General features: G+C 65.1%; 185 protein-coding genes, 1 tRNA gene, 1 other RNA gene, 2 pseudogenes and 1 CRISPR repeat array. Of the genes and pseudogenes, 105 read left to right on the top strand and 84 right to left on the bottom strand.

What is annotated here, in order from left to right; genetic code table 11:
• Positions 1 to 1,208: 1,208 nt before the first annotated feature.
• Positions 1,209 to 2,369, bottom strand: coding sequence for a hypothetical protein (locus ACN0SE_RS08500; protein WP_417524087.1), 1,161 nt, complete (start codon positions 2,367 to 2,369; stop codon positions 1,209 to 1,211).
• A 924-nt stretch (positions 2,370 to 3,293) separates the two neighbouring features.
• Here ACN0SE_RS08500 and ACN0SE_RS08495 point away from each other — a divergent pair.
• The 8 genes from ACN0SE_RS08495 to ACN0SE_RS08460 all read left to right on the top strand — a co-directional run bounded on the left by ACN0SE_RS08495 (position 3,294) and on the right by ACN0SE_RS08460 (position 10,287).
• Positions 3,294 to 3,482 carry a hypothetical protein gene (locus ACN0SE_RS08495; protein ID WP_417524086.1) on the top strand — a complete coding sequence of 63 codons (189 nt, stop codon included), beginning with the start codon at positions 3,294 to 3,296 and terminating at the stop codon, positions 3,480 to 3,482.
• A gap of 14 nt (positions 3,483 to 3,496) precedes the next feature.
• Entirely contained in the window at positions 3,497 to 4,453 is a 957-nt protein-coding gene (locus tag ACN0SE_RS08490; protein WP_417524085.1) for a hypothetical protein, read from the top strand.
• 11 nt (positions 4,454 to 4,464) lie between these two features.
• Entirely contained in the window at positions 4,465 to 6,030 is a 1,566-nt protein-coding gene (locus tag ACN0SE_RS08485) for a 3'-5' exonuclease (protein WP_417524084.1), read from the top strand.
• Positions 6,031 to 6,521: 491 nt separating this feature from the next.
• Entirely contained in the window at positions 6,522 to 6,866 is a 345-nt protein-coding gene (locus ACN0SE_RS08480; protein ID WP_417524083.1) for a hypothetical protein, read from the top strand.
• Positions 6,867 to 7,381: 515 nt separating this feature from the next.
• Entirely contained in the window at positions 7,382 to 7,606 is a 225-nt protein-coding gene (locus ACN0SE_RS08475; protein WP_417524082.1) for a hypothetical protein, read from the top strand.
• A 707-nt stretch (positions 7,607 to 8,313) separates the two neighbouring features.
• On the top strand, positions 8,314 to 8,688 hold the full coding sequence (locus tag ACN0SE_RS08470) for a hypothetical protein (RefSeq protein ID WP_417524081.1): 375 nt from the start codon (positions 8,314 to 8,316) through the stop codon (positions 8,686 to 8,688).
• Positions 8,685 to 9,122 carry a hypothetical protein gene (locus ACN0SE_RS08465; protein ID WP_417524080.1) on the top strand — a complete coding sequence of 146 codons (438 nt, stop codon included), beginning with the start codon at positions 8,685 to 8,687 and terminating at the stop codon, positions 9,120 to 9,122. Before ACN0SE_RS08470 ends, ACN0SE_RS08465 begins: the two co-directional genes overlap by 4 nt.
• Before the next feature lie 490 nt (positions 9,123 to 9,612).
• Positions 9,613 to 10,287 (top strand): type 1 glutamine amidotransferase domain-containing protein, encoded by a 675-nt coding sequence (locus tag ACN0SE_RS08460; protein ID WP_417524079.1) that lies wholly within the window; start codon positions 9,613 to 9,615, stop codon positions 10,285 to 10,287.
• Between the two features lie 75 nt (positions 10,288 to 10,362).
• Here the strand turns inward: ACN0SE_RS08460 and ACN0SE_RS08455 are convergent, their stop codons facing one another.
• Entirely contained in the window at positions 10,363 to 10,890 is a 528-nt protein-coding gene (locus tag ACN0SE_RS08455; RefSeq protein ID WP_417524078.1) for a DUF6647 family protein, read from the bottom strand.
• Positions 10,891 to 11,001: 111 nt separating this feature from the next.
• Here ACN0SE_RS08455 and ACN0SE_RS08450 point away from each other — a divergent pair, with 111 nt between their 5' ends.
• On the top strand, positions 11,002 to 11,913 hold the full coding sequence (locus ACN0SE_RS08450) for a LysR substrate-binding domain-containing protein (protein WP_417524077.1): 912 nt from the start codon (positions 11,002 to 11,004) through the stop codon (positions 11,911 to 11,913).
• A gap of 95 nt (positions 11,914 to 12,008) precedes the next feature.
• Here the strand turns inward: ACN0SE_RS08450 and ACN0SE_RS08445 are convergent, their stop codons facing one another.
• From ACN0SE_RS08445 to ACN0SE_RS08430, 4 genes are all read right to left on the bottom strand, one after another.
• Positions 12,009 to 13,580: a GMC family oxidoreductase gene (locus ACN0SE_RS08445; RefSeq protein ID WP_417524076.1), complete on the bottom strand. Its 1,572-nt coding sequence runs from the start codon at positions 13,578 to 13,580 to the stop codon at positions 12,009 to 12,011.
• Between the two features lie 14 nt (positions 13,581 to 13,594).
• Positions 13,595 to 14,119: a twin-arginine translocation signal domain-containing protein gene (locus ACN0SE_RS08440; RefSeq protein WP_417524075.1), complete on the bottom strand. Its 525-nt coding sequence runs from the start codon at positions 14,117 to 14,119 to the stop codon at positions 13,595 to 13,597.
• A 38-nt stretch (positions 14,120 to 14,157) separates the two neighbouring features.
• Positions 14,158 to 14,553: a VOC family protein gene (locus tag ACN0SE_RS08435; protein WP_417524074.1), complete on the bottom strand. Its 396-nt coding sequence runs from the start codon at positions 14,551 to 14,553 to the stop codon at positions 14,158 to 14,160.
• Between the two features lie 112 nt (positions 14,554 to 14,665).
• Positions 14,666 to 14,959 (bottom strand): ribbon-helix-helix domain-containing protein, encoded by a 294-nt coding sequence (locus ACN0SE_RS08430; RefSeq protein WP_417524073.1) that lies wholly within the window; start codon positions 14,957 to 14,959, stop codon positions 14,666 to 14,668.
• An 89-nt stretch (positions 14,960 to 15,048) separates the two neighbouring features.
• On the opposite strand from ACN0SE_RS08430, the gene ACN0SE_RS08425 reads away from it, so the two are divergent.
• Positions 15,049 to 15,777 carry a GntR family transcriptional regulator gene (locus tag ACN0SE_RS08425; protein WP_417524072.1) on the top strand — a complete coding sequence of 243 codons (729 nt, stop codon included), beginning with the start codon at positions 15,049 to 15,051 and terminating at the stop codon, positions 15,775 to 15,777.
• A gap of 207 nt (positions 15,778 to 15,984) precedes the next feature.
• On the opposite strand, the gene ACN0SE_RS08420 is transcribed toward ACN0SE_RS08425, so the two are convergent.
• From ACN0SE_RS08420 to ACN0SE_RS08395, 6 genes are all read right to left on the bottom strand, one after another.
• Positions 15,985 to 16,383 (bottom strand): response regulator, encoded by a 399-nt coding sequence (locus ACN0SE_RS08420; RefSeq protein WP_417524071.1) that lies wholly within the window; start codon positions 16,381 to 16,383, stop codon positions 15,985 to 15,987.
• A gap of 18 nt (positions 16,384 to 16,401) precedes the next feature.
• Positions 16,402 to 19,359, bottom strand: a complete 2,958-nt coding sequence (locus ACN0SE_RS08415) for a GAF domain-containing protein (protein ID WP_417524070.1) — start codon at positions 19,357 to 19,359, stop codon at positions 16,402 to 16,404.
• A 168-nt stretch (positions 19,360 to 19,527) separates the two neighbouring features.
• Positions 19,528 to 19,980: a beta-lactamase hydrolase domain-containing protein gene (locus tag ACN0SE_RS08410; protein WP_417524069.1), complete on the bottom strand. Its 453-nt coding sequence runs from the start codon at positions 19,978 to 19,980 to the stop codon at positions 19,528 to 19,530.
• A 43-nt stretch (positions 19,981 to 20,023) separates the two neighbouring features.
• Positions 20,024 to 20,260, bottom strand: coding sequence for a hypothetical protein (locus tag ACN0SE_RS08405; protein ID WP_417524068.1), 237 nt, complete (start codon positions 20,258 to 20,260; stop codon positions 20,024 to 20,026).
• Between the two features lie 123 nt (positions 20,261 to 20,383).
• Positions 20,384 to 21,070, bottom strand: a complete 687-nt coding sequence (locus tag ACN0SE_RS08400; RefSeq protein WP_417524067.1) for a hypothetical protein — start codon at positions 21,068 to 21,070, stop codon at positions 20,384 to 20,386.
• A gap of 240 nt (positions 21,071 to 21,310) precedes the next feature.
• On the bottom strand, positions 21,311 to 21,517 hold the full coding sequence (locus tag ACN0SE_RS08395; protein WP_417524066.1) for a cold-shock protein: 207 nt from the start codon (positions 21,515 to 21,517) through the stop codon (positions 21,311 to 21,313).
• A 256-nt stretch (positions 21,518 to 21,773) separates the two neighbouring features.
• Here ACN0SE_RS08395 and ACN0SE_RS08390 point away from each other — a divergent pair, with 256 nt between their 5' ends.
• From ACN0SE_RS08390 to dctP, 4 genes are all read left to right on the top strand, one after another.
• Positions 21,774 to 21,908 carry a hypothetical protein gene (locus ACN0SE_RS08390; RefSeq protein ID WP_417524065.1) on the top strand — a complete coding sequence of 45 codons (135 nt, stop codon included), beginning with the start codon at positions 21,774 to 21,776 and terminating at the stop codon, positions 21,906 to 21,908.
• A gap of 540 nt (positions 21,909 to 22,448) precedes the next feature.
• Positions 22,449 to 22,943, top strand: coding sequence for a TRAP transporter small permease subunit (locus tag ACN0SE_RS08385; RefSeq protein ID WP_417524064.1), 495 nt, complete (start codon positions 22,449 to 22,451; stop codon positions 22,941 to 22,943).
• Positions 22,940 to 24,262 carry a TRAP transporter large permease gene (locus tag ACN0SE_RS08380; RefSeq protein WP_417524063.1) on the top strand — a complete coding sequence of 441 codons (1,323 nt, stop codon included), beginning with the start codon at positions 22,940 to 22,942 and terminating at the stop codon, positions 24,260 to 24,262. The genes ACN0SE_RS08385 and ACN0SE_RS08380 overlap by 4 nt, the downstream gene beginning before the upstream one ends.
• A 65-nt stretch (positions 24,263 to 24,327) precedes the next feature.
• Positions 24,328 to 25,410, top strand: a complete 1,083-nt coding sequence (dctP, locus tag ACN0SE_RS08375; RefSeq protein ID WP_417524062.1) for a TRAP transporter substrate-binding protein DctP — start codon at positions 24,328 to 24,330, stop codon at positions 25,408 to 25,410.
• 69 nt (positions 25,411 to 25,479) lie between these two features.
• On the opposite strand, the gene ACN0SE_RS08370 is transcribed toward dctP, so the two are convergent.
• The 12 genes from ACN0SE_RS08370 to ACN0SE_RS08315 form a co-directional block, all read right to left on the bottom strand.
• Complete coding sequence (locus tag ACN0SE_RS08370; protein ID WP_417524061.1) at positions 25,480 to 27,447, bottom strand: sigma-54-dependent Fis family transcriptional regulator; 1,968 nt, start codon at positions 27,445 to 27,447, stop codon at positions 25,480 to 25,482.
• Between the two features lie 102 nt (positions 27,448 to 27,549).
• On the bottom strand, positions 27,550 to 28,041 hold the full coding sequence (locus ACN0SE_RS08365) for a hypothetical protein (protein ID WP_417524060.1): 492 nt from the start codon (positions 28,039 to 28,041) through the stop codon (positions 27,550 to 27,552).
• A gap of 192 nt (positions 28,042 to 28,233) precedes the next feature.
• A complete protein-coding gene (gene katG / locus ACN0SE_RS08360; protein ID WP_417524059.1) occupies positions 28,234 to 30,450 on the bottom strand; it encodes a catalase/peroxidase HPI in 2,217 nt (738 codons plus the stop codon).
• Positions 30,451 to 30,624: 174 nt separating this feature from the next.
• Positions 30,625 to 31,668, bottom strand: a complete 1,044-nt coding sequence (locus tag ACN0SE_RS08355) for an NAD(P)-dependent alcohol dehydrogenase (RefSeq protein WP_417524058.1) — start codon at positions 31,666 to 31,668, stop codon at positions 30,625 to 30,627.
• 70 nt (positions 31,669 to 31,738) lie between these two features.
• Positions 31,739 to 33,370, bottom strand: a complete 1,632-nt coding sequence (locus tag ACN0SE_RS08350) for a molecular chaperone GroEL (protein WP_417524057.1) — start codon at positions 33,368 to 33,370, stop codon at positions 31,739 to 31,741.
• 65 nt (positions 33,371 to 33,435) lie between these two features.
• Positions 33,436 to 34,239 (bottom strand): iron-sulfur cluster assembly protein, encoded by an 804-nt coding sequence (locus tag ACN0SE_RS08345; RefSeq protein ID WP_417524056.1) that lies wholly within the window; start codon positions 34,237 to 34,239, stop codon positions 33,436 to 33,438.
• Between the two features lie 4 nt (positions 34,240 to 34,243).
• On the bottom strand, positions 34,244 to 35,269 hold the full coding sequence (locus ACN0SE_RS08340; protein ID WP_417524055.1) for an amidohydrolase family protein: 1,026 nt from the start codon (positions 35,267 to 35,269) through the stop codon (positions 34,244 to 34,246).
• Positions 35,270 to 35,380: 111 nt separating this feature from the next.
• Entirely contained in the window at positions 35,381 to 35,755 is a 375-nt protein-coding gene (locus ACN0SE_RS08335; protein ID WP_417524054.1) for an MmoB/DmpM family protein, read from the bottom strand.
• Between the two features lie 23 nt (positions 35,756 to 35,778).
• A complete protein-coding gene (locus ACN0SE_RS08330) occupies positions 35,779 to 36,840 on the bottom strand; it encodes an aromatic/alkene monooxygenase hydroxylase subunit beta (protein ID WP_417524053.1) in 1,062 nt (353 codons plus the stop codon).
• 47 nt (positions 36,841 to 36,887) lie between these two features.
• The gene (locus ACN0SE_RS08325) at positions 36,888 to 37,946 is read right to left on the bottom strand and encodes an NADH:ubiquinone reductase (Na(+)-transporting) subunit F (RefSeq protein WP_417524052.1); all 1,059 of its coding nucleotides are present in this window, start codon (positions 37,944 to 37,946) and stop codon (positions 36,888 to 36,890) included.
• Between the two features lie 77 nt (positions 37,947 to 38,023).
• Positions 38,024 to 39,688, bottom strand: a complete 1,665-nt coding sequence (locus tag ACN0SE_RS08320) for an aromatic/alkene/methane monooxygenase hydroxylase/oxygenase subunit alpha (RefSeq protein WP_417524051.1) — start codon at positions 39,686 to 39,688, stop codon at positions 38,024 to 38,026.
• Positions 39,689 to 40,177: 489 nt separating this feature from the next.
• Positions 40,178 to 41,419 carry an RNA polymerase sigma-54 factor gene (locus tag ACN0SE_RS08315; RefSeq protein ID WP_417524050.1) on the bottom strand — a complete coding sequence of 414 codons (1,242 nt, stop codon included), beginning with the start codon at positions 41,417 to 41,419 and terminating at the stop codon, positions 40,178 to 40,180.
• Positions 41,420 to 41,502: 83 nt separating this feature from the next.
• Here ACN0SE_RS08315 and ACN0SE_RS08310 point away from each other — a divergent pair, with 83 nt between their 5' ends.
• Positions 41,503 to 42,453, top strand: coding sequence for a hypothetical protein (locus ACN0SE_RS08310; RefSeq protein WP_417524049.1), 951 nt, complete (start codon positions 41,503 to 41,505; stop codon positions 42,451 to 42,453).
• On the opposite strand, the gene ACN0SE_RS08305 is transcribed toward ACN0SE_RS08310, so the two are convergent.
• The 3 genes from ACN0SE_RS08305 to ACN0SE_RS08295 are packed head-to-tail and all read right to left on the bottom strand — an operon-like array spanning position 42,450 to position 44,086.
• A complete protein-coding gene (locus ACN0SE_RS08305) occupies positions 42,450 to 42,629 on the bottom strand; it encodes a hypothetical protein (RefSeq protein ID WP_417524048.1) in 180 nt (59 codons plus the stop codon). The genes ACN0SE_RS08310 and ACN0SE_RS08305 overlap by 4 nt on opposite strands.
• A 29-nt stretch (positions 42,630 to 42,658) precedes the next feature.
• The gene (locus ACN0SE_RS08300) at positions 42,659 to 43,795 is read right to left on the bottom strand and encodes a WD40 repeat domain-containing protein (protein ID WP_417524047.1); all 1,137 of its coding nucleotides are present in this window, start codon (positions 43,793 to 43,795) and stop codon (positions 42,659 to 42,661) included.
• The gene (locus ACN0SE_RS08295; protein ID WP_417524046.1) at positions 43,796 to 44,086 is read right to left on the bottom strand and encodes a hypothetical protein; all 291 of its coding nucleotides are present in this window, start codon (positions 44,084 to 44,086) and stop codon (positions 43,796 to 43,798) included.
• Between the two features lie 342 nt (positions 44,087 to 44,428).
• Here ACN0SE_RS08295 and ACN0SE_RS08290 point away from each other — a divergent pair, with 342 nt between their 5' ends.
• Complete coding sequence (locus tag ACN0SE_RS08290) at positions 44,429 to 45,262, top strand: GNAT family N-acetyltransferase (RefSeq protein ID WP_417524045.1); 834 nt, start codon at positions 44,429 to 44,431, stop codon at positions 45,260 to 45,262.
• A 30-nt stretch (positions 45,263 to 45,292) separates the two neighbouring features.
• Here ACN0SE_RS08290 and ACN0SE_RS08285 read toward each other — a convergent pair whose 3' ends face one another.
• The 6 genes from ACN0SE_RS08285 to ACN0SE_RS08260 all read right to left on the bottom strand — a co-directional run bounded on the left by ACN0SE_RS08285 (position 45,293) and on the right by ACN0SE_RS08260 (position 49,773).
• Positions 45,293 to 46,684 (bottom strand): multicopper oxidase family protein, encoded by a 1,392-nt coding sequence (locus ACN0SE_RS08285; RefSeq protein WP_417524044.1) that lies wholly within the window; start codon positions 46,682 to 46,684, stop codon positions 45,293 to 45,295.
• Positions 46,685 to 46,774: 90 nt separating this feature from the next.
• Entirely contained in the window at positions 46,775 to 47,707 is a 933-nt protein-coding gene (locus ACN0SE_RS08280; RefSeq protein WP_417524043.1) for a c-type cytochrome, read from the bottom strand.
• A 1-nt stretch (position 47,708) separates the two neighbouring features.
• Positions 47,709 to 48,284 carry a c-type cytochrome gene (locus tag ACN0SE_RS08275; protein WP_417524042.1) on the bottom strand — a complete coding sequence of 192 codons (576 nt, stop codon included), beginning with the start codon at positions 48,282 to 48,284 and terminating at the stop codon, positions 47,709 to 47,711.
• A 43-nt stretch (positions 48,285 to 48,327) separates the two neighbouring features.
• Positions 48,328 to 48,657 carry a hypothetical protein gene (locus ACN0SE_RS08270; protein WP_417524041.1) on the bottom strand — a complete coding sequence of 110 codons (330 nt, stop codon included), beginning with the start codon at positions 48,655 to 48,657 and terminating at the stop codon, positions 48,328 to 48,330.
• On the bottom strand, positions 48,657 to 49,103 hold the full coding sequence (locus tag ACN0SE_RS08265) for a c-type cytochrome (protein ID WP_417524040.1): 447 nt from the start codon (positions 49,101 to 49,103) through the stop codon (positions 48,657 to 48,659). The genes ACN0SE_RS08270 and ACN0SE_RS08265 overlap by 1 nt, the downstream gene beginning before the upstream one ends.
• Before the next feature lie 136 nt (positions 49,104 to 49,239).
• Positions 49,240 to 49,773, bottom strand: coding sequence for a Crp/Fnr family transcriptional regulator (locus tag ACN0SE_RS08260; RefSeq protein ID WP_417524039.1), 534 nt, complete (start codon positions 49,771 to 49,773; stop codon positions 49,240 to 49,242).
• Positions 49,774 to 49,841: 68 nt separating this feature from the next.
• Between ACN0SE_RS08260 and ACN0SE_RS08255 the strand changes: the two genes are divergently transcribed.
• The gene (locus ACN0SE_RS08255; RefSeq protein WP_417524038.1) at positions 49,842 to 50,411 is read left to right on the top strand and encodes a hypothetical protein; all 570 of its coding nucleotides are present in this window, start codon (positions 49,842 to 49,844) and stop codon (positions 50,409 to 50,411) included.
• 69 nt (positions 50,412 to 50,480) lie between these two features.
• Here the strand turns inward: ACN0SE_RS08255 and ACN0SE_RS08250 are convergent.
• Positions 50,481 to 50,566, bottom strand: a tRNA-Leu gene (locus ACN0SE_RS08250).
• 100 nt (positions 50,567 to 50,666) lie between these two features.
• Here ACN0SE_RS08250 and ACN0SE_RS08245 point away from each other — a divergent pair.
• Positions 50,667 to 51,245, top strand: coding sequence for a YqaA family protein (locus ACN0SE_RS08245; RefSeq protein WP_417524037.1), 579 nt, complete (start codon positions 50,667 to 50,669; stop codon positions 51,243 to 51,245).
• Positions 51,242 to 51,709, top strand: a complete 468-nt coding sequence (locus ACN0SE_RS08240; RefSeq protein ID WP_417524036.1) for a disulfide bond formation protein B — start codon at positions 51,242 to 51,244, stop codon at positions 51,707 to 51,709. Before ACN0SE_RS08245 ends, ACN0SE_RS08240 begins: the two co-directional genes overlap by 4 nt.
• Here ACN0SE_RS08240 and ACN0SE_RS08235 read toward each other — a convergent pair.
• Positions 51,706 to 52,131, bottom strand: coding sequence for an Lrp/AsnC family transcriptional regulator (locus ACN0SE_RS08235; protein ID WP_417524035.1), 426 nt, complete (start codon positions 52,129 to 52,131; stop codon positions 51,706 to 51,708). The two genes, ACN0SE_RS08240 and ACN0SE_RS08235, sit on opposite strands and share 4 nt — an antisense overlap.
• 118 nt (positions 52,132 to 52,249) lie before the next feature.
• On the opposite strand from ACN0SE_RS08235, the gene rocF reads away from it, so the two are divergent.
• On the top strand, positions 52,250 to 53,176 hold the full coding sequence (gene rocF, locus ACN0SE_RS08230) for an arginase (RefSeq protein WP_417524034.1): 927 nt from the start codon (positions 52,250 to 52,252) through the stop codon (positions 53,174 to 53,176).
• Positions 53,177 to 53,187: 11 nt separating this feature from the next.
• The gene (locus tag ACN0SE_RS08225; RefSeq protein WP_417524033.1) at positions 53,188 to 54,252 is read left to right on the top strand and encodes an ornithine cyclodeaminase; all 1,065 of its coding nucleotides are present in this window, start codon (positions 53,188 to 53,190) and stop codon (positions 54,250 to 54,252) included.
• A gap of 79 nt (positions 54,253 to 54,331) precedes the next feature.
• On the opposite strand, the gene ACN0SE_RS08220 is transcribed toward ACN0SE_RS08225, so the two are convergent.
• The 7 genes from ACN0SE_RS08220 to purC form a co-directional block, all read right to left on the bottom strand.
• Positions 54,332 to 54,934, bottom strand: coding sequence for an aminotransferase class IV (locus ACN0SE_RS08220; protein ID WP_417524032.1), 603 nt, complete (start codon positions 54,932 to 54,934; stop codon positions 54,332 to 54,334).
• Positions 54,935 to 54,942: 8 nt separating this feature from the next.
• Positions 54,943 to 56,064, bottom strand: coding sequence for an aminodeoxychorismate synthase component I (locus ACN0SE_RS08215; protein WP_417524031.1), 1,122 nt, complete (start codon positions 56,062 to 56,064; stop codon positions 54,943 to 54,945).
• A 51-nt stretch (positions 56,065 to 56,115) separates the two neighbouring features.
• On the bottom strand, positions 56,116 to 57,453 hold the full coding sequence (locus ACN0SE_RS08210; RefSeq protein WP_417524030.1) for a sigma-54-dependent transcriptional regulator: 1,338 nt from the start codon (positions 57,451 to 57,453) through the stop codon (positions 56,116 to 56,118).
• Between the two features lie 25 nt (positions 57,454 to 57,478).
• On the bottom strand, positions 57,479 to 59,263 hold the full coding sequence (locus ACN0SE_RS08205) for a sensor histidine kinase (protein WP_417524029.1): 1,785 nt from the start codon (positions 59,261 to 59,263) through the stop codon (positions 57,479 to 57,481).
• A gap of 52 nt (positions 59,264 to 59,315) precedes the next feature.
• A complete protein-coding gene (gene purQ / locus ACN0SE_RS08200) occupies positions 59,316 to 59,990 on the bottom strand; it encodes a phosphoribosylformylglycinamidine synthase subunit PurQ (protein ID WP_417524028.1) in 675 nt (224 codons plus the stop codon).
• A 45-nt stretch (positions 59,991 to 60,035) separates the two neighbouring features.
• Positions 60,036 to 60,266 carry a phosphoribosylformylglycinamidine synthase subunit PurS gene (gene purS, locus ACN0SE_RS08195; RefSeq protein ID WP_417524027.1) on the bottom strand — a complete coding sequence of 77 codons (231 nt, stop codon included), beginning with the start codon at positions 60,264 to 60,266 and terminating at the stop codon, positions 60,036 to 60,038.
• A 94-nt stretch (positions 60,267 to 60,360) separates the two neighbouring features.
• Positions 60,361 to 61,122 (bottom strand): phosphoribosylaminoimidazolesuccinocarboxamide synthase, encoded by a 762-nt coding sequence (gene purC / locus ACN0SE_RS08190; RefSeq protein ID WP_417524026.1) that lies wholly within the window; start codon positions 61,120 to 61,122, stop codon positions 60,361 to 60,363.
• A 161-nt stretch (positions 61,123 to 61,283) separates the two neighbouring features.
• Here purC and ACN0SE_RS08185 point away from each other — a divergent pair, with 161 nt between their 5' ends.
• On the top strand, positions 61,284 to 61,601 hold the full coding sequence (locus tag ACN0SE_RS08185; RefSeq protein WP_417524025.1) for a DUF1476 domain-containing protein: 318 nt from the start codon (positions 61,284 to 61,286) through the stop codon (positions 61,599 to 61,601).
• Between the two features lie 320 nt (positions 61,602 to 61,921).
• Positions 61,922 to 62,938, top strand: a complete 1,017-nt coding sequence (bmt, locus tag ACN0SE_RS08180) for a betaine--homocysteine S-methyltransferase (RefSeq protein WP_417524024.1) — start codon at positions 61,922 to 61,924, stop codon at positions 62,936 to 62,938.
• Between the two features lie 117 nt (positions 62,939 to 63,055).
• On the opposite strand, the gene ACN0SE_RS08175 is transcribed toward bmt, so the two are convergent.
• Positions 63,056 to 64,141, bottom strand: coding sequence for a PA0069 family radical SAM protein (locus ACN0SE_RS08175; protein WP_417524023.1), 1,086 nt, complete (start codon positions 64,139 to 64,141; stop codon positions 63,056 to 63,058).
• A gap of 178 nt (positions 64,142 to 64,319) precedes the next feature.
• Here ACN0SE_RS08175 and ACN0SE_RS08170 point away from each other — a divergent pair, with 178 nt between their 5' ends.
• Positions 64,320 to 65,021 carry a corrinoid protein gene (locus ACN0SE_RS08170; RefSeq protein ID WP_417524022.1) on the top strand — a complete coding sequence of 234 codons (702 nt, stop codon included), beginning with the start codon at positions 64,320 to 64,322 and terminating at the stop codon, positions 65,019 to 65,021.
• Positions 65,018 to 65,674 carry a DUF1638 domain-containing protein gene (locus tag ACN0SE_RS08165; protein ID WP_417524021.1) on the top strand — a complete coding sequence of 219 codons (657 nt, stop codon included), beginning with the start codon at positions 65,018 to 65,020 and terminating at the stop codon, positions 65,672 to 65,674. Before ACN0SE_RS08170 ends, ACN0SE_RS08165 begins: the two co-directional genes overlap by 4 nt.
• A 105-nt stretch (positions 65,675 to 65,779) precedes the next feature.
• On the opposite strand, the gene aroB is transcribed toward ACN0SE_RS08165, so the two are convergent.
• Both aroB and ACN0SE_RS08155 read right to left on the bottom strand, forming a co-directional pair.
• Positions 65,780 to 66,892, bottom strand: coding sequence for a 3-dehydroquinate synthase (aroB, locus tag ACN0SE_RS08160; protein ID WP_417524020.1), 1,113 nt, complete (start codon positions 66,890 to 66,892; stop codon positions 65,780 to 65,782).
• Positions 66,892 to 67,437, bottom strand: coding sequence for a shikimate kinase (locus tag ACN0SE_RS08155; protein ID WP_417524019.1), 546 nt, complete (start codon positions 67,435 to 67,437; stop codon positions 66,892 to 66,894). The genes aroB and ACN0SE_RS08155 overlap by 1 nt, the downstream gene beginning before the upstream one ends.
• Before the next feature lie 142 nt (positions 67,438 to 67,579).
• Between ACN0SE_RS08155 and ACN0SE_RS08150 the strand changes: the two genes are divergently transcribed.
• The 3 genes from ACN0SE_RS08150 to ACN0SE_RS08140 are packed head-to-tail and all read left to right on the top strand — an operon-like array spanning position 67,580 to position 70,217.
• The gene (locus tag ACN0SE_RS08150) at positions 67,580 to 67,729 is read left to right on the top strand and encodes a hypothetical protein (protein WP_417524018.1); all 150 of its coding nucleotides are present in this window, start codon (positions 67,580 to 67,582) and stop codon (positions 67,727 to 67,729) included.
• Complete coding sequence (locus tag ACN0SE_RS08145; protein WP_417524017.1) at positions 67,719 to 69,287, top strand: hypothetical protein; 1,569 nt, start codon at positions 67,719 to 67,721, stop codon at positions 69,285 to 69,287. Before ACN0SE_RS08150 ends, ACN0SE_RS08145 begins: the two co-directional genes overlap by 11 nt.
• 6 nt (positions 69,288 to 69,293) lie before the next feature.
• On the top strand, positions 69,294 to 70,217 hold the full coding sequence (locus tag ACN0SE_RS08140) for a site-specific tyrosine recombinase XerD (protein ID WP_417524016.1): 924 nt from the start codon (positions 69,294 to 69,296) through the stop codon (positions 70,215 to 70,217).
• 56 nt (positions 70,218 to 70,273) lie between these two features.
• Here ACN0SE_RS08140 and ACN0SE_RS08135 read toward each other — a convergent pair whose 3' ends face one another.
• Complete coding sequence (locus ACN0SE_RS08135; protein WP_417524015.1) at positions 70,274 to 70,546, bottom strand: hypothetical protein; 273 nt, start codon at positions 70,544 to 70,546, stop codon at positions 70,274 to 70,276.
• Positions 70,547 to 70,722: 176 nt separating this feature from the next.
• On the opposite strand from ACN0SE_RS08135, the gene ACN0SE_RS08130 reads away from it, so the two are divergent.
• The 9 genes from ACN0SE_RS08130 (at position 70,723) to ACN0SE_RS08090 (ending at position 79,339) form a co-directional block, all read left to right on the top strand.
• On the top strand, positions 70,723 to 72,033 hold the full coding sequence (locus tag ACN0SE_RS08130; protein ID WP_417524014.1) for an HlyC/CorC family transporter: 1,311 nt from the start codon (positions 70,723 to 70,725) through the stop codon (positions 72,031 to 72,033).
• A 262-nt stretch (positions 72,034 to 72,295) separates the two neighbouring features.
• A complete protein-coding gene (locus ACN0SE_RS08125; protein ID WP_417524013.1) occupies positions 72,296 to 73,156 on the top strand; it encodes a DMT family transporter in 861 nt (286 codons plus the stop codon).
• Positions 73,149 to 73,499: a transfer-messenger RNA gene (gene ssrA / locus ACN0SE_RS08120) on the top strand. Before ACN0SE_RS08125 ends, ssrA begins: the two co-directional genes overlap by 8 nt.
• Before the next feature lie 904 nt (positions 73,500 to 74,403).
• Complete coding sequence (locus tag ACN0SE_RS08115) at positions 74,404 to 75,234, top strand: chromate resistance protein ChrB domain-containing protein (RefSeq protein WP_417524012.1); 831 nt, start codon at positions 74,404 to 74,406, stop codon at positions 75,232 to 75,234.
• Positions 75,231 to 76,487: a chromate efflux transporter gene (chrA, locus tag ACN0SE_RS08110; RefSeq protein ID WP_417524011.1), complete on the top strand. Its 1,257-nt coding sequence runs from the start codon at positions 75,231 to 75,233 to the stop codon at positions 76,485 to 76,487. The genes ACN0SE_RS08115 and chrA overlap by 4 nt, the downstream gene beginning before the upstream one ends.
• 74 nt (positions 76,488 to 76,561) lie before the next feature.
• A complete protein-coding gene (locus ACN0SE_RS08105) occupies positions 76,562 to 77,035 on the top strand; it encodes an SspB family protein (RefSeq protein WP_417524010.1) in 474 nt (157 codons plus the stop codon).
• Between the two features lie 197 nt (positions 77,036 to 77,232).
• The gene (fumC, locus tag ACN0SE_RS08100) at positions 77,233 to 78,624 is read left to right on the top strand and encodes a class II fumarate hydratase (protein WP_417524009.1); all 1,392 of its coding nucleotides are present in this window, start codon (positions 77,233 to 77,235) and stop codon (positions 78,622 to 78,624) included.
• Positions 78,625 to 78,733: 109 nt separating this feature from the next.
• A complete protein-coding gene (locus ACN0SE_RS08095; RefSeq protein ID WP_417524008.1) occupies positions 78,734 to 78,946 on the top strand; it encodes a DUF4169 family protein in 213 nt (70 codons plus the stop codon).
• Positions 78,947 to 79,117: 171 nt separating this feature from the next.
• A complete protein-coding gene (locus ACN0SE_RS08090; protein ID WP_417524007.1) occupies positions 79,118 to 79,339 on the top strand; it encodes a ribbon-helix-helix domain-containing protein in 222 nt (73 codons plus the stop codon).
• Between the two features lie 54 nt (positions 79,340 to 79,393).
• Here the strand turns inward: ACN0SE_RS08090 and ACN0SE_RS08085 are convergent, their stop codons facing one another.
• Positions 79,394 to 80,434, bottom strand: coding sequence for a patatin-like phospholipase family protein (locus tag ACN0SE_RS08085; protein WP_417524006.1), 1,041 nt, complete (start codon positions 80,432 to 80,434; stop codon positions 79,394 to 79,396).
• 108 nt (positions 80,435 to 80,542) lie between these two features.
• Positions 80,543 to 81,316 carry a 3-hydroxybutyrate dehydrogenase gene (locus tag ACN0SE_RS08080; RefSeq protein ID WP_417524005.1) on the bottom strand — a complete coding sequence of 258 codons (774 nt, stop codon included), beginning with the start codon at positions 81,314 to 81,316 and terminating at the stop codon, positions 80,543 to 80,545.
• 341 nt (positions 81,317 to 81,657) lie between these two features.
• Here ACN0SE_RS08080 and ACN0SE_RS08075 point away from each other — a divergent pair, with 341 nt between their 5' ends.
• Both ACN0SE_RS08075 and ACN0SE_RS08070 read left to right on the top strand, forming a co-directional pair.
• A complete protein-coding gene (locus ACN0SE_RS08075) occupies positions 81,658 to 83,475 on the top strand; it encodes an extracellular solute-binding protein (protein WP_417524004.1) in 1,818 nt (605 codons plus the stop codon).
• 349 nt (positions 83,476 to 83,824) lie between these two features.
• Positions 83,825 to 84,058, top strand: coding sequence for a hypothetical protein (locus ACN0SE_RS08070; RefSeq protein WP_417524003.1), 234 nt, complete (start codon positions 83,825 to 83,827; stop codon positions 84,056 to 84,058).
• Positions 84,059 to 84,071: 13 nt separating this feature from the next.
• Here the strand turns inward: ACN0SE_RS08070 and ACN0SE_RS08065 are convergent, their stop codons facing one another.
• Positions 84,072 to 84,698 (bottom strand): helix-turn-helix domain-containing protein, encoded by a 627-nt coding sequence (locus ACN0SE_RS08065; protein WP_417524002.1) that lies wholly within the window; start codon positions 84,696 to 84,698, stop codon positions 84,072 to 84,074.
• 64 nt (positions 84,699 to 84,762) lie between these two features.
• Between ACN0SE_RS08065 and ACN0SE_RS08060 the strand changes: the two genes are divergently transcribed.
• The 5 genes from ACN0SE_RS08060 (at position 84,763) to ACN0SE_RS08040 (ending at position 88,975) form a co-directional block, all read left to right on the top strand.
• Positions 84,763 to 86,280 carry a class I adenylate-forming enzyme family protein gene (locus tag ACN0SE_RS08060; protein ID WP_417524001.1) on the top strand — a complete coding sequence of 506 codons (1,518 nt, stop codon included), beginning with the start codon at positions 84,763 to 84,765 and terminating at the stop codon, positions 86,278 to 86,280.
• A gap of 97 nt (positions 86,281 to 86,377) precedes the next feature.
• On the top strand, positions 86,378 to 87,013 hold the full coding sequence (locus ACN0SE_RS08055) for a DsbA family oxidoreductase (protein WP_417524000.1): 636 nt from the start codon (positions 86,378 to 86,380) through the stop codon (positions 87,011 to 87,013).
• 5 nt (positions 87,014 to 87,018) lie between these two features.
• Entirely contained in the window at positions 87,019 to 87,372 is a 354-nt protein-coding gene (locus ACN0SE_RS08050; protein ID WP_417523999.1) for a potassium channel family protein, read from the top strand.
• A gap of 94 nt (positions 87,373 to 87,466) precedes the next feature.
• Positions 87,467 to 88,681, top strand: a complete 1,215-nt coding sequence (locus ACN0SE_RS08045) for an NADP-dependent isocitrate dehydrogenase (protein WP_417523998.1) — start codon at positions 87,467 to 87,469, stop codon at positions 88,679 to 88,681.
• A 78-nt stretch (positions 88,682 to 88,759) separates the two neighbouring features.
• Positions 88,760 to 88,975 carry a hypothetical protein gene (locus tag ACN0SE_RS08040; RefSeq protein ID WP_417523997.1) on the top strand — a complete coding sequence of 72 codons (216 nt, stop codon included), beginning with the start codon at positions 88,760 to 88,762 and terminating at the stop codon, positions 88,973 to 88,975.
• 78 nt (positions 88,976 to 89,053) lie between these two features.
• Here ACN0SE_RS08040 and ACN0SE_RS08035 read toward each other — a convergent pair whose 3' ends face one another.
• Positions 89,054 to 89,797, bottom strand: a complete 744-nt coding sequence (locus ACN0SE_RS08035; RefSeq protein ID WP_417523996.1) for an RlmE family RNA methyltransferase — start codon at positions 89,795 to 89,797, stop codon at positions 89,054 to 89,056.
• Positions 89,798 to 89,932: 135 nt separating this feature from the next.
• Positions 89,933 to 91,045, bottom strand: a complete 1,113-nt coding sequence (locus tag ACN0SE_RS08030) for a Ppx/GppA phosphatase family protein (RefSeq protein WP_417523995.1) — start codon at positions 91,043 to 91,045, stop codon at positions 89,933 to 89,935.
• Positions 91,046 to 91,343: 298 nt separating this feature from the next.
• On the opposite strand from ACN0SE_RS08030, the gene ACN0SE_RS08025 reads away from it, so the two are divergent.
• From ACN0SE_RS08025 to ACN0SE_RS08010, 4 genes are read left to right on the top strand one after another with little or no spacing between them, the layout of a single operon-like run.
• Entirely contained in the window at positions 91,344 to 91,649 is a 306-nt protein-coding gene (locus tag ACN0SE_RS08025; protein ID WP_417523994.1) for a virulence factor, read from the top strand.
• A gap of 45 nt (positions 91,650 to 91,694) precedes the next feature.
• On the top strand, positions 91,695 to 92,624 hold the full coding sequence (locus ACN0SE_RS08020) for a methylenetetrahydrofolate reductase (protein WP_417523993.1): 930 nt from the start codon (positions 91,695 to 91,697) through the stop codon (positions 92,622 to 92,624).
• A gap of 18 nt (positions 92,625 to 92,642) precedes the next feature.
• Entirely contained in the window at positions 92,643 to 93,302 is a 660-nt protein-coding gene (locus tag ACN0SE_RS08015) for an HAD family hydrolase (protein WP_417523992.1), read from the top strand.
• Positions 93,299 to 94,360: a dihydropteroate synthase gene (locus tag ACN0SE_RS08010; protein ID WP_417523991.1), complete on the top strand. Its 1,062-nt coding sequence runs from the start codon at positions 93,299 to 93,301 to the stop codon at positions 94,358 to 94,360. The genes ACN0SE_RS08015 and ACN0SE_RS08010 overlap by 4 nt, the downstream gene beginning before the upstream one ends.
• A gap of 230 nt (positions 94,361 to 94,590) precedes the next feature.
• On the opposite strand, the gene ACN0SE_RS08005 is transcribed toward ACN0SE_RS08010, so the two are convergent.
• The 8 genes from ACN0SE_RS08005 to ACN0SE_RS07970 form a co-directional block, all read right to left on the bottom strand.
• Complete coding sequence (locus ACN0SE_RS08005; protein ID WP_417523990.1) at positions 94,591 to 95,367, bottom strand: enoyl-CoA hydratase-related protein; 777 nt, start codon at positions 95,365 to 95,367, stop codon at positions 94,591 to 94,593.
• A gap of 77 nt (positions 95,368 to 95,444) precedes the next feature.
• Complete coding sequence (locus ACN0SE_RS08000; RefSeq protein WP_417523989.1) at positions 95,445 to 96,014, bottom strand: holin family protein; 570 nt, start codon at positions 96,012 to 96,014, stop codon at positions 95,445 to 95,447.
• Positions 96,005 to 96,622: a holin-associated N-acetylmuramidase gene (locus ACN0SE_RS07995; protein WP_417523988.1), complete on the bottom strand. Its 618-nt coding sequence runs from the start codon at positions 96,620 to 96,622 to the stop codon at positions 96,005 to 96,007. The genes ACN0SE_RS08000 and ACN0SE_RS07995 overlap by 10 nt, the downstream gene beginning before the upstream one ends.
• A gap of 123 nt (positions 96,623 to 96,745) precedes the next feature.
• The gene (gene ccmE, locus ACN0SE_RS07990; protein WP_417523987.1) at positions 96,746 to 97,189 is read right to left on the bottom strand and encodes a cytochrome c maturation protein CcmE; all 444 of its coding nucleotides are present in this window, start codon (positions 97,187 to 97,189) and stop codon (positions 96,746 to 96,748) included.
• A gap of 29 nt (positions 97,190 to 97,218) precedes the next feature.
• The gene (argC, locus tag ACN0SE_RS07985; RefSeq protein WP_417523986.1) at positions 97,219 to 98,247 is read right to left on the bottom strand and encodes an N-acetyl-gamma-glutamyl-phosphate reductase; all 1,029 of its coding nucleotides are present in this window, start codon (positions 98,245 to 98,247) and stop codon (positions 97,219 to 97,221) included.
• Positions 98,248 to 98,337: 90 nt separating this feature from the next.
• On the bottom strand, positions 98,338 to 99,150 hold the full coding sequence (locus tag ACN0SE_RS07980) for a glutamate racemase (RefSeq protein WP_417523985.1): 813 nt from the start codon (positions 99,148 to 99,150) through the stop codon (positions 98,338 to 98,340).
• 6 nt (positions 99,151 to 99,156) lie between these two features.
• The gene (locus ACN0SE_RS07975) at positions 99,157 to 100,035 is read right to left on the bottom strand and encodes a lysophospholipid acyltransferase family protein (protein ID WP_417523984.1); all 879 of its coding nucleotides are present in this window, start codon (positions 100,033 to 100,035) and stop codon (positions 99,157 to 99,159) included.
• Positions 100,036 to 100,108: 73 nt separating this feature from the next.
• Positions 100,109 to 103,528 carry an indolepyruvate ferredoxin oxidoreductase family protein gene (locus tag ACN0SE_RS07970; RefSeq protein ID WP_417523983.1) on the bottom strand — a complete coding sequence of 1,140 codons (3,420 nt, stop codon included), beginning with the start codon at positions 103,526 to 103,528 and terminating at the stop codon, positions 100,109 to 100,111.
• A 166-nt stretch (positions 103,529 to 103,694) separates the two neighbouring features.
• On the opposite strand from ACN0SE_RS07970, the gene ACN0SE_RS07965 reads away from it, so the two are divergent.
• The 6 genes from ACN0SE_RS07965 to grxD all read left to right on the top strand — a co-directional run bounded on the left by ACN0SE_RS07965 (position 103,695) and on the right by grxD (position 108,888).
• Positions 103,695 to 104,594, top strand: a complete 900-nt coding sequence (locus ACN0SE_RS07965) for a LysR family transcriptional regulator (protein WP_417523982.1) — start codon at positions 103,695 to 103,697, stop codon at positions 104,592 to 104,594.
• A 340-nt stretch (positions 104,595 to 104,934) separates the two neighbouring features.
• On the top strand, positions 104,935 to 107,094 hold the full coding sequence (gene purL / locus ACN0SE_RS07960) for a phosphoribosylformylglycinamidine synthase subunit PurL (RefSeq protein WP_417523981.1): 2,160 nt from the start codon (positions 104,935 to 104,937) through the stop codon (positions 107,092 to 107,094).
• Positions 107,095 to 107,099: 5 nt separating this feature from the next.
• Positions 107,100 to 107,969 (top strand): hypothetical protein, encoded by an 870-nt coding sequence (locus tag ACN0SE_RS07955; protein WP_417523980.1) that lies wholly within the window; start codon positions 107,100 to 107,102, stop codon positions 107,967 to 107,969.
• 82 nt (positions 107,970 to 108,051) lie between these two features.
• Positions 108,052 to 108,282, top strand: a complete 231-nt coding sequence (locus ACN0SE_RS07950; RefSeq protein WP_417523979.1) for a BolA/IbaG family iron-sulfur metabolism protein — start codon at positions 108,052 to 108,054, stop codon at positions 108,280 to 108,282.
• A 4-nt stretch (positions 108,283 to 108,286) separates the two neighbouring features.
• Complete coding sequence (locus ACN0SE_RS07945; protein ID WP_417523978.1) at positions 108,287 to 108,529, top strand: hypothetical protein; 243 nt, start codon at positions 108,287 to 108,289, stop codon at positions 108,527 to 108,529.
• Positions 108,526 to 108,888, top strand: coding sequence for a Grx4 family monothiol glutaredoxin (gene grxD / locus ACN0SE_RS07940; protein ID WP_417523977.1), 363 nt, complete (start codon positions 108,526 to 108,528; stop codon positions 108,886 to 108,888). Before ACN0SE_RS07945 ends, grxD begins: the two co-directional genes overlap by 4 nt.
• 180 nt (positions 108,889 to 109,068) lie before the next feature.
• Here grxD and ACN0SE_RS07935 read toward each other — a convergent pair whose 3' ends face one another.
• Both ACN0SE_RS07935 and ACN0SE_RS07930 read right to left on the bottom strand, forming a co-directional pair.
• A complete protein-coding gene (locus ACN0SE_RS07935; protein ID WP_417523976.1) occupies positions 109,069 to 109,467 on the bottom strand; it encodes a cell division protein ZapA in 399 nt (132 codons plus the stop codon).
• Positions 109,467 to 110,024, bottom strand: coding sequence for a hypothetical protein (locus tag ACN0SE_RS07930; protein ID WP_417523975.1), 558 nt, complete (start codon positions 110,022 to 110,024; stop codon positions 109,467 to 109,469). Before ACN0SE_RS07930 ends, ACN0SE_RS07935 begins: the two co-directional genes overlap by 1 nt.
• Before the next feature lie 225 nt (positions 110,025 to 110,249).
• Here ACN0SE_RS07930 and tkt point away from each other — a divergent pair, with 225 nt between their 5' ends.
• Positions 110,250 to 112,271 (top strand): transketolase, encoded by a 2,022-nt coding sequence (tkt, locus tag ACN0SE_RS07925; protein WP_417523974.1) that lies wholly within the window; start codon positions 110,250 to 110,252, stop codon positions 112,269 to 112,271.
• A 148-nt stretch (positions 112,272 to 112,419) separates the two neighbouring features.
• Positions 112,420 to 113,685 carry a cation:proton antiporter gene (locus ACN0SE_RS07920; RefSeq protein WP_417523973.1) on the top strand — a complete coding sequence of 422 codons (1,266 nt, stop codon included), beginning with the start codon at positions 112,420 to 112,422 and terminating at the stop codon, positions 113,683 to 113,685.
• Between the two features lie 10 nt (positions 113,686 to 113,695).
• Here ACN0SE_RS07920 and ACN0SE_RS07915 read toward each other — a convergent pair whose 3' ends face one another.
• Complete coding sequence (locus ACN0SE_RS07915; RefSeq protein ID WP_417523972.1) at positions 113,696 to 114,661, bottom strand: DUF808 domain-containing protein; 966 nt, start codon at positions 114,659 to 114,661, stop codon at positions 113,696 to 113,698.
• 37 nt (positions 114,662 to 114,698) lie between these two features.
• Positions 114,699 to 115,079, bottom strand: a complete 381-nt coding sequence (locus tag ACN0SE_RS07910) for a DoxX family protein (RefSeq protein ID WP_417523971.1) — start codon at positions 115,077 to 115,079, stop codon at positions 114,699 to 114,701.
• Positions 115,080 to 115,281: 202 nt separating this feature from the next.
• On the opposite strand from ACN0SE_RS07910, the gene gap (ACN0SE_RS07905) reads away from it, so the two are divergent.
• The 3 genes from gap (ACN0SE_RS07905) to ACN0SE_RS07895 all read left to right on the top strand — a co-directional run bounded on the left by gap (ACN0SE_RS07905) (position 115,282) and on the right by ACN0SE_RS07895 (position 117,637).
• Positions 115,282 to 116,286, top strand: a complete 1,005-nt coding sequence (gene gap / locus ACN0SE_RS07905) for a type I glyceraldehyde-3-phosphate dehydrogenase (RefSeq protein WP_417523970.1) — start codon at positions 115,282 to 115,284, stop codon at positions 116,284 to 116,286.
• Positions 116,287 to 116,481: 195 nt separating this feature from the next.
• Positions 116,482 to 117,093: a cytochrome b/b6 domain-containing protein gene (locus ACN0SE_RS07900; RefSeq protein WP_417523969.1), complete on the top strand. Its 612-nt coding sequence runs from the start codon at positions 116,482 to 116,484 to the stop codon at positions 117,091 to 117,093.
• On the top strand, positions 117,029 to 117,637 hold the full coding sequence (locus ACN0SE_RS07895; RefSeq protein ID WP_417523968.1) for a helix-turn-helix transcriptional regulator: 609 nt from the start codon (positions 117,029 to 117,031) through the stop codon (positions 117,635 to 117,637). The genes ACN0SE_RS07900 and ACN0SE_RS07895 overlap by 65 nt, the downstream gene beginning before the upstream one ends.
• On the opposite strand, the gene ggt is transcribed toward ACN0SE_RS07895, so the two are convergent.
• A complete protein-coding gene (gene ggt / locus ACN0SE_RS07890) occupies positions 117,549 to 119,342 on the bottom strand; it encodes a gamma-glutamyltransferase (protein ID WP_417523967.1) in 1,794 nt (597 codons plus the stop codon). The two genes, ACN0SE_RS07895 and ggt, sit on opposite strands and share 89 nt — an antisense overlap.
• Positions 119,343 to 119,474: 132 nt before the next feature.
• On the opposite strand from ggt, the gene ACN0SE_RS07885 reads away from it, so the two are divergent.
• From ACN0SE_RS07885 to ACN0SE_RS07875, 3 genes are all read left to right on the top strand, one after another.
• Positions 119,475 to 119,618: a hypothetical protein gene (locus ACN0SE_RS07885; protein WP_417523966.1), complete on the top strand. Its 144-nt coding sequence runs from the start codon at positions 119,475 to 119,477 to the stop codon at positions 119,616 to 119,618.
• Positions 119,619 to 119,727: 109 nt separating this feature from the next.
• On the top strand, positions 119,728 to 120,729 hold the full coding sequence (gene gap, locus ACN0SE_RS07880; RefSeq protein ID WP_417523965.1) for a type I glyceraldehyde-3-phosphate dehydrogenase: 1,002 nt from the start codon (positions 119,728 to 119,730) through the stop codon (positions 120,727 to 120,729).
• A gap of 478 nt (positions 120,730 to 121,207) precedes the next feature.
• Positions 121,208 to 121,372 carry a hypothetical protein gene (locus tag ACN0SE_RS07875; protein WP_417523964.1) on the top strand — a complete coding sequence of 55 codons (165 nt, stop codon included), beginning with the start codon at positions 121,208 to 121,210 and terminating at the stop codon, positions 121,370 to 121,372.
• Positions 121,373 to 121,425: 53 nt separating this feature from the next.
• Here the strand turns inward: ACN0SE_RS07875 and coaD are convergent, their stop codons facing one another.
• From coaD to ACN0SE_RS07860, 3 genes are all read right to left on the bottom strand, one after another.
• The gene (gene coaD / locus ACN0SE_RS07870; protein ID WP_417523963.1) at positions 121,426 to 121,920 is read right to left on the bottom strand and encodes a pantetheine-phosphate adenylyltransferase; all 495 of its coding nucleotides are present in this window, start codon (positions 121,918 to 121,920) and stop codon (positions 121,426 to 121,428) included.
• Positions 121,921 to 122,018: 98 nt separating this feature from the next.
• A complete protein-coding gene (locus tag ACN0SE_RS07865) occupies positions 122,019 to 122,456 on the bottom strand; it encodes a CBS domain-containing protein (protein WP_417523962.1) in 438 nt (145 codons plus the stop codon).
• 73 nt (positions 122,457 to 122,529) lie between these two features.
• The gene (locus tag ACN0SE_RS07860) at positions 122,530 to 123,426 is read right to left on the bottom strand and encodes a LysR family transcriptional regulator (protein WP_417523961.1); all 897 of its coding nucleotides are present in this window, start codon (positions 123,424 to 123,426) and stop codon (positions 122,530 to 122,532) included.
• A gap of 104 nt (positions 123,427 to 123,530) precedes the next feature.
• Between ACN0SE_RS07860 and ACN0SE_RS07855 the strand changes: the two genes are divergently transcribed.
• The 9 genes from ACN0SE_RS07855 to ACN0SE_RS07815 all read left to right on the top strand — a co-directional run bounded on the left by ACN0SE_RS07855 (position 123,531) and on the right by ACN0SE_RS07815 (position 132,378).
• The gene (locus tag ACN0SE_RS07855; RefSeq protein ID WP_417523960.1) at positions 123,531 to 125,030 is read left to right on the top strand and encodes a CoA-acylating methylmalonate-semialdehyde dehydrogenase; all 1,500 of its coding nucleotides are present in this window, start codon (positions 123,531 to 123,533) and stop codon (positions 125,028 to 125,030) included.
• A 278-nt stretch (positions 125,031 to 125,308) separates the two neighbouring features.
• Entirely contained in the window at positions 125,309 to 125,710 is a 402-nt protein-coding gene (locus ACN0SE_RS07850) for a hypothetical protein (protein WP_417523959.1), read from the top strand.
• Positions 125,711 to 125,797: 87 nt separating this feature from the next.
• The gene (locus ACN0SE_RS07845) at positions 125,798 to 126,925 is read left to right on the top strand and encodes a carboxylate-amine ligase (protein WP_417523958.1); all 1,128 of its coding nucleotides are present in this window, start codon (positions 125,798 to 125,800) and stop codon (positions 126,923 to 126,925) included.
• Complete coding sequence (locus tag ACN0SE_RS07840) at positions 126,922 to 127,569, top strand: DUF2161 domain-containing phosphodiesterase (protein WP_417523957.1); 648 nt, start codon at positions 126,922 to 126,924, stop codon at positions 127,567 to 127,569. Before ACN0SE_RS07845 ends, ACN0SE_RS07840 begins: the two co-directional genes overlap by 4 nt.
• 207 nt (positions 127,570 to 127,776) lie before the next feature.
• Positions 127,777 to 128,919, top strand: coding sequence for an acyl-CoA dehydrogenase family protein (locus ACN0SE_RS07835; RefSeq protein ID WP_417523956.1), 1,143 nt, complete (start codon positions 127,777 to 127,779; stop codon positions 128,917 to 128,919).
• A complete protein-coding gene (locus ACN0SE_RS07830) occupies positions 128,916 to 129,962 on the top strand; it encodes an enoyl-CoA hydratase/isomerase family protein (protein ID WP_417523955.1) in 1,047 nt (348 codons plus the stop codon). Before ACN0SE_RS07835 ends, ACN0SE_RS07830 begins: the two co-directional genes overlap by 4 nt.
• Positions 129,959 to 130,831, top strand: coding sequence for a 3-hydroxyisobutyrate dehydrogenase (gene mmsB / locus ACN0SE_RS07825; protein ID WP_417523954.1), 873 nt, complete (start codon positions 129,959 to 129,961; stop codon positions 130,829 to 130,831). Before ACN0SE_RS07830 ends, mmsB begins: the two co-directional genes overlap by 4 nt.
• Before the next feature lie 94 nt (positions 130,832 to 130,925).
• Positions 130,926 to 132,029 carry a hypothetical protein gene (locus ACN0SE_RS07820; protein ID WP_417523953.1) on the top strand — a complete coding sequence of 368 codons (1,104 nt, stop codon included), beginning with the start codon at positions 130,926 to 130,928 and terminating at the stop codon, positions 132,027 to 132,029.
• A gap of 1 nt (position 132,030) precedes the next feature.
• Positions 132,031 to 132,378, top strand: coding sequence for a hypothetical protein (locus ACN0SE_RS07815; protein ID WP_417523952.1), 348 nt, complete (start codon positions 132,031 to 132,033; stop codon positions 132,376 to 132,378).
• 379 nt (positions 132,379 to 132,757) lie between these two features.
• Here ACN0SE_RS07815 and uvrA read toward each other — a convergent pair whose 3' ends face one another.
• The 3 genes from uvrA to dksA form a co-directional block, all read right to left on the bottom strand.
• Positions 132,758 to 135,643, bottom strand: coding sequence for an excinuclease ABC subunit UvrA (gene uvrA / locus ACN0SE_RS07810; RefSeq protein WP_417523951.1), 2,886 nt, complete (start codon positions 135,641 to 135,643; stop codon positions 132,758 to 132,760).
• A 127-nt stretch (positions 135,644 to 135,770) separates the two neighbouring features.
• Entirely contained in the window at positions 135,771 to 136,952 is a 1,182-nt protein-coding gene (locus tag ACN0SE_RS07805; protein WP_417523950.1) for an FAD-dependent oxidoreductase, read from the bottom strand.
• 87 nt (positions 136,953 to 137,039) lie between these two features.
• The gene (gene dksA / locus ACN0SE_RS07800) at positions 137,040 to 137,462 is read right to left on the bottom strand and encodes an RNA polymerase-binding protein DksA (protein WP_417523949.1); all 423 of its coding nucleotides are present in this window, start codon (positions 137,460 to 137,462) and stop codon (positions 137,040 to 137,042) included.
• Between the two features lie 182 nt (positions 137,463 to 137,644).
• On the opposite strand from dksA, the gene ACN0SE_RS07795 reads away from it, so the two are divergent.
• From ACN0SE_RS07795 to ACN0SE_RS07775, 5 genes are all read left to right on the top strand, one after another.
• Positions 137,645 to 138,484 (top strand): AAA family ATPase, encoded by an 840-nt coding sequence (locus tag ACN0SE_RS07795; RefSeq protein ID WP_417523948.1) that lies wholly within the window; start codon positions 137,645 to 137,647, stop codon positions 138,482 to 138,484.
• 435 nt (positions 138,485 to 138,919) lie between these two features.
• Positions 138,920 to 139,384: a GNAT family N-acetyltransferase gene (locus ACN0SE_RS07790; RefSeq protein ID WP_417523947.1), complete on the top strand. Its 465-nt coding sequence runs from the start codon at positions 138,920 to 138,922 to the stop codon at positions 139,382 to 139,384.
• Positions 139,385 to 139,387: 3 nt separating this feature from the next.
• The gene (locus ACN0SE_RS07785; RefSeq protein ID WP_417523946.1) at positions 139,388 to 140,764 is read left to right on the top strand and encodes a DUF2927 domain-containing protein; all 1,377 of its coding nucleotides are present in this window, start codon (positions 139,388 to 139,390) and stop codon (positions 140,762 to 140,764) included.
• Positions 140,765 to 140,803: 39 nt separating this feature from the next.
• The gene (locus tag ACN0SE_RS07780; RefSeq protein WP_417523945.1) at positions 140,804 to 140,971 is read left to right on the top strand and encodes an apolipoprotein acyltransferase; all 168 of its coding nucleotides are present in this window, start codon (positions 140,804 to 140,806) and stop codon (positions 140,969 to 140,971) included.
• Positions 140,972 to 140,981: 10 nt separating this feature from the next.
• Positions 140,982 to 142,166, top strand: coding sequence for a vWA domain-containing protein (locus ACN0SE_RS07775; RefSeq protein WP_417523944.1), 1,185 nt, complete (start codon positions 140,982 to 140,984; stop codon positions 142,164 to 142,166).
• Here the strand turns inward: ACN0SE_RS07775 and ACN0SE_RS07770 are convergent.
• Together ACN0SE_RS07770 and ACN0SE_RS07765 are read right to left on the bottom strand one after the other, a co-directional pair.
• On the bottom strand, positions 142,163 to 143,389 hold the full coding sequence (locus ACN0SE_RS07770) for a sigma-54-dependent transcriptional regulator (RefSeq protein ID WP_417523943.1): 1,227 nt from the start codon (positions 143,387 to 143,389) through the stop codon (positions 142,163 to 142,165). The genes ACN0SE_RS07775 and ACN0SE_RS07770 overlap by 4 nt on opposite strands.
• Complete coding sequence (locus ACN0SE_RS07765) at positions 143,386 to 145,140, bottom strand: ATP-binding protein (RefSeq protein ID WP_417523942.1); 1,755 nt, start codon at positions 145,138 to 145,140, stop codon at positions 143,386 to 143,388. Before ACN0SE_RS07765 ends, ACN0SE_RS07770 begins: the two co-directional genes overlap by 4 nt.
• Before the next feature lie 58 nt (positions 145,141 to 145,198).
• Here ACN0SE_RS07765 and ACN0SE_RS07760 point away from each other — a divergent pair, with 58 nt between their 5' ends.
• The 8 genes from ACN0SE_RS07760 to ACN0SE_RS07725 all read left to right on the top strand — a co-directional run bounded on the left by ACN0SE_RS07760 (position 145,199) and on the right by ACN0SE_RS07725 (position 159,585).
• A complete protein-coding gene (locus ACN0SE_RS07760; protein ID WP_417523941.1) occupies positions 145,199 to 146,383 on the top strand; it encodes a cytochrome P450 in 1,185 nt (394 codons plus the stop codon).
• Positions 146,384 to 146,537: 154 nt separating this feature from the next.
• A complete protein-coding gene (locus tag ACN0SE_RS07755; RefSeq protein ID WP_417523940.1) occupies positions 146,538 to 148,916 on the top strand; it encodes a glycogen/starch/alpha-glucan phosphorylase in 2,379 nt (792 codons plus the stop codon).
• A complete protein-coding gene (glgB, locus tag ACN0SE_RS07750; RefSeq protein ID WP_417523939.1) occupies positions 148,913 to 151,123 on the top strand; it encodes a 1,4-alpha-glucan branching protein GlgB in 2,211 nt (736 codons plus the stop codon). The genes ACN0SE_RS07755 and glgB overlap by 4 nt, the downstream gene beginning before the upstream one ends.
• A gap of 40 nt (positions 151,124 to 151,163) precedes the next feature.
• A complete protein-coding gene (glgC, locus tag ACN0SE_RS07745) occupies positions 151,164 to 152,423 on the top strand; it encodes a glucose-1-phosphate adenylyltransferase (RefSeq protein WP_417523938.1) in 1,260 nt (419 codons plus the stop codon).
• A 1-nt stretch (position 152,424) separates the two neighbouring features.
• Positions 152,425 to 153,864 carry a glycogen synthase GlgA gene (glgA, locus tag ACN0SE_RS07740; protein ID WP_417523937.1) on the top strand — a complete coding sequence of 480 codons (1,440 nt, stop codon included), beginning with the start codon at positions 152,425 to 152,427 and terminating at the stop codon, positions 153,862 to 153,864.
• Complete coding sequence (gene glgX / locus ACN0SE_RS07735) at positions 153,861 to 155,981, top strand: glycogen debranching protein GlgX (RefSeq protein WP_417523936.1); 2,121 nt, start codon at positions 153,861 to 153,863, stop codon at positions 155,979 to 155,981. The genes glgA and glgX overlap by 4 nt, the downstream gene beginning before the upstream one ends.
• On the top strand, positions 155,978 to 157,966 hold the full coding sequence (locus ACN0SE_RS07730) for a 4-alpha-glucanotransferase (protein ID WP_417523935.1): 1,989 nt from the start codon (positions 155,978 to 155,980) through the stop codon (positions 157,964 to 157,966). The genes glgX and ACN0SE_RS07730 overlap by 4 nt, the downstream gene beginning before the upstream one ends.
• On the top strand, positions 157,954 to 159,585 hold the full coding sequence (locus tag ACN0SE_RS07725) for an alpha-D-glucose phosphate-specific phosphoglucomutase (protein ID WP_417523934.1): 1,632 nt from the start codon (positions 157,954 to 157,956) through the stop codon (positions 159,583 to 159,585). Before ACN0SE_RS07730 ends, ACN0SE_RS07725 begins: the two co-directional genes overlap by 13 nt.
• Positions 159,586 to 159,698: 113 nt before the next feature.
• Here the strand turns inward: ACN0SE_RS07725 and ACN0SE_RS07720 are convergent, their stop codons facing one another.
• A complete protein-coding gene (locus ACN0SE_RS07720; RefSeq protein ID WP_417523933.1) occupies positions 159,699 to 160,229 on the bottom strand; it encodes an NYN domain-containing protein in 531 nt (176 codons plus the stop codon).
• A 254-nt stretch (positions 160,230 to 160,483) separates the two neighbouring features.
• Between ACN0SE_RS07720 and mgrA the strand changes: the two genes are divergently transcribed.
• Complete coding sequence (gene mgrA, locus ACN0SE_RS07715) at positions 160,484 to 161,527, top strand: L-glyceraldehyde 3-phosphate reductase (protein WP_417523932.1); 1,044 nt, start codon at positions 160,484 to 160,486, stop codon at positions 161,525 to 161,527.
• Positions 161,528 to 162,285: 758 nt separating this feature from the next.
• Here mgrA and ACN0SE_RS07710 read toward each other — a convergent pair.
• Positions 162,286 to 163,575, bottom strand: a complete 1,290-nt coding sequence (locus ACN0SE_RS07710; protein ID WP_417523931.1) for a DEAD/DEAH box helicase — start codon at positions 163,573 to 163,575, stop codon at positions 162,286 to 162,288.
• 396 nt (positions 163,576 to 163,971) lie between these two features.
• Here ACN0SE_RS07710 and ACN0SE_RS07705 point away from each other — a divergent pair, with 396 nt between their 5' ends.
• Complete coding sequence (locus ACN0SE_RS07705; RefSeq protein WP_417523930.1) at positions 163,972 to 164,277, top strand: GNAT family N-acetyltransferase; 306 nt, start codon at positions 163,972 to 163,974, stop codon at positions 164,275 to 164,277.
• Between the two features lie 4 nt (positions 164,278 to 164,281).
• Here the strand turns inward: ACN0SE_RS07705 and ACN0SE_RS07700 are convergent, their stop codons facing one another.
• Positions 164,282 to 165,529 carry an NAD(P)/FAD-dependent oxidoreductase gene (locus tag ACN0SE_RS07700; protein WP_417523929.1) on the bottom strand — a complete coding sequence of 416 codons (1,248 nt, stop codon included), beginning with the start codon at positions 165,527 to 165,529 and terminating at the stop codon, positions 164,282 to 164,284.
• A gap of 84 nt (positions 165,530 to 165,613) precedes the next feature.
• Positions 165,614 to 166,456 (bottom strand): LysR family transcriptional regulator, encoded by an 843-nt coding sequence (locus ACN0SE_RS07695; protein ID WP_417523928.1) that lies wholly within the window; start codon positions 166,454 to 166,456, stop codon positions 165,614 to 165,616.
• 105 nt (positions 166,457 to 166,561) lie between these two features.
• On the opposite strand from ACN0SE_RS07695, the gene ACN0SE_RS07690 reads away from it, so the two are divergent.
• The 5 genes from ACN0SE_RS07690 to ACN0SE_RS07670 are packed head-to-tail and all read left to right on the top strand — an operon-like array spanning position 166,562 to position 171,345.
• The gene (locus tag ACN0SE_RS07690) at positions 166,562 to 167,161 is read left to right on the top strand and encodes an amino acid synthesis family protein (RefSeq protein WP_417523927.1); all 600 of its coding nucleotides are present in this window, start codon (positions 166,562 to 166,564) and stop codon (positions 167,159 to 167,161) included.
• Positions 167,133 to 167,912, top strand: a complete 780-nt coding sequence (locus ACN0SE_RS07685; RefSeq protein WP_417523926.1) for an alpha/beta fold hydrolase — start codon at positions 167,133 to 167,135, stop codon at positions 167,910 to 167,912. The genes ACN0SE_RS07690 and ACN0SE_RS07685 overlap by 29 nt, the downstream gene beginning before the upstream one ends.
• Positions 167,909 to 168,820 carry a flavin reductase family protein gene (locus ACN0SE_RS07680; protein ID WP_417523925.1) on the top strand — a complete coding sequence of 304 codons (912 nt, stop codon included), beginning with the start codon at positions 167,909 to 167,911 and terminating at the stop codon, positions 168,818 to 168,820. Before ACN0SE_RS07685 ends, ACN0SE_RS07680 begins: the two co-directional genes overlap by 4 nt.
• A 3-nt stretch (positions 168,821 to 168,823) precedes the next feature.
• Entirely contained in the window at positions 168,824 to 169,858 is a 1,035-nt protein-coding gene (locus tag ACN0SE_RS07675; RefSeq protein WP_417523924.1) for an LLM class flavin-dependent oxidoreductase, read from the top strand.
• 8 nt (positions 169,859 to 169,866) lie between these two features.
• Positions 169,867 to 171,345, top strand: coding sequence for an aldehyde dehydrogenase (locus ACN0SE_RS07670; RefSeq protein WP_417523923.1), 1,479 nt, complete (start codon positions 169,867 to 169,869; stop codon positions 171,343 to 171,345).
• Between the two features lie 31 nt (positions 171,346 to 171,376).
• On the opposite strand, the gene purU is transcribed toward ACN0SE_RS07670, so the two are convergent.
• The 5 genes from purU to ACN0SE_RS07645 all read right to left on the bottom strand — a co-directional run bounded on the left by purU (position 171,377) and on the right by ACN0SE_RS07645 (position 175,161).
• Positions 171,377 to 172,261: a formyltetrahydrofolate deformylase gene (gene purU / locus ACN0SE_RS07665; protein ID WP_417523922.1), complete on the bottom strand. Its 885-nt coding sequence runs from the start codon at positions 172,259 to 172,261 to the stop codon at positions 171,377 to 171,379.
• 40 nt (positions 172,262 to 172,301) lie between these two features.
• The gene (gene folD, locus ACN0SE_RS07660; RefSeq protein WP_417523921.1) at positions 172,302 to 173,195 is read right to left on the bottom strand and encodes a bifunctional methylenetetrahydrofolate dehydrogenase/methenyltetrahydrofolate cyclohydrolase FolD; all 894 of its coding nucleotides are present in this window, start codon (positions 173,193 to 173,195) and stop codon (positions 172,302 to 172,304) included.
• 204 nt (positions 173,196 to 173,399) lie between these two features.
• Complete coding sequence (locus ACN0SE_RS07655; protein ID WP_417523920.1) at positions 173,400 to 173,936, bottom strand: peroxiredoxin; 537 nt, start codon at positions 173,934 to 173,936, stop codon at positions 173,400 to 173,402.
• A 15-nt stretch (positions 173,937 to 173,951) separates the two neighbouring features.
• On the bottom strand, positions 173,952 to 174,926 hold the full coding sequence (locus ACN0SE_RS07650; protein WP_417523919.1) for a quinone oxidoreductase family protein: 975 nt from the start codon (positions 174,924 to 174,926) through the stop codon (positions 173,952 to 173,954).
• Positions 174,927 to 174,996: 70 nt separating this feature from the next.
• Positions 174,997 to 175,161 carry an aldehyde dehydrogenase family protein gene (locus ACN0SE_RS07645; protein ID WP_417523918.1) on the bottom strand — a complete coding sequence of 55 codons (165 nt, stop codon included), beginning with the start codon at positions 175,159 to 175,161 and terminating at the stop codon, positions 174,997 to 174,999.
• Between the two features lie 162 nt (positions 175,162 to 175,323).
• Between ACN0SE_RS07645 and ACN0SE_RS07640 the strand changes: the two genes are divergently transcribed.
• Together ACN0SE_RS07640 and ACN0SE_RS07635 are read left to right on the top strand one after the other, a co-directional pair.
• Complete coding sequence (locus tag ACN0SE_RS07640; protein WP_417523917.1) at positions 175,324 to 176,829, top strand: fumarate hydratase; 1,506 nt, start codon at positions 175,324 to 175,326, stop codon at positions 176,827 to 176,829.
• Positions 176,830 to 177,068: 239 nt separating this feature from the next.
• Positions 177,069 to 177,425, top strand: a complete 357-nt coding sequence (locus ACN0SE_RS07635; RefSeq protein ID WP_417523916.1) for a hypothetical protein — start codon at positions 177,069 to 177,071, stop codon at positions 177,423 to 177,425.
• Positions 177,426 to 177,433: 8 nt separating this feature from the next.
• Here the strand turns inward: ACN0SE_RS07635 and ACN0SE_RS07630 are convergent, their stop codons facing one another.
• A complete protein-coding gene (locus tag ACN0SE_RS07630) occupies positions 177,434 to 178,912 on the bottom strand; it encodes a winged helix-turn-helix domain-containing protein (protein ID WP_417523915.1) in 1,479 nt (492 codons plus the stop codon).
• 321 nt (positions 178,913 to 179,233) lie between these two features.
• Between ACN0SE_RS07630 and istA the strand changes: the two genes are divergently transcribed.
• From istA to ACN0SE_RS07615, 3 genes and pseudogenes are all read left to right on the top strand, one after another.
• Positions 179,234 to 180,802, top strand: a complete 1,569-nt coding sequence (istA, locus tag ACN0SE_RS07625; protein ID WP_417523914.1) for an IS21 family transposase — start codon at positions 179,234 to 179,236, stop codon at positions 180,800 to 180,802.
• Positions 180,732 to 181,460 (top strand): IS21-like element ISPkr1 family helper ATPase IstB, encoded by a 729-nt coding sequence (gene istB, locus ACN0SE_RS07620; RefSeq protein ID WP_417523913.1) that lies wholly within the window; start codon positions 180,732 to 180,734, stop codon positions 181,458 to 181,460. The genes istA and istB overlap by 71 nt, the downstream gene beginning before the upstream one ends.
• 132 nt (positions 181,461 to 181,592) lie before the next feature.
• A pseudogene (locus tag ACN0SE_RS07615) lies at positions 181,593 to 182,435 on the top strand (IS110 family transposase); the annotation flags it as partial.
• Positions 182,436 to 183,128: 693 nt separating this feature from the next.
• On the opposite strand, the gene ACN0SE_RS07610 reads toward ACN0SE_RS07615, so the two are convergent.
• Entirely contained in the window at positions 183,129 to 186,734 is a 3,606-nt protein-coding gene (locus tag ACN0SE_RS07610; RefSeq protein WP_417523912.1) for a beta strand repeat-containing protein, read from the bottom strand.
• A 324-nt stretch (positions 186,735 to 187,058) separates the two neighbouring features.
• On the opposite strand from ACN0SE_RS07610, the pseudogene ACN0SE_RS07605 reads away from it, so the two are divergent.
• A pseudogene (locus tag ACN0SE_RS07605) lies at positions 187,059 to 188,195 on the top strand (IS3 family transposase).
• A 262-nt stretch (positions 188,196 to 188,457) separates the two neighbouring features.
• Here the strand turns inward: ACN0SE_RS07605 and ACN0SE_RS07600 are convergent.
• The gene (locus tag ACN0SE_RS07600) at positions 188,458 to 194,004 is read right to left on the bottom strand and encodes a hypothetical protein (protein WP_417523911.1); all 5,547 of its coding nucleotides are present in this window, start codon (positions 194,002 to 194,004) and stop codon (positions 188,458 to 188,460) included.
• A gap of 669 nt (positions 194,005 to 194,673) precedes the next feature.
• Between ACN0SE_RS07600 and cas3 the strand changes: the two genes are divergently transcribed.
• Genes cas3 through cas2e form a run of 8 tightly spaced genes read left to right on the top strand, consistent with a single transcriptional unit; the run spans position 194,674 to position 202,930 of the window.
• Positions 194,674 to 197,172 carry a CRISPR-associated helicase Cas3' gene (cas3, locus tag ACN0SE_RS07595; RefSeq protein WP_417523910.1) on the top strand — a complete coding sequence of 833 codons (2,499 nt, stop codon included), beginning with the start codon at positions 194,674 to 194,676 and terminating at the stop codon, positions 197,170 to 197,172.
• A 2-nt stretch (positions 197,173 to 197,174) separates the two neighbouring features.
• On the top strand, positions 197,175 to 198,677 hold the full coding sequence (locus ACN0SE_RS07590; protein ID WP_417523909.1) for a hypothetical protein: 1,503 nt from the start codon (positions 197,175 to 197,177) through the stop codon (positions 198,675 to 198,677).
• Positions 198,670 to 199,200, top strand: a complete 531-nt coding sequence (locus tag ACN0SE_RS07585) for a type I-E CRISPR-associated protein Cse2/CasB (protein WP_417523908.1) — start codon at positions 198,670 to 198,672, stop codon at positions 199,198 to 199,200. Before ACN0SE_RS07590 ends, ACN0SE_RS07585 begins: the two co-directional genes overlap by 8 nt.
• Positions 199,193 to 200,332, top strand: a complete 1,140-nt coding sequence (gene cas7e, locus ACN0SE_RS07580) for a type I-E CRISPR-associated protein Cas7/Cse4/CasC (protein ID WP_417523907.1) — start codon at positions 199,193 to 199,195, stop codon at positions 200,330 to 200,332. Before ACN0SE_RS07585 ends, cas7e begins: the two co-directional genes overlap by 8 nt.
• Positions 200,329 to 201,027, top strand: a complete 699-nt coding sequence (gene cas5e / locus ACN0SE_RS07575; RefSeq protein ID WP_417523906.1) for a type I-E CRISPR-associated protein Cas5/CasD — start codon at positions 200,329 to 200,331, stop codon at positions 201,025 to 201,027. Before cas7e ends, cas5e begins: the two co-directional genes overlap by 4 nt.
• The gene (locus ACN0SE_RS07570) at positions 201,024 to 201,758 is read left to right on the top strand and encodes a type I-E CRISPR-associated protein Cas6/Cse3/CasE (protein ID WP_417523905.1); all 735 of its coding nucleotides are present in this window, start codon (positions 201,024 to 201,026) and stop codon (positions 201,756 to 201,758) included. Before cas5e ends, ACN0SE_RS07570 begins: the two co-directional genes overlap by 4 nt.
• Positions 201,759 to 201,761: 3 nt before the next feature.
• A complete protein-coding gene (cas1e, locus tag ACN0SE_RS07565) occupies positions 201,762 to 202,637 on the top strand; it encodes a type I-E CRISPR-associated endonuclease Cas1e (protein WP_417523904.1) in 876 nt (291 codons plus the stop codon).
• Positions 202,637 to 202,930, top strand: coding sequence for a type I-E CRISPR-associated endoribonuclease Cas2e (gene cas2e / locus ACN0SE_RS07560; protein WP_417523903.1), 294 nt, complete (start codon positions 202,637 to 202,639; stop codon positions 202,928 to 202,930). Before cas1e ends, cas2e begins: the two co-directional genes overlap by 1 nt.
• A 63-nt stretch (positions 202,931 to 202,993) precedes the next feature.
• Positions 202,994 to 204,485: direct repeats of the CRISPR family, unit length 29 nt; unit sequence GGCTCCCCCACACCCGTGGGGATAGACCC.
• Positions 204,486 to 204,746 lie beyond the last annotated feature (261 nt).

The raw sequence follows: 204,746 nt of genomic DNA, 5'->3' as shown, positions 1-204,746 counted from the left end.
TGCTCCATCAACGTGTGAAGCATCGCCTCGGTCACAGCGCGGAGAAAGTCGCCCTCATCATGCTTTTGCAGCAGCTCGATCAGGGGCATGTTGGTGTCGGTCATCGGGGTCTCCCTCGGTCTGTGGTTGAAGTCCGCAAACTCCACCATAATCGACGTCCACGATGGCCACCCCGATTGCACCGTCAGCGCAGCGTGAAAGTCCACCACGTGACAGGACACTACCGTCCGCGAAGGGCCGGGCAGGCAGAAACGCTTATCTGGACGCTCTCGCGGAAGATGGCAAATAGAGCCGGAGGGTGGCTTGCGCCGGGCCCTCCGGCTCCCAACCGCCTATGCGGCGGCTTACTCAACGGACATGGTGTCGTCCGCGTGGTTTCGGAAATGAATTTCCGAGGTTTTTCTCAGCCGTCTATGCGGCGGCTCACGAGGTGGAACCGGAGGGTGGCTTGCGCCGGGCCCTCCGGCCCCCAACCGCCTATGCGGCGGCTTACTCAACGGACATGGTGTCGTCCGCGTGGTTTCGGAAATGAATTTCCGAGGTTTTTCTCAGCCGCCTATGCGGCGGATCACGAGATGGAGCCGGAGGGTGACCTGCCCCGGGCCCTCCGGCCCCGGTAATCCCCCCTCGATCTTGGGGCACCATCCATTTGCAGCGCACGCGTTTGAAGGTCCGCACTGCGAAAGCTGCCCCGCAGCATTTATGGTGATCTTGTGTGGCAGCTCTGGGCCGTCATGTGTGTCCTACCGCGTGAACGGCCGGACGTTTGATCCGGCATTGACAAGTGCCGCTGCGCCTTCGGTGCGAATGATTGCAACCCCTTCCTGAATGTGACCTGATCATCCTTGATCGGATCGTCTCACAACAATGGAAAATCCATCTTCGGTCACAACTTCCAAAGTCCAGGCTTCCCCGCCCTCGAGCTTATATATCCCAACCTATAAAGGGCCGCCCTCCTCCAGCATGCGCTGCGAAGCGCCTGAGCTGATAAGGTTTGGCTCACGTTCCATCGAAATCCCCCGGACAACCTTCCGGAGTGTTGGGTGGCTTTCGGCAGATGCCAATGTCGTTGAGACATCGCCGCACAGCAGCGCAAAGACGCCCTGGCGGCGGCCAGTATGAGCTGACGATAGGTCATTTTTTCTCAACCTTCGCGCTTGCCGACCAAATCTGATGATGCTGACACTCTTTTCGAAATTGCCCAGCAGTTATCCCTCCCGGAGGCGTGGACGCAGTGCATTCACGAGGCGGTTTGCTGTTTCTGTCAGCCATTCGATCTGTGCATCCTCGCTCGGCAAGGCCGTGAGAGGCTCATCGACGGCAATCGTGGGCTTCGCAGGATCATCCAGTGTGTGGAAGCGCAGCCCTGGCAGGCTTATTTCCTGCCGGATGGCCTCACCCTCCTCACGGAGGAGATCTGCTACCGCATCAACATGCTTTTTAGGAATGAACAGGCCGGTCATGCGATCGTTCCGATACGCGGTCATCCAAACATCGCCAGGGAGCGGAATCCGTATCCAGTTGTTGCCTCCATGCCGCGGGCTGGGTTGCTCCGGATGATCGAAGTCTACCTCGTCGATGAAACGTTGCCAGAAGGCTCGATTCTGCGCCCTTCGGTCGGCGCTGCCCGGATCGGTGACGGTTTCCACCTCAACATCGCTTTCGCGATTGTCGACCTCCAGGGGTATGCCATCCGACGTCACCAGAATGCGTTGGCGGTGCACTTCCGTTCGAAACGGGATGCTTGGGACGACGAGTTGCGTTCCAGCGCCGTCTTCCCAGATTTGGAACTCTACGAGGGCTAACCGCGCCCCGTGATGGCTGAGATGATCCGCGATGACCGACATGTCTTCGCGAATCCCATCGCCGGCGACAATGAGATCGAAATCGCCTGTCCGGAGGTTTTCAGCCACACGATCCGCGAATGCTGCTTCCCCCAGGTCGCTCTCAGATCTAACACGCTCGTAGATCGGGTTTTGGCCTTCAAAGCCGTGTCGAGCCTTAAGCTGTGCCGTCAAGTCGGCGTAACTGCATCGCCGGAGAAGTGCGGCATATTCCAGGATTTGCGCGACCACTTCGCGACGCGCCTGCGGGTTCCGCCATAATTTGCATTCGATCAGGACCAAACGTCCCCGCGGCGTGACTCCGAGAATGTCGAGGTATACGCGGCCACCAGCCTTTGACAGCGCGAGCTCTCGAACCAGCGGTATCATTGCCCCTGCCCCTGGGTCTAACGCATCGAGCGGGACGAGATCAGGCTGTTCGAAGAGGAGGGCTTGAAGCCATGTTTCGGCGTGTCCGGAAGACAATTCCGAACGTTCGAGAAGTAGCTTCGGGCGATTGGCGCTGTCCAGTAGTGCAGATTTCATTCTTCTATCGGCTTGTTTCTTCGAAGTTTCTTAACACTCGCCACTATGGCTGCGCTCCTGCTAATTGTCATCCGCCCGAACCGGCCTATTCCACAGAATGTCGGCTCTGGACCCTCAAGTGTCACACGTCATGGCCGCTCCGGAGAGCTCTTATCAAGAAGAGCTGCGCTTTGTCGGGCGTATCTTCGGCGGTCGGCGGTCGGCTGTCGGCGGAGGCCGGATGGCGACCACCCAGATAGTATGGCGACGTCCTTGCGCACATTTGGTTCGGCCGGGGCGCTGGCCGATTTGGAAGCCGAATATTTGATCCGACTGGACTAAGGGATGGCGCGGCTGTCCTTCTCGCAGGGCTTACTGACGGACGGGACTCTTTCCTGCTGGACTTCTATGTCGGGCTGACTGTCGAGGGAGCGTTCCTCAGCGAAAAATCGGCGCCGCGTTCGAACCCGATCTCTGCTCGGATCGATGGTTCACCAAACCATCAAATTTCTGTGGAGCTTGCCCCCCACAGCAACGAGCCAGAAAGGAGACGGCTTTACCCCAACGGGCTCGACTATGGCTACTGAAGGTTCCAGTTCTTTCGACGCTGGCCTTAATTGTCTACCCGGTATCACGGTTGCAGGCGACTGTGGCGGCATTGCTATGGTCTTGCGCGCAAGCCCAATTACCACTTGGCCAGCCTACGCCTTCGGCGTGGCCGTTACCGTTTCGCCGGTCCCGTTAGCGGTCATGATGGGACCGTCTCTGAGGTAGGCGTATCACAACGGGCGTGTTCCCCAGGCTCCCGCGGATTCTCGCGACCAACTGCGGTGCCGCCTGCATGTGTAAAATACATGATGACGGAAATCACGAAGTTTAATGTTTGACATCCTTAAGCTACGGGCTTATACGTGCTATCGTTGCATACACAATAATGGGTTTGCCATGAAAAAGATCTTCAGGAATTACGAAGCACTGTGCCGCGCAGAAGGCTTTCCACTTCGCACGATCGAAGTTTCTCGCCGCCACTGTCGGCTTTGGTTCGACGCAGGATTTGTCATTGCCGCAGCGACCCCGTCTGATCGCCGCAACATTCAAAACGTCAAAAGCGCCATCCGTCGCCTGCACCGTTGATCTTGGAGGAAAAAATGACTGATTTATCGACCGCCGAAGAACGCCGTGAAGCCTGTATCGAAATGCAGTTTCAATATGGGGACAATCATCACTACTGGGATTACGCGCAGTGGATCGCCGAGATGTTGATCCAGGCTCTCGAACATGTCGAAGGGCTTGTAGGAGAAGAGGCCGCCGCAGCGCCATTGCGGCAGCTTGTGCAACCGGTCGCGGATCAGGGTTATCCGAATGCGAAGACCTGGCGTGACGTGGTTGACGACGTCTTTGCGGCCGGCACGGTCTGGCCTATCTCGGAGCGTCTGCAGGATGCGCTGCTCTACGGAATGTATGGTGTCACCCCCGAGAAGATCCCGGTCGAGACCCGCGCAGAATGGATCACTGGACTTGTGCAGGAAGTAGAAGCCTTTGCCGCCCGATCGGATGTGCGCGCGATGGATGCTGATGGCAACGCGATCGTGAGGATCGCGAACCTGGCATCTTCACGCCACGCGCTCGACACCGGTCGCGGCGAAGTAGATGTCCACTCCATGTCGGTCTTAGCGTCAATCTCCGAAGGACGCGTCCGCAACCTGCTTTCCGGATCGGAGGGCACTCTCGAACGTGGCCCGAAAGGTGGCGTCGTCGCGATGAGCGCATTGACATGGCTTCAGAAAAGAAAGGGCTTCCTGAGCTCGATCTGGGCCGAGGAAGAGCAGGTCGTGGATCGCGGCGAACCGAATACTCCGGTGGACCCGAACCGGGTGATTTTTGTGCCGGTGGCGCGAGACGGTTCAATCTTTCATCGCGGCCTTATCCGAAACGGCAAGTTTCAGGTAGGCGCGAAGGGTGAAGAGCAGGATTTCAGCTCCTTCACCGAGGCGCTGTCAGCCCTCAATACCATGCCGGTGCCGCGTTGGCGCCGCCCCAACGAAAAGGGCCATTGGGGCATCGTGAGCGGCGTAGCCTGGCAGCGCGTCGAGCAGCAGCACTAAAGGACTCATTCATGAATTCAGGACGCAGCGTTGTGCATTCTCCAGACACTATTCTCGCCCGCCTTCTTGAGGCCAGGCCCGAACGAACGTTCCACGCCCCACAGGACAGTCGCGGGATCTATGGCCTCGTGGATCACAACGGTGACCTACGTTATATTGGTTCGACGGCTTCCACATCGCAGACATTCTACGAGCGGATCCATCGGCGCCATCGCACCGGATCAGAAGACAGCAGCCATTATTTCTCCCGTATGTATAACGCTGGGCGGATGTGGCGGATGCGCAATGATCCATTGACACGTTCTGATGGCCTCATTGCAAAGGCGCTCCGAAACGCATTCATCGCCGAGTATTGCAGAGCAATGTGGGTGCCTTTGCCCGATGACGTCGACATCGTAGGGCTCGAACAGAACGTAATCGCGCTCGCGCCTTCGGACGCTGTCGCATGGAACCGCCGCGCCACCGATGTATATTCGGAGCCCGAGGACTTGGTAGAAAAGATCATCGCCCGGCTCGGCTATGGGGCTTCGGAGCTGGCTGCCCTCGAGCGCCAGAAACAACGCTACAATGCGGCTTCATCCGGCGCCGTTGCACCTGTTCTGCACAAAACGCAGCGCAGGGGTAGTGTGCCATCTTTTCCAGAAGGCCCGTTTCGCTTTTTCGCCCTTGACGTCGAGACGGCAAACCATGACCGGGCGAGCATATGCCAGATTGGTATCGCTTGCGTGCGCCCCGACAATTCGATCGAAACCTGGAAGACATATGTCGATCCTGAAGTGGATCATTGGGCTTTCACTTATCTGCACAATATCAGCGCGACGACAGTGCGAGGCGCGCCCCGCTTTCACGAGGTTCTGCCGATACTCGAAAAGGCACTGAGCGGCCAGATCGTCTACCAGCATTCTGGTTTTGACCGTAGCGCAATAAGGGCCGCCAGCCGTGCCCGTGGCATCCCCGAACCCTCGTGGGACTGGCGGGACAGCGTTCAGGTAGCACGTAGAGCTTGGCCGGAACTGAAAGGCAACGGCGGCCACGGACTTGCCTCTCTGAAGAACCACCTGCGACTGACGTTTGAACATCATGATGCCGGTGAGGATGCCAGAGCAGCTGCAGAGGTCGTCCTTCATGCTGAGAATGGACGTCGGCGATCCGTTAAAACCTTGCGAGCCGAAAAGGACTCATTCGAAGTCTTCGAAACCTTAGAACCAGTCTTAGTGCAATCCGAGAGACCCGCTATCCAGAGTTCGCTTGACGGTTCCGGAGATGTAATCGGCAAAGCAAAGCTCACAGAGGGTAACATCAAGAACAACCACATATATCTGCGAGACTTCTTTAACGCCTTTCCGGCAGATGTCGTGGGCGGCTCGAATATGGAGACAGCGGCCCGAAAAACCATCTCTGTCGAGTGGGGAGGAGGCAGCGTCGCCATTACCGACTTGGATGGAAAAAAGAAGATCTTCAGGAAGCGAGGATGGATTCGTGAATTTTTTGCTCGGACAGGTGCCAATGCTGGCGACACGGTTTTGGTCGAGACCGTGGGACCCTATAGCTACAAAGTTACTGTGCAGCGTGCTTGACGGTGGACCCGTCCGGGAAGGAACCCGCGGGCATCACAAGTTCCTTCCCGGACGGCCACGGCTTCGTTTACCCCCCGCAGGCTGAGGGCCATAACGCTGGCAGGCGCTGCCGTTCGCCGCCTGCCAGCCGACCACGCAATCGATCGGCAGATAACACCTCTCGGCTACCTCAAGCTTCAACTGTGGGCGGGCTTCAGGAGCATGTAGCGCCCACACCGCACAAGCTGTTCCGAGAGGCGCTCATCGTCAGCGACCAGACAACACACCCTTGGGGCCCCCGGATCGCTGGTTGACGATCACCCCGGCAACATCCGCGTCACCCGACGGGCCGAGGCACCGTGGCTTAATCCACCAGAAGAGCTGTGGCCCGCGTGGGCCCGGACCGTCGCAAGAGAAAATATGCGTGAGTTTGATAAACCCGTTTCTCAAATTTGAAGAGGGTCCGACCTCCCTCCTACCCAAACGGGCAAACCATATAAGGAACGGAAAACATGACAAACTACACCATCCAAGAGAACTTCCATTCAGCCGAACTCAAAGAGGGCCCGCGTGACCCAGATGCCCACTCGGTGCTGAACGCGCCGAACGACGATGCCTGCGCGTGCCGCAAGGTTCTGCTTGGCTTGCAAGAGCCAGAGGAAGCGGTGCGGAGGCTTTCGACCAGCGAAGCCATCACGATCGCCCTCGCCTTTGGTCGCGACGACCTTCTGCCGGGTTCACACCGCGACTTTCGCTCGGCTTGGCGCCGGCTGGACAACCGCCAACGACGGTTGGTGGATGCTGTAGCCCGAGCAAAGTGGGCCACGAACTTCGAAAGCCCGGCTTGTGGCGGGTAAGGCCGTCGGACCTGAATGGCAGCGAGATAGAAGATCTCCGCGTTAAGCGTGAAACTCGTTCCCTACTTTACCTTGAGGCGATGAAGATCGAGCGCCGAAAGCGCGCGCAGGATCTTCATTGCCTCAAGGCTCGTGAACCGGCACGTCTCGCAGCCAGACCGCATCAAAGCCAAGGTTCTCGGCCAGCCCCACGCCCTTGGCGGGGTTTGAGGTGTCTGGCACACCAAAGGGGGTGGCCCTCGTTACGGGCGCGGTGTTGCCCAGCTCCAGGCCAGACACGATCCAAGGGCAATTCAATGCCAAGGTTCATACGGTCTTTGCAAATCAGGTTCAGGGCAGACATGATACGAAGCTCCAGTGCATTGGTTTGCCAGCCCGGAGTATCTGGATCGCACCGGCTGGCCAGAGACGCCGGCCGACCTTGTCCACCTGGAGCGGGTGCGGTTCGCCACCTCCGAGCACATCAACACCCTGCCCTTTTCGACCTTTCCTCCTCAGTGCTCGTGCCGTCATCCTTGACCGCAGGCACCGACGAGGCGGTGCATCGATTGGTGCTGAACGGTCTGGGGATTGCACGGGTTTCCGACGACATAATCGACAGAGACCTTGCCTCAGGCCGTCTGGTCGAGCTTTTCTCTGGTCAGCTCGATGCCGACTTGCTGGACATCACCGCGCTTTACCTCACCCGCGTCTCAGGGCTGCGCCGGTTCGGTTGGGGTCCATTACCACAGGCTGAATGATACCCGCGCGCTTTCAACAATCACAACGCTGACGAGATGAGCAAGAGTGACCTAACTAAGAAGCTCACCGTCGGCCCAACATAGACGAATTGTTTCACCGATGCCCGCTTACTGGAAAGCTGCGCCGCGGCGGCGCGCTCCTTTGCGAACGGCTGGCTCGGGCCGCCCATGCTCTTTCGCCTGAGCGCAGGGAGGGCGGTTTCTGGAAATTTGCCGCAGGCGCTAACCTACTTTGGACCCATGCAGACATACCGCCGGACTCGCCCCGAGGCTCCGGAATGATCGACGCTGGGGGGCTTGAGAGAACAGTTTCGATCGCTTGGAGGTCCCGGTTCTTGGCCCGGCCCACGTCGACATGGTGGCGCCCCAACCGTTCAACCTCGACGCAGGTATGGCAGGCCAGCCAGTTCTCTTCCTTCGGCAGGCCACCCGAACTCGCTCGCCACAAGGCCCCGCGAATCAAAGGATAAAATCTTCATAAATTTCAGATACTTGTGTGAATTTCCTTGGAAATCTGCACGTTCGTGCTTCGGTTCTGAAACTTTCGGCCAATGTCTTTCTTGCCAATGCCGGTGTGTCGGAAGCTCGTTGCAGACGCTCGAGCTCATCCAACACCCAGCACGCAGTCGAACGGCTTCTTCCCCCATTGGAAGCTGCGGCTCTTGTCCCCGAGGCACTCCGCCGAGGGCTATATCTATGGAGACAAGATGTTCGATATTCCCACCAGGCCCACGTGCCTTCACCACTACGTCGAAAAACACGCGGAGGCGCTCCAGAACGCCGCCCTCCTGCTGGGCGGCCGGCCCGCGCTCAAGCAAGTTCAGTCTCTGTTCGAGACGCTCAGGACCGAACACTCGCTGCACGGTCGCGCAGGCCGCGACGTATCTGCACTTCATGACCTGCTCTCTCTGGCTCATGTGCATGATCCGTCCCGCCCCGAAGCTGCGTATTTTGCGGCGCTCGACCCCGCCTCACCCCACGTCGAGGAAATCTGCCTATTGGCGGATGAACTTCGGGAGGCCTTCGAAGAGGCCTGCGCGGGTCAATCGCCCCGTGGCAATCACGAGGAGGGCCACAAATGAACGAGGAACCCAAAATGGAAGACCCACTGACCTCGCGGATCGAGGGTGCCCTCGACACCGCAAACGCAACACTGGACGCGATCTCCCGGGCTGAGGAAACGGCGGCGTTCGAAGGGGCGCTCCGGGCAGACGTGTTGGCTCTGAAAGACAAGATCGAGGGGCTCACCATCTTCAAAGACGACGAACATTTCGCTGTCAAAGAACTGGCTGACCGCCTCGAGCCGGTCATCCTGGCTGCGACGACCGTTCATTACATCCCCGCCGAGGAATGGGACATCAACCCACCGAGCGAAGAGAAAGTCGTTGATCGCTACGGCCTCGCGGCAATCGAGCTTCGTAGCCGTCTGCGCGACCTCGCCTCTCGCCTGGCCGCAATCCAGAACCTGCTGGAAGCGGAACGGATTGCCATCAAGCTGCGTGGCAGAGAGGTCTGAACTTTCTCCGCGCCGCGTGAAGTCGTGGCGCGGGCCGTCCTCGGCGGCCCAGGAAGGCAGCCGAGAGCCGGCAAGACAGCCTGTCACAAAAAGCTTGCTGGAGATGTCACGGACGTGACACAAATGCAGTCACACGCGGAGTCATGCCGCGGTCGAAGGCGTTTTTTCGTTTGTATTCTGAAGGTTGAAGCCTGTTTCTTGGGCCCCTACCGCCGGAGCCATAACTTCCGCAAAGCGCTGAAGTCAAAGCAGAAACCCCCAGGTCCTCGGCAGAGGCCCGGGGGTTTTGCGTTTCGGTGGGCAGGTCCTTTGGCACCATTCGCCTCTCCCACCCGGAGATTGCTGCATTCGCAGACCCAACGCACCCAAGGTCCCCACCCCAATGGAACAAACCCCGCCGGCGTTCGTAGGTCAGGGGTGACAAGAAGCCTTCGACGACCAGGTTGTTCGGCTCTCCGATTGAAACGCAGACAGAAAGGAACGCCGAAGAATGAAGATTCTCATGGTTCTCACCTCCCACGATCAGCTGGGCGACACCGGCAAGAAGACGGGCTTCTGGCTCGAGGAATTCGCCGCGCCGTATTACGTCTTCAAGGATGCCGGCGCCGAGGTGACGCTGGCCTCGCACAAGGGTGGGCAGCCGCCGCTGGATCCGTCGAGCAATACCGACGACACCCAGACCGAGGCCACCAAGCGCTTCAAGCAGGACGAGGCGGCGCAGAAGCAGCTGGCGGAGACCGACGTGCTGTCGAGCGTCTCACCCGAGGGGTTCGACGCGGTGTTCTATCCCGGCGGTCACGGGCCGCTGTGGGACCTGGCCGAGGATGCCGACAGCCGGGCGCTGATCGAGGCCTTTGCCTCCAGCGACCGGCCGGTGGGTGCGGTCTGCCATGCGCCGGCGGTGTTCCGGCACACCAAGGGGCAGGACGGCAAGCCGCTGGTCTCGGGCAAGACGGTGACCGGGTTCACCAATACCGAGGAAGAGGCCGTCGGGCTGACCGATATCGTGCCGTTTCTGGTCGAGGACATGCTCAAGGCCAATGGCGGCGACTATCGCAAGGGCGACGACTGGGCCTCTTTCGTGGTCAAGGACGGCAAGCTGGTGACCGGTCAGAACCCCGCCTCTTCGGAAGAGGCCGCGCGGGAGTTGCTGAAGCTGCTCTGACGAGGGCCTGCGCCGGATGGCGTGACGCGCAGGTGGCGGCTTGGTCGCGGCCTGCTCGGTTGTATGAGCAAAGGCTCACTCCGGATGGATGTCGCGCGGGGTGCAGCCGGCCTCCAGCACCACGGCCAGCCAGTTCACCTCCAGCGACAGCCCCTGCTCTGCCAGCCAGTCATGCTGCAGCCGGTGCGCGGGCAGTTCCTGCGCGGCGGGGCAATACCAGTGATGCGGGGCCTGCCGGTGATGCACGAGTTCGTGCAGCAGCACGCTGACGTCCCGGGCCTTTCGCGGACTCCAGGGGCGAACCAGCAGGACCTCTGACCTCTCCGGATCATAGAGCCCCCGCAGACGGCCCCGGTGCGAACTGGCGGCGACGCCTTGGCGCGCGGCGGCCTGCCACTGGCTGGCAAGGCGGATGGTTGGCGGCGTCGCCCGGCGCGGCCAACCGGCGTGGAGATCGAGCCAATCTTCGAGGGAAGCCACAAGCGCCGGCAGGCTGTCGGCCTCTTGCCAGGCTGGAACTGCACCGGGCTCGGCGCGCAGATCGACAGAGGACACAGCGACTAGAGCCGTGGCCAGCGCCACGGCAGCGAGGGAGCGGAACATGGGACACTCCAATGTCTGATTTTGAGATTTGAGGCTCTGATGATACGATCTTTCCCCAAGGGAACCGAATGATCGCTTTTCAGGCTCGCATGAGCCGGATTCAGGCAGCAGATGGGACGCAGACTTCCGCCTTTCGCCGCCGTGCGCGCCTTTGAGGCCACCGCACGGCATCTGTCGGTCAAGTCGGCCGCGGAGGAACTGTGCCTGACACCCTCTGCCATCAGCCATCAGATCAAGGCGCTCGAGGCGTTCCTCGACACCCGGCTTTTCGAACGCTCGGGCAACCGGATCGCGCTGACCCTGACGGGCGAGACCTATGCCGGCAAGCTGACCTATCTGCTGGATGCCATTCTCGGAGAGACCGAGGCGGTGCGCGAAGCGCCGCAGGTGCTGCGTGTCCTGTCCACGCCGGGCTTTGCGGCGCGCTGGCTGGTGCCGCGGCTGCCGAGGCTGGGGTTTGCCCGCGACATAAGGCTCAGGGTCTCGAACGGCGCGCCCTCGCTCGATTTTGCCAGCAACGATGCGGATGTGGTGATCCAGTGGTCAGACCGACGTTCGCCGGGTCTGCGGGTCGAGCCGCTGATGGCCTCGACGCGCTATCCGGTGATCTCGCCGCGCTTGTGCCGGCAGGAAAACGTCAGGCGGCCGGAGGACCTGCTGCGGCTGACGCTGTTCTATGACGAGACCGACGATGCCTGGCCCGAGTGGTTCGCCGAGGCGGGGCTGGACGGGGCGCGGCTACCGCCGGGACCGACCTATCCCAATTGCGAGCTGTCGACTACGATGGTCGAGCAGCATCAGGGCGTCTCGCTGGCCTATGACGCCGTGGTGCGCGGCACGCTGGCCTCGGGCCGGTTGATGCGCCTGTTCGACGTGACGACGCAGCCGATGTCGATCTATGCCATCGCCTGCCTGGAGGGCCGCGCCGGCGAGCCGCGGATCGCCACCTTCCGGCGCTGGCTGCATACCGAAGCCGAGGCCGATGGCGTGGTGCCGGAGGATCTGCAACAGGCCGCGGAGTGAAGGTTGTTTTCAGGTCCGGCGCAGGCGCGCGGCCGCCCTGCCCCCCTTGGACCCTGAATGACCAAGGGCGCCGCAAGCGGCGCCCTTGGGATGGTTCAGAGATTGCCGGCGTTCATCTCGCTGGCGATGTGGTCGGCCTGTCGGATCGCCAGGGCCACGATGGTCAGCGTAGGGTTCTCTGCCGCGCCGGTGGTGAACTGCGACCCGTCAGAGATGAACAGGTTGGCAATGTCGTGGGTCTGGCCCCACTTGTTGCAGACGCCATCCTCGGGGTTTTCCGACATGCGGTTGGTGCCCAGGTTGTGAGTCGAGGGATAGGGCGGCGTCGGGAAGGTGCGGGTGGCGCCCACCGCCTCGTAGATCGCCTGGCCCTGGGCATAGGCATGGTTGCGCATGGCGATGTCGTTGGGGTGGTTGTCGAAGTGCACGTTGGCCACCGGCAGACCGTACTGGTCCTTGACCTCCGTGTTCAGCGTCACCCGGTTGTCAGACTGCGGCATGTCCTCGCCGACGATCCACATCCCGGCCATGTTCTCGTAGCTGTCCAGCGCCGAGGTGAACTCGCGCCCCCAGGCGCCGGGATCGAGGAAGGCCGCCATGAAGGGCAGACCCAGCGACAGGGTCTCCAGCTCGTAGCCGCCGACGAATCCGCGCGAGGGATCGTGCCGGGCCTCGTCCTGGACGATGCCGGCCATGGTGGTGCCGCGCCACATCTTCACCGGCTTGTCGAACACCCCGTAGACCGACCCGGTCATGTGCCGCATGTAGTTGCGCCCCACCTGGTCCGACGAGTTCGCCAGCCCGTTGGGGAACATCTCCGAGGCCGAGTTCAGCAGGAGCCGCGGGCTCTCGAAGGAGTTGCCGGCGAGGCAGACGATGCGCGCCTTCTGCATCTGCAGATTGCCGTCCTCGTCGAAATACTCGACGCCGGTGACCTTGCCGCTGTCATCATGCAGGATGCGCGCGACGTGGCTGTGCGGCCGGACCTCGAGGTTGCCGGTGGCCTCGCCCTCGGGGATGTCGTGATAGCCTGCCGACCATTTGGCCCCCCATTTGCAGCCCTGAAAGCAGAAGCCGGTCTGCTGGCAGGTGATCCTGTCACTGTTCTCGCTGGTGGCGATGGCCATGCGCCCGGTGTGCACCTTCTCATAGCCCAGCGCCTTGGCGCCCTTCTCGAACACCAGGTAGTTGTTGCTGCCCGGCAGGCCGGGACGGTCGCCGGTCCGGGTCACCTGCAGCTTGTCTTCGGCCTTGGCATACCACGGCGCCATCTCGGCGGCGTCGATCGGCCAGTCGAGCAGGCTTGCGCCCTCGACATCGCCATAGGTGGTCTTGGCCTTCCACTCGTGCTCCTGGAACCGCAGGCTGGCGCCTGCCCAGTGCTGGGTGGTGCCGCCCACAGATTTCACGATCCAGGCCGGCAGGCCCGAGAAATCCTTGGCCACCCGCCAGTCGCCGGACGTGGTGCGCGGGTCGAGCCAAGCCAGCTGGCCGAAGCTTTCCCATTCGTCGTTGATGAAATCCTCGGGGAAATGTCGCCCGCCGGCTTCCAGAGCCACAACCGAGACGCCCTTCTGCGCCAGTTCCTTGGCCAGGACGCCGCCGCCGGCCCCCGTGCCGATCACGACGACAACGCTGTCGTCGGAAAGATCAAATGGAGCTGTCATCTGTGATCTCCTCCTTACAGCCAGTTGATGTCGTTGAAGCCGCGGTCGATGTAACCACCTTCGGAAAAGCTCTCGCCCTCGTAGCCAAAGATCGGCCAGACCGCTTTCTGGTTGTAGAGACCGGTCACCAGCCCGCCGCGGATCTGCTGGAAAAAGGCGTCGTCTTCCATGCCGCGCAGGATGTCGACGCGGTCACGCTCCCACCCGGCGGCCAGATAGCTGTCGTGGCCGGCGGCCTGCGCCGCGGCATTCAGCTTGGCAATCCCGGCCTCGATGCCTTCGGCGGCCTCGGCGGTGTCATATCCCTTGACGGCGATGACGTAGTATTCGTCACCCACCTGGTCGTGCGGATAGATGTCGCGCGCCATCTGCACCAGTGTCGCCATGGTCTCGGGCTTGAGCGCCACGGTCTCCTTGGCCCAGGCGCCATTTGGTGCGGCCAGGAAACCGGCCCCCACCACAAAGGACGCCCCGGCCGCGGTTGCCCGCGACAGCAATTGGCGTCTGGTCAGCCCCTTGGGGCCTGTCATCTTCGACATCGACTCTCCTCCCGTCATCGTGTCTCCTCCCATTCCTTTCACTTGAAGCGGCCGCCTCGCTCGAGCACCTCGACTTGGTACCCATCCGGATCGGCCACGAAAAAGAACCGCGCGACGACCTTGCCGGCGGGTGCGAATTCCACGAGTTTTCGGGGGGCCAGGCCCTCGGCCTCGAAGCGGGCATGTTCGGCATCGAGATCCGCGACCGAGACCGCGAGGTGGCCGTAGCCGGTGCCCAGGTCATAGGCCTCGGTGGTGCCCTTGTTGATGGTCAGTTCAAGCTCGAAGTCGGACTCGTCATTGCTGAGATAGACCAGCGTGAAGTCCGGAAAATCCAGTCGATCCGCGACCTTGAGCCCGAAGGCCGTGTCGTAGAAGGCGAGAGAGCGTTCCTCGTCCAGAACGCGGATCATCGAGTGTATTGCCTTGGCCAATTTTCGTTTCCCTACATCTGACGTGATGGGGAAAGCCTAGGCCGGACCTATCGGGCCCGGGTAGTATGCTCATACTACCAACGAGATTTTGCAGGATGCAGACTGCCCGCAGCTATTCGGCAGCGATCGGAAGCGCCGCACGATCCGAGGACATCTCGATGAATTTCAGGCAGGCACAACGCAAGAGAGACGTGAAATTGCCCGGCTCGCCGCGCTGTTCGAGCACCTCGGAATGCAACGTGGAGAGGAATGTCGGCGTCGACACACCATCGCGATGCGCGATCTCGTCGATCGTCGCCCAAAAGGCGTTTTCCAGCCGGATGCTGGTGCTCTGGCCGTTCAGCCGCAGCCGTCGGGTCGTGCATGCATATCGCTCGGGGTCCTGGCCCGCGAAAACCTGGCACATGTCGGTGTCTCCTCCCTTGCGGCCAACAGGTGCAGCATGAACGAGAAATCTACCCCTGTCTCCGAATTTGGTATACGAAATACGAGGTGTTGTCGAACCCGACCTTGGTGGCGGGGCGCGGCACCATCAGCGGGGTGACATCTGTGGAGACGATCAAACCAAAGAAATCATTGGTCGAAGAGACTTATGACATCCTGCTGGACGCGATCTGCAGCGGCGAGTTTTCGCCCGGCGACCGGCTGAACCAGGACGATATCGCCGCGAGGCTTCAGGTCTCGCGCCAGCCGGTCAACAGTGCCATCGCGATTCTCAAGGCCGAGCGCCTGCTCGAGGACACCGGCCGGCGCAGCGTGATCGTGGCGCCCCTCGACCCCGAGCTGATGCGCGCGATCACCGAATACCGCCTGCTGGTCGAACCTTTCGCCGCCAGCGCCGCGGTGGCGCGCCGCCCCGACAAGGCCGCGGCGCTGGCGCAGAAGGTCCTGACCCGCGGGCGCGAGGCGGTGGCCCGGGGCGACATCCCCAAGCTGCTGCGCGCCGACCGCGCCTTTCACGAGATGCTCTATCTCTGGGCCGGCAACCAGGTGATCCAGAACTCCATGCGCCAGACCTGGAACCATATCCAGCGCGCCATGGTCGAAATCCTGCGCGATCCCGGCAAGGCCGTGGCGATCTGGGACGAGCACGACGGCATCATCGGCGCCATCCTGGCCGATGACCGCACCGGCGCCGCCGAGCGAATGACGGCGCATATCCAGAACGCCTATGACCGGAATTTCGCCCTGTCGGAGCCCGCCGCCGAGACGCCCGGCGGGTAACGCCACCTGCCACAGGATGATTCCAGGTGATCCGGCCAGCACCGCCTGTGCGACAGTCCGACTTCGGTTCGACCATGACATCCGTGTCCCCCAGGGCCGCGGGTCTTCAATTTACAGTTCGACCAAATGAAGTCGGGCTCACGAGCCTATGCCGATCCGGCGCTGACCCAGCGGCTCGCGCTCAAGCCCCACGCCCCGAAACCCGCATCACCGCGCCCTGCCCGCCCCACGCAACCCGTCGAGTTCCTGCCGCACCCGTTGGGTCAGCTCAGACGGCGCCGTGGGCTTGGTGAAGACCCGCAGGCCGGAGTGAATCTCGCGCAGCCGCTTGGGCAGGCCGACGCCGGTGTGCACCACCACAGGCACCTCGGGGCGCAGGGTGTCGAGCACCGGGCCGATGTCGCCGTCGGGCAGGTCGACGTCGACGATTGCCGCGTCGGGCCGGGAGGTCTCGATCAGCGCCAGCGCCTGGGCCACGGTCGAGGCCGGGCCCAGCGCGGTGCCGCCGGCCTCTTCGACACCATAGGCAAGGTCGAGGGCGATGAAGGGCTCGTCTTCCACGACCAGGACCTTGCATCCGGACAGATAACGATCAGGATCAGACATGGCTTTACTCCAGAACTTCTAATGCGCCAGCCGCTCCAGCGCGGCGGTCAGGCGGATATCCACACCGTCGCGCACCCAGGCAAATTCGATCGACCCTCCCAACTGCCCGGTGGCGCTGAGCCGGGCAAGCTGGCTGCCGAACCCGGTCTGGTCCGGCGCGCCCCGGACCTCGGGCCCGCCGGTCTCGGTCCAGGTCAGGGTCATCGTCTCCTCGGCCACGGCCCAGCGGACCGTGACAATTCCTTCGGGCGCCGACAGCGCACCGTATTTCGCCGAATTCGTCGCCAGTTCGTGCAGGATCAGCGCCAGACCGGTGGTGGCCGTCGGCCCGATCTCGACCGTCGGACCCTCGAGCCTCAGCGCGCCGTCGCGGGCCTCGGCATAGGGTGCCAGCACCACCTCGATCAGCCGGTCGAGCCCGCTGAAGGCCTCGTGGCTCTGGCGCGAGGTGATCGAGCTGCTGATCAGCTCATGCGCGCGCGACAGCGCCATCACCCGGCCGCCAAGCGCCTGCGACAGGTCCTCGACGCTTTCGGCATGACGGGCGGTCATCTTGATCATGCCGGCGACGATGGCAAAGAGGTTCTTCACCCGGTGGTTCAGCTCGCGCATCAGAAGCTGGCGCGCCTCCTCGGCGCGCTTGCGCTCGGAGATGTCGAGGATGTTGCAGACCGCACCCTGCAGCTCGCCCTTCCAGACAACCGGGCGCACCCAGTATTCCACCGGGAACGAGGTGCCGTCGGTGCGGTAGAAGACCTCGTCGCTGACATGCGCCGCCTCGCCGGTGCGGGCGACGTGGTAGATCGGGCAGTCCTCGCGCGGATAGGGCGAGCCATCGGCATGGGAATGGTGGATCAGGTCGTGCAGCTGCTTGCCGATCACCTGATCCTCGCTCTCGAAGCCCAGCATGCGCAGGAAGGCGGCGTTGCAACGGGTGGTGCATCCAGCCTTGTCGACCGCATAGAAACCGTCGGCGGTGGAATCGAGCAGCAGCGCGAGATCGGCCTCGCGGCGCTTGAGATCGCTCTCGATCCGCCGGCGCTGTTCGATGTCCATCAGCACGCCGGGGAAACGCACCGCCTGCCCCGCGCTGTCGAGCTCGCAATAACCGCTGGCCTCGACCCAGCGGTACTGGCCGTTGGAATGCCGCGCCCGGTACTCGGCGCGATAGCTGCCGCCTTCGCGCAGGGCCTGCTCGATCAATGTCTTCACCCGACCGGCGTCCTCGGGGTGGATGGAGGCCGAGACCTCGGCCAAGGGCATCCCCGCGCGCCCCCGCTCGGGGTCGAGCCCGAAGGTCTCGGCAAAGCGGTCGTCGGTGGTGACCGTGTCTGACGGAACATGCCAGATCCAGGTGCCGACGATGGCGCCGGCCGCCAGCGCCAGTTCGACCCGCTCCTGCGCCACCTCGAGATCGCTCTTGATCTTGAGCAGCGTGTGCTCGGCGCGGCGGCGTTCCTCGATCTCGCGCTGGGCGGATTGATAGAGAAACGCATTGTCGAGCGCGATGGCTGCCTGACCTGCGAGACCGTCCATCAGTTTCTCATGGTGCTGCGAAAAGCGTGCCGGATCCTCGTGTCCGAAGAACAGCCCGCCCAGTACCCGGCCCGAGCGCGAGATCACCGGCACGGCAAGATAGCTGCGAACCGGCAGATGCCCTTTCGGCATGCCATTGTAAGGCGCGTTGCGGCCGTAGCGCGGATCGGAGGTGATGTCGTCGGAGCGGATGATGCCGTCGCCGGCAAAGGTCGGTGCAAAGACCTTGGTGTTGCGCGGCATGGGAAAGTCGGAAAAGGCCGAATTTTCGACGCCCGACAGGGTGTAGAGCATGTAGCTCTCGTTCGAGCCGTCGACCACGTTGTAGAAGAAGGCGCCGAACTGCGCCCCGGTCAGCTCGACCCCGGCATCGGTGACCATCTGGATCAGCGCCTCGTGGTCCAACTCGGCCGCGACGCCGGCGCCGGTGCGATTCAGCGTCTCGAGCAGTCGCGTCTGGTCGTTCAGCGCCGCCTGCGCCTCGTAGCGTTCGAGGATCAGCGCGGTGACCTGGGCCACCAGATCGAGGAAGTCGTTCTGCGCCGCCGAGGGCAGCCCGGGCTGCGCGCGGTAGATGGCGAAGGTGCCCAGCACCTTGCGCCGCGTGCCGATCACCGGATGCGACCAGCAGGCCCTCAGGCCCAGCGGCAGGGCCAGATCACGGAACTCTGCCCACAGCGGGTCGGTGGCGATGTCGGCCACCAGCACCGGCGCGCGCCGATGCGCCGCGGTGCCGCAAGAGCCCATGTCAGGACCGATGGCGATGCCGTCGATGGCCGTGTTGTAGTCGTCGGACAGGCCGACCGAGCTGCCGTGGAACAGCCGGTCGCCGTCTTCCTTGGTCAGCAGGATCGAACAGGCGGAGTCGCTGCCGATGAAGGCCTGCACCGCGCGGGTCAGCTCTTCGAGGATCAGCTCGAGCGGGCGTTCCTGCAGCGTCAGTTCCAGCAGCTTGTGTTGCAGCGCCGACAGATCGTCGGAGCGGTGCTCCTTCGGCGGCGCTTCGGTCAGGAGGGTGCCCATCACCCCTTCGGCGCGGCCCGCGGCCTCGCCCACTGGTGCCAGCGCGCAGAGGCTTTGTCGTTGGGCGGCATCGAAACGGGCGGCACTCCGGGCTGTCACCTGGGCCGGTTGGCCGCTGTCGCGCACCTGCGCCACCGACGACGCCAGCGCCGCCCAGAGCTCGCCAAGACCCTCACGCGCCGGACGTGCAAAGGCGCGGGGGTGACCGGCGCCGAGGATGCTGCGAAAGCCGTCGTTGTAGAAGAGTGTGTCGTCAGGCCCCCAGATCAGCCATCCCGGCTGAGGTGACGCCAGCAGGATCTGCAGCGCGGTCTTCAGGCTCGGCGGCCAGGCTTCCGGCACGCCGAGGGCATGGGTGTGCCAAGGATGCTCGGCGACGAGCGACGCCAGCTCACCTTCGCCGGTTGCGAATGACAATTTTTCTTTGGCGCCCGTGCGCATTCGCTGTCTCCCCGTTTGAAATGGGATGTAGCCTGCGATCCTGACAAGACCACCGGCGCCAGTAATTTTTCCAAACGGGGCAAGGTCAAGCCACCGCCGCAATTGACGTAAGGTCAGTCACCGCAGCGGCTATGGGGAGAGACCTCAGACACCCGCCTTTTCATCAGCATAGGATTTGACGAACTGGCCGATCTTTTCTTCGGTCAGATCCAGCCCGTGATCCTGGCCAAGCTTCAAGGCGGCCTCTCCGTCGAGCCCCCTGTCAGCGGCCAGCGCCATCAGGGTCATCGCACCGGCGCGCTTGCCCGAGGCGCAATGCAGGAACACCGGCTGCGGCAGGTCATCGAGCGTGCGGCGAAATTCGTCGACCCGCTCGGGGTTCAGGGTTTCGGCGGTCATCGGGAAGTGCAGGTAGTTCAGCCCGGCGGCCTCGGCAACGCGGCGCTCTTCCTCTGGTGACAGCCCGCCTTTTTCTCCGGCATCGCGGAAGTTGACGACGGTCATGTTGCCGGCATCCGCCACCTGCCGCAGCGCGGCTTCGTCGGGGGTGAACAGGGCAACGGTGTGATTGGGGGAAAGCGTGGCGATCTTGTCCATGGGGGTCTCCTGAAGTGAGGGGATGTGCGGGTGTCGGCGCCTGTCAGCGCTCTGGCAGATCGGTGTCGTCGTCCGGGTAGAGGTCGCTGACATGCAACGCAGACGGGGCATGCAGAAGCGCACGCTCCCGCGCCTCGCGCTCGGCGCGCAGGGCGGCGGCGGCGATGTGCGGCGCGATGAGATGGGGAGTGGTCTGCAACCCGACCAGGGCGTCGGACGCCTGCGGAAAACCGAGGCCCTCTGCGACACGAGCGGGGATCTGGATGAAACGCTGAGACATGGGTGGTCCTCCTTCCGAAGGACAACCCGCTCTTGCCGCACAGGTTCCGTGGATCCTGTGCCTGTTTCGACCGGCCGCGGCGGCTGGCGTCAAAGCGCTCGCCGCGCGCGGCTCAGGCCGGCATCATTCCGGGCGCAGCGCCTTGTGCACCGCGTCGCGCAATTCGGGGTATAGCACCCAAGGGCCGGTGCCCTCTTCGCCGTCGCCGGTCTCCTGGAAACCCAGCAAGGCGAGCCCTTCGGCGGTGTCACCCTCCTGCGCCTCGGCGCCGGTGGAGAGATAGAGTGACATCGAGGTGCCGGCGCCGGTAAACGAACGGCGGGCCGAGGCCTTGGACTTGTAGCCGCCGGCCCGGGCCATCCGGGATTCGCTCAGGCCCTCTTCGCCGGCCAGCGACAGCGCAGTCAGCATGGCGCGCTGCGGCGCGGTCAGGGCGACCTGGCTGATCGCCTCGACATATTCCTCGACGCTGGGCACGGCGACACCGGTGTGGGTGTCTTCGCGGCGGGCCTCGTTGCGCTTGGTCTCGCGGGCGTCGATGGCGGCATGCAGCGCGGCGATGGCTTCCTCTTCGGTCTCGCCATGAGCCTCGGCAATCAGCCCGCGGGCGGTGGTCGGCGCCTTGGGGAAGGCGCGCGCGACATATTCACCGGCCAGAAGCCCCGACTTGATCTGATAGCGGCCATGCTCGCCGGTCTGGATCGCGGCGCGCGGCTCCTTCTTGGGGGCCTTTGGCTGCTTGGTGGTCGTCATGCCCTTGAACAGGTCCTGACCCTTGGCGGAAGCGGCAGCGGTGGTGGCTCGTGTCATGGAGAATCCTCTCTCGGTCGGGATAAGGGCACGTGCGACAGGGGCCTGCGGACACGCGCCCTCTTCCATCTGCCGGCGGGCAGTGGTGAGGGGCCGGCGCGGCCCTCTGTCGGTTCATTCGGTAAGTCGAGGCGCGGGCCTCGCAGATCGGGCCGGTGCCCGGTGCGGCCGGGGAAGCTGCGCAGAACGCGCCCCCGTCAAAAGCAAAGGGCGCCCCGCTAGGGACGCCCCGAAGCCCGTTCAGGCCAGCGCGATGTTCACGGCGCTTTCACGGCCGTCGCGGCCGGATTCGACGTCGAACGTCACTTTCTGATCATCTGCCAGGCTGGTCATGCCCGAACGCTCGAGAGCGGAGATGTGCACGAAGACATCCTTGCCGCCCGATTCCGGTGCGATGAAGCCGAAGCCTTTGGTGGCGTTGAACCATTTCACTGTGCCATTGGCCATGTGAGATTTCCTTGTCTTGTTGCTGCCCACGACATGCGGCAGCCCGGCTTGTCACAACAGTGTCGAGCGCTGTGAGCCGGTGAAGGAAAACAGAAGGTCGAATGGAGGTCATTAGCCAACAAGATGTGGGCCTCCGCGGGACATATTGCAAGGGGCAATGCCGGTCAGGCGGAAATATGCCTTTGCCACGGCGGCTGCGATCTCTTATGGATCGCGAGCCTGCGGACCTCCCGCCGGCATGTAAAGGACCGTGAGAATGTCGTTCAACGACTTCGCGAAGAAAGAGGCCGCCGCGAAGGAGGCCTCCAAGACCAAACCCCAGACGTCCACAGCCGCGCCCGCCAAGCCCCGGCCTGCAGCTGCCGCCAAGCCCGGTTCATCCGGCGACTGAACGGCTTTGAGTGCGGGCGGTCGATCTGACGCCTCTGCGCAATGCCGGGCGCGGCGCTTGCCATGGAGTGTCGCGGTCCCCTGCCCTCCGGCGATTTTGAAATCATCCGGCGTCTGCGTCCGCCATCTGCAAAATATTTGACATTGAAAGCCGCGTTGGTGAGCAACCTTCGAAAAATCGTGCCATTCTCTGATTTGAGGTCACGGCGCGGCTTGTTTCCGGGTGACAGGAATCTCCATTGATGCTTGTTTGAAAAAACGTGCCGCCGGTGCGGAAATCGTTAGGCCGGCAATAAACAGACTAGAATACCAGATTGAACGACGCGCATCCCGGATGTGTCGCCGCAGAATGCGACTTTACTCACTGTAATTGATAAACCTTTTGAGGATCCGGCCCTGCCCGCGGCCATCGCCGCCGGGATTTGCACAGGCTGTCCTCGCGTCAAGTCACGGCCTGCGTTGACACTTGCTTAGCATCGCAACAGAGTGCGCGCGAAACTCCCGTGTCTGCGGGAGTCGGAGAATTGCGGGAGGAAAGCAATTGCTGATCCGTCTGATCGATGCGGTAAACGAGGCCGTAGGGCGACTCGTGTCCGTACTTGCCGTGATCTTCGCGGCCATCATCATTTACGACGTCGTGCTGCGCTATGTCTTCGAAGAGCCGACGCGCTGGGCCTTTGACGTCACCAAGCAGCTTTTCGGCTTCTATTTCGTCATGCTGGGCGGCTATGCGCTGCGCCACCGGGCGCATGTGCAGGTCGACATCCTGACCGAAAAGCTCAGCCCCGGCGTGCTGCGGATCGTCGAGGCCGCGGGCTATGTCATCTTCTTCTTCCCCTTTACCTGGGTCTTCCTGACCCGGTCCTGGGAGTTCGCCATGCGGTCGTGGAACCAGGGTGAAACCACCTATGGCGCGATCCAGATGCCGGTCTATCCGCTGAAGATGGCGATGTGCGTCGCCGCCGGCCTGCTGCTGATCCAGGGCATCTCGGAAGTGCTGAAAATCATTCTCGACCGCAAGGAGGTGCAGGCATGAGCCCGGAAATCCTCGCCGCCGTGATGTTCGGCCTGCTTGTGCTGGGCCTCTTCATGGGCCACCCGCTGGCCTTCGTGCTGGGCGGCACCGCCGTTCTGACCGCCGTGATCGCGGGCAAGCCGATGGTGCTGGGGATCGTCATCAACCGCATCTTCGGCGACGTGCTCGACAATTACACCCTGATCGCCATTCCGCTGTTTGTGCTGATGGCCAGGTTCCTGTCGGATTCAGGTGTCACCGATCGGATGTTCGAGGCCCTGCGGCTTCTGCTCAGCCGGGTGCGTGGCGGTCTGGCGCTGGCGGTGGTCTTCATCTCGATCCTGCTGGCGGCCACCACCGGCATCATCGGGGCCTCGATCACCGTGATGGGTGTGATGGCGCTGCGGCCGATGCTGCAATACGGCTATGCCCCGACCCTGACCACCGGCGTCATCGCGGCCTCTGGCTGTCTCGGCATCCTGATCCCGCCGTCGATCATGCTGATCCTGATGGCCAGCTATTCGCCGCTTTCGGTGGGTGAGCTCTTCGCCGGCTCGATGATCCCCGGCGTACTGCTGGGCCTGAGCTACGCGCTTTACGTCTACGTCGTCTCGGTCTTCCGCCCCGACCTGGCCCCGGCGGTCGAGCCTGACGAGAAGATCGCCCGCAGCGCACTGCTCAAGATGCTGGCCTTCGAGGCGCTGCCGCCGCTGGTGCTGATCTTCGGCATCCTGGGCTCGCTGCTGGCGGGGATCGCCACTGCTACCGAGGCCTCGGCCATCGGCGCGGCGCTGGCGCTGCTGATCGTGATCTTCCGTGGCCGCTTTGAATGGCGCACCTTCTACAGCGCCATGCTCGAGACCGGCCGCACCTCGGCGATGATCCTGTTCATCGTCGTCGGCGCCACCGCCTTTACCGGGGTGTTCAACATCACCGGCGGCCTGCGCGCCACGCAGGAGATCATCCGCGCCCTCGACATGGAGCCCTGGATGCTGCTGACGATGATGATGTTCATCGTCTTCATCCTCGGCGCGTTCCTCGACTGGACCGGCATCGTGCTGCTGTCCTTCCCGATCTTCCTGCCGATCGTGCAGGAGATGGAGGGCGTAAGCATGCTGTGGTTCGTCGTGCTGATGGCGGTGGTGCTGCAGACCTCGTTCCTGACGCCGCCCTTCGGCTATGCGCTGTTCTACCTGCGGGCCATCGCGCCCAAGGAGGTGCGGACCGGCCACATCGTGCGCGGCGTCTTCCCATTCATCCTGTTGATCGTCGGAATGTGCCTTCTGGTCGCATTCTTCCCGGCGCTCGTCACCTGGCTGCCGGCCAAGCTCTACAGCTGACGGCAGTATGTACCGTCCCGGCGGCAGCCCCGCCGGGACCAATATTCACCAAGAGGAGGTTACCCATGACATTCAAAGCCCTGACCCTTGGCGCGGCGCTTGCCGTGACCGCGGGCCTGCCGGCCCTGGCCCAGCAAAGCTGGACTATGACCACCACCTGGCCGTCGTCGCTCGAGCTGATCGAGACCGACAAGCATTTCGTCGAGCTGGCCAACAAGCTGACCGCAGGCGAGCTGTCGATCGAGTTCTTCGAGGGCGGTTCGCTCGTCCCCGCGGGCGAAGTGTTCGGCGCGGTCGAATCCGGCACCATCCAGGCCGGCGGTGACTGGCCCGGCTACTGGGCGGGCCGTGACGCGGCGTTTTCGCCGCTGGCCACCACGCCGTCGCTGTTCAACGCGGTCGACTACGTCAACTGGATCCAGCAATGGGGCGGTGCCGAGCTCTATGACGAGATCTACGGCAACTACAACATGGTCTACCTGCCCTACGGCGTGACCAACAACGAATCCGGCTTCCGCACCAACGAGCCGATCGTCACGCTGGAAGACCTGCAGGGCAAGCGTCTGCGACTGTCGGGCCTCGAGCAAGGCAAGCTGCTCGAACGTCTCGGCGGCAACCAGGTTTCGATGGCCGGTGGCGAGATCTACCAGTCGCTGGAACGCGGCGTGATCGACGGGGCCGAATTCTCGACCCCGAACGTCGACTGGTCGGCTGGCTTCCAGCAGGTCACCGACTACTGGGCAACGCCCGGCTGGCACCAGTCGGCCTCGATCTTCGGCGTGATGATCAACAAGGCGGCCTGGGACGCGCTGAGCCCCGAGACGCAGGAAAAGCTGCAGATCGCGGCTGACGCCACCCTGCTCTGGTCGCTTGCCTTCACGGAAAAGCGCGCCACCGAGGCCTATGGCCAGTTCAACGAAGCCGTGACCATCAACCGTTACGACGACGAGACCCTGGCCCAGGTTCAGACCATGGCCAACGAGGTGATCATCGAGACCGCCTGCGCCAACCCGAACTCGGCCAAGGTCTACCTGAGCATGATCGAGTACCTCGAGGATTACGCCCAGTGGCGTGACGCCTCGGCGCCGTTCAACCTCGGCCGCACGCCGAACGGCCCCGACGCCCAGGCGCTGCGCGACTGCATGTAAGCAGCTGCGATTGCGAAGAGAGGCGCCCGCCGCATCATGCGGCGGGCGTTTTTCGTTTCGGGGCTGCGCTCAGGCCTTGCGGATCCGGTAGCGCTTCATCTTGCGATAGAGCGTCGGGCGCGAAATCCCCAGCACCTGCGCCACCTTGGTCAGGTTGCCGCTCTCGGCGATGATGGTGCGGCGGATGGCGCTGGCCTCGATGCTTTCCAGATCGCCGGAATGGCCGCCGAGGATATGTTCCAGTGAGTCCTCGTCGCCGCTTTCGAAATCGTCGAGGATTTCAGGCGCCAGGTCCCGCTCGGTCACCAAGGTGTCGCGCTTGATCAGGTAGAGCCGCTGCACCGCATTGCGCAGCTCGCGGACGTTGCCGGGCCATTGATAGCGCAGCAGCAGTTCCAGCACCTTGTCGGTAAAGGTCATCGGCCCGAGGCCGCTTTCCTGCGCATAATGCTCGGAGAAATGCTCGACCAGCGCCACCACGTCGTCGCCGCGTTCGCGCAGCGGCGGCACCTCGATGGTCATCACGCCGAGGCGATAGAACAGGTCGCGGCGGAAATTGCCCTTTTCGATCTCCTGCCGCAGGTCGCGGTTGGTCATCGCCACCAGCCGCACGTCGACCGGGCGACGCTGGCTGTCGCCGATGCGGTAGATCGCCCGCTGCTCCAGCGCCCGCAAGAGGTAAGGCTGCAGCTCGATCGGCATGTCGCCGATCTCGTCGAGGCAAAGCACCCCGCCGCTGGCCAGCTCGAACTTGCCGGTGCGCCCGCCCTGCGCCGCGCCGGTAAAGGCGCCTTCGGCATAGCCGAAGAGCTCGGCGCCGATCAGGTCGCTGGAAATCGCGGCGCAGTTCACCGGCACATAGGGCGCCTTGTCATCCGGCAAGCGGCTGTGGATCAGCCGGGCAAACAGCTCCTTGCCGACGCCGGTCTCGCCGTGGATCAGCACCGAGACATTGGCTAGCGCCGCCCGCTCGGCCAGCCCCATGGCATCGACCATCTTGGGCGAGGAGCCGACGATCTGGATCTGGTCCTCGGCCACATTGGCGCGCGGCTTGATCTTGCAGGTCTCGCCCGCCGCCCGCGGCAGGCGGCTCTTGTCCTTGAGAAACAGCGCCGCGCCGCGGAACACGCCTTCGAGCTTGAGCCGCTCGATGCCCTCGGCCTCGACATTCAGCGGCAGCAGCTTGGGGATGTCCTGATCAGACAGGCCTTCGAGCTTGGGCAAGAGCTTGTGCCCCACCGAAAGCTCCTTGGCGCGGCGCAGCATGTCGGCCTCGAAACCGCGGCGAAACAGCACCCGCCCGGTCTGATCGACCAGCACCACGCTTTCGTGCGCGCGGCTGTAGTCCGACATCAGGAAGGCTTCGAGCAATTGTGTCCGCTCGACCTGTTTCTGCTCGGCAAGCGCGATCTCGATCTCGCGCGCGGCGGCCAGCACCAGCGCCACGTTGTGCTGGCGGAAAATCTGCGGCGGGCCCGACAGATCGACCACCCCGATGATCGTCTGGGTGAAGGGATCGAAGATCGGCGCGCCGGCGCAGGTCCAGGCCTGAACGCCTTCGGCGAAATGCTCGGAAGCATGCACATAGGCCGGCTTGCCGGTCTTGAGCGCGGTGCCGATGCCATTGGTGCCAATGGTCTTTTCGCTCCAGTCGCCGCCCAGCTCGAGGTGGATCTCCTGGCCTTCGTCCAGCACATGGGCGTCGCCGATGGCATCGATGATCACCCCCTGGTCATCGGCCAGGATCAGGATCGTGCGGGCCTCTTTCAGATGGGGCTCCAGACGTTTGAAGGCCGCCGAGGCGGCCTTGCGCAGGGCGGCATTACGCTCGCGCCTGAGGTGGATCTGATGCTCGTCATAGACCTTTCGCGAGGCCAGGCTGGCGGCATCGACACCAGAATCCCTGCTGCGTCGCCAGGAATCCAGGATCTCCCCGCGCACCTTGGGGGAGGACGCATCGGCCTCCTTGCCGGTGGACACGAAGCGCTCCCATGCTTCGCGCGTGTCATATTCCGAATAGCTGGAGTTATCCGCCAATCCATCAGCCCTCTTGCTTTTCGTCTTTTTCATCTCGGCCCCTCTGCCAGGCCAGGTTACAGGTCCTTCAATCGGTTACCGGAAACAAGTGCAGGCGCGGCATCAGCCGTCCTGCGGAACAAGCATGTCTTCGAGGCACTGGGCCAGATCGCGGTCGGTGAATTCGCCGGTGATCTCACGGCCGTCAAGATGCGCAAGCACCGCCTGCATCTCGGCGTCCAGCGGCGAAAAGAAGCCGTTGTCGCTGGTGGCGAGCACAAAACGTTTCGACAGAAAGCTGCCGCGGATCTCGCCCAGCATCTGCATCTGCCGCCCGGTCGAGCGATCGACCAGCACGACGCGGTTGTTCAGGCTCACCTTGACGTAAGGCTCTGGCACATCACTGGAAACCCGCGCCTTGAGATCGTGGATCATCAGCCCTTCGGGTTTCGGGCCTTCGCGGCGGCGGGCCTGATCGGCCTGCATCTTGGTGAATCCGCCATTGCTGATCTGATCCGCGAGCTTGCGGATCGTGCCGGCATTCTGGTTCAGCAAACGACGCGCCTTGACGTCTTCGAGACGCGGTCCTTCGCGTTTCGAGAAAATATCAACCACAGTCAGTCCTCCCGTTACAATTGTTAGCAGACCGGCCCACGCGTTGCCAAAGTTTTAAGGTCGTAACACCCCGGTAATTTCGGGGCATTTGCGCGGTGCCGAACCTCGGAAAGCCGCGAAACGACATCGTCTCGCGGCCGGGTGCCGGGGGCCTGTGAAAGCCCCCGGCGGGGTCATGGTCTGGCGTCGGGCTCAGGCCAGATCGAAGCGATCGGCGTTCATCACCCGGGTCCAGGCCGAGACGAAATCACTGACAAACAGACCCTCGTTACCGCGGCTGGCGTAGACCTCGGCCAGCGCGCGCAGTTGCGAGTTCGACCCGAAGACCAGATCGACCCGCGAAGCGCTCCACTTCCTGGCGCCGCTGCTGCGGCAGCAGCCGTCGAACACTCGCTCGGACCCGTCGATCGGCAGCCATTCGGTCTCCATGTCGAGGATGTTGACAAAGAAGTCCGGGCTCAGCGTGCCGGGCCGGTCGGTCAGGACGCCGGTGCTGCTCTGGTCGTGGGTCGCCCCGATGGCGCGCAGCCCGCCCACCAGCGCCGTCATCTGCGGCGCGCTCAGGCCCAGAAGCTGCGCCTTGTCGACCAGCAGCGCCTCGGCGGGCACGGTATAGGCCGCCTTTTCGTAGTTGCGGAAGCCGTCGGCGATGGGCTCCATCGGCTCGAACGAGGCGGCGTCGGTCTGGGCCTCGGTGGCATCGGTGCGGCCCGGGGTGAAGGGCACCTGCACCTCGTGGCCGGCGGCGCGCGCCGCCGCTTCGACCCCGGCGTTGCCGGCCAAGACGATCACATCGGCGAGCGAGACCTTCCTGCCGCCAGAGGCACCGCCGTTGAAATCGGCGGCAATGCCGGTCAGCACATCCAGCACGCGCGCCAGGCGCTTGGGATCATTGGCCTCCCAGTCCTTTTGCGGAGCCAGCCGAATGCGCGCGCCATTGGCGCCGCCGCGCCGGTCCGATCCGCGATAGGTCGAGGCCGAGGCCCAGGCCACCCAGACGCAATCGGCCACCGACAGGCCGGAGCCCAGGATCTCGGCCTTGAGCGCCGCCTGATCCTTGTCGTCGATCAGCGGGTGATCGACCGGCGGCACCGGGTCCTGCCAGATCAGCTCTTCCGCCGGCACCTCCTTGCCGAGGTAGCAGGCCTTCGGCCCCATGTCGCGGTGGGTCAGCTTGAACCAGGCGCGGGCAAAGGCTTCGGCGAAGTCATCGGGGTTGGCGTGGAAGCGCCGCGAGATCGCGCCGTAAGCCGGGTCCATGCGCATCGCCATGTCGGCGGTGGTCATCATCACCGGCACCTTGGCGTCCGAGCCGTCGACCTGCGGCGCGTGATCGCCTTCGGTCAGCCCCTTGGCGTGCCAGATCTGCGCGCCGGCGGGGCTGCGGGTCAGCTCCCATTCATAGCCCAGCAGCAGGTCGAAATAGCCCATGTCCCATTGCGTCGGATTGGCGGTCCAGGGGCCTTCGATGCCAGAGGTGGTGGTGTCGACGCCCCTGCCCGACTTGTGGCTGTTCTTCCAGCCCAGACCCATGTCCTGCACCGGGCAGCCCTCGGGCTCGGCACCGACCAGCGCCGGATCGCCGGCGCCATGCGCCTTGCCGAAGGTATGGCCGCCGGCGACCAGCGCCACGGTTTCCTCGTCGTTCATCGCCATCCTGGCAAAGGTTTCGCGGATGTCGCGTGCCGAGGCCAGCGGATCGGGCACGCCGTCGGGCCCTTCGGGATTGACGTAGATCAGCCCCATCTGCACCGCCGCCAGCGGGTTCTCGAGTTCTCGCTCGCCGGAATAGCGGCTGTCGGGCGTGTCGGAGGTGGCTAGCCACTCGGCCTCGGCGCCCCAGTAGACGTCTTCCTCGGGTGCCCAGATGTCTTCGCGGCCGCCGCCGAAGCCGAAGGTCCGGCCGCCCATGCTCTCGATCGCGACATTGCCGGCCAGGATCATCAGATCGGCCCAGGACAGCGCATTGCCGTATTTCTCCTTGATCGGCCAGAGCAGGCGCCGCGCCTTGTCGAGGTTGCCGTTGTCGGGCCAGGAATTCAGCGGCGCAAAGCGCTGGTTGCCGGTCGAGGCGCCGCCGCGGCCATCGGCCGTGCGATAGGTGCCGGCGCTGTGCCAGGCCATGCGGATGAAGAACGGGCCGTAGTGGCCGTAATCCGCCGGCCACCAGTCCTTGCTGTCGGTCATCAGCGCGGTCAGATCGGCCTTGACCGCATCGAGGTCAAGCGCCTTGAAGGCCTCGGCATAGTCGAAGCCCACCGGCATCGGGTTCGAGGCCGGCGCGTGCTGATGCAGCACCGAAAGGTTGAGCTGGTTGGGCCACCAGTCGCGATTGCTGCGCCCTGCCTTGTTTGTCGTGCCGTGCATGACCGGGCATCCGCCCGCCTGCCGCATGTCGTTTCCGTCCATGGTTCAGTCCCTTGGTCTTGTTGGATGCGTGACCCGGCGGCGCCTGTCGGCCCCCGGGATGTCTGTCAGTCGAAGGCTCCGCCCCGATAAAGGGGGCCCCGCGACGGCGCCGGAAGGAACACGCGTCGCGGGGCGGAGCGCCGGCAGCGGCGCTCCGGGGAGCCGGGCGGGTGATCAGGGCACGATCACGCCCCGCCCGGTGAACTTGCGATCCTTGAAGTCGGTGATCGCCTGGTTGATGTCGGCCAGCTTGTATTCGGTCTGGTGCATCTTGACCTTGCCGTCGGCGTTCATCTCCATCAGCTCGACCAGCTCGACGAAATCGCCCACCAGCGAGCCGCCGATCCTGATCTCGTTGGCCACCAGTTCCAGCGTCGGAACCCGCACCTCGCCGCCATAGCCCACCATGATCAGCTCGCCGCCCTGGCGCAGCAGCTTCCAGCAGATGTTCTCGGTGCCGTGCTCGCCGACAAAGTCGATCGCCACATGCGCGCCGCCGCCGGTGAGGTCCTTGACCTCGTCGATCAGGTTCGGCCCGCCGTCGAGCACGATATCCGCTCCGAGATCGCGCGCCAGCGCCTGCGCGGCGGGCTCGCGGTCGACCGCGATGACCCGCGCGCCGCAGGTGTGTTTCAATACCTGAAGCGCGATATGGCCCAGCCCCCCGATGCCCAGCAGCAGAACGTAACCGCCGGGGTTGAGCAGTTTCGCGGCCTTCTTGGCGGCGCGATAGGCGGTGATCCCGGCATCGGCCATCGGAGCGACTTCCAGCGGGGTGATGCCGGTGTTGAGCTTGATGATCGAGCGTTCGTTGGTCTTGAAGTACTCGGCAAAGCCACCATCGAGGCCCAGCCCCGGGAACTTGCCGTGATCGCAGTACATGTCATGGCCGTAGCGGCAGCTCAGGCAGATGCCGCAGGCGTTGAACGGGTGACAGATCACCGCATCACCGGGTTTGACCGAGGTGACATTGCTGCCGACATCCTCGACCCAGCCGGCATTCTCGTGGCCCATGACATAGGGCAGGAGGTTGCCTTCGGTGTCCATGATGTCCTTCCAGACACCTTCGATAATGTGCAGATCGGTGCGGCACAGGCCCGCCGCACCGACCTTGACGATCACCTCGTCGGGAGCCGCGATCGTCGGAGGACGCACATCCTCGATCGAAAGCTCCACGTTCATCGCGGGATCGTATTCGTAAAGTCTTGCTGCCTTCATGGTCTTGTTCCTTTGCTCTGGACGGGGCCGGCCCTGTCGCGGGCCGGCCTCCTTTGGGGGGGCAACAGTGTCAGGCGCGGCCGAGCAGCTCGGCGCCGCCACCGCGGGCCGGGCCTTCGGTGGGATCGGCCTCGCCTTCTGCCAGATCGCCAACCAGCGTCTCGGTGGTCAGGATCAGCGTCGCGACCGAGGCGGCATTGACCAGCGCCGAGGCCGGCACCCGCGCCGGATCGATGATCCCGGCCTCGTACATGTCGCCATAGACGCCGGTCGCGGCGTTGAAGCCGTGTCCCGCCGGGCCCTCGGCCACCGCCTGCGCCACAGCGGCCACGTCGGCGCCGGCGTTGCGGGCGATGCGGCGCAGCGGCTCGGTCAGGATCGAGCGCACCAGCTGGATGCCCTTGGCCACGTCGCCCAGCGCGTCGAGCGTATCGAGGCAATCGCTGATCTGTGCCAGCGCCGTGCCGCCACCGGCGACAACGCCGTCCTCGGCCGCCGCCTGCACCGCGCAGAGCGCGTCCTCGATCAGCTGGATCGTCCGCTTCTGCTCCACGGGCGTGAAGCCGCCGGCATAGATGATCGCGCTGCCGCCGGTCAGTTTCGACAGCCGTTCGCGCAGCTTGTCCTTGTCGATGTTGGGCGGGGCATTGTCATGCTGGCGCTGCACCTGGTTGCGGCGGGCGGTGATGGCGTCGGGGTCGCCCTCGCCGCGCAGGATCGAGGTGCCGGAGGCATGCGAGCGCACGGTCTCGCAGCCGCCCAGCTGTTCGCGGGTGACATTCTCGATCTTCTTGCCCAGATCGCGCGCCAACACCTGACCGCCGGTCAGAATGGCCAGATCGTCCATCATCGCGGTGCGCCAATGGCCGTATTCCGGCGGATGCACGATGAGGAACTTGCCGGCCCCGCCATTGTCGAGCAGCCGCACCACCACCTCGGGCGCGATCTCCTCGGCGATGATCAGGAGCGGCCGGCCTTCACCCTCGGCGATGGCAATCGCCGGGTCCAGCACCTCGGGCTTGAGGATCTTCTGGTCGGTCATCAGGATCAGCGGGTTGCGCAGCACCGCTTCCATGTTCTCGCGGTCGGTGACCATGTGGTGCGAGATGTAGCCGCGCTCGAAGGACATGCCTTCGACCACTTCCATCGTGGTCTCGATGGTGACGCCGAAATCGGCCGAGATCACCCCGTCGCGGCCGACCCGGCGGAATGCCTCGGCCACCAGCTCACCGAGCTTGGGATCGGTTGACGACACCCGGGCGACGGCTTCCAGATACTCGGGGTGGTCGTCGCAGTCCCTCGACGAGGCGTCGATAGCCGCCACCACGCGGCTGACGGCAAGATCGATGCCCTTGCACAGATCGACCGGCTTGACGCCATTGTCGGTCAGGTCGACGCCGCGCTGGATCAGCGCATTGGCCAGCACGATGGCGGTGGTGGTGCCGTCACCGGCGACGTCGTTGGTCTGCATCGAGACTTCGCGCACCACCTGGGCGCCCATGTTCTCGAAGCGGTCGTTCAGCTCGATCTCGCAGGCGATGCTGACACCGTCGCGGGTGACCAGCGGCGTGCCGACCGGCCGGTCGACCATCGCGTTGAGCCCCTTGGGCCCGAGGGTGGGTTCCACCGCCGCCGCCAGCCGCGCGACACCGCGGGCCAGGCAATTGCGGGCGGTCTTGCCGTGTACCATGAGTTTAGCCATATCTTCCTCCTGCGCCGCCGCGGGTGCGGGGCGTCCTCCCTTGCATTTCGTGTGATGCCGGCCGCTCAGCTGGCCGCCACGCCCTCCTCGCGGGGCCGCACCCGCCCGGCGATGAAGTCGATCAGCTGCGGCCCGTCAGGCCCGATCTCGACTTCCTTGTACCGTGTCTTCGCCAGCCCCCGGCAGAGCGCACCGTTGAACTCCATGTTGATCCGGGTGCTGCGCAGCTTTGTCAGATGCGCGCGCAACTCATGCGGCGCGATCTCGTCACCGTCCCAGGTGGGAAAGGCCAGGTCGCGGTCCTCGGTGGCCAGCCCCTGCGCCATCAGCAGGTCGAGGTAGCGCGGCAATTGCCGCAGCTCCTCTTCGCCGCTGAATTCCACCCGGCGCAGCGCGCCCAGCGTCATGGCGACGATCCCGGCCGGCTCGTGCCCCAGGGCCTGAAGCCCCAGCAGCACGGTTTCCTGCCGCCGGTCGAAGGCCTTGGCGAGGAAGGTCTCGACCACCTCGTCGAGCCGCGCACCATCGCAGTATTCCGCGAAGATCTCGTTGAATGCGCGGCCGCTGTTGACGCCTTCGTTGACCCTGTCACCGAAGCAATGGTCGTTCAGCACCACCTCGGCCTCGATCACCCAGGGCAGGCTCGTCACCTCGCGCCGGATGCCGAAGGCCATGAGAAAGGCGAAGTTCGGCGAACACCAGTAGGTCGGCAGGCGAAACGCCACCCGCACCTTCCTGGCATCAATCACCTCGACCTCTTCGACAAAGCCCATGTCGGTGATCGGCTCGTCGAGCTCGGGGTCGGTCACGCCGTCAAGACATTCCCAGACCTCGAGCTCCAGCTCCTTTTGCAGATTGGCAACCAGCATGCCCCTACTCCGCCGCGATCTGCACGGGGGCGCCGGCCAGTTCGGCCTTCTTGGCGGCGACATCGATGCCGTAGAGCCTGGCCGCGTTCAGACCGAGGATCTTCTCCTTGATCTCGTCGGTCAGCTGCACGCCGCCGCGCTCGGCCGAGATGTCGTCGGGGATCTGGTAGTCCATGAACTGATCGACCAGCCACTTCGGCGTCCAGATCGCATAGTCCGAGCCGAAGAGGATCTTGTCCTCGCCCACCCACCAGAGCAGCTCGGCCATGACCTCGCCGAAGTAGCGCGGGCGCGAGTGGATGAAGGGCATGGCGACGGCCAGCCCGGCATAGACGTTGGTTTCCTGCGTGGCGATCCAGCAGAAGTCGTCCAGCCGCGGCAGACCGCAATGCTCGACGATCCAGTTGAGGTTCTGGAAATCGGTGGCGGCATAGTCGACGTCATCGACGCTGAAGGCATCCTTCGACAGCGGGATGATCGTCGGGCCCTTGTGGACGTGGATGTTCTTGATGCCCAGCTTGTCGCAGAGCTCGAAGCACTTGTAGGCCGCAGGATCGTTGAGCGCCCAGCCCTTGCTGTCGCCGTTCCACTCGGCGGTGTACATCTTCACGCCGGAGATGTCGTAGGTCTCCTTCATGTAGTGGATGTATTCCAGCGCCTTCTCGCCATCGCGCGGATCGAAGGAGCCGTTGACGATGAAGCGCTCGGGGTGGCGCTTGGCCATCTCGTTCGACCGCTCAAGGCAGCCGAAGCCCTTCTTGTAGAAGTCGCTCAGCACCGTGGTCTGGATGATCGCCATGTCGTTGGGGCCATCGACGAACAGGTCGCGGTAGATGTCGTCTTCGGAATACTTCTCGAAGCGGGCCTTCTCCCACAGCTCTTCCGGCGGGCTGAGGTTGGTGTGATAGGCATAGAAGCAGTCGATGAACTGCTTTCCGTGGACATTGGCCTGGTTCTCGGGGCTGCCGTCCCAGAAATGGGTGTGCCCGTCGAGAACGAAGATCTCCTTGCCGTCTTTGGTGGTGTACATGGTGTCCTCCCTTGCGTGTGGTCTGTTGATCTTGCGTGTGGGTCTGTCTGGTGTCCGGGGCCCCTGGGGGAGCATGGCCCCGGACCGGTCATGGGCCGGTTGCGAAACCGATCAGATGAATTCCATGACCTCGTTCATGTCGCCGAAGAGGATCACGGTGTCGTCGTCGACCCGCACCATCCGCCCGTAGTGGGTGGAGGTGTTCACCTCGAAGGTTTCGGCGGTCATCTCGCGGCCGAGGTATTCGGTGATCTCGCTCATCTTGAAGATCAGCTTGCCCTCGCCGTCGATGCGGATGGTCGCCGGGTTGTAGGTGACCGTCACCTTGGGGTCGTTCTCCTCCATGAACTCGGCGATGGCCCGGGCCTCGACGCTGTCGTTCATCGTGACCCCGCATTGATGCGAGACCTCGCGCGAGGTCAGGTCGATGTCCTTCATCGACTTGAAGATGTTCTGGTTTGACGCATTGCGCGCAGTGCTAGACATGGTTTCGTTTCCTTTTCAGAAGCTTATTCGAGGCCCAGCTCGGCGATGATGTGATCGACGCGCTCTTTCGAGACCGCCTTCACATCCTCGAAGGACACCGGTTTGGAATGCGGCTGAGACCAGATCGGCTGCAGCGCGGCAGCCGCCTTGGCGGCCAGATCGCCATGTTTTGCCAGCCAGGACTTGAAGAGCGCGCGGTTGTGGGCGCCATGCTCTTCGTCGTGGGCCAGCAGGTAGATCAGGTCGACCGTATTGGCGAGGTTGCGCTCGTAGTCGGCCTCGGCGGCAGAGATCACCGGCGGGGTGATGAAGTCGTTGTTGGCCGCCGCCGCCTGCATGAAGAAGCCCGAGCGGATCAGCTCGCCCACCATCGGCTCGAAGACGATGTTGATGGCGAAATACTGCTCGAGGTAATCCTCGGAGCCCATGATCGTCTCGATCGCCTCGCGGCAGGGCTGCCAGATCGGGTCTTCCATCCAGCACTTCTTGCCCAGCTCGTCGTCCCAGCCGTCGATGTCCATGCCGATCTCGGCGAGATAGAGCGTGATGTCCTGGGTCAGGCGCATCTTGTAGGACGAATTGGTCAACGTGGCGTTGTTGATCATCTGGGTGTAGCCATAGCGCTGCGCCTGCATGAGCGAGGTGCCAAGGCCGAATTCCGCATGTTTCCACGCGCCGAGGTGCTTTTGCAGGATGGTCTGCCAGGCCTTGTCAAAGACCTTGTGCGCGCCGGCCTTGCGGGCGTTGGCCACCACCGCCTGCACCATGGTCTCGATCTTGGACTGGCGCTGGTAGTGGGTGCGTTCCCATTCCTGGTCGGGCGCGCGGAATGCGTGCCAGTTCGACGACAGCGCCGCGGTGCTGTCCTTGGTATAGGCGCCGCCGCCCTTGCCGCCCTCGAACTCGATGATCCAGTTCTGGATCAGGTAGCGCTCGGGATCGGGTTGCACGTCGACGGTGACGTCCTCGTAGTGGGTGGCGCGTTTGCCGCGCGGCTCGAAGTAGTTGTACTTGCGGCTTTTCGAGCCGGCGAATTGCGCCGCGCCGGCAGCGCCGGATCCGACTGAGCTTGATGTTGCTACCATGGTAGCCTCCCTTGGGTTTTGTTCACGTCACTAGCGTTCGGGCCGTCTCAGTGGCCCGAAGAACCGGAAGTGGGGGTGAACTTGTCGTAGAAGATGCGATCGGTGTCGAAGTCGTGCATGAAGAGCACCGGGGTCAGCGCGTCGATCATCGGCGGCGGGCCGCAGGCATAGACATCGCCCTCGCCATCGATGCCGAGCTCGCGCAGGCGCGTGTCGACGTATTCGTGCACGAAGCCGCGCGCGCCCTGCCAGCCATTGCCCTCGTCCTCGTGGCTCAGCACCGGGATGAACTCGACGTTGGGATGCGCCTTGGTCAGCGCCGCGATCTCGTCGAGCATGAAGAGATCGGCCTGACTGCGCGCGCCGTAGAAGAAATAGACCTGCCGGTCCTCGCCGCTGGCCACCTGGTCATTCAGGATCGACCAGACCGGCGACATGCCAGAGCCGGCACCGACCAGGATCACCGGTCCGGATCGGTCTTCGCGTCGGAAGCACATGCCGTAGGGGCCTTCGACCCGCACTTCGGCTCCGGCCTTGATGCCGCCGTCGTCGAGCTCGTTGGAGAACCGTCCGTCGGGGTATTTCTTGATGATGAAGCCGAGGTTTTGGGTTTCGCTCGGCGGATTTGCCATGGAGAACGAGCGTGTAATCTCCTCCCCTTCTTCCGTTTTGACTGTGATGTCGACATATTGACCCGCCCAGAATTTCAACGGCGCATCCAGTTCGATCCGGACACCGCGAATGTCATGGGTCAGTTTCTTGAAATCCACGATCTTTCCGGAAAACGGCTTGACCGGGATCGACTTGGACAGGACTTCCTCGTCGTAGTTGAGCAGTTCGATCTCGATGTCGCTGTAGGCCACGGTGCGGCACATCAGCACGTGACCGCTGTCCTTTTCCATCTCGTTCAAGGCAAAGGTGGAATAGCTCAGCATCTCGGATTCACCGTCGAGCTGGACACATTTGCAGGCCGAACACTGGCCTTCCTTGCAGCCGTGCGGCAGGGCGATGCCCTGGCGGAACGCGGCGTCGAGGATGGTCTCGTCCTCCTCGACCTCGAATTCCACGCCGACCGGTTCCAATCTGACGTTGTAGGTTTCCGTCATGGGGTCCTCCCTTTCTTCCCCGCGCGCGACGCGCCCCGGGGTGCGGGGGCCCAAGGCAAGGGCCCCCGCGATTTGCGTCAGTTGCAGGGATTGATGGTGAAGCCGGCCTGGTATTCGGCGATATGCGCCGCCCGGTCGGTCTCGTTCATGCCGCGCAGCATGTTCAGCGGCGAGCGCAGGGTGTGGCCCCGCACATGCTCGAGCTTCCACATGTCCTTGTCGTCGAAGCGCAGGTGCGGCTGGGCGGTCAGGGTCTCGCCGTCGTCGCGGACGAAGTTGAGGTCCTTGATCGCATCCGCCAGGTCCCAGCCGTCATAGACGCTTTCCCATTCGCGCTTGCCCGAGAACTTGCCCATCGCCGGCGTCGGCCGGCCCTGATATTCGTCGGCAAAGGCTTCGACCGCGGTCCAGCGATCCAGCTCATGCGCAAAGGTGTGCAGCTCGCCGTCGATCTCGTCGACCACCATGTCCTCGCGGATCAGGCAGGGCACGAGGCACGACCAGCAGCGGTGCGGGTAGACATAACCGGTGTCCTGGTTGAAGGTCACGACGGTCTCGCCGGGCTTCGACAGCTTGGCGTACCATTTCCAGAACTCGCCGAACTCGGCGTACCAGCCCGGGTACTTGTGCTCGAACCACTCGAAGTCCTTGTCGGTCTGCGCCTCGATGCGCCAGAAGTTGACCGGCCAGCCGACGGCAAAGAACTGCGCGACCTTGTGGACGTAGTTCTTCTCGGTGATCCGCTTCCAGGCCTCCTGAACGTCGTCGTGGTGGATCTTCACGCCGTATTTCTCGAGCGGCAGCATGTAGGTCCGGTAGTAATCCTCGAAGATCCACCGGTGCCACATCTCGGCGTAGGATTCCTTTTCCTTGTCGCGGTTGGTGGTGCCGTATTCGATGAACGTACCGATCGCGGCATCGACGATGGCGTGGTTCTGCCAGAAGGCATAGCGCAGGTCGCGTTCCAGCAGCAGGTGGTTCTCGGGCTCCTTCAGCGCCGCCATCAGCAGCGAGTGACCGTTGCCGATGTGGCGGCTCTCGTCCGACTGCACCGAGAGGAACACCGTGGGCAGCGCATAGTCGCCGTTGCGCGCCGCTTCCGAGGGCATGGCCACGAAGAGCGTGTTGGTGAAGGCGGTTTCCGCGACCACGGTCAGGTACATGCAGGCGGCGGTCATGGTGTCGCCGGTGATGAACCCCTCGCCGAACTGTCGGCCGATGGTGGTGGCGTAGCACTTGCCGAACGCCTCTTCGGTGATGTCGAAGCCGGCCGGATCGATGTAGTTTTCCATGTACCACTTCTTCAGGTTCATCTGAATCGTGGAGTGGCGGAATTCATCGACCATCTGCATGGTAAAGCCGGTGCGCAGGTCCTCGCCCGGCGACAGGCGCGCCACCATGGCCATCGACCGCGCGGCCGAGATCTCGGGGAACGGGATGATCGCCAGGAAGAGCTTCATCCATTCGATCCAGCGCGGTTCCACGTTGCGGAACATGTCGCCGCGCAGGGCGGCATCCAGCGCGCCGTAGACCCGGTTGTCCTTTTCCTCTTCCATCGGGAAGTAGGAGCGCAACACCTGCTTCATCGGATCGCGCGGGGCCTTGGTGATCTTGTAGTCGGTGGGGAAGGTGCTGGCTTCCTGAACGTAGGTCGGGTTCCAGCCAAGATCGGAGATTTTCTTGGTTGCCTCCCCTACCGAGATACCACGTTGCGACGTGATTTTATTAAGCGTCAAAGTCATGCCATGAGCCTCCTTAAAGCTCTGCGGCCGGTGGCCCGGCCTGGTGGCGGCTTTTGCCGTTTCAATTGCGCGCCCTCCTCCGGGCGCCGTTCTCGGCAAAGGTTGCGAGGGTCGGCCTCTGGCCGCGCTCCCTGTCCTTCGTTCTTTGCGCCGTCCTGATCGTCCGGGCGCCGCGTCTTGTGCCTTACTTGTGGCAAGGCCGGTTCCAGAATTCGGACAGGGCTTGGATTTCTCGGAGAATTTCCTGCAAGCCATTGGCAAGACTTGTTTAATTTTGATGGAAATTCTTGCAGCGCACGCTGGCGGCAAATGTGTAACGCCGTGCGGGACGCGCGAGTGTCGCAGAACGTTACACCTGTCTCAGCTGCGACATTACACCGCGTTACACCTGTGCGGGGCGTAGCTGGCGGAGCGTTACAACGACATCGGCGCCCGGGGGTGCCGGACGCCGTTTTGCCTGTGATCTCATGGTGTGGGCGTGGCCCTTTTTCAGGCCCGCATGCGCCGCCGCGCGGCGGGCAGGATGCCGATCTCCTGCCGGTAGTTCGAGACCACACGGCGCGAGATCGCGATGCCCTCGGCCTGCAAGAGCGCCGTCAGATGCCGGTCAGAGACCGGCTTGCGCGGGTCTTCCTCCGCCAGCAAAGCGCGGATGCGCGCCTGCACCTGCGGCTTGGACTGGCTGGCCCGGGCCGAGGCGGTGCCGCCGAAGAGACTGCGGGCCGCGGTGATGCCGTTCGGCCCTTCGATCAGCAGCCCGCTCAGCACCCGGCTGACGGTGCTGAGGTGAAAGCCGGTGGTGCCGGCGATCTCGGACATGGTCATCGGCACCAGCGCGGCGGGCCCTTCGTGAAAGAAGTCGGCTTGCCGCGCGACGATCTCGCCCACCACCTGGCGCAGGGCCGAGCGGCGAATGTCCAGCGCCTGTATCAGTGCCCGCGCTTTGGCCAGCGCCTCTCGGCTCTCTGGCCCGCTGCCGCGCGGCAGGCGCTCTACGTCGAGGCCGCCCTGCAGCGCCGAGAGGAACTCGATCTCCCAGCCCTCGCCCGCAGGCGTCAGCCGCACATCAGGCTCGCGCATCAGCGTCGGGTCGCCGGCAAAGCGGCTGCCCGGCTTGGGGTCGAGCCGCCGGATCTCCGACAGGCAGGTTTGCACCACATCCGGTGCCAGCCCGGTCGCCGCCACCAGGGCCGGCGCGCCGCCACGCTCCAGCACCGGCAGATGCGTCAGTACCAGCGCCATCTCAGCGCCCATCTGCCCGCGATCTTCGAGTTGCAGGCGCAGGCACTCCTGCAGATCGCGGGCAAAGAGCCCCGCGGGCTCCACCCGTTTCTGCACCAGCCGCAGCGCCGCTTCGATCAGTTCTGGCCGCAGCCCGAGCGCCCCGGCGATTTCCACCGGCGACCGCCCCAGCCAGCCCGACGGCTCCAACTCCTCGATCAGCGCGGTGATCACCCGCGCCATCAGCCCGCCCTCGGCGATCAGACCCGCGAGCGCCGCAAACACATGCTCATAAAGGCTGCCGGCCTCGGCAACCGCCGTCATTTCCAGCACATCCGTCGCGCTCACCCCCGAGTGGCGGCGCGGCCGCAACAGCAGCATCGGGTTGTCCCCGGCGGCCTCGGCCAGATGGGCATCCAGCTCGGCGGCCGACATCTGCAGCAGGCTCACCACCTGCCCCAGCCGGAACACCTGGCTCTGGCGCGCGCGCAGATGCAGACCGGGCCTCATTGCGCGACCTCGTGACAAAAGACTGGCCCCGCGACACGCTTGCCCGCTATCCTCGGCGCAGGAAAGCCAAGGATTGCAACACCATGAGCCAGCCCCCAGAGATCGGCGGTCTCCTGTCCCTCGACGGGGCCGCGCCAGAACTGTCCTATCCCGGCCTCTCGCCGCAGTTGCTGGCGCGGGTCAAGCAGCTGTGGTCGGCGGCGGGGCTCGACTTCGACGCGCATTGGCGGCAGGCGATCCGCGGTCTGCAGGGGTTTCGCGCCCTGCCCCGGGTCGAGGCGCAGGTCAGCACCGATGTCGATCTGGTGTTTCTCTTCGATCAATGCGTGATCTGGCTGCGGGCGGTGCATGCCGCCGCCAGCGCCGGCAGGCTTGCCGAGGCCGAGGGCCTGAGCCCGGCGCAATGGCACGGGCTGGCGGCGATCACCGCGCGGCTGACCGAACAGCTTGCCGCCCTGCGGCTGCTGGCGCTGACCGACCTGCCGATGCCGGCGATGCAGATCGCCCGCTCGCTGTCGGAAGATGTCGACATGGCGCTGGTGATCCTGATCCGGCCCCGTCTCGCCACCCGCTTTGCCGAATGCCGCTCGGCCGAAGAGGCCGGCGATTTCTGGCGCCGCCACATCGCCGGTGGTCGGGCGTTTCGCGCGATCTCGGAAAAGCTCTATTCCGTCGGCATCGATCATTCCGCCGATACCGACTATGCCAAGTGGCGCAAGTCGGTGCTGACGACGCTGGGCGCCGCGGTGCACTCCAATGCGCTGAGCACCCGCGTGCCGGCGCGCCGCCCCGGCGAGGTTCTGCTGAATGGCGATTCCCTGCATTTCGCGACCTTCCGCATGCATGAGCTCTGCGCCTTTGCGCAACTGGTGGAACCGGGGTTGACCGCGGCGCTGGGCGCCGCGGCCGCACTGGACCGGGCGGCCAGCCCGCTTGCGCCGCTGGCCGCTCCGCTGAGCGACATTGTCGTCAACCAGATCCAGAGCCTTCCGTCGCCCTCTGTCCACTCAGGACAAAAGGCCAGACGGCATTAGTGCTTGAGCTCTTCCGGCGTGCCGAGCCGGTTTTCCGCCACCCAGCGCGCGGCCAGGACCAACGCGCCGGCGGCGAAATCCTTGCCGTGTTCCTCGACCATTTCCTCGGCCACCTTGGCCAGTTGCTGAAAGTAGCGGTCCTTGCTTTGCTCTTCGGCGGACAATGCTTGTGTCATGGGTCTCCCTCCCCTTTATCGTGTTGATCTTACTTGAACATGTTCTTCGGAAACGTGGCGATCGACAGGCTGCCGCCGGCGTCGCCAATGGCCAGATGCGCGCCGTCGTCGGACCAGGTCAGCGCTTTGACCGGATCGCCGGTGCCTTCGCGCACCAGCATCTCGTCGCCATGGCCGATACGGCAGAGCATCACCAGCCCGGTGGCATAGCCCACCGCACAGAGATCGCGGCTGGGGTGCAGCGCGATCCGGTCGACCAGCGTCAGCCCCGGCTTGCCGGTCTCGAGCGGCGTGCCGGGGTGATCGCCGAAGGGCAGATCGGGCAGTTGCCAGCCGACAACGCGGAAGGCGCCCGAGGCCACCATGGCATTGCCCGCCTTGCTGAAGCCCGCGCTCTTTACCGCTGCCGGAAAGTCGGTGATCCGATCGGCGGCCCCCGCCTCCAGATCGACCAGCGCCAGCGCCTTGTCGGCGCAGCCCGCCTGCAGCCAGCGCTGGCAGGGCGACCACTGCAGATCGGTAACCTCGCCCGGGCAGGCAATTGTCGTGGTCAGCGCCAGGTCCTCGGCCGAGACAAGGCTCAGCTTTCCCGCGCCCCAGCAGGCCAGCTGCCGCTGGTCGGGCGAGACGGCGATGCGCGTCACCCGGTGGGCCAGATCGAGAAAGGCCACCTCGGCGCCGCCGGCCTCGACCAGCAGCGCCAGCTGCCCGCCAAAGGCCACCGCCAGCATGCCCGCCCGGGGCAGCGCCGCCATGGCACTGACCTCGTCACGCGGCGCGGCGTTCATCGGCAGGGTCTGGCCCCGCGCCGTGGCGCGCCAGAGCAGACCGGTCTCGGCATGGGCAAAGGCCATGCCCTGTTCGCCCAGCCGGCAGGGCATCACCTCGGTGTTGACCACGGCCCCCTCGCTCAGCACCGGCGGCGGCAGCGGCTTGGTCCGGGGGCGGATGCTGGGCCGTCCGGTGTCGGCCTCGATGCGCACCCGGCTGTCGGGGCTCTCGGCGTCATTGACCGAGACGAACGCCAGCCGGCCGTCCGCCAGGGTGGCCACCAGGGCGCTGCCCTTGCCGTTGAAGGCCAGCCCCTGCACCGGGGTTTTCAACGCCCAGGTGCGGGCGATCAGGTCAAAGAGGGTCATGGCTTGCGGCGGCTTGTGCTCGGTCATTCAGCTGTCCTTTGTGACGGCGGCGGCAAGCTCTTCGTCGAGTGACGAAAGCGCCTGTTCCAGCCGGTTGATCTTGTCGAGGTTGTCCTGCAGGGCCTGCGCCGTGCGGGCCTGTGCGGCGGCATTGGCGCTGTCACGCACACCGTCGCGGTCGTCCATCATGTCGAGCACCATCAGCCCGCTGGCCTTTTGGTTCAGCCGCAGCTGTTCGGTATTGGCCTCGGCGATCGCCTGTGTGGCGGCCAGCCGGTCCCTGAGGATGGCGTCGACCTCGCGTGTCGGGCCGGTCATGGCGACACCTTGCCCGGCCGCGCAAAGGCCGTTTTCGGCGCGTTGCTGCGTTGCATCGTCTCTCCTCCCCGGATGGCGATGATTAGGGGGCAGAGGCTATCCCAGCGACACGGTGACGCAACGATTTCGGGCGGTGCGGCGGGATTTCCGGGCATTTTCGGCGCGACGGGCGCCACAGTGTAAACATGCGTTACGGTTGCAATCCGCATGTGTAACGGGCCGTTGCACCGCATTTTGCGCCGCAATGCAGCAAGCACCGGTGCAGACCCCGGGAACCCGAATCAATCCCTTGATCCGGGGGCCGGTTTCGCGCTGATCTGGGGTCGGTGACAGCAGACCGAGATGTCGATGCATGAAATAGCCCCCCTGCTCCAGGACGGTGACCTGAGACTAAGACCGATGGCCGAGGCCGATCTGCCCGCGCTCACCGGCCAGCTGCGCGACCCGCAGGTCAGCCGCTGGCTCGCCGTGGTGACCCCGGCGTTCGACGCGCGCGAGCTGATGGCGCACGACGCCCATCCCGGCGAATGCGTGCGGGTGATCGAGCAGGACGGCGCGGTGATCGGCGGCCTCTGCATCGGCAGCACGCTGTGGTATTGGCTGCGGCCCGAGAGCTGGGGCCACGGGTTGATGCGGCGCGCGCTGACGCTGGCCATCGCCGCGCGGTTCCGCCATGCCGCGCCGCCGCTCATCGCCACCTGCCACGACGACAACGTCGCCTCTCGCGGCCTGCTGGCGGGCTTGGGCTTTGCGCCCTCGCCTGTGCGGCGCAGGCTGTTTTTTCAGGGCAGCCAGCGGTCGGAGCCCTGCCGCGACTACATCCTGGCGCCGGAGCAATGGCACCTGCTGCATCCGCCGCAGATCACCACCACCACCGCCACCCTGCGCCCTGCCCTGCAAAAGGACGCGCCGGCCATTGCGCGGCTGCCCGCCGGTGCCAAGCTCTGGCCCGAGGACGGCTGCCTTGCGGATTTCATCGAAAGCTACCGGTTTCGCGGCGACCTGAAGGGGCTCTTCACCATCGAAGACGACAATCGCCGCATGATCGGCGTGGCGCTGGTGAACGAGGATCGCGTCCACCTGCGCTTTCTCACCGACGAGGACGACGCCCGCCACCGCGCCGGGGTGAGCGAAGGCCTCGCCACCTGGGTCGCGGCGCGGGCGGCCCGGGCCTGACCGAGCCTTTGCTCACCTTGTCGCTGACCCTCAGCCCACCCGCATCCAGGTCGTCATGCCGGAGGCCGCGTGGCTCAGCATGTGGCAGTGAAACAGCCAGTCGCCGGGATTGTCGGCGACAAAGGCAATCTCCCGGCTTTCGCCGGCACCCACCAGCAGCGTGTCGCGCATCGGGCCCAGCGCGCCGTCGCCGCTCACCTCGCGGAAATGCATGCCGTGCAGGTGCATTGCGTGCGGGAAGACCGTGTCGTTGACCAGCTCCATCCGCACCGGCTCGCCCAGGCTCAGCGCCGCCAGCGGCGTGTCGGTCATTCCGACGGTGTCGTTGAGCGCCCAGAACTGCCCGGCGGAAACCAGCTCGCGAAAGCTCTTGCGGCTGCCGTCATGCACCGCCGATTGCATCCGCCCCATCGCCCCGCCGGACATCACTAGCCGCAGCTTGCGCGCTTCTCCGAGGTCAGGCCGGTGCATCTTCGGGTTGGGCGGCAAGGCACCGGGCGCAGGCCGGCGCGCGTTGCCGAGGCTGCCGCCGACCGGAAAGGCCACCTGCGACAGGGCCTCACGCTCGGTCTGCTGTACCAGATCGGCGGTCTCGCCGTCCTCGGCCGTGATATCGACGATCAGGTCGGCCCGCTGCGCCGGGCCCAGCACCAGCGTCTCGGTCACCGGCAGAGGCTCTGGCAAGGGCATGCCGTCGAGCGCCACGATCCAGCCCTCAAGCCCCGAAAGCGCCAGCGGAAAGATCCGCGCGGTGGCGGCGTTGATCAACCGCAACCGCAGGCGTTCGTGGCGGCGCGCCGGGATCGACAGGTTGTACTGCCCATTGGTGGTGATGAAATTGCCGGTCCGCCCGCCGTGGCTCATCATCATCGGGTGGTCGAAACTGTCGTCGATCTGGCCGCTGTCCGGGTCCATCAGCCAATCGTCGAGGATCAGAACCTCCTCGCGGTCGACCTCGGGCGCCTCTGGCTCCTCAACGATCAGTGCCCCGCGCAGCCCCCGCGCCACCTGCTCCCACGAGCGGTTGTGCGAGTGATACCAATAGGTTCCGGCATCCGGCACGATAAAATCATAGTCGAAGTGACCGCCGGGTGCCACGGCATCCTGTGTCAGCCCTGACACGCCGTCCATGGCATTGTCGATGCGGATGCCGTGCCAATGCACCGAGGTCGGCTGCGGCAGCTCGTTGAGCAGCCGCCGCTGCGCCCGTGTGCCCTGGGCCAGTCGGATCTCCGGGCCGGGGATGCTGCCGTCATAGCCCCAGACCTCGGTCTCGGGATAGCCCTCGGGCAAAAGTTGCAGCTGCGCGACCCTGGCAGCCAGCGCCTGGAAGTCCTCCGAGGCCAGCGCCCCGCGCGGCAAAGCCGTGCCGAGGCCAGCAAGCGCGGCCAGCCGCAAGGCGTCACGCCGAGTGTAAGTCATGATCTGTTGCCTTTCGTCCGGGGCCGAATGGCCCGATGGGGTCAACCGGACCGCGAAAGGCCGCGGTCCGGGAAGTGCTCACGTCCCGGCTCAGTCCTTCGCCGGGCCGGTGTCGCTGGCCAGGTCCTCTGACGCCTCATCGGCGTCGAGCAGGAAGAGCGCCATCGCCTCGCGGTCCTGCTGGGTCAGGAACCGCGTGCCCTCGCGCACCACCTCGGCCATGCTGCCGCCGAAGGCATCGCCCGAAGGCGTCAGCCCCGAGGCCAGCGCATAGGCCAGCGTGGGCACGGTCCAGCCACCTTTGGCCAGCGCCTTGGGGGTGATCGGCGGCGCCTTGCTGCCGCCGGGCAGGCGCGCATTGCCGGCAAAGATCGCGCCCAGATCCCGCCCGCCCGCCAGGTTGCGCGGGGTGTGACAGGCGCCGCAATGGGTGGCCCCCCGCACCAGTTCGCGCCCCCGGTTCCAGGCCTCGCTGCGGCCCTCGACCGGCCCGGACTTCGGGTCGTAGAAATAGGCCGCCCGCCAGAGCTTGAGCCCCCAGCGCTGGTCGAAGGGAAAGCTCACCTCATGCGGCGGCGCGGGCTCGGCCACAGGCGGCACCGTCTGGAACGCGGCCCAGAGATCGGCGATGTCCTGATCGCTGAAGTCCGCATAGAACGGATAGGGAAAGGCCGGGAAATAGGGCGTGCCATCGGGCGAAACCCCCTGGCGCACCGCCATGGCAAAGCTCTCGGCCGTCCAGTCACCGATCCCGGCCTCGGGATCGGTGGTGATATTGGGCGGGTGGAAGGTGCCGAAATCGGTCACCAGCGGCGCCCCGCCGGCCAGGGGCGCGCCACCGCCGGCAAAGTCGGAATGACAGGCGATGCAGCCGCTGGCCCGCGCCAGATAGGCACCGCGCTCGACATTGCCGACCGGCGCGATCGGCGCAGGCGCGCTGCCGACCGGCCATGCGATCACCGCCCCGAGGGCCACGGCGCCAAGCGCCGCCGCCCCGAGGCTCAGAACAACAAGACGCCGCATGTCAGTTGGCTTTCGTGCGGAAACGTTCGTGACAGCTCGAGCAGACCTGCGCCGTCATGGCAAAGGCCGCATCCGCCGGCATCTCGGCAATATGCTCGGCGCTCATCATCGCGCCGCCGCCCATCATCGCGCCGCCGCCCGTGGTGCCATCGCCGCCCATCATGCCGCCGCCGCCCATCATCGCGCCGGTGCCAGCGGATCCGGCCAGACCGTTGTCCGCCGCAGCCTCCAGCCCTTCGGCATAGCGGCCCAGCTGCTCGGCCAGCGCCGCGAAATCCTCCCAGTCCGACCAGATGGTCTCTTTCGCCTCTGACGGCTTGCCGCCGCTGCCTTCGGGAAAGAGCGTGGTCATCGCCTCGCCGGAATGTTCGCGAAAGGTCCGGGCAGCGGCGCGCAGCGTCTCGGCGTCATAGGGGGCCGCGCCGCTCATCATCGGCGTCACCGATTTCACCGCGTCGCCCATGGCGTCCATGGCGTCCATGCGCTCTTTCACGATACCGGTGGCGCCGCCATGGGCCAGCGCGCCTGCGGCGAGGCCGGTTGCGACCACGGCCGCGATCAGGGGTGTCCTGTACATCTCATAAGTCTCCGTTTGTCCTTGCTGTGCTGTCGTGTGACGATCAGGACAGGGGCCGCGGCGGCGGCGGATCGGACCAGAGACGCCACCTGTGCAGCGCCGGATGCTGCACCTCGTAGGTGGCAGAGGCTTCGGCCACCGGGCGCGCCAGCCCCGGCGGCACGAGAAAGGCAACGGTCACGAAGCAGTCGAGACCGGGGTGACAATGGCCGGGCGCGCGCGGCGTGTCGGGCGCAGGCTCGGCCTCGGAGGCATGGACATGGCCGGCGCCGGCCTCCTCGTGCGGCAGGCCGTCGCCGCTGACGCTGACAAACAGCACCAGCGCGCCCAGAAGCAGCGCGCTCAGCAGCCTCCGGACCAGCCCGGCGCGCATCAGTTGATGCCGTTGGCGCGTTGCAATTCGCGCACGTAAGCGGTGACCATCGTGACGTCGCCCTGGGTCACGCCTTCGACCGGCGGCATGTCGCCAAACCGCCAGTGATGCGAGCGCACGCCGTTCTGCGCCGCCAGAAGAAAGGCCGCGTCGGAATGGTGGCTCGGCTCGTAGATCTTGTGCACCAGCGGCGGCGCGACACCGTCCTGACCGGCGGCATTGGGGCCATGGCAGGCAGCGCATTTCGCCTCGAAGATGGTCTTGCCGATGCGGCCATTGCCCGAGAACTCCGCCGGCAGCGCAACCTCGACCATGGCGGTGCTCTCACCGCTGCCCTGCGCCGTCTCCGGCGCGCTGACCAAGGCGTCGGAGGGCAGCAGGCGCGACAGGGCAAGGCCCGCGAACAGGACCGCCGCGATGGCAAGCGCCGTGGTCGTTCTGGTCATGCCCGTCTGTCTCCCTCTTCTGCGGCGCGTCACACGGGTCTTGCGACAACCCCGCGCTCAGGACCATGACACAAGTCTTAACCAATGCGCCGCGCCCGATGCACCCGTGAATTTACCGCAAAATGTAACAATCTGGTCAGTGAGGTCCAGCAGCCTTCCTTCGCCGCGCCAGCTCTCGGTAGAGCGCCGGCGGCGAGACGCCGATCTCTTCCGCCACCCGGACCCAGCCGCCAGCGGGCGGCCCGCCGTTGAGGTCGAGCCAGGCTTCCAGCCGGTCGGCAACCCGGCGCAGGCGCAGCAGTTCGACCCGGGCCCGTTGCGCCTGAACCTCGCGCGCCTGCGTCCGGATCAGGCTGAGCGCCGCTTCGGGGCGCGCGCGCAGCCCATCGAGCACCGCGGCGCGCGGCAGCACCGCCAGTTCCGCGGCTTCCCGTGCCACAGCGTCGCAATGGTAGCGCTCGGCAAAGAGCGAGGCCTCGGCGAGCCCCTCGCCGGCGGAAGCAACATGCAGGGTCAGCGCCGTGCCATCGGTCAGGGGCCGTTCCAGCGCCACCGCGCCCCGGCGCACCAAGTGCATCGCCGCGACCAGATCCTCGCGGCGAAACAGCACCGCGCCGGCGTCGAGACGGCGGATCGGAGCGGATGCAAAGAGGGAGAGCCAGTCGGACATGATAGATATCATAGGGCGTCGCGCAGGGTTCGGATAGCCTCTGACGACATCACAAGAGGATCCCCCTGATGCAGACGCGATTTCTTTTGACCCTCGGGGCGCTTGCCGCCTCGACCACACTGACGCTTGCCCAGTCCGGCCACGGCGGCATGGATCATCGGGCGCATGACGCGGCACCCGCCGCCGCCACGCTGAGCGAACCCGGACAAGGCGCCTTTGCCGCGCTGTCCGAAGTGGTGCGCCTGCTCGAGGCCGACCCCACGACCGATTGGAGCCGCGTCGACCTGACCGGCCTGCGCGCCCACCTGCTGGACATGGACCGGCTGATCACCGCGGCGCAGGTGACCGAAACCGCCCTGCCCGACGGTCTCTCATCATTGGCGACCGGCGATGCCGAAACCCTCGCGACCCTGCGTCGCATGCTGCCGGCCCATGCGGCGCAGCTGTCGCAGGAAACCCGCTGGACCGTCACGACCGAGGACACCGACGACGGCATGATCCTGCGAGTGATCAGCGCCGACCCGGCTGTGGTGGCGCGGATCCAGGGGCTCGGGTTCTTCGGGCTGATGGCCAGCCAGGATCACCACCGGGCGCATCACCTGAGCATCGCCCGCGGCGAGACCGCTCACGGTCACTGAGGCATCCCGGCCCTGACGGGCGACATCTCTGAAGGTCTTGCGGAAAACAGCGCAACGGCGCTGTTCTGATGGTGCCCAAGGTGGGACTCGAACCCACACGATATCGCTATCGGGGGATTTTGAATCCCCTGCGTCTACCATTCCGCCACTTGGGCACGGGTCTTCGAATATCGTCCAGAGGCACGGGCGTCCAGAGGGGAAATCACGGATTCTTGCAGTCTTGACCCCGCCTCCGGCCCATGCTCTGAGGCTCTCATGTTGCACGCTCTTTACACCCGCACCCTGGCCATGGCCGAACACCGCAATGCCCTCTGGGTGCTGGCGGCCGTGTCCTTCGTGGAAAGCTCGGTCTTTCCGATTCCACCAGATGTGCTGATGATCCCGATGATCATCGCGCGCCCCTCGCGGGCCTGGCTGATCGCGCTCGTGGCGCTGGTGTCTTCGGTGCTGGGCGGCCTGCTGGGCTATGCCATCGGTGCCTTCTTCTACGATGCGCTTGGCGCGCCGATCCTGGCGGCGCTGGGCAAGGCCCATGCGATGGAAGAGTTCAACACAAGGTTCAACGATTTCGGCTTCTGGGCGGTGCTGATCGCCGGGATCACGCCCTTCCCCTACAAGGTCATCACCATCATGTCGGGTTGGACCGGCATGCCGCTGATGACCTTCCTCGTCACCTCGATCATCGCCCGCGGCATAAGGTTCTTCCTGGTCGCCGGGCTGCTTTTCTACTTCGGCGCGCCGATCCGCGACTTCATCGAGAAACGCCTCGGCCTTGCGCTGACCGGCTTTACCGCGGTGTTGATCGGCGGCTTCGTTCTGGTGAGGTACCTATGACCCGCAATTCGCTTGTCCTGCTGGCCGCTGGTGGCTCTTTTGCGCTGCTGGCCGGGGCCTTCCTGTTCCAGGCTTTGGGCTGGGCGCCCTGTGCCATGTGCCTCTGGCAGCGCTGGCCGCATGCCGCCGCAATCCTGATCGGCGCCCTGGCGCTGGCCCTGCCCGGCCGCGCCCTGCCCGTCCTCGGCGCCCTCGCCGCCGCCACCACCGCCGGCATCGGGCTGTATCACAGCGGTGTCGAGCGCAAATGGTGGAAAGGCCCGTCGAGCTGCACCGGCAGCGGCGAGGACCTCGGCAGTCTGGCCGGCGGCGACCTGCTGCCCGGCGGCTCCGACGCCCCGGCGCTGGTGCTCTGCGACAGCTTCACGCCGTTTCTCTTCGGTCTGAGCATGGCGAACTGGAACGCCATCTTCTCGCTGCTGCTGGTGGCGGTCTGGATCAAGGCCGCGCGGGCCAGCGCCTAACCGGATTTCCGCGTCGAGAGCAGCAGGCTGGTCTCGGACTGCGCCACCCCGTCCAGCCGGCGGATCTGCGCCAACACGGCATCGAAAGCCTCGAGCGTCTCGGTGCCGATCTCGGCGATTACGTCCCAGCGACCATTGGTGGAATGCAGCGCCCTGACCTCCGCCAGCCCGGCCAGGTGGCGCAGGATGCGGTCGGTGCCGCGCCCCTCGATGCCGATCATCATCAGCCCGCGCACCGGGTCGCGCGCCGCGTCACCCTTGAGCACCACGGTAAAGCCCACGATCTCGCCCCGCGCCTGAAGCCGCTCGATCCGCGCCCTGACGGTGGTGCGCGACAGGCCCAGCCGCGCCGCGAGATCGGAGAGCGAGGCGCGCGCATCATGGCGCAATGCGGCGATGAGTTTCTGGTCGGTAGCGTCCATAACGGCGGAAATCTCCTGCGTTTTGCCGAAACTTCCCCCGGATCGGGCAGTTTGAGCGCTGCACTTCGTCCGTTCTATCCGCCATAGTGGCGACAGATCAAGCCACGGGGAGCCTTTGATGAAACCGAAAACCTGCCTGCTTATCGGCGCACCGATGGACAGCGGCAAACGCCGCGACGGCTGTCTCATGGGGCCTGACGCCTTTCGCACCGCCGGGCTGGCTCGGGCGCTGCGGGCGCTCGGGCTCAAGGTGGTGGACGACGGCAACCTGAGCCCCGCCAGCTTTACGCCGGACGAGGACGGCGGGCGGCTGCACAAGCCGAACGAGACCATCGCCTGGACCTACCGGCTGATCCGCGAGGCGGAACAGGCGATGTCACGGGGCCTGCCGATCTTCCTTGGCGGCGACCACGCGATTTCGCTCGGCACCGTGCCCGGCGTGGCGGCGCATGCGGCCTCCAAGGGCCGGCCGCAATTCGTGCTCTGGCTCGACGCGCACAGCGATTTCCACACCGCCGAGACCACCACATCCGGCAATCTGCACGGCACGCCGCTGGCCTATGCCACGGGGCGCAAGGGCTTTCCCGGTTTTCCCAAGGTGACCGCGCCGGTGCCGGAAGAGAACGTCTGCATCATCGGACTGCGCTCGGTCGATCCGGCGGAAAAGGCCATGCTGCAGGACAGCGGCATCCATTACCACGACATGCGCGAGATCGACGAGACCGGCATCGCCACGCCGCTCTCGGCCTTTCTCAAACGCGTGGAAGAGGCCGGTGGCGCGCTGCACGTCTCGCTCGACGTCGACTTTCTCGATCCCTCTGTCGCCCCTGCCGTCGGCACCACCGTTCCCGGCGGCGCGACGATCCGCGAAGGCCACCTGGCGATGGAGCTGATCTGCGACAGCGGGTTGATGACCTCGATGGACATGGTCGAATTGAACCCCTTCCTCGACGAACGCGGCCGCACCGCGCAGGCGATGGTCGACCTTGCCGCCTCGGCGCTGGGACGCCGTGTCTTTGACCGACCCACCCGGTCCTACATCTGATGGAGACCCTCGTGACCCCGCTTGCCCCCGCCGACCTCGCGCCCTCTGACAAGGCGCTGGTGCCCTTTGTCTCGGTCGATCACATGATGCGGCTGATCCATCACATCGGCATCGAGCAGATGCTGCGCGATCTTTCCACCTATATCGAAGAGGACTTCCGCCGCTGGGAGCTGTTCGACAAGACGCCGCGCGTTGCCTCGCATTCCGATGTCGGGGTGATCGAGCTGATGCCGACCTCCGACGGCGAGGCCTATGGCTTCAAATACGTCAACGGCCACCCCAAGAACACCCGCGAGGGCCTGCAGACCGTGACGGCCTTTGGCCTGCTGGCAGACGTCTACACCGGCTACCCGGTGCTGCTGACCGAGATGACACTGCTGACCGCGATGCGCACCGCCGCGACCTCGGCTGTGGCGGCGAAATACCTGGCGCCGAAGGGCGCGACCTGCATGGCGATGATCGGCAATGGTGCGCAGGCAGAGTTCCAGACCCTGGCGATGAAGGCGCTGGTGGGGATCGACACCGTGCGGCTTTACGACACTGACAGCGCCGCCACCGAAAAGGTGGCGCGCAACCTCGCCGGCTCCGGTCTGACCGTGGTGTCCTGCAGCTCGGCGGAAGAGGCGATCGAGGGCGCGCAGATTCTGACCACTTGCACAGCCGACAAGCAGACCGCCACCATCCTGACCGACAACATGGTCGGCGCAGGCGTCCACATCAACGCCATCGGCGGCGATTGCCCCGGCAAGACCGAGCTGCACCGCGACATCGTGGCGCGGGCGGCGATGTTCGTGGAATACCCCGAGCAGACGCGGATCGAGGGCGAATTGCAGCAGATGCCGGCGGACCATCCGTTCACCGAACTCTGGCAGGTGATCAGCGGCACCGCCACCGGCCGCAGTTCGGCGCAGCAGGTGACACTGTTTGACAGCGTGGGTTTTGCGATCGAGGATTTCTCGGCGCTCAGGTTCGTGCGGGACCGGATCAAGGGGACGAGGTTTTATGCCGACCTCGACCTGCTCGCCGATCCGGATGATCCGCGCGACCTGTTCGGGATGTTGATGCGCCAGGCGTGAGGTCGGCGGGGGTTTGGGGGCTCTGCCCCCGTCCGGCAGAGCCGGACTCCCCCGAGGGTATTTGGAGCAAGAGGAAAGATCAGGCGGGCCAGTCGGCCAGGCCCGAGACCTCGATCACACCTCGAAGCGCGTTGCAGAGGCGGATGCGGCGGGCAGCGCGCAGGTCGTCCTCGGTGAGGCTGGCGACCTTGAGGCTGCCTTGGGCCAGCAGTTCGGCGCGCATGACGCCGGGCAGCACGCCATCGGAGAGCGGCGGGGTGAGCCAGGTATCGGGGGCGGTTTCGACCATCAGGTTGGTGATCGTGCCCTCGCAGAGGTGGCCCTTTTCGTTGAGGAAGATCGCTTCGTCGATCTCTGGCGGCAGCTGGGCTCGGGTGCGGTCATAGAGCGCGCGGTTGCTGGATTTGATCTTGAGCCAGAGGTCGGTGCTGTGCAGCCGGTCCGGTGCGATGGCGATGCCCCAGGGTTTGGCGGGCTTTGGAGCGGGGGCGAAGCTGTGGTCGAGCCGACCTTCGGCGTCGAGGGTCAGGCGGAGACGCAGCGGGGCTTCTTCGACAACTGCATCAAGAATTGCATCGAAGGCTTTGGGATAGAAGGGAAAGCCCAGTTTTCTGGCCGAGAGGCAGATGCGATCGCGGTGGCGACGGGCCAGCGCCACGCCGCGACCGGGCTGCCAGAGCATGGTTTCGATCAGACGGGTTCCGGCAGGTGCAGGGCGAAACGGCTTTTCCACAGGGCCTCCTCGTATTCCAGCTCGGCGCGGCTGTCCCAGACGAGGCCACCGCCGACGTTGAGCACGGCTTGGCTCCGGTCGACCAGCAGCGTGCGGATGGCGACGTTGAAGTCCGCCCGCCCGTCCGGCGCGGCCCAGCCGATGGCGCCGCAATAGACGTCGCGGGGGCGCTGCTCCAGCGCGTGAATGATCTCCATCGCGCGGATTTTCGGTGCGCCGGTGATCGAACCGCAGGGAAAGAGCGCGCGAAAGATATCCGCAAGTGTCACCTCTGGGCGCAGTTGCGCCTCGATCTGGCTGACCACCTGATGCAGGGTCTCGTAGGTCTCGACCTCGAAGAGATCGGGCACCTTGACCGATCCGGGCTCGGCCAGACGCGAGAGGTCGTTGCGCAAAAGATCAACGATCATCAGGTTTTCGGCGAGGATCTTTTCGTCCTGCGTGAGGGCCGCGCGCAGGGCGCGATCCCGCTCCGGTGTCGTGCCACGCGGCGCGGTGCCCTTCATCGGACGGGTGATGATACGGCCGGCGGCATCGCGGCGAAAGAACAGCTCCGGCGAGCGTGACAGCACCGAAGGCCGCCCGGGATCGAGGATCAGCGCGCCATGGGCCACCGGCTGGCGGGCGCTGAGCGCGGCATAGAGCGCCTCCGGGCTGCCTTGCAGGCTGGCGCGCAGCGGGAAGGTCAGGTTGGCCTGGTAGATGTCGCCGGCGCCGATCCAGCGGTGGACCCTTTGGAACGCCTGGGCATACCGCGCGGCGTCCCAGTCGGGGCGCAACGGCGAGAGGCTGACGGGCCCCTCCTGCAGGGGCCGCGCGGCGACAGGTGCGGTGAAACAGCCGAAGGACAGGAGCGGCACGCGGCGGCCACCCGGCATCAGCGCTGCGAGCCGTGGCTCCAGCGCATAGCCCAGCTCGTAGCTGGCAAAGCCGGCGAGCCAGAGGCCCTCGGACTGTGCCTCTGACAGCGCCTCGAGCGCCCCGGGCACCTCGGCAGGCGCCCAGGCCTCGATCCGGCGCAGCGGCCGGGCGAACTCCGCCGCGGCCCCAGTGGGCCCCTGATCAAATCTGATCCGCATCTTTGTCCCCGGTCGTCCTGTCACCCGAGCCAGACCACAGTCACGGCCCGGTCAGCCGAGGTAATCCGACCGCTGCAGACCGTATTTCGCCATTTTCTCGTTCAACGTCCGGCGTGGCAGGCAGAGCTCGTCCATCACGCTGGAAATCGAGCCCTTGTGGCGGCGCATGGTGTTGTCGATCAGCATCCGCTCAAAAGCCTCGACATATTCCTTGAGCGGCTTGCCCTCGGTGGTCATCACTGGCTGCATTTCCTCGTGGTCGTTCATCAGGAGCGAGGCGATGGTGCCAGAGCCGCGGCGCGATTGCAGCACCGCGCGTTCGGCCATGTTGATCAGCTGCCGCACGTTGCCCGGCCAGGGCGCCTGCAGCAGCTGCGCGGCCTCCTGCGCCGAAACCTCTGGCGTCTCGCAGCCGTATTCATCGGCGAATTGCTCTGACAGCCGGGTGAACAGCGTCAGGATGTCCTCGCCACGCTGGCGCAGCGGCGGTACGGTGATGCGCAGCGCGGCCAGGCGGTAGAAGAGGTTCGGCTTGATCGCGTCCTCGGGCGTGCGGTCCTGTTCCTGCATGTTGCAGATCGCCACGATGCGGGTTTCCGCCGGGGTGCCCTGTTCGTTGATCGCGTTCAGCAGACGCGCCTGATTGGCCTCTGACAGCGACTCGATATCCTCGAGCACCAGGGTGCCGCCGCGGGCCTCTTCGATCGCAGGAAGGCGCGCCTCGTCAGGCTGGACCGGGCCGAAGAGCCGTTGTGCCAGCGCCTCGTCTTCATAGGCGGCACAGCTCACCAGCACGAACTTCTTTCCGGCGCGGCTGCCCACGGCGTGCAGCGCGTGCGCCACCAGCGTCTTGCCGGTGCCGGTCTCGCCGTCGATCAGCACATGGCCGTCGGCCTGGCCGAGATCGAGGATATCCTCGCGCAGGCGCTCCATCACCGGGCTGGCGCCGATCAGCTTCTTCATCAGCTGGCCGCCGTCGGAGAGCTCACGCCGCAGCTGCCGGTTATCCAGCGTCAACCGCCGGGCATTCACCGCCTTTTTCGCCAGCTGGCTCATCTGGTCGGGCTGGAACGGTTTTTCGAGAAAGTCGAAGGCTCCGAGCCGCATTGCCTCGACCGCCATCGGCACATCACCGTGACCGGTGATCATGATCACCGGCAGCGCGCTGTCGGTCGACATCAGCCGCTTCAGGAACTGCATTCCGTCCATGCCGGGCATGCGGATGTCGCTGATCACGATGCCGGGATAATCCGGCGTCAGCGCCTTGAGTGCCTCTTCGGCGCTGGCAAAGGTCTCGGTGTCGTAGCCTGAAAGTGCCAGCCATTGGCCGATCGACTGGCGCATGTCCTGTTCATCATCGACAATCGCGATTTTCATGAGCTTGGCCATAGTCTTACGCCCTTATCTTTATCTGTTACTCCGCGGCCTGATGGTCCGCGGTCTCGTTCAGGATCGGCAACTGCATCTCGAACACAGCGCCGCTGTCTTCGCCATTGCGCGCGATGAGCCGCCCCCCCAGGTCGCTCACGATCCCCGAGGAGATCGCCAGCCCAAGCCCAACGCCTTCGCCAGGCTGCTTGGTGGTGTAGAACGGCTCGAACAGCGCATCGAGATCCTCGATCCCGTGGCCATTGTCGCGCACCGTCAGGGTGGCGGTTTCGCCGCCTGACAGGATGACTTCGATCTGCGGGTCGCGCAGACCCTTGGTGGCATCTAATGCGTTTCGCAACAAATTCACCATCACCTGTTCGACACGGACGCGATCGGCCATCACCCGCACCGGCTGCGGCGGCAGGACGCGGGTCAGGTTGACGTGGCGCTGCTTGAGCTGAGGCTCCATCATTGCCAGCGCCGATGAGAGTGAATCGCCCATGTCGACGGGGCTGAGCATCTCGCCGCCCTTGCGGGCATAGCTCTTGAGCTGGCGGGTGATCGCGCCCATCCGGTCGAGCAGGTCGTCGACGCGGGCAAAGGACGCCAGCGCCTCGTCGGGCCGGTTGCGGTTGATCAGCAGGCGCGCGCCGGCGAGGTAGGTCTTCATCGCCGCCAGCGGCTGGTTCAACTCGTGGCTCACCGCTGCCGACATCTCGCCAAGCGCCGCCAGCTTGGAGCTTTGCGCCAGGGTCTGTTCGGCCACGGCAAGGGTTTCCTGCACCCGCTCCCGCTCGGCGATCTCGCGTTGCAGGCGGGTGTTGAGCGCCCGCAGCTCGGCCGATTCACGTTGGAACAGCGCCATCCGCAGCGCGGTCTTGCGGCTGAGGAAGTAGAAGGCCAGCGCAAAGAGCATGGCAAAGCCCATGATCTCGAGCGCCAGCACCGCGTTGACCTTTTCGCGTACCGAGGCATAGGGCGTGAAGCTGACGATGCGCCAGCCGCGAAAGGCGATCCGCGCCTCCATCCGCATCACCGCCTCGCCCTTGAGATAGGCATCGGCGGGCACATGGGTCCAGTCCGATGTGGCGCGGATGGCGCGTTCGATGGCGCTGTCGGCGGGTTCGCGGCGCAGCGCGTCGACCTCCTTGAGCCCGCGCCAGCGCGGCTCGGTCGCCAGGATGATAACGCCTTCGCTGTCGCTCACCAGCACCGCGTCGGCGATCCCCACCCAGGCGCGTTCGAACTTCTGCAGGTCGACCTCGACGACGATCACGCCGACCAGCTCGCCATTGCTCTCGATCCGCCGGCTGTAGGCAAAGCGAAAGCCGCCAGCCTCACGCGGGAGGGTCGAGAATACGGTGGAGTTCGACCGCAGCGCGCCGATGAAATAGGATTCCTGCCGATGGGTCGATCCCAAGATGTTGCGGTCGGTCGCCGCCACAGCCCGTCCGCCGCTGTCGAGCAGGATCAGAGAGGCCGCGCCGATCTCGTCGACGAAAGAGATAAGCCGCTGGGTGGATTGCGAATAATCGGCCGAGTTCAGCGCCCCGATCAGCGCCGGGTCGCGCGCCAGCAGCTGCGGCACGATGGAATTGCGGCGCAGTTCCGACAGCACGTTGCCGGAATAGAGCGCCAGCCGCAGCTCGGCGCGGTTGCGCGTGGTCTCGGTAAAACGGTCGGTGAGCAGCCGGTTGGTGAACCAGACCGTCGTCACCGCCATCAGCAACAGCGAGAACAGCGCCAGCCGCACCCGCCAGGACAGCGGGCCGCTGCGACGCAACAGGCTTTCGCCCGGACGGGTGTTTCTGCGGCTTTGCGGTTTCATTGCGTGACTCTACGCCGCCGCCGGCGCCTGCTCAAGCAACAGAGCCGCGATCTCAGGCGACCACCCGGGCCAGCGCAGCGGCCAGCGCGTCGAACACCGGCTTGCCGTCGGTGTTGCCATGCGCCTCTTCCGCCGCCCGCTCGGGGTGCGGCATCATGCCCAGCACGCGGCGGTTTTCCGACAGGATGCCGGCAATGTCACGGGCCGAGCCATTGGGCGCGTCGCCATAGCGGAACGCCACGCGATCCTCGCCCTCGAGCCGGTCGAGCGTGGCCGCATCGGCATAATAGTTGCCGTCGTGGTGGGCGATGGGGACCTGGATTTCCTGACCCTTTTCATAGCCTTGCGTAAAGACACTGTCCTCGGTTCCGACGATCAGCGGCACCGTGCGGCAGATGTATTTCAGCCCGGCGTTGCGCAGCAGAGCGCCCGGCAGCAGCCTGGTCTCGGCCAGCACCTGGAAACCGTTGCAGACGCCGAAGACATAGCCGCCGGCCTCGGCATGGGCCTTCAGCTCGCGGCAGATCGGCGAATTGGCGGCAATCGCGCCGCAACGCAGGTAGTCGCCATAGGAAAACCCGCCCGGCACGCCGACGATGTCGACGCCCTCTGGCAGCGCGTGATCCTTGTGCCAGACCATCGAGACGTCAAAGCCCACCGCCTCGAAGGCCTTGGCCATGTCGCGGTCGCAATTCGAACCCGGAAAGACGAGGACTGCGGCTTTCATGTGAACTCTCCTGAAAAACTCTGCGCTTTCAATGGCTCACGCCACTCACTGCATCTCGATCTGGTAGCTTTCGATCACCGTGTTGGCGAGCAGCTTCTCGCACATCTCGGCGACCTGCGCCTCGGTGGTGCCTTCGGCCAGATCGAGGTCGATCACCTTGCCCTGGCGCACGCCCTCGACGCCGTCGAACCCCAGCGCGCCAAGCGCATGGCGCACGGCCTCGCCCTGGGGGTCGAGCACACCGGTTTTCAACATCACATGCACACGTGCTTTCATGCCACTTCGTCCTTGTCGCGCCCCGGGACTATTGTCACCCCAAGGGTCTTCTTCTCTTTTCAAATACGCCATCCGCCGCAAGACAGGGGCGCATTCAGTTGATAAGCTTGGGCTTTTCCATCGGGGTCGCCTTGCGCGGCATGACGCCCAGACGGGTCGCCACCTCGGTATAGGCGTCGGTCAGGTTGCCGAGATCGCGGCGGAAGACATCCTTGTCGAGCTTCTTGCCGGTCTCGATATCCCACAGCCGGCAGCTGTCGGGGCTGATCTCGTCGGCGACGATCAGGCGCTGGAAGTCACCGTCATAGACCCGGCCGATCTCGATCTTGAAGTCGACCAGCTTGATGCCGACGCCATACATCAGGCCGGACAGGTAATCGTTGACCCGCAGCGCCAGGCTGAGGATGTCGTCCATGTCCTGCGGGCTGGCCCAGCCGAAGGCGGCGATATGCTCTTCGGTGACCAGCGGATCGCCCAGCTTGTCGTCCTTGTAGCAATATTCCACGATTGGGCGCGGCAGCCGCGTGCCTTCCTCGATGCCCAGGCGCTGGCTCATCGATCCGGCGGCAAAGTTGCGCACGATCACCTCGAGCGGCACGATCTCGCAGGCCTTGACCAGCTGTTCGCGCATGTTGAGGCGCTTGATGAAATGGGTCGGCACGCCGATCTCGTTGAGACCGGTCATGAAGAATTCGCTCAGGCGGTTGTTGAGAACGCCCTTGCCGTCGACCACGTCCTTCTTCTGCGCGTTGAAGGCGGTGGCGTCATCCTTGAAGTATTGCACCAGGGTGCCGGGTTCCGGGCCTTCGTATAGAATCTTGGCCTTGCCTTCGTAAATCTTCTTGCGACGCGCCATCTCGCAGCCTTTCATGTCTTGCGCGGCTCAGGGCCGAGTCCCGCCGCGCGTGCGCCCTCTTACGCCATGCTATGCTTTGTCGCAAGCGGACCTCCGCTCTTGCGGCGCGGGCCGTGTGACTGCATATCTGGTAAGAAGAATTCGGCACCAGAGGACACGCCATGACCACATTCGACGACCGCGAACACGCCTTCGAGGCCAAGTTTGCCCATGACGAGGAAATGAACTTCAAGGCCGAGGCCCGCCGCAACAAGCTGGTCGGTCTCTGGGCGGCGGGGCTTCTGGGCAAGACCGGCGACGAGGCCAATGCCTATGCGCTCGAGGTGGTCAAGGCCGATTTCGAAGAGATCGGCCACGAGGACGTGGTGCGCAAGGTTGCCGCCGACCTCAAGGGCAAGGCCGACGAGGCCGAGATCCGCGCCAAGATGGCCGAGATGCTGATCGAGGCCAAAGGCCAGATCGTCAAGGAAGTCCGCTGAGACACTGACGTTGAGAGAGTGATACAAGTGGCCCTGCCTGCAGGGCCACTTGCCCCCCGTCTTGACGACCTGCTTGACGACCTGCGGCGAAGTATCGCTGGCCTTGCAGGTGTCAAGCAGCCCGCAGCCCGTTGTCCCTCACCGCCGGTCCCGGCTGGGGAAAGGGTGCCGTCCTGCCATGCCTTCCGGCGGGAATGAACCGGACCAGGGCCGCGCCCTGCCCCGCACCGGGCTCATAAAGATCATGCACATTATGAATTTGCGCACAGTCGCGCACTGTGGCATCTGCCCCGAGACATAAAAACAGGAAGGCCCTCCCCATGACCGACGCGCTGAGCAAGCTTCTGCAGGACCGCGACTGGCTTCTCGCCGACGGCGCGACCGGGACCAACCTGTTCAACATGGGCCTGATGTCCGGCGACGCGCCCGAGCTCTGGAACGTCGACGAGCCCGAGAAAATCCGCGCGCTCTATCGCGGCGCGGTCGAGGCCGGTTCGGACATCTTCCTGACCAACAGCTTCGGCGGCAATGCCTCGCGGCTGAAACTGCACAACGCCCAGGACCGGGTGACCGAGCTGAACCGCATCGCCGCCGAACTGGGCCGCGAGGTGGCAGATGCCGCTGGCCGTCCGGTCATCGTCGCGGGCTCCGTCGGCCCGACCGGTGACATCATGGAGCCCGTCGGCACGCTCAGCCATGCCGAGGCGGTCGAGATGTTCCACGAGCAGGCCGAGGGGCTCAAGGCGGGTGGCGCCGATGTGCTCTGGGTCGAGACGATCTCTGCCCCCGAGGAATTCCGTGCCGCGGCCGAGGCCTTTGCCCTGGCCGGCATGCCCTGGTGTGGCACCATGAGCTTTGACACCGCCGGCCGCACGATGATGGGCGTCACCGCCTCGGACATGGTGCAGCTGGCCCAGGGCCTGCCGAACCCGCCGCTGGCCTTTGGCGCCAACTGCGGCACCGGAGCTTCCGACCTGCTGCGCACCACCCTGAGCTTTGCCGCCCAGGGCCCCGACCTGCCGCTGATCGCCAAGGGCAATGCCGGCATTCCGAAATACGTCGACGGCCACATCCACTATGACGGCACGCCCGAGCTGATGGGCGACTACGCCGTTCTGGCCCGCGACGCCGGCGCCCGGATCATCGGCGGCTGCTGCGGCACCATGCCCGACCATCTGCGCGCCATGCGCAAGGCGCTGGAAACCCGTCCCAAGGGCCCGCGTCCGACGCTGGAACAGATCGTCGAGCAGATCGGCGGCTTCAGCTCCGACACCGACGGTTCCGGCGAGAACGCGGTCGAGGCGCCCAGCCGCAACCGGCGGCGCCGGCGCGGCTGAGCCCGCGCGGGCCAGGTCTCAACGGCGGCCGGCCCGGCCCCTTTCATCACCAACCTTGGATCGGCCACGCCCATGGCATGCCTTCCCCGTGCAAACAGCGGTCTCCCGGCAACGGGCTCAGAACAGCGTGAGCTGGTCGCCCGCTTGTTGCGGGCGGGCAAAGAGATCGCAGCGCAGCGGCGCGACCTTGCGGTCGAGGCCCAGCGCGCGGGCCTTGCGGCGAAAGCGCGCCGCGATGATCTCGGCATAGGCGCCCTCGCCGCGCATCCGGTGGCCCCAGCGGGCGTCGTAATCCTTGCCGCCGTGCATCTCTCGCAGCCGCGCCATGATGCGGCCGGCGCGGTCGGGGTAATGCTCGGCCAGCCAGGCCTGCCAGAGCGGCGAGACCTCTCGCGGCAGCCGCAGCATGATCCAGCTCGCGGCATCGGCACCAGCCTCGGCGCCGGCCTCGAGAATGGCCTCAAGCTCGGGATCGGTGAGCGCCGGCACCACCGGCGAGACCATGAGCCGTACGGGGATGCCGGCCTCGCTCAGCCGTCGGATGGTGGCCAGCCGCCGCTTGGGCGCCGGCACCCGCGGCTCCATCCTGCGCGACAGCGCGGCATCGAGCGAGGTCACCGACAGGCCGACCCGCGCCAGACCTTTCGCCGCCATCGGCGCCAGGATGTCGATGTCACGCTCGACCAGCGTGCCCTTGGTGACGATGGCCACCGGATGATTGCATTGGGCCAGCACCTCGAGACAGGCGCGCATGATGCCGCGATCGCGCTCAAGCGGTTGATAGGGATCGGTATTGGTGCCGATCGCCAGCGGCGCCACGCGGTAACCCCGCGCGCGCAGCTCGCGCCGCAAGACCTCCGGCGCATTGGGCCGCGCCACCAGCCGGGTCTCGAAATCGAGGCCGGGCGAGAGGCCCAGATAGGCATGGCTGGGCCGGGCAAAACAGTAGATGCAACCATGCTCGCAACCCCTGTAGGGATTGATCGACCGGTCGAACGGCAGATCGGGCGAACGGTTGTAGGTGATCAGGCTGCGCGCCTGCTCTTCCCGCACCTCGGTGCGCAGCACCGGCAGTTCTTCAGCGATCTCCCAGCCGTCATGCGCCGCCACCCGCGCAAGCCGCTCGAAACGACCGCTTTCGTTGCGGTTGGCGCCGCGGCCGGGCCGCTGGCGGGCGTCGATGTCAGGGGGCAGCTCTTCCATGGGCACAGATTAGAACGAACGAAGAACATTTGCAATTCACCGCGGCGTATCCGCCGCCCCGCCCCGGCATTCGTCGGTGACAGGGCCGGCTGTGTCGCAATCCGCCAACATGAGCTGCGGCATTCTGGCCATAGCTGGAAAAAACCGGGCCTCCCGGCCCAAGCAAGGGAATCACGCAATGTCTGATGAAGAAGACGACATCATCCTTTCCGAACTGGACGACGAAGAGCTTGTCCAGCAGATGCATGACGACCTCTACGATGGCCTCAGGGAGGAAATCGAGGAAGGCGTGAACATCCTGCTCGAACGCGGCTGGCAGCCTTACGACGTGCTCACCACCGCGCTGGTCGGCGGCATGACCATCGTCGGCAAAGACTTCCGCGACGGGATTCTCTTTGTTCCAGAGGTGCTTCTGGCGGCCAACGCGATGAAGGGCGGCATGGCAATCCTCAAGCCGCTGCTGGCAGAGACCGGCGCGCCGCGCATGGGCAAGATGGTGATCGGCACCGTCAAGGGTGACATCCACGACATCGGCAAGAACCTTGTCTCGATGATGATGGAGGGTGCGGGCTTCGAAGTGGTCGACCTCGGAATCAACAACCCGGTCGAGAGTTATCTTGACGCGGCCAAGGCTGAAGGCGCCGACATCCTCGGCATGTCAGCGCTGCTGACCACGACGATGCCCTACATGAAAGTGGTGATCGACACGATGGTCGAGATGGGCATCCGCGACGATTACATCGTGCTGGTCGGTGGCGCGCCGCTGAACGAGGAGTTCGGCAAGGCGATCGGCGCCGATGCCTATTGCCGGGACGCCGCGGTCGCGGTGGAAACCGCCAAGACGCTGGTTGCGCGCCGTCACAACCAGATGGCCGGGTGAGCGAGACCCGTCTCAACGACACGACCCTGACCGAAAGCGGCCTCGCGCCGCGCGGTCAGGGCCGCATATTGCTGATCGCCTGCGGCGCGCTGGCGCGCGAGATCCTCGATCTCAAGGCGGCCAACGGCTGGGATCACCTCGACCTCGCCTGCCTGCCGGCCAAGCTGCACAACACCCCCGACAGGATCACCGATGCCGTGCGCGCCGCGGTGGCGAAACACCGCGCGCATTACGACCGGCTCTTCGTGGTCTATGCCGATTGCGGCACCGGCGGGCAGTTGCAGGCCGCCTGCGCCGAGATGGGGGTCGAGATGGTGGCGGGCCCGCATTGCTACAGCTTCTTCGAGGGCAATGCGACCTTTGCCGCGCGCGAGGAGTTCACCGCCTTCTACCTGACGGATTTCCTGGTCCGGCAATTCGACGCCTTCGTCTGGCAGCCCCTGGGTCTCGACCGACACCCGGAGTTGCGTGAGATGTACTTCGGCAATTACGACAAGCTGGTCTACCAGGCCCAGACCGACGACCCCGCCCTGACCGACAAGGCCCGCGCCTGCGCCGAGCGCCTCGGCCTGGCCTTCGAGCGGCGCTTCACCGGTTACGGCGATCTGAAGGTCGAACTGGAACAGGCCGCCAGGTTTTCAGCCGCGGACTGACCGTCACCCGAGGCGTGGCGTATTTTTCAAAGAGAAGAAGACATGGGGGGTGCGCCCCTCTTTCTGCTTCTTCTCTTTCACAAATACGCAGCCCTGCCTTTTGCGCTAGCGCCCGGAAAGTCCGTCCTTCAGCACCGCCAGAACCTTGTCGCGCGGCACGTCGGAGGTGACGAAGGCCTCGCCGATCCCGCGCGCGAGGATGAAGCGCAGGGTGCCGTCGACCACCTTCTTGTCCTGTCCCATGAGGTCTAGCAGCGCCTCGGCCGAGGGCAGATCGCCGGGGATGTCGCTCAGGTCGCATTTCATGCCCATGGCCTTGATATGGGCGCGGACGCGGCTCGGGTCTTCCTGAGAGCAGAGGCCCAGCCGCGACGAGAGCTCGAACGCCAGGGCGCAGCCGATCGCCACACCTTCGCCGTGCAGCAGCCTGTCGGAATAGCCGGTGGCGGCCTCGAGCGCGTGGCAGAAGGTATGGCCGAGGTTCAAAAGCGCGCGGTCGCCCTGCTCGGTCTCGTCGCGCACCACGATTTCGGCCTTCATCTCGCAGGAGCGGCGCACCGCGTGGATGCGGGCGGCATCGTCGCCGGCGGCCATCGCAGGGCCGTTGGTCTCGAGCCAGTCGAAGAAGGCAGCATCGCCCAAAAGCCCGTATTTCACCACCTCGCCGTAGCCGGCGAGGAAATCCCGCTCGGGCAGGGTCTTGAGCACGTCGGTGTCGGCCAGCACCAGCGAAGGCTGGTGGAAGGCGCCGATCAGGTTCTTGCCTTGCGGCGCGTTGATGCCGGTCTTGCCGCCGACCGAGCTGTCGACCTGCGCCAGCAGCGAGGTCGGCACCTGCACGAAGCGCACGCCCCGCCGAAGCACCGCGGCGGCGAAGCCTGCCAGATCGCCGATCACGCCGCCGCCCAACGCCACCACCACGTCGCGGCGCTCGACCTTCTGTTCCAGCAGCCATTCTACCGCGCGAGAGAACTGCGGCCAGGCCTTGGTGCTTTCACCGGGCGGCAGCGCCAGGGCAACCATCTCGATGCCCTCGGCCGCCAGACCGTCGCGCAGCGCGTCGAGATGCGCCGCGGCCACGTTTTCGTCGGTCAGCACTGCCACGCGGCGCCGTGCCAGAAACGGCGCGATCTCGGCACCGGCGCGGGCCAGCAGACCGCCGCCGATGCGGATGTCGTAGGCGCGCTCGCCCAGGGGCACATGGACCGTTTCGCTCATCACAGCTTCTCCAACACGTCAGGGCGCGCCTCGAGCTCTTCGATCACCCGGCGCGCCATCTGGTCGATCGAATAGGATTTGCAGGCCTTCACCCGCACCTCGGCCTTGGCATATTGCGGCACGCGGGCGTCGAACAGCTGCTTGAGCGTGGCATAGGGATCGGCGGTGCGCAGCAGCGGACGGGTGTCCTTGTGCCTGACCCGGCTCCAGAGCAGGTCGAGATCGGCATCGAGCCAGACCGCCACGCCCTTTTCGGCGATCATTTCGCGGTTGGTGCCCGAGAGAAAGGCGCCGCCGCCGGTCGAGAGCACGCAGCGTTCGGTTTCCAGCAGCCGTCCGATCACCTCGGTCTCGCGGGCGCGAAAGAACGGCTCGCCGTCGCGGGCGAATATCTCGGCGATGCTCATGTTGGCCGCCTCGACGATCTCGGCATCGGAATCGAGGAAGGACACACCCAGCCTCTGCGCCAGAGCGCGCCCCACGGCCGTCTTGCCGGCCCCCATCATGCCGACCATCACGATGGTCTTCTTCACCCGCCACTGCATGATCTTGCCGATTTCGGCCTCAACTGCTCAAAAGTTTGTATCTCGGACGTGAATGACGTGAACTTGCAAAAAAGGCCAGATATAAGAAGAAAAAAACACCCCGAAAGCGGGCATCCCGAAGACAAGGCAGAGGCAGCACCCGATGGGCCGATTGATCAAATACCTCTTTTACCTCGCGGTTCTCGCGGCGATCGCGCTGGTAGGCTATGCATATGTCGGTCCGTTCTTCGGCGCCGACTTCTCGCCGCCCGCCGAGGAGATTCGCAAACCGGTGGTGCTTGATGCGGGCTGACGGCCTCTTACTTGCCGGTCTGGTGCAGCTGGCGCTGGCAGGATCGCTTGCCGGGCCGCTGGCCGCGCAGGATCCGCTGTCGGCGATCGACTGGCTCGACCGGCAACCGCAGGAGAACGCCGATTTCGGGCTGGTGCCCGATGCCGCAGCCCTCGCGCCGCAAAAGCCCGAGCCGCCGGTCACCAAGGATGCCACCCGCCCCGAGATCATCGTCGAGCCGCTGGATGCGCCGACGGTGGATGCCGTGGGCCTGCTGCCGCCGCATGTCACCGGCTTTCCGCAGACGCTCTGGCGCAACAGCGACACCGCGCAGCTGGCCGATCTGCTGATTGCCCAGAACGTCGACGGCCAGCCGGCGATGCAGTCGCTGCTGTTTGCGCTGCTGCTGGCCGAGGCGCTGCCGCCGGAGCCCGCCGATGGCAAGTTCCTGGTGGCGCGGATCGACCGGCTGATTGCCATGGGCGCGATTGCCCAGGCGGCCGAGCTTCTGGCGCTGACCGATGCCAAGTCCGACCCGGCGCTGTTCGCCAGGGTGCTGGATCTCTCGCTGCTGGCCGGCCCCGGCGTAGCCGCCTGCGAGGTGCTGGCGGCGCAGCCGCATCTGGCGCCCGGCGCGGATTACCGGGTCTATTGCCTGGCGCAATCGGGCAACTGGGACCTGGCGCTGACCACGCTGATCACCGGCGAGGCCCTGGGCGACATCTCGCCCGCGCAGTTCAACCTGCTCTTGGCCTTCCTCGATCCCGAACTGGCCGAAGAGGTCTCGGTGCCGCCGCCCTCGCTGCGGATGAGCCCGCTGGAATACCGCCTGCACGAGGCGATGGGCGAACCGGTGCCGACCCACACCCTGCCCCGCGCCTTTGCCAATGCCGACCTGCCCGGCGACAGCGGCTGGAAGGCGCAGATCGAGGCGGCGGAGCGGCTGGTGCGCGCCGGGGCGATTTCCGAGCAGCGGCTCTTTGCCTTCTACACCGCCAATGATCCCTCGGCCTCTGGCGGGGTCTGGGACCGGGCCGAGGCGGTGCAACGCTTCGAGCGGGCGCTCGGCGAAGGCGATGCCGAGAAGATCGACAGGGCATTGCGCCAGGTCTGGGCGGTAATGTCGGAGGCCGGTCTGCTGACCGCCTTTGCCAAGGCCTATGGCGACACGCTGGCCAGTGTCGAGCTGACCGGCACCGCCGCCGGCCTGCAGATGGAGGCGGCGCTGCTGTCGCCCAATTACGAACGCCTCTCGCGCCGGATCGAGCCGCGCAGCCTGTTGCAAAAATTCGCCGTGGCGCTGGCCCAGGGCCGCCCGGACGAGGCCACCGCCCCCAGCCCGCGCGCCCGCGCCATTGCCGAGGGTTTCGCCAATCCGCCGCCGGCGCATCTGCAGGCGCTGCTCAATGCCGGCCGGCTGGGCGAGGTGATCCTGCGCGCCATGTCGCTGGCCTATCAGGGCCATCTTGGCGATGACAAGGCGCTGGCCGAGGCGCTGTCGACCTTCCGCGCCGTGGGGCTCGAGGATACCGCCCGCCGTGCGGCGCTGCAGTCGCTCCTGCTCGCGGCCGAGGGCTGAGGGGCGATGGACCACGCCCATATTTCCGCCTTTCTCGAAGCCCAGGCGGCCGAGCTTGGCGCGGCGCACAACACCCTGCTGGCCTATGGTCGCGACCTGCGCGACGTGGCCGACTGGCTGGCTGCCAAAGGGCAGAGCTTCGAGACCGCGCAGCGCGACGACATCGAAGGCTACCTGGTGCATTGCGAGGCCCAGGGGCTGGCGCGGTCGACCCGCGCGCGGCGGCTCTCGGCGATCAAGCAGCTCTATCGCTTCGGTTTCGAGGAAGGCTGGCGGATGGACAATCCGGCGATCCAGATCGCCGGGCCGGGCAAGGAAAAGCGCCTGCCCAAGACGCTGTCGATCGACGATGTCGAGCGCCTGCTGCAGGCCGCCGAGACCCATGGCCGCAATCCCGCCGACCGCGCCCGCGACCTCTGCCTGATGCAGGTGCTCTATGCCACCGGGCTGCGGGTGACCGAGCTGGTCTCTTTGCCCGTGGCGGCGGTGCGCGGCGATCCCCGCCTGATCCTGGTGCGCGGCAAGGGCGGCAAGGAACGCATGGTGCCGTTGTCACCGCCGGCGCGCGAGGCGCTGACCGCCTGGCTGGCGATCCGCGACGCGGCGGAAGAGGCCGCGCGGCTCAAGGGCAAGCCGCCCTCGCCCTTCCTCTTTCCCTCGCGCGGCAAGGCCGGGCACCTGACGCGGCACTGGTTCTTCAATCTGATCAAGAGCCTGGCGGTGGATGCCGGCCTCTCGCCCGCCGACATCACGCCGCACACCCTGCGCCATGCCTTTGCCACCCACCTGCTGCAGAACGGCGCCGACCTGCGCGCGATCCAGACCCTGCTGGGCCATGCCGATGTCGCCACGACCGAGATCTACACCCATGTGCTGGAAGAACGGCTGCGGGAACTGGTGCTGGAGCATCACCCGCTGGCGCGGGACTGAGGCTGCAAAATAACGGACCGCAAAGCGGGCCGTCCTTGTTTGGCTGGAAGCGGGCCTCAGTTCGGATCGTCGTCCCCGCTGCCGTCTTCGCCGTTTCTATTGGGCGTGTTGCCCTCGAGGTTTTCACCGCCATTGCCGCCGCCGTTATCGACGCGGCCATTGTCACCGCTGACATTCAGACCGGGCGGCACCTTGCCGACATACCCGCCGCCGGAGCTTTCCCAGCCATTCTTGTTGCCCTTGTCGACACCCTTGCCGTTGCCGATACCGGCGGTGGCAGTCCCCGCCAATGCGATCACTGAGACCGCGGTCAGAAGCAGTTTTTTCATAATGTTCTCCTCTCACAATAAGGCCTACCTTAACACGAGTTCGTAATTTTTCCTAATTGGCTAGATGCGGCGACCGCGGCCTTTGCGCCCGCTTCGGCCATGGGCTGCCGGGCGTCCCTTGATTACAGGCCCGTCCCACCCCATAACCTGCGCAAATCAACCGAAAGAAAGACGACATGGACCCCTCGCCCAGCCTGCTTGACGGCGCCTTCTGGATAACTTCCTCGGCCATCCTGCTGCTTCTCGTGCTCTCCGGTTTCTTCTCCGGCTCGGAAACCGCGCTGACCGCTGCCTCTCGCGGCAAGCTGCGGGCGCAGGCCGACAAGGGCAACCGCGGCGCCGACCGGGCGCTCAAGATCACCGAGGACAACGAGCGGCTGATCGGCTCGGTCCTGCTGGGCAACAACCTGGTCAACATCCTTGCCACCTCGCTGGCGACGGCGCTCTTTACCCGGCTGTTTGGTGAAAGCGGCGTGGCGATGGCGACGCTGATCATGACGCTGCTGGTGTTGATCTTTGCCGAGGTGCTGCCCAAGACCTTTGCCATCACCAATGCCGAACGCGCCGCCGCCATCGTCGCGGCGCCGATTGCCATCGTGATCCGGGTGTTCTCGCCGGTGGTAAGCGCGGTGCGCCTGCTGGTGCGCGGCATCCTCAGCCTGTTCGGCGTCAAGACCGACCCCGACAGCCACATCCTTGCCGTGCGCGAGGAAATCGCCGGCGCGCTGCATCTGGGCCATTCCGAGGGCGTGGTGCAGAAGGAGGACCGCGACCGCATCCTCGGCGCGCTCGACCTGTCTGAGCGCACTGTCGAGGAGATCATGCTGCACCGCTCGGGCATCGAGATGATCGACGCCGACACCCCGCCGCGCGATATCCTGACGCAGTGCCTCGAGAGCCGTCACACCCGTCTGCCGGTGTTCAAGAACGACCCCGAGAACATCATCGGCGTGATCCACGCCAAGGACCTGCTGCGCGCGATGAACAAGCTGGTCGACGGCACCGCGGAACAGAACGGCGTGCTCGAAAGCTTCGACATCACCACCGTGGCGATGAAGCCCTACTTCGTGCCCGACACCACCTCGCTCGACGACCAGATGCGCCAGTTCCTGCGCCGCCGCACCCATTTTGCGCTGGTGGTGGATGAATACGGCTCGCTCGAAGGTCTGATCACGCTCGAGGACATCCTCGAAGAGATCGTCGGCGAGATCACCGATGAATTCGACCCCGACGCCGAACATACCGTGCGCCGCGGCGAGGACGGCCATTACCACGTCGACGGCGCCATGACGATCCGCGACCTCAACCGCGCCACCGACTGGAACCTGCCCGATCTGGAGGCCAACACCGTCGCCGGCCTCGTCATCCACGAAGCGCAGATCATTCCGGCGGTGGGCCAGGTCTTCTCGTTCCACGGCTTCCGGTTCGAGGTCACAGGCCGCAAGGACAACCGCGTCACCCGGCTCAAGATCCGTCCCCTGACCTGACAGCGCCTGGGGCGTCCGAAGGCACTGCAGCTGGTACCCGCCGCGCTGCGCGCCCGGCTGGCGGCGGCGCAGGCCGCCTGAGCCACGGGAGGCGCTGTCTGACAAAGACCCTGCCGCTGCGAGCGGCGGGGCTTCTGCGCGCTTCGCCCCGGGCGACGGCGCACAGGACGGCGAGAACGGATTGACCGCCCGGCCCCGCCGTGCAAGGTCCTCGAGACCCTGTCCCGGACCCTGCCCCATGCTGCGAAACGGCCCCCTTCTGATGACCGTCGCGATGGCCTGTTTCGCCGTCGAGGACATGTTCCTGAAATCCGCCATGCAGGAGGTCAGCGTCGGGCTGGCGCTCATGGTCTTCGGCCTAGGCGGCATGGCGGTCTTCCTGATCTGGGCGCGGCTGCGCAAAGAGCCACTCTTTCACCCGGCGATCTTTACCCGACCTCTGCTGCTGCGCTCGGCCTCGGAGGTGCTGGGGCGGTTGTTCTACACCCTGGCCTTTGCCTTGGCGCCGCTGTCGCTGGTCTCGGCCATCCTGCAGGCGACGCCGCTGGTGGTGGCGCTGGGCGCGGTGGTCTTCTTTGGCGAGGTGGTGGGCTGGCGGCGCTGGATGGCGATCGCGCTGGGCTTTGTCGGCGTGCTGATGATTTTGCGCCCCGGCACCGACGCCTTCACCGCCACCAGCATCTTTGCGGTACTGGGCATGCTGGGCTTTGCCGGGCGCGATCTGGCCACGCGGGCCAGCCCGCCGTCGATGTCCAACGTCCAGCTTGGCGTCTACGGCTTTGTCATGCTGGTGGTCGCCGGGGCGATCATGGTGGCGGTGACCGGTCTGGGGCCCCTGCCCGGACCGCGCGCCTCGGTCGAGCTGGCGCTGGCGGTGGTCATCGGCGTTCTGGCCTATGCCAGCCTCACCGCCTCGATGCGGGTGGGCGCCGTGGCCGTCACCGTGCCCTTCCGCTACACGCGGCTGGTCTTTGCCATGATCCTCGGCATCCTGGTCTTCGGCGAACGCCCCGACCTGATGACCTGGGCCGGCAGCGCGGTGATCGTGGCCTCGGGGCTCTACACGCTCTACCGCAGCCAGCGCGGCAAGAAACCTGCCGGGTCCGGGGCTTTGACCCCTTAACATCCCCCGAGTGCCGCCCTATATTGAGCGTTGTCCTTCGGGACTATGGACATAAACGCGCTCGTAATAAGCGGATCGGACCCGGGGGCGGTACCCGGCGGCTCCACCAATCATCCTTCGTTTGGGGATCATGGGGCCGAAACAGGATCGACGAACGTCTAAAGGGGTTAGCTTTGTCCCGGTGAGTTACCACCGTTATCGGTACACCTAAGCTAGTTGCAAACGACAACAAAGCTCCGATGGCGATGGCTGCGTAAGCAGTCCGAACTGTCGAAATCTTAAGTCCTAGAGCTTAGCAGCCCTAGGCGGGGTTCGCAGGTACCTGGCAACAGAAACCTGCACTTCCTCTTTTTGCGGTGAACAGGGTGCGGTGTGTCTGGCGGCTTTCGTGACGCCTCGTGCAAGCCGCGACATCGCCGACCCGCGGGGTGGCGATCCGACATTCGTTCGACGGCGCTTTATCCCAGCCAAATCCGGAAGAGATCAGAACGGCGCGCCTAGGGTAACCCAATCGCCGCCCCGGGGGGCGGGTCATGCCGGAGGCATGCCTCTGGCATGACGATGGCGCGGCGGCCTGCGGCCTTGTTCCGCGCGAGGACACAAGTCCCACGGCGTCCCGGACCTGATCCGGGACCTCATTGCCGGTCAAAGCTCCCGTTCCACGACATCGCCGGCCCGCGGGGTGGCGATCCAACCTCCGTTCGACAGCGCTTTATCCCAGCCAAATCCGAAGGTGCTCCGAGCGACGCGCTTGTGGCAGACAAATCGACGCCCCGGGGGGCGGGTCATGCCGGAGGCGTGCCTCTGGCATGACGATGGCGCGGCGGCCTGACGGCCTTGTTTCCGCGTAGGGACACAAACCCGGCGTCGTCCCGGACCCCGATCCGGGACCTCCTCACCAACCAAAGCCCTCGAGCCGCGACATCGCCGACCCGCGGGGTGGCGATCCAACCGCCCTTCGACAGCGCTTTATCCCAGTCAAATCCGAAGGAGATCAGTACGGCGCGCTTACGGAAACCAAATCGCCGCCCCGGGGGGCGGGTCGGCGATGGCGCGGCGGCCTGACGGCCTTGATTCCGCGCCAGGACATAAGAACTATGCCGCACCCCGCACCACCCCACCATTTGACATCCCCCACCCCAACCGCGCACCATCCCGCCATGGGGCCCGAATCGCGACTGCCCCGTGAGGCCCAGGCCCAAAGTCGCATCCCAGCCGCCGGTTCGCCCGGCCCGAAAGGATGCACCATGCCTGCCCCGAACGAGATCACTGTCCCCCAGCTCAACCGTCTGATCGGCACGCCCGACTGCCCGGAGATTATCGACATCTGCCTGCCAGAGGACGTGGCCGACGATCCCTACCTGATCCCCGGCGCTTCCCGTCACAGTCACGCCGACCTCACCGGCCTCGCCGAGAGGCTGCAGAACAAGCGCGCCGTCATCGTCTGTCAGAAAGGCCGCAAGCTCAGCCAGGGCATCGCGGCCTGGCTCGCCTCGGAGGGGTGCGAGGCCGAATACCTCTCGGGCGGCATGTACGCCTGGCGCGACAGCCCCGAGACCCAGCGCATCCCGCTCGCCGCCTTGCCCGCCCCGGTCAACGGCGCCACCCTCTGGGTCACCCGGCACCGGCCCAAGATCGACCGCATCGCCTGCCCCTGGCTGATCCGCCGCTTTGTCGACCGCGACGCCCGCTTTCTCTACGTTGCTCCCGAGGAAGTCGCGGGCGTCGCCGAGCGCTTCGGCGCCACGCCCTTTGACGTCGAGGGCACCTTCTGGAGCCATCGGGGCGCCGCCTGCACCTTCGACACCATGCTCGAGGAATTCACCCTCACCTCCGAACCTCTGCAGCGCATGGCCCTGGTGGTCCGGGCCGCCGACACCAATCGGCACGATCTGCACCCGGCCGCCGCCGGGCTGCTGGCGCTCTCGGTCGGGCTGTCACGGCAGTTTCGCAATGATCAGGCACAGTTGGCGGCAGGCCTGCCGCTTTATGATGCCCTGTACCGCTGGGCGCGGGATGGCTATGACGAGGGCCACGACTGGCCCGCAGCGCGGGCGCAAGAGGCAGGCAAGGCATGACCCCGACTACATCCGAACTGCTCACCGCCTTCGGGCGGATCGGGCTTCTGTCATTCGGCGGCCCGGCGGCGCAGATCGCCGTCATGCACCGCGAGCTGGTCGACGACCGCAAGTGGCTGACCGAAGAGCAGTTTTTGCGCGCGCTCAGCTTCTGCATGATGTTGCCGGGGCCAGAGGCGATGCAGCTGGCCACATATGCCGGCTGGCGGCTGCGCGGCACCTTTGGCGGGCTGCTGGCCGGGCTGCTCTTTGTCCTGCCCGGGGCCGTCGTGATCACCGCTCTGGCGGCGATCTACATCAGCTACGGCGCGGTGCCGCTGGTGCAGACGCTGTTCCTGGGCGTCAAGGCGACGGTGATCGTCATCGTCGCCCAGGCGCTGTTCCGTCTGTCGAAGAAAGCGCTCAAGGGCCGGGGCGACCTGGCGCTGGCGGTGGCGGCTTTCGTGGCGCTCTTTGCCCTGCAGCTGCCGTTTCCGCTGATCATCGCGCTGGCCGCTCTGGTGGGCGCGCTGAGGGCGCGGGTGCCCGAGACCACCGAGCTGCCGCCGCGCCACGGCAAGGCGCCCTGGCTGGCGGTGCCGCTCTGGGGCGGGCTCTGGCTGCTGCCGCTGGTGGTGCTCTGGGCGCTCAACATGCCCTTTCTGCTCGACCTCGCGCTCTTCTTCGGCAAGCTGGCGCTGGTGACCTTCGGCGGCGCCTACGCCGTGCTGGCCTACATGACGCAGGAGGTGGTGCAGGCGCAGGGCTGGATCACCACCGCCGAGATGATCGACGCGCTGGGCCTCGCCGAAACCACGCCGGGCCCGCTGATCCTGGTGACGCAATTCGTAGGCCACCTTGCCGGCTTCAACGACAGCGGCTGGGGCGGCTTTGTGCTGGCCGGGGCGCTGACGCTCTGGATGACCTTCACGCCGTGTTTCCTGTGGATCTTTGCCGGCGCGCCGTATCTCGAGCAGATCACCGCCCGGCCCCGCATCGGCGCGGCGCTTTCGGCGGTGACGGCGGCGGTGGTCGGCGTGATCGCCAACCTCTCGGTCTGGTTCGCCATCGGGGTGCTCTTCACCACCAGCGTGACCCTGGCCAGAGGCCCGGTCAGCCTGACCCTGCCGGTGCCCGCCAGCCTCGATCCGGTGGCCCTTCTGCTGACCGGTTTCGCCGCGGTCCTGCTCTTCGGCCTCAAGCGATCGGTGCCTCTGACGCTGCTTGTCACAGCGCTTGCAGCGGTGGCACTGGGCTGGGTGACGGGAATGTGACAAAGCCCGGCCCGAGCCCCTTTTGTTTCGTCTCGAATCCCGTATGATCCGAAGAAGAACTCCGGGGAACTTCAATGAAGACCAGCATCGACTACGGCAATCTCATGCACCGCGCCATGCGGGGCCTCATCCGCGAAGTGCTTGAGGATGTGGCAGAACACGGGCTGCCCGGCGATCACCACTTCTTCATTACCTTCGACACCACCCATGCGGATGTCGAGTTGGCGCAATGGCTGACCGACCGCTACCCCACCGACATGACGGTGGTGATGCAGCACTGGTATGAAAACCTCGATGTCGGCGAAGACGGCTTCTCGGTGACGCTGAATTTCGGCGACGCGCCAGAGCCGCTCTACATCCCCTACGACGCGATCAAGACCTTCGTCGATCCCTCGGTCGAATTCGGTCTGCGCTTCGAGACCCAGGAAGACGACGAGCAGCCGCTCGCCGCGCTTGGCGAAGAGGATGACACCCCCGACGACGACGGCGATGCGCCCGGCGACAAGCATGACGCCGAGGTTGTCAGCCTCGATTCCTTCCGCAAGTAGTCGCTGCCCTTCGAGATATCGACAACGCTGCCCCGGACCTGATCCGGGGCCTGCCCCGGACTCGATCCGGGGCCTCACGGCCAACTCGGTCGATTTCCTTCGATGTTAACGTCGAAGGTTACGGTATTCCGCAGTATACATTATTGAACTCCGCGTCGAACCCGCTATTGAGGGGCAAACCGTCAAGGAGTGTCCCGATGACCGAAACCCGCACAGAAACCGACAGCTTCGGCCCGCTGGAAGTCCCGGCGGACAAGTACTGGGGCGCCCAGACCCAGCGTTCGATCCAGAATTTCCCGATCGGCTGGGAAAAGCAGCCCATCGCCATCGTCCGCGCGCTCGGGGTCATCAAGAAGGCCTGCGCCATGGCCAACAAGGATCTGGGCAAGCTCGACGGTCGCATCGCCGATGCGATCATTCAGGCCGCCGGCGAGGTCTATGAAGGCAAGTTCGACGACAACTTCCCGCTGGTGGTCTGGCAGACCGGCTCGGGCACCCAGTCGAACATGAATTCCAACGAGGTGATCGGCAACCGCGCCATCGAGATCCTCGGCGGCCAGCTCGGCTCCAAGGACCCGGTGCACCCGAACGATCACTGCAACATGGGGCAGAGCTCGAACGACACGTTCCCAACCGCCATGCATATCGCCACCGCGATGACCGCGCATGACGTGCTGCTCCCGGGGCTCGAAAAGCTGCATGCCGCCATGCAGAAGAAGGTCGAGGAATTCGACGGCATCATCAAGATCGGCCGCACCCACACCCAGGACGCGACGCCACTGACGCTTTCTCAGGAATTCGGCGGCTACACCCATCAGATCGCCATGGCCATCCAGCGGGTCAAGGACGGCCTCGGCCGGGTCTACGAACTGGCGCAGGGCGGCACCGCCGTCGGCACCGGGCTGAACACCCCCGAAGGCTGGGGCGAGAAGGTCGCCGCCAACATGGCCGAGATCACCGGCCTGCCCTTCGTCACCGCCCCCAACAAGTTCGAGGCGCTGGCCGCCCATGACGCCATGGTCGAAATTTCCGGCCAGCTCAAGGTCGTGGCCGCCTCGCTGTTCAAGATCGCCAACGACATCCGCCTGCTGGGCTCCGGCCCGCGCTGCGGGTTGGGCGAGCTGATACTGCCCGAGAACGAGCCGGGCAGCTCGATCATGCCGGGCAAGGTCAACCCGACGCAATGCGAGGCGCTGACCCAGGTCTGTGCGCATGTCTTCGGCAATGACGCGGCGGTGGGTTTCGCCGGCTCGCAGGGCCACTTCGAGCTCAACGTCTACAAGCCGATGATGGCCTACAACGTGCTGCAATCCATGCAGCTTCTGGGCGACGCCGCCTCGGCCTTCACCGACAATCTGGTGGTGGGTCTGCAGGCCGACCGCGACCGCATCGAAAAGCTGATGCGCGAAAGCCTGATGCTGGTGACGGCGCTGGCCCCGGAGATCGGCTACGACAATGCCACCACAGTGGCCAAGACCGCGCACAAGAACAAGACCACGCTGAAGGAAGAGGCCATCAAGCTGGGCTTCGTCGACGAGGAAACCTTCGAGCGCGTGGTGCGCCCCGAGGACATGGTCGGCCCCAAGTAACCTCGGCCTACTGACACTCGGACGCCCGGCACGGTCCCCCGTTGCCGGGCGTTTTTCTTGACCTATGTCGTGGTCTTGATAGGATTTTGCATGGCAGAACAGGCGGACCATGGCCCGGATCATCAACCTCAGGACCGCGCGCAAGCAACAGGCGCGCCAGAAGAAGACGGCACAAGCCTCGGAAAACGCGGTGAAATTCGGCCGCACCTCCGGGCAGAAACAGGCCGAGGCTCAGGCCGCCGAGCGCATGCGCCGGCAGCTCGACCAGGCCGAGCTGGAAATGCCCTCATCAAGTGCCAAAGATGACACGAAATCGCCTTAAAGTTTTGTAGAACTCGTCGGATATGCGTAGACTGCGTGCCGCACGAAGTTAAGGTTTCTGCCAGAACCTTCTGATAAACATCGCTCAAGTTTGCCGCCCACGGGGCGTCACAGGTGTTCTGGCCGGAAATCACCATGTTTTGCTGCGGCCTGCCGCTGGGGGATGCTCGTCATGAACGGACGGCCGAAAAAACGATCGTTGACGTTGCGGGGCCACCGCACGTCGGTCTCTCTGGAGGATGATTTCTGGCGTGCCTTTCGCGACATCGCCGACGAAAAGGGCCGTGCGATCAACGCGCTGGCCGCCGAGATCGATGAAGAGCGTGGCACCGACTGCGGCCTCGCCTCGGCGATCCGCCTCTATGTGCTGCGCCACTACCGCAACGCCGCCTAGACCTCGCGCCCGCAGGCGATTGCCCCGTCATTTCAACGACTAGCCCGACGGTCCTCAGGCAAACATCTCGCGCAGCGACAGGCTCTGACGCCGGCCCAGGTCCGCGCCATGGGCGTCGAGAAACCGGTCGGTCGCCGCGGCGCCGGCGTCATGCAACTGGCCGATGACCGAGGCCAGCGGCACCAGCTTGGTGGCAACGCTGAGATCGTTCATCAACGCGTCGTCGGCAATCATGTGGATGCGGGCGTTCTTCATGCTGCCCTCTTCCACCTTGCCCCGCGCGATCAGCCGCTGCACGAAATCGATCGCCCGCAGCTCGCGCAGGAGCGAGGAATTGAAGCTGATCTCGTTGATCCGGTTCTGGATGTCCTGGGCGCTTCGCGGCACCTCGCGGCGCTCCAGCGGGTTGATGTTGATGATCACGATGTCGTCGGGCAGCGCCGGGTCAAACAGCGGAAAGAGCGCCGGGTTGCCGGTATAGCCGCCGTCCCAATAGGCCTCGGTGCTGCCGTCCGTCTGTTCGATCTCCACCGCCTGAAACAGCGTCGGCAGGCAGGCCGAGGCGAGGATCACATCGGTATTGATGGCATCGCCGGTAAAGACCTGCACCTTGCCGTCGCGCACCCGGGTGGCGCAGATATGCAGCTCGGGCCCCTGACCCTCGGCACAGACCCGGCCATAATCGAAGTGGCCCACCACCCGCTCCAGCGGGTTCTGGTAGAACGGCCCATAGGCATAAGGCGAGACCGCGCGGCTCAGGGTGTCGGCAAAGGCAAAGGCCGGCGAGAACTCGATCGCCCGCGCAACAAAAAACGGATCGGGGAAGAACTGCTCGATCCAGGCGGGGATTCGCAGGTCACGCAGCCCGCTGACCTCGCCCCAGAGCGCCTGCAGGCTCTCCCGCGCGCCCTCGCGGCCACTGGCCACCCAGCCCGATTTCAGCGCCGCACCATTCAGCGCCCCGGCCGAGGTGCCGGAGATGCCGGCGATCTCGATCCAGTCCTCCTCGAGCAGCCGGTCCAGCACCCCCCAGGTAAAGGCGCCATGCGCGCCGCCGCCCTGCAGGGCCAGATTGATGCGCACGGTCTGTGGCACGCGCCACCCCCTTTACTTCTTCTGTTCAAAAATACCCTTGGGGGGCGGCCACAGGCCGGGGGGCAAAGCCCCCACAGCCCGGCCAGCCCAAGGGCGCCGAGGCCCGGCTCAGAGCGCGGTCCAGCCGCCGTCGACGCTGATCGTCGTGCCGGTGATCTGCGCCGCCGCGTCGGAACAGAGGAAGACCGCCGTACCACCGATCTGCTCGGTGGTGGCAAATTCCTTCGACGGCTGCCGTTCGAGGATGACCTTCTGCTTGGCCTCTTCCTCGGTCATGCCGTATTTCTTGGCAGTGTCGGGGATCTGGCTTTCGACCAGCGGCGTCAGCACATAGCCCGGGCAGATCGCGTTGCAGGTGATGGCTTCGCGGGCGCATTCCAGCGCCACGGTCTTGGTCATGCCGACGACCCCGTGCTTGGCGGTCACATAGGCCGACTTGTAGGGCGAGGCGGTCAGACCATGGGCCGAGGCGATATTGATCACCCGGCCCCAGCCGGCCTTGCGCATCAAGGGCAGCGCGGCGGAGGTTGTGTGAAAGGCCGAGGACATGTTGATCGCGATGATCGCGTCCCATTTCTCGACCGGGAACTCGTCGATCGGGGCCACGTGCTGGATGCCGGCGTTATTCACCAGGATGTCGCAGCTGCCGGCCTGTTCGATCAGCGCCCGGCACTCGTCGCCCTTGGACATGTCGGCCTTGATGTAGCGCGCGTTGACGCCGAATTCCTCGCCGATCTCGCGTGCCAGGGCGTGATCCTCGTCGCGGTCGGTGAAGGAGTTCAGCACCACGTCGGCGCCGGCCCGCGCCAGTTCCCGGGCCACGCCCAGCCCGATGCCCGAATTCGATCCGGTGATTACTGCCGTCTTGCCCTTGAGCGTCATGATCCAGGTTCCCCGTGATGCCGTTGATTCTGCGACGCAGCCTAATCGCTGCACCTGCAAAAGGCCAAGGGGTTGGAAGGCGACGCAGGAAGAGGGCTTGGCAGCGCGCTCTGTCCGCTCTATCAGGCAGGTCTGCCTGAGCCTTGGACAGAAAAAAACCCCGGCACGAAGCCGGGGTTAAGTTATTGAGGCAGGTTTCATACAGGCAAGAAACCTATCGAGCAGTGCCCTTGTTATAAGCAATCTCGCGCCGGTATCCAAGCTAAAAGTTTGAAAAGGCGGAAATCCCCCGCTACGGTTCAAGTCCAATAATATAAGGCATCGGGGAGATTGTTGCCAAAATGCGTCCAGATTTTTTCCGTTCTCTCGCACTCTCGGGGGCCGCGGCGGCCCTGATCGCCGCTGCGGGATTCGTCTCGGCCGAGCCCAGACATGGCATAGCTATGTATGGAGACCCGGCCCTGCCCCCAGATTTTGCGCATCTGCCCTATGCCAACCCCGATGCGCCCACCGGCGGGCGCATGGTGACCGGCGAGACCGGCGGCTTCGACAGCCTCAACCCGCATATCGCCAAGGGCTCGGTTCCCTGGCAATTGCGCTTTCTTGCCTACGAGAGCCTGATGGGCCGCAGTTACGACGAACCTTTCTCGCTTTACGGGCTTCTGGCCGAATCAATCGAGGTCGGGCCGAATCGTGAATGGGCCGAGTTCACCCTGCGCGAAGAGGCCCGGTTTTCCGATGGCAGCCCGGTCACCGTCGAGGACGTGATGTGGTCCTACGAGATCCTCGGCACCGACGGGCACCCGCGCTATCACGGTCTGTGGAAGAAGATCGAGAGCATGGAGCAGACCGGCCCGCGCAAGATCCGCTTCACCTTCGACGACGATGACCGCGAGCTGGCGCTGCTGGTCGGCATGCGGCCGATCCTGAAAAAGGCACAGTGGGAGGGCAAGGATTTCACCAAGTCCGGGCTCGACAATATCCCGATTTCCACCGCGCCCTACGTGATCGACGATTTCGAGGCCGGGCGCTACGTCTCGCTCAAGCGCAATCCGGATTACTGGGGCAAGGACCTGCCCTTCCGGCGCGGCACAAACGTGATCGATGAACTGCGGATGGAGTTCTACGGCGACGGTTCGGTCGCCTTCGAGGCCTTCAAGGCCGGCGAGGTCAACACCAACCGTGAGTTCAACGGCGGCAAGTGGGACAGCCAGTATGATTTCCCCGCCGTGCAGCGCGGCGACGTGATCAAGTCGGTGATCCCGCACCAGCGCCCCTCCGGCATCACCGGTTTCGTGATGAACACACGGCGCGAGATCTTCGACGACTGGCGGGTGCGCGACGCGCTGATCCACGCCTTCAACTTCGAATACATCAACGAGACCCTGACCGGTGGCGAACAGCCGCGCATCACCTCGTATTTCTCGAACTCGGTGCTGGCGATGCAGGACGGCCCGGCCGAGGGACTGGTGGCCGAATTCCTCGAACCCTTCAAGGACGAGCTGCTGCCCGGCGCGCTCGAAGGTTACGCCCTGCCCGTGGCCGATGGCTCGGCCCGCAACCGCAAGAACATCGCGCTTGCGATGGACCTGTTCGAGCAGGCCGGCTGGACGGTGCAGGACGGGGTGATGAAGAACGCCCAAGGCCAGCCCTTCACCTTCGAGATCCTGCTCAGCCAGGGTTCGAGCGAAGAGCAGTCGATGATCGACATCTACACCCAGGCGCTGGAGCGGCTTGGCATCAGCCCGCAGGTCACGGTTGTCGACAGCGCCCAGTACAAGGACCGCACCAACGACTACGACTTCGACATGACCTATTACCGGGTCGGTGTCTCGCTCAGCCCCGGCAACGAACAGCGGCTCTACTGGGGGGCCGAGGGTGTCGAAGCGCCGGGCACCAAGAACTGGATGGGGATGAACTCTCCGGCGGCCGAGGCGATGATCGACCGGTTGGTCAACTCGCAAAGCCGCGACGAGTTCCTCGCTTCGGTGCGGGCGCTCGACCGGGTGCTGACCACCGGGCGCTACGTGATCCCGATCTACCAGTTCAACATAAGCCGGATTGCACACGTCAAGGAACTCAAGTACCCGGACGCCATCCCGATGTACGGCGACTGGATCGGCTGGCAGCCCGACGTCTGGTGGTATGAAGAGGACTGACGCTTGCGCACCATCACCCTGATCCTGGCATGCGGCCTGCTGGCCGCCTGCTCTCCGGTCAAGGCCGTCGTCAAGGCGCCGGTCAATGCCACCGCGGCCGTGGTCAACACGCTGCTCTGACCCATGTATCCAAACGGTGGCGCCCCGGTGCCGCCGTTTTCGGGACTTTATGTCCCGCTTTCCTGTGACGCCCGGCACCAACCGGCGGATTTCCACCGGAAGCACCGCGGCACGGCCCCTCCCACAGCGAAATTTCCCGGATTTGACCCATCGTCGCGCTTGAGGCGTTGAAATCTCGTGTTAGGGTCATGCCTGCGGGGGGCGCCTTTTGGTAACATAGGACGCCGACATGGACTGGAACGACATCAGCAAGAACTGGACCCTCAGTCTCAAACGACTGAAGTCCCGGTTCCCACGGATCGACGAAAACTCGCTTGCCCGCAAACCGGTCAGGCCCGAAGTTCTTGCGGCGCATCTTGCCCATCAGCATGACCTGACCGAGCTGGAAGCCGCCGAGGAGCTGCGCGACTGGGCCTATCTTCAGGGCCTTGCCCGCCAGGCCGGAGAGCTCGAGGCGAACTGACCCGACATCTGCGTCAGGCGAGCGACGTCACCCAGAGGATCGTGGCGTCGTCCTCGCTGACCGAAATCACGTTGTGTCCCATGGTGGCGTCGTAATAGGCGCTGTCACCTCGGCGCAGCTCGATCGGCTCGTAGAACTCGGTATAAAGCCGCACCACACCGGTCAGGACGTAGAGAAACTCTTCCCCGTCGTGGCGCACCCAGCCGTCGAACTCTTCGAGATCGCGGGCGCGGATGCGGGCGCGATAGGGCAGCATCTGCTTCTTGGTCAGCCCCTCGGCCAGCAGGTCGTGTTCATAGGTCGTGGTGGCATGGGCCGCGCCCTCGCCCTGGCGGGTGACCGACATGCGGCCGGTGACCTTGTCGTTCTGCGGCTGGGTAAAGAGCTGCGGCACCGAGATGCCCAAGCCCTGCGCCAGCTTCTTGAGCGCATCATAGGTGGGCGACATCTGGCCGTTCTCGATCTTGGACAGGGTCGAGCGCGCCAGACCGGCCTTTTTCGCCGCCTGTTCCAGCGTCCAGCCGTGGCCCTTGCGCAGATCGCGCACCCGCTCGCCAAGGTCGAGCGGCTCGGTGTGGATCGGCTCTCCGTGCCTGTCGCGGGCGACGCGGATCAGCTGCGCATTGTCTTCCTTTGTCATGAGAGTGCTATAGGCAGGCGCGCCGACGCTTGCAACTCTGGCCGCGCAGACCTACCCCTTGGCCATGACGATGCCAGCCCCCAGCCTGTTCGATCAGGGCCCGCCGCCGCCCTGCCCCGCGCCCTTCAACCTGGCGGCTTTCGTGCTGCGCCATGCCGCCGCCCAGCCCGACAAGATCGCCCTGGCGCTGCTGGGTCCGGCACGCGCCGAACGCTGGAGCTATGCCCGGCTCGAGGTCGCGGTGCGCGGCATCGGCACGGGTCTCCTGCAGTGCGGGTTGGTGCCCGGCGACCGGGTGCTCCTGCGGCTGGGCAATACGCCTGATTTCCCGCTGGCTTACCTGGGCTGCATCTCGGTCGGGCTGATCCCGGTGCCGACCTCGGCGCAGCTGTCCGCCGCCGAGACCGCCAAGATCATCGACATCCTGTCACCGGCGCTGATTTTGCGCGACCCGCAGGTCGCCTGCGCCGAGACCGAAGTGCCGATGTTCGACGCCAGCGCCCTGCACCAGATGGCGGAATTGCCGCCGGCGGACTACGGCTTGGGCGACCCCGACCGTCCCGCCTATATCGTCTTTACCTCCGGCACCTCCGGCGTGCCGCGCGCCGTGGTGCATGCTCATCGCGCGGTCTGGGCGCGGCAGATGATGGTCAAAGGCTGGTACGACCTGAAGGCCTCTGACCGGCTCTGTCACGCCGGCGCCTTCAACTGGACCTTCACCCTCGGCACCGGTCTGCTTGATCCCTGGGCCGCCGGCGCCACCGCGCTGATCCCCGCGCCCGGCACCGATCCGGCGATGCTGCCGCTGCTGCTCAAACGCCACGACGCCACGCTCTTTGCCGCCGCGCCCGGCGTCTTTCGCAAGCTGCTCGCAGGCCCGGTCCCGCCGCTGCCCAAGCTGCGCCACGCGCTCTCGGCCGGTGAGAAATTGCCGGAGAGCCTGCGCAGCACCTGGCGCGACACCACCGGCACCGAGATCTACGAGGCCTTTGGCATGTCCGAGTGTTCGACCTTCATATCCTCCAGCCCCGATCGTCCCGCCCGTCCCGGCCTGCTCGGCACGCCACAGCCCGGCCGGCGCATTGCCCTGCGAGACGAGACAGGCCCGGTGCCGCAAGGCGACCCCGGCGAGATCTGCATCGCCGAGACCGACCCCGGGCTGATGCTGGAATACCTCGGCGCGCCAGAGGCCACCGCCGCCCGGCGTCGCGACGGCTGGTTCCACACGGGTGACCTTGGCCGGATGGAGCCCGACGGCCAGATCGCCTATCTCGGCCGCGCCGACGACATGATGAACGCCGGCGGCTTCCGCGTCTCGCCGCAAGAGGTGGAACATGCGCTGCAGGATGTCCCCGGTCTCACCGCCATTGCCGTGACCGATGTCGAGATCAAGCAGGACACCCGCATCATCGCCGCCTTCTACACCGCCGAGACCGACCTGACCGCGGCCCTGACCCAACGCGCCGAGGCGCAGCTCGCCCGCTACAAGCAACCCCGGCTCTATCGCCGGCTCGAAAGCCTGCCCACCGGCCCCAATGGCAAGCTCTCGCGCCGCGCCCTGCGCGAGGGTTTCACCCCGTGATCCGCCGTCCCGGCCCACGCGCCGGGACCTCCCCCCTCGCCAATTGCGCAAGCGCCTGCTAAACGCCAATCAAGTGCGTAACAAAGGGGCCCGTTCCATGGTCAAGCTCGACATTCTCTCCGATCCGATCTGCCCCTGGTGCTACATCGGCAAGGCCTATCTCGACCGTGCGCTCGCGGCAGCACCGGATCATCCCTTCACCATCGAATGGCACCCGTTCCAGCTCAACCCCGACATGCCCGCCGGCGGCATGGACCGGCGCGCCTATCTCGAAGGCAAGTTCGGCGGCAAGGAAGGCGCGGTCAAAGCCTACCTGCCGGTGCATGAACACGCCGAGAAGGCCGGGCTCGACATCCACCTCGACAAGATCACCCGCACCCCGAACACGCTCGACGCCCATCGGCTGATCCACTGGGCCGGCATCGAAGGCCGTCAGACCGCCATGGTCTCGGCGCTCTTCAAGGCCTACTTCGTCGAGGGCCGCGACATCGGCACCCACGAGGTGCTGGCCGACATCGCAGACGGCCTGGACATGGACGCGGCGGTGATCCTGCGCCTGCTCTCCAGCGACGTCGACGCCGCCGACATCCGCGAACGCGACGCCGCCGCGCGCTCCATGGGCGTGACCGGCGTGCCGACCTTCATTGTCGACGGCAAACATGCGGTGCCCGGGGCACAGCCGCCGGAGCTCTGGGCCAAGGTGATTGCCGAATTGAGCGAGCAAGCTAACTGAGGCGGATGCACCCGCTCAAGATCGCCGCCCTCGTCGTCACCATCGTCCTGCTCGTCGCAGGCGGCACCGTGTTCTTCCGGCTGGTCGAAGGCTGGTCCTGGCTCGATTCCTACTTCTTCACCGTCATCACCCTCTCGACCGTCGGCTACGGCAGCATCGTGCCCGCCACCGCATTGGGCAAGATCGGCACCACCGTCTTCATCCTGCTGGGCATCGGTGTCTTCGTCGTCGGTCTGCAGCAGTTCGGCGTGCTGGTCCTGCGCAAACGCGAAGAACACACCGAGAAGCTGATCAGCCTGCTCCCCGGCGAGGATCCGGGCAAGCAGCACAAACAACGCTCACGCCGCAAGTCCGACTGACACCGGCGCTCCGGCATACAATTGCATACATTGCTTCATCCCGAGGCCGCACTAGGGTAGCAGGAAGACCGAATCCCAACTGCGCGAGGCCCCGATGACCAAGATCAAGGTAGACAATCCCATCGTCGAACTCGACGGCGACGAGATGACCCGCATCATGTGGGATTTCATCAAGAAGAAGCTGATCGAACCCTACCTCGACATCGACCTGCTCTACTACGATCTCGGCATCGAGGAACGTGATCGTACCGACGACCAGATCACCTTTGACGCCGCCCACAAGATCAAGGAGGTCGGCGTCGGCGTCAAATGCGCCACCATCACGCCGGACGAACAGCGGGTCGAGGAATTCGGCCTCAAGCGCATGTACCCTTCGCCCAACGGCACCATCCGCAACATCCTCGGTGGCGTGGTCTTCCGCGCGCCGATCATCTGCCGCAACGTGCCGCGCCTCGTGCCGGGCTGGACCAAGCCCATCGTGGTGGGTCGCCACGCCTTCGGCGACCAGTACAAGGCGACCGATTTCCACTTCCCCGGCGCCGGCAAGCTGACGATGAAATTCGTCGGCGAAGACGGCCAGGTGATCGAGAAAGAGGTCTACGACGCCCCCGCGGCCGGTGTCGCCATGGGGATGTACAACCTCGACGCATCGATCCGCGATTTCGCCCGCGCCTCGCTGAACTACGGTCTCAACCTCGGCTGGCCGGTCTATCTCTCGACCAAGAACACCATCCTCAAGGTCTATGACGGCCGCTTCAAGGACATCTTCGAAGAGGTCTACGAGGCCGAGTTCGCCGAGAAATTTAAGGAGGCCGGCATCTGGTACGAACACCGGCTGATCGATGACATGGTGGCCAGCGCCCTGAAATGGTCCGGCGGCTTCGTCTGGGCCTGCAAGAACTACGATGGCGACGTGCAATCCGACACCGTGGCCCAGGGCTTCGGCTCGCTCGGCCTGATGACCTCGATCCTGATGACCCCGGACGGCAAGACCGTCGAGGCCGAGGCGGCGCATGGCACCGTCACCCGCCACTACCGCCAGCACCAGGCCGGCGAGGCCACATCGACCAACTCGATCGCCTCGATCTACGCCTGGACCGGCGCGCTGAAACACCGCGCCAAGCTCGACGGCAACGACGCCCTGCGCGGCTTTGCCGAGACGCTGGAACGGGTGATCATCGAAACCGTCGAGGCCGGCGACATGACCAAGGACCTGGCGCTGCTGGTCGGTCCCGAGCAGAAATGGCTCACCACCATGGGCTTTCTCGAAAAGATCGACGAAAACCTCGGCCGCGCTCTCAAGGGCTGAGCGCCGAATCGCCGTGCCCCAATTCCGCCGCAATGGGGCACGGCATTGTTTCGACTCCGGCAGCAATTCCGCCCCGCCTTGCAGACCGGTTCCGATCAGGCGAAGTTTCCGCTGCAATTTGCTGAAATAAAGGCGATTTTCGCGGTGAATCTTGTCAGGATCGCGGCAGGGCCTTATCCATTAACTCAGCAAGCAACACGGAAGAAACCAATGATCGTCCTGCTGGGTCTCGCGACCATTGCCGCCATCGACTGTCTCATCTTCTCCTGCATCGTGATCCCGCAGGACAGCTGAGACCCTCTCACGCGTTTCGCCAAAAGGCCGGCCCCGCTCTCACACCCGGGCCGGCCTTTCTCGTTGCAGAACCAGGCATCACTCTTCGTCGTCGTCGTCACTCTTGCCACCGCGAAAGCCCATCGCCACGACAAATTTCTCCGAGGAATCCGAGCGCGAGCTTGGCGGCTTCACATGCGCCACCTTGGTGAAGTTCTGCTTCAACAGCTTCTGCAGATCGCCCTCGGCGCCACCGGCCAGCACCTTGGCCACAAAGGTGCCGCCCTCTTCCAGCACGTCAAAGGCAAAATGCGCCGCGGTCTCGCAGAGCATCATGATCCGCAAATGGTCGGTCTGCTTGTGCCCCGAGGACGAGGCCGCCATATCCGACATCACCACATCCGCCTTGCCGCCCAGCCAGGTCTTCACCTGCGCGTCGGCGCCTTCGTCGAGGAAATCCAGCTGGTGGATCTCGGCCCCGGCAATCGGCTCGACCTCCTGCAGGTCGATGCCCAGAACCGAGCCCACCGCCTTGCCGCCCTTCTCGCCAAGCGCATTGACCCGCTTGACCGCCACCTGCAGCCAGCCGCCGGGCGCACAGCCCAGATCGACCACCCGGGCGCCCGGCACCAGAAAGCGGAACTTCTCGTCCAGCTCAAAGATCTTGAACGCCGCCCGGCCGCGATAGCCCTCGACCTGGGCCCGCTTGACGTAAGGGTCGTTCAACTGCCGCTGCAACCACCGCGTCGACGACAGCTTGCGCCCGCGCGCGGTCTTGACCTTGACCTTGAGGTCCCGCTGCCCGCGCCCGGAGGTGTTCTTGCCGCTCGGTGTCTTCGCCATGGGTCCAGCACTTCTTCTGTTTGCAAATACCTTGGGGGTTTGGGGGCAAAGCCCCCATTCCGGCCCGAAGGGCTCATTAAGCCTGCGCAGCAGTCATTGTCAAAGCGACTGCCGGAAAAGCACCGAGCGTCAGCCTCAGAACGGCCCGTCCTCCAGCACCCCGTCCGCCGACATCTGCGCATAGAGCAGCCCCTCGCGCAGCCCCCGGTCCGCCACCGACAACCGATCAGTGGGCCAGGAGCGCAACAGCGCCTGCAGGATCGCCGCGCCGGACATGATCAGCGCCTGGCGGTCCTGGCCAATGCGCGGATCGCGGCGCCGGCCCTCGGGGCCGAGCTCGAGGTAGCGGTTGATCACCGTGTCGATCTGGTCCGAGGTCATCCGCAGACCGTCCACCTTGGTCCGGTCATAGCGCTTCAGCCCGAGGTGCGAGGCCGCCACCGTGGTCACCGTGCCGGAGGTGCCGACGATCTGAAAGCCCTCGCGCGCCTGCACATCCTTGTAAGGCGCGAAATCGGCGAGGTTTTCCTCGAAGAACCAGGACATCAGCGCATAGCGCGCGGCATCGTCCTCGACATCGTTGAACTGGTCGCGCAGCGTCGCCACGCCCAGCGGCACCGAGATCCAGTCGACCACGCGCGCCACCGGAAACGGGCTGTCGGCGTTGTGAAACCCGGCATGCAGCCGCATGATCGCGCGGGGGCGATCATGGTTCGGCACGGTCGAGAGGTCGATCCAGACCAGCTCGGTCGAGCCGCCGCCGATGTCGACCACCAACAACTGCTCGGTCTTGGTCGAGACCAGCGGCGCGCAGGAGATCACCGCCAGGCGCGCCTCTTCCTCGGGCTCGATGATGTCGAGGGTCAGACCGGTCTCGCGCTTGACGAATTTCACCAGGTCGCGGGCGTTCTTGGCGCGCCTGCAGGCCTCAGTCGCCACCAGCCGCATGCGCGTCACCTTGTGACGGCGCAGCTTCTGGCCGCAGATCCGCATCGCCTGCACCGTGCGTCCCATCGAGGCGCGCGACAGCCGGCCGGAGCGTTCCAGCCCCGATCCCAGCTGCACCGACTTGGAGAAGCTGTCCACCACATGAAACTGACTGCCCTTGGGTTGGGCAATCAGCATGCGGCAGCTATTGGTGCCCAGATCCAGGGCGGCATAAAGCTCGTCCGGATTGGGCGTTTTCGGCGCGGGGCTCTCTACCGGTTTCGGGAATGCGCCCGCACCCTTGGGACGCCTGGGCGTCATCTTTACGCCCTCCGAGTATCGTGTTGCCTGTGAGGATAGGCGCGCGCCCCGGCTCGCGCAAGTCACCCTGTGAGGCAATCGTCAATAAGCATATCGCCGCAGTGCGGCATCGCAATGAGCGCGCCTCATCATCTGCATGAGTATTATGAGCGGGGTTCAGGGTTTCCCTCGCGCTATTGGCGGCTTATCCAAGGCCCTGACGCATCCGGGGTCGCTTGGACGCGGTCAATTGTCGAAATTGAGACGTGGCACCTTGGTCCCCTGATCTATTCAGGGCCTAACGGAGAAGGGGAATCGCATGGTTGATGTGACTGTGGTCTACTGGCGGGACATTCCGGCACAGGTCATCGTCGGCAAGGGACGCCGGGCCGCCAAGGTCCAGTTGCCCGAGCGCTTTGAACAGGCCATCGATCGTGCGGCGATGAAGGTTGGCGCAGACGGCACGGATGATTATCTGGCCGAATGGCGCAAGGCCGATCCCTATTCCGTCGAGGGCGAGGCATCCGAGGTGGCCGCAAGCGAAGCGGCGCGGCTCGATGCCGAATATGATCGTGAAAAGATCAAGGCTCTCATCGCCAACGACGGATGGGCCAATGCCGGTTGATACCGGTCCCAGCCGATGACGCCACACAAGCTATGGGAGGCCGCGATGGCCCTGCTCAGTTTCAAGAAACGCGACATCCCCCAGGCCCGCCCGGCCGCCGCCGAGGTCGAGGCCTTTCTCAAGGGCTATTCCATCGAGGTGATGCCCCGCACCGCCGAAAAGGTCGAGAACTTCCGCGATCTGCTGGCGCCGGGCACCCGTGTCTATATCGCCCATATCGAGGGCACCCCGATCGAAGAGATGGTCGCCACCGCCCGCCGCCTGGCGCGCGAAGGCTATCCGGTCATGCCGCATTTCCCGGCGCGCATCATCAAGGACCGCGCGACGCTGGAAGACTGGATCGCCATGTACCAGGGCGAGGCCGGCGTCGACCAGGGGCTGATCCTGGCCGGTGGCGTGGCGCAGCCGGTGGGTGACTTCGACAGCGCGATCGGGCTGCTGGAAACCGGGCTGTTCGACAAGGCGGGCTTCAAGCGCCTGCATGTCGCCGGCCACCCCGAGGGCAACCGCGACATCGATCCCGACGGCTCATCCACCAATGTCGACGCGGCGCTGCGCTGGAAGAATACGTTCAACGAAACCACCGATGCCGAAATGGCGCTGGCGACGCAGTTCGCCTTTGACGCCAAGCCGATCATCGCCTGGGCCGATGCCCTGAAGGACGCCGGCATCACCCTGCCGATCCACATCGGCATCGCCGGACCCGCCAAGCTGCAGACCCTGATCAAGTTCGCCATCGCCTGCGGCGTCGGCCCCTCGCTCAAGGTGCTGCAGAAACGCGCCATGGACGTCTCGAAGCTGCTGCTGCCCTATGAACCCAGCGACGTGGTGACCGAACTGGCGCTGCACAAGGCGGCCAACCCCGACTTCAACATCGAACAGGTGCATGTCTTCCCGCTGGGCGGGATCAAGGCCAGTGCCACCTGGGCGATCGACAACGGCGGCGAAGGCACCCGCCCCGCCAACCTGACCTGACCTGATCCGAGGAACCCAATGCCAGCGCTGCTTTTCGATCTCGACGGGACGATGCTCAATTCGGACCCGATCCATCTCCAGGTCTACAAGGAGATGTGGGCGGCGCGGGGCATGAATCTGTCTGACGCCGAGTACATGAAGCATATGCATGGCCGGCTGAACGTCGACATCTATGCCGATTTCCTGCCTGACGAGCCCGACCATCAGGGCCTGTCGGACTGGAAGGAAGCGCAGTTCCGCGAGCGGCTGCCGCGCCCCTACCCGCCGATGCCCGGCGTGGCCGAGCTGGTGGCGCGGGCGGTGGCCGAGGACTGGCCGCGCGCCATCGTCACCAACGCCATGCGGCTCAATGCCGAGGCAATGCTGGCGGCAATCGGTCTGCGCGAGCATTTCGAGGTGATCGTGATCGGCGAGGAATGCCCGCGCGGCAAGCCCGATCCCTATCCCTACCAGGAGGCCATGCGGCAGTTGGGCGTCACGCCCAACCAGGCCGTGGCCTTCGAAGACAGCCCCTCTGGCGCGCGGGCCGCGCGCTCGTCGGGCGCCTATACCGTGGGCATCCGCTCCGGCCTTGACGACCATACGCTGCGCCAGGCCGGCGCCCATGTCACCCTGCAAGATTTCACCGATCCCGCGCTGCCGGATATCCTGGCGCGCTTCAAAGGAGTTGCCGCATGACGCGCACCATCGTCGAGTCGAAAACCAAAACCGCCGTCATCGGCTTTGACGAGCCCTTTTGCGTCATTGGCGAACGGATCAACCCCACCGGCCGCAAGAAGCTGGCCGCCGAGCTGGAAGCCGGCGATTTCTCGACCGTCGAGAAGGACGCGCTGGCGCAGGTGCTGGCCGGGGCCGACATCCTCGATATCAACGCCGGTGTGGTCTACAACTCGAACCCCAACCCGAACGAGACCGAGCCGCCGCTGATGACAAAGATCGTCGAGCTGGTACAGGGTCTGGTCGACGTGCCGCTCTGCATCGACAGCTCGGTGCCCGGCGCGCTGGAGGCCGGCCTTGCCGCCGCCGAGGGCCGGCCGCTCCTGAACTCGGTCACCGGCGAGGAAGACCGGCTGGAGCTGGTGCTGCCGCTGGTCAAGAAATACAACGTGCCGGTGGTGGCGATCTCGAACGACGACACCGGGATCTCGGAAGACCCGGACGTGCGCTTTGCCGTCGCCAAGCGCATCGTCGAACGCGCCGCCGATTACGGCATCCCGGCGCATGACATCGTGGTCGACCCGCTGGTCATGCCGATCGGCGCCATGGCGACCGCCGGCAAGCAGGTCTTTACCCTCGTGCGCCGGCTGCGCGACGAGCTGGGTGTGAACACCACCTGCGGCGCCTCGAACATTTCCTTCGGCCTGCCGAACCGCCATGGCATCAACAATGCCTTCCTGCCGATGGCCATGGGTGCCGGCATGACCAGCGCCATCATGAACCCGGTGTCGATGCCGGTGGCGCAGGCGAAGATCGAGGAGAAGAAGGCCGAGGTTCTGGCGGCGGGGATCATCCTGCCCGAGGATATCGACGACGAGACCTTCGTCACGCTGTTCGGCCTCGGCTCGACCAAGGTGCGCCCCGGCAAGGAGATGGAGGCCATTCGCGCCGCCAACCTGCTGACCGACAATGACGCCCATGGCGGCGCCTGGATCGAGTTCAACAAGCAGGCGCCCAAGGCCGGTCACGAGGGACGTGGACGTGCGGGCCGGACCGGCGGGCGGCGGCGGCGGGCCTGACGGCAGGAGCGAGGGGCCAGCCCCTCGCGCTCCCCGAGGGTATTTGCAGCAAGAGGAAATGAGGGGCGCTGGCTGAGGTCGGCGCCTTTTGTCGTGGGGTTTGCGGGCTTTGTGCGGTGCGGTGGGTTTGATGGCGGGAGCGAGGGGCCTGCCCCTCGCGCTCCCCGAGGGTATTTGCAGCAAGAGGAAGATGGGGGGCCGGCTTTGGTTGGCGGCTTTCGGCTGTGGGGTCAGCGGCCTTCGTATTGGGCGGGGCGTTTTTCCATGAAGGCCAGGACGCCTTCCTTGAAGTCGCGGGTCTGCCCGCATTTGCCTTGCAGCCTCGCCTCGAGCAGCAGCTGTTCGTCGAGGGTGTTGTCAAAGGAGCCGCGGATCGCGGTCTTGACGTGGCGGTAGGCCTCGGTCGGGCCCTTGGCGAGATGGGCGGCGCGGGCCTTCCAGTGGGCGTCGAACGCGTCGTCCTCGACCGCCTCCCAGATCATGCCCCAGTCGCTGGCCTGCTGGGCGCTGATCTTGTCGGCGAAGAGCGCGGCGCCCATCGCCTTGGCCGCCCCCATCTGCCGCGGCAGCCAATAGGTGCCGCCGGCGTCGGGGATCAGTCCGATGCGGGTGAAGGCCTGCAGGAAGAAGGCGCTTTCGCTGGCGATCACCACGTCGGCGGCGAGCGCGAGGTTGGCCCCGGCGCCGGCGGCGGGGCCGTTGACGGCGCAGATCGTCGGCACCGGGCAGTCGAAGATCGCCCGCAGCATCGGCACGTATTCGTCACGCAAGACCCGCTCGAGATCGAGGTTGGCGACCGAGCTGGCATCGCCGAGGTCCTGGCCCGAGCAGAACGAGGCCCCGGCCCCGGTCATCACCAGCACACGGGCGTTCTGGCCGGCCGCGCGCACCGCATCGGTGATCTCGGCGCGCATCTGGGTGTTGAGCGCGTTCATCACGTCCGGCCGGTTCAGGGTGAGGACGGCAATGCCGTCGGTGATGTCGAGGGTGATGGCTTCGTAGTTCATGTCTCGCGCCCCTGGCCTGATGCTGTCGGGCGCGAGACTGGCCTATGCCCCGGCCCGAGGCCAGAGCGAACGCGGCGTCACGCGGCTTCCCTGCGCCAGGCGTCGAGCGCCGGGTTGTCGCCGGGGCGGTCCGGCGCCAGGGCCGGCTCCGGCAGGACGGCGGCGTCGGGATCGTCGGGGGCCGCGATATCCTCGAGCCTGCGCAGGTTGTCGACCACCTGCGGCACGCGGGAGACGCTCTCGGCCAGCTCGCGCTGGAAGTCCTGGCCCTTGGCCTGGTGGCGTGCGCCGAAGTAGAAGCTGACGATGGCGCCGAGCAGCCACCAGAGCGGCTCCGGCACCAGGGCGATGCCCTGCATCCGCGCCGCGAACCAGATCGGATCGGCCATCGCCGCCACAAAGAGCCCCAGGGTGCCGAGCGCCATTGCCGGGCGCGGCAGCCGGTTGACCGCGTCCATCAGCCGGTCGAACCAGCCGCGGCGTTTCACCCGGAACTCCTGACCGAATTGCGCCAGGGTGGCCTGGTGCAGCGTCGCCTCGCGGGCGGCGCCCTTTTCGGTGTTCTCGCGAAAGACCTCGACGGTCTCGGCCAGGGCATTGCGCCCGCCGCCAAAGACCAGCGAGAGCGCGCGTTCGATCAACCCCATGCCGCCACCCTCCGGCCGAACTCGGCCTCGGTCAGGTGATAGCGGGGCGAGATGAAATCCTCGGCCCGGCGGATCCAGCCGCCCTTGCCGCCGGCGCGGGTGCGGGCGTATTTGCGGCTGGCCGGGCGCCTGTCGGCCAGACGGAAGTAGTAGTTGCGCCGGGCGATGCCATAGGCATCGGCAAAGTGGCGCGGCCCGGCGAGTTCTGCTTGGGCGGCAGCCTCGGCGGTCTGGGGGCCTATGGCGCCGTCGACGGCGATCTTGTGGCCCATGTCGCGCAGCAGGCGCTGCAGGATTTTCACCGCATTGCCGCCGGCGTTGACATACATGTCGAAGACGCTGGCCTGGATGCTGTCTGGCAGCTTGGCGATGCCGGGGCGGATGAAGTAGTGGCGGATGAAGATGTCGACCGCCTGGTCGCGGCTCAGCCGTTTGACGTCTTCTGCCGTGATTGCACCGTCACCGTCGAGGTCGAGCCCGAGGCGGCGCATGGTGTGGATGGTGACGCCGTGATTGGTGGCGCCGCCGGGATCGTCGGGGTCGTTCACATAGCCACCCTCGCGGGCGACAATCTCATCGGCAATCTGCCGGACCGAATGTTGCAGCATCTCTGCCTCGCTTGCGCTGTTGAAGCGGCAAGTGTCGGCGGCAGAGGTTAATGCCGGTTCAGGGCGGCGTTCGGTGGGGTGTCAGCGCGGGTGGTGGGCAGTCCTGCCCACCCTGCGAAAGGATCACCCCTCGGGGGCCTGATAGACCCCCTGCTCCTTCAGCGCGTCGACCACTTCGCGCGGCATGTAGGTCTCGTCGTGCTTGGCCAGGATTTCAGAGGCCTCGAAAGTGCCGTTGACGTATTTGCCGGTGCCGACCATGCCCTGGTTCTCGGCGAACAGATCCGGCAAGATGCCCTGGTAGCTGACCGGCACCACGGCGTTGCCGTCGGTCACCTTGAACTCGACCCGGTTGTCCTGGCCCTGGCGCAGGGATCCCTCCTCGACCAGCCCGCCGATGCGGAACACCTCGGTCTCGCGCGGCGGATCTTCCATCACCTGGCTGGGCGAGCGGAAGAAGTTGATGCCGTCGCGCATGGCATAGCCGATCAGGCCGGTGGCCAGCACCAGCGCCACCACCGCCACGGCAATCACCTGGATGCGACGTTGTTTCTTCAGGTTCTTCATGGCTCTCCCTCACCCGTGACAGCAGCCGCTCACGGAAACAGCGGCGCCAGCATCAGCCCGGCGGTTTCCTCGAGCCCCAGCATAAGATTGGCATTCTGCAGCGCTTGTCCAGAGGAACCCTTGGTCAGATTGTCGAGTGCGACAATAACGATCGCGCGACCTTCGATCCGGTCGCCGGTCACGCCGACATGGACAAAGTTCGAGCCGCGCACATTGTGGGTGCTGGGCGTCTCGCCAAAGGGCAGCACTTTGAGGAAGGGCTCGTCGGCATAGGCGCTGACAAAGGTCTCATGCACGCGCGCCGCATCGCCGCTGACGTAACAGGTGGCGAGGATGCCGCGGTTGGCGGGGATAAGATGCGGGGTGAACTGCACCTTGACGTCACGGCCGGCAAGCTTCGAGAACTCCTGGTCGAACTCGCCCAGGTGCCGGTGGGTGCCGCCCACCGCATAGGCGTTGTAGCCCTCCGACAGTTCGGCATGCAGCAGGTTTTCCTTGAGGCTGCGGCCGGCGCCGGAGACCGCGCATTTCATGTCGAGGATGATGTCATCCAGCCCGATCACCCCGGCCGAGATCAGCGGCCGCAGCGCGAACTGGCCGGTCGCGGCGTTGCAGCCTGTGCCCGCCACCAGCCGGGCGCCGCGAATTTCGTCGCGGTAGAACTCGGTCAGACCATAGACTGCCTCGCCCTGCATCTCGACGGCGGCATGGGCGTTGCCGTACCACTTCTCATAGGCCTCCGGGTCGCGCAGGCGGAAGTCGGCGGACAGGTCGACGATCTTCAGATCGCGCGGCAGCTCGCGGATGACCTCCTGGCTGGTCTTGTGCGGCAGGGCGCAGAAGCACAGGTCGATACCGGCAAAGTCGATCTCCTCGATCTTCACCAGGTCCGGCAGGTCGAGATGGCGCAGGTGCGGAAAGACGTCGGCCATGGTCATGCCGGCCTTGCGCTCGGCGGCCAGCGCGGCGATCTCCATCTCGGGATGGGTGGCGATCAGGCGGACAAGCTCGGCCCCGGTATAGCCCGAGGCACCAAGGATTGCGATTTTCTGTGTCATGTCAGGGTCTCCCAAGCGGGTATGAAGGCAAAACCACGGCCTGTCGCGGCCCGCTCGGGGCCGCTGGGATGCCGTGATGGTATCAATTGGTCAGGCTTTGACGAAATCGATCTTTCGTCGCAGAAAGCGGGTCGCGCCGGTGCTGACCTTGGTCGGATTACCGGTGGTCAGAAAACGGGTTTCCTTTGCATCGCCAAGCATTTGCGGGTGGCGGCTCAGGTAATCGGCGAGGCTTTCTGCAACGATCTCGGCCTGGCTGAAGACCTTGACCTCGGGGCCCAGCGCATCCTGGAAGACCTCGGCCATCAGGGGATAATGCGTGCAGCCCAGCACCGCCGCCTGCGGCGCCGGCATCTTGCGCTTGAGCGCGTCGACATGGCTGCGCACCAGCGCCTCAGCCAGGATCAGATCGCCCTCTTCGATGGCATCGACCACACCGCCGCACGCCTGAGCTTCGACGTCTACTCCTATGGCACGAAAGGCCAATTCGCGCTGAAAGGCGCGGCTCGACACGGTGGCCGGCGTGGCAAAGAGCGCCACGTGCTTCACCGCCACCTCGCGCGGCGGCGACTGGTCGCCCCAGTGCCGCTCGGTCAGCGCCTCGATCATCGGGACAAAGACGCCGAGCACCCGCTTGCCCTGCGGCACCCCGGCCTCCTGCATCCGTCGCAGCGCCGCGGCGCTGGCGGTGTTGCAGGCCAGGATCACCAGATCGCAACCCTCGTCCCAGAGCCGGTTGACGCCGGCCTTGGTGAGATCGTGGATGTCCTCCACCGTGCGCACGCCATAGGGCGCGTGCGCGCTGTCGGCATAATAGACAAAGGGGACCTCGGGCAGCCGCTTGGCCACCGCGTCCCAAACTGTCAGCCCGCCAAGGCCGCTATCGAATATTCCAACTGCCATAAGCGTTTACGACCTGTGCCGCTCCTCGAACTCGAACCCGTAATCATAGGATTCCAAAGGTGTCGGTGACAGCTCATACGTGGATTTGCGCAGGAAATCCATCATTGCGCGCCCATCCTTGGCTCTGGCCTGCAATTCTTCGCGGGCAATCGGTTCGCCGATGGCCACGCGCACGGGCGTATTCACCCGCCGCCGGAACTCCTGGATCAGCAGACCCATGCGCAGGGTGTTGTGCAGATGGCTCGCCAATTGGAACAGCCGCGAGGTATGGCCGTCAAAGAAGATCGGCACCACCGTGGCGTCGGACTTGGCAATCATCCGGGCGGTAAACGTCCGCCAGCCGGGGTCCATCGGCTTGGCAAAGGGTTTCGCTGCGGTCGAGACCGTGCCGCCGGGAAAGATGCCGATCGCCCCGCCCTGGGCCAGATACTCCAGCGAGGCCTTGCGCGTCTCGAGATTGACGCGCATCGCCTCCTTGGTCTCGGCGAAATCGACCGGCAGGATGATCCGGTCAAGCTCCTGCGCCTTGCGGAAGATCTTGTGCGCCAGAATGCGGAAATCGCCGCGCACCACCGACAGGATATGGCCCAGCATCAGCCCGTCGAGAATGCCGTAGGGATGATTGGCGATGACGATCAGCGGCCCATCCTTGGGGATATTGTCGAGCGATCCGCGGGTGACCTCGAGGCCAAGCCCATAGCGCTCGACCATCACCTGCCAGAAATCCTCGCCCTCGGCGACGGCCAGTTCATAGCCGTCGGCGCGCTTGATCAACCCGAGCCGGCCGGTGGCATTCTCCATCAATCGGATCATGGCACGGCCGCCCCGGGTCTGGGCGGAATAGGCGTAAGAGATGTCTCTGGCGACCTGCCGTCTGTTCGGCATGGTGGAACCTTCTTTGGGGGTTTCACCCTGTTTTACATCCCTTTTCCGCCCGCTTCAAAGCAAAAGCGCGGGCTTATTCCGCCGCCTTGCGCACCTCCGGACCGCCCGCGCGGATCACTGCCAACAGCTCTTCGCGGCGCTTCGAGGCCTTGGCTTCATTGGCCTGCTTGACCGGTCCGAAACCGCGGATATCGAGCGGCAGCCGCGCCAGGGCAATGATCGCGTCGCGGGTGCTGTCCGACAGCTTGGGCAGCACCTCGTCCATGTCACGTTCGTATTGCGTGATCAGGGCGCGCTCCATCTTGCGCTCGGCGGAATAGCCGAAGATGTCGAGCGGCGTGCCGCGCAGACCTTTCAGCTTGGCCAGCACCTTCATCGGACCGAGCAGCCATTCGCCGAACTCGCGCTTCTTGGGCCGGCCGTCGGGGCCGGGCCGGCTCAGCAGCGGCGGCGCCATGTGCAGCGTCATCTTGAAATCGCCCTCAAAGGTGCCCTGCGCCTTTTCGCGGCTGTCGATCAGAAGCCGAGCCACCTCGTATTCATCCTTGTAGGACAACAGCTTGTGATAGCCGAGCGCCACCGCTTCGCGCAGCGCCTCGTCCTGAACGGCGTCGACGCGGGCGCGGTAGCGTTTTGCCAGCGACTTGCCCTGATAGGCGGTCAGGTGATCGGCGCGGAAGGCTATGCGCTCTTCCAGCGTCATGGGCAGCTGCACCACCTTGGGCTTGGCCATTTCGTCGGCCTCGGCCGGATGCAGCGCCGCCCAGCGGCCGATCTCGAAGGCGCGCTGGTTGCGTTCCACCGCCTGGCCGTTCATCTCGACCGCTTCGAGGATCGCTTCGTGGGTCAGCGGCACAAGGCCCTTCTGCCAGGCCGCACCGAACAGGATCATGTTGGAATAGATCGAGTCGCCCATCACCGCGCGCGCCAGTTCGGAGGCGTCGAACATCGTCAGCCGATCCTTGAGCCTTGCTTCAAGAGCGAGCTGCAAGCGGTCGGTAGGAATGGCAAATTCCGTGTTGCGGGTGAAGTCACCGGTGACGATTTCGTGGCTGTTGACCACGCCGCCGGTGCGCCCGGTCTTCATCAGGCCGATGGTCTTGGCCCCGGCCGAAACGACCAGATCGCCGCCGATCAGTGCATCCATCTCGCCAGTTGCGACGCGGATCGCGCTGATGTCAGAGGGTTTTTCCGCCAGACGGCAATGGATCGCCACGGCGCCGCCCTTTTGGGCGAGGCCCGCCATCTCCATCATGCCGGCGCCCTTTCCGTCGAGCTGTGCGGCCTGCGCCATGACTGCACCGATGGTCACTACGCCGGTGCCACCGACGCCGGTGATCACCACGTTATGCGTGCCGTTGATCGCCGGAAGCTCTGGCATCGGCAGATGCGGCAGGTCGAGCTCTCGGGTCGCGCCTTTGCGGACCTTGGCCCCTTCCAGGGTGAGGAACGACGGGCAAAACCCTTTGAGACAAGTGAAATCCTTGTTGCAGGCCGATTGGTCGATGGCCCGCTTGCGGCCCAGCTCGGTCTCTTCCGGTACGATCGCCACGCAGTTGGACTGCACGCCGCAGTCACCGCAGCCCTCGCAGACGTCCTTGTTGATGAAGACCCGCTTGTCCGGATCGGGGAACTTGCCGCGCTTGCGCCGGCGGCGCTTCTCGGCGGCGCAGGTCTGGATGTAGACGATGGCCGAGACGCCCTCGATCTCGCGGCATTGCTTCTGCACGCTTTCCATCTCGTCGCGCTCGTGGATTTCCACACCGGTGGGGAACTTCTCGAGGTCGACGTCTTCCTTCTGATCATAGACCACGAAGACCTTCTTGACGCCCATCGCCTGCAGCTCGTTGACGATGCGATAGGGGCTGAGGTCGCCTTCGTTGGGCTGACCGCCGGTCATCGCCACCGCGTCATTGTAGAGGATCTTGTAGGTGATGTTGGTGCCAGCCGCCAAGGCCGCGCGGATCGCCAGCGAGCCGGAGTGGTTGTAGGTGCCGTCGCCCAGGTTCTGGAACACGTGGTTGGTGTTGGAGAACGGCGCCTCGCCGATCCAGTTCGCGCCTTCGGCCCCCATGTGGGTGAAGCCGGTGGTCTCGCGGTCCATCCATTGCACCATGTAGTGACAGCCGATGCCGGCATAGGCGCGCGACCCGTCGGGCACCTTGGTGGAGGTGTTGTGCGGGCAGCCGGCGCAGTAATACGGCAGCCGCGCCGCGATTTCCTGGGCGTTGTCACCGGCACGGGCCTGCCGCAGGGCGTCGAGGCCGGCGCGGATGCCATCGGTGCCGCGGCCCTCTTCGATCAGGATGTCGCCCAGTTTCTCGGCGATCCAGATCGGGTCGAGCGCGCCGCGCGTCGGGAAAAGCTCGTCGCGGTGCATGCCGCCTGCCCCGCCCTTGTACCAGCCATAGACCCGGCGGCCCTGGCGATCGTCAAAGATCGCCTCCTTGACCTGCACCTCGATCAGCTTGCGCTTTTCCTCGACGATGACGATCAGGTCGAGCCCCTCGGCCCAGTCGTGGAAGGAATGCATGTCCAGCGGGAAGGTCTGGCCCACCTTGTAGGTGGTGATGCCCAGCCGCTCGGCCTCGTCCTCGTGGATGTTCAGCAGGCTCAGCGCGTGCTGCAGGTCGAGCCAGTTCTTGCCGGCGGCGACAAAGCCGATGCGCGCGCCGGGTTTGCCCCAGACCCGCTTGTCCATCTTGTTGGCGCGGGAAAACGCCTCGGCGGCAAAGCGCTTGTAGTCGATCATCCGCGCTTCCTGGGCGTGCGGGGTGTCGCCCAGCCGGATGTTGAGCCCGCCCTCGGGCATGTCGAACTTGGGCAGGACAAAGGATTTGCGGAACGGATCGCCATCGACCACGGCGGTGGTCTCGATGGTGTCCTTCATTGTCTTGAGCCCGACCCAGAGACCGGAGAAGCGCGACAGCGCAAAGCCGTAAAGCCCGTAGTCGAGGATCTCCTGCACGCCGGCCGGCGAGACGACGGGCATGTAGGCATCGACCAGCGCCCATTCCGACTGGTGCAGCACGGTCGAGCTTTCGCCGGTGTGATCGTCACCCATCGCCATGAGCACGCCGCCAAGCGCCGAGGTGCCCGCCATGTTGGCATGGCGCATCACGTCGCCGGAGCGGTCCACACCGGGGCCCTTGCCGTACCAGAGGCCGAAGACCCCGTCGAACTTGCCCTCGCCGCGCAGCTCGGCCTGCTGCGCGCCCCAGAGCGCCGTGGCGGCGAGGTCTTCGTTCAGGCCGGGGTTAAAGGTCACGTCGGACTGCGCCAGGAGCTTCTGCGCCTTGGTCATCTGAAGATCGACCGCGCCCAGCGGCGAGCCGCGATAGCCGGTGACATAGCCTGCGGTGTTGTGGCCGGCGGCCTTGTCACGGGCTTTCTGCGACAGCATCAGCCGGACAAGTGCCTGGGTACCGTTTAACAGGACCGGCGACTTCGACAGATCGAAACGGTCATTCAGGGAAATTTTCTGCTGGCTCATGAACCCCTCCCAAGGTGCTGTGCGTGCTGGAGTATAGCGCGATATTAGGTCATAATTGCTGACCTTACGAGGGAAATTTTACGTGACATTCCCATGTTAGCGTTATCTAGGCAGTCTAGAGGTATATCTTGCTATAGAGCGCGACAGGGAACACGAAAGAACGGCCATGGATTGGGACAAACTCAGAATATTTCACGCAGTGGCCGATGCCGGCAGCCTGACCCATGCGGGGGACGTGCTTCATCTGTCGCAATCTGCGGTCAGCCGACAGATTCGTGCGCTGGAAGAGAGCCTGAACACCACCCTGTTCCACCGTCACGCCCGGGGCCTGATTCTCACCGAACAGGGCGAGCTGCTGTTCGACGCCACATCGTCGATGAACAAACGGCTCGAAGCCGCCGCCGCGCGCATCCGCGACAGCGAGGAAGAGGTCTTCGGCTCGCTCCGCGTGACCACCACCACCGGCTTCGGCTCGCTCTGGCTGGCGCCACGGCTGGCCAAGCTCTACGAGAAGTACCCCGACCTCAATATCGACCTGATGCTCGAGGAGCGCGTGCTCGACCTGCCGATGCGCGAGGCCGACGTGGCGATCCGCATGAAGGAGCCCAGCCAGGCCGATCTGGTGCGCAAGCGGTTGATGAGCGTCTGGATGCGGCTCTACGCCTCGCCCGAATACCTCGAACAGCACGGCACGCCGCAGTCGCTCGCCGATCTGGAGAAACACCGGTTGATCTGCCAGCGGACCGATTCCACCCAGGTGGGTGCCGGTCAAGTCTTTGTTCAGCACCTGCTGACCTATGATCTGAAGTCGACGCTGAACGTGAACAACTATTTCGGCGTGCTTCAGGCGGTGATCAACAACCTCGGTATCGGCGTTCTGCCGCACTACGTGATCGAGGACTTCCCCCGCGCCGTGCGCGTCCTGCCCGAGGAAGAAAGCGGCGAAATCCCTGTTTTCCTTGCATATCCCGAGGAGTTGCGGCAATCTCGCCGTATTGCAGCATTCAGGGATTTCGTTCAGGAGGAAATCATCGCGCACCGTCGTCAACTGCGTGAGAACATCTGAACTCCAGTCTTCCAACCCCTTCCCGTGCCCGCGAATCCGGCATTCGCGAGGTGAGGTATGCTTGCAACGCATACCCACTATGCTGCACATGCGGCATGAATTTCCTTGATCGACTCAGCCCTGCGACTTATTTCAGCTTCATGAAGTTTGATTGCGCATCGCGCCAGACTTCATACCTCCCTGTTGGACTATGGCCGAGCTTAGTGCTCGGCCTTTTTTTTGGCTGCCCGAAACCTGGGCACCCGATGCAACAGGTTTGAGCACCGGTGAAACCCCGATTGCCCCTGTCACGCCCATGTCGTAAACGGTGCGCAAACCGGAGCCTGGGGACTTAACGGAAATGCAAGAGCCTGCCATCACGCCCGATCTGATCGCTGCACACGGGCTGAGCCCGGATGAATACGAGCGGATCCTCGAAATCATCGGGCGTGAGCCTAGCTTTACCGAGCTTGGCATCTTCTCCGCCATGTGGAACGAGCATTGTTCCTACAAATCCTCCAAGAAATGGCTGCGCACCCTGCCCACCGAGGGCCCTCAGGTGATCTGCGGCCCCGGCGAGAACGCCGGCATCGTCGACATCGGTGACGGCCAATGCGTGGTCTTCAAGATGGAGAGCCACAACCACCCCTCCTACATCGAGCCCTACCAGGGCGCGGCGACCGGCGTCGGCGGCATCCTGCGCGACGTCTTTACCATGGGCGCGCGGCCGATCGCGGCGATGAACTCGCTCAGCTTTGGCGAGGTCAGCCACCCCAAGACCAAGCGTCTGGTCAATGGCGTGGTCGAAGGTGTCGGCGGCTACGGCAACTGTTTCGGCGTGCCCACCGTCGGCGGCGAGCTGCGCTTTGACCCGGCCTACAACGGCAACTGTCTGGTCAACGCCTTTGCCGCCGGTCTGGCCGAGACCGACTCCATCTTCTACTCCGCCGCGTCCGGCGTCGGCATGCCCGTCGTCTACCTCGGGGCCAAGACCGGCCGTGACGGCGTTGGTGGCGCCACCATGGCCAGCGCCGAGTTCGACGACACCATCGAAGAAAAGCGCCCCACCGTTCAGGTCGGCGATCCCTTTACCGAGAAACGCCTGATGGAAGCGACGCTGGAGCTGATGCAGACCGGCGCGGTGATCTCGATCCAGGACATGGGCGCCGCCGGCCTCACCTGCTCGGCCGTCGAGATGGGCGACAAGGGCAAGCTGGGCATTCGCCTCGACCTCGAAAAGGTGCCGGTGCGCGAAGAGAACATGACCGCCTACGAGATGATGCTCTCGGAGTCGCAGGAGCGCATGCTCATGGTCCTCCGCCCGGAAAAGGAAGCCGAGGCCAAGGCCGTCTTCGACAAATGGGACCTCGACTTTGCCATCGTCGGCGAGACCATCGCCGAGGACCGTTTCCTCATCATGCACAACAACGAGAGCAAGGCCGACCTGCCGCTGTCGCAGCTGGCTTCGACCGCGCCGGAATACGACCGCCCCTGGGTGGAGACCCCGGCCGCCGAGCCGCTGGCCGACGTGCCCGAGATCGACGGCATCGACGGGCTCAAGGCGCTGCTGGCATCGCCCAACTATTCCGCGCGCAACTGGGTCTACGAGCAATATGACAGCCAGGTCATGGCCGACACCATCCGCACGCCGGGCTTTGGCGCCGGGCTGATCCGGGTGCACGGCACCGGCAAGGCGCTGGCCTTTACCTCCGACGTGACCCCGCGCTATGTCCAGGCCAACCCGGTCGAAGGCGGCAAGCAGGCGGTGGCCGAAGCCTATCGCAACTTGACATCCGTGGGCGCCAAGCCCCTGGCAACGACGGACAATCTCAACTTCGGCAACCCCGAAAAGCCCGAGATCATGGGTCAGTTCGTCGGCGCCATCAAGGGCATCGGCGAGGCGGTCGCCGCGCTCGACATGCCGATCGTGTCGGGCAACGTCTCTCTTTATAATGAGACCGACGGCACAGCGATCTTGCCGACGCCGACCATCGGCGCGGTGGGCCTGATCGAGAATGCCGAGCAGGCCATCACCGGTGTCCCGCGCGAGGGCCATGTGCTCCTGATGCTGGGTGCCGCCGAAGGCCACCTTGGCCGCTCGGCGCTGCTGGCCGAGGTCTTCAACCGCACCGATGGCGACGCGCCGCATGTCGACCTCGACGCCGAGAAGAAGGCCGGCGATTTCATCCGCGACAACCGCGAATGGATCACCGCCTGCACCGACATCTCCGACGGCGGTCTGGCGCTGGCGGCCTATGAGCTGGCCGAGGCCGGTGACGTCGGCGTCACCCTCTCGCTCAGTGACACACCGGGGCTCTTTGGCGAGGATCAGGGCCGCTACCTGATCGCCTGCAACTTCGACCAGGCCGAGGCGCTGATGAGCGCTGCCGGTCAGGCCGATGTGCCGCTGGTCTCGGTCGGCAAGTTCACCGGCAGCGACGTGGTGATCGGCAGCTCCAGCATCGGTCTGGCGGACCTGCGCGAGATCTCTCGCGCCACCCTGCCAACGCTCTTCGGATAAAGCCGATGCGGCGGCGGCTGACCTTTCTGATCGGCGCGCACAAGACCGCCTCGACCCATCTGCAACGCTCGCTGGTGGCGCAAAAGGCGCCACTGGCCAAGGTCGGGGTCGGCATCATCGGCCCGATGCCGATCGGCGGCACGCTGCTGCCTCTCTCGGACCTGCTGCGCGGCCGCGCCGATCCCGACCTGCTGGGGCTGGCCGCCGAGGGCTTCCTGCAGAAACACGCCGGCACCGCCGAGACCGTGGTGCTGATGAACGAGAACATCCTCAGCGCCTCGCTCGCCCCCGAGATCGCGCTCAAGGACAGCCAGCTCTACACATTCGCGCCACCGCGCGTCAGGCGGCTGCTCGATCTCTTTCCGGAGCATGACATTCAGGTCGGCATGGCGGTGCGCAACCCCGCGGGGTTTCTCGTCTCGGCCTGGCAGGAGCACATGAAAGGCCATGCCTTCCGCCCGTTCCGCGACTATCTGGGCGCCACTGACGTCACCGAAGTCTCCTGGCTGCGCCTGGTGAAGAAGCTCCGACAAGCCCTTGGTGAGGCACCACTTTTCCTCTGGCGATACGAGGATTACCCGGGTGTCGCGCCTGCTGTCCTGCGCCAGAGCATGGGGTCGGCCGCCGCCGACGTGACCCTGCAGGACAGCGCCGCCAATCACGGCTTCTCGGCCCGGGCCCTCGACTATCTGGCCGAGGTCGGCGAGGTGACCCGGGAAACCACCGCCGAGGCGCTGCGCCGCTTTCCCAAGGGTGCGGACAATCCGCCCTTCGAGCCGTGGAGCGAGGCCGAAAAGACCGCCATGTCAGAGCGTTACGCGCAGGACTTGCGGCGGATCGAGGCCCGCGGGCTGGCCCGCATCCTGCACCCCTGACCGCGAATCCGATGCACGGCCGCCACTTGCCATCGCCCGGCGCCACACTTACCTTTCGACCCAAAGGACCAAAGGACAATCCATGCCGATCAATGCCCACGAAATCGAACAGCTGATCCGCCAGAGCTTTCCCGATGCCAAGATCATCGTTCAGGGCGATGACGGCCAGCATTTCGCCGCCGAAGTGGTCGACGAGAGCTTTCGCGGCATGAACCGCGTGCAGCAGCAGCGCGCCGTCAATGCCGCCATCCGCGCCAAGCTCGACAGTGGCGAGCTGCACGCGCTGGCGCTCACCACCCGCGCGCCGGACTAGCATCATGGACGTGCTCGGGATCATCGTGCTGGTACTGGCGATTGTCGGGGTGACCCTGCTGCTGGCCCGGCGCGCGATCCGCGAGGACGACCAGAACAAGGGCCGCGGCTCCGAGCCCGGCAAGGGATATCACACCCTGCATTCGCATTACTCCTCGGGCCTGGGCGGTCAGAGCCGCTCTTACAAGGTGCCGCGCGATCCGCAGGAATATGCCAAACGTTTCATTCCGAAGGGAAAAGACAAATGACCCAAGTCAAGGACACCATCCAGCAGACCGTTACTGAAAACGACGTCGTGCTGTTCATGAAGGGCACCAAGGAGATGCCGCAATGCGGGTTCTCCAGCCGCGTCGCCGGCGTGCTGAACTACATGGGCGTGAATTTCAAGGACGTGAACGTTCTGGCCGATGACGGTCTGCGCCAGGGGATCAAGGAATTCTCCGACTGGCCGACCATCCCGCAGCTCTACGTCAAGGGCGAGTTCGTCGGCGGCTGCGACATCATCACCGAGATGACCCTGTCGGGCGAGCTCGACACCATGCTGGAGCAGAACGGCGTCGCGTTTGACAAGGACGCCGCCGAGAAGATCCGCGAAGCCAACGGCTGAGGCTGGCCATGTCGCGCCCCGGGCTTGGCGCGGGGCCTCTTGGCGGGCGGTGAGGTCCCGGATCAGGTCCGGGACGGCGTTTCGCTACACTCAATATTCGGTTCACCGCCGCCCCGGGCTTGACCCGGGGCCTCCTGCCAGACGGTGCTGTCCCGGATTAGGTCCGGGACAGCACCACCGTCAATCAGCCCGCGCTTTCGCTTCCACCTGATCGGCCACCGCTTCCGCCCGAGCGGCCAGCTCGGCGAGGGTGTCGACCACGGCGCCGGGCACCACTGGCACCTCGATGCGCTCGGGCTCGGGCGAAGGCGCGTTGCGCAGGCGTTCGGTCTCGGCGCCAAGCTCGGCGATCTTGTCCTCGAGCTCGCGCACCTTGTCCTCGAGCCCGGCGGTCTTGTCGGCGAGCATCAGCCCGGCCATCAGCAGCATCCGCGATTCAGGCAGGCGGCCGATCTGGTCGGACAGCACCCGCGCCTCGGTGTCCAGCATGCCGGCGGCGGCGTGCAGGAAGTGCTCTTCACCGGGCTGGCAGGCAACGTCGAAACTGCGTCCGCCGATGGTGATCGAAACTTCGGGCATCAGGCGTCCTCCCTCTTGGCGTCACCGGGCAGAAGCTGCTTGAAGGCCGCGGCAATCGCCTCGGCCTCGGCGGTCTCGGCCGAGCGGGCGGCGTTGAGCGCCTCGAGCTCGGCGATCATGCCGGTGTTGATCAGATGCGGATCGGCAAGACCCGCCTTGTTGGCGTCGCGCAGGGCGCGGTTGTTGGCGCGCAGCTGCTCGTTGGCCTTGCGCAGGCGCTGCAATTCGAGATCGACCTGGGCGGTCGCCTCGGATTGCGCGTCCATCCGCGCCTTGACCGTGGCCTCGGCATCCTCGATCCGGGCGCGCTGCGCCGTGACTGTCGCCTCGGCGTCCTCGAGCTTGGCGTGCAGCGCCTTGATCCGTTCCTCGCGCTGCTGACCGGCGATGCGCTCTTCCTCGAGCGCGGTCTCGGCCGCGCTCACCCTTGCCTGCAATGCCTCGATATCCACCGTGTCGGCGGGCGTTTGTGCGGCAGCGTCAAGCTGCTCCACCCCTGTTCCGATCCGGTCGATCGCAGCCGTCAATCTGCGCTGCAACTCCTCGATGTCGGCCATACCTGCTGCCTTTCCTTTCTGCCGCCAAGGCCGTTGCCTGCGGCACCCCATGCCTTGCCCCCCGCGAATCACTGCGAGGGGTCATTCCGGCCGAGTTTAGCCAACCCTGTGGAAAAATGCGCCCCGATTGACATCAAGCACTTACAAGACAGAGTTCACGCCGCCTTGAACTCTGCGGAACGGCTGCTATTCAGCAGTCAACCACAGCACAGAAGGAACGCCCCCTTGGATATCGACGCGTTGAAAACTGCTCATCCCGACCATTGGAAGAAAGCGGCGGCGATCCGTGCCCTGACCCTCGATGCGGTGCATGCGGCCAATTCCGGGCACTCCGGCATGCCGATGGGCATGGCCGACGTCGCCACCGTCCTGTACGAAAAGCACCTGAAATTCGACGCCGCCAACCCCGAATGGCCCGACCGCGACCGGTTCATCCTGTCGGCCGGCCACGGCTCGATGCTGCTCTATTCGCTGCTCTATCTCACCGGCGACGCCGAGATCACCCTCGACCAGGTCAAGAACTTCCGCCAGCTCGGCGCCAAGACCGCCGGTCACCCGGAGAACTTCCTCGCCAAGGCGATCGAGACCACCACAGGCCCGCTAGGCCAGGGCATTGCCAATTCGGTCGGTTTCGCCATGGCCGAGGAAAATCTGCGCGCCCGCTTCGGTGCCAAGCTGGTCGACCACTACACCTATGTGATCGCCGGTGACGGATGCCTGATGGAAGGCGTCAGCCACGAGGCCATCGGCCTCGCCGGGCGCCAGAAGCTGTCCAAGCTCATCGTCTTCTGGGACGACAACAACATCACCATCGACGGCAAGGTCGAGCTGTCCGACCGCACCGACCAGAAGGCCCGCTTCGAGGCCGCCGGCTGGCACGTTCAGGAGATCGACGGTCACAACCCCGAGGAAATCGACGCCGCCATCGCCGCCGCCAAGAAATCCGACCTGCCCTCGATGATCGCCTGCAAGACCCACATCGCGCTGGGTCATGCCGCGCAGGACACCTCCAAGGGCCACGGTGCGCTGACCGATCCCGAGCAGCTGAAGGCTGCCAAGGAAGTCTACGACTGGCCCTACGGTCCCTTCGAAGTGCCCGCCGACGTCAAATCCGCCTGGGAAGAGATCGGCAGCCGCGGCGCCGCGGCGCGTGGTGACTGGGAAGCGCGTCTTGCCGCCGCTTCGGGCACCAAGCAGAAGGAATTCGAGCGTCAGATGACTGGCGAGGCGCCCAAGAAGCTCTCGGCCACCATCAAGGCGCTCAAGAAGCAGGTCAGCGAGGAAAAGCCCAAGGCGGCAACTCGCAAGAGCTCGGAAATGGTGCTCGAGGTGATCAACCCGATCATGCCCGAAACCATTGGCGGCTCGGCCGACCTGACCGGTTCGAACAACACCAAGACCGGCGATCTCGGCACCTTCGACGTCGACAACCGGGGCGGCCGCTATGTCTATTACGGCATTCGCGAACACGGCATGGCCTCGGCGATGAACGGCATGGCGCTGCATGGCGGCGTGCGCCCCTACGGCGGCACCTTCATGTGCTTCACCGACTATGCCCGCCCCGCGATGCGCCTGTCGGCGCTGATGCAGCAGCCGGTGGTCTATGTCATGACCCATGACAGCATCGGTCTGGGCGAAGACGGCCCGACCCACCAGCCGGTCGAGCATCTGGCGATTTCGCGCGCCACGCCCAACACGCTGGTGTTCCGCCCGGCCGACACGGTGGAAACCGCCGAGGCCTGGGAAATCGCGCTGACCCAGCAGAAGACGCCGTCGGTGCTGTCGCTGACCCGTCAGGGCCTGCCGACCGTGCGCACCGAGCACAAGACCAAGAACATGGTCTCTCAGGGCGCCTATGTGCTGGCCGATGCCGAAGGCAAGCGCGAGGTGATCCTGATCGCCTCTGGTTCCGAGGTCGAGATCGCGCTCAAGGCGCGCGAGGCGCTGCAGGCCGAGGGCATCGGCGTGCGCGTCGTCTCCATGCCCTGCATGGAGCTCTTTGCGCAGCAGGACGAGAGCTATCGCAAGCGCGTTCTGCCAGGCGGCCCGGTCCGCGTCGGCATCGAGGCCGGCCTGCGCGCCGGCGGCTGGGATCGCTGGCTGCTGGGCGAGCGCGGCCGCGAGGCCAAGGCCGATTTCGTCGGCATGGACAGCTTCGGCGCCTCCGCCCCGGCCGAGGAGCTTTACGAGCACTTCGGCATCACCGCCGATGCGGTGGTGGCCAAGGTCAAGGCTCTGCTGGGCTGATCCACGGCGCTCCGGCCCCTCTCGGGGGCCGACACACCATGACGGGCCGGGAGCGGCGCAGGGAACTGCAAGCGCTCCCGGCCCGTTTGTTTGCGGAAGGCCCCCGTGCGTTCCGTGCGTGGCCGTTTCTCAGCACGAGGTTCGACCCATGAACGACAGCGGCTTTTTCGGGCTCTCCGGATATCACTTCCTGCTTACGGCGATCGGCGGGGTGATCATCCTGGCCCACTGGCTGCCGCGCTGGGTGACACGCCGGGAACCGGCCGCGCCGGGGCTGCTGATCCTGCTGGGCATGCTGGCCTTTGCCGTGGTGCCCGGCCTGCCCGCCCTGCCCGATCCGCGCAGCAATCCCCACCCCTGGGAGATCGTCGCCGAGCTGACCGTGATCATCGCGCTCTTTGCCACCGGTCTGCGGATCGACAACCTGTCTTCGCTGCGCCGCTGGGCGCCCACCGTGCGGCTTCTGGCGGTGGCGATGCCGCTGACCATCCTTGCCGTGGCTGTCATGGGCCATGTCTTTGCCGGCATGACCATTGCCGCCGCGATCCTTCTGGGCGCGGTGCTGGCGCCCACCGACCCGGTTCTGGCCGGCGGCGTTCAGGTCGGCCCGCCGCTCGAAGGTGGCGAACACCCGGTGCGATTTGCCCTGACCACCGAGGCGGCGATGAACGACGGGCTGGCCTTTCCCTTTGTCTACATGGGCCTCGCCGTGGCGGCGCAGGGCACGCTGATCGGCAACTGGGGGCTGGAATGGCTGTTGCAGGACGTGGGCTGGCGCATTGCCGCCGGGGTGGCGATGGGCGCGGCCGGCGGCTGGGCGCTGGGCCAGGTGCTTTTTGTGCTCCCGCGCGGCCGGACGCTGGCCGACACCGCCTCTGGCGTGGTGGCGCTGGCCGGGGTGCTGCTGTGTTATGGCAGCACGGAACTGGTCGAAGGCTACGGCTTCATTGCCGTGGCGGTCATGGGCCTGACCCTGCGCCGGATCGAGGCCGACCACGACTTCCACCGCCGCCTGCACGACTTCACCCAGGCGCTGGAACATGCGCTGACCGCGGTGCTGCTGGTGGGCCTCGGCGCGGTGCTGCCGGCGCTCTTGACCGGTCTGAGCTGGACCGATGCCGGCATTGCGCTTGCACTGATCCTGCTGGTGCGGCCGCTGATCGGCTGGCTGTCATTGCTGGGCACGCGGATCAAGGGGCGGGATCGCTGGGTGGTGGCGATCTACGGCGTGCGCGGCATCGGCTCGATCTATTACCTGGCCTATGCCGCCGGCAAGATCGAGTTCCTCGACGAGCACCGGCTCTGGGCGCTGGTGGGCTTCACCATCCTGATCTCGACCCTGCTGCATGGCTTCACCTCGGCCATGGCAATCGAGGACCTGTCGAAGGAAGAGGCCGAGGAGGACGCGGCCTGAGCGCCGCGTCTCAGGCCTTGCTGAACACCCGGTTCCAGACCGGCGCGATCACCTTGGTGCCGACCGGGATCAGCACCACCCCAAGCGCCAGCCCCAGCAGGCCGTCGATTGCCGCCTTGCCGATCCACTCCAGCGCCCCGCGCCAGTTCTCGGGGCCGATGTCGGCAAAGGCCACGGCGTAGTGGTGGATCACCTCTTCCGGCCCGTGCCAGCCCATCTCGGCCAGCCCGTGCACGATGATCGAGCCACCGACCCAGAGCATCGCGGCGGTGCCCACAACCATCAGCAGCTTCATGAAGTACGGCATTGCCACGACGATGCCGCGGCCCAGCGCGCGGGTCAGGCTCAGCCGGCCCTTGGCGGCCATCAGGATGCCCAGATCATCGGCCTTCACGATCAGCGCCACCGCGCCATAGACCGCCAGCGTGATGCCCACCGCCACCGTCGCCAGCGTCGCCGCCTCCATCCAGAAGGAACTGGGCGGGATCGCGGCCAGCGCGATGGTCATGATCTCGGCCGAGAGGATGAAGTCGGTCTTGATCGCGCCCTTGACCTTTTCCTCTTCCAAATGCGCCGGGTCCTTGTTCAGGTGACTGCCGTCCGGCCCGCCATGCTCGGCCCCGAAGCCCAGTGCATGGGCAAGCTTCTCAGCCCCCTCGAAACAGAGGTAGGCCCCGCCCAGCATCAGCAAGGGCGCAATCAGCCAGGGTGCAAAGGCCGAGAGCGCCAGACCGGCGGGCAAGAGGAACACCAGCTTGTTGATCAGCGAGCCGCGCGCGATGCGCCAGACGATGGGCAGTTCGCGCGCCGGCTCGAACCCCGTGAGGTACTTGGGCGTCACCGCGGCATCGTCGATCACCGCGCCGGCGGCCTTGGCCCCGGCCTTGGCCGCCTGCCCCGCGATATCATCGATCGAGGCCGCCGCCACCTTGGCAATTCCCGCCACATCGTCCAACAGCGCCAGCAACCCGCTCATGTCATTCTCCCGCAAAGCCTGGGGGGCAATGTAGAGGTCAGCCGCCCCTCTGCAAGGCCCAAGCCCCCGGTCCGTGCACCGCAAGCACCAGACAACCGCCCGCAATCGCCCAGTTCTTGACGAAGATGGTCATCTGCCAGGGGTCCTCCGGCAGGTAGTGAAAGACCGAGGTCACGCCGCAGTAAGCCGCCAGAAGGAAGGCCACCGGCCGGGTCCAGACGCCGAGAAGCAGCGCGATACCCGCCAGCGCATTGAACACCAGCGCCGGCCAGATCAGCCAGACGGGCAGTTGCCAACCTGCGAGCAAGGCCATCGCACCCTCGGGGCTCGACGCCTTCTGCACCGCGCCGCCGAGAAACAGCGCGGCGATCAGCAGGCGGCCGATGAACACGGCGAGATTGTCCAGGTGAGTCCTCATCCCCGGCAACCTAGCGCGCCGCCTGAAATGTCCCGCGACCGATGTTATCGCCACCATGGCGGGATAGCGCAAACAGGTTAGCGCCACCATGCGCCCAGCCGCCACGGTTAACGCTATCACATTGGAAATACTGGCATTTCCCTTTGACATGCTGCGCCTGCTCGGTATCACCACCCGCAAGGAAACGCGCAGGAGAAATCGGATGACTGTCACTGTCGGGATCAACGGATTTGGCCGCATCGGCCGCTGCACGCTGGCGCATATCGCCGAAAGCGCGCGCAATGATGTGCAGGTGGTCAAGATCAATGCCACCGGCCCGCTCGAGACCTCGGCACACCTTCTGCGCTATGACAGCATCCATGGCCGGTTCCCCGGCGAGGTGAAGGTCGCCAATGGCACCATGGACCTCGGCCGCGGCCCGATGGAGATGTTCTCGACCTATGATCCCTCCGAGCTTGACTGGTCGGGCTGCGACGTGGTGCTGGAATGCACCGGCCAGTTCAACGACGGCGCCAAGGCCGAGGTCCACAAGAAGCGCGGCGCGAAATCGGTGCTGATCTCGGCGCCGGCCAAGAACGTGCAGAAGACCGTGGTCTACGGCGTCAACCACCGCGACCTGATCCCCGGCGACACGATGATCTCGAACGGGTCCTGCACCACCAATTGCCTGGCGCCGCTGGCCAAGGTGCTGGACGAGGCGATCGGCATCGAGCGCGGCATCATGACCACGATCCACAGCTACACCGGCGACCAGCCGACGCTGGACCGCCGCCACAAGGACCTCTACCGCGCCCGCGCTGCCGCCATGGCGATGATCCCGACCTCGACCGGCGCGGCCAAGGCGCTTGGCGAAGTGCTGCCCAACCTCAAGGGCAAGCTCGACGGCACCGCGATGCGGGTGCCGACGCCGAATGTCTCGGCCGTCGACCTGACCTTCGAGGCCGGCAAGGATGTCACCGTCGAAGACGTCAACGAGATCGTCCGCGAGGCCGCTGCCGGCCACATGGGCGCGGTGCTGGGCTATGACCCCGAGCCCAAGGTGAGCATCGATTTCAACCACACGCCGCAAAGCTCGATCTTTGCCCCCGACCAGACCAAGGTTGTCGGCGGCCGCACCGTACGGGTGCTGGCCTGGTACGACAACGAATGGGGCTTTTCGGTGCGCATGGCCGATGTCGCCGCCGCCATGGGCCGGCTGCTGCACTGATTTTCCCTCAGCACGACTGATGACGCCCGCCGGTTGCTCCGGCGGGCTTTTTCATGCGTGGGTGCCGGGGTCAGGGCGGAAACCCGGCGGTGAACCAAAGTTATAGCCGGTGATTTTGCCTCTTTGGGTGATGTCTCATGAAACTGTCACACGGCAGTGTCAGGGCAGTGTCAGACCCCATCCGCAGGACGCCCCATGCCGCATGCCCTCCTTTCGCCGACCAGAGCCTTTCGCACCTGCGACCCTCTGCAGCTGGCGCTGCGCTGGGTGCTGATCGCCAGCACCCTCGCCGCCCTTGTCACCGAGGACGATGGCAGCGCGCATATGCTGGCCGGGGCCACCCTCGGGCTCTGCCTGATCCTGCGGCTGCTCTGGGGGCTGGTGGGACCGCACAGCGCGTCGTTGGCGGCGCTCTGGCCCGGGCGCGACGAGATCCGCCTCCAGATCGCCGACCTGATGCAGAGTGAGAAGCGCTACGACCTCGGACCCTCGCCCATCGGCGCGGCCATGAGCCTTGTCCTGCTGGCAACGCTGGCCCTGTTGGTGCTCAGCGGTGCGGCGATGGCGATGAGCGCGCAGACGACGCTGGAGCCGCTGCACGAGGCCCTGACGCTGGTGTTCGCCGTCACGCTCGCCGCCTATATGGCCGGTCTCCTCTGGGCCAGCCTGCACTACCGGGTCAACCTGGTTTGGGCGGTGCTGAGCGGTGTCAAACCCCTGCCCGATGACCTATACTGGGACAATGGCCCTGACCTCGACCCAACGGCCGCGCACCCTCGCGCTGGCAATCCTGGCGCAAATCCTTAGCGTCGGGTATTTCGTCGGCGATATCCTCTACGACGCCTGGACCGAAGGCTGGCGCGCGCCCGGAGAGGCCGATTTCATCCCCGAGGCGCTGATCACCCTGACGCTGGTTCTGGCGATCTTCTTCCAGCTGCGTTACCTGCGCATGTTGCTGCAGAGCCAGAGCGCGCTTCAACGCCAGGTCAGCATTGCCGCCGGAGAATTGCACGAGGTCATGGAGCGCCATTTCGAGGCCTGGGCGCTGACCCCGGCGGAACGTGACGTGGCGCTCTTCACCCTCAAGGGGCTGACCATCCCCGAGATCGCCGGCCATCGTGGCTCGGCCGAGGGAACGGTCAAATCGCAGCTCAACGCGATCTATCGCAAGGCCGGTGTGGCCGGTCGCGGCGCGCTGCTCAGTCTGCTGATCGAAGACCTGATGCAGGCGCCGCTTCTCAATGGCGCGGGGGCGCCGGAGGTCACTGCCCCAGAGCAATACCTTCCCGACGCGGGTCCGCCCCGCCAGACAGGGTCTCGCCCAGCGAAATCGCATGCAGGCCTGACGTGAGCCCGCGGGCACTGACCTCGAAACCCAGCTCTTCAAGCGCGGTGGTCAGATTGGCCGCGGTGGTGCCCTCTTCGACGTCATAGGTGCCGAAGCGGTTGACCAGATGCGGCATGGCCACCGCCTGCTGCACGTCCATCCCCCAGTCGAGCACCGCGATGATCGATTGCGCCACGTAGCCGATGATCCGGCTGCCGCCAGGGCTGCCGGTCACCAGCACCGGCGCACCGTCCTTGAGCACGATGGTCGGCGACATCGACGAGCGCGGCCGCTTGCCCGGCGCCACCCGGTTGGCAATCGGCATGCCGTCGGAATGGGTGCGGAAGGAGAAGTCGGTCAACTCGTTGTTGAGCAGGAAGCCCCGCACGAAGAGTCGTGAGCCGAAGCCGTTTTCGATGGTGGTGGTCATCGACAGCGCATTGCCCATGCTGTCGACGATCGAGATATGCGAGGTCGAGGGCAGCTCGAGGCTCTCGTCATCGGCCCAAAGCAGCGCGTGGTCATATTCCGGCGTGCCGGGGCTGACCTCTGGCAGGGCATCGTCGCCCGACAGCAGCTTGGAGCGTTCCTCCAGATACGGCGCGGCGACCAGCCCGCCCACCGGCACCGGCACGAAATCGCTGTCGGCCATGTAGCGGCCACGGTCGGCAAAGGCCAAACGCGAGGCATCGCCGATCAGCCGCCAGGCCTCTGCCGACTCGGCGCCAAGCGCGGCCAGGTCGTAATGCTCCAGCATCCCGAGGATCTGCCCGACGGTCAGCGCGCCGGACGACGGCGGCCCCATGCCGCAGACCTCATGCGCGCGGTAGGGCACGCAGACCGCCGGCCGCTCCTTGACCTGATAGAGCGCCAAGTCGGTGGTCGAAAGCACCCCGGGGTTGCCCTCGGCATTGCGCACGGTGGCGACGATGTCCTCGGCCACGGGCCCGGTGTAGAAGGCATCCGCCCCGCCCTCGGCGATCCGGCGCAGGGTGTCGGCATAGGCGTTGTTGAACAGGATGTTGCCTTCGACCAGCGGGCGGCCTTCGGGCATGAAATATTCGGCCGTGTCCGGGAAGCGGCCCAGCCGGTCGGCATCGGCGGCGATCAGCTCGGCCAGCCGCGGCGAGACCGGGAAACCTTCGGTGGCATACACGATGGCCTGCCCGAAGAGGTCCCCCCAGTTGGCCTTGCCCCAGCGGCGATGCGCCACCTCCATCAGCCGCGGCGTGCCCGGCGTGCCGACCGAGAGCCCGCCGACCACCGCATCGAAGAAGCCCAGCGGCTCGCCCTCGGCGGTCTGGAACAGCCGCGGCGTGGCGGCCAGCGGCGCGGTCTCGCGGCCGTCGAGCGTGGTGATCTGGCCGCTCTGGCCGTCATACCAGACGAGGAAGGAACCGCCGCCGAGGCCCGAGGATTGCGGCTCGACCAGCCCCAGAACCGCCTGCACCGCCACCATGGCATCCGCTGCCGTGCCGCCATTGGCCAGAACCTCTGCCCCGGCCTCGACCGCCAGCGGGTTGGCGGCCACCACCATCCAGTCCTGCGCCGTGACCGGCTGGCCGGCGGACTTGGCCTCCATCGCGGCCCGGGCCTCGGCCGAGAGGCTCTCGAAGGCGGTGGAAACCTCGACCTCGGCCTCTGGGGCGACGTCGTCGGTGGCCTGCCGGGCCAGAGCCGGCAGCGCGGCAAGGGAGGCAAGCGCCAGGGCGCCGATAAAATCTCTCATGACGGTATCCTCGAAGCGATCAAATATACCTGAGAGGGTGCCACCGATCCGCTGATGCGCCTAGTGCCAAATTTGCCGGTTGCCCCGTGCGTCACCTTGCGGCAGGCTGACCGCAAAGCGGAGCCGGTCGCCATGACAAACCGAATTGCCCTCTATCTGGGACTGTCCATTCTGGTCGCCATCGGGGCGACCTATGCCTTGACCGGCACCGAGAACTTTCTGTTTCTGGCCAAGAAATTCCTGACGCTGCTGGATTGGGTCGCCTTCTGGCGCTGAGGCCGGCGTTGACTCTGGAGGCCAAATGAGTTTGTTAGCGTTAACGGAAACCGGAATCGTCGGGCGGCCCCGTCTGCCCTGCCACTTTGCGCGAAGCTAGGAGATTATCATGGCTGTTAAAGTTGCCATCAACGGATTTGGACGCATCGGCCGCAACGTTCTGCGCGCCATCATCGAAAGCGGCCGGACCGACATCGAAGTCGTGGCCATCAACGATCTGGGCCCGGTCGAAACCAATGCGCACCTGCTGCAATTCGACAGCGTGCACGGCCGTTTCCCGGCCGAGGTGACCACCGGTGACGACTGGATCGACGTCGGCCGCGGCAAGATGCGCGTCTCCGCCGAGCGCAACCCTGCCGACCTGCCCTGGAAAGACGTCGATGTCGTGCTGGAATGCACCGGCATCTTCACCTCGAAAGAGGCCTGCCAGGCGCATCTCGACAATGGTTCCTCGCGGGTGCTGATTTCGGCGCCGGGCAAGGATGCCGACAAGACCATCGTCTATGGCGTCAACCACGACACGCTGACCGGCGACGACCTGATCGTCTCGAACGCGTCCTGCACCACCAACTGTCTCTCGCCGGTGGCCAAGGTGCTGAACGACGAGATCGGCATCAAACGCGGCTTCATGACCACGATCCACAGCTACACCGGCGACCAGCCGACGCTGGACACGATGCACAAGGACCTCTACCGCGCCCGCGCCGCGGCGCTGTCGATGATCCCGACCTCGACCGGTGCCGCCAAGGCCGTGGGTCTGGTGCTGCCCGAGCTCAACGGCAAGCTCGACGGCGTGGCGATCCGGGTTCCGACGCCCAACGTCTCGGTTGTCGACCTGACCTTCGAGGCCGCGCGCGAGACCTCGGTCGAAGAGATCAACAACGCGATCCGCGCGGCGGCAGACGGCCCGCTGAAAGGCATCCTCGGCTATACCGACAAGCCGCTGGTGTCGTCGGATTTCAACCACGACCCGCATTCCTCGGTGTTCCATTGCGACCAGACCAAGGTCATGGAAGGCACCATGGTGCGGATCCTGAGCTGGTATGACAACGAATGGGGCTTCTCCAACCGCATGGCCGATACCGCCGTTGCGATGGGCAAGCTGATCTGAGGCTGACACCTGTCGAGTGAGGAACCGCCCCCGCAGGTCGCCTGCGGGGGCGGTTTCGTTTTGAGAGATGAGCCGCGCCATCACCGGGCCGCGGGGCGGCGGCCTGCGGCCTTGTTCCGCGCCGGGGCGTCAGACCTAGGGCACAAGACGCGCCATCGACGGGCCGCGGTGCGGCGAGCCAACTTTGGGTCTGCGCATTTTATCCCGGCCACTGGCGCGCATTGAATGAGTGATGCGCTGACGTTTAACCAATCGTCGTGCCGGGGGGCGCATCGGCAATGGCCCGCCGGCCTGCGGCCTTGATCCCGCGCCTGAACCGAACCAGCCGGATTTTCCCTTGCAGACCAACGCCCTGCCCCGTGCACCTGATGCATAGCGGCAATGCAGCCCCGGCGATTGTTCCGTTGGCAATACCCCCCATATCCCTCCTGTAACCGGCGCAGAGACGCGCCAGACAGATCAAACCAAGGAACGTCACATGACACAGAACATCACCACCCTGCGCGCCCGCGTCCAGAAACACCTGGCCTACCGTCGCACTGCCAGTGAACTCCGCAACCTGCCGCGCGAGATTGCCGAAGACCTGAACATCGACCGGTTCGATGCAGATCGGATCGCGGCGCGGGCGGTCTATGGCGCCTGATGCGTCACACCGCAGCCTGAAAGACCCCGCGCCCCGGCCACCCTGGGGCGTTTTTATTTGGAAAAGCGCTCGGTCAGGGCGTCATGCACCGCCGGTGTGACGAACTTGCTCACGTCACCGCCCAGCCGCGCGATTTCCTTGACCAGCTTCGAGGCAATCGCCTGATGCCGCGCCTCGGCCATCAGAAAGACCGTCTCGATGGAATCGTCGAGCGCCCGGTTCATCCCGACCATCTGGAATTCATATTCGAAATCCGCCACCGCCCGCAGGCCGCGCACGATCACCGCGGCGCCGACATCGCGGGCGCAGTCGATCAGCAGGTTCTCGAAGGGATGCACCACGATCTCGACGCCAGTCTGCTCGGACAACACGGCGCATTCGCGCTCGATCATCGCCACCCGCTCTTCGAGCGTGAACAAGGGGCCCTTGTCGCGGTTGATCGCGACGCCGATGACCAGCCGATCGACCAGAACGGTCGCGCGGCGGATGATGTCGATATGGCCTTCGGTGATCGGGTCGAAGGTGCCGGGATAAAGGCCGATGCGCATGGAAGGTCCGCCGTTCGGGTCGTGTCACTGGGCGGATGAATGCCGCGCCGGATGGCGCAAAGTCAACCGCATCCTCGGATCGCGTCGCGATCTTGGACCTAATGCCCCATGATCATGCCTTCCAGCGCGTCCTTCTCCATCGCCAGTTCCGACAGCCGCGCCTTGACGACGTCGCCCAGCGTGATCAGCCCGACCAGCGCCCCGCCCTCGACCACCGGCATGTGGCGGAAGCGGCCTTCGGTCATCCGGGCCAGCACGTTGTCGGCCTGTTCGTCGCGGGTGGTGGTCTCGAGATTGCTGGTCATGTGATCCTCGACCTTGTCTGACAGGCAGGCGGGGCCGTTCTTGGCCAGCTCGCGCACCACGTCGCGTTCCGACAGGATGCCCGACGCGGTCTTGCCGCCGTCATCCGAGATGATCACCGTCCCGATGCGCTTTTCGGCGAGGATGGCCACGGCCTCCGAGACCAGGGTGCCCGGAGACACGGTGAAGACCGTCGTATCTGCCTTGGACTTGAGAATTTGCTGGACCAGCATCACGTGCTCCTTGCCTTGCGTGTTCCCCTCAGCTTTCCCCCAAGGCCTTCTTCTGTCAAGCAATCCTAAAGACTTATTCTGCCAGAGCCTCGAGCCGGGCCACTTCGTCGCGCATTTCCGCCACCAGCGCGGCGGCAAAGCGGTTCATCCGGTCGAGCCGCCGGTCGTCGGCATGGCGCACCAGGTAGAAGGCGCGGGTCAGCGAGATCTCGTGGTCGAGCACCTTGCGCAACTCTGGCGCGAAGGGCAGCGCAAAGTCATGCACGATCCCGACCCCGCCACCCTGGCGCAGCCAGTTGAGCTGCACCGAGACCGAGTTCGACGCCAGGTGCACTTGGTCGAGCCCCAGTTCCGACAGGTAGTCGAGTTCGCGATCGAAGATCATGTCCGCGATATAGCCGACGATCCGGTGCTGCGAGAGGTCTGCGGGCGTGCGGATCGGCGGCCGCTCGGCAAGGTACTCTTCAGAGGCGGCGATATGCAGGCGGTAGTCGGCGATCTTCTGAACACTGAGCCGCCCGGCCGTGGGTGGGCTGACCGAGATCGCGAGGTCCGCCTCGCGCTTGGACAGGTTGACCACGCGTGGCTGGCTGAGGATCTGGATCTCGAGCTCTGGGTTGTCGCGCGACAGCGCGGCGCAGACCCGCGGCAGCAGGAAGTTGGCACACCCGTCCGGCGCGCCGATGCGGATCTGTCCGGTCAGACCTTCGGCCGCCCCCGCCAAAGCCTCCACGGCCCCTTGCGTGGCCTGTTCGGCCTGCTCCGCATGCGGCAGCAGCCTCTGGCCGGCATCGGTCAGCGCATAGCCCTGCGGCGACTTGGCAAAGAGCGGCTGGCCCAGCCGCTGCTCGAGCCGCGCCACCCGGCGGCCGACCGTGGCCGGATCGATCTTGAGCGCGCGACCCGCTGCTGACAGGCTTTCCTGCCGCGCCACCGCCAGGAAAACGCGGAAATCATCCCAGGGATCCATGCATTCACCCTTTGCATTATTGCAAAACACCTTTGACACATTGCCGCTACCCATGGCGAATTTGCAAGACTAAGCTGCGCGCAACGAACCCCGAGGAGGATCCCATGAACGTGATCAAGAATTACATCAACGGCGAGATGGTCGAGAGCAGCTCGTCGCGCACCGCCGACGTGATGAACCCCGCCACCGGCGAAGTTCAGGCCCAGGTCAAGCTCTCCAGCAAGGCCGAGCTCGACGAAGCGGTGGCAAAGGCCGCCGAAGCGCAGAAAGGCTGGGGCGCCACCAACCCGCAGCGCCGCGCCCGGGTGATGATGAAATTCGGCCAGCTGATCAACGAGCACATGGACGAACTGGCCGAGCTGGTCTCGAAGGAACACGGCAAGACCCTGCCCGACGCCAAGGGCGACGTGCAGCGCGGGCTCGAGGTGATCGAGGTTTGCATGGGCGCGCCGCACATGCTCAAGGGCGAGCACACCAATGACGGCGGCCCCGGCATCGACCTCTATTCCATGCGCCAGCCGCTGGGCGTGGTGGCCGGCATCACGCCGTTCAACTTCCCGGCGATGATCCCGCTGTGGAAGATGGGCCCGGCGCTGTCCTCTGGCAACGCGATGATCCTCAAGCCGTCCGAGCGCGTCCCCTCGACCGCGCTGCGCCTTGCGGAACTGCTGAAAGAGGCCGGCCTGCCCGATGGCGTGCTGCAGGTGGTCAACGGTGACAAGGAAGTCGTGGACGCGATCCTCGACAACGACACCATCGCCGCGGTGGGCTTTGTCGGCTCGACCCCGATCGCCCAGTACATCTACGGCCGCGCCTGCACCAACGGCAAGCGGGCGCAGTGCTTCGGCGGCGCCAAGAACCACATGATCATCATGCCCGACGCCGATCTCGACAAGGCCGCCGATGCGCTGGTCGGTGCCGGTTACGGCGCTGCGGGCGAACGCTGCATGGCGATCTCGGTCGCGGTCCCCGTCGGCAAGGAAACCGCCGACGCGCTGATCGAAAAGCTGGTGCCGCGGGTCGAGAAGCTCAAGGTCGGGCCTTATACCGCCGGCGACGACGTCGATTTCGGCCCGGTGATCACCGCCCAAGCGAAAGACCGGATCAACGGCCTGGTCGACAGCGGTGTCGATCAGGGCGCGACGCTCGCCGTCGACGGCCGCGGCTTCAGCTTGCAGGGCTATGAGGATGGGTTCTTCGTCGGCCCGTCGCTCTTTGACAACGTCACCCCGGACATGGATATCTACAAGGAAGAGATCTTCGGCCCGGTTCTCTCGACAGTCCGCGCCGAGACATACGAGGATGCGCTGAACCTGATCATCGACAACGACTACGGCAACGGCACGGCGATCTACACCGCCGACGGCGACACCGCGCGCGACTTTGCCCACCGGGTCAACGTCGGCATGGTCGGCATCAACTTCCCGATCCCGGTGCCGCTCAGCTATCACACCTTCGGCGGCTGGAAGAAATCGGCCTTCGGCGATCTCAACCAGTACGGTCCTGATGCCTTCCGCTTCTACACCAAGACCAAGACCGTCACGGCGCGCTGGTTCTCGGGGATCAAGGAAGGCGGAGAATTCAACTTCAAGGCGATGGATTGATCCAAGCCATTTATTAAAATTCACGGGAGGGGCGGCTTGCAAGCCGCCCCTCTTGCATTTCCACCATCTTTCCCCGGCGGTTTGTATTTTCCGCGGAATTTAATTGCCGCTCCACGAGAAATACCGTTAAAGTCGGTTTACTGCTCACTCCAACTGCCGGTTAACCCAGACGTTTTCAATGGGCATTGCTGATTGTGCGAAAGCGCTCTGCGTTTTCCCCTGCCCCTGTCTGCATCAATCCCGTCCAGGTGACCCACTGGCGAGCTCGGGGAACGGTAATGAGTTACACGTATGCTTTTGACGAGACCGAGCGCTTGTTTCTGTTGCGCTTGCAGGGGCGGGTCACCGCCTCCGGAATGGCCGAGATGATGACCGCCCTGGCGGAAGAGCCGCGGCGCCGGCCCGATCAGGACGTGTTCTGCGACCTGTCAGGCCTTGAAAGCCTCGATCTGAGCTTCACCCAGGTGATGAGCACCACCCGCTCGCGCGCCAGCTTCTACGAACAAAGCACCGCCGCGCGTGTCGCCGTCTGGGCGCCGGGTGACGTCGCCTTTGGCATGGCGCGGATGTACCTGACGATGCTGCAGGGCTATGACGGCATCACCGCCGATGTCTTTCGCCAGCGCGCCGACGCCGCCGCGCATCTCGGGCGGGGCGAGGATCAGCTGCACATTCCCTGACGCCAACCGCGCGTTCAGATTGCGCCCCGGCGGCGGGTTGTGGCAGGCTCGGATCGATCGCATCAGCCGGCGGAAGGGATCGCAGCCATGGCCACACCCGATTTCACCATCGGCATCGAAGAGGAATACCTGCTGGTCGACCGCGACAGCCTGGCGCTGGTCGAGGTGCCCGACGCGCTGATGGCCGATTGCAAGCAGGCGCTGGCCGATCAGGTCAGCCCCGAGTACCTGCAATGCCAGATCGAAATCGGCACCGGCGTCTGCAGGACCGTGGGCGAGGCCCGCGAGGACCTGAGCCACCTGCGCCGGACGATTGCCGACTGCGCCGCGAAATACAACGCCGCGCCGATTGCCGCCTCCTGCCATCCCTTCGCCGACTGGAAGACCCAGCATCACACCGACAAGGAGCGCTATCACCAGCTGCGGCAGGACCTGGGCGGCGTGGTGCGGCGGATGCTGATCTGCGGCATGCATGTGCATGTCGGACTCGACGACAACGCCTTGCGCGCCGACCTGATGCGCCAGATCAGCTACTTCCTGCCGCATCTGCTGGCGCTTTCGACCTCCTCGCCTTTCTGGCAGGGCGAGGATACCGGGCTCAGCTCCTACCGGCTGACGATCTTCGACAACCTGCCGCGCACCGGCCTCCCGCCGCAGTTGTCGTCCTGGGATGAATACGAACGCTCGGTCAAGGCGCTGGTCGACCTCGGGCTGATCGAGGACAGCACCAAGATCTGGTGGGACCTGCGCCCGAGCCACCGCTTCCCCACGCTCGAAACCCGGATCTGCGATGTCTGCCCGCGGATGGAGGACACGCTGGCGCTGGCGGCAGTGATCCAGTGCCTGCACCGCATGCTCTGGCGGCTGCGCACCCGCAACCAGCGCTGGCGGATCTACGACCGCTTCCTGATCTCGGAGAACCGCTGGCGGGCGCAGCGTTACGGCATCGAGGAAGGGCTGATCGACTTCGGCCGGGGCGAGATCGTGCCGATGGCCGAGCTGACCGAAGAGCTGATCGACCTGCTGGCCGAGGATGCCGAGGCGCTGGACTGCACCAGGGAGGTGGCGCATATGCGCACCATCCTCGACCGCGGCACCTCGTCGATCCGGCAGCGCGCGGTCAAGGCCGCGGCCGAGGCGGCGGGCGCCGACCGCGATGCGCAGATGCGCGCGGTTGTCAGCCACCTGATCGAGGAGTATCAGGCCGACCTGTGAAGGAAACCGAGCTCTACCCGCATGTGAAGGCGCTGCTGGAATCGCAGGGCTATGCCGTCAAGGCCGAGATCGGGCCTGCCGATGTCGTGGCCCTGCGCGCGGGCGACGACGACCCGGTGATCGTCGAGCTGAAAACCGGCTTTGCCCTGACCCTGTTTCACCAGGCGGTGGCGCGGCAGTCGATCACCGATTTCGTCTATATCGCCGTGCCGCGGCTCACCGGCAAACGCTTCCTGCGCGCGCTCAAGGAGAACAAGGCGCTCTGCCGGCGGCTGGGTCTGGGGCTGATCACCGTGCGGCTGAGCGATGGCCATACCGAGATCCACCTCGACCCCGCGCCCTTCGTGCCGCGCCGGGTCAAGACCCGCAAGACCCGGCTGTTGCGCGAATTTGCCCGCCGCGAGGGCGATCCGAATCTCGGCGGCGCCGCCCGCACCGGGCCGCTGGTCACCGCCTATCGGCAGGATGCGGTCAAGATCGCCGTGCATCTGCAAAGCCATGGCCCCTCGAAAGGCGCCGACGTGCGCGCCGCCACCGGCGTCGCCACCGCCACGCAGATCATGGCCGCCGATCATTACGGCTGGTTCGAGCGGGTCAGCCGGGGCGTCTATCAGCTTACCCCCCAAGGGCAGAAGGCCCTCTGAGGTCGCCTCGACAGCGTGCCGGCACCGCAGTCTTGGCCGACTGCTCACGATCGCCGTGTCGATAGCCGGGCAGAGCCGCCTGCCCGGCCCTCCCGATCCCGTCAGTACGGAACAGCCCTCTGTGGCACAAATCTCTGCTTGCAAATCGCCCCCTCTTGCCGATAATTGAACAGGCATTCAATTCACGGCAAGGGGGAGCGCCGCGACATGGACTTTGCACTCACCGAGGAACAGACCGCCATCTTCGACATGGCACACGCCTTCGGGCAGGAGCACATCGCTCCGCACGCCCGCCAATGGGAAGCGGACGGCACCATTCCCAAGGAGCTCTGGCCGCAGATCGGCGAGCTGGGCTTTGGCGGGCTCTACGTGTCGGAAGACAGCGGCGGCTCCGGCCTGTCGCGGCTCGATGCAACGCTGGTGTTCGAGGCGCTCAGCATGGCCTGCCCGTCGGTGGCGGCCTTCCTGTCGATCCACAACATGTGCGTTAAGATGATCGACACCTTCGGCTCCGACGCGCTCAAGGCCCGGGTCCTGCCCAAGGCGCTGTCGATGGAGACCGTCTTCTCCTATTGCCTGACCGAGCCCGGCTCCGGCTCTGACGCGGCGGCGCTGAAGACCCGCGCGACCAAGACCAACGAGGGCTATCGCCTCACCGGCACCAAGGCCTTCATCTCCGGCGGCGGCTATTCCGACGCCTATATCGTCATGTGCCGCACCGGCGATGACAGCCCGCGCGGCATCTCGGCGATGATCGTCGAGGACGGCGCCGAAGGGCTCAGCTTTGGCGGGCTCGAGGACAAGATGGGCTGGAAGAGCCAGCCCACCCGGCAGGTGCAGCTCGACGAGTGCCTTGTCCCGGCCGAGAACCTGCTGGGCGAGGAAGGCCAGGGCTTCAAATACGCCATGGCCGGGCTCGACGGCGGGCGGCTCAATATCTCGGCGTGTTCGCTGGGCGCGGCGCAGACCGGTCTGAACCTGACGCTCGACTACATGGGCGAGCGCAAGGCCTTCGGCCAGTCGATCGACCAGTTCCAGGCGCTGCAGTTCCGCCTCGCCGACATGGAGATCGCGCTGCAGGCCGCGCGGGTGTTCCTGCGGCAATCGGCCTGGAAGCTCGACACCGGCGCGCATGACGCCACGCCGTTCTGCGCCATGGCCAAGAAGTTCGTCACCGAGACCGGCAGCAATGTTGTCGACCAGTGCCTGCAGCTGCACGGCGGCTATGGCTATCTTGCCGACTATGGCATCGAAAAGCTTGTGCGTGACCTCAGGGTGCACCAGATCCTCGAAGGCACCAACGAGATCATGCGCGTGATCGTGGCCCGCAACCTGCTGAAGAACCGATGAGCGACATTTCCATCCGCAAGGCCGGGCGCACCGGCCGCATCACCCTCACCCGCCCCGGCGCGCTCAATGCGCTGACCTACGAGATGTGCCTGGCGATCGACGCCGCGCTCGAGGACTGGGCCGAGGATCCCGACGTCGCCATGCTGGTGATCGACGCCGAGGGCGAAAAGGCCTTCTGCGCCGGCGGCGACATTGCCGAGATGTATGCCACCGGGCGGCGCGGCGATTTCGACTATGGCCGCCGCTTCTGGCGTGACGAATACCGAATGAACGCCCGGCTGTTCGAATTCCCCAAGCCGGTGGCGAGCTTCATGCAGGGGTTCACCATGGGCGGCGGCGTCGGCGTCGGCTGCCACGGCTCGCACCGGGTGGTCGGTGACAGCTCGCGCATGGCGATGCCGGAATGCGGTATCGGTCTGGTGCCGGACGTTGGTGGCAGCCTGATCCTCGCCCGTGCCCCCGGGCGCTTGGGCGAATACCTGGGCCTCACCGGCGCGCGCATGGGCCCCGGCGATGCACTTTACGCGGGCTTTGCCGATTACTACATCCCCGAGGCCGATTGGCCGGCGCTGATTGCGCGTCTGGAAGAGACCGGCGACTGGACCCTGATCGACGCCGCTGCGCGCCCTGCGCCCGACAGCCCGCTCAAGGCACAGCAGGCCGAGATCGACGACCATTTCGGCGGCGAGACCCTGCTCGACGTACTGAATGCCCTCGAGGCCGGTGACGGCGAATTCGTCACCGGGGCGCGCAAGCTGCTCAGCCGCAACAGCCCGCTGGCGATGGGCGCGACGCTGGAGATGATCCACCGGCTGCGCGGCCCCGGCGGCACCATCCGCCGCGCGCTCGAGACCGAATACCGCTTTACCGCGCGCGCCATGGAGCATGGCGACTTTCTCGAAGGCATCCGCGCGGCGATCATCGACAAGGACAAATCCCCGACGTGGAGCGACGATCTGCGCGGGCTGAAACCGGCCCGGGTCAGCGCGATGCTGCGGCCGCTGGGCGACGACGGGCTGACATTCGAGGAGGATGCGCAATGAAGATCGGATTCATAGGCTTGGGCAACATGGGCGGACCGATGGCCGCCAACCTGGCCAAGGCCGGCCACGAGGTGACCGGCTTCGACACCGCCGGTGTCGAGATCGAGGGCGTGGCCAAGGCCGGCTCTGCCGCCGAGGCTGCCAAGGGCGCCCAGGTGGTCATCACCATGCTGCCCAACGGCCAGATCCTGCGCGCTGTGGCGGATGACATCATTCCGGCGATGGAAAAAGGCGCGGTCTTTCTCGATTGCTCGACCGTCGACGTCGAAAGCGCCCGCGCCGTGGCCGAACAGGCCCAGGCCGTCGGCCTCGAGCCGCTGGATGCGCCGGTGTCGGGCGGCGTCACCGGCGCGGCCGCCGGCACGCTGACCTTCATGGTCGGCGGCTCGGACATGGGCTTTGCCGCGGTCAAGGATCTGTTCGACGTCATGGGCCAGAAGGCCGTGCTCTGCGGGCCTTCCGGCAATGGCCAGGCAGCGAAGATCTGCAACAACATGATCCTCGGCGTGACCATGATTGCCACCTGCGAGGCCTTTGCCCTCGCCGACAAGTTGGGCCTCGACCGGCAGGCGATGTTCGACGTGGTCTCGACCTCGTCGGGCTACAGCTGGTCGATGAACGCCTATTGCCCGGCGCCGGGCGTCGGCCCGAAAAGCCCCGCCGACAACGACTACAAGCCGGGCTTTGCCGCCGAGCTGATGCTCAAGGACCTGCGTCTGGCGCAACAGGCCGCCGAGGCCGCCGATGCCGACACCCCGTTGGGCCAGGCCGCGCGCGATCTCTACGCTGCCTTCGTCGAAAACGAGGACGGCAAGGGCCGGGATTTCTCGGCCATGCTGCCGCGCTTCGAGGCGCGCCACCGCAGCTAGGCGGGCGCTCGGCGAAAACACGCCGCCAAATCCCGCGCGCCGGAACATGCACCTCCGGCGCGCGTTGCCTTGTCAGGTAACAGACGAGGCTCCCATGCACCGCACCATCACACCGCTCATTCTCGCGGCCGCGCTCGGCCTTCCCGCCGCCGCCAGCGCCGCTCCGTTCCAGTTCGCCCCCACCGCCACGCTCACCGAGACCGCGCCCAACGCGCTGTTGGTCGAGGTGAAGGACAAGAAGGACAAGGGCGCCAAGAAGGCCAAGAAAGCCGCCAAGAAGAAAGCCAAGGCTCACAAGAAGGCGCGCAAGGCGGTCGAGAAGGCTGCCAAGAAAGAGGCCAAGTCCGAGGGCAAGGCCAAGGTCAAGATCAAGTCCGACGACGACAAGTCCAAGGTGAAAGTCGAGGTCAAGGACGGCAAGGACAAGGCAAAGATCGAGATCGACGGCACCACCGCCGCCCTCGCCGCACTTGCAGCCCCGCTGGCCGCGCTCGGCACCGCCGGTCTGGCCGACATCCTGATTGACTGCCCGCCGGGCCTGGCGAAAAAGGCCGTGCCCTGCGTGCCGCCGGGCCAGGTCGACCGCCAGGCGACCGCCCAGGAATGGACCTCGCGCGACGAAGAAGAACTGCGCGTCGCCCTGACCGAGAGCCAGCGCATTATCGACACCCGCTACCAGGAAGAAGAGCTGGAGCTGGTGACCCTGCCCGAGTTCGACCCGGATGCCACCACCGAGGCGCGGATTGTCGAGGAAACCGAGACCGCGCGGATCATCGAAGACACCGACAGCGACAGCGACAGCGACGACGAAAGCCGGCTGATCAACGAACGCATCCTTGGTCTGACCCAGAACGACATCATCGCGCTCTTCGATCTCGACCCGGCGCCCGCCGGCGCGAAATACGTGGTGATCGACGGCCGCCCGGTGCTGCTCGACGAGGAAAACTACGTCCGCGTCCGCTCGCTGCGCCATCTCGATGACGTCGACCTGTTCGAGGTGGAGGCCGACGACCTGACCGCTGCCATCGGCCACAACGAGCTGCTCGAGATCTACGACCTGCCCGATCCCGGTACCGAGCGCTACTACTCCATGGTCGACGGCGAGGTTCTGCTGCTGCCAGCCGAAGGCTACGAGCTGCTGCAGCTGTTGCGAGTCGTGGCGCTGGCGCCCTCGCTGGCCATTGCTCAGGCCGGGTGACATGGGCCGCCTCACCCTGTCCCTCGCGGCGGCGATCACCTTCGCCGCCGCCCTGCCCGCCGCTGCCGAGTGCCGGATCAGCATCGGCAAATGCGTGACCGCCAGGGTCATCGCACCGGAAAAGCCGGTCGAGCGGTTCCAGCAGGCCCGCGTCAGCCCGCCGCTTTTCGAGGTCGGTGACATCCTGCCGGACGAGTATTACGTGATGATCAATACCCGCCGCTACGGCCTGCCCCCGGTCACCGACGGCACGCTGTATTTCCGCGTCGACCGGCGGGTCTACCTCGCCGACAGCGCCAGCCGCGAGATCCTCGCCGACGTCACCCACATGACCAACCGCGCGTTCTGAGCGGCATCTGCCACCCACACCAACGCGTCCTGGACCCCGCTCCGGGACCTCCACGCCAATGGCCAGCGTCTGCGTGAACCATGAGGTCCCGGGTCAAGCCCGGGACGCGGCGCGCTTTCCGACCAACACCCGCCACCCAAACCAACGCGTCCTGGACCCCGATCCGGGACCTCTCCACCAGGGCCGCGCCGGCGTGAACCATGAGGGCCCGGGTCAAGCCCGGGACGCGTCGTACTTTCCGACTAACGTCCACTACCCACACCAACGCGTCTCGGACCCCGATCCGGGACCTAAACTTCTAGGGACTGCGCCAGCGTTGACCACGAGGTCCCGGGTCAAGCCCGGGACGTCGAAGCACCAAGCCTGACCGACGCCAAGCCTACTCGGCGGCCACCTTGCGCTGCTTCAGCATCGGCGCGAGGTAGTGGCCGGTGTGGCTCGCCTTGACCTTGGCCACCTTCTCGGGCGTGCCGGTGGCGACGATCTTGCCACCGCCGTCGCCGCCCTCGGGGCCGATGTCGATGATCCAGTCGGCGGTCTTGATAACGTCGAGATTGTGCTCGATCACCACCACGGTATTGCCACCCTCGACCAGCTCGTGCAGCACCTCGAGCAGCTTGCGCACGTCCTCGAAATGCAGGCCGGTGGTCGGCTCGTCGAGGATGTAGAGCGTGCGCCCGGTCGAGCGCTTCGCCAATTCCTTCGACAGCTTCACCCGCTGCGCCTCACCCCCGGACAGCGTCGTCGCCTGCTGGCCGACCTTGATGTAGCCGAGCCCCACGCGCATCAGAGCATCCATCTTGTCGCGGATCGAGGGCACCGCCTTGAAGAACTCCTGCGCCTCTTCAACCGTCATATCAAGAACGTCGGCTATGCTCTTGCCTTTGAACTTGATTTCCAGAGTTTCGCGATTGTAGCGCGCGCCCTTGCAGGTCTCGCATTCGACATAGACGTCGGGCAGGAAGTGCATTTCGATCTTGATGACGCCATCACCCTGGCAGGCCTCGCAGCGGCCGCCCTTGACGTTGAAGCTGAAGCGCCCGGGCTTGTAGCCGCGCGCCTTTGACTCGGGCAGACCGGCAAACCAGTCGCGGATCGGGGTGAAGGCGCCGGTGTAAGTCGCTGGATTGGAACGCGGAGTCCGCCCGATGGGCCGCTGGTCGATGTCGATCACCTTGTCCAGATGTTCCAGCCCCTTGATCGTCTCGCAGGGCGCAGGTGTCTGGCGCGCGCCGTTCAGTCGCATCGAGGCGGTCTTGAACAGGGTCTCGATGGTCAGCGTCGACTTGCCGCCGCCCGACACGCCCGACACGCAGACGAACTTGCCCAGCGGGAACTCGGCGGTGACCTTGCGCAGGTTGTTGCCCGTGGCCTTCACCACGGTCACCGACTTGCCATTGCCTTCGCGCCGCTCGGAGGGCACCGCGATTTCGCGCTGGCCGGAAAGATACTGGCCTGTCAGGGACTTGGGGTCGGAGGCGACATGTTCCGGCGTGCCGTGGCTCACCACCTGGCCGCCATGTACCCCGGCGCCGGGGCCGATGTCGAAGACGTAATCCGCCTCGCGGATCGCCTCTTCGTCATGTTCCACCACGATCACCGTATTGCCCTGGTCACGCAGGTTCTTGAGCGTGCCGAGCAGCCGGTCGTTGTCGCGTTGGTGCAAGCCGATCGAAGGCTCGTCGAGCACGTAGAGCACTCCGGTCAGGCCGGAGCCGATCTGCGAGGCCAGCCGGATTCGCTGACTCTCGCCACCGGACAGCGTGCCTGCATTGCGGCTCAGCGTCAGGTACTCGAGGCCGACGTTGTTGAGAAAGCCCAGCCGCTCGCGGATCTCCTTGAGGATGGCGCGGGCGATCTCGTTCTTCTGCGCGCTCAGATGCTCGGGCACTTCCTTGCACCAGTCAAACGCCTCGCGGATCGACATCTGCACCACCTGGCCGATGTGCAGCAGCTTCTCGGGGTCCTCCGCAGGGCCGATCTTGACCGCCAGCGCCTCGTCGCGCAGGCGATAGCCGCCGCAGGCGTGACATGAACGGTTGTTCTGGTAGCGTTCGAATTCCTCGCGGATCCAGTTGCTGTCGGTCTCGCGGTAGCGCCGTTCCATGTTGGGAATGACGCCTTCAAAGACGCGGGAAATCTGGTAGACCCGCCCGCCTTCGTCATAGCGGAACTCGATCTCCTCGTCGCCGGAACCGTGCAGGAACACCTGCTGGATGTACTTCGGCAGGTCTTTCCATCGGGTGTTCTTGTCGAACTCGTAATGCTTGGCCAGCGCTTCGATGGTCTGCAGGAAATACGGGCTCTTGCCCTTGCGCCAGGGCGCCAGCGCGCCGTCGTAGATCTTCAGCGTGGCGTCTGGAACCACGAGGCGTTCGTCAAAGAACAGCTCCATCCCCAACCCGTCACACTCCGGGCAGGCGCCGAAGGGCGCGTTGAAGGAAAACAGCCGCGGTTCGATCTCGGGGATGGTGAAACCACTGACCGGGCAGGCAAAATTCTCGGAAAAGGTCAGCCGTTCCGGCTCGCCCTCGTCGTCGCGCGGGGCAGTTTCAAGAATGGCGATGCCGTCGGCCAGGTCCAGCGCGGTGCGGAAACTGTCGGCCAGCCGCGTCTCCAGCCCCTCGCGCACCACGATCCGGTCGACCACCACGTCGATGTCATGGCGATACTTCTTGTCCAGCGTCGGCGGCTCGTCCAGCTCGTAGAAGGCACCATCCACCTTGACCCGCTGAAACCCCTGCTTGCGCAACTCGAGGAATTCCTTGCGGTATTCGCCCTTGCGGTCGCGGATGATCGGCGCCAGCAGATAGCCGCGCGTGCCTTCCTCGAGGCCCATCACCCGGTCGACCATGTCCTGCACCTGCTGCGCCTCGATCGGCTTGCCGGTGGCGGGCGAATAGGGCGTGCCGGCGCGGGCAAAGAGCAGCCGCATGTAGTCGTAGATCTCGGTCACCGTGCCGACGGTGGAGCGCGGGTTCTTCGACGTGGTCTTCTGCTCGATCGAGATCGCCGGGCTCAGGCCGGTGATGTGATCGACGTCGGGCTTTTCCATCATGTCGAGGAACTGCCGCGCATAGGCCGACAGGCTCTCGACATAGCGCCGCTGCCCTTCGGCATAGATCGTGTCAAAGGCCAGCGAGGACTTGCCCGAGCCCGACAGCCCGGTGATCACCACAAGCTGATCGCGCGGGATATCGACGTCGATGCCCTTGAGATTGTGCTCGCGCGCGCCGCGCACCTCGATGTGTTTCAGTTCCGGCATTCCAGGCCCCCTTCGGCAGTGGTTAACACATAGGGGATGCCCGGCGCTTCGCCAATGGAAAAATGAGAACACAAGGCGAACATGCGCCTGAGGCCGGGAATTCCCCCCGGTGCCGCGGCGTCGTGTCTCAGCCTTCGGGCAGGCGCGTCACGTCGTATCCGTAAAGCCAGTCGAACTGCCGCAGCGCCCGCACCGGCGCCAGCCGCGCCCCGAGCCGCAGCGCGGTATGCGCCGCCAGTCGCAGCGGACCGGGCCGCAGGTGGTATTTCCAGGCGTTGCCGGTGGCGGTCTCGACGATGCGCTGACAGCGCGCCATGCGCAGCTGCTGATAGGCGGCGAGCCCGGCCGCCGTCTCGTCATGACCGGCCAGACAGGCGCTCAGCGCCCAGGCATCCTCCAGCGCCATGTTGGCCCCCTGGGCGAGGTACGGCAGCGTCGGATGCGCCGCGTCCCCCAGCAGCGCGCAATTGCCGCCGACCCAGCGCTCGGCCACCTTGTGACGGAACAGGCCCCAGAGCATGACCTCCTCGACCGCGCCGAGCATCTCGGGCACCGGCCCGCCGAACCGGGCAAAGGCCGCGCGCAGGTTGGCGGGATCGTCGCGGTGGGTCCAGCTCTCCTCTGCCCAGGCCTCGCGCTCCTGCGCCGCCACGATGTTGAGCACCTGGCCATCGCGCAGCGGATAACAGACCAGATGCCGCCCCGGCCCCATATGCACCTGCACCTCGGGCCCCTGACCGGTGACATTCGGGATGACAGCCCGCCAGGCCACCTGCCCGGTGAACTGCGGTTTCGCCGCGCCGATCAGCGCGTCACGCAGCCGCGAATGCAGCCCGTCAGCCCCGACCACCAGGTCAGCTGTCCGGGTACTGCTATCCGCCATCACCAGCTCGGGCCGCTTGCCGGGATGCACCTCCGCCACCTGCGCCCCCAGCCTGACCTCGACGCCGCGCGCGCGCGCCTCGCCGGCGAGAAGGTCGATCAGATCGGCGCGATGGACAAAGAAATAGCGCTGGTCCTCCGGCAGCAGCCCCAGGTCGAGCCGTGCCACCTCGCCCCCGTCGCGGAAATCCCGCAGCGAGACCGCCCTGCCTTGAACCCCACGCGCCGCAAGCTCCGTCGCTAGCCCCAGCGCCTCGATCACCCGCAAGCCGTTGGGGCTGACCTGCAGGCCGGCGCCGACCTCTCGCAATGCTTCGGCCTGTTCCAGAAGGGTGACCTGCGCGCCCCGCCCGCTCAGGCACAGCGCCGCGGCCAGCCCGCCGATGCCGCCGCCGATTATGCAGATGTCCAGACCCAGAAGGCTCATCCGTCCCCTCTCTGACATGACCCTTGTGACAAAAACGCCGGAGCAAGAGGCCCCGGCGTTTTCAGGATCGTTCGATCGGCCCGCGGCTCAATCTTCGCGGTGCACCTTCTCGCGGCGCTCGTGACGCTCCTGCGCCTCGAGGCTCATGGTGGCGATCGGGCGCGCATCCAGACGCTTGAGCGAAATCGGCTCGCCGGTCACTTCGCAATAGCCGTATTCGCCCTCGTCGATCCGGCGCAGGGCCGCATTGATCTTGGCGACAAGCTTGCGCTGCCGGTCACGGGTGCGCAGCTCGATGGCACGGTCGGTCTCTTCGCTGGCGCGGTCGGCCACGTCGGGAATGTTGCGCGTGCTCTCCTGAAGCCCTTCGATGGTGTCGCGGGTTTCGTCGAGAAGTTCGTTCTTCCAGGTAATCAGCTTGCGGCGAAAATATTCGAGATGCCGCTCGTTCATGAATGGTTCGTCCTCCGCCGGACGATAATCTTCGGGTAGAAACGATTCCTGTTTCATATCCGCTCCCTTTTTTTGGCCAGCCTCAGATGAAATCAAGTTTAGCCCTCCCTTTGACCGGCAACCCCTGCGCGCTTCGATTACTCCGTGAGCACGAGAATGTCACTACACAAAGCGCTGTATTGCGGTGAATTCCTCGGATCGCTAGGGTCCGCGGCGACAGCCAGGATCAAGGAGCGGACATGAAATTCGAGGGCACCGAAAGCTATGTGGCGACAGACGACCTCACGTTAGCGGTAAACGCCGCTGTCACGCTGGAACGCCCGCTTCTGGTCAAGGGCGAACCCGGCACCGGCAAGACCGAACTGGCCCGCCAGGTGGCCGAGGCGCTGGGCCTGCGGATGCTGGAATGGAACATCAAGTCGACCACCAAGGCGCAGCAGGGGCTCTACGAATATGACGCCGTCTCGCGCCTGCGCGACAGCCAGCTCGGCGAAGAGCGGGTGCATGACGTGCGCAACTACATCCGCAAGGGCAAGCTCTGGCAGGCCTTCGAGGCCGACGAGAAGGTGGTGCTGCTGATCGACGAGATCGACAAGGCCGACATCGAGTTCCCCAACGACCTGCTTCAGGAACTCGACAAGATGGAATTCCACGTCTACGAGACCGGCGAAACCATCAAGGCGCGGCAGCGCCCGATCGTGATCATCACCTCGAACAATGAAAAGGAACTGCCCGACGCCTTTCTGCGCCGCTGCTTCTTCCATTACATCCGCTTTCCCGACGAGGCGACCATGCGCAAGATCGTCGAGGTGCATCACCCCGGCATCAAGGACGCGCTGCTGACCACCGCGCTGACCCAGTTCTACGAGATCCGCGATCAGGCCGGGCTGAAGAAGAAACCTTCCACGTCAGAGGTGCTCGACTGGCTCAAGCTGCTGCTGGCCGAGGACCTCACCCCCGAGGATCTCGCCCGCGACGGCGCCAGCGCCCTGCCCAAGCTGCACGGCGCGCTGCTGAAGAACGAGCAGGACGTGCACCTCTTCGAGCGCCTCGCCTTCATGGCCCGCCGCGCCCGCTGACCCCCCGCTCGCCCAAGGGGCGCCCACCCCCGGCGCCCCCCAGAGGCACAAATCCGACCAAAGCGCCCACCCCCCCCCATTCCTCTTGCCAAAAAATACCCTCGGGGGAGTCGCCCATGGCGACGGGGGCAGAGCCCCCACTTCCCCCCACGCCAGCCAAGCGATCCACGGCACCCAATAAGGCACCCACAGCCGCAGCCCACTGCCACCCAAACCGCACAGAGGACCCCCCGATCCCACCACATCTGGTGTGATCCAGATCACCGCCCCACAAGCCAACCCCTTGATACGGCTGAATTGCAACGGTTTCGCCCGCGGGCAATTCATGGCGGAAAAGCGGCTTAGAAATTCATGACATTGCCCTATACTCACCCAAAAGGCGACAAAGCCATGACGGATGTCTAGACGCATCCGAGAGAGCAGGCAGACAAATAAATGTCCAAAGAGGCAGCGGGTCTTCCCGTAACCATCCGTGAATTGCGGCCCGAGGATCGGGGCAATTGGCAGGCGCTCTGGCAGGGGTATCTGGCATTCTACGAAACCACCCTGCCCGAGGCGGTGTTTGACACCACCTTTCGCCGGCTGCTGGGCGACGATCCGCGCGATTTCAACGCCCTTGTCGCCGAGTGCGACGGCCGTCTGGTGGGCCTCGCGCATTACCTCTTCCACCGTCACGGCTGGAAAGAGGAAGACGTCTGTTACCTGCAGGACCTTTATGCCGCGCCCGAGTTGCGCGGCCGGGGCATCGGTCGCAAGCTGATGGAGGCGGTCTATGCCGCCGCCGATGCCGCCGGCGCGCCGTCGGTCTACTGGCTCACTCAGGAGTTCAACCACACCGCCCGCGATCTCTATGACCGCATCGGAGTGCTGACCCCTTTCATCAAATATCAGAGAGCCTGAGACATGCGTCGCACCCGTCCGTTCTTTCTTCCCTTTGTTCTCCTGCTCTCCGCCTGCATGCCGATCGCGCCGTCGGACACGCCGACCCGGGCCGCGAGCCTTGACTCCTCGCTGCCGGCGATGAAGACCTTCTCGGTGCCGCGGCCCCTGCCCGCCAGCCGGTCGAATTCCGACATTGCCCGCGATTTCATGGACCTGCATTTCCAGCTCGAGAGCGGCCGGCAGCTGCCGCGGCTGTCGCGCTTCGAGGGGCCGATTGCCGTCAGGGTGACCGGCAATGCCCCGGCGCAGCTCGACCGCGATCTCAAGCGCCTGCTGCACCGGCTGCGCGCGGAGGCCGGGCTCGACATCCGCCAGGTCAGCGCCGACACGCCGGCGCAGGTCACCATCGAGGCGATCAGCTCGGCCGAGATCCGCCGCGCCCTGCCGATGGCGGCCTGTTTCGTGGTGCCCAATGTCTCTTCGATTGCCGAGTACAAGCGCAAGCGCCGCTCGAGCCTGCTGAACTGGGCCAAGCTGGAAGAGCGCACCTCGGTGGCGATCTTCGTGCCCAACGACACCACCCCGCAGGAGATGCGCGATTGCCTGCACGAGGAACTGGCGCAATCGCTCGGGCCGCTCAACGATCTCTACCGGCTGTCGGATTCGGTGTTCAACGACGACAACGTCCACACCGTGCTGACGGGCTTCGACATGCTGATCCTGCGCGCCACCTATGACAGCGCGCTGAGCTCCGGCATGAACCGCGCGGTGGTCGCCGCCCGCCTGCCCGGCATCCTGGCGCGGCTCAACCCGGGTGGCGAAGGCCTCGGCGTCAACCGCCAGTCGCGCACGCCCAGGGTCTGGATCGACGCGGTGCAAAAGGCGCTGGGCCCCGGCGCCAAGCACTTCCAGCGCCGCGCTGCCGCCACCGAGGCGCTCCAGGTTGCCTCGGCCATGGGCTGGCAGGATCACCGTCGTGCCTTTTCGCATTACGCCATGGGCCGCATCCTGCTGATCACCGACCCCGATCAGGCGCGCGCCGAATTCGAGGCCGCCGGCCGCTTCTACCGGATGAGCCCCTCGACCGATCTGCACCTTGCCTACGTCGCCTCGCAGCTGGGCGCGCTGGAACTGGCGCGTGGCCGGCCAGAGACCACGCTGGCGCTGGTGGCGCCGCATATAGACACCGCCGCGCGGCACGAGAACGCGGCACTTCTGAGCACGCTGCTGCTGTTGCGGGCCGAGGCGCTTGACCTGACCGGAAGGGTCTCGGAGGCACGCGAAGTGCGGATGGACTCTCTGGGATGGGCGCGCTACGGCTTTGGCGCGGATTGGGCGGTGCGCGCGAAATTGCGCGAGATTGCCTCGCTCAGCCCGCTCAAGGGCCAGCGCGGGTAACCCCCGCCAGCGCCACCGCAGGCAAGAGGACACAAGAAGATGCTGGTCATCATCGGCGCCATACTCGGCGGTATCATCGGCGGCACGATCGCCAAGCGGCGCGGCGGCAAGACGCTGGATGTGGTGCAATATGTCGGCATCTATGCCCTGGCCTTCGCGCTTCTGGGCATGCTGGCGACGCTGGTGATCCACCGCCTCGCGCTCTGAGGCGCGGGCCATGTTCGTCCCCTTCTTCGAAACCCTGCGGCGCGTCGGCGTCCCGGTCTCGCTCAGGGAATATCTCACCTTTCTCGAAGGCATGAGCGCGGGTCTCGTGACCTATGACGTCGATGCCTTCTATTACCTCGCCCGCACCGCCATGGTGAAGGACGAGCGCAATCTCGACAAGTTCGACCGCGCATTCGCCCACAGCTTCAAGGGGCTCGAGACGGTCTCGGCGCAGGACGTGCTGAATGCCGTCGACCTGCCGGAGGACTGGTTGCGCAAGATGGCCGAGAAGCATCTCAGCCCCGAGGAAATGGCCGAGATCCAGAGCCTCGGCGGCTTCGACAAGCTGATGGAGACGCTGAAGAAGCGGCTCGAAGAGCAGAAAGGCCGTCACCAAGGCGGCTCCAAGTGGATCGGCACCGCCGGCACCTCGCCTTTCGGCGCCAATGGCTACAACCCCGAAGGCGTGCGCATCGGCCAGGAAAAAAGCCGCCACCAGCGCGCGGTCAAGGTCTGGGACAAGCGCGAATTCCGCAATCTCGACGACAACATCGAGCTTGGCACCCGCAACATCAAGGTGGCGCTGAAACGCCTGCGCAACTGGGCGCGCACCGGCGCGAACGAAGAGCTCGACCTCGACGGCACGATCCGCGCCACCGCCGAAAACGGCTACCTCGACGTCAAGACCCGGCCGGAGCGGCACAATGCGGTCAAGGTGGTGCTGTTTCTCGATGTCGGCGGCTCGATGGATGCGCATATCCGGGTGGTGGAAGAGCTGTTCTCGGCCGCGCGCAGCGAGTTCAAGCACCTCGAATACTACTACTTCCACAATTGCCTGTATGAAGGCGTCTGGCGCGACAATCGCCGCCGCTGGTCGGAAGTGACGCCGACTTGGGAAGTGCTGCGCACCTATGGCTCGGACTACAAGTGCATCTTCGTCGGCGATGCCTCGATGAGCCCCTATGAGATCGCCTATGCCGGCGGCGCCAACGAGCACTGGAACGAAGAGGCCGGCCAGGTCTGGCTGCAGCGTGCCCGCGACCAATGGCCCGACAACCTCTGGATCAACCCGGTGCCGGAACGGCATTGGGACTATACCCAGTCGATCGGCATGATCCGCGAAATCTTCGAAGGCGCGATGGTACCGATGACGCTCGAAGGTCTGGAACGCGGGATGAAGGCGCTGGCCCGCTAGCGACGGTAGTCCTCGGGCTTGATGCCGTAACGCGCGAGCTTGTCATAAAGCGTCTTGCGCGGCAGTTTCAGCTGTTTCGCCGCCTCCGAGGCGCGGCCGTTCTGCCGGCTGAGCGCGGCGATCAGCAGCGAGCGTTCGACCTGCGCCATCTGCGCCGCGAGCCCCTGCTCGGAATTGCGCGCCACCTCCTCCGGCATCCCCAGAACAAAGCGCATTGCCGCCGACATCAGCGACCGGGCATTGCCTGGCCAGCTCTGTGCCATCAGGGCGGCGGCATGGTCCGGGCTGATCTCTGGCGGGGTGATGCCGGCCTGTTCGGCGGCCTGATCGACGTAGTGGCGGAACAGCACAGGGATATCCTCTGGCCGCTCCGAGAGCGCCGGAATGCGCACCACGTGCACGTTGAGGCGATAGTAGAGGTCGGCGGTCACCCGCCCTTCGGCAAAGGGCTGGTCCAGCCCGTCAACGGCGCCGGCGATCAGCCGCACCCCGTGGCCCGCGTCCAGCAAGTCGAGCAGGTCGAGCTGGCTGTCAGCCGGCAGGTCGGCGATGCCGTCGATGAAGAGCACGCCGCCCTCGGCCCGGCCAAAGACCTCGCGCAGGGCCGCGCGGTCGAGGCTGCGGGCGGCCCGTTTCTCAAAGGGTGCCTTGGCGCGCGGCGAGGACAGGTGAATGACCTCGGCCACCTTGGAAATGCCCGAGCCCTGCGGCCCGATGATCAGCACATCCGCCGTCGATCCCGCCACCTGCCGCACCTGAGTGCGCAGCGCCTCGGCCAGGGCCGAGTTGCCAAAGAGCATGCGGGCCGCCGGATCGCCGGTTTCCAACTGGCTCTTGAAGCGGCGGTTTTCCAGCACCATGGCGCGGGCCTTCAGGGCCCGGTCGAGTACCTTAAGCAAATCCTCGGTGGCGCAGGGTTTCTCCAGAAAGGCAAAGGCCCCGGCACCAAGCGCCCGCACCGCCATCGGAATGTCGCCCACGCCGGTCAGCAGGATCACCGGCAGGTCCGGGTCGACCTGTTGCGCATGGTCCAGCAGGTGAAAACCGTCGCGCCCGGGCATACGGATATCGCTGAGGATCACCCCCTCGAAGGCCGGTGTGATGTGGTCCTTGGCCACCACGAAGGATCCCGCCGGCACGGTGTCGTACTCTGCCAGTTCCAGCGATTGGCACAGCGCTTCGCGCAGGCCGGCGTCGTCATCGACCAGGAGCACCCGTCTCATGCCGCTTCCTCTTTCTCGCCGCCGGTCCATTGGTCGAGCTCGACGCTGAACACCGCGCCGCCCTCTGGCGCATTGCTGCCGCGGATGGTGCCGCCGAAGCTTTGCACCAGACCGTAGGAGATCGAGAGGCCAAGGCCCATGCCATCCGGGCCGCCGACCTGCTTGGTGGAATAGAACGGATCGAAGATCCGGTCGGGATCGGCGATCCCCGGTCCGGTGTCGCGCACCGTCACCACCGGCCGCGTCCCCTCGGTCAGGGCGATGGTCAGGGCGCGGCGCGGCGCGTCCTCCATGGCGTCGGCAGCGTTGGAGATCAGGTTGACGAAGACCTGCCCCAGCCGCACCTCGCCGCCCCAGACCCAGACCGGCCCCTCAGGGCGCTGCCAGTCGAGCGTCACCCCACCCTGTTTCAGCCGCGGCTCGGCCAACTCGATGGCGCTGTCTATGACCGCGACGATATCGACCTTGCCCATCGGCTCGCTCTCGTTGCGGGCGAAGGCGCGCAGGTTCTTGATGATCCGCGCCATGCGCGCGGCCATGGCGGCAATCCGACCGAGGTTCTCGCGCGCGGTCTCGGGCCGGTCGCGGTCGAGAAAGGCGCGGGCGTTCTCGGCATATTGCTGGATCGCCATCAGCGGCTGGTTCAGCTCGTGGCTGATGCCCGCCGACATCTGCCCCAGCGCCGAGAGCTTGCCGGCCTGCACCAGATCGGCCTGGGCGCGTTTCAGCGCCGCCTCGGCCTCCTGCCGTTCGCTGACCTCGTGGCGCAGCGCGGTGTTGGTCTGCGACAGCTGCGCGGTGCGGGCCGCGACGCGGCTTTCCAGCCTTGCATTGGCCTGCGACAGCGCCCGACGCCTTGCGCCCGCGAGATAGAGCAGCGCCCCGAAGGTGGCCATCAGCGCCGCCACCGCCGCCGCCTGCCACAGCGCCATGCGCAGCGCCGGGCCGGTGTCGATCAGCGCCTCGGCGCGCAGGCCGATGACCGGCAGGTCCTGGCTCAGGTGCAACGCCCGGCGCGGCACATAGGGCGACCAGTCGATCCACCAGACCTCATGCGCGCCGACCGTGACCCGCCTCGGTCGGTCGCCCGCCGGCGTCTCGAGCCCCATTTCGCCCTGCGGCTGGCGCCAGAACAGAAGCTCGGAGCGGTTCGAGATGAAGACCTGCCCGTCACCGGCGACAAAGTAGATCGCCGGGCGGTCGCCGCGCCAGTTCTCTTCCAGCCGGTCGATGTCGACCCCGAGGATCAGCGCGCCGCGCACCTTGCCTGTGGCGTCAAAAGTCGGCGCGGCAAAGAACCAGGCGCGCACGCCGAAGGTCTTGCTCACGCCATGCCCCGACCCCAGCGCACCCTGCATGGCGCGGCGGAAATAGGGGCTGCCCGGCAGGTCCTCGGGCGTGTTCGGACCGGAGGCCGCCAGCACCCGGCCCCGGTCATCGACATAGAGCATGGTCAGCGCCGAGGTCTTGTCCCCCACATCGAGCAGCAGCGCATCGGCCGCCGCGCGATCCCCGCCGTCGTGCAAGCCCGCCAGCGCCGGGTGACCGGCGGTCAGCACCGCCACCTCGGCATGATGGCGCAGCTCGGCGGTCAGCCGGTCGGCGGCCAGCGACAGCCCGGCCTCGCCGCGCCGGGCAATCTGGTCGAGCCCCTGGCGAAAGCCGGTATGCCAGACCCCGGCGCTCACCACGGCGATACATGCGATGTAGAGCGCGGCCAACCCGCGTAATGAGGAAGATTTCGATGTCATTCACAGAGTTTAACGCGTCCCCCCTTGCAAAGGAATGCCAACCGGTGAGGATGCGGTCATGGCAGAGTTGACCCAATCCCCCACCGATCCGGATTTTGTCCAGAACCCTTACCCGTTCTATGCTAAGGCGCGGGCCCGGGGCGCCGTGCATCATTGGCGCGACTACGGCATCGACTGCGCCTTCTCTCACGCCGCGGTGAATGCCGCCCTGCGCGACAGCCGTATGGGCCGCGAGGCGCCGGAAGAGCTCAAGCACCCCCGGCCCACGCATCTGCGCGACTTCTATGCCGTTGACGACAATTCCATGCTCGAGCTCGAAGCGCCGCGCCACACAAGGCTGCGCAAGCTGGTGCTGCATGCCTTCACCGCGCGCGGCATCGCCGGACTGGCGCCCGAGATCGAGACGCTCTGTCACGACCTGATCGACGCCTTCCCCGAGGGCGATTTCGACCTGCTGCCGCTTTATGCCGCCAAGGTGCCGGTGATCGTGATCGCGCGGCTACTGGGCGTGCCCGACGACATGGCCGACCAGCTTCTGGCCTGGTCGAACGCCATGGTGGCGATGTACCAGGCCCGCCGCGACCGCGAGATCGAGGAGGCTGCCAATGCCGCCGCGCGCGACTTCTCGGCCTTTCTGGCCGACTACGTCGCCACCCGCCGCCGCACCCCGGGCGACGACCTGATCACCCGGCTGATCGCCGCCGAGGCCGATGGCGAGACGCTGAGCCTCGACGAGCTGATCGCCACCTGTGTCCTGCTGCTCAATGCCGGTCACGAGGCGACGGTGAACACTCTGGGCAACGGCGTGAAGGCAATGCTGGAGACGGGCGCCGACCCCGACTGGACCTCCGCGGAGATGATCGACGCCACGGTCGAGGAGATCCTGCGCTACGATCCGCCGCTGCACATGTTCACCCGTTGGGTCTACGAGGATCTCGAGATCGGCCGGACCAGCCTGAAGCGCGGCGACCGCATCGGCCTGCTGCTGGGCGCTGCCGGGCGCGACCCGCAGACCTGGGACGACCCCGACCGCTTCGATCCGAATCGTCATCTCAAACCGCACGTGGCCTTTGGTGCCGGCCGGCACTTCTGCGTCGGCGCGCCGTTGGCGCGGCTGGAGTTGCAGATCGCGCTGAGGGTGCTGTTCGAGCGCCTGCCGGGCCTCGGGATCGCCGAACCGCCGGTCTATGCCAACCTCTACCATTTCCACGGACTTCGAAATTTGATGCTGACACGAGGTTGACGCACGTGGTATCCCCGGAAGGCTCTTGCACCTTGACGACCCTTGCACTGCCTGCGGACGCATGTGGCAAATCCGCCGATCCGGAATCTTCCGAGTGGCGGATTTGGACCTTTAGCGCTAACAGTGTCCAAACGCCATTGCTGAGAGCAGACCCATGAAAGACGACATCCTTCACCACATTCGATACTCGCTGGGCAAGGACGCCGAGCATTCCTCGGTCTACGACTGGCGCATTGCGCTGTCGCTTGCCCTGCGCGACCGCATGGTCGACCACTGGTACCGGAGCACCCGCGAAACCTATGCCTCGAACGCCAAGCGGGTCTATTACCTCTCGCTCGAGTTCCTGATGGGCCGGCTGGTCGAGGACATGGCCGCCAACCTCGGTCTCGACAAGGAGGCCCGCGCCGCCATCGAGGAACTGGGCCAGGACTACGAAACCATCGTGCATGACGAGCCCGACGCGGCGCTGGGCAATGGCGGCCTCGGCCGTCTGGCCGCCTGCTTCATGGACTCGCTGGCGACCCTGGGCATCCCCGCCTACGGCTACGGCATCCGTTACGAGCACGGTCTCTTCGAGCAGAAATTCTCTGACGGCAAGCAGGTCGAGACCGCCGAGACCTGGCTGTCGCAGCGCCACGCCTGGGAATTCGAACGCCCGGAAGTGAAATACCGCATCCAGTTCGGCGGCCATGTCGAACACCACGAAGGCAAGGCGCGCTGGGTCTCGTCGGAAACCGTTCTGGCCACCGCCTATGACACGCCGGTGATCGGCTGGAAGGGCACCTGGGGCAACACCCTGCGGCTCTGGTCGGCCAAGGCGCCGGGCGCCTTCGACCTCGAAAGCTTCAACCGCGGCGATTACCTCGCTGCCGGCCGCTCCGAGGCGCTGGCCCGCACGATTTCCCGCGTGCTCTACCCCGACGACACCACCGACGCCGGCAAGCAGTTGCGGCTGAAGCAGGAATACTTCTTCACCGCGGCCTCGATCATGGACCTGATGCGGCGCTACCTGTCGGATCACGACGACATCCGCGCCCTGCCCGACCACGTCGCCATCCAGCTCAACGACACCCACCCGGCCATCGCCGGCCCGGAGCTTGTCCGCCAGCTGGTGGATGTGCATGGCCTCGAGATGCCCGAGGCGATCGAGATCGCCCGCAACTGCCTGGGCTACACCAACCACACGCTGCTGCCCGAAGCGCTGGAGAAATGGCACGTGGGTCTGATGGCCTATGTCCTGCCGCGGCATCTGGAGATCATCCGCGCGATCGATCACGACCACCAGGAACAGCACCCCGGCAGCCCGCGGATCATCGAGCATGACCACGTGCAGATGGGCGAACTGGCCTTCATCATGGCGCACAAGGTCAACGGCGTTTCGGCGCTGCACAGCGAGCTGGTCAAGGAAACCGTCTTCGAGGACCTGCACCGCATCCACCCGACGCGGATCATCAACCAGACCAACGGCATCACCCCGCGGCGCTGGCTCTATACCTGCAACCAGCCGCTGTCGGATCTGATCACCCGCGAGATCGGCGAAGGCTGGGTGGCCGACCTCGAGCAGCTCAAGAAGCTGAACGACAAGGCCGGCGACAAGGCCTTCCTCGCCGAGTTCCAGGCCGCCAAGCGCGCCAACAAGGTGCAGCTGGCACAGTGGATCAAGGAGACCTGCGGCGTCGAGGTGAACCCCGACGCGATGTTCGACGTGCAGATCAAGCGGATCCACGAGTACAAGCGCCAGCTGATGAACATTCTCGAGACCATCGCGCTCTGGAACGAGATCCGCGACAACCCCAAGGGTGACTGGACGCCGCGCGTCAAGATCTTCGGCGGCAAGGCGGCACCGGGCTATCACGTGGCCAAGCAGATCATCCGCCTGATCAACGACGTCGCCGCCAAGATCAACACCGATCCGGTGACCCGCGACCTGCTCAAGGTGGTCTATCCGCCGAACTACAATGTCACCATGGCCGAGGATCTGATCCCCGCCGCCGACCTGAGCGAACAGATCTCGACCGCCGGCAAGGAAGCCTCTGGCACCGGCAACATGAAGTTCGCCCTGAACGGCGCGCTGACCATCGGCACGCTGGACGGTGCCAACGTCGAGATCCGCGAACACGTGGGTCCGGAAAACTTCTTCCTCTTCGGCCTGACGGCACAAGAGGTGCAGGAGCGCCGCCGTGAGCACGGTTTCGCGCGCAATGCCATCGAGGCCAGCCCGCGTCTCAGCCGGGTTCTCGGACAAATCGTCGACGGCGTGTTTTGCCCGGACGAAGTTACGCGGTATCATGAACTTGTCGGGAATCTCTACGATCACGACTACTTCCTCGTGACCTGCGATTTCGACAGCTACTTCGACGCGCAGCGCCGTGTCGATGTCGCCTATCGCAACCAGAGCGGTTGGGCGGCCATGGCGCTCAGGAACACGGCCAACATGGGCTGGTTCTCGTCGGATCGGACAATCCAGGGCTATGCGCGTGACATCTGGCACGCGGGCCCGGTCAACAACGGCGGAATGGAGAAAACTGCATGACTGATGCCCCCCTGGTCCACCCCGACGAAGCAGCTTCCCTTGCGGACGGGTCGCACGGCAATCCCTTTGCCGTGCTCGGCATGCACGAGGTCAACGGCAAGCTTGTCGTCCGCGTGTTCCGACCCGAGGCCGACAGCGTCGATCTGATCGACGCCCAGACCGGCAAGGCGGTTGTTTCGCTGGAGCGGGCCGAGGGGGGCGACGGTGTCTTTGTCGCCGAAATCCCGCGGCGCAAGAAACGCTTCGACTACAAGCTGCGGATGACCCGCGGCGGCGACAGCTGGACGGAACACGACCCCTATGCCTTTGGCAACGTGCTGGGCGAGTTCGATGAATACCTGCTGGGCGAAGGCACCCACGGCTATCTCTGGAAGGCGCTGGGCGCGCATGTGATGACCCACGAGGGCGTCGCAGGCACCCATTTCGCCGTCTGGGCGCCCAACGCCAAGCGCGTTTCGGTGGTGGGCGACTTCAACGGCTGGGATGGCCGGCGGTTTGTCATGCGCCGGCGCGGCGCCTCGGGGGTGCACGAGATCTTCGTGCCGGGCATCGGCGACGGCACCACCTACAAGTACGAGATCCTCGGCGTCGACGGCCAATTGATGCCGCTCAAGGCCGACCCTGTGGGCTTTGGCGCCGAGCTGCCGCCCCGCACCGCTTCGGTGGTGCGCGACCTGTCGAACTACGACTGGCAGGACAAGGGCTGGATGTCGAAACGCGGCGGCGAGCATCGCATCGACCGGCCGATCTCGGTCTACGAGGTGCATCTGGAAAGCTGGCGCCGGGTGCCCGAGGAAGACAGCCGCTCGCTCAGCTACCGCGAGATGGCCGACGAGCTGGTGGCCTATGTCAAGGAGATGGGGTTCACCCATATCGAGACCACGCCGATCAGCGAATATCCCTTCGGCGGCTCCTGGGGCTATCAGCCGGTGGGCCTTTATGCGCCGACCTCGCGCTTCGGCACGCCGGATGACTTCCGCTACTTTGTCGACGCCTGCCACCAGGCCGACATCGGGCTGATCATCGACTGGGTGCCCGGCCACTTCCCGACCGACCAGCACGGGCTTGGCCGCTTTGACGGCTCGGCGCTCTACGAACATGCCGATCCCAAGGAGGGCTTCCACCCCGACTGGAACACGCTGGTCTACAACTACGGCCGCACCGAGGTGGCCAACTACCTGATCGCCAACGCGAAATTCTGGGTGCAGGAGTATCACATCGATGGCCTGCGGGTCGATGCCGTGGCTTCGATGCTTTATCGCGACTACTCCCGGAAAGAAGGCGAATGGGTGCCCAACATCCATGGCGGCCGCGAGAACCTCGAAGCGATCAGCTTCATGCAGCGCATGAACGAGGCGGTCTATGCCGATCAGCCCGACATCATGACCATTGCCGAGGAAAGCACCGCCTTTCCCGGCGTCTCCGCCCCCACCGACACCGGCGGGCTGGGCTTCGGTTTCAAGTGGAACATGGGCTGGATGAACGACACTCTGCGCTACATGGGCGAGGATCCGATTCACCGGAAGTATCACCACGACAAGATGACCTTCGGGTTGCACTACGCCTTCAGCGAAAACTTCGTTCTGCCGCTGAGCCATGACGAGGTGGTGCACGGCAAGGGCTCGATCATCGACCGGATGCCGGGCGACGAATGGCAGAAGTTCGCCAACCTGCGGGCCTACTACGGCTTCATGTGGGGTCACCCGGGCAAGAAGCTGCTCTTCATGTCCTGCGAATTCGGCCAGTGGGACGAGTGGAACAACGAGTCGAGCCTCGACTGGCACCTGCTCGACTACCCGACCCACAAGGGCGTGCAGTCGCTGGTCCGTGATCTCAACAAGCTCTACCGTGCCACCCCGGCGCTCTACGAGCTCGACAGCAAGCCCGAGGGTTTCCGCTGGGTCGACGGCGGCAACGCGGGCGAGTCGATCTTCTCGTGGATCCGCGAAGGCAAGGAGGGCAGCGACCCGGTGCTGGTGGTCTGCAACTTCACCCCGGTCACGCGGCCGGGTTACCGGATCGGCGTGCCGCTGGCGGGCACTTGGGAGGAGGCGCTCAACACCGATGCGGCGGACTATGCCGGCAGCAACCAGGTCAATCCCGGGCCGCTCGTCACCAGCGCGGAGCCCGCGCATGGCTGCGAGCAGTCGCTCGAGCTGACGATCCCGCCGCTGGCGGCGATGTTCGTGAAAATCAAGAAGAAATAACGACAACTCTATACGACTTTGACACCAGGGGGAGGACCCGATGACGGAACCGAGACATATTCTCGCGCAGCAGACCATGGCCTATGTGCTTGCCGGGGGACGCGGCAGCCGGCTCAAGGAAATGACCGACATCCGCGCCAAGCCGGCCGTCTATTTCGGCGGCAAGACGCGCATCATCGACTTTGCGCTGTCGAATGCGGTGAACTCCGGCATCCGCCGCATCGGAGTGGCGACGCAGTACAAGGCGCACAGCCTGATCCGCCACCTGCAACGCGGCTGGTCGTTCTTCCGCGCCGAGCGCAACGAGAGCCTCGACATCCTTCCCGCCTCGCAGCAGATGAACGAAGAGAACTGGTACAAGGGCACCGCCGACGCGGTGACGCAGAACATCAACGTTCTGCGCGGCTACGGTCCCAAGTACATCCTCGTGCTGGCCGGTGACCACATCTACAAGCAGGACTACTCGATCATGATCGAGCAGCACGTCAAGACCGGTGCCAAGGTGACGGTCGGCTGCATCGAGGTGCCGCGCGAAGAGGCCAAGGCCTTTGGCGTGATGGGGGTGGACGAGAACGACAAGATCCTCGAATTTGTCGAGAAACCCGACAACCCGCCCGCCATGCCCGGCGACGACAGCCGCGCGCTGGCCAGCATGGGGATCTATGTCTTCGAGGCCGAGTATCTCTACGAGTTGCTTGAAAAGGACAACGAGAGCGACAGCTCCAGCCACGACTTCGGCAATGACATCATTCCGGACATCGTGGCCCAGGGCGGCGCCTATGCGCATCCCTTCGGTCGTTCCTGCGTGATGTCCGGGCTCGAGGACACGCCCTACTGGCGCGACGTCGGCACGATCGACGCCTATTGGCAGGCCAATATCGACCTGACCGATTTCAAGCCCGAGCTGGACATCTACGCCCAGGACTGGCCGATCTGGACCTATTCCGAGCTCGTGCCCCCCGCCAAGTTCATCCACAACGAGGAAGGCCGGCGCGGGTCTGCCACCTCGTCGATGGTGGCCGGCGGCTGCATCATCTCGGGCTCCAAGCTCGACCGCTGCCTGCTGTTCACCGGCGTCTGCACCCACAGCTTTGCCGAGCTCGAAGGCGTGGTCGCCCTGCCCTATGTCGATGTCGGTCGCAAGGCGCGGCTCAAGAACTGCGTGGTTGATCGCGGCGTCAAGATCCCCGACGGGCTTGTCGTGGGCGAGGATCCCGAAGAGGATGCCAAGCGCTTCCGACGCTCCGAAGGCGGCATTTGCCTGATCACCCAATCCATGATCGACAAGCTGGAAGGCTGACATGAACGTCCTGATGGTCACCTCGGAATGTGCGCCCTTCATCAAGACCGGCGGGCTGGCGGATGTGGCGGGCGCGTTGCCGGGGGCGCTCAGGCCCTTCGGCATCGACGTGCGCACCATGCTGCCGGCCTATCCGGCGCTCATGCCATTGGTGGCCAAGGGCAAGGAGGTCGCCAACTTCGGCGATCTGCCCGGCGGTCCGGGGCGCGTGGTGCAGGTCGAGGCAGAGGGCATCACCCTCCTGCTGCTTGATGCACCGCAGCTCTTTGACCGTCGCGGCGGGCCCTACACCCACGAAGGCGGTCAGGACTGGAACGACAACCACCGCCGCTTCGCCTCTCTGGCGCAGGCGGCGGCGCGGATCAGCTTTGCCGGGCTCACCGGCTGGAAGCCCGACATCGTGCACGCCCACGACTGGCAGGCCGGCCTCACGCCGGTCTACCTCAAGCAACCCGGCGGACCGGTGCCCAAGACGGTGATGACGATCCACAACATCGCCTTTCAGGGCCGCTATGCCGCCTTCGAAGGCCAGGAGCTGGGTCTGCGCTGGGACTGGTTCACGCCGGACGGCATGGAATACCACGGCGACATCTCCTTCCTGAAGGCGGGTCTGGCCTTTGCCGACCGGATCACCACCGTCAGCCCGACCTACGCCCGCGAGATCCTGACGCCGCGTTTCGGCATGGGGCTCGAAGGGCTGCTCAATGCGCGGCAGACTGTGCTGTCGGGCATCCTCAACGGCATCGACACCGACGCCTGGAACCCGGGCACCGATCCGGCGCTGGTCCAGACCTATGACGCAGGCAGCCTCGACGGCAAGAAGGCCAACCGCACCGAGATCTGCACGCGCCTCGGCCTCGATCCCGACCATGACGGCCCGCTGTTCTGCGTGATCAGCCGGCTGACCGAACAGAAGGGCCTCGATGCGCTGGCCGGGGCGATCCCGCATCTGGTCGAAAACGGCGGCCAGCTGGCGGTGCTGGGCTCCGGCGCGCCGGAGCTGGAAGCGGCCTTCAAGACCGCCGCCGAGGACCACCCCGGCAAGGTCGGCACCTATATCGGCTATGACGAGGGCTTCTCGCACCTGCTGCAGGGCGGCAGCGACGCCATCCTGATCCCGTCGCGGTTCGAACCCTGCGGTCTGACCCAGCTTTACGGGCTGCGTTACGGCACCCTGCCGATCGTCGCGCGCACCGGCGGGCTGGCCGATACGGTGATCGAGGGCAATCTGGCGGCCCAACGGGCCGGCTGTGCCACCGGGTTCCTGTTTGACGACGTGAGTGTTGCCGGCGTATCCGAAGTGCTCGACCGCGCCTTCCGCACCTATGCCACGCCCGGCGACTGGCAGGGCATGCAGCGCGCGGCCATGTCACAGGAGGTGGGCTGGGACATATCGGCCCAAGCCTACGCCGATCTATACAAAGAGGTTCTGGCTGAATGAATACCCGTGCGCCGATGACGGTCGAAATCCGTCCGGGCCGCTCACATCAACTGGGGGCACATTTCGACGGCGAAGGCACCAACTTCGCCGTCTTTTCCGAGAATGCCACCAAGGTCACGCTCTGCCTGTTCTCACCCGACGGCAAGCGCGAGGAACACCGCGTCGACCTGCCCGAGCGCAACGGCGCGGTCTGGCACGGCTATGTGCCCGGCCTGGTGCCCGGCACGCTCTATGGCTACCGCGTCGACGGCCCCTACGAGCCGTCGCGGGGCCACCGCTTCAATGCCAACAAGCTGCTGCTTGATCCCTATACCCGCGAGATGCGCGGCAGCTTTGCCGAACATCCCTCGACCTACGGCTACGACGCCGCCGGCAATGGCGACGACCTGAGCTTTTCCGAAAGCGACAGCGCGCCGCATGTGCCGAAATCGGTGGTTTCCGACCCGGCGCTCTTTCCGCTGGACGCCAAGACACTGACCTGCGGCCATGACGGCGGGCTGATCTACGAGGCCCACGTCAAGGGCGCCACCATGCTGCACAAGGGCGTGGAAGAGGAGCTGCGCGGCACCTATGACGGCATGGCCTCTGACGCGATGCTCGACCATTTGACCCGTCTTGGCGTCGATGCGGTGGAGCTTTTGCCGGTGCAGGCGCTGAAATCCGAGCCGATGCTCAAGGGCAAGGGCCTGGTGAACTACTGGGGGTACAACACCATCGGGTTCTTCGCCCCCGAGCCGCGCTATTTCGGACCCAAGGGTGTGGCGGGCTTCCGCGCCATGGTCGAACGTTTCCACGCCGCCGGGATCGAGGTGATCCTCGACGTGGTCTACAACCACTCGGCCGAGGGCGACCAGCGCGGTCCCACCCTGTCGTTCAAGGGCTTCGACAACGCGTCCTACTATCGCCTGCTCGACGGCCAGCCGCGCTATTACGTCAATGACACCGGCTGCGGCAACACGCTCGACACCTCTCATCCCTTCGTTCTGCGGATGATCATGGACAGCCTGCGCTACTGGGTGCAGGCGATGGGCGTCGACGGCTTCCGTTTCGATCTGGCCACCACGCTCTGCCGCTCGCGGCAGGGGTTCGATCAGGAAGGCTCGTTCCTGACCGCGCTGCGGCAGGACCCGGTGCTGGCCGGCGTCAAGATGATCGCCGAGCCCTGGGACATCGGTCCCGGCGGCTATCAGCTGGGGAACTTCCCGCCGATCTTTGCCGAGTGGAACGACCGCTACCGCGACACCGTGCGCCGGTTCTGGCGCGGCGATGGCCACAGCGCGCAGGACCTGGGGTCCGCCCTGCTCGGCTCGGCCGATCTGTTTGACCAACGCGGCCGGCGGGCCTGGTCCTCGGTGAACTTTGCCGCGGCCCACGACGGCTTTACCCTGGCCGACACCACCGCCTATGTCGAACGCCACAACGAGGCCAACGGCGAGAACAACCGCGATGGCCACCATGCCAACCACAGCGACAACTTCGGCGTCGAGGGCGAGACCGACGACCCGATGATCATCGCCGGCCGCAAGCGGCGGCAGCGCAATATCCTGGCCACCGTCATGCTGTCGCAGGGCACGCCGATGATGCTGGCCGGCGACGAAGGCGGCCATTCGCAGAACGGCAACAACAACGCCTATTGCCAGGACAATCCGACCACCTGGATCGACTGGGACGCGCTCGATCAGGAGCAGATCGCCTTTGCCGCGGCGCTGATCAAGTTCCGCAAGGATCACGTGGCGGTGCGGCAGAAATGCTTCCTGCATGGTGCCGAACGGCCCAGCGACGGCACCAACGACGTGTCCTGGATGGCCTATGACGGCTCGCCGCTGAACTGGCGCGATCCGGGGCTGTCCAGCCTCTGCCTGATCCTGCGCGGCTGTGCCGAGCATCCGATCGGCAATGCCATGGACGAGACCATCCTGCTGGCCTTCAACCGCGAGGCGCGGACCGAGGTGCTGGTGCTGCCAGACCCCGGCGCCCGGCAATGGGTGCGTGAGATCGACACCTCGCAGGCCGAACAGGCCCCGGCGGTGATGCCGGTGCGGCGGACGCGGGTGGCGGCCAACTCGGTGGCGGCCTTCGTGCTGCGCGATATCCCGGGCGAGGAGACCCCCGAATGAGTGCCGATACGGCGCTGCGTCAACTGGCCGAGGCTGCTGGCGTGCATCTCGACTTCCACGATCTCGCCGGCGTGCGGCGGGAAACCCCGGTACCGACCCTGCGCGCGCTTCTGCGGGCGCTGGGCATCCCTGCCGAGAGCGCCGCCGAGGTGACCGAGGCGCTGGCCGAACGCAAGGCCGGCAAGGCGCATCGCCATGTGCCCGAGGAATTGCTGCTGCGCGCCGGACACCCGGCCGAGATCGCCCTCACCGCGCCCTGCCGCTGGCAGATCCTGGGCGAGGACGGCGCTGAGGCCGGCGCCGGCAAGGCCGAGGCGGAGGTGACCCTGCCAGCGCTCGAGGTCGGCTATTACACCCTGCATCTGTCGGGCGACGGCTGGGCAGAGGAAAGCTTTCTGCTGGTCCGCCCGGCGCATGCGACGCTGCTGTCAGAGACCTCCGGCCATCACCGCAGCTGGGGTGTGACCGCCGCGCTCTACGGGTTGCGCTCTGGCCAGAACGGCGGGCTGGGCAGCTACGACGATCTCGCGCTCGCCGCAAAGGCGCTGGGCCAGCACGGTGCGCAGTTCCTCGGCATCAACCCGGTCTCGGCGCTGGGCTGGGCGGCGGAAGACGTCATCAGCCCCTATTCGCCCACCCATCGCGGCTTTTTCAACTCCGACCATATCGCCGTCAGCGGCGGTCTCGGTCCAAGCCCCGCCAGCGCGCTGATCGACTATCCGGGATTTCGGGCCCAGCAGCGCCCGGCGCTCGAAGCGGAATACAAACGCACCGCAAGACGCAAGGATTTCAAGACCTTCTGCACCGAGGCGAATGCATCACTCGAAGACTTCTCCTGCTTCGAGGCGATCAGCGAGATCCATGGCCCCGACTGTCGCAAATGGCCCGCAGCCCTGCAGCAACCCGGGCCCGCCGCCATCAAGGCCGCCGGCAAACGCGCCGAGTTCCACCGCTGGCTGCAATGGCGCGCCGAGGCCGAGATCGACGCGGCGCAAGCCGCCGCCACCGGTGCCGGCATGTCTCTGGGCCTCTACCTCGACCTCGCGGTCGGCGCCCGCCCCGGCGGCGCCGAGGCCTGGATGCATGACGACACCATTGCCCGCGGCGTCACCATCGGCGCGCCGCCCGACCTGCTCAGCCCCGGCGGCCAGTCCTGGGACCTTGTTGCCCATGCCCCCGGCCTTCTGGCCAAGGCGCGCTACAAGCCGCTGCGGGTCATGCTGCGCAAGCTGATGGGCAAATGCGGGCTGTTGCGGATCGACCATGCGCTGGGCCTGATGCGGAGCTACTGGCTGCCCGACGACGACAGCCCCGGCGCCTATATCACCCAGCCCTTCGACAGCCTGCTGGCGGTGATCGCCATCGAGGCCTTTCGCGCCCGCTGCATCGTCGTCGGCGAAGACCTCGGGCTGGTGCCCGCCGGCTTCCGTCAGAAGATGAACAACGCCGGGCTCTACTCCTACGCGGTCTGGCAATACGAGACCTTCGACGACGGCACCCTGCATCCCGCCGCCGACCTGCGGCCGTTCAGCCTTGCCTGTTTCTCGACCCATGACACGCCCACCCTGCGCGGCTTCTGGTACGGCACCGACGTGGCGCTCTGGCGGCAGATGGGCTGGATCACCGATGCCGAGGCCGCCGGCCGCCATGGCCACCGCAGCCACCAGCGCGGCGGGCTGCGGCGCGACTGCGGCATTGCCGCCACCGCCGGCCCCGACGAGATCGCCGGCGTGATCCACGGCGCGCTGACCCGCTCTCCTGCGGCGATGGTGGCGGTGCAGCTCGACGACATCCTGGGCCAGGTCGATGCGCCGAACCTGCCCGGCACCATCGACGAACACCCCAACTGGCGACGCCGCACCGGCCTTGCCGTCGAAGATTTCGAGACCTCGCCGCGCCTTGCCGAGATTGGCGCAACCATGCAGGCTGGCAATCGCCAACCGCCTGTTCCAGCAGAGAAAGGACCGATCACATGTCCAGAGTAACCCACTCCTGCACCCCGTTCGACGGCCAGAAGCCGGGCACGTCCGGTCTGCGCAAGAAGACCAAGGTCTTCATGCAAGAGCATTATCTCGAGTGTTTCGTGCAATCGATCTTCAACGCCATCGGCGGCGCCGAGGGCAAGACCTTCGTGATCGGCGGCGACGGGCGTTATTTCAACGCCGAGGCGATCCAGACCATCCTGCGCATGGCCGCCGCCAATGGCGCTTCGCGCGCGATCGTGGGCCAGAACGGTCTGCTCTCGACACCCGCCGCCTCGAACCTGATCCGCCAGCGCGGCACCGACGGCGGGCTGATCCTCTCGGCCAGCCACAATCCCGGCGGCATCGACGAGGATTTCGGCCTGAAGTTCAACACCTCGAACGGCGGTCCGGCCCCTGAAAAGGTGACCGAGGCGATGTTCGAAGAGACCAAGACCCTGTCGGAATACCACACGCTGGATTCCACTGACATCGACCTCGGCGCCATCGGCGAGACCAGTGTCGGCGACATGGCGGTCGAGATCGTCGATCCGGTCGCGGACTACGCCAAGCTGATGGGCGAACTGTTTGATTTCGATGCCATTCGCGCGCTTTTTGCCAGCGGCTTCACCATCAAGTTCGACGCCATGCATGCGGTCACCGGCCCCTATGCCACCGCCATCCTCGAAGGCACGCTGGGCGCGCCCGCGGGCACGGTGATGAACGGCGTGCCCAAGGTCGATTTCGGCAAGGGCCACCCCGATCCCAACCCGATCTGGGCCAAACCGCTGGTCGATCTGGTGATGAGCGACGACGGCCCCGATTTTGCCGCCGCCTCGGACGGTGACGGCGACCGCAACATGATCCTCGGCAAGGGGCTTTACGTGACCCCGTCAGACAGCCTTGCCGTGCTGGCCGCCAATGCCCATCTGGCGCCGGGGTACACCCGCGGACTTGCCGGCGTCGCGCGCTCGATGCCGACCTCGCAGGCCGCCGACCGGGTGGCCGAGAAGCTGGGCATCGAATGTTTCGAGACCCCCACCGGCTGGAAGTTCTTCGGCAACCTGCTGGATGCGGGTCGCGCCACGCTCTGCGGTGAGGAAAGCGCCGGCACCGGGTCGGACCACGTGCGCGAGAAGGACGGGCTCTGGGCGGTGCTGCTCTGGCTCAACATCCTCGCCGAGCGCAAGGTCTCGGTGAAGGAGATCCTGATGGATCACTGGCAGACCTACGGCCGCAACTACTATTCGCGCCACGATTACGAGGCGGTGGACAGTGCCGCGGCCAACAAGTTGATGGCTGATCTCGAGGCGAAGCTGGGCGATCTGCCCGGCACCGAGCTGCACGGGCTCAAGGTGACCGAGGCCGACCAGTTCGCCTATCACGACCCGGTCGATGGTTCGGTGAGCAGGAACCAGGGCATCCGCATCCTCTTCGAGGGCGGCTCGCGCGGGGTGCTGCGGCTCTCGGGCACCGGCACCGAGGGCGCGACGCTGCGGGTTTATCTGGAGCGCTACATGCCCGCCGATGGCGATCTGGAGATCGAGACGCAGGCGGCGCTCAAGGACGTGGCCGCGGCGATCGGCAAGCTGAGCGAGCTCAACGCCCGTACCGACCGCGCTGCGCCTGACGTGATGACCTGAGATGGTGGGTGGGTTTGCAACCCGCCCGCAAGCCCCGAGGTCGCAGGGTGGGCGGTCCTGCCCAGCTTTGCGCGGCTTTTGTCTGTCGGTGGATGGTGGGTTGCAAACCCACCCTACATCCCGACCACCGTCGACCGCAGCAACAGATCGCCGCCCCGCAGCTGCGGAAAGGTCTCGGCCCAGTCGCGGAACCGGTCGTTGGAGACCACGCGCGCCTCGAGGTCGACGGCTTCCTGCAGCAACAGCGGATCGGCCGGCTGGCCCTTGGGTGCGACGCGAACCTGCTGTGCCCGGCACCCAAGCTGACTGGCCAGAGCCGCCGGCCCGAGATAGCCATCCCCGACCTTGTAGCCGACATTGGCGTCGAACCAGATGATCGGCTCCCACCCCTGTTTGCGCAACTGCCTGATCACCGTCCGTACCGTGGTCAACGAAGGCGTGCCCTCGCCCCAGTAGAGGATATTGGAACCGTCGAGGACCACGATCTTTGCGTCCCGGCGCGGGGCGCGCAGGAGCAACATCGCCGCTGCGAGAGCGCTGATCAGGCTCAGCAACAGCAGATCGCTGAGGCCCGGGCCGAACCGGAGGAATGAGAAAGCCGCGACGGCCAGAGAACTGATCAACAGGACAACAGGTACACGCATGGGGCGGTCTCGGGCAAGCTGGAGGTTGGATGTCGGAGGGTTTCAGGCGCGACGGCGGATTGCAATGCTCGATGTTTCTGGCCGGTGGGCAATGGGTGTGGTGGGTTGCAATCCCACCCTACGGGCCACCCAACATGCCGGCGTAGGGTGGGTTTGCAACCCACCGCTCCCCGGCACCTCCCAAACTGACATTCCAGTCTTGCAGCCCGTCGCCAACCGCGCGACACAGGCGCAACTGGAACGAGGAGACACCCATGGTCTGGACCGCATCCGACACCCGCTACGACACCATGCCCTATCGCCGCTGCGGCAAGTCCGGCCTGCTGCTGCCGGCGATCTCGCTGGGGCTGTGGCACAATTTCGGCGATGACACCCCGCATGAGACCAAGCGGGCAATCACCCGCACCGCCTTCGACCACGGCATCACCCATTTCGACCTCGCCAACAACTACGGGCCGCGCCCCGGCGCTGCCGAGCAGGCCTTTGGCGAGCTGATGCGACAGGATTTCGCGCCCTATCGCGACGAGATGATCATCTCGTCCAAAGCCGGCTACCGCATGTGGCCCGGCCCCTATGGCGAGATGGGCAGCCGCAAGTACCTGATTTCCTCCTGCGACCAGTCGCTCAAGCGCATGGGGCTGGACTACGTCGACATCTTCTATTCGCACCGCTTCGACCCCGAGACGCCGCTGGAAGAGACCATGATGGCGCTCGATCACATCGTCCGCTCGGGGCGCGCGCTTTATGTCGGGATTTCGTCGTACAACGCGCAGCGCACGCGCGAGGCGGCGGCGATCCTCAAGGACCTGGGCACCCCCTGCCTGATCCACCAGCCGTCCTATTCGATGCTGAACCGCTGGGTCGAGGAGGATGGTCTGCTCGATGCGCTGGACGATCTGGGCATCGGCTCGATCGTGTTTTCGCCCTTGGCGCAGGGCATGCTGACCAGCAAGTACCTGGGCGGCATCCCCGAGGACAGCCGCGCCGCGCAGGGCAAATCGCTGCGCGAGGGGTTCCTCTCGGAAGAGGCGCTGGAGAACGTGCGCGCGCTCAATGCCATCGCCGAGGAGCGTGGCCAGACGCTGGCGCAGATGGCACTGGCCTGGGTGCTGCGCGGGGGTCGGGTGACGACGGCGCTGATCGGCGCGTCGAAGCCTTCGCAGGTCGAGGATTGCGTCGGCGCCGTGGGGAACCTGGAGTTCACCGAGGACGAGCTGGCGCGGATCGACCAGCACGCCAAGGACGCCAACATCAACCTGTGGGCGGCCTCGGCGGAGCGCGACGGCCCGTCGCGGTGATTTTCGGGTCAGGCGGGGTGCTGATGTGCGCCTCGCCTTGGGGCGCTTCGGCGCAGCTGCCTGCGCCGACTGTGAAGCCTCACTCCTCAGATCCGAGTATCTCACCAAGCGCGTTAACAGCGGACGCAGGCCGCCGCGCATCGCCGGGCCGCCCCACGGCACGGCGATTTGGCTGACACAAGCGCGCCGATCAAGTCTCTTTCGGATATGGCGACGATAAAGCGCTGCCGAACCCCCGGAGGATTGCCGCACCACGGCCCGTCAATGACGGCTCGTCGCGACACGTCACACCAACTCACCCAGCGCGTTAACAGCGGCCAAAGGCCGCCGCGCATCGCCGGGCCGCCCGCCGGCACGGCGATTTGGCTGACACAAGCGCGCCGATCAGGTCTCTTTAGGATTTGGCTGAGATAAAGCGCTGCCGAACCACCCGAGGATCGCCGCACCGCGGCCCGTCAATGACGGCTCGTCGCGACACGTCGGACCAATGCACCAAGCGCGTTAACAGCGGCCAAAGGCCGCCGCGCATCGCCGGGCCGCCCGCCGGCACGGCGATTTGGTTGACGTGAGCGCGCCGATCCTATCTTCTTCGGATTTGTCTAGGATAAAGCGTTGCCGACCCCCCCCCGAGGATCGCCGCACCACGGCCCGACAATGCGCGGCTCATCGCAAAGCGTCTGAGCCCCAAGACACCCCCCGGCCCACGACGCACGGCTCACAAAGCAAAAGGCCGGGGATGATCCCCGGCCTTCGCAAACTCAAGCGGCCTTGCGGCGACGCGGGCGGCGGCGTTTGCCACCGTCGCCTGAGGGGGCAGCCGTGTGGCCATGGGCGGCATGAGCGCCACGCCCGCGACCACCGCCGCCACCACCGCGACGCTGGCCACGGTTGCCACCGCGGGTCGGGTCCTTGACGGCCTGCGGCATGGTCCCACCGGCCACCGGGATCTCGATCTTCATCAGCTTCTGGATCTGCAGCAGCAGATCGACGTCTTCCGCCGAACAGAAGGCAATCGCCTCGCCTTCACGACCGGCCCGTGCGGTGCGGCCGATGCGGTGCACATAGCTGTCGGGCACTTCCGGCAGATCGTAGTTCACCACATAGGCCACGCCCGGAATGTCGATGCCGCGGGCCGCGACGTCCGTCGCCACCAGCACCTTGATGTCGCCATCGCGGAAGCCCTTGATGGCGCGGTCGCGCTGGCCCTGGCTCTTGTTGCCGTGGATCGAGGCAGCGTTGAAGCCGTCGGCCACGAGGCCCTTCATCAGCTTCTCGGCGCCATGCTTGGTGCGCGAGAAGACCAGCGTCAGCGCTTCGGGATCGCGCGACAGGATTTCACGCAGCCGGGTCGGCTTGACGCCCTTGTCCATGAAGATCACCGACTGGGTCACCTTGTCGGCGGCCTTGCCCGGAGGCGAGACCTGCACCTTGCGCGGGTTGGTCAGATAGGCGCGCGACAGCTCTTCCATCTGCTTCGGCATGGTGGCCGAGAACAGCATGGTCTGGCGCGGCGTGCCCAGCCGCGGCGCGATCTTGCGCAGCGCGTGGATGAAGCCCAGATCGAGCATCTGGTCGGCCTCGTCGAGGATCAGGTGCTTGACCTGGCCCAGATCGACGGCGCGGCGGTCCATCAGGTCCATCAGCCGGCCCGGGGTGGCGACCAGAATGTCGGTGCCTCGGTCCAGCGCGTTGATCTGGCGGTTGATCGACTGCCCGCCGACCACGGTCACCACGCGAATGCGGGTGTCATGGGTCAGGGTCTTCAGGCTCTCGGCGATCTGGTTCACCAACTCGCGGGTCGGGGCCAGGATCAGCGCCTTGGCGGTCTTGGGCGCCGGTTTGCCGGGCTCCGACAGCATGTGGTCGATCAGCGGCAGGCCGAAGGCCAGGGTCTTGCCGGTGCCGGTCTGGGCCAGTCCCAGAATGTCGTGACCTTCCATGGCCAGCGGAATCGCCTTGGCCTGGATCGGTGTGGGTTTGTCGAATTTGTTGCGGGTCAGGGCGTCGTTGAGCGCGGGCGCGAGGCCCAGCATGTCGAAATCGAACAAGTCGTATCCTTCGGGGCCAGACCGGAATACCCCGGACAGCCCGTTATTGCAGGCCGCATCCGCAGCCTAGGGAGGGTGCGCGGGGCCTCTGGACGCACGGGCGTGTCCCGCGGCATCCGGCCGTCGCGTCAGGAACCCTGCGTGATGGGGAACTGAAATCGCTGTCGCTGAGAGCCCCTCGCAGGGGCGGCATGCTCACGCGGCAGCGCAGCGACATGCCTCAGATGCGCTCTGCCGGGCGAAAAGTCAAGCGCTGTGACAGGGGTTTACGCGTGGGCGGCGGCGAAAGGCCAGTTTGTCACACCCGGCATGGGGCAGCCGGTTGACCTCGGGCCGCGCCCGGAGGCAGTCTCACCCGGCAGGCGCCACCTGCCCTGCCCGCCTGACGGAGAGCCCATGACCACGCCCGACATCACCCCCGAGATCCGCCGCGAAGAGACCGAGACCAAGGGCCGCTACACGCTGCACCACACCGGGCACGACGCGGTGCTGACCTATTCCCGCCTCGGGCGCTCGGCGATCATCATCGACCATACCGAGGTGCCAAATGCCCTGCGCGGCACCGGCCTTGGCCGGCGCCTTGTCGCACACGCGATCGCGGACGCCAGGGCCGAGGGTCTCAAGGTCATTCCGCTCTGCCCCTTTGCCAAGGCCCAGATCGCACGCACGCCGGACTGGCAGGACGTGCTGCAGGGCCGCTGACCGCTCAGAACCGGTCGACGCGATAAGGCTTCATGTCGATCGGCGGCGGGGTTCCTGTCACAAGGTCAGCCATCAGCTGTGCCGTCGTTGCCGCCTGGGTCATGCCGAGATGGCCGTGACCGGTGGCATAGAACACCCCCGGCAGCTTGCGAGAGGACGAGATCACCGGGATCGTGTCGGGCAGCGACGGGCGATGCCCCATCCAGCGGCTGGTCTCCTCGACCTGCAGCCGTGGCAGAATGCTTTTGGCCCGCTCGACGGTGATCTTCGACCGGCGCCAGTCGGGCGGCGCGTCGAGACCGGCAAATTCCACCGTGCCGCCGATCCGGATGCCGCCACCGGTGGGCGAGACCATGAAGGCCCGCGTCGGCCAGATCAGCGCATGCCGCAGGCTGATCCCCGGCGCGCCGATCTGGGTGTGATAGCCGCGCTCGGATTCGAGCGGGATCGGCTCGCCCAATTGCCGCGCCAGCGCCCCGGTGTGCACACCGGCGGCCAGCACCACGTGATCGACCTCGAGGCTTTCGTCCGCCTCGAGCTGCAGCTTCACCCCGCGGCCGCTGCGCGTCACATCCTGCACCATGCCCTGCATCAACGTGCCGCCGCGCGCCTCGAAGACCTCGACCAGCCGGCTGACCAGCGCAAAGGGATCGCGCAGGGTGCGGTTGTCGGGCATCAGCACCGCCTTGTGAATGCCGGGCAGCAGCTCGGGCTCGCGCTGGCGCAGCTCGTCCGAACTCAGGACCTCATGCTCGAAGCCGAAGCGATCCAGCATGGTCAGCGCCGCGCGGTCGGCTGCAAATTCGCCGGGCGTGGCATAGAGAGACAGGCAGCCGGTGGCGCTGAGGTGATCCGACAGGTCCAGATCGCTCAGCAGCGCCTCGGTATCCCGCAGCGCCCGTTCGCAGATCGCCGCCCCCTGCGCCTGCAACGCGCGCAGCCGGCTGGGCCGCCCGGCCCAGAGGAACTGCAGAATCCACGGCGCGACCTTGGCGGCATAGCCCGGTGCGATCCGGATCGGCCCGCCGGGATCGAACAGCCAGCCCGGCGCTTGCAGCCAGACCCGGGGACGCGACATCGGCATGAAGCCCGACACCGCGATCGAGGCCATGTTGCCGAAGGACGCCCCGCGCCCCGGCTCCTCCCGCTCGATCAGCGTCACGGCGTGGCCGCGCTGTTGCAGCGCATGGGCGATGGTGGTGCCGATGATCCCCGCGCCCACGACGGCGGTCCGGCTCTGCCCTGTTGTCACCGCGGCTCTCCTGTTGTCGCGCCTGTTGCGGCCACTCTGCTACAGATTGTGCGGAAATCAACAGACGATTCCGGCAGCGGGCGGTTATCGCGCCAGAAGCGCCAGCAGCCAGTCGCGAAAGCGCAAAGCCGCGGCATGATCGGCCCTGACCGAGAGGAAATAGCCCTCCTTGCTGGCCACCGATCCGGGGTGCGCCGGCACCACCAGCCTGGCCCGGAGCGCATGTTGCGCCAGAAGCTCGCTCACCAGCGCCACGCCATTGCCATGCGCCGCCAATTGCAGCGCCATGCCGTAGGTGTCGGCGTAGAGCGTCGGCTGCAGATCGCCGCCAAAAGCCTCGCACCAGCCGCGCCAGCCGGTCGAGGTGCCCACCGCTTCGATCAGCGGCAACTCGTCCAGCGCGCCGGCCAACTCAGGCGACTTCAGCGCCACCAGCCGGTTCGGCAGCAGCGGCTCGGCATCGCGGCCGACCTGCTTTTCCGACCCGAAGCGGATTTCGACATCCGCTTGTGCAGAATGAAAATCGTCCGGCCAGATCGCGCTGAGAAACCGCGCGCGGACCTCCGGGTGCTGCGCGGTGAAATCCGGCAGGTTCGGCGCGATCACCCATTGCGCCACACTGACCGAGGTGGCGACGGTCAGCAGATCGGCCGAGGGCCCGGCGTCGAACCGCGCCGTCGCCGCCGCCAGCGCCTCGAGCGGGGCGCCGACCTCGGGCAAAAGCCGCCTGCCGTGATCGGTGAGCGAAAGCCCCCGCGCCTGCCGCACGAAAAGCGGCACCCGCAACCGCTGCTCCAGTGATTTGACCTGCTGGCTGATGGCAGATTGCGTCATGCCCAGTTCCTCGGCCGCGGCGGTAAAGCTGAGATGCCGCGCCGCCGCCTCGAAGGCGCGGAACCAGGTCAGGGGAGGAAGTGATCGGGCCATGGGTCAACTTAGCCATAAGTCTTGCTAATGGCTAAGGGGGAAAAACCTTCGTTTGTGAAAAATCCGCCCGGTTTCTACCGTCTCGGTCAGTGAACAGGAGGTGCCATGCAACCCGATATCCGCAAGATCGTGACCTATGACGAAGAGGTGCTGATCGAGGGCTTTCGCCCGGCCAGCCCGCCCTGGCGCATGTTCGGCGTGGCCGTCGTGCTGCGCAACCCCTGGGCCGGGCGCTATGTCGAGGACCTGACGCCGGAAATCCGCGCCTATGGCCCGGTGCTGGGCGCGATGATGACCGAGCGGATGATTGCGCTGGCCGGCAGTGGCGAAGCCATCGAGGCCTATGGCAAGGCGGCGGTGGTGGGCCTCGACGGCGAAGTCGAACATGCCTCCGGCCTGATCCACACCCTGCGCTTCGGCAACCATTACCGCGAGGCGGTGGGCGCGAAATCCTATCTCGCCTTCACCAACACCCGCGGGCCGGCCAATGCGCCGATCATGGTGCCGCTGATGGACAAGAACGACGCCGGCCGCCGGTCGCATTACCTCACCCTGCAGTTCGCCATTCCCGACGCGCCCCGCGCCGACGAGATCGTGGTGGTGCTGGGCGCGGCCACCTCGGGTCGGCCGCATCACCGCATCGGCGACCGCTATCAGGACCTGAAGGATCTGGGCCATGACCTGGACAACCCGGCCGCGGTCTGAGGTGGCGGGCCTCGCCGCGATCCAGCGTGGCGAGGGGCCCCCGGTGCTGCTGCTGCATGGCGTGGGCCTGCGGGCCGAGGCCTGGGCACCGCAGATTGACGCGCTGTCCGCGCGCTACCGGGTCACCGCGCTCGACCTGCCGGGCCATGGCGAGAGCGCCCTGCCCGCGCGGCCAATGAGCCTGACCTATTATTCCGACGCGGTTCTGTCAGCGGTGACAGACCCCGCGGTGATTATCGGCCATTCCATGGGCGCGATGATTGCCCTCGACCTGGCCTGCCGCGTGCCTGAGAGGGTCCGGGGCGTGGCCGCCCTGAACGCCGTGTTCGAGCGCGACGCCAAGGCCGCGGCGGCGGTTCAGGCCCGCGCCGAAGCGCTCGACGGCGAGACCCCCGCCGACCCAGAGCCGACGCTGACGCGCTGGTTCGGCAATGCCGAGACGCCCGCGCGCGCCGCCTGCCGCGACTGGCTGAGCACCGTCTCCCCGGCGGGCTACAAATCGGCCTACACCGCCTTTGCCAAAGCCCAAGGTCCCGACCGCACAGCGCTGGCGCGGCTTGCCTGCCCGGCGCTCTTCATCACCGGCGCGCTGGAGCCGAACTCCACCCCCGCGATGTCCCGCGCCATGGCCGATCTCGCGCCGCAAGGCCGGGCGCAAATCGTCGAGGGCGCCGCCCACATGATGCCGATGACCCATGCCGCGGCGGTGAACGCAGCACTTCTGGACTTCCTGCAAGAGGTGACGCCATGACGCTCGATCCCCGCGCCCTGCGCAGCGCCTTCGGCAGCTTCATGACCGGCGTCACCGTCGTCACCACCCGCAACGCCCACGGCCAACCCGTTGGCTTCACGGCCAATTCCTTTACCTCGGTCTCGCTCGACCCGCCGCTTCTGCTGGTCTGCCCGGGGCGGTTCCTCTCGACCCATGACACCTTTGCCCAGTGCCGCCACTTCGCCGTCAACGTGCTGGCCGAGGGGCAGGAAGACGTCTCGAACACCTTCGCCAGCTATAAGGGCGACCGCTTTGCCCGCGTCGCCCACCGGATCGACGCCTTAGGCAACCCGCTGATCGACGGCGCGCTGGCGCAGTTCTCCTGCACGACCGAGCGCGCCATGGACGCCGGCGACCACAGCCTGCTGATCGGCCGGGTCGCGGCCTTCCACCACGCCCCGGGGCGCGGGCTGGGCTATGCGGGCGGCAAGTATTTCAGCCTCGGGCTCGAACGCGCGGCGCTGGAACAGAGCGGCCGCGGCACGATCTGCGGCGCGATCATCGAGCACGGCGGCAAGGTGCTGCTGGAACAGACGCCCGACGGCTTCCGCCCGCCGCAGATCACCCTGCCCGACCGCGGCCGGCTGCGCCATGATCTGGCCGAAGCGCTGGCGGCGCGCGGCCTGCCGGTGCAGGTGAAATCCGCCTATTCGATCTTCGACATAGGCGACATGCGCTTCACCTATCTGCTGGCCACCACCGAGGCCGCCACCACGGGCCCCCTCACCGCCATCGCGCCAGAGGACCTGCCTGCCCTCAGCTACACCAGCCCGCCCATCGCCGACATGATGACCCGCTTCGCGCTCGAGGCCAGGACCCGCAGCTTCGGGCTCTATCTCGGCGACGGCCGGCGCGGCGATGTTCACAGCCCTTTGGAAAGGACCTGACCCATGGAGTTCTCGCTCTTCGTGCATATGGAACGGCTCTCGCCCGACCAACCGCAGGATCGGCTCAATGACGAGTTCATCGCGCTCTGCCAGATGGCCGATGCCGCCGGGATGCGCGCGGTCTGGACCGGGGAACACCACGGGATGGAGTTCACCATAGCGCCCAACCCCCTGACGACACTGGTCAATATCTCGCATCACACCAAGAACGTGCGGCTTGGCACCGGCACGGTGATCGCGCCCTTCTGGCACCCGATCAAGCTCGCCGGAGAGGCCGCCGCCGCCGACATGATGACCGGCGGGCGGATCGAGCTGGGGGTGGCGCGCGGCGCCTACAGCTACGAATACGAGCGGCTGATGCCCGGCATGGACGCCTGGGAGGCCGGCCAGAGGATGCGTGAGATCACCCCGCTGCTGCCCCGGCTCTGGGCCGGGGATTGCGCGCATGAGGGGGAATTCTTCAGCTTTCCCGCGACAACCTCGGCGCCGAAACCGGTTCAGCCCGGTGGCCTGCCGATCTGGATCGCGGCGCGCGATCCCAACAGTCATGAATTCGGCGTGCACAATGGTTTCAACATCCAGGTGACGCCGCTCTGGCAGGGGCAAAGCGAGATCGAGACCCTGATGACCCGCTTCAACGACGCCTGCGCCAGCCACGACGGCCCGCGCCCGAAGATCATGCTGCTGCATCACACCTATGTCGGCACCGATGACGACGACGTGGCCCAGGCCGCGCGAGAGTTGTCGCGGTTCTACTGCTACTTCGGTGCCTGGTTCCAGAACAAGCGCCCTGTGCAGCAAGGCCTGATCGCGCCGCTCTCTGACGAAGAGATCGCCGGCAACGCCATGATGGCGCCCGAGAACATGGCCCGCGATCTGACCATCGGCACCGCGCCCGAGGTCATCGAGCGCATTCGGCGCTACGAGGCGCTGGGCTATGATGAATACGCCTTCTGGATCGACAGCGGCATGAGCTTTGAGCGCAAGCGCGCCTCGCTTGCGCGCTTCATCGACGATGTCATGCCAGCCTTTCAATGAGGGATCCCATGGACCGCACACCGCATTACCAGCTTTTCATCGACGGCACCAGGTGCGAGGGCGCCGGGGGTCAGGTCATGTCCTCGCAGAACCCCGCGTCCGGCGCGGATTGGGCGACCTTTGCCTGCGCCGCGCCGGAGGATGTCGACCGGGCCATCGCCGCCGCCCGACGCAGCCTGGGTGATCCGGCCTGGCGGGATCTCAGCCAGACCGCGCGCGGCAAGCTGCTGCACAGGCTGGCGGATCTTATCGAAGCGCACGCCGAGATTTTGGGCCGGATCGAGACCACCGACAGCGGCAAGCTCCTGGCGGAAACCGCCAGCCAATCGGCTTATGTGGCAGACTACTATCGCTATTACGCTGGTCTCGCCGACAAGATCGAAGGCGCGGTGCTGCCGATCGACAAGCCCGACATGCATGTCTTTACCCGGCGCGAGCCGATCGGCGTTGTGGTGGCGATTGTGCCCTGGAACGCACAGATGTTCCTGACCGCCACCAAGCTCGGCCCGGCCTTGGCGGCGGGCTGTTCGGTGGTGCTCAAGGCCTCGGAAGTGGCCCCTGCCCCGATGCTGGAGTTCGCCCGGCTGATCGAGGAGGCGGGCTTTCCTCCGGGCGTGGTCTCCGTGCTGACCGGCGATGCGCCGAACTGCGCCATTCCGCTGACCCGCCACGCTGACGTCGACCGCATCGCCTTTACCGGCGGGCCGGAAACCGCGCGGCACGTGGTGCGCAATTCGGCCGAGAACTTCGCGGTGACGACGCTGGAACTGGGGGGCAAGTCCCCGATCCTGGTGTTCGAGGATGCCGATCTCGACGGCGCCGCCAACGGCTTGATCGCCGGCAATTTCGGGGCCTCGGGGCAAAGCTGCGTTGCGGGGTCACGCGGGCTGGTGCATCGCTCGATCCTCGCGCCGCTCATGGCGCTGATCGAAGAGAAGATGGCGGGTGTCACGGTGGGCGATCCGCTGGAATCGGGAACCCAGATCGGCCCGCTCTGCACCGCCGCGCAGGTCGACCGGATCACCCAGACGCTGGCCGCCGCGAAGGGTCAGGGCGCCACCATCCGCTTTGGCGGCGCGGCGCTGGAGCGGCCCGGCAACTTCATGGCGCCGACGCTGGTGGAATGCGCAGGGCCGGACACCGAGACGCTCAAGGTCGAGATGTTCGGCCCGGTGATGTCGCTCCTGCCCTTCGACACCGAGGACGAGGCGATTGCGCTGGCCAATGACACGCCCTTTGGCCTGGGCTCCGGCGTCTTCACCCAGAACGTCGCCCGGGCGCACCGGGTGTCGGCGCGGCTCAAGGCGGGGATCTGCTGGGTCAACACCTACCGCGCGGTCTCGCCCATCGCGCCCTTCGGTGGCTATGGTCAGTCGGGCTACGGGCGTGAGGCGGGGATCGAGGCGATCCACGACTACACCCGCACCAAGACCACCTGGATCAGCACCTCGGATCAGCCGATGGCCAATCCCTTCGTGATGCGGTGACGCGGCCCTTGCCAACTCCGCGCCGAGACGCTCAGCCCATGCGCTCAGAGGCGTAGGAGCCGGGCGAGGCCGGAAAGACCACCGTCTTGTTGCCGTTGAGGAAGACCCGGCGGTGGATATGCGCATGGATCGCCCGCGCCAGTACCGCGCTTTCGACATCGCGGCCGAGCGAGACGTAATCCTCGGGCGATTGCGCATGGGTGACGCGCACGGTGTCCTGCTCGATGATCGGGCCTTCGTCGAGGTCGGCGGTGACGTAATGCGAGGTCGCGCCGATCAGCTTGACCCCGCGCTGAAAGGCCTGCTTGTAGGGGTTGGCGCCCTTGAAGGACGGCAGGAAGGAATGGTGGATGTTGATGATCCGGCCCGACATCTTCTGGCACATCTCGTCAGACAGGATCTGCATGTAGCGCGCCAGCACGATCAGCTCGGCCTCGGTGTCCTCGACCACCTGCATGATCGCGGCCTCGGCCTGCGGCTTGTTGGCCTTGGTCACCTTGATGCAGTGGAACGGGATGTCGTGGTTCACCACGACCTTCTGATAATCCATGTGGTTCGAGATCACCGCCACGATGTCGATCGGCAGCGCGCCGATGCGCCAGCGATAGAGCAGGTCGTTCAGGCAATGGCCGAAGCGCGAGACCATGATGATGACCTTCATCTTCTGCGCTTCGTCGTGGAAGTCATAGGTCATGTCGAAGCCGGCCGCGGTTTCGGCAAAGCCCTCGTGCAACGTGGCAAGGTCGGCGCCCTCTTCCGAGGTAAAGCTGACGCGCATGAAGAAGTTGCCGGTCTCCATGTCGTCGAACTGGGCTGAGTCGGTGATGTTGCAGCCGTGCTCGACCATGTAGGCGGCGATGGCGGCGACGATGCCGCGGGTCGAACGGCAGGCAACGGTGAGGGCGTATTTGCTCATGGAAGTCTCCGGGAGGGGTGTCTGGCTTGGCCGCCGGGGATCAGGCGGTCAGGCCTTCGGGTTCGGGAATGTCGTTGCTGCGGCAACAGGCGGTCAGCGTATTGGCCAGCAGGCAGGCGATGGTCATCGGGCCGACGCCGCCGGGCACCGGGGTGATGGCGCCTGCGACCTGCGCGGCCGAGGCGAAATCGACGTCGCCTACCAGCCGCGTGCCGCCCTCGGGCGTCTCGATCCGGTTGATGCCGACGTCGATCACCGTGGCGCCGGGCTTGATCCAGTCGCCGGTCACCATCTCGGGCCGGCCCACGGCGGCGACGAGGATATCGGCCTGCCGGCAGAGCGCCTCGATCTCTCTGGTGCGGGAATGGGCGATGGTCACGGTGCAGCTGTCGCGCAGCAGCAGCTGCGCCATCGGCTTGCCGACGATGTTGGACCGGCCCACCACCACGGCATTGAGCCCCGAGAGGCTGCCGTGTTCCTCGCGCAGCATCATCAGGCAACCAAGCGGCGTGCAGGGCACCATCGCCTTCTGCCCGGTGGCCAGCAGGCCGACGTTCGAAATGTGAAAGCCGTCGACGTCCTTTTCCGGCGCGATGGCATTGATCACAAGGTCCTCGTTCAGGTGGTCCGGCAAGGGCAGCTGCACCAGAATGCCATGCACCGCCGGATCGGCGTTGAGCCGGTCGATCAGCGCCAGCAGTTCCGCCTCGGAGGTCTCTGCCGCCAGTTTGTGTTCGAAAGAGGCCATGCCGCATGCCAGGGTCTGCTTGCCCTTGTTGCGGACATAGACCTCGCTCGCCGGGTCTTCGCCCACCAACACCACCGCGAGGCCGGGGGTCACGCCGTGATCGGCCTTGAGCCGCGCCACGCCGGCGGCCACCTGTTCGCGTACCCTGGCCGCAAAGGCCTTGCCATCCAGTATCTTGGCCGTCATCTGCGCTCTCCTGCCGTGCAATCTCTGGCGGCGGATCAAGGGGTTGGACCCGCCGGCCCGTGACGGATCACCACCACGCGGCGCGGCCCGGCGCCAGCCCGAAAAGCGCAGGTCAAAGACAGAAACGACCGCCCGACGCAGCCGGGCGGTTCCAATAGCGGCGCGGCGGTTCCTTTAGTGGTCGCGCGCGCTCGATCGCGTCGCTCAGCCGGTCTCGCCCGTGCGCAGATACGCCAGCATGGTCTCGGCCGTCGACCGCTCCAGCGGCACGCCCTCTGGCGCGTCGCGAAAGCCCGGCTCGGCAAAGAGCTGCGTGATCTCCATATCCTCGACCAGCATCGAATAGCGCCAGCTGCGCATCCCCATGCCCTGCGGCGAGCGGTCGACCAGCATGCCCATCTTGCGGGTGAACTCGCCATTGCCGTCCGGCAGGATGCGGACCTTCTCGATCGCCCGCGATTTCGCCCATTGGTACATCACGAAGGCATCGTTGACCGAAAGGCAGACCACCTCGTCGATGCCCTCGGCGCGGAAGTCATCGTAAAGACGCTCGTAGCCCGGCAGGTGGCTGTCGGAACAGGCCGGGGTATAGGCGCCGGGCAGCGCAAAGAGCACCACCCGCCTGCCGGCAAAGACATCCGCGGTGCTCAGCGCCTTCCACTCGAACGGGTTGTCACCTGACAACTTCGGGTTGCGCACGCGGGTGTGAAAAGTGGCCTCGGGGACGGTCTGCGGGATCATGGTCAGGGCTCCGGATCAGGGGATGAGGATGGCCGAGCCGGTGGTCTTGCGGCCCTCCAGCGCGGCATGAACTTCGGCCACGTCCGCCAGGGGGCTGGGCGTGCCGGTGTCGATCTTCACGCGGCCCTCGGCGATCACCGCAAAGAGGTCCGCCGCCGCCCCGGTCAGCCATTCGCGCGAGGCGGTGTGGTGAAAGAGCGTCGGCCGCGTCAGGCGCAGCGAGCCCGAGGCAAGGTGCGAGATGCGGAACTGATCCGGCGCGCCGGAGGCCTGGCCAAAGCTGACGAGGCTGCCGAAGCGGCGCAGCACCGCGACCGAGCCCAGGATGGTGTCCTTGCCGACGCCATCATAGACCGCCGCGACGCCCTTGCCATCGGTCAGCGCCTTGACCTCTTCGACCCAGTCGCCGCTGCTGTAGTCGATCACCGCGTCATAGCCGTTGTCCCGCGCCAGCGCGCATTTCTCGGCCCCGCCGGCGGTGCCGATGGCACGCACGCCTTTGGCGCGCAGCCATTGCCCGGCGATCTGCCCCACCCCGCCGGCAGCGGCATGAACCAGCACGGTGTCGCCCGGCTGTACCGCATAGCTGTGATGGATCAGGTAGTGCACCGTCAGCCCCTTGAGCATCGCGCCCGCGGCCTGTTCATCCTGCACGTTGTCCGGCAGTGGCACCAGCATCGCCGCCGGCACGATCCGGTGCGAGGCATAGGCGCCGTTGGGCACGGTATAGGCCACCCGGTCGCCGGGGGAGACCCCGGTCACATCCGGCCCCACCGCCTCGACCACGCCGGCACCTTCAGAGCCCAGCACGAGGTCACGCTCGACCGGCCAGGGATAGGCGCCGGTGCGGAAATAGACGTCGATGAAGTTCACGCCGATCGCGGTATGGCGGATCAGCACCTCACCGGAACCAGGCAGCGGGGGGTCGATGTCGCGCCGTTCCAGCACCTCGGTGCCGCCGGGCTGCGCGGCGAAGATCGCATAGGCCATTACGGGGTCTCCTTGCAGTCACATGTCTGTCCGCAGGTGATCATGCCCGGCGCACGGCGGGTGACAAGTGTCAGTATTGCACCGTCACGGTTTTCACGTGCGAAAAATGGTCGATCACCGCGATTCCCGTCTCCCGACCATGGCTCGACTGCTGGTGCCCGCCAAAGGGCGTCTGCACCGTCGCCACACGGTTGACGGCGGTGGGCTTTGCCAGGACCGTGCCGGCGGTTGGCACCTTGACGACACCCGGTGCGACAGTGGACCTTGTGCTGACCGACGTCGGCGTCGCGGTGAACCCACTGCTGGCCGCGCGCCACAGGCCGGGTGGTCGCCGTCTCTGACTACCGCGACGGCCGCGTGACGGACGTGGTGCGACAGATCGAAGAGTGAGGAAGACATGAGCGTGATCCGCGAAGCAGACCTGATCGAGAGCATCGCTGACGCGCTGCAATATGTCTCCTACTACCATCCGCCCGATTTCATCCAAGCCATGGCCGCCGCATGGGAGCGCGAGGAAAGCCGGGGCGCCAAGGACGCCATGGCGCAGATCCTCGTCAATTCGCGCATGGCGGCCATCGGCCGCCGGCCGATCTGCCAGGACACCGGCACCGCCAATGTCTTTCTGTCGATCGGTCAGGATGCGTGGCTCGAGCTGTCGCGCCCGCTGCAGGAGGTGGTCGACGAAGCGGTGCGGCAGGCCTATCTGCTCGACGCCAACCCGCTGCGCGCCTCGGTGGTGATCGATCCGCTGGGCGCGCGCAGGAACTCCGGCGACAACACCCCTGCCATGCTCTCGACCGAGATCGTCGCCGGCGACACGGTCACCGCACATGTCTCGGCCAAGGGCGGCGGGTCGGAGAACAAGGCCAAGTTCACCGTGCTCAACCCCTCGGATTCAATCGCCGACTGGGTGGTCAAGACGGTCGAGACGCTGGGCGCCGGCTGGTGCCCGCCGGGTATCCTCGGGATCGGCGTCGGCGGCTCGGCCGACAAGGCGATGGCGCTGGCCAAGAAGGCGCTGAACGACCCGATCGACATGGCCGAGCTGCGCCGGCGCGGGCCGTCCGACCGGACCGAAGAGCTGCGGCTGGAGCTCTACGAGCGGATCAATGCGCTGGGCATCGGCGCGCAGGGGCTCGGCGGCGTGACCACGGTGCTCGACGTCAAGATCCGCAGTTTCCCGACCCATGCCGCCAGCCTGCCGGTTGGTCTGATCCCCAACTGCGCCGCGACCCGCCACGTCAAGTTCACCCTTGACGGCACCGGCCCCGCGCGGCTGAGCCCGCCGGACCTGTCGCTCTGGCCCGAGATCCTGCTCGACATGGCCAGCAGTGGCGCGCGGCGGATCGATCTCGACCAGCTTGACGACGAGGTGATCGCCTCGCTGACGCCGGGCGAGACGATCCTGCTCAACGGCACGCTTTATACCGGGCGCGACGCGGCGCACAAACGCATGGTGGCGATGCTCGACACGGGCGAGGCCCTGCCGGTCGATCTGCGCGGTCGGGCGATCTATTACGTCGGTCCCGTCGACGCTGTGGGTGACGAGGTGATCGGCCCCGCCGGCCCCACCACCGCCACCCGGATGGACAAGTTCACCGACCGCATCCTCGCCGAGACCGGGCTCAGGCTGATGGTCGGCAAGGCCGAGCGCGGCCCGGTGGCGATCGAGGCGATCAAGCGCCACAAGGCGGCCTATCTGATTGCCGTGGGCGGCGCGGCTTATCTCGTCTCCAAGGCGATCCGCGAAGCGGAGCCGGTGGCATTTCAGGACCTTGGCATGGAGGCGATCTACCGCCTGCGGGTCGAGGACATGCCGGTCACCGTAGCGGTGGATGCCGAGGGCAATTCGGTGCACAAGACCGGCCCGGCCCGCTGGCGGCGTGCGCCGGTGACCGCCTGACTTAGGGCGCGCACCGGCTTCGCTCAGATTATCTCGAGCCGCTTGATTGGAAATCCTGATCTCGTCATTGCAGCGGCCCGGGAGCGCAGCTCAGACATCCGAAGGGTCCGGTCGATGACGCCGAACCATTTCAGGTGATTTCGTCTTGATTTCGGACAGAGTTCCGGCGGGGCGAGCCGGTGTCTGCGAAAGTCAGTCCAGTCCGGGCAATCCGCCCGGGACCTTTCAAGGAACATGCCATGACCCGCCTTTCATTTCCCGCCGTGATCGCCGCAGCCTGCCTCGTCGCCTCTGCCGCGTCCGCCGAACAATACGTCGCCCGGATCGACGCGCCCTTCCCCGGCGCCAATGCCAGGCTTCTCGAGTCCCTCAAGATCGTGGAACTCGACATCTTCGAACACGCGGGCGCGGCCTATGTCGTCATCGAAGCGCCCGACGAGGGCTATGTCGAGGCCTATTTCTTCGCCCTGCATCTCACCCCGGAAGAGCTCCTCATGCTGCAGGCCGACTGGAATGCGCCCGGTCTCTCCGGCCTGCCCCTCGAGCAGCGGCTGCCGTTCCTGACCCCGACGGGATGCGGTTACTGCACAAGCTGACCGGGCAGCTACCGGGACGGGCGCGCCGTGCCGGCCACGCCCGCGGTCCGCGCCCAGGCGACCAGCGCCTCGGCGTGCCCGGCCTCGACGATGGGCAGGTGCCGGAAGTGGTCGGCAGGCAGGTCGATCCCGCGCACCATCTTCCGGGTCGCCGACGTCTGTTGCGCCGAGACTGCGCCGAGAGCCGTCGCATAGACCAACGCGTTCCACGCCCCCCACGGGTTGAGCTCACAGCCTTCGCGCGCCGCCGCCAAGGCTTCTTCCCTCCGCCCGTCCAGCAGCCGCGCCAGCGCGATGAGCGAAATGTAGAGCGGGTTCTGCGGATCCTCCGGCGCGCGCTGCATCATCTCCTGCAGGCGCTGTTCACCTTGCGCGAAGTCGCCCGAGAACACCTCGCTCGTGGCGAGGGTCAGATGGGTCTGGTGATAGACCGGGTTGATCTTCAGCGCGCGGGCGCAATCCAGCCTGGCGCCGTCGTGGTCGCCAAGGCACCAGAGCCGCAGATTGCCCCGCGTGCGCAGGACATAGTCGATGGTCTGGCCAAGCTCGACGGCGCGTTCGGACAATTCCAGCGCGGTGTCAACGTCGCCGGGCAACTCGGCAAAAGGGATGAGCGGGATCATCTGGGTCTGCATCGAGGCCAGCATGGCCAGCGCAACCGGGTTCTCCGGCGCCCGCGACACCGCCGCCGTCAGCGCCCTGCGCGCCGCGACCCAGTTCTCGCGCCGGAACCGGTTCATGTGCCACCCGGCCTTGTCCAGCAGCTCCTGAACCGAGAGCTCGGCATCGTCGCGGCTGACGGCCTCGGTGCCGTCATTGACGATCATGTGCACTCTCAGCAGCGCCGAGATCCTGTCGGCGACGCGGCCCGCGAGGGTCCAGATGTCTCCGTCCGCCCCGCTGTCGGTGCCAGCGTGGACCTCCTCGCCCGACACCCCCCGTTCGATCTTCACGAAGACGCGGGCAGCCTCGCCCCGGACCGTCGCACGCCCACCGATGATGTAGCGCGCGCCGGGCCTGAACGCGGTGTCCGTCAACACGCGCACGCCGGCCCTGCGTGTCAGCCGGATGACCAGTTCCTCGAACAGGGCTTCGGCCAGTTCTTCGGCCTGAACGTTGCCGCCGGTCGTGCGGAACCGTTCGACAAGGACCTTGGGCAGCCCTGCCGCGTCTCCGGGCGCGGACCTGGCGGTCAAGCTGTAGCCGCGCCCCACGACGGTCTTGACGATCTCATGATCCTGGTCCGACAGCGCGGCCCGGATGTCCTTGACGCATTGGGCCAGGCTGTCATCGGTCACGGCGGTGCCCGTCCAGACCGCCTCGATCAGGGCATCGCGGGACACCACCGCGCCGGGCGTCTTCGCCAGCTCCGCCAGCACGCGCATGGACTGCGCCCGCAGGGGAACGCGCGCGCCGGACGCGCTGCGCAGGGTCAGATCAGAAAGATCAAAGCTGCAGGCCCCCAGCGAAAGTCTTTGCGGTTCCATCGATCATCCCGATCAGACCTTCTGGGCCATCCAGACGGATCCTTAGAGCATGATGGGCTCTCGGTCCATGCGGGAGGCTGGCGTGCCGGGATAGCGACTACCGGTTGGCGCGAACACCGGGCGGGGTCCGGTCGCTGCGGGATGCTTAGCAGTGGCAACAGAGACCCTGCAATTCGTTTATTCGGCCATGGCGGAGGGAATAACTCGAATGTGAACAGGCGTGCAATTTTGACCCCGTAACGGGGTGATCGGCGTCCAAAAATGACCCCCTTACACTGATGTGGATGATGCCCCTGAGATCATCGGGGAGCACAGTGTGGGATGTTGGTTGTGGAGACGATTGCGAAGATCCGTCGGGCGTATTTTCAGGACAAGAAGCCGATTAAGCAGATCTGCCGGGAACTGCGGGTTTCGCGGAATACGGTGCGGAAGGTGATCCGATCCGGCGTGACGGAGATGACCTATGAACGCACGATCCAGCCTCAGCCGAAGATCGGGCCTTGGAAAGGCATGCTCGACGAGATGCTGGCGGCCAACGCCCGAAAGCCCAAACGCGAGCGACTGACCCGCATCCGCATCTTCGAGGAACTCCGGGCCCGAGGATATGATGGCGGCTATGATGCGGTCCGGCGATATGCGGCCACGTGGTCCAAGGAGGAACAGGAGGCCTCGGCCGCTGCCTATGTGCCGCTGATCTTCGACCCAGGCGAGGCCTACCAATTCGATTGGAGCCACGAGATCGTAGTGATCGATGGCGCAACAACTACTGTGAAGGTTGCCCACGTCCGGCTGTGCCACAGCCGGATGCTGTTCGTGCGAGCCTACCCGCGCGAGACGCAAGAGATGGTCTTCGACGCCCACGACAAGGCCTTCGCCTTCTTCGGCGGCGCTTGCGCTCGGGGGATCTACGACAACATGAAGACCGCGGTGGACACGATCTTCGTCGGCCGCGACCGCGCCTACAATCGCCGGTTCCAGCAGATGTGCGGGCACTACTTGGTCGACCCGGTCGCCTGCACACCTGCCTCTGGCTGGGAGAAGGGACAGGTCGAGAACCAGGTTGGGGTTGTCAGGCGACGGTTCTTCGTGCCCAGACCGAAGTTCAGGAGCTATGCCGAGCTCAACGCCTGGCTCGAGGACCGCTGTGTGGCTTGGGCCAAGTCCCATCCGCATCCGGAACTGCGTAACCGGACAATCTGGGAATTATTCGAGGAAGAGCGCGCGAGCCTGGTGCCTTATGTCGGGCCTTTCGACGGCTTCCATGCCGTGCCGGCGTCCGTGTCGAAGACCTGTCTCGTTCGCTTCGACAAGAACCGCTACTCCGTGGATGGCCGCGCTGTTGGTCGCCCTGTCGAGATCCGCGCCTATGCCGAGTGGGTCGAGTTCTGGCAGGACGGCAAGATCGTGGGGCAACATTCCCGGTCGTTCGGCCGCGACAAGGCTATCTACGACCCGCTGCACTACATTCCGGTGCTGGCCCGCAAACCCGGTGCCCTCAGGAACGGAGCGCCGTTCAAGGACTGGGAGTTGCCGCCCGCGATCAGGCGAGTGCAGCGCAAGCTTGATAAGGTGCCGAATGGTGACCGCCAGATGGTTCAGATCCTGAGCATGATCCCAACCGACGGGCTGGATGCCGTGGATGCTGCCTGTGCCGAAGCCCTGAACGAAGGGGCCCCCGCCGCCTCAGTCGTCATCAACATCTTGGCCCGACATCGTGAACCGCCACCGCCGTTGACCATTGATACGCCGGACGCGTTGCGACTGACCTGCCAGCCCGTGGCCGATTGCCAACGTTACGACAGCCTCAGGAGACCCAACCATGGAAAGATCACAGGTGCTGGACGCGATGAGCCAGCTGAAGCTCTACGGCATGAAGGCCGCCTACGATGAGATCATCACCACGGCGGTGAAGCGGCAGCATGAACCGCAGCAGATGGTAGGCGACTTGTTGAACGCCGAGATCAGCGAGAAGCAGGCGCGTTCGATCAAATACCAAATGACCATCGCCAAACTGTCTCTGGCGAAAGAGATCGACGAGTTCAGCTTCGAGGGCACGCCTGTCAACGAGACGCTGGTGCGCGACCTGGCCGCCGGGGGCTTCCTTGAACAGCAGCGAAATGTTGTGCTCATCGGCGGCACCGGGACCGGCAAATCCCACCTTGCTGTGAGCATCGCTCGGGCGTGCATCCGGCGAGGCAAACGAGGGCGGTTCTTTAACGCCGTGGACTTGGTGAACAAGCTCGATGCCGAAGCTCGTGCCGACCGGCAGGGGCGCACGGCTGACCTACTGTGCCGCCTCGACTTCCTAATCCTTGACGAGCTTGGCTACCTTCCGTTCGCCCAGACCGGCGGCCAGTTGCTATTCCACCTCATCAGTCGCCTCTACGAGCGCAGCTCGGTCATCGTGACCACCAACCTCGACTTCGGTGAATGGCCATCGGTCTTCGGAGACGCCAAGATGACGACGGCATTACTCGATCGCCTTACCCACCACTGCGACATCGTCGAAACCGGCAACGAGAGCTGGCGCTTCAAGAACAGGGAATAATCCAAGCCCCGCTGGCCCGATACGGCTGCGCTGTATGATGGCTACACCGCATCGGGCCAGCTACACGTGCGCCAAACAGGGGGTCATTTTTGGACGCCGATAGGGGGTCAAAATTGCATGCCGATTGACAGGTTGGGATTTGAGCCCCGGATCATTCCAGCGATTTACGTGAAGCCTTTCAACAAGGGTCAAAAGAACGACTACAACGATGCCGAGGCGATTGCAGAGGCCGCGTTGCGCCCCAATCTTAAAACGGTTTCTGAGAAAACGCAGGACCAGCTTGACCTGCAAGCGCTGCATCGCGTCCGGTCTCGCCTTGTGTCGCGGCGGACGGCCGCGATGAACCGGATCCGGGCCTTTCTGATCGAACAGGGTATCACCGTCCGGCGCAGTGTGTCTGCCTTACGCAACTCGCTTGAAGCCATCCTTGACAATCGCAGCGGCGAGATGTCCTTGCGCATGCGCAAACTGATCGTGGGTCTCCAGCAGGACTGGATCTGGCTGGACAAACGGATCGAGATGACCACGGCTGAAATCAAGGAGGTCAGCGAAACTGAGCCGGGTTGCCAGCGGCTTATGACGATCCCGGGTATTGGCCCGTTGATCTCAACGGCAATGGTTGCTGCCGTTGGCGAGGGCGAGGCCTATGACCGGGGACGCGACTTTGCAGCCTGGCTCGGATTGGTCCCAAGGCAAAGCAGCACCGGCGGGCGCACGATATTGGGGAGCATCACAAAACGGGGCAGTCGTTATCTGCGCATGCTCTTTGTGCAGGCCGCACAGGTCATCATGATGCGCCCCAAGAACTGGCACAAGTTCAGCTTTGGTCCGTGGCTGGAAGCGGCGTCAATGCGGATGCAGCACAACAAACTTGGTGTGGCACTGGCCAACAAGCTCGCCCGGATCGCCTGGAGCGTCCTCAGCTCCGGCAAAGACTTTGATTGGAAAAGACAAGAGATGGCGGCTGCGGTCTGATCAGGCCAATGCCGCAAACAATGTTCGTAAACCTCAATTGCATGGAACGGAATTAAGGCGCACCCAAAGTCTGAGAGCCCAAATGGTCATCAATGATCTGGTCAGTAATGAGATAGCGGCGCGTGCGCACTCCCAACAGGGCCACGGCAAACAATGAAGCCGATAAAAAGGCCGGATACATATCAACGACTTCCAGAAGACATGCGATTGATCACTTGCGAACAGCAGCCGGTACATACATTTGTGCTCGAAGCTGACCTGCGGCGCTGCAGCATAGCCTCCTTGCCAGACATCCTTCCGATCGACACACACGGCCCAATCCGGACTTTCGCCGGCTCGGCTATCGCTGCGATGCAGTTTCCCCGAACCGGTCACCCATGGCATCGTGCAGCACGCCCTTAAAGACGAAGGTCGGCAGCGCGGACCTTCCTGCCGTTCGCTGCAAACGCTCGATCTGCTCTGCAGGAGCGAGAGGTCTTGCTGGAAGGGCGGGAACCGGACCTTCGCTGCGGTCGCGAAATTTTCAGCACAACGCCTGAAAGCGGCCCTTTGTTGCGGTTTAAACACCCCCTATCGGCATCCACCTACATTCACTGGTATTAAGGCCATAGAGAATGCCTTACTCCGCGCCTGATAAGTATCAGAACGTAGGGTTCAAGGCGCCACGATGCGCGGTGCCGGCACCCGCCTGGATCAGACGATTACCAGGTCGAAGATCGACACGGTTTGATCATCGAACACGAAATTCTCGATGTTGATCAAGGTGTCGGTGCCCGCTGTGCCGCCGCTCACGGTCGCATCGCGCGACGCCGTTCTGGTGATGGTGAAATCCGCCCGGTCGCCGTCATAGACCGCGAAATCCGATGAGCCGCCACCATCAATCATGTCGTTGCCAGCGCCGCCTTTCAGCCGGTCAATACCGCCAAACCCAAACAGGAAATCGTCGCCTTCCAGACCAGACAGATTATTGCGTCCCGAATTCCCGGTCAGGTGGTCGGCAAAGTTGGTGCCAACCAGGCCCTCGATCTCAAAATAAAGGTCCAGCGCCGCGTCGCCACGGGTGCCTCGGCCGGTCTCCTCGCCGTTCACAATCGCACCATTGCGCAGGCTTGCCGTCACGCCTGATGTCGATTGGAAATAGGTGACCGTGTCGTCGCCGTCGCCGCCGAAATAGCGCTCGCGCCCGCCGGACGAGCCGACGAACCAGTCGAAATCACCCAAGCCCCGGAAATCGTTCTGGCTGCCGTCGCCGTAGAATACATCCTGACGGCCAGAGCCGGTGATCCGCTCGACGCTGTCATAGACATCGCCCGCGGCCAGGTTGGTATTGTTGGCCGGATTGGTCAGATCAACCACAACGCCGGTTACCTGGGCGTTGGCGGGCGGTGCGCCGCCGGGGTTGAACGGGCTGCCGGTGTTCACCGCCGTGCTTTGCCATCCGACATACGAGATCATGTCCTGACCGGTGCCACCCTCGTAGCTGTCATTGCCCTCGGTCGCCACAAACCAGTCGAAATCACCCAGGCCGCGCAGTTGGTTGTCGCCCGCGTCGCCCTTGATACGGTCGGCAAATATGGTGCCGGTGATGCGCTCGACATTGCTGAACTGGATATTCTCCAAGCCATCATGGCTGACAGCCGTGCCCGCCCCCATGTCGATGTCCAGCCGGTACTCAACATTCGTGCGGCCCGGCGTATCGGGCAGATTGACAAAGCTCAGCATATCGCGTCCCGCCCCGCCATTGATGGTATCATTACCGCCCCCGGGCGTGATCCAGTCACTGCCGCCAAGCGCGTTGATAATTTCTGCTGCCGCCGTGCCGTTGACGTTCTCTGCGGCCTCGGTGCCGTTGACAATCAGGCCACCGCTGCTCCTCAAATCGCCATAGGTCACACTTCCGTCAAGGAAGACAATGTTTTCAACGTCCTCGTGGATAGAGTCGTTCCCCTGCGAAGAGAACACGCGAATACCGTTGGTTTCGATACCGACAGTCGCGTCGCTGCGCGCTACCGCCAAAATGGCCGTATCGATCCCTGCACCGCCACGTATGCTGTCATCCTCAAGCCCGGCCCGGATCGTGTCATCGCCCAAACCACCGTTCAGGGTGTCATCCCCAGCGCCACCATTTAAGCTATCCGCTCCAAGGCCACCATTCACCTGGTCGTTGAAGGCGGAGCCAGTCAGGCTCTGACCATGGGTCGGGCCGCCGGTGACATATTCAGTTAGAGTGTCGACCGTGTCGTCGAAACCTCCATCGAGATTCACATCCAGCTTACCGTCCACGTCGGTGCCCAGATCCAGCGTTACGCCAGAAAAATCCACATTCAGCGATTGCAGAACACTAAAGTCGGTTGTGGTGTTCGTTCCATCACCAACTACGCGGATGGTGCCCGAACCGGATATCGAAATACCAGTAGGCAAAACATCGTCCAGATACTCGACTTGTTCGACGGACAGGATCAACGTGCTGCCTTCCAGAACACGGATCGAACCTTTGACATCATCACCCGCAGCAGCGGTCCAGACCTTCAGGCCATCCGCACCAAGAGCCGATAAATCCACGGCACCCATGATATCCAGGTCCGCGTAGAACAGGTTCAGCTGTCCGCCCGCAAGGAAGGTCGCGTCTTTAATAGTGACAGTCATACCCCCATCACCAACACCACCGGTCGGATCAATCGGACTACCGCTTGCGTCTTCAGTTACACCCGTTTTGCTGTTGATGAACGACCAAACGCCGGTTGCCGAGAGTTCAGGTGCCTCCAGCGTTCCGTCTTCAAGGATCGCCTTGCCGAGGATCAAAGCGACGGTACCGGCACTACCCGAGTTGTCGACCCTGAAATCTTCGCGATCGACCTTGGCGGCGACACCCAGGTTTACATAACCCTCGTGCATCGTGGCATCCACAGTGCTAAGCGCCTCGCCGTCGATACCAGCATAGGGGTTCGTTCCGTCGGTGTGCAGGACATAACCAGGCTGATCCCCTGCTGTCACAGGATCAATGTCCGGGACATGTTCATAGCCATACCAAACCGCACTGTCCGCAGAACCCAATAGCGTCAGCAGCTCGGTGGTTGTGCCACCGTAGAATGCGGGACTACCGCCGGTGGCTGTCAGCACGCCGGGGTGTGTGTTTTGATCGACAGCGATGACTAATATTTCAGGATCGCTAACGTCAAGGGACTTGAGGGTCACATCATTTGGGCCATTGATCTCGAGTGTGGCCTTGTCATCATTCGGATCGGTATCGTCGTCCTTGAAGATGATTTTCCGCAAATTCAGGTCGCTGCCTTCAGTGCTGATGGCTAATTTGCTGAATACAGTAACTTCTTCATTGGAGACCCCCAGCAAGGTCACGCTGGAACCGCCGGTCGAAATGATACGATTTCCGTCGGCGTCTTGGGACAAGACCTGTGAGTCAATCTGCGCTTGGGTAAAGGCCGAGAAATCCAGGAAGTCAGTGCTCAGGACGTCAGTGCCAACGTGGCTAACAAAATCCGTGATCGTGTCGTTACCACTCAGCGCGTTAATGACGAAGGTATCGGCCCCGTCGCCGCCGGTCATCAAGTCATCGCCTGTGCCACCTTCAATGGTGTCATTGCCCGCGCCACCGTCCAAGGTGTCGTCGTTGGCCAAGCCGAAAAGTTGGTTGTCGCCGCCATTGCCGGTGACCACATTGCCAACTTCGTTCCCCGTCGCATCAATATCCGCGCTGCCCAGAAGGGTCAGGTTTTCGACGTTGAACCCGTCGTCGTTCCAGTCCCGCAGCACCCAGGAGATGGTGGACCTGATTTCGTCCACATCCCCGGTGGCTGTGTTGCCGGGGCCATAGGAATCATAGGTGAAATCAGCCACAAAATCGAGCAGGCTATCGACGATATACACGTCGGCACCGCCTTGACCTATCAATGTGTCATCGCCAGTGCCGCCGTCGAGCGTATCGCTCAGCCCGTCAGGCCCGCCCTGAATATTGTCGTTGCCAGAACCACCATCTGCAATGACGTTGTTGCCAAAGCCAAGAATAGTGTCTTCTCCGGCACCACCGATCAGGGTGTCGGGACCTACACTGGGCGGGTCTACCTCGGCGATCGGACCGGTGCCGATAATCTCATCATTACCGTCACCGCCATCAATCGAATCCGCCCCAAGCCCGCCAATCAAACTGTCAGCGCCATCCAGACCGAAAATGATGTCGTTACCACCCGCACTATCGAGCGTATCCGCGAGGTCTGTTCCGGTCAGGGTCTCCCCAATATCTGTACCTGTCTCAACGACCATCTGAATGTTCCCCTCGATCACCAGGAATATTTTTCTGGCGTTTGAGAATAAAGTAATCGGTCACGCCCCATTTGGGTAACCGGTCGAACATACTAAGACCGAGCGCCCCTACCCGGCGATTCTTTTCTCGTAATTCTCGTGATTGATTGTGAAATCTGGTCCCTGAGGGTGCCAAGTCGCGACTTCGCTCCCGCTTAGGAAGTGTTGCGCCGGATGGCCTGCCCCCATCGGGTGGTCCGGTTTGATTGTTAGTGCATCGCGGGCTGATGTGATCCCCGGAAACGCCCCCGATCTTGGTTAGAGTTTTCCGCATCGAATCCCCGGCTGGGAGAGGAGTGGAAACGCTTGACAGCATTGAAGTTCACGGACGAGCAGAAGGCGTTCATCATCAAGCAGGCGGAGGACGGGACGCCGGTCGCGGAGGCCTGCAGGAAAGCCGGGATCAGCTCGGCGACGTTCTTCAATTGGAAGAAGAAGTATGCGGGGCTGATGCCGTCCGAGATGAGGCGGCTCAGGGAACTTGAGCAGGAGAATGCGAGGCTGAAGAAGATCGTCGCGGACCTCTCGCTCGACAAGGAGATGCTGCAGGACGTCATCAAGCGAAAGCTCGTCGCCATTGTCGCTCAAACCAATGGCGCAACAATGACGACCCTACCCGGAAGAGGACGCTGGTCGACGAGATGCGGGCGGATTGGCAGATATCAATCCGCCCGGCCTGTGCGGTGATCCGGTTCTATCCCAGAACCTACCGCTACAAGTCTCTTCGACCCGGACAGGCCGCGCTGGGACAGCGGATCAGGGAGATTTGCCAGACCCGTATCCGGTTCGGGTATCGACGTGTGCACGTGTTGCTGAGGCGCGAGGGCTGGGAAATCAATTAGAAAAAGACCAATCGCATTCACAAGGAGTTGGGCATTCAGCTGAGGAACAAGACGCCGAAGCGCCGGGTGAAGGCGAAGCTCAGGGAGGATCGTTCAGAGGCCGTCGGGCCGAACGATGTCTGGGCGATGGACTTCGTGCATGACCAACTTGAAACGGGGCGAAAGATCAGGATTCTGACGGTCGTTGATACCTTCTCGTACTTCGTGCCGGTGCTCGATCCACGGTTCAGCTACCGCGGCGAAGATTTCGTCGCGACCCTTGATCGCGTCTGCCGGCGGACCGGCTATCCGGCCACGATCCGGGACGACCAGGGCAGCGAGTTCATCTCCCGCGACATGGACCTCTGGGCCTATCAGCGCGGTGTCACGCTCGATTTCTCGCGACCAAGAAAACCGACCGACAACGCCTTCATCGAGGCGTTCAATGGGCGATTCCGGGCGGAATGCCTGAACGCTCACTGGTTCATGAATCTTGAAGATGCCGCTGAAAAGTTGGAGGCTTGACGTAGAGCCTACAATGATGAACGGCCACACAGCGCCATTGGGCACAGGGTCACGGAGGACCTGATGAAATCAGCGTGACACCAGCCCGTGCACCTGATCGAAGGGCAGAAACTCTGACAACCGCCGAGGGCGCGTTGGGTAGCACATCAAGCAACCGGAAGAATCCAGCTTCCGGCGGTTCAAGGAAGGTGAGCAGCGCACGATCAGCGTGCGGCTCTCGTTACCCTGACATTTGCCGCGAGGCGGAGAGCAACATTTTAGAAGCCCTGTCCGCACCTCAGTTGGGCAGACGAGATCATCCCTGGCGCCGCTTGTTGTTTGGCGACCTGGATCAGGGTCAATGACCAAGCCCTATGCTCCTAGAGCGTCAAGTCCCAGAGCGCAATCTCGACGTCTTCGAAACGCATGTATTCGACGTCGAGCAAGACATCGGTGTCGCCGGCCGCATCGGTCACGTGAACCCTGCGGTCCTGTATCCGGTCGATCAGGTAATCGGTCGAGGCGCCGTCAAACAGCGCATAGTCCGACCCCGCGCCGCCGTCGATCGTGTCTCGCCCTGCCCCGCCCTTGAGCGTGTCGATGCCGTCGTAGCCCTCGAGCAGATCATTGCCGTCCAGACCCGACAGGGTGTTGCGCAGGCTGTTGCCGGCCAGCCGGTCATCATGGGCCGATCCGACAAGGCCCTCGATCTCGAAGTAGAGGTCGAGCGCAGCCCAGCCATCAGTGCCGCGCCCGGTCTCGAGCCCGTTGACCTCGGCGCCGTTCCTGAGGCTGGCGATGACCCGTGTCGGGGCGTTGAAGTAGGTCACCGTGTCGATGCCGTCGCCGCCGAAATACCGCTCGCGCCCGCCGTCCGAGGCCACGAACCAGTCGTAATCCCCAAGCCCCCGGAAATCATTTGACTGGTCGTCGCCCCAGAACACGTCCTGACGGCCGGAACCGGTAATGCGCTCGACGCTGGTCAGGTCGTGACCGGCGGCAAGGTTGGTGTTCTGCGACGGATCGTTCAGGTTGACGACCACACCGGTCACCAGATCGGCCTGCGGCGGCATGCCGCCGGGGTTGAAGGCATCGCCGGTGTTGGGCGCATCGCTTTGCCATTCCACGAAGGACAGCATGTCCTGACCGGTGCCGCCGTCGATCGTATCGCCGCCGGGGGTGGCGATGAACCAGTCGTAATCGCCCAGCCCGCGCAGTTCGTTGGCGTTGTCGTCGCCCTTGATGCGGTCGGCGAAAACGCTGCCAGAGACGCGTTCGATCCCCGTGATCGTGTAGCTGTCTCCGCCGCCCGTGGCCGTGCCGGCCTCAAGATCGAGGTCGATGCGGTATTCGGTCGGCGTGCGGTCGGGGTCATCGGGCAGATCGACAAAGCTGAGCATGTCGCGGCCCGCGCCACCGTCAATCGTGTCATTGCCGGTCCCGGGGGTAATCCAGTCATCGCCAGCGCGCGCGTCGAGGCTGTCGTCGCCCGAGGTGCCGGCCAGCAGGTCCGCCGCGTTGGTGCCCTGACCGGCCGGGCCACGCGCCCGCAAGGCCGTGGCCTCGGCATAGCTCAGGGTCCGGTCGGTGAACTCGAAGAACTCGACCGTGTCACTGATCGACATCGCCCCCAGATCACTTTCGAGCACCAGAGCGGACGCACCGGCGATGCCGGTGGCATCCTCGGATGACAGCCCGATCACCACGGTGTCGGTGCCGTCGCCGCCGTCCACCGTGTCGTCACCGGCCACCGGCACCAGCCGGTCATCCCCCTGATGCCCCAGAAGCCAATCCGAAGCGACGGAGCCGGTGATCGTGTTGTCGAGCGAGTTGCCCTGCAGGGTCAGCCCATAGCCCAGATCGGCGGATTGCGCCGACAGCCGTTCGATCTCCTGGCCTTCCTGAAGCCGGAAATCGGTGCTGGCGAAGACAATATCGTCGCCCTCGCCGGCGGCCTCGAAGATGCGGTCGCCGGGGTCATCGACGGCGTACCTGTCGTTGCCGCGCATACCGTACATCCGGTCCACGCCGCCCTCGCCGTCAAGATGGTTGGCGCCGGCATTGCCGCGCAGGATGTTGTCCTGTGGCGATCCGATCAGGCGCAAGGGCGTCTCGGCCCTGGCATCGGCGGCGCGCAACTCCTCGATATGGGCCGCCCCCAGATCGGCATCGACGCTGGTCCAGACCACATCGGTGCCGCCGCCCGCCGCCTCTTCGAAAGTGACCGACGCGGCGTCCACGTAATAGGTGTCGTTGCCTGCCCCCCCCGCCATCAGTCCCGAGGGACCAGTGCCGGAGTAGAGCCGGTCAGCCCCGGCGCCGCCATTGAGCGTGTCGGCCCCGGCATCGCCCCGCAGGACATCCGCGCCCGGCCCGCCGTTCAGGACGTCGTCGCGGTCGGCGCCGTAGAGCGAGTCGTTGCCGCCATAGCCGTTGATCGTGTCCCGGTCCCGCGACCCGCGCAGCACGTCGTTGCCCTCGGTGCCCTCGAGAACCTCGCTCACGTCCCGGATCGCGAGGCTGAAGGTCGCGCTCCGGCTGGCATCGCCCTCGGTGGCGCGCACCGTGAAGTTGATGCTGCCGCCCAGGGTCTCGTAATCGACGAAGCCGTCGGCGTAGACGCGGCCGTCGCCGGGGTCGATCCGCAGCAGGCCGCCGTCGTCGCTGTCGAGAGCGTAGGCGGTCGCATTTTCGCTCGATGCCGTGATGCCGGTATAGGTGCCCGGTGCCACCGCCTCGAAGATCGCGTCAGGGCCGGAGTCGGCGTCGCGCAACGGACCGAGGGTGCCAAAGCCCTCGCCCGGCAGATCAAGCGCGCCGGGCTCGATCGGCAGGTTCGTGGCGACATCGAATCCCGCCTCGAAGTCCACCACGTCATCGTTGATATCACTGGCCTTCTGGATCAGGCCAACGCGTTCGAATTCCAGCGTCAGTTCAACCGGTCTCGAAGCGCCGTCTTCGCCCCGCCATTCTTCTATCCTGCTGAAGGCCACGCCGTTCAGCCGCACCTCGGTCAGGGCGACCTCGCGGCCCGCGCGGTCCAGGCCGTAGCCGCGGATCACCACCGCAGGGATGATCTCGCCTCCCAGGAGGATCGCATTCAGGCCGGCGTCCGGCTCGGACAGCGACACCTGGAAGTCCAGCGGCACCGGCTGCCCGGACGGCAGGGTCTGCCAGGTCGATGACATGCGTTCCAGTCGAAACCCGCCGCCAAGGCCGTCTTGCGTCTCCGGCCCCTCGATCCCGTCGATCCACATCACGTAGTCGGTGGCCACCAGCGGATCGAGCGGGACCACGCTTCCGGACGCGCCGTCCGCAGCCACCTCAGCCGCGCGCCATTCTTCGACGTCCCAGCCGAAGCGCGCAAAGTCCTCCCGCCAGCCGCTGCGGTTTTCGCCGTCGATGCTGAACCCGATCCGATCATATCCCAGGTCCAGCTCGAGCATCGCCCCCTCTGACGGCGAATGGCTGCTGACAACCCCCTCGAGCCGCGCCTCATGCAACGTGACCTCGTATCGCGCGACGACGCCACCCCGCCCGTCTCCGTACACGCCGGCGATCTCCAGCGACGGGACCTTGCGGCTTTCCGTCAGCAGCTTTTGTATCTGCGCGTCGCCGGCCATCCCCAACAGGACAAGAGAGACCGGTTCCGACGTCGTCTGCCCAACCTGCGGCTCCAAAAGACCGGGAAGGCTGGCCTCGAGACCGGCGGCACGGAACCAGCCTTCGAATCCCGGCACAGCGACATCGCCTTTCAGCCCTTCGATCCGCACATAGAGCGCTTCGGCTTCGTTCGCCAGGCCGGTGTACTGTCCGTCAGTCGCGGTGGTGGTCGCTGCAAGCGCGTCGAACGCCACCGCTCCCTGTATGCCGATATCATACCCGAAGTCCTGAACCCGCGTTACGGTACTGCCAGTAATGAGGTACTCGGCCCGACCGATCTCCTCAAAGCGCAGCGTCGCCGCGGGGCCGACAGACCGACCGAAGGAAACATCCTCGAGCCAGACCGAGTTCAGTCGGAACTCCTTGACCTTCGAAATGCCCCCCCCCGGGCCCGGCGAGAACAGGCCGACGATTTCGACGGCGGGGATTACCGTGTCGTTCGCGCGGGCACTGGCCAACGCCGCAAGCAAGGTGGCATCCTTGAACTGGACTTCCAACCCGTCGAACGCCGGCACCCCCAGCATCAGCTGCGATCCGACCAACTCGGAGGCCACCGACATCTCCGTAGACACCGATTCGATCTCGGTCCAATCCTCGTAGCCGGGGATTTCGGAACGACCGGCCATTCCGTCGATCCGGATCGCGTAGATCAGGTCAGCGCTTTGGATCTCCGGATCGGTGCTGGCGCTCTCTCCCGGGAGGGCAAGCGTGTCGGGGTCGACCGCCGTTCCCGTTGCGGCATCATACCCCATCTCGAGAAGCGCGTCGCGCCCGTCGGTCTCGGTCGCCGTCTGCCTCAGCCCGAAGCTTGTGAAGTCCATCGTCAACTCCACCGTCGGCTGCTCGGTCTCGGCAAGCTCCGTTTCGCGAAGCCCGGTAAGGGCCACGCCGTTCAGCCGCATCTCGGTCACCAGGCTCTGCCTGCCCGCGTCATCCGGACTGTAGCTCCGGATCATCACGGCGGGGATCTGCGCCTGCAACACCAGCAGCCGGTTCAGATCGGCATCGTTTCCGGCGATCGAGACCGTGACGTCACCGGGAACGATGCGCCCGTCAGGCAGGCTCTCCCAGGATGTGGATACCGTATTCAGTGCGAAACCGCCGTCGCGCCCGTCCAGCGAAACCGGTCCCGAGATCCCCTCGATCCACATCACAAACTCGGTGGCCTGCGTCTCTTGCAGCGGCTTCGCGGTACCGCCCGGATCGCTCACGTCCGCGGCCTCCCACAGCCCGACATCCCAGCCAAACGGCGTGAACTCACGGTCCCAGCCGCCATCGCCCCTGTCAGCGTCGACACTCACGCCGATCCGCTGGTAATCAAGCTCGAGCGACAGGCCGGTGGCAGACGGATCCGGGCCGGCCGACTTCGTGCTGCCGACCGACGCGAGCCTTGCCTCCTCCAGCGTGACCTCGAACAGCGAGACGTGGCCGCCTTGACCGTCTCCGTACATGCCTGCGATCTCGACCAAGGGGATCGCACCGCCCTGCGACAGCGCATCGAGTATCTGCGCCTCACCGACCATGCCCTGCAAGGTCAGCTTAACCGGTTGGATCTGTGTCTGCGTATCCTGCGGGTCCTCGCGGCCGGGGATCCTGACCTGCAGATCGGTGGCGCGGAACCAGCCTTCGTAGCCCACCTCGACTACATCGCCCCGCAGCCCCTCGATCCGTACATAGACGGCTTCCGCCTCGCCCCCCGGTCCGTACCTGTTCCCGTTGCCGGTCTCGGTGGCCTGATCGAGCGACTCAAATGCCACCGTTGTCCGGGTGGCAAGGTCATATCCGAAATCCTGGATGAGACTTGGGACCCTGGGGTCCGAGACGTCGTAGTCCGCACGGCCGATCTGCTCAAAGCGCAACGTGGCTCTGGGGCCCGGTGATTGCCCGAAGGACAGATCCTCGAGCCTGACATCATTCAGGCGTATCTCCTGCGTCACCGCGTAGGGCTCCGCCTCGGTTGGCTCCCTCAGGGCGACGATCCGGACGGCCGGAATCGTCGCGCCTTCCGCCTGCGCCACGGCCAGCGCGGTGAGCATCGTGGCATCCCTGAATTCGACCTGAAAGGCGTCGAACACCGCCGGGGCCTGGGACATTTCCGACCCGACGAGTTGCGCCTCGGCTGACACGGTCGAGGTGATGATGTCGATCTCGGTCCAGTCCTCGTATCTGGGAATGGTCGAACGACCGGCGATAACGTCAAATAGGATCGCGTATTTCACTGCCATCTCGGCCTCCCAATCGACCCGGATGTTCCTGCCGGCCAAGCCTCCAATATGTCATAGAGCCTTTAATCTGTCGAAGCCTGAATTCTGCGGATCACAGCACGCCCCTGAGGCAATTCGCATCTCGCACACTTGGATTTTGCCGTGGCCGAGCTGTTTCTTGAGACATGAAGGCTATCGGTTCTGGCAAATCCGCCTAGATTTGTCGGATTGCTCACGTAGCGAATAGGTCGACTTCATCACCGTTTTTAAGAGGTGCCATAATTGATATTAAGGGCGGCCTACGCCACACCTGGTCACCATACCTGACACTTGAGGAGCTTCGCCCCCCCTTTTCAGTGGCGGCGCAAGAATGCATTCCCATTCACATTGCACATTTTTTCTAGAACTTCACTTGGAACTTGCCGGGGTCGCGTCGGCCAGTCCCGAAGCACCAAGCCTTTCCTTTTCTTTAACTAAAGGCACTGTGGTCGGGGCCAGAAGAATTTAGCTGGTCCTGCTGAGTGAGGCCGTCGCTGGTTGTAGATGCCTTTAATGTATCGAAGATCGCCGTCTCGGCCTGCCGAGGGAAAGCATGATCATCTGGGAAAGCATAACTTATCTGAAGATTGTGCTTGATTTGATTTCGCTACTTGAAGGATGCTAAGTTCGTACGATTCAGCAGTTGATCTTTCTTTACCTAGTGTTTCTTGAATATGGTCATTCGTTAAAATGCATCCTTGGGGAAAACTAGATTCCGTTTCGGGTTCTTCGCATCACCTGATCCATCATAGTGCCGATGTAGCTGCGACGTTCTGCGCACTGCTCGGAATACCCGTCTTCAGACGCAGGGCAGAGAACGCCTCAAAGACCGAACTCAAGGACGAGCAGATTTCATGTCTCGGGGCGATTGCCTTTCTTCACGACATAGGAAAGCTGGCTCCTTCTTTTCAGATCAAGGCCTTACCTCCGCCCTATACTCGCGAGCCGCGGGATCACTTGCGCTGCGGATGGAAATGGCTGCAGCAAGGTGACGCGGGCGCCCTCGACGGGCAGGCGCAGCATATTGTCCGCTGGGATGGAATAGAGATCTGGTTCAGGGTGCTCTTTGCCCATCATGGCCGCCCAGTAACCCCCCCGGAAGAAAGCTGGGCGCAGGATGCCTTCGCCCCGTTGGAGGGATATGACTGGAAAGCCGAAGAGGCCCGCATAGGGCAGGCACTTGTATCATGGTTCCCCGAAATCCGTGAATATGAGCCACCACCGCCATCTCCGGCTTTCGCACATCTATCTTGCGGCCTCCTCGCACTGGCGGATTGGGTCGGCTCTGATCGGAACGCATTTCCATTCGTAGATACATTCGATCCCGACTACTGGAAAATTGCCTGCGAACGAGCGGAACGGAGATTACATGACATCGGTCTGGACACTTCCCGCCGCCATCTGAATGGTCCTGCATCATGGGCGCTATTGTCAGATCACCCGAAACCACGGCCCGCGCAGGAGGTCGTGGCCCAGACACCGCTTTCTGAGAACCTTGTGATCCTTGAGGCCGAAACTGGCGCGGGCAAGACCGAAGCGGCACTGTGGCGCTTTGCTCAGCTGTATGAAAGCGGCGCCGTAGACAGCCTCTATTTCGCCGTACCGACCCGCGCCGCCGCGCGCCAGTTGCAAAGCCGCATCAACAAGATCCTCCAGGGCATGTTCGCTGCCCCCATCCCCGAAGCCGTGCTTGCAATCCCTGGTCAGGCGGTTTCCGGAGAAGCACATGGCATTCGCCTGCCTGGTTTCGAGGTAAAATGGGACGATAACTCGGGCAGCGAAGAACGTGCGAAACGCTGGGCCGCTGAACACGCAACGCGGTTTCTCGCGGCGCAGATCGCGGTCGGCACGGTGGATCAGGCCATGATGGCGGGGCTTCAGGTCAAACACGCCCATCTGCGCGGAGCGGCCCTGTCGCGATCCTTGCTTGTCATTGACGAGGTTCACGCCTCGGATGCGTGGATGACGGAAATCCAGCGTGCCGTCCTGCGCGACCATCTGGCGCTTGGCGGGCACGCGCTGTTGATGTCGGCAACTCTTGGGGCGGTGGCGCGCTCGGCTTGGCGCGAAACACCGCTTCCACCCCTGTCTGAGGCCGAACAGACCCCCTACCCCGCGGTATGGACAAAAGGCGATTGTTTCCCTGTCCTCACTGGAGACGGGCTTCAAAAGGATGTTTCGATCAGCGCCCAGATGGGCTGGAGCGGCGAAGATGCTGCAGCCAAGGCGGTATCTGCCGCTCGTCGTGGTGCGCGGGTGCTGGTCATCCGCAACACGGTTGACCGCGCGCGCGAAACCTTGGCGGCCTGCGTGAATGAAGCCCCCGATCTGATGTTTCAACTGAACGACACGCCAACCCTGCACCACAGCCGATTTGCCGCCGAGGATCGTGCGCGGCTGGATGCCCGCGTCGAAGCCGTTCTGGGCAAGGACAGCCCCGCGGAAGCCCTGATCGTCATAGGCACCCAGACGCTGGAACAATCGCTCGACATTGATGCCGATATTCTGATCACCGACCTGTGCCCGATGGATGTGCTGCTGCAGAGGATCGGCCGGCTGCACCGTCACAACCGGTCTCGCCCGGATGGATTTGAACAGGCGAGCGCCGTGATCCTCTGTCCCGAGGGCGACCTAGGCCGGCTGACGGCCGAGCCAGAGAATGGCTTGGGCACATATGGTCAGAACACAACCCTTTCCGGCGTCTATCTGGACGTTCCTGGCCTCGCCGCAACGCTGCACGAGATCGAGACCTCGCCTTTGTGGCGCATTCCACAGATGAACCGCAGATTGGTCGAACGCGCCACCCATCCCGAACGGCTGGACGAGATCGCCGCGCAGAATGGATGGGAAGACTACCGCCGCCGCGTTACTGGAAAGATCATCGCAGAAACCATGGGTGCGCAGAACGTCATCCTCGACCGTCGCGAAGAGATCCCCTGCGCCTTCCCCAACGAGGAGGCCATCCGCACGCGTCTGGGCGAAAGCGGCATCATCGTCACCTTCCCGGAAGGCACGACTGGCCCCTTCGGCACCCCGATCTCGACGCTTGCCCTGCCCGCCCATTGGTCGCTCGATCTGACAGGGGATGAGGCGCCCGAGATCATCACGACATCGCCGCTCACCTTCCGGGTCGGCACCAAGGGCTTCGCCTATGACCCATCCGGGCTGACACGACTGGAGGAGAACTGAACATGACCGGAAACCTCTTGGTTGACCCTCTCATCCAGACCAACGGCGGCGCGCTCACCCTGCCCGGGTTGTTTGCAGCGATGGCGCGTGGGGAGGTCACGAGTTTTGCTGCTCTGCGCCCCCATCAACGGCCCGCCTGGCACATGTTCCTTGTTCAACTGGGCGTTCTGGCACACAGCGGACAGGACGGCCCTCTGCCCGAGGACGAAGCGACATGGCACACCAACCTGCGCGACCTGACCGCCGATTTCGAGGATGACGCGCCGTGGCATATGGTCGGTGAGGATGACAGCAAGCCCGCGTTCCTGCAGCCCCCCGATCCCGGCGGAGGGAAATGGAGCGAGGTGGCGACCCCGGATGCGCTCGACATGCTCATCACCTCGCGCAACCACGATCTCAAACGCGAGATCGCCCATGAAGCCACGCCGCAAGACTGGCTGTTCGCCTTGGTAAGCCTGCAAACGATGGAGGGGTTCGGAGGGGCTGGAAACTACGGCATTGCGCGCATGAATGGTGGTTCCTCGTCGCGGGCGATGATCGGCCTTGCACCGGTGCAACCCGGCACGGCAATTGTGGACCCTTCGGCATGGTGGCGGCGCGACGTCATGCGACTTGTCGCCAACCGCGACGAACCTTCGGGTCCTGCACTTCTGTGGTGCCTGCCTTGGCCAGAGAAACAGATGCTCGACCTTCCTACGCTCGATCCGATGTTCATCGAGATCTGTCGCCGCATCCGTCTTCAGGAAGGGCCAAGGGGTCTCTATGCCAAGCGCGGCACGTCGAAAGCAGCGCGCATCGCGGCAAAAGACGCCAAGGGCATGACCGGCGATCCCTGGGCACCGGTTCACCTGGTCGAGAACAAGACCTTGACGCTCGGGGAACAGGACTGGAGCTACAAGCTTATCAACCGACTGCTCTATGGCGGCGAATGGAAAGTGCCGGAACTGGCCACGCCGACGGGTGATGAGAACCGAATGGACATGGCCTTGGTCGCCGAAGCCTTTGCCCGTGGCAATTCCAAGACTGACGGCTTCAAGTCACGTGTCATTCCGGTGCCGAAGAAGGTGATCAAGTGGATGCTCGGTGAAACAACGATCGAGTTCTCCGAGCAACAGATCAACACCATCGGGAACGTGGACCGCGCCTTGCGTGACGGCTTGGCACTGATCGCTGCCGAGGGCGACTATGCCAAGCGGGGCAAGGCCGAATACGCCCGCAGCCTACCCGCCCGCGACCAGTTCGCGCGCATCGCAGATGCGGCATTCTTTCCGGCGCTTTGGGATAAACTGGGCCACTCGACCGAGGAGGCCCGCAACGCGGCTCATTCAAGCTTTACCCGGCACCTGGCAGCAGCGGCCCGCACCGAATTTGAACGTGCCGCTCCCACTATTCCGTGTGCCGCGATCATGCGTCCAAGGGCCATGACCCGTGGCCGTGCGGCCTTTGATGCCGGTATCCGGAAAATCTTTGCAGAGTTGGGGATCGAGGAGAAAGAACATGTCTGAACGTGACACGACAGTTGGAAAGCGGGCCTTGGAGATTGCATCGGCCCTCTTCCATGCCTCCAGTGGCGAAAAGGCCGCGGCACGACGCATGGGACCGGAGGGCGCGCCGATCTTCTGGCGCATGGCCGCAGCCTCCCACATGACACCTGGAGAGGAGCCCGCGTGGCGCGCGATCACGAAGGCACTCGCCCTGCTGACCCCGGCCAACGCGACCGAAGGCATCCACGCAGATGGCCGCAAGTTCGGAGCTGTTCTTGCCGATGGTGGCGACGCGCAAGCGAATCTTGAAAAGCCCGTGTTCTCCGAACTCCGCCTTGCACGTTTGCTCGCCGTCAGGAGCGCGGCGCGACACGACGCCCTTGAACGGGCCGTCCGCATGCTGGCACGGAAACACCCCCAGATCGACGTGCCCAGCCTTGCCTGGGCCTACCTGAACGATAACGGGCAAGAGATCGCCCGCCACTACTATCGGCGCCTGGACCAAGGCGCGCGCACTCGTGAGAAGGAAACCCAAAATGTCTGATCCGCGTTTCTTGCAAATCCACTTCCTGGCCCCATATACCGCCGCCCTGCTCAACCGCGACGACGCGGGCCTTGCCAAGCGCTTGCCCTATGGCGGAGCCCTGCGCACGCGAGTCAGTTCACAATGCCTCAAACGGCACTGGCGACTGGCCGAAGACCCCCATGCACTTAGCGCAATTGACGGCGCGGAGGATGCGTTCAGGTCGCGTGACATTGTAGATAAGGCAATCTTTGAGGGTTGGGCCAATCAAGTCGATGAAGACGTAAAGGAAATACTACGCCGCACTCTCTTCGAAGTTCTCTATGGGTACACCGGCAAGGAAAAGAAACCTTCGCAAACTGTACTATTGGGCGCCGTCGAAATCGCCTATCTGACCAAGGAAGCCAAGGCTTTGGTGGCGGAAGCCGGCGGCGACAAGAAAACCGCCAAGGAACTGGCGTCAGCCTGGCTCAAGGAGCACAAAGCCAACCTCAAGGCGATGAGCGAAGGCGCCAAGCTGCCCGGCGGGCTGACGGGTGCCCTCTTCGGCCGCATGGTCACATCGGACCCGCGCGCCAATATTGAGGCCCCCGTGCATGTGGCACATGCCTTCACCGTCCACGCCGAAGAAGCCGAAAGCGATTACTTCATCGCCGCCGATGACCTGGCCCGTGAAGAGGATACCGGCGCAGACACCATTCAGGAAACCGAACTCACCTCGGGGCTGTTCTACGGCTATGTCGTGGTTGACCTGCCTGGTTTGATCAAGAACCTCGGTGGCGACGTGGCGCTGGCCGGAGAGGTACTGCATAACCTGACCTACCTGATTGCCGAGGTCTCGCCCGGAGCGAAACTGGGATCGACCGCCCCCTATTCGCGCGCGTCCTTCATGCTGCTCGAAGCCGGTGACCGGCAGCCGCGGTCGCTCGCCGAAGCCTTCCGCTCACCCAGCAAGGCTGAAACGGGCCAAGCCGTAGCCGCGTTGTGTGATCACCTTGCTGCGCTCGATGCCGCGTATGCCACGGGTGAAACCCGCCGCGTGATGTCGCTTGCCAACAGCGACGTGCCCGAGGCGGAACGCGGGTCGCTCGCTGACCTCGCTCAATTCGCCAAGTCCCTTCCCGAACGCCTGAAGGCACCGGAGGCGGCATGATGAGGCGGTGGCTCCATCTGCACCTGGCCGCGCCGCTCATGGCCTTCGGCGGGGTGACAATCGACCATGTTGGCCCAACGCGGAATTACCCTTCCGCGTCCGCTCTGACAGGGCTCTTCGCGAGTGCGCTTGGCTGGCGACGCGAGGACAACAACGCCCATCAAGCGCTGCAAGATCGCATGGAGTTCGCTGCCCTTTCGGCTATGCCGGATGGGCGACATGCCCCGCTTGTTGTGACCGATATGCAAAACGCCAAGCTGGAAAAGAACGAAAAGGGCTGGACCACATGGGGACAACCCGAAGGACGTGCGGGTGCCACTTATGACAGCCCGCACCGACGCCGCCGCGACTACCTGGCGGACCATGAGACCCATGTGGTGCTACGACTGAACGACGACGACACCCCGACGCTAGAGCACTTGGCCGAAGCGCTCGACCGACCGGCGCGGCCCCTGTTTCTAGGACGCAAACCCTGCCTGCCCACGCGCCGTCTCTTTGCCGGCTGGATCGAGGCAGACAGCCCCCATGCAGCCCTCAAGGCCCTCACGGTACAGGGGCTGACAGGGCGCGCGCTCTGGCCTGATGATGGTTGCCCGTACGAAGGTGCTCTCAAATACGACCTTCAGGACTTGCGCAACTGGAAAACCGGACTGCATGGCGGCACAAGGATCGTATGCGAGGGAGACATCGCATGAGCCTGCATCTCATCGAGCTCCCGCTGAACCTGTCCGATCTGCACGGTTGGGCGGGCAAACGCGGCCTTGGCAAGGGCGTGTTTGACGAGGGGCTCGCCCTGCATCACCTGCTGAACGAGGTCTTTGGCCCCGCCCTGCTACACCCCTTCCGCCTCATGGTCGCTCCACGCGCTACGCGGGCGACGCTTTACGCCTATGGCCCGCAACCGGCAGAGGAATTGATTGAGACGGCCCGAAGTGTCACGCTGCCCACTGAAAGCGCGATCTTGGACCTCGGCCGGCTGCGGTCTCTCCCCCGCCCGATCGAGACATGGCACGCAGGCCAGCGGCTCGGCTTCGATCTCCGCCTGCGTCCCGTTGTCCGACTGGCCTCTGCCCTGAACACGGAAAAGGCGGCCTTTGCCAAGGGGGCCGAAGTGGATGCCTTCCTTGCCGAAACGCTGCGCAACGACCATGCGCGCTCCCGTGAAGACGTCTATCTCGACTGGCTTGCCAAGCGCCTCTCGCCCGCAGCTGAACTCGAGCGAGAGACCTCGCATTTGCATAAATTCCAACGTCGGGTCGTCGTGCGGGGCGGCAAGCGGATCGACGGGCCCGACGCCACTATCCTCGGTACCCTGACTGTGCAGGACCCGCAGGGCTTTGCCGACCGTCTTGCACGCGGCATCGGACGCCATCGCGCGTATGGCTATGGCATGTTGCTGCTGCGTCCGCCGCAACGCCGAAGTTAACCGATGCTGAAGGGACGCCTCGGCCTCGACAGCGCTAAAGTGCCTCACGCTGATCGCGCAGGATGTCTCTATCTCGCGCGCGGCGCTCTCATGGCGCGCGACGGCACGCTCGCCTTTGTCCAGGGCGACACCACTCCCGCCGACGCGCTGCCTCCCGGGGACTACGCGATCCCGCTTCAAGCCGTCTCCATGATTCTTCTGGGGCCAGGCTCTACTGTCAGTCATGACGCGCTGCGTCTGTTGGCCCATGCGCGCACGGCACTTGCCGCCGTGGGCGAAGATGGCGTGCGCCTTTATACCGCGCCGCCGATGATCCCTGACAGGTCAGGGCTCGCGCGGCTTCAAGCACGTGTTTGGGCCGATCATGACCTGCGCATCATGACCGCACGGCGGATGTATGCCTTGCGCCTCGGAGAAATCCTTCCTCACCGCGACCTGAATGTTCTTCGTGGGATCGAAGGCGCCCGCATGAAAGAAACCTATGCTCTTTGGGCGCAGCGCATCGGCATCGACTGGCGCGGTCGCAGATACGAACGCAGCAACCCCAATGCTGCGGATCTGCCCAACCAGGCTCTGAACCATGCTGCCAGTGCCGTTGAAGCTGCCGCAGCCATCGCCGTCGCCGCGACGGCCACGATTCCCTGGCTTGGCTTTATTCACGAGGACCCCGGACAGTCCTTTGTTCTCGACATCGCCGATCTCTATCGTGATCAACTCACCATTCCTTGCGCTTTCAAAGCCGCCAAGCAGGTCCATGACCGTCCCTCTGAAAACATCGAGCGGGTCACCCGCCGCCTTACAGGACGTGCCCTTTCTGACAACAAGACCATTCCAACGATGATCGAACGTATCAAGACCCTGATCGAGGGACGTGACTGATGCCACTCACCATCATTGTCACCCGTGATGTCCAAGACCGATACCGTGGGTTCCTGACCTCGGTAATGCTGGAAATCTCTCCCGGCGTATATGTTGCCTCGGATATGACGGCAGGCGTGCGCGGCCGCGTCTGGGGTGTGGTCTGCGATTGGTGGGAAACCTTGCGCCAAGGTTCTCTCACACTTGTCTGGCGCGATACAGCGGCGGCCGGCCATCTGCGGATTGAAACGCTCGGATCACCGCCCAAGACCATCGTTGATGCGGATGGCGCATTGCTCGTGAAACGAAAGTAAACTACTTGGGACTCTACCCGCGCTCTTTGACAATTTAATGAATTCAACCTAGTAGCCTCAAGAGGCTCCCCCACACCCGTGGGGATAGACCCGCGGTCATCTCAGCGCCGCCGGCGGGGGGCATGGCTCCCCCACACCCGTGGGGATAGACCCGACCACTATAAGCTGGGCCGGTCCCTTACGCTGGCTCCCCCACACCCGTGGGGATAGACCCGCCTGCACGGACTGCACGACTGGGTTTCTGGTGGCTCCCCCACACCCGTGGGGATAGACCCCTGTCATGCGCCTATGGCGTCAACCCGGTGGCGGCTCCCCCACACCCGTGGGGATAGACCCGAAACCGTGACCAGCTTTTCCGACGCGGTGACGGCTCCCCCACACCCGTGGGGATAGACCCGCAGAACTTCGGCGAAAAGCTCGGCACGGCCAGGCTCCCCCACACCCGTGGGGATAGACCCGTCTGGATCGGCCAACCCCACGCGGGCGACATGGCTCCCCCACACCCGTGGGGATAGACCCTCTCGCGCGCTGTCGCAGGGACCACTAGAACAGGCTCCCCCACACCCGTGGGGATAGACCCGCCGACCGTATGCCGATGGAAAGCGGTACGCTGGCTCCCCCACACCCGTGGGGATAGACCCTGGCTGCTGCATGGGCGGCTGCTGGCCGGGCAGGCTCCCCCACACCCGTGGGGATAGACCCTGCTTGCGGGGCCATATCAACGGCGTCACGGCGGCTCCCCCACACCCGTGGGGATAGACCCCTCGGGCGCACCCACAACCCGGCCTCGACCGAGGCTCCCCCACACCCGTGGGGATAGACCCGCTCTGGAAGACCGAAGTGCTTCGCGACGGGGGGCTCCCCCACACCCGTGGGGATAGACCCTTTGCGGCGCGCTCGGCGGACTTGGCGTTCGGGGCTCCCCCACACCCGTGGGGATAGACCCATCAGTAGGCCTCCGGGGTGTAGAAGTAGGGGGGCTCCCCCACACCCGTGGGGATAGACCCTCCGCCAAGCATACGGAAGATGAAGGGGTGGAGGCTCCCCCACACCCGTGGGGATAGACCCAATCTCTGCGACGACGCCGAGATCTCGACCTTGGCTCCCCCACACCCGTGGGGATAGACCCCTTTCAAAGGAGCAATACCCATGTCCCTCGGCGGCTCCCCCACACCCGTGGGGATAGACCCTACGCGCGGGATGGCGTCACCGATCCGACCGGGGCTCCCCCACACCCGTGGGGATAGACCCGCGACCACCAACAACATCGTCGTGGACATCCCGGCTCCCCCACACCCGTGGGGATAGACCCATCCCGCAGCCCGACGGGGGTCAGCATGTGACGGCTCCCCCACACCCGTGGGGATAGACCCGGCCTACTTCGCGGCGCGCTCGGTCTGGGGCGGGCTCCCCACACCCGTGGGGATAGACCCCGCATCACCCTGCCATCGACTGCGCAGGTGGTGGCTCCCCCACACCCGTGGGGATAGACCCTGTGACGATCATGGTTCCCACCATGGTCGAGCGGCTCCCCCATACCCGTGGGGATAGACCCTACATGAATTCGACCTTCCTGAAGACCCTGGTCACGTCCCACGGAGAGGTGTAACTCCGGGCAGCGCCCTTGATGGCTTCCGCATCCACCATGAGGCTGTAGGACGGCTTTGAGGGCGCGGTGGGTATCGGTGAGTCATCGGTAGGGTCGGGTTGCGAAAGGTTCAACCTGCGGTTCCGGGAGGAGTTGCTGAATGGTGAGGTCTTTTACTCGCTGCGCGAGGCCCAAACCCTGAGCGAGAGGGGGCGCCGCCACTAAAAC

It is taken from the genome of Marinovum sp., assembly GCF_048263515.1.
Lineage (GTDB): Bacteria > Pseudomonadota > Alphaproteobacteria > Rhodobacterales > Rhodobacteraceae > Marinovum.
This window is presented reverse-complemented; position numbering and strand designations above follow the sequence as displayed.

Coding starts and splice junctions, on each gene's coding strand:
- glgB (WP_417523939.1), top strand. CDS start 148,913: ATGACTGATGCCCCCCTGGTCCACCCCGACGAAGCAGCTTCCCTTGCG.
- ACN0SE_RS08130 (WP_417524014.1), top strand. CDS start 70,723: ATGGACCCCTCGCCCAGCCTGCTTGACGGCGCCTTCTGGATAACTTCC.
- istB (WP_417523913.1), top strand. CDS start 180,732: ATGGAAAGATCACAGGTGCTGGACGCGATGAGCCAGCTGAAGCTCTAC.
- ACN0SE_RS07865 (WP_417523962.1), bottom strand. CDS start 122,456: ATGCTGGTCCAGCAAATTCTCAAGTCCAAGGCAGATACGACGGTCTTC.
- ACN0SE_RS08220 (WP_417524032.1), bottom strand. CDS start 54,934: ATGCTCTGGCAGCCCGGTCGCGGCGTGGCGCTGGCCCGTCGCCACCGC.
- chrA (WP_417524011.1), top strand. CDS start 75,231: ATGACCCCGACTACATCCGAACTGCTCACCGCCTTCGGGCGGATCGGG.
- gap (WP_417523970.1), top strand. CDS start 115,282: ATGACTGTCACTGTCGGGATCAACGGATTTGGCCGCATCGGCCGCTGC.
- ACN0SE_RS07760 (WP_417523941.1), top strand. CDS start 145,199: ATGGCAGAGTTGACCCAATCCCCCACCGATCCGGATTTTGTCCAGAAC.
- mmsB (WP_417523954.1), top strand. CDS start 129,959: ATGAAGATCGGATTCATAGGCTTGGGCAACATGGGCGGACCGATGGCC.
- ACN0SE_RS08025 (WP_417523994.1), top strand. CDS start 91,344: ATGGTTGATGTGACTGTGGTCTACTGGCGGGACATTCCGGCACAGGTC.
- purS (WP_417524027.1), bottom strand. CDS start 60,266: ATGAAAGCACGTGTGCATGTGATGTTGAAAACCGGTGTGCTCGACCCC.
- ACN0SE_RS07630 (WP_417523915.1), bottom strand. CDS start 178,912: ATGGAACCGCAAAGACTTTCGCTGGGGGCCTGCAGCTTTGATCTTTCT.
- ACN0SE_RS08295 (WP_417524046.1), bottom strand. CDS start 44,086: ATGACCGGCCCGACACGCGAGGTCGACGCCATCCTCAGGGACCGGCTG.
- ACN0SE_RS08245 (WP_417524037.1), top strand. CDS start 50,667: ATGTTGCACGCTCTTTACACCCGCACCCTGGCCATGGCCGAACACCGC.
- ACN0SE_RS08270 (WP_417524041.1), bottom strand. CDS start 48,657: ATGCGCGCCGGGCTGGTCCGGAGGCTGCTGAGCGCGCTGCTTCTGGGC.
- ACN0SE_RS07770 (WP_417523943.1), bottom strand. CDS start 143,389: ATGAGACGGGTGCTCCTGGTCGATGACGACGCCGGCCTGCGCGAAGCG.
- argC (WP_417523986.1), bottom strand. CDS start 98,247: ATGACACAGAAAATCGCAATCCTTGGTGCCTCGGGCTATACCGGGGCC.
- folD (WP_417523921.1), bottom strand. CDS start 173,195: ATGACGGCCAAGATACTGGATGGCAAGGCCTTTGCGGCCAGGGTACGC.
- ACN0SE_RS08305 (WP_417524048.1), bottom strand. CDS start 42,629: ATGACACAAGCATTGTCCGCCGAAGAGCAAAGCAAGGACCGCTACTTT.
- ACN0SE_RS08405 (WP_417524068.1), bottom strand. CDS start 20,260: ATGTCTCAGCGTTTCATCCAGATCCCCGCTCGTGTCGCAGAGGGCCTC.
- ACN0SE_RS07980 (WP_417523985.1), bottom strand. CDS start 99,150: ATGGCAGTTGGAATATTCGATAGCGGCCTTGGCGGGCTGACAGTTTGG.
- ACN0SE_RS07875 (WP_417523964.1), top strand. CDS start 121,208: ATGACACAGAACATCACCACCCTGCGCGCCCGCGTCCAGAAACACCTG.
- purU (WP_417523922.1), bottom strand. CDS start 172,261: ATGAGCAAATACGCCCTCACCGTTGCCTGCCGTTCGACCCGCGGCATC.
- purC (WP_417524026.1), bottom strand. CDS start 61,122: ATGGCGCGTCGCAAGAAGATTTACGAAGGCAAGGCCAAGATTCTATAC.
- ACN0SE_RS07705 (WP_417523930.1), top strand. CDS start 163,972: ATGACCACGCCCGACATCACCCCCGAGATCCGCCGCGAAGAGACCGAG.
- ACN0SE_RS07970 (WP_417523983.1), bottom strand. CDS start 103,528: ATGAGCCAGCAGAAAATTTCCCTGAATGACCGTTTCGATCTGTCGAAG.
- ACN0SE_RS08345 (WP_417524056.1), bottom strand. CDS start 34,239: ATGCTGGTTGCCAATCTGCAAAAGGAGCTGGAGCTCGAGGTCTGGGAA.
- ACN0SE_RS08300 (WP_417524047.1), bottom strand. CDS start 43,795: ATGACCGAGCACAAGCCGCCGCAAGCCATGACCCTCTTTGACCTGATC.
- ACN0SE_RS08005 (WP_417523990.1), bottom strand. CDS start 95,367: ATGAACTACGAAGCCATCACCCTCGACATCACCGACGGCATTGCCGTC.
- ACN0SE_RS08485 (WP_417524084.1), top strand. CDS start 4,465: ATGAATTCAGGACGCAGCGTTGTGCATTCTCCAGACACTATTCTCGCC.
- gap (WP_417523965.1), top strand. CDS start 119,728: ATGGCTGTTAAAGTTGCCATCAACGGATTTGGACGCATCGGCCGCAAC.
- cas3 (WP_417523910.1), top strand. CDS start 194,674: ATGCATCCTTGGGGAAAACTAGATTCCGTTTCGGGTTCTTCGCATCAC.
- ACN0SE_RS08060 (WP_417524001.1), top strand. CDS start 84,763: ATGACGATGCCAGCCCCCAGCCTGTTCGATCAGGGCCCGCCGCCGCCC.
- ACN0SE_RS08340 (WP_417524055.1), bottom strand. CDS start 35,269: ATGTACACCACCAAAGACGGCAAGGAGATCTTCGTTCTCGACGGGCAC.
- ACN0SE_RS08315 (WP_417524050.1), bottom strand. CDS start 41,419: ATGAGGCCCGGTCTGCATCTGCGCGCGCGCCAGAGCCAGGTGTTCCGG.
- ACN0SE_RS08145 (WP_417524017.1), top strand. CDS start 67,719: ATGCGGGCTGACGGCCTCTTACTTGCCGGTCTGGTGCAGCTGGCGCTG.
- ACN0SE_RS08380 (WP_417524063.1), top strand. CDS start 22,940: ATGAGCCCGGAAATCCTCGCCGCCGTGATGTTCGGCCTGCTTGTGCTG.
- ACN0SE_RS08395 (WP_417524066.1), bottom strand. CDS start 21,517: ATGGCCAATGGCACAGTGAAATGGTTCAACGCCACCAAAGGCTTCGGC.
- ACN0SE_RS08015 (WP_417523992.1), top strand. CDS start 92,643: ATGCCAGCGCTGCTTTTCGATCTCGACGGGACGATGCTCAATTCGGAC.
- ACN0SE_RS07805 (WP_417523950.1), bottom strand. CDS start 136,952: ATGAGCCTTCTGGGTCTGGACATCTGCATAATCGGCGGCGGCATCGGC.
- glgC (WP_417523938.1), top strand. CDS start 151,164: ATGACGGAACCGAGACATATTCTCGCGCAGCAGACCATGGCCTATGTG.
- ACN0SE_RS08000 (WP_417523989.1), bottom strand. CDS start 96,014: ATGGGGTTGATCGAACGCGCGCTCTCGCTGGTCTTTGGCGGCGGGCGC.
- coaD (WP_417523963.1), bottom strand. CDS start 121,920: ATGCGCATCGGCCTTTATCCCGGCACCTTCGACCCGATCACCGAAGGC.
- ACN0SE_RS07725 (WP_417523934.1), top strand. CDS start 157,954: ATGTCCAGAGTAACCCACTCCTGCACCCCGTTCGACGGCCAGAAGCCG.
- ACN0SE_RS08355 (WP_417524058.1), bottom strand. CDS start 31,668: ATGAAGGCAGCAAGACTTTACGAATACGATCCCGCGATGAACGTGGAG.
- ACN0SE_RS07815 (WP_417523952.1), top strand. CDS start 132,031: ATGGGCCGCCTCACCCTGTCCCTCGCGGCGGCGATCACCTTCGCCGCC.
- ACN0SE_RS08440 (WP_417524075.1), bottom strand. CDS start 14,119: ATGTCGAAGATGACAGGCCCCAAGGGGCTGACCAGACGCCAATTGCTG.
- ACN0SE_RS07910 (WP_417523971.1), bottom strand. CDS start 115,079: ATGAGGACTCACCTGGACAATCTCGCCGTGTTCATCGGCCGCCTGCTG.
- ACN0SE_RS08290 (WP_417524045.1), top strand. CDS start 44,429: ATGTCGATGCATGAAATAGCCCCCCTGCTCCAGGACGGTGACCTGAGA.
- ACN0SE_RS07835 (WP_417523956.1), top strand. CDS start 127,777: ATGGACTTTGCACTCACCGAGGAACAGACCGCCATCTTCGACATGGCA.
- ACN0SE_RS07930 (WP_417523975.1), bottom strand. CDS start 110,024: ATGGCCGACATCGAGGAGTTGCAGCGCAGATTGACGGCTGCGATCGAC.
- ACN0SE_RS07775 (WP_417523944.1), top strand. CDS start 140,982: ATGTTCGTCCCCTTCTTCGAAACCCTGCGGCGCGTCGGCGTCCCGGTC.
- ACN0SE_RS08455 (WP_417524078.1), bottom strand. CDS start 10,890: ATGTTCCGCTCCCTCGCTGCCGTGGCGCTGGCCACGGCTCTAGTCGCT.
- dksA (WP_417523949.1), bottom strand. CDS start 137,462: ATGAAACAGGAATCGTTTCTACCCGAAGATTATCGTCCGGCGGAGGAC.
- ACN0SE_RS07885 (WP_417523966.1), top strand. CDS start 119,475: ATGACAAACCGAATTGCCCTCTATCTGGGACTGTCCATTCTGGTCGCC.
- ACN0SE_RS08480 (WP_417524083.1), top strand. CDS start 6,522: ATGACAAACTACACCATCCAAGAGAACTTCCATTCAGCCGAACTCAAA.
- ACN0SE_RS08330 (WP_417524053.1), bottom strand. CDS start 36,840: ATGGTAGCAACATCAAGCTCAGTCGGATCCGGCGCTGCCGGCGCGGCG.
- ACN0SE_RS08450 (WP_417524077.1), top strand. CDS start 11,002: ATGGGACGCAGACTTCCGCCTTTCGCCGCCGTGCGCGCCTTTGAGGCC.
- purL (WP_417523981.1), top strand. CDS start 104,935: ATGCAAGAGCCTGCCATCACGCCCGATCTGATCGCTGCACACGGGCTG.
- ACN0SE_RS08390 (WP_417524065.1), top strand. CDS start 21,774: ATGTCGTTCAACGACTTCGCGAAGAAAGAGGCCGCCGCGAAGGAGGCC.
- ACN0SE_RS08070 (WP_417524003.1), top strand. CDS start 83,825: ATGGACTGGAACGACATCAGCAAGAACTGGACCCTCAGTCTCAAACGA.
- ACN0SE_RS07590 (WP_417523909.1), top strand. CDS start 197,175: ATGACCGGAAACCTCTTGGTTGACCCTCTCATCCAGACCAACGGCGGC.
- ACN0SE_RS07570 (WP_417523905.1), top strand. CDS start 201,024: ATGAGCCTGCATCTCATCGAGCTCCCGCTGAACCTGTCCGATCTGCAC.
- ACN0SE_RS08280 (WP_417524043.1), bottom strand. CDS start 47,707: ATGCGGCGTCTTGTTGTTCTGAGCCTCGGGGCGGCGGCGCTTGGCGCC.
- ACN0SE_RS08030 (WP_417523995.1), bottom strand. CDS start 91,045: ATGACGCCCAGGCGTCCCAAGGGTGCGGGCGCATTCCCGAAACCGGTA.
- ACN0SE_RS07790 (WP_417523947.1), top strand. CDS start 138,920: ATGTCCAAAGAGGCAGCGGGTCTTCCCGTAACCATCCGTGAATTGCGG.
- ACN0SE_RS08175 (WP_417524023.1), bottom strand. CDS start 64,141: ATGGAAGAGCTGCCCCCTGACATCGACGCCCGCCAGCGGCCCGGCCGC.
- ACN0SE_RS08185 (WP_417524025.1), top strand. CDS start 61,284: ATGACCACATTCGACGACCGCGAACACGCCTTCGAGGCCAAGTTTGCC.
- ACN0SE_RS07695 (WP_417523928.1), bottom strand. CDS start 166,456: ATGGCCCGATCACTTCCTCCCCTGACCTGGTTCCGCGCCTTCGAGGCG.
- ACN0SE_RS07685 (WP_417523926.1), top strand. CDS start 167,133: ATGACCTGGACAACCCGGCCGCGGTCTGAGGTGGCGGGCCTCGCCGCG.
- ACN0SE_RS08495 (WP_417524086.1), top strand. CDS start 3,294: ATGAAAAAGATCTTCAGGAATTACGAAGCACTGTGCCGCGCAGAAGGC.
- ACN0SE_RS08020 (WP_417523993.1), top strand. CDS start 91,695: ATGGCCCTGCTCAGTTTCAAGAAACGCGACATCCCCCAGGCCCGCCCG.
- ACN0SE_RS08080 (WP_417524005.1), bottom strand. CDS start 81,316: ATGACGCTCAAGGGCAAGACGGCAGTAATCACCGGATCGAATTCGGGC.
- ccmE (WP_417523987.1), bottom strand. CDS start 97,189: ATGAAGAACCTGAAGAAACAACGTCGCATCCAGGTGATTGCCGTGGCG.
- ACN0SE_RS08205 (WP_417524029.1), bottom strand. CDS start 59,263: ATGAAACCGCAAAGCCGCAGAAACACCCGTCCGGGCGAAAGCCTGTTG.
- ACN0SE_RS07975 (WP_417523984.1), bottom strand. CDS start 100,035: ATGCCGAACAGACGGCAGGTCGCCAGAGACATCTCTTACGCCTATTCC.
- ACN0SE_RS07965 (WP_417523982.1), top strand. CDS start 103,695: ATGGATTGGGACAAACTCAGAATATTTCACGCAGTGGCCGATGCCGGC.
- ACN0SE_RS07935 (WP_417523976.1), bottom strand. CDS start 109,467: ATGCCCGAAGTTTCGATCACCATCGGCGGACGCAGTTTCGACGTTGCC.
- ACN0SE_RS07860 (WP_417523961.1), bottom strand. CDS start 123,426: ATGGATCCCTGGGATGATTTCCGCGTTTTCCTGGCGGTGGCGCGGCAG.
- ACN0SE_RS07845 (WP_417523958.1), top strand. CDS start 125,798: ATGGCCACACCCGATTTCACCATCGGCATCGAAGAGGAATACCTGCTG.
- ACN0SE_RS08075 (WP_417524004.1), top strand. CDS start 81,658: ATGCGTCCAGATTTTTTCCGTTCTCTCGCACTCTCGGGGGCCGCGGCG.
- ACN0SE_RS08150 (WP_417524018.1), top strand. CDS start 67,580: ATGGGCCGATTGATCAAATACCTCTTTTACCTCGCGGTTCTCGCGGCG.
- ACN0SE_RS07680 (WP_417523925.1), top strand. CDS start 167,909: ATGACGCTCGATCCCCGCGCCCTGCGCAGCGCCTTCGGCAGCTTCATG.
- ACN0SE_RS08310 (WP_417524049.1), top strand. CDS start 41,503: ATGAGCCAGCCCCCAGAGATCGGCGGTCTCCTGTCCCTCGACGGGGCC.
- cas5e (WP_417523906.1), top strand. CDS start 200,329: ATGATGAGGCGGTGGCTCCATCTGCACCTGGCCGCGCCGCTCATGGCC.
- ACN0SE_RS07785 (WP_417523946.1), top strand. CDS start 139,388: ATGCGTCGCACCCGTCCGTTCTTTCTTCCCTTTGTTCTCCTGCTCTCC.
- cas2e (WP_417523903.1), top strand. CDS start 202,637: ATGCCACTCACCATCATTGTCACCCGTGATGTCCAAGACCGATACCGT.
- ACN0SE_RS08275 (WP_417524042.1), bottom strand. CDS start 48,284: ATGTACAGGACACCCCTGATCGCGGCCGTGGTCGCAACCGGCCTCGCC.
- mgrA (WP_417523932.1), top strand. CDS start 160,484: ATGGTCTGGACCGCATCCGACACCCGCTACGACACCATGCCCTATCGC.
- ACN0SE_RS08470 (WP_417524081.1), top strand. CDS start 8,314: ATGTTCGATATTCCCACCAGGCCCACGTGCCTTCACCACTACGTCGAA.
- ACN0SE_RS08045 (WP_417523998.1), top strand. CDS start 87,467: ATGACCAAGATCAAGGTAGACAATCCCATCGTCGAACTCGACGGCGAC.
- ACN0SE_RS07675 (WP_417523924.1), top strand. CDS start 168,824: ATGGAGTTCTCGCTCTTCGTGCATATGGAACGGCTCTCGCCCGACCAA.
- ACN0SE_RS08155 (WP_417524019.1), bottom strand. CDS start 67,437: ATGCAGTGGCGGGTGAAGAAGACCATCGTGATGGTCGGCATGATGGGG.
- ACN0SE_RS08050 (WP_417523999.1), top strand. CDS start 87,019: ATGCACCCGCTCAAGATCGCCGCCCTCGTCGTCACCATCGTCCTGCTC.
- ACN0SE_RS08325 (WP_417524052.1), bottom strand. CDS start 37,946: ATGACGGAAACCTACAACGTCAGATTGGAACCGGTCGGCGTGGAATTC.
- ACN0SE_RS08125 (WP_417524013.1), top strand. CDS start 72,296: ATGACCGTCGCGATGGCCTGTTTCGCCGTCGAGGACATGTTCCTGAAA.
- ACN0SE_RS08055 (WP_417524000.1), top strand. CDS start 86,378: ATGGTCAAGCTCGACATTCTCTCCGATCCGATCTGCCCCTGGTGCTAC.
- ACN0SE_RS08285 (WP_417524044.1), bottom strand. CDS start 46,684: ATGACTTACACTCGGCGTGACGCCTTGCGGCTGGCCGCGCTTGCTGGC.
- ACN0SE_RS07720 (WP_417523933.1), bottom strand. CDS start 160,229: ATGCGTGTACCTGTTGTCCTGTTGATCAGTTCTCTGGCCGTCGCGGCT.
- ACN0SE_RS08235 (WP_417524035.1), bottom strand. CDS start 52,131: ATGGACGCTACCGACCAGAAACTCATCGCCGCATTGCGCCATGATGCG.
- ACN0SE_RS07820 (WP_417523953.1), top strand. CDS start 130,926: ATGCACCGCACCATCACACCGCTCATTCTCGCGGCCGCGCTCGGCCTT.
- grxD (WP_417523977.1), top strand. CDS start 108,526: ATGACCCAAGTCAAGGACACCATCCAGCAGACCGTTACTGAAAACGAC.
- ACN0SE_RS08010 (WP_417523991.1), top strand. CDS start 93,299: ATGACGCGCACCATCGTCGAGTCGAAAACCAAAACCGCCGTCATCGGC.
- ACN0SE_RS07795 (WP_417523948.1), top strand. CDS start 137,645: ATGAAATTCGAGGGCACCGAAAGCTATGTGGCGACAGACGACCTCACG.
- glgX (WP_417523936.1), top strand. CDS start 153,861: ATGAATACCCGTGCGCCGATGACGGTCGAAATCCGTCCGGGCCGCTCA.
- ACN0SE_RS07900 (WP_417523969.1), top strand. CDS start 116,482: ATGCCGCATGCCCTCCTTTCGCCGACCAGAGCCTTTCGCACCTGCGAC.
- ACN0SE_RS07950 (WP_417523979.1), top strand. CDS start 108,052: ATGCCGATCAATGCCCACGAAATCGAACAGCTGATCCGCCAGAGCTTT.
- aroB (WP_417524020.1), bottom strand. CDS start 66,892: ATGAGCGAAACGGTCCATGTGCCCCTGGGCGAGCGCGCCTACGACATC.
- ACN0SE_RS08410 (WP_417524069.1), bottom strand. CDS start 19,980: ATGGACAAGATCGCCACGCTTTCCCCCAATCACACCGTTGCCCTGTTC.
- ACN0SE_RS08140 (WP_417524016.1), top strand. CDS start 69,294: ATGGACCACGCCCATATTTCCGCCTTTCTCGAAGCCCAGGCGGCCGAG.
- cas1e (WP_417523904.1), top strand. CDS start 201,762: ATGCTGAAGGGACGCCTCGGCCTCGACAGCGCTAAAGTGCCTCACGCT.
- ACN0SE_RS07945 (WP_417523978.1), top strand. CDS start 108,287: ATGGACGTGCTCGGGATCATCGTGCTGGTACTGGCGATTGTCGGGGTG.
- ACN0SE_RS08320 (WP_417524051.1), bottom strand. CDS start 39,688: ATGACTTTGACGCTTAATAAAATCACGTCGCAACGTGGTATCTCGGTA.
- ACN0SE_RS08215 (WP_417524031.1), bottom strand. CDS start 56,064: ATGCGGATCAGATTTGATCAGGGGCCCACTGGGGCCGCGGCGGAGTTC.
- dctP (WP_417524062.1), top strand. CDS start 24,328: ATGACATTCAAAGCCCTGACCCTTGGCGCGGCGCTTGCCGTGACCGCG.
- uvrA (WP_417523951.1), bottom strand. CDS start 135,643: ATGCCGGAACTGAAACACATCGAGGTGCGCGGCGCGCGCGAGCACAAT.
- ACN0SE_RS08400 (WP_417524067.1), bottom strand. CDS start 21,070: ATGACACGAGCCACCACCGCTGCCGCTTCCGCCAAGGGTCAGGACCTG.
- ACN0SE_RS08500 (WP_417524087.1), bottom strand. CDS start 2,369: ATGAAATCTGCACTACTGGACAGCGCCAATCGCCCGAAGCTACTTCTC.
- ACN0SE_RS08255 (WP_417524038.1), top strand. CDS start 49,842: ATGCAGACGCGATTTCTTTTGACCCTCGGGGCGCTTGCCGCCTCGACC.
- ACN0SE_RS07640 (WP_417523917.1), top strand. CDS start 175,324: ATGAGCGTGATCCGCGAAGCAGACCTGATCGAGAGCATCGCTGACGCG.
- ACN0SE_RS08135 (WP_417524015.1), bottom strand. CDS start 70,546: ATGAAAAAACTGCTTCTGACCGCGGTCTCAGTGATCGCATTGGCGGGG.
- ACN0SE_RS08335 (WP_417524054.1), bottom strand. CDS start 35,755: ATGTCTAGCACTGCGCGCAATGCGTCAAACCAGAACATCTTCAAGTCG.
- ACN0SE_RS07755 (WP_417523940.1), top strand. CDS start 146,538: ATGAAAGACGACATCCTTCACCACATTCGATACTCGCTGGGCAAGGAC.
- bmt (WP_417524024.1), top strand. CDS start 61,922: ATGACCGACGCGCTGAGCAAGCTTCTGCAGGACCGCGACTGGCTTCTC.
- ACN0SE_RS08105 (WP_417524010.1), top strand. CDS start 76,562: ATGAAGACCAGCATCGACTACGGCAATCTCATGCACCGCGCCATGCGG.
- ACN0SE_RS07670 (WP_417523923.1), top strand. CDS start 169,867: ATGGACCGCACACCGCATTACCAGCTTTTCATCGACGGCACCAGGTGC.
- ACN0SE_RS08420 (WP_417524071.1), bottom strand. CDS start 16,383: ATGTCTGATCCTGATCGTTATCTGTCCGGATGCAAGGTCCTGGTCGTG.
- ACN0SE_RS08210 (WP_417524030.1), bottom strand. CDS start 57,453: ATGGCCAAGCTCATGAAAATCGCGATTGTCGATGATGAACAGGACATG.
- ACN0SE_RS07765 (WP_417523942.1), bottom strand. CDS start 145,140: ATGACATCGAAATCTTCCTCATTACGCGGGTTGGCCGCGCTCTACATC.
- istA (WP_417523914.1), top strand. CDS start 179,234: ATGTTGGTTGTGGAGACGATTGCGAAGATCCGTCGGGCGTATTTTCAG.
- ACN0SE_RS08115 (WP_417524012.1), top strand. CDS start 74,404: ATGCCTGCCCCGAACGAGATCACTGTCCCCCAGCTCAACCGTCTGATC.
- fumC (WP_417524009.1), top strand. CDS start 77,233: ATGACCGAAACCCGCACAGAAACCGACAGCTTCGGCCCGCTGGAAGTC.
- ACN0SE_RS08065 (WP_417524002.1), bottom strand. CDS start 84,698: ATGACAAAGGAAGACAATGCGCAGCTGATCCGCGTCGCCCGCGACAGG.
- ACN0SE_RS07730 (WP_417523935.1), top strand. CDS start 155,978: ATGAGTGCCGATACGGCGCTGCGTCAACTGGCCGAGGCTGCTGGCGTG.
- cas7e (WP_417523907.1), top strand. CDS start 199,193: ATGTCTGATCCGCGTTTCTTGCAAATCCACTTCCTGGCCCCATATACC.
- glgA (WP_417523937.1), top strand. CDS start 152,425: ATGAACGTCCTGATGGTCACCTCGGAATGTGCGCCCTTCATCAAGACC.
- ACN0SE_RS07830 (WP_417523955.1), top strand. CDS start 128,916: ATGAGCGACATTTCCATCCGCAAGGCCGGGCGCACCGGCCGCATCACC.
- rocF (WP_417524034.1), top strand. CDS start 52,250: ATGAAACCGAAAACCTGCCTGCTTATCGGCGCACCGATGGACAGCGGC.
- ACN0SE_RS07690 (WP_417523927.1), top strand. CDS start 166,562: ATGCAACCCGATATCCGCAAGATCGTGACCTATGACGAAGAGGTGCTG.
- ACN0SE_RS07920 (WP_417523973.1), top strand. CDS start 112,420: ATGAACGACAGCGGCTTTTTCGGGCTCTCCGGATATCACTTCCTGCTT.
- ACN0SE_RS07655 (WP_417523920.1), bottom strand. CDS start 173,936: ATGATCCCGCAGACCGTCCCCGAGGCCACTTTTCACACCCGCGTGCGC.
- ACN0SE_RS07850 (WP_417523959.1), top strand. CDS start 125,309: ATGAGTTACACGTATGCTTTTGACGAGACCGAGCGCTTGTTTCTGTTG.
- ACN0SE_RS07855 (WP_417523960.1), top strand. CDS start 123,531: ATGAACGTGATCAAGAATTACATCAACGGCGAGATGGTCGAGAGCAGC.
- purQ (WP_417524028.1), bottom strand. CDS start 59,990: ATGAAAGCCGCAGTCCTCGTCTTTCCGGGTTCGAATTGCGACCGCGAC.
- ggt (WP_417523967.1), bottom strand. CDS start 119,342: ATGAGAGATTTTATCGGCGCCCTGGCGCTTGCCTCCCTTGCCGCGCTG.
- ACN0SE_RS08350 (WP_417524057.1), bottom strand. CDS start 33,370: ATGGCTAAACTCATGGTACACGGCAAGACCGCCCGCAATTGCCTGGCC.
- ACN0SE_RS08465 (WP_417524080.1), top strand. CDS start 8,685: ATGAACGAGGAACCCAAAATGGAAGACCCACTGACCTCGCGGATCGAG.
- ACN0SE_RS08445 (WP_417524076.1), bottom strand. CDS start 13,580: ATGACAGCTCCATTTGATCTTTCCGACGACAGCGTTGTCGTCGTGATC.
- katG (WP_417524059.1), bottom strand. CDS start 30,450: ATGGACGGAAACGACATGCGGCAGGCGGGCGGATGCCCGGTCATGCAC.
- ACN0SE_RS08260 (WP_417524039.1), bottom strand. CDS start 49,773: ATGTCCGACTGGCTCTCCCTCTTTGCATCCGCTCCGATCCGCCGTCTC.
- ACN0SE_RS08035 (WP_417523996.1), bottom strand. CDS start 89,797: ATGGCGAAGACACCGAGCGGCAAGAACACCTCCGGGCGCGGGCAGCGG.
- ACN0SE_RS08430 (WP_417524073.1), bottom strand. CDS start 14,959: ATGTGCCAGGTTTTCGCGGGCCAGGACCCCGAGCGATATGCATGCACG.
- ACN0SE_RS07650 (WP_417523919.1), bottom strand. CDS start 174,926: ATGGCCTATGCGATCTTCGCCGCGCAGCCCGGCGGCACCGAGGTGCTG.
- ACN0SE_RS07995 (WP_417523988.1), bottom strand. CDS start 96,622: ATGCTGCAACATTCGGTCCGGCAGATTGCCGATGAGATTGTCGCCCGC.
- ACN0SE_RS08170 (WP_417524022.1), top strand. CDS start 64,320: ATGTCTGATGAAGAAGACGACATCATCCTTTCCGAACTGGACGACGAA.
- ACN0SE_RS08095 (WP_417524008.1), top strand. CDS start 78,734: ATGGCCCGGATCATCAACCTCAGGACCGCGCGCAAGCAACAGGCGCGC.
- ACN0SE_RS08490 (WP_417524085.1), top strand. CDS start 3,497: ATGACTGATTTATCGACCGCCGAAGAACGCCGTGAAGCCTGTATCGAA.
- ACN0SE_RS07895 (WP_417523968.1), top strand. CDS start 117,029: ATGGCCCTGACCTCGACCCAACGGCCGCGCACCCTCGCGCTGGCAATC.
- ACN0SE_RS08090 (WP_417524007.1), top strand. CDS start 79,118: ATGAACGGACGGCCGAAAAAACGATCGTTGACGTTGCGGGGCCACCGC.
- ACN0SE_RS07585 (WP_417523908.1), top strand. CDS start 198,670: ATGTCTGAACGTGACACGACAGTTGGAAAGCGGGCCTTGGAGATTGCA.
- ACN0SE_RS07635 (WP_417523916.1), top strand. CDS start 177,069: ATGACCCGCCTTTCATTTCCCGCCGTGATCGCCGCAGCCTGCCTCGTC.
- ACN0SE_RS08265 (WP_417524040.1), bottom strand. CDS start 49,103: ATGACCAGAACGACCACGGCGCTTGCCATCGCGGCGGTCCTGTTCGCG.
- ACN0SE_RS08460 (WP_417524079.1), top strand. CDS start 9,613: ATGAAGATTCTCATGGTTCTCACCTCCCACGATCAGCTGGGCGACACC.
- ACN0SE_RS07780 (WP_417523945.1), top strand. CDS start 140,804: ATGCTGGTCATCATCGGCGCCATACTCGGCGGTATCATCGGCGGCACG.
- ACN0SE_RS08240 (WP_417524036.1), top strand. CDS start 51,242: ATGACCCGCAATTCGCTTGTCCTGCTGGCCGCTGGTGGCTCTTTTGCG.
- ACN0SE_RS07955 (WP_417523980.1), top strand. CDS start 107,100: ATGCGGCGGCGGCTGACCTTTCTGATCGGCGCGCACAAGACCGCCTCG.
- ACN0SE_RS07915 (WP_417523972.1), bottom strand. CDS start 114,661: ATGAGCGGGTTGCTGGCGCTGTTGGACGATGTGGCGGGAATTGCCAAG.